General features: G+C 66.8%; 213 protein-coding genes, 2 tRNA genes and 1 pseudogene (2 of these 216 only partly in view). 81 read left to right on the forward strand and 135 right to left on the reverse strand.

Translation table 11 applies throughout. From position 1 onward, the window contains the following. Positions 1-321: the end of a proline--tRNA ligase gene (locus PotMrB4_RS21390; protein WP_172434422.1), read on the forward strand. It extends 1,395 nt beyond the left edge of the window; only the last 321 of its 1,716 coding nucleotides appear in the window; the start codon falls outside the window, past its left edge; it ends in the stop codon at positions 319-321. Positions 322-331: 10 nt separating this feature from the next. After that, complete coding sequence (locus PotMrB4_RS21395) at positions 332-1,288, forward strand: hypothetical protein (protein ID WP_044414140.1); 957 nt, start codon at positions 332-334, stop codon at positions 1,286-1,288. A 28-nt stretch (positions 1,289-1,316) separates the two neighbouring features. On the opposite strand, the gene PotMrB4_RS21400 is transcribed toward PotMrB4_RS21395, so the two are convergent. Both PotMrB4_RS21400 and PotMrB4_RS21405 read right to left on the reverse strand, forming a co-directional pair. Then, entirely contained in the window at positions 1,317-1,592 is a 276-nt protein-coding gene (locus PotMrB4_RS21400; protein WP_074971895.1) for an acylphosphatase, read from the reverse strand. Beyond that, positions 1,592-2,074, reverse strand: a complete 483-nt coding sequence (locus PotMrB4_RS21405) for a TlpA disulfide reductase family protein (protein WP_172434423.1) — start codon at positions 2,072-2,074, stop codon at positions 1,592-1,594. Before PotMrB4_RS21405 ends, PotMrB4_RS21400 begins: the two co-directional genes overlap by 1 nt. Before the next feature lie 30 nt (positions 2,075-2,104). Here PotMrB4_RS21405 and PotMrB4_RS21410 point away from each other — a divergent pair, with 30 nt between their 5' ends. Together PotMrB4_RS21410 and PotMrB4_RS21415 are read left to right on the forward strand one after the other, a co-directional pair. Continuing rightward, positions 2,105-3,511: a PilZ domain-containing protein gene (locus PotMrB4_RS21410; RefSeq protein WP_172434424.1), complete on the forward strand. Its 1,407-nt coding sequence runs from the start codon at positions 2,105-2,107 to the stop codon at positions 3,509-3,511. 122 nt (positions 3,512-3,633) lie between these two features. Then, positions 3,634-4,026 carry a hypothetical protein gene (locus PotMrB4_RS21415; protein WP_044414152.1) on the forward strand — a complete coding sequence of 131 codons (393 nt, stop codon included), beginning with the start codon at positions 3,634-3,636 and terminating at the stop codon, positions 4,024-4,026. Between the two features lie 60 nt (positions 4,027-4,086). Here PotMrB4_RS21415 and PotMrB4_RS21420 read toward each other — a convergent pair whose 3' ends face one another. Continuing rightward, complete coding sequence (locus tag PotMrB4_RS21420) at positions 4,087-4,284, reverse strand: hypothetical protein (RefSeq protein WP_172434425.1); 198 nt, start codon at positions 4,282-4,284, stop codon at positions 4,087-4,089. A gap of 166 nt (positions 4,285-4,450) precedes the next feature. Beyond that, positions 4,451-5,671 carry a YihY family inner membrane protein gene (locus PotMrB4_RS21425; RefSeq protein ID WP_074971898.1) on the reverse strand — a complete coding sequence of 407 codons (1,221 nt, stop codon included), beginning with the start codon at positions 5,669-5,671 and terminating at the stop codon, positions 4,451-4,453. A 119-nt stretch (positions 5,672-5,790) separates the two neighbouring features. Here PotMrB4_RS21425 and arsC point away from each other — a divergent pair, with 119 nt between their 5' ends. From arsC to PotMrB4_RS21440, 3 genes are read left to right on the forward strand one after another with little or no spacing between them, the layout of a single operon-like run. Further along, the gene (gene arsC / locus PotMrB4_RS21430; protein ID WP_172434426.1) at positions 5,791-6,144 is read left to right on the forward strand and encodes an arsenate reductase (glutaredoxin); all 354 of its coding nucleotides are present in this window, start codon (positions 5,791-5,793) and stop codon (positions 6,142-6,144) included. After that, positions 6,141-6,746, forward strand: a complete 606-nt coding sequence (gene wrbA / locus PotMrB4_RS21435; protein WP_044414163.1) for an NAD(P)H:quinone oxidoreductase — start codon at positions 6,141-6,143, stop codon at positions 6,744-6,746. The genes arsC and wrbA overlap by 4 nt, the downstream gene beginning before the upstream one ends. Continuing rightward, positions 6,739-7,149, forward strand: coding sequence for a DUF2069 domain-containing protein (locus PotMrB4_RS21440; protein ID WP_172434427.1), 411 nt, complete (start codon positions 6,739-6,741; stop codon positions 7,147-7,149). The genes wrbA and PotMrB4_RS21440 overlap by 8 nt, the downstream gene beginning before the upstream one ends. A gap of 48 nt (positions 7,150-7,197) precedes the next feature. Here PotMrB4_RS21440 and hda read toward each other — a convergent pair whose 3' ends face one another. From hda to PotMrB4_RS21455, 3 genes are read right to left on the reverse strand one after another with little or no spacing between them, the layout of a single operon-like run. Beyond that, the gene (gene hda / locus PotMrB4_RS21445; RefSeq protein ID WP_044414169.1) at positions 7,198-7,902 is read right to left on the reverse strand and encodes a DnaA regulatory inactivator Hda; all 705 of its coding nucleotides are present in this window, start codon (positions 7,900-7,902) and stop codon (positions 7,198-7,200) included. Continuing rightward, on the reverse strand, positions 7,899-8,993 hold the full coding sequence (locus tag PotMrB4_RS21450) for an AI-2E family transporter (RefSeq protein WP_172434428.1): 1,095 nt from the start codon (positions 8,991-8,993) through the stop codon (positions 7,899-7,901). Before PotMrB4_RS21450 ends, hda begins: the two co-directional genes overlap by 4 nt. A 42-nt stretch (positions 8,994-9,035) precedes the next feature. Further along, on the reverse strand, positions 9,036-10,070 hold the full coding sequence (locus PotMrB4_RS21455) for a DUF2066 domain-containing protein (protein WP_044414173.1): 1,035 nt from the start codon (positions 10,068-10,070) through the stop codon (positions 9,036-9,038). A gap of 229 nt (positions 10,071-10,299) precedes the next feature. Between PotMrB4_RS21455 and purM the strand changes: the two genes are divergently transcribed. The 4 genes from purM to PotMrB4_RS21475 all read left to right on the forward strand — a co-directional run bounded on the left by purM (position 10,300) and on the right by PotMrB4_RS21475 (position 13,134). Further along, complete coding sequence (gene purM / locus PotMrB4_RS21460; protein WP_172434429.1) at positions 10,300-11,358, forward strand: phosphoribosylformylglycinamidine cyclo-ligase; 1,059 nt, start codon at positions 10,300-10,302, stop codon at positions 11,356-11,358. Then, positions 11,358-12,008, forward strand: coding sequence for a phosphoribosylglycinamide formyltransferase (purN, locus tag PotMrB4_RS21465; protein ID WP_172434430.1), 651 nt, complete (start codon positions 11,358-11,360; stop codon positions 12,006-12,008). Before purM ends, purN begins: the two co-directional genes overlap by 1 nt. Positions 12,009-12,019: 11 nt before the next feature. Continuing rightward, a complete protein-coding gene (locus tag PotMrB4_RS21470) occupies positions 12,020-12,730 on the forward strand; it encodes a DUF3108 domain-containing protein (RefSeq protein WP_044414180.1) in 711 nt (236 codons plus the stop codon). Positions 12,731-12,861: 131 nt separating this feature from the next. After that, entirely contained in the window at positions 12,862-13,134 is a 273-nt protein-coding gene (locus PotMrB4_RS21475) for a Rho-binding antiterminator (RefSeq protein WP_044414183.1), read from the forward strand. A gap of 59 nt (positions 13,135-13,193) precedes the next feature. On the opposite strand, the gene PotMrB4_RS21480 is transcribed toward PotMrB4_RS21475, so the two are convergent. The 5 genes from PotMrB4_RS21480 to cysM all read right to left on the reverse strand — a co-directional run bounded on the left by PotMrB4_RS21480 (position 13,194) and on the right by cysM (position 19,418). Beyond that, positions 13,194-13,733: a DUF2058 domain-containing protein gene (locus tag PotMrB4_RS21480; protein ID WP_044414186.1), complete on the reverse strand. Its 540-nt coding sequence runs from the start codon at positions 13,731-13,733 to the stop codon at positions 13,194-13,196. Between the two features lie 20 nt (positions 13,734-13,753). Continuing rightward, a complete protein-coding gene (gene mazG / locus PotMrB4_RS21485; RefSeq protein ID WP_044414189.1) occupies positions 13,754-14,584 on the reverse strand; it encodes a nucleoside triphosphate pyrophosphohydrolase in 831 nt (276 codons plus the stop codon). A 60-nt stretch (positions 14,585-14,644) separates the two neighbouring features. Further along, positions 14,645-16,894 carry a GTP diphosphokinase gene (gene relA, locus PotMrB4_RS21490; RefSeq protein WP_044414192.1) on the reverse strand — a complete coding sequence of 750 codons (2,250 nt, stop codon included), beginning with the start codon at positions 16,892-16,894 and terminating at the stop codon, positions 14,645-14,647. 82 nt (positions 16,895-16,976) lie between these two features. Further along, the gene (rlmD, locus tag PotMrB4_RS21495; RefSeq protein ID WP_172434431.1) at positions 16,977-18,335 is read right to left on the reverse strand and encodes a 23S rRNA (uracil(1939)-C(5))-methyltransferase RlmD; all 1,359 of its coding nucleotides are present in this window, start codon (positions 18,333-18,335) and stop codon (positions 16,977-16,979) included. Positions 18,336-18,515: 180 nt separating this feature from the next. Then, positions 18,516-19,418: a cysteine synthase CysM gene (cysM, locus tag PotMrB4_RS21500; protein WP_069562225.1), complete on the reverse strand. Its 903-nt coding sequence runs from the start codon at positions 19,416-19,418 to the stop codon at positions 18,516-18,518. Positions 19,419-19,617: 199 nt separating this feature from the next. Here cysM and PotMrB4_RS21505 point away from each other — a divergent pair, with 199 nt between their 5' ends. After that, the gene (locus tag PotMrB4_RS21505) at positions 19,618-20,418 is read left to right on the forward strand and encodes a tetratricopeptide repeat protein (RefSeq protein WP_172434432.1); all 801 of its coding nucleotides are present in this window, start codon (positions 19,618-19,620) and stop codon (positions 20,416-20,418) included. 3 nt (positions 20,419-20,421) lie between these two features. Here the strand turns inward: PotMrB4_RS21505 and PotMrB4_RS21510 are convergent, their stop codons facing one another. From PotMrB4_RS21510 to PotMrB4_RS21540, 7 genes are all read right to left on the reverse strand, one after another. After that, complete coding sequence (locus PotMrB4_RS21510) at positions 20,422-20,766, reverse strand: DUF3325 domain-containing protein (RefSeq protein WP_172434433.1); 345 nt, start codon at positions 20,764-20,766, stop codon at positions 20,422-20,424. Further along, positions 20,763-22,277: a PepSY-associated TM helix domain-containing protein gene (locus PotMrB4_RS21515; protein WP_172434434.1), complete on the reverse strand. Its 1,515-nt coding sequence runs from the start codon at positions 22,275-22,277 to the stop codon at positions 20,763-20,765. Before PotMrB4_RS21515 ends, PotMrB4_RS21510 begins: the two co-directional genes overlap by 4 nt. Then, a complete protein-coding gene (locus PotMrB4_RS21520) occupies positions 22,274-22,564 on the reverse strand; it encodes an iron transporter (protein ID WP_074971906.1) in 291 nt (96 codons plus the stop codon). The genes PotMrB4_RS21515 and PotMrB4_RS21520 overlap by 4 nt, the downstream gene beginning before the upstream one ends. Positions 22,565-22,583: 19 nt before the next feature. Beyond that, positions 22,584-24,077, reverse strand: coding sequence for a class I SAM-dependent methyltransferase (locus PotMrB4_RS21525; protein WP_232060752.1), 1,494 nt, complete (start codon positions 24,075-24,077; stop codon positions 22,584-22,586). Between the two features lie 83 nt (positions 24,078-24,160). After that, positions 24,161-26,419 (reverse strand): TonB-dependent siderophore receptor, encoded by a 2,259-nt coding sequence (locus PotMrB4_RS21530; RefSeq protein WP_172434435.1) that lies wholly within the window; start codon positions 26,417-26,419, stop codon positions 24,161-24,163. A gap of 154 nt (positions 26,420-26,573) precedes the next feature. Continuing rightward, positions 26,574-27,914 carry a HAMP domain-containing sensor histidine kinase gene (locus tag PotMrB4_RS21535; protein WP_232060753.1) on the reverse strand — a complete coding sequence of 447 codons (1,341 nt, stop codon included), beginning with the start codon at positions 27,912-27,914 and terminating at the stop codon, positions 26,574-26,576. 1 nt (position 27,915) lies between these two features. Continuing rightward, positions 27,916-28,632, reverse strand: a complete 717-nt coding sequence (locus tag PotMrB4_RS21540) for a response regulator transcription factor (RefSeq protein ID WP_044414216.1) — start codon at positions 28,630-28,632, stop codon at positions 27,916-27,918. A 119-nt stretch (positions 28,633-28,751) separates the two neighbouring features. On the opposite strand from PotMrB4_RS21540, the gene PotMrB4_RS21545 reads away from it, so the two are divergent. From PotMrB4_RS21545 to PotMrB4_RS21560, 4 genes are all read left to right on the forward strand, one after another. Next, on the forward strand, positions 28,752-31,499 hold the full coding sequence (locus PotMrB4_RS21545; protein WP_107328262.1) for a response regulator: 2,748 nt from the start codon (positions 28,752-28,754) through the stop codon (positions 31,497-31,499). A gap of 67 nt (positions 31,500-31,566) precedes the next feature. After that, positions 31,567-32,550 (forward strand): 2-hydroxyacid dehydrogenase, encoded by a 984-nt coding sequence (locus tag PotMrB4_RS21550; RefSeq protein WP_044414222.1) that lies wholly within the window; start codon positions 31,567-31,569, stop codon positions 32,548-32,550. An 84-nt stretch (positions 32,551-32,634) separates the two neighbouring features. Beyond that, complete coding sequence (locus PotMrB4_RS21555) at positions 32,635-33,069, forward strand: hypothetical protein (RefSeq protein ID WP_044414224.1); 435 nt, start codon at positions 32,635-32,637, stop codon at positions 33,067-33,069. Further along, the gene (locus PotMrB4_RS21560; RefSeq protein WP_074971912.1) at positions 33,069-33,473 is read left to right on the forward strand and encodes an META domain-containing protein; all 405 of its coding nucleotides are present in this window, start codon (positions 33,069-33,071) and stop codon (positions 33,471-33,473) included. Before PotMrB4_RS21555 ends, PotMrB4_RS21560 begins: the two co-directional genes overlap by 1 nt. Before the next feature lie 7 nt (positions 33,474-33,480). On the opposite strand, the gene dinB is transcribed toward PotMrB4_RS21560, so the two are convergent. Together dinB and PotMrB4_RS21570 are read right to left on the reverse strand one after the other, a co-directional pair. Continuing rightward, a complete protein-coding gene (dinB, locus tag PotMrB4_RS21565; protein ID WP_172434437.1) occupies positions 33,481-34,536 on the reverse strand; it encodes a DNA polymerase IV in 1,056 nt (351 codons plus the stop codon). Between the two features lie 115 nt (positions 34,537-34,651). Continuing rightward, the gene (locus PotMrB4_RS21570) at positions 34,652-35,128 is read right to left on the reverse strand and encodes a hypothetical protein (RefSeq protein ID WP_172434438.1); all 477 of its coding nucleotides are present in this window, start codon (positions 35,126-35,128) and stop codon (positions 34,652-34,654) included. A 455-nt stretch (positions 35,129-35,583) separates the two neighbouring features. Between PotMrB4_RS21570 and PotMrB4_RS21575 the strand changes: the two genes are divergently transcribed. The 4 genes from PotMrB4_RS21575 to PotMrB4_RS21590 all read left to right on the forward strand — a co-directional run bounded on the left by PotMrB4_RS21575 (position 35,584) and on the right by PotMrB4_RS21590 (position 40,402). Then, a tRNA-Met gene (locus PotMrB4_RS21575) sits at positions 35,584-35,660 on the forward strand. 150 nt (positions 35,661-35,810) lie between these two features. Beyond that, positions 35,811-38,462 carry a bifunctional lysylphosphatidylglycerol flippase/synthetase MprF gene (gene mprF / locus PotMrB4_RS21580; RefSeq protein ID WP_172434439.1) on the forward strand — a complete coding sequence of 884 codons (2,652 nt, stop codon included), beginning with the start codon at positions 35,811-35,813 and terminating at the stop codon, positions 38,460-38,462. Positions 38,463-38,469: 7 nt separating this feature from the next. Continuing rightward, entirely contained in the window at positions 38,470-39,732 is a 1,263-nt protein-coding gene (locus PotMrB4_RS21585; RefSeq protein ID WP_172434440.1) for a virulence factor family protein, read from the forward strand. Positions 39,733-39,859: 127 nt separating this feature from the next. Continuing rightward, positions 39,860-40,402, forward strand: coding sequence for a cytochrome b (locus PotMrB4_RS21590; protein WP_044414239.1), 543 nt, complete (start codon positions 39,860-39,862; stop codon positions 40,400-40,402). Positions 40,403-40,468: 66 nt separating this feature from the next. Here the strand turns inward: PotMrB4_RS21590 and PotMrB4_RS21595 are convergent, their stop codons facing one another. After that, positions 40,469-42,376 (reverse strand): potassium transporter Kup, encoded by a 1,908-nt coding sequence (locus PotMrB4_RS21595; protein ID WP_142015340.1) that lies wholly within the window; start codon positions 42,374-42,376, stop codon positions 40,469-40,471. A 244-nt stretch (positions 42,377-42,620) separates the two neighbouring features. Between PotMrB4_RS21595 and rimO the strand changes: the two genes are divergently transcribed. The 4 genes from rimO to tsaA all read left to right on the forward strand — a co-directional run bounded on the left by rimO (position 42,621) and on the right by tsaA (position 46,003). Beyond that, positions 42,621-43,943, forward strand: a complete 1,323-nt coding sequence (gene rimO, locus PotMrB4_RS21600) for a 30S ribosomal protein S12 methylthiotransferase RimO (protein WP_172434441.1) — start codon at positions 42,621-42,623, stop codon at positions 43,941-43,943. Positions 43,944-44,105: 162 nt separating this feature from the next. Then, on the forward strand, positions 44,106-44,876 hold the full coding sequence (locus tag PotMrB4_RS21605; RefSeq protein ID WP_074971918.1) for an SDR family oxidoreductase: 771 nt from the start codon (positions 44,106-44,108) through the stop codon (positions 44,874-44,876). Between the two features lie 208 nt (positions 44,877-45,084). Beyond that, positions 45,085-45,291, forward strand: coding sequence for a hypothetical protein (locus PotMrB4_RS21610; protein WP_044414250.1), 207 nt, complete (start codon positions 45,085-45,087; stop codon positions 45,289-45,291). 10 nt (positions 45,292-45,301) lie between these two features. Continuing rightward, positions 45,302-46,003, forward strand: a complete 702-nt coding sequence (tsaA, locus tag PotMrB4_RS21615; protein ID WP_160480380.1) for a tRNA (N6-threonylcarbamoyladenosine(37)-N6)-methyltransferase TrmO — start codon at positions 45,302-45,304, stop codon at positions 46,001-46,003. A gap of 6 nt (positions 46,004-46,009) precedes the next feature. Here tsaA and PotMrB4_RS21620 read toward each other — a convergent pair whose 3' ends face one another. Beyond that, a complete protein-coding gene (locus tag PotMrB4_RS21620; protein ID WP_172434442.1) occupies positions 46,010-46,312 on the reverse strand; it encodes a putative quinol monooxygenase in 303 nt (100 codons plus the stop codon). Between the two features lie 60 nt (positions 46,313-46,372). Here PotMrB4_RS21620 and PotMrB4_RS21625 point away from each other — a divergent pair, with 60 nt between their 5' ends. Continuing rightward, complete coding sequence (locus tag PotMrB4_RS21625; RefSeq protein WP_172434443.1) at positions 46,373-46,786, forward strand: VOC family protein; 414 nt, start codon at positions 46,373-46,375, stop codon at positions 46,784-46,786. A gap of 50 nt (positions 46,787-46,836) precedes the next feature. Here the strand turns inward: PotMrB4_RS21625 and fpr are convergent, their stop codons facing one another. Beyond that, complete coding sequence (fpr, locus tag PotMrB4_RS21630) at positions 46,837-47,616, reverse strand: ferredoxin-NADP reductase (RefSeq protein ID WP_044414260.1); 780 nt, start codon at positions 47,614-47,616, stop codon at positions 46,837-46,839. A 125-nt stretch (positions 47,617-47,741) separates the two neighbouring features. Here fpr and PotMrB4_RS21635 point away from each other — a divergent pair, with 125 nt between their 5' ends. Continuing rightward, positions 47,742-48,668, forward strand: a complete 927-nt coding sequence (locus PotMrB4_RS21635) for a LysR family transcriptional regulator (RefSeq protein WP_044414263.1) — start codon at positions 47,742-47,744, stop codon at positions 48,666-48,668. Here the strand turns inward: PotMrB4_RS21635 and PotMrB4_RS21640 are convergent, their stop codons facing one another. Both PotMrB4_RS21640 and erdR read right to left on the reverse strand, forming a co-directional pair. After that, the gene (locus PotMrB4_RS21640) at positions 48,669-49,034 is read right to left on the reverse strand and encodes a diacylglycerol kinase (protein WP_044414266.1); all 366 of its coding nucleotides are present in this window, start codon (positions 49,032-49,034) and stop codon (positions 48,669-48,671) included. A 73-nt stretch (positions 49,035-49,107) separates the two neighbouring features. Beyond that, entirely contained in the window at positions 49,108-49,758 is a 651-nt protein-coding gene (erdR, locus tag PotMrB4_RS21645) for a response regulator transcription factor ErdR (RefSeq protein WP_044414269.1), read from the reverse strand. Positions 49,759-49,923: 165 nt separating this feature from the next. On the opposite strand from erdR, the gene PotMrB4_RS21650 reads away from it, so the two are divergent. Then, a complete protein-coding gene (locus PotMrB4_RS21650) occupies positions 49,924-50,808 on the forward strand; it encodes a DMT family transporter (protein ID WP_107328252.1) in 885 nt (294 codons plus the stop codon). On the opposite strand, the gene PotMrB4_RS21655 is transcribed toward PotMrB4_RS21650, so the two are convergent. Together PotMrB4_RS21655 and PotMrB4_RS21660 are read right to left on the reverse strand one after the other, a co-directional pair. Beyond that, entirely contained in the window at positions 50,799-51,509 is a 711-nt protein-coding gene (locus tag PotMrB4_RS21655; RefSeq protein ID WP_044414274.1) for a tRNA-uridine aminocarboxypropyltransferase, read from the reverse strand. The two genes, PotMrB4_RS21650 and PotMrB4_RS21655, sit on opposite strands and share 10 nt — an antisense overlap. A gap of 108 nt (positions 51,510-51,617) precedes the next feature. Beyond that, positions 51,618-53,318 (reverse strand): OmpP1/FadL family transporter, encoded by a 1,701-nt coding sequence (locus PotMrB4_RS21660; RefSeq protein WP_172434444.1) that lies wholly within the window; start codon positions 53,316-53,318, stop codon positions 51,618-51,620. Between the two features lie 478 nt (positions 53,319-53,796). Between PotMrB4_RS21660 and PotMrB4_RS21665 the strand changes: the two genes are divergently transcribed. Together PotMrB4_RS21665 and PotMrB4_RS21670 are read left to right on the forward strand one after the other, a co-directional pair. Beyond that, complete coding sequence (locus PotMrB4_RS21665) at positions 53,797-54,213, forward strand: quorum-sensing-regulated virulence factor family protein (RefSeq protein ID WP_044414279.1); 417 nt, start codon at positions 53,797-53,799, stop codon at positions 54,211-54,213. A 204-nt stretch (positions 54,214-54,417) separates the two neighbouring features. After that, on the forward strand, positions 54,418-55,491 hold the full coding sequence (locus PotMrB4_RS21670; RefSeq protein ID WP_044414282.1) for an LOG family protein: 1,074 nt from the start codon (positions 54,418-54,420) through the stop codon (positions 55,489-55,491). A 60-nt stretch (positions 55,492-55,551) separates the two neighbouring features. Here the strand turns inward: PotMrB4_RS21670 and recX are convergent, their stop codons facing one another. The 3 genes from recX to PotMrB4_RS21685 form a co-directional block, all read right to left on the reverse strand. Then, positions 55,552-56,016 (reverse strand): recombination regulator RecX, encoded by a 465-nt coding sequence (gene recX, locus PotMrB4_RS21675; RefSeq protein ID WP_074971922.1) that lies wholly within the window; start codon positions 56,014-56,016, stop codon positions 55,552-55,554. Between the two features lie 4 nt (positions 56,017-56,020). Beyond that, positions 56,021-57,073, reverse strand: coding sequence for a recombinase RecA (recA, locus tag PotMrB4_RS21680; RefSeq protein WP_044414285.1), 1,053 nt, complete (start codon positions 57,071-57,073; stop codon positions 56,021-56,023). Positions 57,074-57,159: 86 nt separating this feature from the next. Next, positions 57,160-57,672 (reverse strand): CinA family protein, encoded by a 513-nt coding sequence (locus PotMrB4_RS21685; protein WP_172434445.1) that lies wholly within the window; start codon positions 57,670-57,672, stop codon positions 57,160-57,162. 125 nt (positions 57,673-57,797) lie between these two features. On the opposite strand from PotMrB4_RS21685, the gene mutS reads away from it, so the two are divergent. Continuing rightward, positions 57,798-60,377, forward strand: coding sequence for a DNA mismatch repair protein MutS (gene mutS, locus PotMrB4_RS21690; RefSeq protein WP_172434446.1), 2,580 nt, complete (start codon positions 57,798-57,800; stop codon positions 60,375-60,377). A gap of 137 nt (positions 60,378-60,514) precedes the next feature. Beyond that, the gene (gene fdxA, locus PotMrB4_RS21695) at positions 60,515-60,838 is read left to right on the forward strand and encodes a ferredoxin FdxA (protein ID WP_044414294.1); all 324 of its coding nucleotides are present in this window, start codon (positions 60,515-60,517) and stop codon (positions 60,836-60,838) included. Between the two features lie 463 nt (positions 60,839-61,301). Here the strand turns inward: fdxA and rpoS are convergent, their stop codons facing one another. From rpoS to PotMrB4_RS21735, 8 genes are all read right to left on the reverse strand, one after another. Then, positions 61,302-62,303 (reverse strand): RNA polymerase sigma factor RpoS, encoded by a 1,002-nt coding sequence (rpoS, locus tag PotMrB4_RS21700; RefSeq protein WP_044414296.1) that lies wholly within the window; start codon positions 62,301-62,303, stop codon positions 61,302-61,304. A 103-nt stretch (positions 62,304-62,406) separates the two neighbouring features. Next, positions 62,407-63,261 (reverse strand): peptidoglycan DD-metalloendopeptidase family protein, encoded by an 855-nt coding sequence (locus PotMrB4_RS21705; RefSeq protein ID WP_160480372.1) that lies wholly within the window; start codon positions 63,259-63,261, stop codon positions 62,407-62,409. 154 nt (positions 63,262-63,415) lie between these two features. Then, a complete protein-coding gene (locus tag PotMrB4_RS21710) occupies positions 63,416-64,093 on the reverse strand; it encodes a protein-L-isoaspartate(D-aspartate) O-methyltransferase (RefSeq protein WP_044414301.1) in 678 nt (225 codons plus the stop codon). After that, complete coding sequence (surE, locus tag PotMrB4_RS21715) at positions 64,093-64,842, reverse strand: 5'/3'-nucleotidase SurE (protein ID WP_074971927.1); 750 nt, start codon at positions 64,840-64,842, stop codon at positions 64,093-64,095. The genes PotMrB4_RS21710 and surE overlap by 1 nt, the downstream gene beginning before the upstream one ends. Next, positions 64,830-65,888 (reverse strand): tRNA pseudouridine(13) synthase TruD, encoded by a 1,059-nt coding sequence (gene truD / locus PotMrB4_RS21720; protein WP_172434447.1) that lies wholly within the window; start codon positions 65,886-65,888, stop codon positions 64,830-64,832. The genes surE and truD overlap by 13 nt, the downstream gene beginning before the upstream one ends. Then, the gene (gene ispF / locus PotMrB4_RS21725; RefSeq protein ID WP_074971929.1) at positions 65,885-66,358 is read right to left on the reverse strand and encodes a 2-C-methyl-D-erythritol 2,4-cyclodiphosphate synthase; all 474 of its coding nucleotides are present in this window, start codon (positions 66,356-66,358) and stop codon (positions 65,885-65,887) included. The genes truD and ispF overlap by 4 nt, the downstream gene beginning before the upstream one ends. 81 nt (positions 66,359-66,439) lie before the next feature. Further along, positions 66,440-67,285, reverse strand: coding sequence for an S-formylglutathione hydrolase (gene fghA, locus PotMrB4_RS21730; RefSeq protein WP_172434448.1), 846 nt, complete (start codon positions 67,283-67,285; stop codon positions 66,440-66,442). Between the two features lie 78 nt (positions 67,286-67,363). Next, positions 67,364-68,476, reverse strand: a complete 1,113-nt coding sequence (locus PotMrB4_RS21735; RefSeq protein WP_172434449.1) for an S-(hydroxymethyl)glutathione dehydrogenase/class III alcohol dehydrogenase — start codon at positions 68,474-68,476, stop codon at positions 67,364-67,366. 104 nt (positions 68,477-68,580) lie between these two features. Here PotMrB4_RS21735 and PotMrB4_RS21740 point away from each other — a divergent pair, with 104 nt between their 5' ends. Then, positions 68,581-69,468, forward strand: coding sequence for a LysR substrate-binding domain-containing protein (locus tag PotMrB4_RS21740; RefSeq protein ID WP_074971931.1), 888 nt, complete (start codon positions 68,581-68,583; stop codon positions 69,466-69,468). Here the strand turns inward: PotMrB4_RS21740 and PotMrB4_RS21745 are convergent. The 25 genes from PotMrB4_RS21745 to rpsB all read right to left on the reverse strand — a co-directional run bounded on the left by PotMrB4_RS21745 (position 69,431) and on the right by rpsB (position 97,177). Beyond that, positions 69,431-70,024, reverse strand: a complete 594-nt coding sequence (locus tag PotMrB4_RS21745; RefSeq protein ID WP_172434450.1) for a hypothetical protein — start codon at positions 70,022-70,024, stop codon at positions 69,431-69,433. The two genes, PotMrB4_RS21740 and PotMrB4_RS21745, sit on opposite strands and share 38 nt — an antisense overlap. Positions 70,025-70,032: 8 nt before the next feature. Continuing rightward, positions 70,033-70,740 carry a 2-C-methyl-D-erythritol 4-phosphate cytidylyltransferase gene (gene ispD, locus PotMrB4_RS21750; RefSeq protein WP_172434451.1) on the reverse strand — a complete coding sequence of 236 codons (708 nt, stop codon included), beginning with the start codon at positions 70,738-70,740 and terminating at the stop codon, positions 70,033-70,035. Beyond that, positions 70,737-71,018: a cell division protein FtsB gene (ftsB, locus tag PotMrB4_RS21755; protein WP_044414324.1), complete on the reverse strand. Its 282-nt coding sequence runs from the start codon at positions 71,016-71,018 to the stop codon at positions 70,737-70,739. Before ftsB ends, ispD begins: the two co-directional genes overlap by 4 nt. Before the next feature lie 60 nt (positions 71,019-71,078). Beyond that, positions 71,079-72,368, reverse strand: a complete 1,290-nt coding sequence (eno, locus tag PotMrB4_RS21760) for a phosphopyruvate hydratase (protein ID WP_107328240.1) — start codon at positions 72,366-72,368, stop codon at positions 71,079-71,081. Positions 72,369-72,513: 145 nt separating this feature from the next. Then, a complete protein-coding gene (kdsA, locus tag PotMrB4_RS21765) occupies positions 72,514-73,359 on the reverse strand; it encodes a 3-deoxy-8-phosphooctulonate synthase (protein WP_142015295.1) in 846 nt (281 codons plus the stop codon). 2 nt (positions 73,360-73,361) lie between these two features. Next, entirely contained in the window at positions 73,362-74,993 is a 1,632-nt protein-coding gene (locus PotMrB4_RS21770; RefSeq protein WP_044414337.1) for a CTP synthase, read from the reverse strand. Between the two features lie 164 nt (positions 74,994-75,157). Next, the gene (gene tilS / locus PotMrB4_RS21775) at positions 75,158-76,528 is read right to left on the reverse strand and encodes a tRNA lysidine(34) synthetase TilS (RefSeq protein ID WP_172434452.1); all 1,371 of its coding nucleotides are present in this window, start codon (positions 76,526-76,528) and stop codon (positions 75,158-75,160) included. Next, on the reverse strand, positions 76,515-77,465 hold the full coding sequence (accA, locus tag PotMrB4_RS21780; RefSeq protein WP_044414343.1) for an acetyl-CoA carboxylase carboxyl transferase subunit alpha: 951 nt from the start codon (positions 77,463-77,465) through the stop codon (positions 76,515-76,517). Before accA ends, tilS begins: the two co-directional genes overlap by 14 nt. A 105-nt stretch (positions 77,466-77,570) precedes the next feature. Further along, a complete protein-coding gene (dnaE, locus tag PotMrB4_RS21785) occupies positions 77,571-81,095 on the reverse strand; it encodes a DNA polymerase III subunit alpha (RefSeq protein ID WP_142015279.1) in 3,525 nt (1,174 codons plus the stop codon). Positions 81,096-81,188: 93 nt separating this feature from the next. Then, the gene (locus tag PotMrB4_RS21790) at positions 81,189-82,601 is read right to left on the reverse strand and encodes an alanine/glycine:cation symporter family protein (protein ID WP_044414349.1); all 1,413 of its coding nucleotides are present in this window, start codon (positions 82,599-82,601) and stop codon (positions 81,189-81,191) included. A 177-nt stretch (positions 82,602-82,778) separates the two neighbouring features. Further along, entirely contained in the window at positions 82,779-83,381 is a 603-nt protein-coding gene (gene rnhB / locus PotMrB4_RS21795) for a ribonuclease HII (protein ID WP_160480362.1), read from the reverse strand. After that, positions 83,381-84,514: a lipid-A-disaccharide synthase gene (gene lpxB, locus PotMrB4_RS21800; RefSeq protein ID WP_172434453.1), complete on the reverse strand. Its 1,134-nt coding sequence runs from the start codon at positions 84,512-84,514 to the stop codon at positions 83,381-83,383. The genes rnhB and lpxB overlap by 1 nt, the downstream gene beginning before the upstream one ends. 3 nt (positions 84,515-84,517) lie before the next feature. Then, a complete protein-coding gene (lpxA, locus tag PotMrB4_RS21805) occupies positions 84,518-85,294 on the reverse strand; it encodes an acyl-ACP--UDP-N-acetylglucosamine O-acyltransferase (protein ID WP_172434454.1) in 777 nt (258 codons plus the stop codon). After that, on the reverse strand, positions 85,291-85,731 hold the full coding sequence (fabZ, locus tag PotMrB4_RS21810; RefSeq protein ID WP_044414358.1) for a 3-hydroxyacyl-ACP dehydratase FabZ: 441 nt from the start codon (positions 85,729-85,731) through the stop codon (positions 85,291-85,293). Before fabZ ends, lpxA begins: the two co-directional genes overlap by 4 nt. A gap of 48 nt (positions 85,732-85,779) precedes the next feature. Further along, on the reverse strand, positions 85,780-86,838 hold the full coding sequence (gene lpxD, locus PotMrB4_RS21815) for a UDP-3-O-(3-hydroxymyristoyl)glucosamine N-acyltransferase (protein ID WP_172434455.1): 1,059 nt from the start codon (positions 86,836-86,838) through the stop codon (positions 85,780-85,782). A gap of 2 nt (positions 86,839-86,840) precedes the next feature. After that, positions 86,841-87,344: an OmpH family outer membrane protein gene (locus tag PotMrB4_RS21820; RefSeq protein WP_044414364.1), complete on the reverse strand. Its 504-nt coding sequence runs from the start codon at positions 87,342-87,344 to the stop codon at positions 86,841-86,843. Between the two features lie 45 nt (positions 87,345-87,389). Then, a complete protein-coding gene (bamA, locus tag PotMrB4_RS21825; RefSeq protein WP_074971944.1) occupies positions 87,390-89,741 on the reverse strand; it encodes an outer membrane protein assembly factor BamA in 2,352 nt (783 codons plus the stop codon). 72 nt (positions 89,742-89,813) lie between these two features. Then, positions 89,814-91,169 (reverse strand): RIP metalloprotease RseP, encoded by a 1,356-nt coding sequence (gene rseP / locus PotMrB4_RS21830; protein WP_172434456.1) that lies wholly within the window; start codon positions 91,167-91,169, stop codon positions 89,814-89,816. Positions 91,170-91,185: 16 nt separating this feature from the next. Beyond that, the gene (gene ispC / locus PotMrB4_RS21835) at positions 91,186-92,376 is read right to left on the reverse strand and encodes a 1-deoxy-D-xylulose-5-phosphate reductoisomerase (protein ID WP_172434457.1); all 1,191 of its coding nucleotides are present in this window, start codon (positions 92,374-92,376) and stop codon (positions 91,186-91,188) included. After that, complete coding sequence (locus PotMrB4_RS21840) at positions 92,373-93,188, reverse strand: phosphatidate cytidylyltransferase (protein WP_172434458.1); 816 nt, start codon at positions 93,186-93,188, stop codon at positions 92,373-92,375. The genes ispC and PotMrB4_RS21840 overlap by 4 nt, the downstream gene beginning before the upstream one ends. After that, positions 93,188-93,937, reverse strand: a complete 750-nt coding sequence (uppS, locus tag PotMrB4_RS21845) for a polyprenyl diphosphate synthase (RefSeq protein WP_172434459.1) — start codon at positions 93,935-93,937, stop codon at positions 93,188-93,190. The genes PotMrB4_RS21840 and uppS overlap by 1 nt, the downstream gene beginning before the upstream one ends. 12 nt (positions 93,938-93,949) lie before the next feature. Next, positions 93,950-94,507, reverse strand: coding sequence for a ribosome recycling factor (gene frr, locus PotMrB4_RS21850; RefSeq protein WP_172434460.1), 558 nt, complete (start codon positions 94,505-94,507; stop codon positions 93,950-93,952). Beyond that, positions 94,504-95,247, reverse strand: coding sequence for a UMP kinase (gene pyrH, locus PotMrB4_RS21855; protein WP_044414381.1), 744 nt, complete (start codon positions 95,245-95,247; stop codon positions 94,504-94,506). The genes frr and pyrH overlap by 4 nt, the downstream gene beginning before the upstream one ends. A 192-nt stretch (positions 95,248-95,439) precedes the next feature. Then, positions 95,440-96,309 (reverse strand): translation elongation factor Ts, encoded by an 870-nt coding sequence (gene tsf / locus PotMrB4_RS21860; protein ID WP_172434461.1) that lies wholly within the window; start codon positions 96,307-96,309, stop codon positions 95,440-95,442. A 127-nt stretch (positions 96,310-96,436) separates the two neighbouring features. Continuing rightward, positions 96,437-97,177 (reverse strand): 30S ribosomal protein S2, encoded by a 741-nt coding sequence (gene rpsB / locus PotMrB4_RS21865; protein WP_044414387.1) that lies wholly within the window; start codon positions 97,175-97,177, stop codon positions 96,437-96,439. A 269-nt stretch (positions 97,178-97,446) separates the two neighbouring features. On the opposite strand from rpsB, the gene map reads away from it, so the two are divergent. The 9 genes from map to PotMrB4_RS21910 all read left to right on the forward strand — a co-directional run bounded on the left by map (position 97,447) and on the right by PotMrB4_RS21910 (position 106,223). After that, the gene (gene map, locus PotMrB4_RS21870; protein WP_044414390.1) at positions 97,447-98,229 is read left to right on the forward strand and encodes a type I methionyl aminopeptidase; all 783 of its coding nucleotides are present in this window, start codon (positions 97,447-97,449) and stop codon (positions 98,227-98,229) included. A gap of 29 nt (positions 98,230-98,258) precedes the next feature. Then, a complete protein-coding gene (locus PotMrB4_RS21875) occupies positions 98,259-100,961 on the forward strand; it encodes a [protein-PII] uridylyltransferase (RefSeq protein WP_142015251.1) in 2,703 nt (900 codons plus the stop codon). 30 nt (positions 100,962-100,991) lie between these two features. Further along, entirely contained in the window at positions 100,992-102,188 is a 1,197-nt protein-coding gene (gene dapC, locus PotMrB4_RS21880) for a succinyldiaminopimelate transaminase (RefSeq protein WP_172434462.1), read from the forward strand. Positions 102,189-102,348: 160 nt separating this feature from the next. Continuing rightward, positions 102,349-102,735, forward strand: a complete 387-nt coding sequence (locus tag PotMrB4_RS21885) for a hypothetical protein (RefSeq protein ID WP_044414394.1) — start codon at positions 102,349-102,351, stop codon at positions 102,733-102,735. A 10-nt stretch (positions 102,736-102,745) separates the two neighbouring features. Beyond that, positions 102,746-102,967: a hypothetical protein gene (locus PotMrB4_RS21890; protein WP_142015243.1), complete on the forward strand. Its 222-nt coding sequence runs from the start codon at positions 102,746-102,748 to the stop codon at positions 102,965-102,967. 98 nt (positions 102,968-103,065) lie between these two features. Next, entirely contained in the window at positions 103,066-103,413 is a 348-nt protein-coding gene (locus PotMrB4_RS21895) for an ArsC family reductase (protein ID WP_172434463.1), read from the forward strand. Positions 103,414-103,498: 85 nt separating this feature from the next. Then, positions 103,499-104,533, forward strand: coding sequence for a 2,3,4,5-tetrahydropyridine-2,6-dicarboxylate N-succinyltransferase (gene dapD / locus PotMrB4_RS21900; protein ID WP_172434464.1), 1,035 nt, complete (start codon positions 103,499-103,501; stop codon positions 104,531-104,533). An 86-nt stretch (positions 104,534-104,619) separates the two neighbouring features. Further along, the gene (locus PotMrB4_RS21905) at positions 104,620-105,822 is read left to right on the forward strand and encodes an aminotransferase class V-fold PLP-dependent enzyme (RefSeq protein ID WP_172434465.1); all 1,203 of its coding nucleotides are present in this window, start codon (positions 104,620-104,622) and stop codon (positions 105,820-105,822) included. Next, positions 105,819-106,223: a SufE family protein gene (locus PotMrB4_RS21910; RefSeq protein WP_172434466.1), complete on the forward strand. Its 405-nt coding sequence runs from the start codon at positions 105,819-105,821 to the stop codon at positions 106,221-106,223. Before PotMrB4_RS21905 ends, PotMrB4_RS21910 begins: the two co-directional genes overlap by 4 nt. 277 nt (positions 106,224-106,500) lie before the next feature. Here PotMrB4_RS21910 and tcdA read toward each other — a convergent pair whose 3' ends face one another. Continuing rightward, on the reverse strand, positions 106,501-107,301 hold the full coding sequence (gene tcdA, locus PotMrB4_RS21915; protein WP_172434467.1) for a tRNA cyclic N6-threonylcarbamoyladenosine(37) synthase TcdA: 801 nt from the start codon (positions 107,299-107,301) through the stop codon (positions 106,501-106,503). A 148-nt stretch (positions 107,302-107,449) separates the two neighbouring features. Between tcdA and PotMrB4_RS21920 the strand changes: the two genes are divergently transcribed. From PotMrB4_RS21920 to bfr, 7 genes are all read left to right on the forward strand, one after another. After that, positions 107,450-108,598 carry an iron-containing alcohol dehydrogenase gene (locus tag PotMrB4_RS21920; protein WP_172434468.1) on the forward strand — a complete coding sequence of 383 codons (1,149 nt, stop codon included), beginning with the start codon at positions 107,450-107,452 and terminating at the stop codon, positions 108,596-108,598. A gap of 201 nt (positions 108,599-108,799) precedes the next feature. After that, positions 108,800-111,394: a glycosyltransferase gene (locus tag PotMrB4_RS21925; protein WP_172434469.1), complete on the forward strand. Its 2,595-nt coding sequence runs from the start codon at positions 108,800-108,802 to the stop codon at positions 111,392-111,394. A 90-nt stretch (positions 111,395-111,484) separates the two neighbouring features. Beyond that, positions 111,485-112,624 carry a succinyl-diaminopimelate desuccinylase gene (dapE, locus tag PotMrB4_RS21930; RefSeq protein WP_142015219.1) on the forward strand — a complete coding sequence of 380 codons (1,140 nt, stop codon included), beginning with the start codon at positions 111,485-111,487 and terminating at the stop codon, positions 112,622-112,624. Positions 112,625-112,626: 2 nt separating this feature from the next. Further along, entirely contained in the window at positions 112,627-113,430 is an 804-nt protein-coding gene (locus tag PotMrB4_RS21935) for a putative RNA methyltransferase (protein ID WP_044414414.1), read from the forward strand. A gap of 97 nt (positions 113,431-113,527) precedes the next feature. Next, a complete protein-coding gene (locus PotMrB4_RS21940; protein WP_172434470.1) occupies positions 113,528-113,899 on the forward strand; it encodes a hypothetical protein in 372 nt (123 codons plus the stop codon). A 241-nt stretch (positions 113,900-114,140) separates the two neighbouring features. Further along, the gene (locus PotMrB4_RS21945) at positions 114,141-114,359 is read left to right on the forward strand and encodes a bacterioferritin-associated ferredoxin (RefSeq protein ID WP_044414418.1); all 219 of its coding nucleotides are present in this window, start codon (positions 114,141-114,143) and stop codon (positions 114,357-114,359) included. Between the two features lie 195 nt (positions 114,360-114,554). Next, positions 114,555-115,025, forward strand: a complete 471-nt coding sequence (gene bfr, locus PotMrB4_RS21950; protein ID WP_044414420.1) for a bacterioferritin — start codon at positions 114,555-114,557, stop codon at positions 115,023-115,025. Between the two features lie 58 nt (positions 115,026-115,083). Here bfr and grxD read toward each other — a convergent pair whose 3' ends face one another. The 3 genes from grxD to PotMrB4_RS21965 form a co-directional block, all read right to left on the reverse strand. Further along, the gene (grxD, locus tag PotMrB4_RS21955) at positions 115,084-115,410 is read right to left on the reverse strand and encodes a Grx4 family monothiol glutaredoxin (protein ID WP_044414422.1); all 327 of its coding nucleotides are present in this window, start codon (positions 115,408-115,410) and stop codon (positions 115,084-115,086) included. Between the two features lie 96 nt (positions 115,411-115,506). Continuing rightward, positions 115,507-117,615, reverse strand: a complete 2,109-nt coding sequence (locus tag PotMrB4_RS21960; RefSeq protein ID WP_172434471.1) for a molybdopterin oxidoreductase family protein — start codon at positions 117,613-117,615, stop codon at positions 115,507-115,509. 139 nt (positions 117,616-117,754) lie between these two features. Then, entirely contained in the window at positions 117,755-118,189 is a 435-nt protein-coding gene (locus PotMrB4_RS21965) for a lipoprotein (RefSeq protein WP_044414427.1), read from the reverse strand. Between the two features lie 330 nt (positions 118,190-118,519). Here PotMrB4_RS21965 and argF point away from each other — a divergent pair, with 330 nt between their 5' ends. Further along, a complete protein-coding gene (argF, locus tag PotMrB4_RS21970) occupies positions 118,520-119,437 on the forward strand; it encodes an ornithine carbamoyltransferase (protein ID WP_172434472.1) in 918 nt (305 codons plus the stop codon). Next, positions 119,434-120,543 (forward strand): ABC transporter ATP-binding protein, encoded by a 1,110-nt coding sequence (locus tag PotMrB4_RS21975; protein ID WP_044414432.1) that lies wholly within the window; start codon positions 119,434-119,436, stop codon positions 120,541-120,543. The genes argF and PotMrB4_RS21975 overlap by 4 nt, the downstream gene beginning before the upstream one ends. Positions 120,544-120,567: 24 nt before the next feature. Here PotMrB4_RS21975 and PotMrB4_RS21980 read toward each other — a convergent pair whose 3' ends face one another. The 3 genes from PotMrB4_RS21980 to ybaK are packed head-to-tail and all read right to left on the reverse strand — an operon-like array spanning position 120,568 to position 123,386. Further along, positions 120,568-121,353, reverse strand: a complete 786-nt coding sequence (locus PotMrB4_RS21980) for a substrate-binding periplasmic protein (RefSeq protein WP_232060754.1) — start codon at positions 121,351-121,353, stop codon at positions 120,568-120,570. Between the two features lie 38 nt (positions 121,354-121,391). Next, positions 121,392-122,888: a glycerol kinase GlpK gene (gene glpK / locus PotMrB4_RS21985; RefSeq protein ID WP_172434473.1), complete on the reverse strand. Its 1,497-nt coding sequence runs from the start codon at positions 122,886-122,888 to the stop codon at positions 121,392-121,394. A gap of 27 nt (positions 122,889-122,915) precedes the next feature. Beyond that, positions 122,916-123,386 carry a Cys-tRNA(Pro) deacylase gene (gene ybaK, locus PotMrB4_RS21990; protein WP_044414438.1) on the reverse strand — a complete coding sequence of 157 codons (471 nt, stop codon included), beginning with the start codon at positions 123,384-123,386 and terminating at the stop codon, positions 122,916-122,918. A 105-nt stretch (positions 123,387-123,491) separates the two neighbouring features. Here ybaK and PotMrB4_RS21995 point away from each other — a divergent pair, with 105 nt between their 5' ends. Together PotMrB4_RS21995 and glpD are read left to right on the forward strand one after the other, a co-directional pair. Next, a complete protein-coding gene (locus PotMrB4_RS21995; protein ID WP_172434474.1) occupies positions 123,492-124,250 on the forward strand; it encodes a DeoR/GlpR family DNA-binding transcription regulator in 759 nt (252 codons plus the stop codon). A gap of 126 nt (positions 124,251-124,376) precedes the next feature. After that, complete coding sequence (gene glpD / locus PotMrB4_RS22000) at positions 124,377-125,903, forward strand: glycerol-3-phosphate dehydrogenase (RefSeq protein WP_172434475.1); 1,527 nt, start codon at positions 124,377-124,379, stop codon at positions 125,901-125,903. A 694-nt stretch (positions 125,904-126,597) separates the two neighbouring features. Here the strand turns inward: glpD and PotMrB4_RS22005 are convergent. The 5 genes from PotMrB4_RS22005 to PotMrB4_RS22025 form a co-directional block, all read right to left on the reverse strand. Continuing rightward, on the reverse strand, positions 126,598-127,593 hold the full coding sequence (locus PotMrB4_RS22005; RefSeq protein ID WP_044414444.1) for an alpha/beta fold hydrolase: 996 nt from the start codon (positions 127,591-127,593) through the stop codon (positions 126,598-126,600). Positions 127,594-127,734: 141 nt separating this feature from the next. After that, the gene (gene metE, locus PotMrB4_RS22010; RefSeq protein WP_172434476.1) at positions 127,735-130,020 is read right to left on the reverse strand and encodes a 5-methyltetrahydropteroyltriglutamate--homocysteine S-methyltransferase; all 2,286 of its coding nucleotides are present in this window, start codon (positions 130,018-130,020) and stop codon (positions 127,735-127,737) included. Between the two features lie 109 nt (positions 130,021-130,129). Beyond that, a complete protein-coding gene (locus tag PotMrB4_RS22015; protein WP_044414447.1) occupies positions 130,130-131,215 on the reverse strand; it encodes an extracellular solute-binding protein in 1,086 nt (361 codons plus the stop codon). 10 nt (positions 131,216-131,225) lie between these two features. Further along, entirely contained in the window at positions 131,226-132,335 is a 1,110-nt protein-coding gene (gene aguA / locus PotMrB4_RS22020) for an agmatine deiminase (RefSeq protein WP_074973389.1), read from the reverse strand. A gap of 95 nt (positions 132,336-132,430) precedes the next feature. Then, a complete protein-coding gene (locus PotMrB4_RS22025; protein WP_172434477.1) occupies positions 132,431-133,318 on the reverse strand; it encodes a LysR substrate-binding domain-containing protein in 888 nt (295 codons plus the stop codon). 147 nt (positions 133,319-133,465) lie between these two features. Between PotMrB4_RS22025 and metR the strand changes: the two genes are divergently transcribed. Further along, complete coding sequence (metR, locus tag PotMrB4_RS22030) at positions 133,466-134,383, forward strand: transcriptional regulator MetR (protein WP_074973385.1); 918 nt, start codon at positions 133,466-133,468, stop codon at positions 134,381-134,383. A gap of 288 nt (positions 134,384-134,671) precedes the next feature. Here metR and PotMrB4_RS22035 read toward each other — a convergent pair whose 3' ends face one another. The 6 genes from PotMrB4_RS22035 to PotMrB4_RS22060 are packed head-to-tail and all read right to left on the reverse strand — an operon-like array spanning position 134,672 to position 142,481. Continuing rightward, positions 134,672-135,931, reverse strand: a complete 1,260-nt coding sequence (locus PotMrB4_RS22035) for an OprD family porin (protein ID WP_172434478.1) — start codon at positions 135,929-135,931, stop codon at positions 134,672-134,674. A gap of 47 nt (positions 135,932-135,978) precedes the next feature. Continuing rightward, a complete protein-coding gene (locus tag PotMrB4_RS22040) occupies positions 135,979-137,181 on the reverse strand; it encodes a 3-oxoadipyl-CoA thiolase (RefSeq protein WP_172434479.1) in 1,203 nt (400 codons plus the stop codon). Continuing rightward, a complete protein-coding gene (locus tag PotMrB4_RS22045; protein WP_172434480.1) occupies positions 137,181-138,710 on the reverse strand; it encodes a 3-hydroxyacyl-CoA dehydrogenase in 1,530 nt (509 codons plus the stop codon). The genes PotMrB4_RS22040 and PotMrB4_RS22045 overlap by 1 nt, the downstream gene beginning before the upstream one ends. Next, positions 138,707-139,507, reverse strand: coding sequence for an enoyl-CoA hydratase-related protein (locus tag PotMrB4_RS22050; RefSeq protein WP_172434481.1), 801 nt, complete (start codon positions 139,505-139,507; stop codon positions 138,707-138,709). Before PotMrB4_RS22050 ends, PotMrB4_RS22045 begins: the two co-directional genes overlap by 4 nt. 36 nt (positions 139,508-139,543) lie before the next feature. Continuing rightward, complete coding sequence (locus PotMrB4_RS22055) at positions 139,544-140,740, reverse strand: CaiB/BaiF CoA transferase family protein (RefSeq protein WP_172434482.1); 1,197 nt, start codon at positions 140,738-140,740, stop codon at positions 139,544-139,546. A gap of 16 nt (positions 140,741-140,756) precedes the next feature. Further along, entirely contained in the window at positions 140,757-142,481 is a 1,725-nt protein-coding gene (locus tag PotMrB4_RS22060; protein WP_172434483.1) for an acyl-CoA dehydrogenase family protein, read from the reverse strand. Between the two features lie 113 nt (positions 142,482-142,594). Between PotMrB4_RS22060 and PotMrB4_RS22065 the strand changes: the two genes are divergently transcribed. Next, on the forward strand, positions 142,595-143,509 hold the full coding sequence (locus tag PotMrB4_RS22065) for a LysR family transcriptional regulator (RefSeq protein WP_142015162.1): 915 nt from the start codon (positions 142,595-142,597) through the stop codon (positions 143,507-143,509). A gap of 151 nt (positions 143,510-143,660) precedes the next feature. Next, positions 143,661-145,046 carry an MFS transporter gene (locus PotMrB4_RS22070; protein WP_142015159.1) on the forward strand — a complete coding sequence of 462 codons (1,386 nt, stop codon included), beginning with the start codon at positions 143,661-143,663 and terminating at the stop codon, positions 145,044-145,046. A gap of 326 nt (positions 145,047-145,372) precedes the next feature. Here PotMrB4_RS22070 and PotMrB4_RS22075 read toward each other — a convergent pair whose 3' ends face one another. Together PotMrB4_RS22075 and PotMrB4_RS22080 are read right to left on the reverse strand one after the other, a co-directional pair. After that, entirely contained in the window at positions 145,373-146,695 is a 1,323-nt protein-coding gene (locus PotMrB4_RS22075) for an APC family permease (RefSeq protein WP_044400153.1), read from the reverse strand. A 115-nt stretch (positions 146,696-146,810) separates the two neighbouring features. Then, positions 146,811-147,626 (reverse strand): carbon-nitrogen hydrolase family protein, encoded by an 816-nt coding sequence (locus PotMrB4_RS22080; RefSeq protein WP_172434484.1) that lies wholly within the window; start codon positions 147,624-147,626, stop codon positions 146,811-146,813. A 150-nt stretch (positions 147,627-147,776) separates the two neighbouring features. On the opposite strand from PotMrB4_RS22080, the gene PotMrB4_RS22085 reads away from it, so the two are divergent. Continuing rightward, positions 147,777-148,565: a helix-turn-helix transcriptional regulator gene (locus PotMrB4_RS22085; RefSeq protein ID WP_142015153.1), complete on the forward strand. Its 789-nt coding sequence runs from the start codon at positions 147,777-147,779 to the stop codon at positions 148,563-148,565. 230 nt (positions 148,566-148,795) lie between these two features. On the opposite strand, the gene PotMrB4_RS22090 is transcribed toward PotMrB4_RS22085, so the two are convergent. The 4 genes from PotMrB4_RS22090 to pcsA all read right to left on the reverse strand — a co-directional run bounded on the left by PotMrB4_RS22090 (position 148,796) and on the right by pcsA (position 153,421). After that, the gene (locus PotMrB4_RS22090) at positions 148,796-150,106 is read right to left on the reverse strand and encodes an NAD(P)/FAD-dependent oxidoreductase (protein WP_160482809.1); all 1,311 of its coding nucleotides are present in this window, start codon (positions 150,104-150,106) and stop codon (positions 148,796-148,798) included. Between the two features lie 74 nt (positions 150,107-150,180). Beyond that, on the reverse strand, positions 150,181-151,545 hold the full coding sequence (locus PotMrB4_RS22095) for a glutamine synthetase family protein (protein ID WP_044400141.1): 1,365 nt from the start codon (positions 151,543-151,545) through the stop codon (positions 150,181-150,183). Positions 151,546-152,013: 468 nt separating this feature from the next. Further along, positions 152,014-152,550, reverse strand: coding sequence for a hypothetical protein (locus tag PotMrB4_RS22100; RefSeq protein WP_044400139.1), 537 nt, complete (start codon positions 152,548-152,550; stop codon positions 152,014-152,016). 148 nt (positions 152,551-152,698) lie between these two features. Next, positions 152,699-153,421 (reverse strand): phosphatidylcholine synthase, encoded by a 723-nt coding sequence (gene pcsA / locus PotMrB4_RS22105; protein ID WP_074973369.1) that lies wholly within the window; start codon positions 153,419-153,421, stop codon positions 152,699-152,701. Between the two features lie 301 nt (positions 153,422-153,722). On the opposite strand from pcsA, the gene PotMrB4_RS22110 reads away from it, so the two are divergent. The 4 genes from PotMrB4_RS22110 (at position 153,723) to PotMrB4_RS22125 (ending at position 156,130) form a co-directional block, all read left to right on the forward strand. Then, positions 153,723-153,929 (forward strand): cysteine-rich CWC family protein, encoded by a 207-nt coding sequence (locus PotMrB4_RS22110; protein ID WP_172434485.1) that lies wholly within the window; start codon positions 153,723-153,725, stop codon positions 153,927-153,929. After that, complete coding sequence (locus tag PotMrB4_RS22115; protein WP_069564330.1) at positions 153,929-154,621, forward strand: 16S rRNA pseudouridine(516) synthase; 693 nt, start codon at positions 153,929-153,931, stop codon at positions 154,619-154,621. The genes PotMrB4_RS22110 and PotMrB4_RS22115 overlap by 1 nt, the downstream gene beginning before the upstream one ends. A 430-nt stretch (positions 154,622-155,051) precedes the next feature. Continuing rightward, positions 155,052-155,936: an alpha/beta fold hydrolase gene (locus PotMrB4_RS22120; protein ID WP_172434486.1), complete on the forward strand. Its 885-nt coding sequence runs from the start codon at positions 155,052-155,054 to the stop codon at positions 155,934-155,936. Positions 155,937-156,056: 120 nt separating this feature from the next. Continuing rightward, a tRNA-Gly gene (locus PotMrB4_RS22125) sits at positions 156,057-156,130 on the forward strand. A 123-nt stretch (positions 156,131-156,253) separates the two neighbouring features. On the opposite strand, the gene PotMrB4_RS22130 is transcribed toward PotMrB4_RS22125, so the two are convergent. From PotMrB4_RS22130 to PotMrB4_RS22195, 15 genes and pseudogenes are all read right to left on the reverse strand, one after another. Further along, positions 156,254-157,249 (reverse strand): phage integrase, encoded by a 996-nt coding sequence (locus tag PotMrB4_RS22130; protein ID WP_172434487.1) that lies wholly within the window; start codon positions 157,247-157,249, stop codon positions 156,254-156,256. After that, positions 157,249-158,526 (reverse strand): hypothetical protein, encoded by a 1,278-nt coding sequence (locus PotMrB4_RS22135; protein WP_172434488.1) that lies wholly within the window; start codon positions 158,524-158,526, stop codon positions 157,249-157,251. Before PotMrB4_RS22135 ends, PotMrB4_RS22130 begins: the two co-directional genes overlap by 1 nt. Before the next feature lie 146 nt (positions 158,527-158,672). After that, entirely contained in the window at positions 158,673-159,962 is a 1,290-nt protein-coding gene (locus PotMrB4_RS22140; protein ID WP_172434489.1) for a zonular occludens toxin domain-containing protein, read from the reverse strand. A gap of 2 nt (positions 159,963-159,964) precedes the next feature. Next, positions 159,965-160,321, reverse strand: a complete 357-nt coding sequence (locus PotMrB4_RS22145) for a DUF2523 family protein (RefSeq protein ID WP_172434490.1) — start codon at positions 160,319-160,321, stop codon at positions 159,965-159,967. Between the two features lie 2 nt (positions 160,322-160,323). After that, positions 160,324-161,244: a hypothetical protein gene (locus tag PotMrB4_RS22150; RefSeq protein WP_172434491.1), complete on the reverse strand. Its 921-nt coding sequence runs from the start codon at positions 161,242-161,244 to the stop codon at positions 160,324-160,326. Positions 161,245-161,719: 475 nt separating this feature from the next. Further along, positions 161,720-161,941, reverse strand: coding sequence for a major capsid protein (locus PotMrB4_RS22155; RefSeq protein ID WP_172434492.1), 222 nt, complete (start codon positions 161,939-161,941; stop codon positions 161,720-161,722). An 8-nt stretch (positions 161,942-161,949) separates the two neighbouring features. Further along, positions 161,950-162,183, reverse strand: coding sequence for a hypothetical protein (locus PotMrB4_RS22160; protein ID WP_069563383.1), 234 nt, complete (start codon positions 162,181-162,183; stop codon positions 161,950-161,952). An 11-nt stretch (positions 162,184-162,194) separates the two neighbouring features. Then, positions 162,195-162,317, reverse strand: coding sequence for a hypothetical protein (locus PotMrB4_RS28430; RefSeq protein ID WP_256548485.1), 123 nt, complete (start codon positions 162,315-162,317; stop codon positions 162,195-162,197). 23 nt (positions 162,318-162,340) lie between these two features. After that, complete coding sequence (locus tag PotMrB4_RS22165) at positions 162,341-162,700, reverse strand: hypothetical protein (protein WP_069563382.1); 360 nt, start codon at positions 162,698-162,700, stop codon at positions 162,341-162,343. A 247-nt stretch (positions 162,701-162,947) separates the two neighbouring features. Beyond that, positions 162,948-163,160, reverse strand: coding sequence for a hypothetical protein (locus PotMrB4_RS22170; protein ID WP_172434493.1), 213 nt, complete (start codon positions 163,158-163,160; stop codon positions 162,948-162,950). 3 nt (positions 163,161-163,163) lie between these two features. Continuing rightward, positions 163,164-163,799: a DNA cytosine methyltransferase gene (locus tag PotMrB4_RS22175; RefSeq protein ID WP_172434494.1), complete on the reverse strand. Its 636-nt coding sequence runs from the start codon at positions 163,797-163,799 to the stop codon at positions 163,164-163,166. Between the two features lie 3 nt (positions 163,800-163,802). Beyond that, on the reverse strand, positions 163,803-164,087 hold the full coding sequence (gene pflM / locus PotMrB4_RS22180) for a lysogeny maintenance protein PflM (protein WP_172435136.1): 285 nt from the start codon (positions 164,085-164,087) through the stop codon (positions 163,803-163,805). A gap of 67 nt (positions 164,088-164,154) precedes the next feature. Continuing rightward, positions 164,155-164,235 (reverse strand): annotated as a pseudogene (locus tag PotMrB4_RS28330) (hypothetical protein); the annotation flags it as partial. Then, the gene (locus PotMrB4_RS22190; RefSeq protein ID WP_107331557.1) at positions 164,232-164,432 is read right to left on the reverse strand and encodes a hypothetical protein; all 201 of its coding nucleotides are present in this window, start codon (positions 164,430-164,432) and stop codon (positions 164,232-164,234) included. The pseudogene PotMrB4_RS28330 and the gene PotMrB4_RS22190, both read right to left, overlap by 4 nt. 3 nt (positions 164,433-164,435) lie before the next feature. Continuing rightward, on the reverse strand, positions 164,436-164,621 hold the full coding sequence (locus PotMrB4_RS22195) for a hypothetical protein (protein ID WP_142014235.1): 186 nt from the start codon (positions 164,619-164,621) through the stop codon (positions 164,436-164,438). A 219-nt stretch (positions 164,622-164,840) separates the two neighbouring features. On the opposite strand from PotMrB4_RS22195, the gene PotMrB4_RS22200 reads away from it, so the two are divergent. Next, positions 164,841-165,116, forward strand: a complete 276-nt coding sequence (locus PotMrB4_RS22200) for a helix-turn-helix domain-containing protein (RefSeq protein ID WP_069563378.1) — start codon at positions 164,841-164,843, stop codon at positions 165,114-165,116. Positions 165,117-165,188: 72 nt separating this feature from the next. Here the strand turns inward: PotMrB4_RS22200 and PotMrB4_RS22205 are convergent, their stop codons facing one another. Beyond that, a complete protein-coding gene (locus PotMrB4_RS22205) occupies positions 165,189-165,395 on the reverse strand; it encodes a hypothetical protein (protein ID WP_172434495.1) in 207 nt (68 codons plus the stop codon). Positions 165,396-165,648: 253 nt separating this feature from the next. On the opposite strand from PotMrB4_RS22205, the gene PotMrB4_RS22210 reads away from it, so the two are divergent. Continuing rightward, positions 165,649-166,065: a hypothetical protein gene (locus PotMrB4_RS22210; protein WP_172434496.1), complete on the forward strand. Its 417-nt coding sequence runs from the start codon at positions 165,649-165,651 to the stop codon at positions 166,063-166,065. A 218-nt stretch (positions 166,066-166,283) separates the two neighbouring features. On the opposite strand, the gene PotMrB4_RS22215 is transcribed toward PotMrB4_RS22210, so the two are convergent. Both PotMrB4_RS22215 and PotMrB4_RS22220 read right to left on the reverse strand, forming a co-directional pair. Next, positions 166,284-168,095, reverse strand: coding sequence for an ATP-binding protein (locus tag PotMrB4_RS22215; protein ID WP_172434497.1), 1,812 nt, complete (start codon positions 168,093-168,095; stop codon positions 166,284-166,286). Positions 168,096-168,253: 158 nt separating this feature from the next. Beyond that, positions 168,254-168,712 carry a very short patch repair endonuclease gene (locus PotMrB4_RS22220; RefSeq protein WP_172434498.1) on the reverse strand — a complete coding sequence of 153 codons (459 nt, stop codon included), beginning with the start codon at positions 168,710-168,712 and terminating at the stop codon, positions 168,254-168,256. On the opposite strand from PotMrB4_RS22220, the gene PotMrB4_RS22225 reads away from it, so the two are divergent. Both PotMrB4_RS22225 and PotMrB4_RS22230 read left to right on the forward strand, forming a co-directional pair. Further along, positions 168,711-170,399, forward strand: a complete 1,689-nt coding sequence (locus PotMrB4_RS22225; protein WP_172434499.1) for a DNA cytosine methyltransferase — start codon at positions 168,711-168,713, stop codon at positions 170,397-170,399. The two genes, PotMrB4_RS22220 and PotMrB4_RS22225, sit on opposite strands and share 2 nt — an antisense overlap. Positions 170,400-170,709: 310 nt before the next feature. Continuing rightward, positions 170,710-171,219, forward strand: a complete 510-nt coding sequence (locus tag PotMrB4_RS22230; protein WP_172434500.1) for a GNAT family N-acetyltransferase — start codon at positions 170,710-170,712, stop codon at positions 171,217-171,219. A gap of 379 nt (positions 171,220-171,598) precedes the next feature. Here the strand turns inward: PotMrB4_RS22230 and PotMrB4_RS22240 are convergent, their stop codons facing one another. Beyond that, positions 171,599-171,778 (reverse strand): hypothetical protein, encoded by a 180-nt coding sequence (locus tag PotMrB4_RS22240; RefSeq protein ID WP_139134056.1) that lies wholly within the window; start codon positions 171,776-171,778, stop codon positions 171,599-171,601. Positions 171,779-172,091: 313 nt separating this feature from the next. Here PotMrB4_RS22240 and PotMrB4_RS22245 point away from each other — a divergent pair, with 313 nt between their 5' ends. Further along, the gene (locus PotMrB4_RS22245; protein WP_044400120.1) at positions 172,092-172,349 is read left to right on the forward strand and encodes a helix-turn-helix domain-containing protein; all 258 of its coding nucleotides are present in this window, start codon (positions 172,092-172,094) and stop codon (positions 172,347-172,349) included. Positions 172,350-172,450: 101 nt separating this feature from the next. After that, entirely contained in the window at positions 172,451-172,789 is a 339-nt protein-coding gene (locus tag PotMrB4_RS22250) for a helix-turn-helix domain-containing protein (protein ID WP_232060755.1), read from the forward strand. Between the two features lie 72 nt (positions 172,790-172,861). On the opposite strand, the gene PotMrB4_RS22255 is transcribed toward PotMrB4_RS22250, so the two are convergent. After that, positions 172,862-173,068, reverse strand: coding sequence for a hypothetical protein (locus PotMrB4_RS22255; protein WP_044400114.1), 207 nt, complete (start codon positions 173,066-173,068; stop codon positions 172,862-172,864). Positions 173,069-173,286: 218 nt separating this feature from the next. On the opposite strand from PotMrB4_RS22255, the gene PotMrB4_RS22260 reads away from it, so the two are divergent. Together PotMrB4_RS22260 and PotMrB4_RS22265 are read left to right on the forward strand one after the other, a co-directional pair. Further along, entirely contained in the window at positions 173,287-173,853 is a 567-nt protein-coding gene (locus tag PotMrB4_RS22260; protein WP_172434501.1) for a hypothetical protein, read from the forward strand. After that, a complete protein-coding gene (locus tag PotMrB4_RS22265; protein ID WP_172434502.1) occupies positions 173,850-174,059 on the forward strand; it encodes a hypothetical protein in 210 nt (69 codons plus the stop codon). Before PotMrB4_RS22260 ends, PotMrB4_RS22265 begins: the two co-directional genes overlap by 4 nt. A 58-nt stretch (positions 174,060-174,117) precedes the next feature. Here the strand turns inward: PotMrB4_RS22265 and PotMrB4_RS22270 are convergent, their stop codons facing one another. Then, positions 174,118-174,696, reverse strand: coding sequence for a hypothetical protein (locus PotMrB4_RS22270; protein ID WP_172434503.1), 579 nt, complete (start codon positions 174,694-174,696; stop codon positions 174,118-174,120). Positions 174,697-174,910: 214 nt separating this feature from the next. Here PotMrB4_RS22270 and PotMrB4_RS22275 point away from each other — a divergent pair, with 214 nt between their 5' ends. The 3 genes from PotMrB4_RS22275 to PotMrB4_RS22285 all read left to right on the forward strand — a co-directional run bounded on the left by PotMrB4_RS22275 (position 174,911) and on the right by PotMrB4_RS22285 (position 177,301). Next, positions 174,911-175,354, forward strand: coding sequence for a hypothetical protein (locus PotMrB4_RS22275; RefSeq protein ID WP_172434504.1), 444 nt, complete (start codon positions 174,911-174,913; stop codon positions 175,352-175,354). Between the two features lie 130 nt (positions 175,355-175,484). Beyond that, positions 175,485-176,228, forward strand: coding sequence for a response regulator (locus tag PotMrB4_RS22280; RefSeq protein ID WP_232060756.1), 744 nt, complete (start codon positions 175,485-175,487; stop codon positions 176,226-176,228). After that, positions 176,225-177,301: an ATP-binding protein gene (locus tag PotMrB4_RS22285; RefSeq protein WP_074973251.1), complete on the forward strand. Its 1,077-nt coding sequence runs from the start codon at positions 176,225-176,227 to the stop codon at positions 177,299-177,301. Before PotMrB4_RS22280 ends, PotMrB4_RS22285 begins: the two co-directional genes overlap by 4 nt. Here the strand turns inward: PotMrB4_RS22285 and PotMrB4_RS22290 are convergent. The 8 genes from PotMrB4_RS22290 to PotMrB4_RS22325 form a co-directional block, all read right to left on the reverse strand. Beyond that, positions 177,267-177,830 carry a hypothetical protein gene (locus PotMrB4_RS22290; RefSeq protein ID WP_172434505.1) on the reverse strand — a complete coding sequence of 188 codons (564 nt, stop codon included), beginning with the start codon at positions 177,828-177,830 and terminating at the stop codon, positions 177,267-177,269. The genes PotMrB4_RS22285 and PotMrB4_RS22290 overlap by 35 nt on opposite strands. Before the next feature lie 56 nt (positions 177,831-177,886). After that, positions 177,887-178,963, reverse strand: a complete 1,077-nt coding sequence (locus PotMrB4_RS22295; protein ID WP_172434506.1) for a polyamine ABC transporter substrate-binding protein — start codon at positions 178,961-178,963, stop codon at positions 177,887-177,889. A gap of 192 nt (positions 178,964-179,155) precedes the next feature. After that, positions 179,156-179,980, reverse strand: a complete 825-nt coding sequence (locus PotMrB4_RS22300; protein WP_172434507.1) for a helix-turn-helix transcriptional regulator — start codon at positions 179,978-179,980, stop codon at positions 179,156-179,158. A gap of 109 nt (positions 179,981-180,089) precedes the next feature. After that, positions 180,090-181,490 carry an FAD-dependent oxidoreductase gene (locus PotMrB4_RS22305; RefSeq protein ID WP_172434508.1) on the reverse strand — a complete coding sequence of 467 codons (1,401 nt, stop codon included), beginning with the start codon at positions 181,488-181,490 and terminating at the stop codon, positions 180,090-180,092. 187 nt (positions 181,491-181,677) lie between these two features. Next, positions 181,678-183,123, reverse strand: a complete 1,446-nt coding sequence (locus PotMrB4_RS22310) for an efflux transporter outer membrane subunit (protein ID WP_172434509.1) — start codon at positions 183,121-183,123, stop codon at positions 181,678-181,680. 1 nt (position 183,124) lies between these two features. Then, positions 183,125-186,262 (reverse strand): efflux RND transporter permease subunit, encoded by a 3,138-nt coding sequence (locus PotMrB4_RS22315; RefSeq protein ID WP_172434510.1) that lies wholly within the window; start codon positions 186,260-186,262, stop codon positions 183,125-183,127. A 15-nt stretch (positions 186,263-186,277) separates the two neighbouring features. Then, complete coding sequence (locus tag PotMrB4_RS22320) at positions 186,278-187,345, reverse strand: efflux RND transporter periplasmic adaptor subunit (RefSeq protein ID WP_232060757.1); 1,068 nt, start codon at positions 187,343-187,345, stop codon at positions 186,278-186,280. A gap of 250 nt (positions 187,346-187,595) precedes the next feature. Next, on the reverse strand, positions 187,596-188,087 hold the full coding sequence (locus PotMrB4_RS22325; RefSeq protein ID WP_172434512.1) for a hypothetical protein: 492 nt from the start codon (positions 188,085-188,087) through the stop codon (positions 187,596-187,598). Positions 188,088-188,512: 425 nt separating this feature from the next. On the opposite strand from PotMrB4_RS22325, the gene PotMrB4_RS22330 reads away from it, so the two are divergent. Together PotMrB4_RS22330 and PotMrB4_RS22335 are read left to right on the forward strand one after the other, a co-directional pair. Next, positions 188,513-188,890, forward strand: a complete 378-nt coding sequence (locus PotMrB4_RS22330; RefSeq protein WP_172434513.1) for a hypothetical protein — start codon at positions 188,513-188,515, stop codon at positions 188,888-188,890. A 39-nt stretch (positions 188,891-188,929) separates the two neighbouring features. Beyond that, positions 188,930-189,301, forward strand: coding sequence for a hypothetical protein (locus PotMrB4_RS22335; RefSeq protein WP_052807504.1), 372 nt, complete (start codon positions 188,930-188,932; stop codon positions 189,299-189,301). A gap of 71 nt (positions 189,302-189,372) precedes the next feature. Here the strand turns inward: PotMrB4_RS22335 and PotMrB4_RS22340 are convergent, their stop codons facing one another. Beyond that, a complete protein-coding gene (locus PotMrB4_RS22340; RefSeq protein WP_044400085.1) occupies positions 189,373-190,017 on the reverse strand; it encodes a DUF6348 family protein in 645 nt (214 codons plus the stop codon). A gap of 339 nt (positions 190,018-190,356) precedes the next feature. Between PotMrB4_RS22340 and PotMrB4_RS22345 the strand changes: the two genes are divergently transcribed. Further along, entirely contained in the window at positions 190,357-190,641 is a 285-nt protein-coding gene (locus PotMrB4_RS22345; protein ID WP_139233626.1) for a hypothetical protein, read from the forward strand. Further along, positions 190,638-191,333: a DUF4241 domain-containing protein gene (locus tag PotMrB4_RS22350; protein WP_197939498.1), complete on the forward strand. Its 696-nt coding sequence runs from the start codon at positions 190,638-190,640 to the stop codon at positions 191,331-191,333. The genes PotMrB4_RS22345 and PotMrB4_RS22350 overlap by 4 nt, the downstream gene beginning before the upstream one ends. Before the next feature lie 13 nt (positions 191,334-191,346). On the opposite strand, the gene PotMrB4_RS22355 is transcribed toward PotMrB4_RS22350, so the two are convergent. Both PotMrB4_RS22355 and PotMrB4_RS22360 read right to left on the reverse strand, forming a co-directional pair. Further along, positions 191,347-191,829: a hypothetical protein gene (locus PotMrB4_RS22355; protein WP_139233625.1), complete on the reverse strand. Its 483-nt coding sequence runs from the start codon at positions 191,827-191,829 to the stop codon at positions 191,347-191,349. Between the two features lie 144 nt (positions 191,830-191,973). After that, positions 191,974-192,399: a MerR family transcriptional regulator gene (locus PotMrB4_RS22360; protein ID WP_172434514.1), complete on the reverse strand. Its 426-nt coding sequence runs from the start codon at positions 192,397-192,399 to the stop codon at positions 191,974-191,976. 100 nt (positions 192,400-192,499) lie between these two features. On the opposite strand from PotMrB4_RS22360, the gene PotMrB4_RS22365 reads away from it, so the two are divergent. Beyond that, complete coding sequence (locus PotMrB4_RS22365) at positions 192,500-193,738, forward strand: NADH:flavin oxidoreductase/NADH oxidase family protein (protein WP_172434515.1); 1,239 nt, start codon at positions 192,500-192,502, stop codon at positions 193,736-193,738. Positions 193,739-194,197: 459 nt separating this feature from the next. On the opposite strand, the gene PotMrB4_RS22370 is transcribed toward PotMrB4_RS22365, so the two are convergent. From PotMrB4_RS22370 to PotMrB4_RS22415, 10 genes are all read right to left on the reverse strand, one after another. After that, positions 194,198-194,785 (reverse strand): biliverdin-producing heme oxygenase, encoded by a 588-nt coding sequence (locus PotMrB4_RS22370; protein ID WP_172434516.1) that lies wholly within the window; start codon positions 194,783-194,785, stop codon positions 194,198-194,200. Further along, on the reverse strand, positions 194,782-197,169 hold the full coding sequence (locus PotMrB4_RS22375) for a response regulator (RefSeq protein WP_172434517.1): 2,388 nt from the start codon (positions 197,167-197,169) through the stop codon (positions 194,782-194,784). Before PotMrB4_RS22375 ends, PotMrB4_RS22370 begins: the two co-directional genes overlap by 4 nt. 36 nt (positions 197,170-197,205) lie before the next feature. Next, entirely contained in the window at positions 197,206-197,667 is a 462-nt protein-coding gene (locus PotMrB4_RS22380; protein WP_107331293.1) for a response regulator, read from the reverse strand. Between the two features lie 6 nt (positions 197,668-197,673). Then, the gene (locus tag PotMrB4_RS22385) at positions 197,674-199,941 is read right to left on the reverse strand and encodes an ATP-binding protein (RefSeq protein ID WP_172434518.1); all 2,268 of its coding nucleotides are present in this window, start codon (positions 199,939-199,941) and stop codon (positions 197,674-197,676) included. Positions 199,942-200,165: 224 nt separating this feature from the next. After that, a complete protein-coding gene (locus PotMrB4_RS22390; protein ID WP_172434519.1) occupies positions 200,166-200,525 on the reverse strand; it encodes a DUF3509 domain-containing protein in 360 nt (119 codons plus the stop codon). 441 nt (positions 200,526-200,966) lie between these two features. Then, positions 200,967-202,073: an NAD(P)/FAD-dependent oxidoreductase gene (locus tag PotMrB4_RS22395; protein WP_172434520.1), complete on the reverse strand. Its 1,107-nt coding sequence runs from the start codon at positions 202,071-202,073 to the stop codon at positions 200,967-200,969. A gap of 148 nt (positions 202,074-202,221) precedes the next feature. After that, positions 202,222-203,253 carry an ABC transporter substrate-binding protein gene (locus PotMrB4_RS22400; RefSeq protein WP_107331290.1) on the reverse strand — a complete coding sequence of 344 codons (1,032 nt, stop codon included), beginning with the start codon at positions 203,251-203,253 and terminating at the stop codon, positions 202,222-202,224. A 261-nt stretch (positions 203,254-203,514) separates the two neighbouring features. Then, positions 203,515-204,351 (reverse strand): nitrilase family protein, encoded by an 837-nt coding sequence (locus tag PotMrB4_RS22405; RefSeq protein WP_172434521.1) that lies wholly within the window; start codon positions 204,349-204,351, stop codon positions 203,515-203,517. Continuing rightward, positions 204,348-205,772 (reverse strand): purine-cytosine permease family protein, encoded by a 1,425-nt coding sequence (locus tag PotMrB4_RS22410; protein WP_172434522.1) that lies wholly within the window; start codon positions 205,770-205,772, stop codon positions 204,348-204,350. The genes PotMrB4_RS22405 and PotMrB4_RS22410 overlap by 4 nt, the downstream gene beginning before the upstream one ends. A 236-nt stretch (positions 205,773-206,008) precedes the next feature. Beyond that, positions 206,009-206,845, reverse strand: a complete 837-nt coding sequence (locus PotMrB4_RS22415; protein ID WP_172434523.1) for an AraC family transcriptional regulator — start codon at positions 206,843-206,845, stop codon at positions 206,009-206,011. Positions 206,846-207,087: 242 nt separating this feature from the next. Between PotMrB4_RS22415 and PotMrB4_RS22420 the strand changes: the two genes are divergently transcribed. From PotMrB4_RS22420 to PotMrB4_RS22435, 4 genes are all read left to right on the forward strand, one after another. After that, positions 207,088-207,390: a DUF1883 domain-containing protein gene (locus PotMrB4_RS22420; protein ID WP_044400048.1), complete on the forward strand. Its 303-nt coding sequence runs from the start codon at positions 207,088-207,090 to the stop codon at positions 207,388-207,390. Positions 207,391-207,599: 209 nt separating this feature from the next. Further along, positions 207,600-208,763: a PepSY-associated TM helix domain-containing protein gene (locus tag PotMrB4_RS22425; protein WP_172434524.1), complete on the forward strand. Its 1,164-nt coding sequence runs from the start codon at positions 207,600-207,602 to the stop codon at positions 208,761-208,763. Beyond that, positions 208,760-209,290, forward strand: a complete 531-nt coding sequence (locus PotMrB4_RS22430; RefSeq protein ID WP_172434525.1) for a thiamine pyrophosphate-binding protein — start codon at positions 208,760-208,762, stop codon at positions 209,288-209,290. Before PotMrB4_RS22425 ends, PotMrB4_RS22430 begins: the two co-directional genes overlap by 4 nt. Further along, a complete protein-coding gene (locus PotMrB4_RS22435) occupies positions 209,287-209,595 on the forward strand; it encodes an Ig-like domain-containing protein (protein WP_074970958.1) in 309 nt (102 codons plus the stop codon). The genes PotMrB4_RS22430 and PotMrB4_RS22435 overlap by 4 nt, the downstream gene beginning before the upstream one ends. A gap of 24 nt (positions 209,596-209,619) precedes the next feature. On the opposite strand, the gene recJ is transcribed toward PotMrB4_RS22435, so the two are convergent. Then, positions 209,620-211,335: a single-stranded-DNA-specific exonuclease RecJ gene (recJ, locus tag PotMrB4_RS22440; RefSeq protein ID WP_172434526.1), complete on the reverse strand. Its 1,716-nt coding sequence runs from the start codon at positions 211,333-211,335 to the stop codon at positions 209,620-209,622. Positions 211,336-211,369: 34 nt separating this feature from the next. Continuing rightward, complete coding sequence (locus PotMrB4_RS22445; protein WP_044405855.1) at positions 211,370-211,909, reverse strand: YaeQ family protein; 540 nt, start codon at positions 211,907-211,909, stop codon at positions 211,370-211,372. Between the two features lie 200 nt (positions 211,910-212,109). Between PotMrB4_RS22445 and PotMrB4_RS22450 the strand changes: the two genes are divergently transcribed. Continuing rightward, positions 212,110-213,840: a tetratricopeptide repeat protein gene (locus PotMrB4_RS22450; protein WP_172434527.1), complete on the forward strand. Its 1,731-nt coding sequence runs from the start codon at positions 212,110-212,112 to the stop codon at positions 213,838-213,840. A 28-nt stretch (positions 213,841-213,868) separates the two neighbouring features. On the opposite strand, the gene PotMrB4_RS22455 is transcribed toward PotMrB4_RS22450, so the two are convergent. The 3 genes from PotMrB4_RS22455 to PotMrB4_RS22465 all read right to left on the reverse strand — a co-directional run. Next, entirely contained in the window at positions 213,869-215,047 is a 1,179-nt protein-coding gene (locus PotMrB4_RS22455; protein ID WP_142015027.1) for a GGDEF domain-containing protein, read from the reverse strand. A 133-nt stretch (positions 215,048-215,180) separates the two neighbouring features. Continuing rightward, on the reverse strand, positions 215,181-215,870 hold the full coding sequence (locus tag PotMrB4_RS22460; protein ID WP_044405861.1) for a phospholipase D-like domain-containing protein: 690 nt from the start codon (positions 215,868-215,870) through the stop codon (positions 215,181-215,183). A gap of 13 nt (positions 215,871-215,883) precedes the next feature. Then, positions 215,884-221,088, reverse strand: the 3' portion of a protein-coding gene (locus PotMrB4_RS22465; protein ID WP_172434528.1) for a DNA repair ATPase. Its footprint extends 39 nt past the window's final position; the window shows 5,205 of its 5,244 coding nt (coding positions 40-5,244); its start codon lies off the right edge, out of view; the stop codon is at positions 215,884-215,886.

Genomic DNA, 221,088 nt, shown 5'->3' on the forward strand with positions numbered 1-221,088 from the left:
CCGGACGCCCTGGCGCCCTTCCAGGTAGCCCTGGTTCCGCTCAAGTACGAGACCCCCGCCGTCAAGGAAGCCACCGACAAGCTGTATGCGGACCTCACCGCCGCCGGCATCGAAGTGCTGCTGGACGACCGCGACAAGAAGACCAGCCCCGGCGTGAAGTTCGCCGACATGGAGCTGATCGGCATCCCTCACCGCGTCGTCGTCAGCGAACGCGGCCTGGCGGATGGCAACCTGGAATACAAGAACCGTCGCGAGACCGAAAGCCAGCCCGTTGCCGTCGACGACGTGCTGTCCTTCATCAAGGCCCGCCTCAACCGCTGATCGAGAAGACATGTCCAAGCGTCGTACCACCCGCCTCCTGGGAGCTGCCTTGTGCAGCTCCCTGTTCCTCGGCGGCTGCGCCAACCACCTGCCCCAACGCAGCGAACATGAGGAGCGTGTCGAGCGCAAGCTGCTCAACCACGCCCTGCAGGTCGACGCTGGCGAACCCCGTGTCCTCGAACTGCCGCAACGCCGCGTACGGGTCTATGACCAGAAGACCTTCGAAGTCACTGAGTTCGAGGTTACCCGCCGCTATGACCGCTACACGCCCTACCAGCCCTGGCGCGAGATCTACGAGATTCCGCTCGGGGCCGTCGCAGTGGTGGCTGGTGTAGGCGCCAACGTCCTCAACGTCGCCCTGCTGGGCAGCCTGCCCGACACCGCCACCAAGGACTGGATCAGCTACGGTTTTGCCGGGCTCAACCCGTTCATGAACGTCGAGTCCAACGGTCGCTCGGAACAGAACCTGGCCAGCATCGACGAAGAACAGCGCGACAAGCGCGTCGAGTATTCCAGCCTGCCCTGGTCGGAACGCCCGGTGATGGTCACCGCCGGCAAGCAGACCAGCGAGCTGCTCACCGACCGCCATGGCGTGCTGCGCCTCAACCTGCTCGATGGCCCCTTCGCCGACCAGGACATCAGCCGCGTCGGCAAGCTGCTATTGAGCGTCGAAGACCCGCAGGACGGCGCCCGCGCCGAAACCACTCTGATGGTCAGCCGGGACCTGCGCGGCAAGCTCAAGGAAGCTCACGCGCTGATCTACGAAGACCTGGAAGACGACGAGGTGTCCCAGTGGGTCCACCGCGTCAAGCGCCTCTCCGAGCTGGGCCTGGAAGAAGAAGCCAGCGAACTGGAACAGAGCCTGATCGAACTGACGCGCAATGATCCGGAACTCCAGCAGGAATTCCTCAAGGCACTGATGAAGGATGCCGGCCGCCTGGTGGCCGACCCAGGTGAAGGCGAGTAGGCCGTCACAACGTAACGGCCATGCCGATTCAGCGACGGACCACGAACCCCGCGATCCCCTGCAGCGGGTGAACCTCCAGCTCCACGGCGCTGACCCGTGCCTCCTCGGGGCCCTGCTCCAGCCAGGCTGCCAACTCACGAACGGCGGCCTCTTCCCCCTCGAACAGCACCTCTACGCGCCCATCCTCAAGGTTGCGCACCCAGCCATCCAGCTCCAGCCGGTCGGCCTCTTCCTGAGTGGATTGGCGGTAATAGACGCCTTGCACCTTGCCGCTGACATAGCCATGCATGCAGATTCTCGCCATCACGGTTTCTCCTGCCGCAGGCCTGCAAGCCGCTCGCTCAAGCCCTTCGCGGTCTGCTCGCCCAGCAGGCGCTCGCGCACCTGGCCACGGGCATCGAGGATGTAGGTCACCGGCAACGCCTCGCTGCGCGGCAGCTTGAAGCGCTCGGAAGGGTCCTGGGCCAGCACGGTGAAGCCGATGCCCATCTGGCGGCTCGCCCTTTCCAGTTCGGCGCCCTGCAAGCCATCGAAGTTCACCCCCATGACCTGCACCCCCTGCCCCTTCAGCTGTTCAGCCAGAGCGTTCAGCTCGGGGATTTCCGTGCGGCACGGCGCGCACCACTCAGCCCAGTAATTGATGACCAGCCACTGGTTTTCGAAGCGCTCACTCGTTACCTTCTGCCCATGCTGATCGAGGCCCAGATCCTCAGAACAGCCTCCCAGCAACAGAGCGGCCCCCGAAACGATGAGCGCCCCGAAAACAGCCTGGAGTCGTGATCCCATCTCGTCGATCCTCGTACCTGCGGGGTTGATATGACATTGGATGCCCTGCGCCTCGAGGTACCGGACATCGTCGACGAGGATGGCAGCTGCCTCATGGGGCTCAACCCCGCGCTGGCCAGCGCCCGGCTGCTGCCCCTGGAGACCGGCCTGCAACAGGCCCTGGGACAGCTGTTCCGCCTCAATCGAAGTGCGGTGACCTTACTCGAAAGGCAGCGGGCGCTGCAAAGCTTCAGCGAGGAATACCGCCACTACGCCGCCGACTTCATCGAGTCCCGCCCCCCACCGCCACTGTTCCTGCGCTATTGCGCCGAACTGGCCGCCGGCTTCAAGCGCCTGCTGCTGCAGATCCTCCAGGGTCGCCAGCCCTCGCTTCCGCACCTCGCCTGGTGCCTCTACATGGCCCAGCACTTCACCGCGCAGACGCTGATGCGCCACTACCAGCAGTACCAGGAGCCGCCCGGCGCCCTCTGGCGTGACAGCCACCTGCTGTACTGGATCGGCGAGCACCAGGGCTGCCTGGACGAACCGGTCGCCGCCGCCTTCCGCCCAACCCCGGCCGATACCCTGCGCGGCCTCTACCAGCAGGTCCTGCTGCTGGCCCTGAGCAACCCGTTCCACCTCACCGAAGGCGAGTGCCCGCTGCTGTTCGGCGCACTCGCACCCCTGGCCGGCCTCGCCCGGTTGCTGCCTTGGGACGGCGAGGACGAATCCGAAGGCCCCGTCGTCGACCTCGGCCTACCGCAACCCTACCTGCCACTGGACCAGCCCGCCCGCGCCCCGTCCACCCAGTTGCGCAGGCTCGAACTGGGCCCCCTGCTGGTGGCCCTGTACGAACCCGCGCCCCTGCAAAGCCCGGTCGAGCACGACCTGCTGGAGCGCGTCAGCGCCAACTGGCTGGGTCGCCAGCAGCGACGTCATGTCCGAACCGAGAACGAAACCGCCTGCACCTTGGTGGCCGGCCTGCCCGCCATCCATGCCCACCTGCTGGCCCAGCGCCCCGGGGCCATCGAAGCGCGCATGCAGGACGCCAGCGCCGGCGGCGCGCGCCTGCTCTGCCTGCCCCACCAGGCACCGCAACTGGCGGTCGGCCAACTGGTGTTGCTGCTCAACAGCGGCACCCCCACCCTGGCCCTGGTGCGCTGGCGCCACGGCAACCGCGAGGGCCTGCACATCGGACTGCGCTACCTCAAGGGACTGCCCCGCCCCGTCTGGCTGAGACGCGCTCCCAACGCCCAGACCCACCCCGGCGTCCTGCAGAGCACCCCGGCCCCCGGCAACGGCTGGCACCACGGCCTGTGGCTGCCCCAGGACCAGTTCGTCGAAGGCGAACAGCTTTGGCTCCAGCTCGCCAGCGTCAACAGCCAGGCCATGCTGCCGCTGCCTGCCGCGAATCTGGCGACGCCCCTGGTGGCCCGCCACCCGCTGAAACTTGCCTGATCGGCCAAACTGCGAGCCGAGTCACGCCGCGCGCCGCTCAAGCGCACAGTTTCCCCGCCCGTCGATTCCTATAATCAGCGGCCTACCGTCCGCCGCCCTGCCCGAAGACAGGAATCCCCACGATGTCTCAGAACCTCGACAAACTGATCGGCCCCGTTCCCTCCCGAATCGTCGAAGGCGCGCATTTCGTAGTGACCCCCTACGAGGGTCGCGTGGCCGAATTCAACGTCGCCGCATGGCTGCAACTGCCTGGGCTAGCCAGCCTGCCGGTGTCGCTGCTGGTGAGCTACCGCGATGGCGAAACCCGCCGCGAGGTCATGGTCGACCACGGCAAGGTCAACGCGCACGGCAAGATCCTTCTCTCCGGCATTGCCCGCCTGCCCGCCCGGCAACGCATCGAGGACATGCAGGTGCGCCTGAAATCCGCCGTGCCCTGCCAGAGCCTGCAGGTCGAAGAACTGTTCGTGCAGGCCGTCGAACAGGCCGTCAGCGACAGCCGCCAGGCCATGGCCTGACAGCAACCGGACATGAAAAACCCCGCCTTGGCGGGGTTTTTCATTTATGCGGCAACCGCGTCAGGCGCGCGCAGCATCACTGGTGGGCGGCGTCGACTCGTCCCGTCTCACCGGCAGCGCGTCATCCGCGGTCCTGGGCGGCACCAGCGACTCCGGCCAGCGGGTGAAACGCAGCCCGGTGATGCGGTTCAGGCGTTCGAGGGCCTCTTCCGGATCACGCTCATGTAGGTGGACGACCTTCGATCTGCCCTTGCTCATAGAAGTACTTCAGTCCTTGCGGCCCGCCTGCTGGCAGGGTGATGGCATGTTGTACAGGTATCTGCCAGAAACGTGCCAGTCATACCGGATGCAGGCACGCCCCACCGTTACACGCCAGATACCAAGCGCCACGAATCAGACACCCGCAACCAGCTGACCTTTTTTGTCACTCCTCGACCGGCCGCAGCCAACTGGCCAGGCTTTTGTCGAACAATGCTTGCTGATCCTCCTGCAGCCGCTCCAACGCCACCTTCAGCGCCGGATACCAGGGCTCGTCCAAGTGACCCGGCAACTGCGCCGGTTTCGGCAACGGCCAGGGGCAGTGGTTGAGCAGTTGGTGCAGGCTGTAGCTGGAAAGGTCGCGGCACAGTACCCAGGAACCCACCGCCACCGGGCAGGCCAGGTGCTGGGCCTCGAGGAAGTCCATCAGCTCCAGCCACTCATCCTCCGGCAGCAGCCAGCCGGCACGCTGCGCATCCAGGTGGCGGACCGGCAGGCCACGCTGCTGGCGGTCATGCATCACCCGCAGGATGCCCAGCACCACCAGCAGCCGTGGCAAGGCCTGGCGGCGCCAGTGGCGCGAATGGCCCAGGTTGCACACCAGCTCCGCACCAAAGAGCACGATCACCCATGAGACATAGACCCACAGCAGGAACAGCGGAACCGTGGCAAATGCACCATAGATCAGCTGGTAGCCGGGAAAGAGGCTGACATACAGGCCGAACAAGGCCTTCGCCAATTCGAACAACAGCGCCGTGAACGCGCCCCCCACCACGGCATGCCGCAGGGGCACGCGGACGTTGGGCACCGCCGCATAGAGCAGGGTAAAGGCCGCCACGTTGAACAGCAGCGGGGTGAACCCCAGCAGCGCGCGGGTGCCGGCGATCTCGTTGAGGCTGGACAGCAGCGCCAGGGAAGTGATGTAGGTGCTCACCGCAAAGCCCGCGCCCAGCAGCAGCGGCCCCAGGCTCAGCACCGCCCAGTAGAGCAGGAAGCTGGCCATGCCCCGGCGCCGCTGGCGCACGCGCCAGATGGTGTTGAAGGCCTTCTCGATGGTCACCAGCATGGTGAAGGCCGTGATGGCCAGCAGCCCCACCCCCACCCAGGTCAGGTGCCGCGCCTGCAAGGTGAAGCCCTGCAGGTACTCCTGCACGGCCTCACCGGTACTGGGCACGAAGTTGTGGAAGATGAACCGCTGGATCTGCTCGCCCATGCCCTGGAAGGCCGGGATCACCGAGAGCATGGTGAAGGTCACCGTCATGATCGGGACCACGGCGAACAGGCTGGTGTAGGTGAGGGCCGCCGCGCTGTTGAAACCGTTGTCGCTGATGAAGCGCTGCAGCAGGAAACGCCAGAACTCCTCGATGTCTCTGATCCGCTGGCGCATTCCTTCTCCTTCGTTGACTGAGGTGCCTTGTCCGCCGCCCGAAACCACATGCACGGTTCAGGCCCGCACGCGGACGCGGTTAGAATAGCCGCCTCACTCAAGGCCTTGCGACCCCCGCCATGACCGAAATGACCCTGTATCACAACCCGCGCTGCTCGAAATCCCGTGGTGCGCTGGAGCTGCTGGAGGCCCGCGGCCTCACCCCGACCGTGGTGCGCTACCTCGAAACCCCGCCCAGCCCGACCGAGCTGAAGACCCTGCTGGCGCGCCTGGGCATCGGTGCCCGCCAGTTGCTGCGCACCGGCGAGGAGGAATACCAGAGCCTGGGCCTGGCCGACACCGGGCTCAGCGACGACCAGTTGATCGACGCCATGAGCCAGCACCCGCGCCTGATCGAGCGCCCCATCCTGGTGGTGGGTGACAAGGCCGTGGTGGGCCGCCCACCGGAGAAGGTGCTGGAGATCCTGCCTTGAGCACGCCCTACGTCCTCGTCCTCTACTACAGCCGCCACGGTGCCACCGAGCGCATGGCCCGCCAGATCGCCCGTGGCGTCGAACTCGCCGGGCTGGAAGCGCGCCTGCGCACCGTGCCGGCGGTGTCCGCCGACTGCGAAGCCAGCGCGCCGGACATCCCCGCCGAAGGCGCCCCGTACGCCACCCTCGACGACCTCAAGGGCTGCGCCGGGCTGGCCCTGGGTAGCCCGACCCGTTTCGGCAACATGGCGGCACCGCTGAAGTACTTCATCGACGGCACCAGCAGCCTCTGGCTCAGCGGCGAACTGGTGGGCAAGCCAGCCGCCGTGTTCACCTCCACCGCCAGCCTGCACGGCGGTCAGGAGAGCACCCTGCTGTCCATGCTGCTGCCCCTGCTGCACCACGGCATGCTCATCACCGGCATTCCCTACAGCGAACCCGCCCTGCTCAGCACCACCGGCGGCGGCACCCCCTACGGCGCCAGCCACTACGCCGGCGCCGACGGCAAGCGCGGCCTGGATGAGCAGGAGAGCGCCCTCTGCCGCGCCCTGGGCCAACGCCTGGCACAGACGGCCCTGCGACTGGAGAACGGACGTGGCTAGAAAACCCAAGAAACTCCCGGAGCTGGACTGGCTCGTCCCGCGCCTGGCCATCAGCCGCGCCCTGAGCCTGGCCAGCTTCCTCGGCCTGATCCTGCTGCTGACCGTATGGACCCTGGTGTACGCGGACCTGAACGGCGCCCGCTACTGGGTGGTGCTCAGCATCGAGTTGCTGCCCCTGGTGCTGCTGGCCCCCGGGATGCTCCTCGGCAACGCCCGCGCCCACGCCTGGGCCTGCTTCGTGATCAACCTCTATTTCATCCAGGGTGTACTGGCCGCTGCCGATCCCAAGCGCATGGTGTTCGGCTGGCTGATGGTGGTGCTCAGCGTGGTGCTGTTCTGCGCGGCATTGCTGTACACGCGCTGGAAGTTCCAGCACAACCGCAAGCTGGCCGGTGAAAGCTGAGGTCGGGAACGGTGAATCGCACGAAGCGCCCTACGGGGCGCTTCGTCGTTACCAGCCCAGGGTTTCCTTGAGGAAGGGGATGGTCAGCTTGCGCTGCGCCTGGAGAGAGGCCTGGTCCAGGCGTTCGAGGATGTCGAACAGCACGCTCATGTTGCGCGAGCCGCGGGTCATGATGAAGCGGCCGACTTCCTCGGTCAGGTGCAGGCCACGGCGCGAGGCACGCAGTTGCAGGGCACGCAGCTTGTCTTCGTCGGAGAGGGCGTGGAGCTGGAAGATCAGCGCCAGGGTCAGGCGCGACTTCAGGTCCGGCAGGGCGATGGGCAGTTCCCGCGGCGCGGTGTTGGCAGCCAGCAGCAGCTTGCGGCCGGCATCACGCAGGCGGTTGAACAGGTGGAACAGCGCCTCTTCCCAGTCGGCGCGGCCGGCCACGGCATCCAGGTCGTCCAGGCAGACCAGCTCGCACTGCTCCAGGTTGTCGAGGATCGCCGTGCCGTACTGCACCAGGTCCGCCAGGGGCAGGTACACCGCCTGCTCGCCACGCTGCTCGAAGCGCAGGCAGGCCGCCTGCTGCAGATGGCTGCGTCCGACACCCTCCGCACCCCACAGGTAGATCAGGCTCTCGGTCCACCCGGCATCGGGTTCGCAAAGACGCTCGACATAGCCGAGGGCCGCGGCGTTGGCGCCGGGGTAATAGTTGGCGAAGGTCGCGTCGTCACGCAGGCGCACGCCAAGGGGAAGCTGGATGGGTTTCATGCCGTATCGCTGGGTTCGTCGGAACCGCTGCCGGTCTCTCCGTAAAGATCCGAAAGTTTATAGAAATCATGCGCATGGCGCAGCAAAACCATGATCACGGCCGCCACGGGCAGTGCCAGCAGCACACCGGTGAAGCCAAACAGCTGGCCGCCGGCGAGGATCGCGAAGATCACCGCCACCGGGTGCAGGCCGATCCGGTCGCCCACCAGCATGGGGGTCAGCACCATGCCTTCGAGCAACTGGCCGACGCCGAACACCACGGCAATTCCCAGCAAGGCATAGGGATCGACCCCGCCGAACTGGAACAGCGCCACCACCACGGCCATGCCGATGCCGACGATGAAGCCCATGTACGGCACGATGCTGGCCAGCCCGGCGAGCAGGCCGATCAGCAGGCCGAGGTCGAGGCCGACGATCATCAGGCCCACCGCATAGATGCCGCCCAAAGCCAGCATCACCAGCAGTTGCCCACGGATGAACGCCCCCAGCACCTCGTGGCATTCGCCGGTGAGCTTCACCACCAGCCCTTCGCGGCTGCGCGGCAGCAGGCCACGCAGCTTGGCCACCATCAGGTCCCAGTCACGCAACAGGTAGAAGCCCACCACCGGGATCAGCAGCAGGTTGCCGACCCAGCCCACCAGCGCGAGGCCTGAAGCCGTGGCACTGGCCAGGATCACACCCACCAGGTCGGTGGTCTGTCCCAGGTGGCCACTGACGACCTCCTTGAGCTTGTCGAAGCGCCAGAAGCCCTGGGGCAACCCCAGCTTGGCCTGGACCCAGGGCAGCGCGCTGTTCTGCAGCCAGTCCAGCATCTGCGGCGCCGTCTCGTAGAGCCGCGCCACCTGCCGCGCCAGCATCGGGATCAGGATCAGCAGCAGCGCCAGCAGCACCAGGCTGAACAGGGTGAACACCGCCACCACGCCCCAGGTGCGGGACAGCCCGCGTGCCTCCAGGCGGTCCACCAGCGGGTCCCCCATGTAGGCCAGCAGCATGCCCACCAGGAACGGCGAAAGAATCGGATGCAACAGGTACAGCAGCCAGCCCAGGAGCAGCACGCCCCCGACCCACAGCCAGCGACGCGAATCAGTCATGACGGCCCCTCATCCCGGACGAATGTGGCAGGTTCGGCATCCTTACCACTGGAAGCGCAGCGCATTCTGCCGTGGCACGACCTGCGGCGCAGCCCCCGGTGCAGCCGGTTGGGCCGCGTCCACCGGCGCCTGCTCGGCGGGCGACTCGGTCAACCCACTGAGGGCCAGCTGGGCACGCAGTTGGTCGACGCTGGCGCTGACGTGGAAGCGCAGGACATTGCCCTCCACCTGGTACAGCCGGGCCCCGAAGGGCTCCAGCGCGCGCGACAGCTCGGCGTAGCGGTCCAGGTCGGCGCCCTTCACTTCCAGCACCTGCTCCTGGCCGACGCCCGGCGCCACCACGAAACGCGGCGCCAGGCGCTGGCTCACGGCAAGCATCACGGCATCGGCCAGGGCCGCCGGATCGGCCGCCTCCAGGGTGCCCTGCTCGCGGCTGTCGCCGATCCACAGGTGCCAGGTGGCCTTCCACTTGCCATCCGCCTCGCTGGCCAGCACGGCGAGCAGGGCATCGGCACCATAACGCTCGGAGGCCGGGCGCAAGGCTGCCGGGTCGGCGGCAGTCAGGTTCTCCGGCGTCGCCGCCAGTTGCTCACTGAGGTCCGCCAGCGGCAGGCGCAGCGGCAGTCCACGGTGCTGGGCGGCATCACGCAGAGGGGCGGCGGCGGTCTGGGCGTCGCCCACCAGGCTGGCGCCCTCGGCCGCCTGGTTCAGCCACCAGGTCAGGATCGCCGGGCGGTTGGCACTCCACAGGCCGATGCCGGCCTGGCGGAAGGTGCGATCGGTGGTCACCGGGTCGAAGTCCACCTGTAGCGACTGCCCCTCGTAGCCGAACTGGCTGATCAGTTGCTGCGGGTTCTTGCGCACCTCGGCCAGCGCCGGGTTGTTCAGCGCCTTGGTGTCGCCGGTCAGGCGGATCACCAGGGTTTCCAGCGCGCGGTTCAGCGCCTGGTCGCGCTCCTCGGGTTGCTGGGACAGCACCGGCTCGCGCACCTGATAGAGGCTGGCGACCGTTTCGGCATGGGCCAGCGGGCTGAGCAGCGGCAAGCAGACCAACAACAGGCGGGCGATCAGGCGCATGGGGGGACTCTCGACGAACGGATGGAGCGGCCGGGGCCGCATCGGGAAGGGCTATACCTTAAACAGGCCCATCCTGGCCGGCAACGGGCGGCGCCCGGCGGTGCGGGCTTTTCCCCTGCGCGACCGCTGCCGATGGCCGCTACAGGCCAACCCTGATAAAATCGCGCGCCTTCGCGAACCGGCCCTTGTGGCCGGTCGACCCACGAATTTCCCCTAAAGGCCTGGATCTATGAGCAAGCAACCCTCCCTGAGCTACAAGGACGCCGGTGTGGACATCGACGCGGGCGAAGCCCTGGTCGAACGCATCAAGGGCGTGGCCAAGCGCACCGCCCGCCCTGAAGTGATGGGCGGCCTGGGTGGCTTCGGCGCCCTCTGCGAGATCCCGGCCGGCTACAAGCAGCCCGTGCTGGTCTCCGGCACCGACGGCGTCGGCACCAAGCTGCGCCTGGCGCTGAACCTGAACAAGCACGACAGCATCGGCCAGGACCTGGTCGCCATGTGCGTGAACGACCTGGTGGTCTGCGGCGCCGAGCCGCTGTTCTTCCTCGACTACTACGCCACCGGCAAGCTCAACGTCGACGTGGCCGCCACCGTGGTCACCGGCATCGGCGCCGGCTGCGAACTGGCCGGCTGCTCCCTGGTGGGTGGCGAGACTGCCGAGATGCCCGGCATGTACGAAGGCGAGGACTACGACCTGGCCGGCTTCTGCGTCGGCGTGGTGGAAAAGGCCGAGATCATTGACGGCTCCAAGGTTCGCACCGGCGACACCCTGATCGCCCTGCCCTCCTCCGGCCCGCACTCCAACGGCTACTCGCTGATCCGCAAGATCATCGAAGTCAGCGGCGCCGACATCGAGAACGTGCAGCTCGACGGCAAGCCCCTGGCCGACCTGCTCATGGCCCCGACCCGCATCTACGTCAAGCCGCTGCTCAAGCTGATCAAGGACACCGGCGCGGTGAAGGCCATGGCCCACATCACCGGCGGCGGCCTCACCGAGAACATCCCGCGCGTACTGCCCGAGGGTGCCCAGGCCGTCATCGACGTCGCCAGCTGGACCCGCCCGGCCGTATTCGACTGGCTGCAGGAGAAAGGCAACGTCGATGAGCGCGAGATGCACCGCGTACTTAACTGCGGCGTCGGCATGGTCATCTGCGTGGCCCCTGAGCAGGTCGACGTGGCCCTGGAAACCCTGCGTGCCGCCGGCGAAAAGCCCTGGGTGATCGGCCAGATCGCCGCAGGTGCCGAAGGCAGCGAGCGCGTCGTGCTGAACAACCTGAAAGCCCACTGATGACCGACCGCTGTGACGTGGTGGTGCTGATTTCCGGCTCCGGCAGCAACCTGCAGGCCCTGATCGACAGCACCACCAGCGCCGGGCATCCGGCGCGAATCCGCGCGGTGATCTCCAACCGCGCCGATGCCTACGGCCTGGAGCGTGCGCGCCAGGCCGGCATCGAAACCCGTGTACTGGACCACCGCGAATTCGACGGACGCGAGGCCTTCGACCAGGCCCTCGCGGCACTGATCGACAGCTTCGCCCCGCACCTGGTGGTCCTGGCCGGCTTCATGCGCATCCTCAGCACAGGCTTCGTGCGCCACTACACCGGCCGCCTGCTGAACATCCACCCCTCCCTGCTGCCCCGCCACAAGGGCCTGCACACCCACCAGCGCGCGCTGGAAGCCGGCGACGCCGAGCATGGCTGCAGCGTCCACTTCGTGACGGAGGAACTCGATGGTGGCCCTCTGGTCGTACAAGCGGTAATCCCGGTAGAGTCTGGCGATTCGCCAGACACCCTGGCCCAGCGGGTGCACGCCGAGGAACACCGTATCTACCCGCTGGCCGTGCGCTGGTTCGCCGAAGGTCGTTTGCGCCTCGGCGAGAACGGCGCCCTACTGGACGGCCAAGCGTTGCCCCCTACCGGGCAGCAGTTGCGTAACTAGGAGATTTGCCAATGCGTCGTGCTGTGCTGTTGCTCCTCGCCCTCTTCACCCTGCCGGTCACTGCGGCCGAGCTGAAGCCGTTCAAGGCCAGCTACACCGCCGACTGGAAGACCATGCCCATCAGCGGCAGCGCCGGCCGCTCCCTGAAGCAACTGGACGATGGGCGCTGGCAGCTGGATTTCGAGGCCTCCATGCTGGTGGCCAGCCTGAGCGAAGTCAGCGTATTCCGCCTGGACAAGACCACCTTCCTGCCCGTTACCTACCGCTTCAACCGCAGCGGCCTGGGCAAGAGCAAGCAGGTCGAGCTGGACTTCGACTGGGGTGAGAAGCAGGTCATCGGGACCGACCGCGGCAACCAGGTGCGCCTGCCCCTGAACCGCGGCATGGTCGACAAGTCCACCTACCAACTGGTGCTCCAGCGCGACGTTGCCGCCGGCAAGAAGAGCATGAGCTACCAGGTGATCGACGGCGACGAAGTGGAAACCTACGACTTCCGCGTCCTCGGCCAGGAGCGCGTGGACACCATGGCCGGCAGCGTCGATGCCATCAAGGTCGAGCGCGTGCGCGACCCCACCCAGAGCGCCCGCAAGACCACCCTCTGGTTCGCCAAGGACTGGGACTACCTGCTGGTGCGCCTGAACCAGGTGGAGAAGGACGGCAAGGAATACCAGATCATGCTCAAGGAAGGCAGCGTCGACGGCCGCGAGGTCAAGGGCAGCTGAGCCACCACGCCACCATCCCAGAAGCCGGGCCCCGCGCCCGGCTTTTTATTGGGCGCCCCACCGCAAGGCCGGGCTGGCAGCCACGCCGGACGGGTATAGGATGTCGGGGCACAGCCCTTGAGGATGCCCTCATGACCCCTTACCTGCCCCTTTCCTGCGAGCTGTACGACTACATCGAACTGGCCTGCCTGCACCGCTACCAGTTGCTCATCGAACTGGACGACGGCCGCCAGCTGGAAGCCCGCGCCATGGACACCGAGACCGACCGCAACAAGGACGAATTCCTGCTGGTACACAGCGAGGCCGGGCGCGAGCGCTTGCGGCTGGACCAGATCGCCGCCATCACCCCGCTGACCGAAGGCGCGCACTTCGGCCGGGTGCTGCTGGGCAACCAGGTCTGCTGAAGATCCCCCAGCCATGAAAAAGCCGGGCATTGCCCGGCTTCTTCCCATTCAACCCGCACTCACCACATCAGGTCGTCCGGCACCTTGTAGGCGGCGTACGGATCGTCCTCGTCCACCTCTTCGGAGGCGACGTTGAGCAACACGATGCGACGCGGGTCGCGCTCCTGGATGCGCAGGGCGGCATCACGCGGGATCACCTCGTAACCGCCGCCGTGCTGGACGATGGCCAGCGAGCCACGGCTCAGCTTGTCGCGCATCAGGTCATTGACGGCGATGCGCTTGACCTTCTTGTTGTCGACGAAGTTGTAGTAGTCGTCGGTGGTCAGCTTGGGCAGGCGGGTGCGTTCGATCAGTTGCTTGACCTGCGCTGCGCGGGCCTTCTGGTCGGCCTTCTCCTGCTGCTGGCGATTCAGCTCCTGGTCCTTGGCCAGCTTCTCGGCCTGGGCCTGGAGGGTGGCCTGGCGCAGGCTGTCGTCCTTCTCTACCTGGTTCTTCTTCTCCAGGCGTTGTTGCTTCTGCTGTTGCTTACCGGCCTGCTTGGCCTGCTTTTCACTGACCAGTCCGGCTTTCAGCAGCTGGTCACGAAGGGAAAGGCTCATGGGTCGTTCAGTCTCTCTGCTTAGCAGCCAAGGGTGGCTTTTTCCTGTTTCTTGGCCTCGCCCCAGAGGGCGTCCAGTTCATCCAGGGTGCAATCTTCAATGGGACGACCCGCTTCGCGCAATGCCTGTTCGATATAGCGGAAGCGCCGCTCGAACTTGGCGTTGGCCGAACGCAGTGCCGTCTCGGGGTCGACCTTCAGGTGACGGGCGAGGTTGACCGCAACGAACAGCAGGTCGCCCAGTTCCTCGGCCACTGCCTCGGGGTCGTTCTCGCTCATGGCTTCGAGGACCTCGTCCAGCTCCTCGCGGACCTTGTCCACCACCGGCAGCGCCTCGGGCCAGTCGAAGCCCACCTGGGCCGCGCGCTTCTGCAGCTTGGCCGCCCGGGACAGGGCCGGCAGCGCGCTGGGCACGTCGTCCAGCAGGGAGAGCTGCTCCGGGGCGGCGGCCTGCTCGGCGCGCTCCTCGGCCTTGATCTCCTCCCAGCGCTGCTTGATGGCGGCCTCCTCCAGGCGTGCCATGTCCGGGGCGCCGTACAGGTCGCCGTCGGGGAACACATGGGGATGGCGGCGCACCAGCTTGCGGGTGATCGCATCGACCACCGTGGCGAACTCGAAGCGGCCCTCCTCCTTCGCCAGCTGGCTGTAGTAGACGACCTGGAACAGCAGGTCACCCAGCTCGCCGGGCAGGTGGGCGAAGTCGCCCCGCTCAATGGCGTCCGCCACCTCGTAGGCCTCTTCGAGGGTGTGCGGGACGATGCTGGCGTAGTCCTGCTTCAGGTCCCAGGGGCAGCCGTACTGCGGGTCACGCAGCCGGGCCATCAGGTGCAGCAGGTCATTGAGTTGGTACATGGCAGATCCAGTGGTTGAACCCGGCGCGACCTGAACGTCACGCGCGAATCGCGCAGCGGTTCAGGCTGCGCGATTACGACGGGCCTCGATGATATTGGGCAGCTGGGCGATCTTCGCCAGCAGGCGGCCCAGGGCGTCCAGCCCCGGGATCTCGATGGTCAGCAGCATGGAGGCGGTGTTGTCCTCCTTGTTCGAGCGGGTGTTCACCGCCAGCACGTTGATGCGCTCGTTGAGCAGCACCTGGGACACGTCACGCAGCAGGCCGGAACGGTCGTAGGCCTTGATGACGATGTCCACCGGGTAGGTCTGCACCGGCACCGGGCCCCAGCTGACCTGGATCATCCGCTCGGGTTCGCGGCTGGCCAGCTGCAGCGCCGAGGCACAGTCCTGGCGGTGGATGCTGACGCCACGACCGAGGGTGATGTAGCCGACGATCGGGTCGCCCGGCAGCGGCTGGCAGCAGCCGGCCATCTGGGTGAGCAGGTTGCCGACGCCCTGGATCTGCACGTCGCCGCGCTTGCCCGGCTTGTACTGTCCGGTGGAGCGGCGGGGGATGAGCTCCAGCTGCTCGCTGGTGCCGCGCTCCGGCTCCACCAGTTGCTGGGCGTTGCTCACCACATGGGCCAGGCGCAGGTCGCCGGCCCCGAGGGCCGCGTGCATGTCCTCGGCGGTGCGCAGGTTGCACTTCTCGGCGAGCTTCTCGAAGTCCACCGGCGGCAGCGCCAGGCGCGCCAGCTCGCGCTCGAGCATGGCCTTGCCGGCGGCGACGTTCTGGTCGCGGGCCTGAAGCTTGAACCAGTGGACGATCTTCGCCCGCGCCCGGGAGGTGGTGATGTAGCCCAGGTTGGGGTTGAGCCAGTCGCGGCTCGGCGAGCCCTGCTTGCCGGTGATGATCTCCACCTGTTCGCCGGTCTGCAGGCTGTAGTTCAGCGGCACGATGCGCCCGTTGATCTTCGCGCCCCGGCAGTTGTGGCCGATCTCGGTGTGCACGCGGTAGGCGAAGTCCAGGGGCGTGGCGCCCTTGGGCAGGTCGATGGCGTGGCCATCGGGGGTGAACACGTAGACGCGGTCGGGCTCGATGTCGACCCGCAGCTGCTCGGCCAGCCCGCCGATGTCGCCCAGCTCCTCGTGCCACTCCAGCACCTGGCGCAGCCAGGAGATCTTCTCTTCGTAGTGGTTGGAGCTGGTCTTGACGTCGGTGCCCTTGTAGCGCCAGTGGGCGCAGACACCGAGTTCGGCTTCCTCGTGCATGGCGTGGGTGCGGATCTGCACCTCCAGCACCTTGCCGTCCGGACCGATCACCGCCGTGTGCAGGGAGCGGTAGCCGTTCTCCTTGGGGTTGGCGATGTAGTCGTCGAATTCCTTGGGAATGTGGCGCCACAGGGTGTGCACGATGCCCAGCGCGGTGTAGCAGTCGCGCACTTCCGGCACCAGCACGCGCACGGCGCGCACGTCGTAGATCTGGCTGAACTGCAGGCCCTTGCGCTGCATCTTCCGCCAGATGGAATAGATGTGCTTGGCACGCCCGCTGATGTCGGACTTGATGCCCGCCGCCGTGAGTTCCTGGCGCAGCTGGTTCATCACGTCGGCGATGTACTGCTCGCGGTCCAGGCGGCGCTCGTGCAGCAGCTTGGCGATCTTCTTGTACTGGTCCGGCTCCAGGTAGCGGAAGGACAGGTCCTCCAGCTCCCACTTGATGTGGCCGATGCCCAGGCGGTGGGCCAGGGGCGCGTAGATGTCGAACACCTCGCGGGCGACGCGGTGGCGCTTCTCCTCGTCGGCGTTCTTCACCTCACGGATGGCGCAGGTGCGCTCAGCCAGCTTGATGAGGGCGACGCGCACGTCGTCGACCATCGCCACCAGCATCTTGCGCAGGTTCTCCACCTGGGTCTGGGTGCCCAGCACCATGGACTGGCGCGGGTTGAGGCTGGCACTGATGGCGGCCATGCGCAGCACGCCCTCGATCAGCTTGGCGACCACCGGACCGAAGCGCTGCTGCACGTCGGCCAGGGGGATCTTGCCCTCGCGCACGCCGCGGTAGATCACCGCCGCCACCAGGGACTCCTGGTCGAGCTTGAGGTCAGCGAGGATCTCGGCGATCTCCAGGCCCGTCTGGAAGCTGGAGGTGCCTTCGGCCCAGAGGTTCTGCGCGGCGTTGGCCTGCTGCTCGGCATCGCGGGCGAACTCGCAGGCCTGCTTCAGCACGGCGCGGTCCAGCACCGGATCGAGACTGAGCACATGGTCCAGCCATGCCTCGAGGTTGATACTGCCGTCGGTGTTGACCGGCTGTTGCGCTCTGACCTGTACCATCTTGCCTTACCTTCCCTACGGCGCATGCCAGCGCGCCGAATGATCGCCAGCCTCTCTGGGCCAGTCGGATTACGCGAGCGTCCTAGCCCGCCTCGAATAACGCCATGGCCTCCACATGCGCCGTCTGCGGGAACATGTCGAGGATGCCGGCCGTCCTCAGCCGGTAGCCCTGCCGGACCAGCTCGGCGCTGTCGCGCGCCAGGGTGGCCGGGTTGCAGGACACATACACCACCCGCTTCGCCTTCAGTTCGCCCAGGTGGCGAGCCACCTCGAACGCCCCGTCACGCGGCGGATCCAGCAATACTGCATCGAAGCCCCCGGTCGCCCAGGTGGCTTCGGCCAGCGGCTTCGACAAGTCGGCCGCAAAAAAGTGCGCGTTGCCCAGGCCGTTCGCCCGGGCGTTGTCGCGGGCCCGCTCGACCATCGCCTCGACGCCTTCCACCGCCACCACTTCGCGGCTCATCCGCGCCAGCGGCAGGGCGAAATTGCCCAGCCCGCAGAACAGGTCCAGGACCCGCTCGTGATCCTGGGGTGCCAACCAGTCTAGCGCCTGGCGGACCATCGCTTCGTTGATCCAGGCATTGACCTGGACGAAATCGCCCGGGCGGTAGCCCAGCGCCAGGTCCCACTGTTCCAATCGGTAACCCAGCTGCGCGTCGGCGTGGTCCGGCTGCGGCTCGCCCGCCCCCTGCAGCCAGAGCAGCGCCTGGTGCTCGGCGCAGAACGCGCGCAGGCGTGCCAGGTCGCCGTCGACCAGCGGTTGGGTATGGCGCAGCAGGAGGGAAGAGGCGGTGCCGTGAAAGAGCTCGACGTGTCCGATCGCTTGCGGTCTTTCCAGGCCGGCCAGCAGGGGCGGTAACGCACGCAGGATCGTCTGCAAGGGCTGTACCAGCACGGCACAGTCCTGCACGGCGACGATGGACTGGCTCGCCGCAGCGCGGAAACCCACCTCCAGGCGCGCGGCCTTGGCGTCCCAGCGCACCGCCACGCGGGCGCGACGCCGGTAGCCGAACTCCGGCCCCACCAGCGGCGCGGCCCAGGTTTCCGGCACCAGGCCGGCGAAGCGCTCCAGTTGCTCGGCCAGCGTGCGCTGTTTCAGGGCGAGCTGGGCTTCGTGGGGCAGATGCTGGAGCGAACAGCCGCCGCACTGGCGGGCATGAGGGCACGGCTCGGCGCGACGCTCCGGGCTGGCCCGCAGGATACGCTCGGCACGGGCCTCCACCACCTGGCTGCGGGCACCCAGCACCCGCGCCTCGACGGACTCGCCCGGTAGGGCGCCGTCGACGAACCAGGTGCGCCCCTGCTCGAAGGCGATGCCCCGGCCGTCATGGGCCAGGCGCTCCACCTCCAGGGTCTGCTTCTTGCCCACCGGCACTGCCGGCGCGGCCTGGCGCTTGCCGCCCCCGCTCTGGAAGCGCAGCCCACCGTTACGCTTGGACATCGGGCCTCCGTAGCGGCAGGTGCATGCGCAGCGGCACCAGCACGCTCGGCGCGCAGCGCGAGAGCACCGGCAATGCCGGCACGCGGCTGACCCCGAGCACGGGCGCGGTGGACAGGTGAATGCGATAGGCCCGGAGCGAGTAACGCCCCGGGCGAAGGTCAGGACGGGAAATCGGAGTCATCACGGGCGCGCGTCGTACACACCGGTGGACAGGTAGCGATCGCCACGGTCGCAGATGATCGCCACCATCACGGCGTTCTCCACCTCGCGGGACAGGCGCAGCATGGCCGCCACCGAACCGCCGGAGGACACGCCGCAGAAGATGCCTTCCTCGCGCGCCAGGCGGCGCATGGTGTCCTCGGCCTCGGACTGGGCCATGTCGACGACGCGGTCCACGCGCTCGGCCTGGTAGATCCTCGGCAGGTATTCCTGGGGCCAGCGGCGGATGCCGGGGATGGCCGAGCCTTCCTGGGGCTGCAGGCCGACGATCTGGATCGCCGGGTTCTGCTCCTTGAGGTAGCGCGAGGTGCCCATGATGGTGCCGGTGGTGCCCATGGAGCTGATGAAGTGGGTCACGGTGCCCTGGGTCTGGCGCCAGATCTCCGGGCCGGTACCCACGTAGTGGGCCTCGGGGTTGTCCCCGTTGGCGAACTGGTCCAGCACCTTGCCACGGCCTTCGGCCTGCATGCGCTCGGCCAGGTCGCGGGCACCTTCCATGCCCTCGTCCTTGCTGACGATGATCAGCTCGGCGCCGTAGGCGGTCATCGCCGCCTTGCGCTCGGCGCTCATGTTGTCCGGCATGATCAGGATCATCCGGTAACCCTTGATCGCCGCCGCCATGGCCAGGGCGATGCCGGTATTGCCGGAGGTGGCCTCGATCAGCGTGTCGCCGGGCTGGATGTCACCGCGCAGCTCGGCACGGGTGATCATCGACAGGGCCGGGCGGTCCTTCACGGAGCCGGCCGGGTTGTTGCCTTCGAGCTTGACCAGGAGGGTGTTGCGGGTGTCGCCCCCCAGGCGCTGCAGGCGCACCAGCGGGGTGTTGCCGATGCAGTCGGCGATGGTTGGGTACTGCAGGGTCATGGCGGTTCTGCGATCCAGACTCAGAGGGGCGCCCATGATACCGGCAAACCCCTCTACGCCATATCGCACAAGCGTTTCCGCTTATGGCTTAGCGCTATATCCATGGAACGGAATGGCATTTGGAAAGGCTGCGCCCGTGGTTTTACAGCACAAATGGAAATGAATACTATTCGCCGCCTTTCCCCTGGCCATGCCGCCCATGTCCCTCACCCTGACCCGCACCGACATCCTCGACCGCGAGGCCCTGCAGCAACGCCTGGCCAGCGAACCGCGCCAGGCCGCCAGCGCCGTGCTGGCCGCCGCCCGTGAAGGCGTGGTGCCCGCGCAGACCCTGCTGGGCCAGCTGCTGCTGGACGGGCGCGGCATCGAGCGCGACCCGGCGCTGGCGCGGCAGTGGTTCCGCATCGCCGCCGCCCAGGGCGACCCCATGGCCCACAACATGCTCGGCCGCTGCCTGGAACAGGGCTGGGGCGGCGAGGTGGACCTGCCCGGCGCCGCCCGGGCCTTCCGCCAGGCCATGGAAGCCGGGCTCGACTGGGGTTGCTACAACTACGCCCACCTGCTGGCCGCCGGACGCGGCGTGGCGAAGGACCCGGCCCAGGCCCTGGCCCTCTACGAGCGCGCCGCCGCCCAGGGCCACGCCAAGGCGATGAACTTCGCCGGGCGCTTCCATGAAGAAGGCATCGGCGTGCCCGCCAACCCCGAGCGCGCCCACGCCTGGTACCGGCGCTCCGCCGAAGCCGGCGACTTCCGTGGCCAGTTCAGCCACGCCACCGTGCTGGCCGACCAGGGCGACCTGGCAGGCGCCCTGCACTGGCTGCGCCTGGCCCTGGCCGGCGGCAACCTCAACTTCCTCCGGGAAAGCCGCGCCCGCCTCGCCCAGGCCCGGCACGCCGACATCCGCGCCCTCGCCCTGCCCTATTACCAGCGCGCCGCCGAACTGGGCGACGACAGTGACCGCCAGGCCCTGGAGGCCTACCAGCAGGGCAGCGCGGGCTGAGGTTCAGGACAGCCCCTGGACCACGCCCAGGACGGCCATCACCGGCAGCCAGCCCAGCGGCAACCACGCCGCCAGCCTGGGCCGGTAGGGCAACAGCAGCGCCAGCAGCAACCCAGACAGGGACACCAGCCCGAACCAGGCCACCGGCCCCATCGCCCAGCCCCAGAACGCCGCACTCGCCGGCAAGGCCAGCGCCAACAGGCACCAGCCCGCCGCCCGCAGGCCACGCCGCAATGCGGGCGTCGGTTCACGCTGCCACACCTGGCGAAAATGCCGGGGCAGGCCCAGGCACAACGCGGCCATTCCGCCGTGGGCCAGGCCCGCCGCCACGCTCAGCATCAGGCTCATCCCTGCACCTCCGCCTTCGGGCGGCGCACCCGCACCGGGCGCACGGCCGCCGGCTGCTGCACGCGCCAGGCACACCCGGCCAGCAACAGGCCGATGGCAACGGCCGTCACCTCCAGCATGCCGCGGGTGAAATCCCCTGCCCCGCTGCCGGTGGCCCAGCCCAGCAACGGCACGCCCAGGCACAGCGCCGCGCCACAGCCGAGCTGCTCGCTCCAGCCCCGCGCCCCGGGCCGCCACACGGCGTGGACCAGGCAGGCCAGCCAGAGCAGGAAGAACACCCGCACCTCCCACTGCGCGCGCCCGGCCAGCGCCAGCGGCAGCAGGCGGTTGGCCCACAGCAGCCCCACGCAGGCCACGCCCAGGCCGGCCACCGCCGCCAGGTTCAGCGCCGCCACCAGGCGCGCGCCCATGCCAGGGCTGGCCTGGCGCCGCTGCTTCACCTCGTAGAGCAGCAGGCCGGTGGCGATCATCACGCAGCCGCCGAGCCCACAGAGGAAGTACAGCCAGCGCATGGGGTAGCCGCCGAACTGGGCGAAGTGCAGGCCCATGATCACCCGGTGGGTCAGCACGCTGGCGCGCATGGCCGGCGGCGCCTGCAGCAGCGCCCCGGTCACCCCGTCGAAGACCATGTTCTGCCCCTTGGTCAGGGCGATGCGGTTGCCCAGCACCCGCCGCACTTCCACCCGGGCATCGCTGCGCCCGGGATGGCGGATCACCACGCCGCCCACCGGCCCCATCTGCCGCTCGGCCTCGGCCAGCATCGGCGCCAGCGCGGCCAGAGGGGCCGGCTGCGTCTGGCCACGGGGCGGGTGGGCCTCCTCGGTGCCGGACTGGGCGTGGAAGTACGCCTCGACGTCACCGTCGAACAGGCTCTCCAGCGCCGCCGGCATGTAGATCAGCAGGAAGATCGCCAACCCGGTGTAGGCGATCATCAGGTGGAACGGCAGCAACAGCACCGCCGTGGCGTTGTGGGCATCCAGCCAGGAGCGCTGGCCCTTGCCGGGGCGGAAGGTGAAGAACTCCTTGAAGAACTTCTTGTGGATGACGATGCCGGTCAGCAGCGCCACCAGCATGCCCAGCGCCAGCAGGCCCACCACCCAGATGCCGAGCATGCGCGGCAGGTCGAGGGTGAAATGGAAGCGGAAGAAGAACAGCCCGCCGGCACTGTCACGTTGCGGCAGCACCTCCCCCGTCGCCGGGTCCAGGGCCACGCCACCGCCGTGGCGACGCTCGCCCGCAGAGACGGACAACCCCGGCGAACGCTCGGTGGGCAGGTTCAGGGTCCAGGCCCGTGCCTCGGGATGGTGCTGCCGCAGGTAGGCCAGCCCGCGCTCGGCGGCCTCGGCGGTGGACACCGGGGTGTCGCGCACCTCCGGGTGCATCCAGTGATCGATCTCCTGGTCGAACACCGCCAGCGTCCCGGTGAGGAACACCGCGAACAGCAGCCAACCGGCCAGCAGGCCGCCCCAGGTGTGCAGCCAGGCCATGGACTGGGTGAAGGTCTTCTTCATGCCAGCCACTCCAGCAGGCGCGGCCAGAAGCCCAGGGCCGCCAGCGGCAGCGCCGGGGCCAGCCCCAGCCAGGCACGCAGGGCGGTGCGGGCGGCGAAGGCCCAGCACACCGCCAGGGTGTAGACCACGAAGCACGGCAGGCTGGCCACTAGCAACGCATCCACCGGGTGCAGCGGCAGCAGCCGCGCCAGCGCGGCGGTGAAGGCGTAGGTGAAGGCATAGCCGCCGAGCAAGGCGGCCACCACACGCGAAAGGACCGGCGCCCAGGCCGGCAGGGACAGGGTCATGAACAGGCTCCTCACGGGGTCATGGCACCACGCCCAGTTGCCGCCAGACCGGCAGCACGGCGTGTTCGAACTGGTTCAGCTGTGCGTCGTCCACCTGCACCTGCCAGCCCTCGCGGCGCAGCAGGGCCAGGCCGGTTTCGCGCAGCAGGCCGCCGCGCAGGCCTGGCAGCTCCAGCAGCACCCGCGCCAGGGCCATCTGCTGCGCCGTCGCGGGGATGGACGCACCCAGGCTGGGCGCCACCAGGTGGCGATAGCCGGCCCCGGCCAGCGCCCCTTCGGCCAGCAGGCGGTTGAGCCGCTGACCGGCCTCCACTGCCACCGGCCCCGGCGTCAGCGGGTGGGCATGCCCGGCCCAGGCGAGCATCTGCAACGCCCGGTTGAGCTGGCCGAGCTGCGGCGCCAATGTCGGCCGCCGGGCCAGCTCGGCGAAGCCCTGGGGCCCTTCGGCGAGGGCCTGCAGCAACGGCGAGAACAACGACGCCTCGCCCTCCACCGGGCCGATGCGGGTGTCGAAGCGCAAGCCACCCCGGGTCGGCGCCCCCGGCAATGCAGCCCAGCACCCGTCCAGCAGCGCCTGACGGTGGGCCGCCGGCGTGAGAGGCCGGCCCGCGCGCTGGTAGAGGTCGCGCCGCTGGGACTGGTTACGCGCCAGGTCCTTGGCCGTCTCGCGGGCCTCGGTCGTCTGCAGCGCCTCCAGCAGCGGCAGGCAGGCGCTGGGCACCGACAGCGCGTCGATGTTCTCCAGCGGCACGGCACTGCCGGCATAGTCCAGGCCGATCGCCGCGAACTCGCCCATCACCTGGGTCACCGGCAGGGGCTCCCAGTGTTCGCAGAGCAGTTCATGGGCAAGCTGGGCCAGGTCCTCCGGCTCGCCGGCATCCAGCCGCCGGGCCACGTCGGGGTGCTCGACGAAGTAGCCGGCCCCCGCCGCCTGCCAGCCACGCAGGGCGGCGAAGGCACTGCGCAGGCGTTGCGTCGGTGTGCCAGGTGCCTGCCGGGCGTGCTGCCAGATGAAGCGCTGCGCCGCACGGAACGCCGACAGGCCCGGCTCGGTCATGTAGCCCAGGTAAGCCACGCCACCGGGCCGCAGGCGCTGTTGGATAAAGCTGCGGATGGCCGCCCGGTTGGCCGGCGACACCCAGGAATAGACGCCGTGCAGGACGATGAAGTCGAAGCCCTCGCCCAGGTCCTGCCCGACCAGCCCGTCGAACGCCGCCTCGACGAAGCGCAGGTTGCCGAGCCCGGCACGGGTGGCCAGGTCACGTCCGTGGGCGATGTGCCGGGGATTGAAGTCCACCGCGACGAACTCGCCGGCCGGGTTGGCCGCTGCCAGCAGCAGGCTGCCCAGCCCCTGGCCGCAGCCCAGCTCGCAATAGCGAAAGCCCCGGGACAGGTCCGGGGCGCTGCGCCCGAGGGCGGTGAGGGTGGCCACCATCCAGCTCGGTGCGAGTTCCGGCTGGATCAGGTGGGGATAAGGGGCATCGGCCAGGTAGCCGTCGTGCCAGAGGCTCATGCGCTGCATCCATCATGAAAAGGCCCCGCCGGAGCACCCGGCGGGGCATGGGCCCGCCGTTTCCGGCAGGCCAGGAGCCCAGGTCAGAACGAGGCGGTGACGGAGGCGAAGTACGACCGGCCCGGTTCGTTGTAGGTGTTGGCGCCGGCGTCGCTGGCGTTGCCTTCGCGGTAGATGCGCTTGTCGAACAGGTTGTTGATGCCCAGGCGCACGCTGTAGTTCTCGCTGAACGCGTAGCCGGCGCTGACGCCCATCAGCCCGTAGGGGTCCACGTCCTTCTGCGCGGTGGTGGCGTAGGCCTGATTGGTGCGCTGGTTGAGCGAGGGCGCTTCCTGCTTGCCGTAGTAGGTGCCGCTGACCTGCAGGGAGAGCTGCTCGGTGGCGTACCAGTCCAGGGTGGTGTTGACGGTGTACTCGGGGATGATGCTCAGCGGCTCGCCGGTGTCGCGGTCCTCGGACTGGATCATGTAGGTGAGGTTGGTGTTCCACTCCAGGCTCGGGTCGAGGGCGATGAACAGGTTGCCCTCGATGCCTTCCACCACCGCCTTGCCGGCGTTCTCCCACTGCTGCACGCGACGGCCATTGGCCAGGCGGTAGGTGAAGTTGTTGCTGCCGACGATCTTGTTCTTGTAGTCGTTGCGGAAGTAGGTGGCGCTGGCGCGCCATTGCCCCATGTCCAGGGCCAGGCCGATTTCCTTGTTGATGCTGGTTTCCGCCTCCAGGTTCGGGTTGCCCACCAGGTAGCAGCCGCCGCTGTTGGTCTGCCCGGCGTTGCAGCCGTTGCCCATGCTGTAGAGCAGGTAGTTGGGGTTGGACTGGTAGAGGTTGGGCGTCTTGTAGGCGCGCGCGATGCCGCCCTTCAGGGTCAGCTCATCGGTGAGCTTGTGGGAGGCGTTGAGGCTCGGGCTCCAGTTGCCGCCGAACTCCTCATGCTGGTCGTAGCGCAGGCCCGGGGTGACGGTGGTGCGGCTGTCCAGCTCGATGTTGTCCTCGGCGTACAGCGCGTAGCTGCGGGCGTCGGTCTTGGTATTGCCACGGCTGAAGCCGGGGATGGGCGGTACACCGGCGCTGCCCGGGTCGAAGGTCTGGGCACGCAGGGAGCCCGGGTCGTTGAGGACCTCGTAGAGGTACTCGCCCCCCAGGGTGAGCATCTGCTCGAACCCCAGGCTCAGGGGCAGGTTCACCTCGCCGCTGGCCCGGGTGTTGCGCAGGCGCGAGGTGAAGGCACCGGCACCGTTGGCAGGCGCGCCTTCGGAGCTGCCGGCCAGGCCTTCGTTGAGGCGCCAGTTGCGGGTGTAGTCGTAGGCCAGGCTGGCCTTGGAGGTGCCCCACTCGAAGTCGCCGTTGTGGGTCAGCGAGTAGGCACTGCGCTGCATCACGTTGGTTTCCGAACCCACCAGGCCGCTGACGAAGGCGCCGCCGTTGTTGAGCATGGTGTCGCCGGCAAAGATGTTGCCCTGGCGGCTGTAGCTGGCCTCCAGGTCGAGGCTCTGCTCGGGGTTGAGCTGCCAGCTGAGCAGGCCGTTGACGTCCTTGTTGCGCACGCCTTCACGGCCCGCCACCAGGGAAGTGGGGTCGCTCTGGTGGCCGGCGTTGAGGTCGGCGTCGTCGGCATCGGTCTTGCTCATGCCGCCGTACACGCGGAAGGCCAGCGCGTCGTTCAACGGGCCGCTGAGGTTGAAGTTGGTGCGGCGGCTGGCGCCCTCGGCATCGTCCTCGGGGAGCTGGGTGAACACGGTCATCGAGCCGTGCAGTTCCTGGGTGGGGCGCTTGGTGATGATGTTGACCACGCCGCCCATGGCGCCGGAGCCGTAGCGGGCAGCGGCCGGGCCACGGAGGATCTCGATGCGCTCGACTTCCTCGGCCGGCACCCAGTTGGTCTCGCCACGGGTGTCGCGGTCGCCGTTCCAGCCGTAGCGCACGGCATTGCGCGAGGTGGAGGGCTTGCCGTCGATGAGGATCAGGGTGTTTTCCGGGCCCATGCCGCGCAGGTCGATCTGGCGGTTGTTGCCACGGTTGCCGCTGGTGCTGTTGCCGGTGAGGTTGACCCCCGGCTCGCGGCGGATCACGTCGGACAGGTCGTTGGCCGGCGGACGCTTGCGGATGTCCTCGGCGGTGATGATGGATACCCCCGGGGCCTGCTTCAGCTCCTGCTCGGCGGTGCCGATCACGCGGGTTTCCTGCAGCTCCAGCGCCTGCTCGGCGGCTTCACCGACCTTTGCCCGGGCCTGCTCGGCGACGTCGTCGGCCAGCTCCAGCGTCTCGGCCTGGACCCAGGCCGGCGCGGAGGCGGCTAGCAGGGCCAGGGCGAAGGGGTTGAGGGTGAATCGCGGCTGCGTCATGGGGCACTCCTTGGGCAATCGGGCAGTCACGTGGGACGGGGCATGCCGATGCAGGCGGAGCGACCGCGCTGGTCTTCATTTGGCAGGCCCGAGTCGGACGCGGGTCGGCGCAAATGGTATTTATTCTTATTTGGCAGTAAAGATCATTTACAAACTATACATTTGCCAAACGCAGGCACAGGCGCAGGCCCCGCGCGCCGTTCTCCGCCCACAGGTCACCGCCCTGTGAGCGCAGGGTGCCGCGGGCGATGGCCAGCCCCAGACCGAAGCCCTCGCCCCCCGGGCGGGCACTGCTGAGGCGGGTGAAGGGCCGGAAGATGGCTTCCAGCTGGGCCGGGTCCACGCCGCCGCCCTCGTCCTCCAGCCACAGCTGCCAGTGCTCGTCCCCGCGCTGTGCACCGAGGCGGATCGTGCCGTCCGGCGGGGAATGGCGGATGGCGTTGCGCAGGCCGTTCTCCAGGGCCTGGGCCAGGCCGTTGAGGTTGCCGTGGACGCGGCAGTCCGTCGGCAGCTCGCAGCGCAGGCGCTCCGGCGGCCAGCCGCTTTCGAAGCAGGCGTCCTCGCTGAGCACGGCCCAGAGCGAGGCCACGTCGATCACCTCCCGTGGCAGCTGCGGGCGCTCGGTGTCCAGCCACACCAGCTCCAGGGTGTCGTCCACCAGTTTCTGCATGCACTGCACCTCGCGCTCCAGGCGCTGGCGCAGTTGGCCGATCTCCAGCTCGCTCTCCCCCGCCACCCGCAGCCGGCTCAGCGGCGTGCGCAGCTCGTGGGAGAGGTCGCAAAGCAATTGGCGCTGGTGCTCCACCGTGGTTTCCAGGCGCTCGGCCATGTGGTCGAAGGCCCGGGCCAGCTCGCCCAGCTCATCGCGACGGCGGCTGACCTCGGGTGAAACCCGGGTGGACAGGTGGTTGCCGCGCAGCGCGTTGGCCTGCTCGCGCAGGTGACGCAACGGGGCGAGCAGCAGGCGGTACAGCCCGACGCAGAGGAGGAAGGCCAGGGCCCCCGGCACCACGCCGTGGATCACGAAGCGCGCCAGCAGGCTGAACCCGCCGGGCAGGTAGCGCTCGGGCAGGCGCATCACCAGCTGGCCGGCATCCGGTGCCTCGGGGAACGGCAGGCTGAGGATCGGCAGCCCGCCACTGCGCTTGCTCATGGGCCAGTCGACGCGCCGCATGAAGGTCAGGCGCCCGTACTCCTCCACGCTCAGCGGGCGGCTGCCGAGGCTGCGCAGGTCGGGCCCCACCACCACGGCCCAATCCGGTTCGCGAGCCTGGTGGCGCTCCAGCCAGCGGTCCACACCAGCTTGGCCGTCGCGCCGCCAGGCCTGCTCGGCCTCCGCCGCGTAGCGGTTGAGCCGGGTCTGGGCAGCCTCGGTGAGGTGGTAGCTCTGCAACTCGACGTACTCGCCCCAGGCGCGGGCGAGCCAGATCACCAGCACGCTGAAGGCCACCAGCAGCACCGCGAGGGGCCAGAACAGCGAACGCCGCCCGGGCATGTCAGGCGTCCTGCCGGGTGAACAGGTAGCCCTTGCCCCAGGCCGTTTCCACGCGGCCATTGGTGTAGCCAGCGGCAACAAGCTTGCGGCGGATGTGGCTGACGTGCATATCCAGGCTGCGGTCGTGCTGGGAATAGGCCCGGTGCAGCACCTGCTGATAAAGGAAGGCCTTGCTGAGCACCTCCTCGGCGTGGCGGACCAGGGTCTCCAGCAGGCGGTACTCGGTGCCGGTCAGCCCGGCCCAGTTGCCCTCGCAGGCGACATCGCCCTTGACGTCATCGAACTGCAGGCCCGGCTCCTCCAGCGCTGCGGCGGTGACCGCGCCCCGGCGCTCATAGGCCACCCGGCGCAACACCGCGTCGACGCGCACCTGCAGCTCCACCAGGCTGAAGGGCTTGGGCAGGTAGTCGTCGGCGCCCCGGCTGAAGCCGGCGATACGGTCCTGCTCGGCGCCCAGGGCGGACATCAGGATCACCGGCACGCCACGCTCCCGGCGCAGCTCGCCGAGCACCTCCAGGCCATTGCGCCCGGGCAGCAGGATGTCCAGCAGGATCAGGTCGAAGGGCTCGCGGCGGGCCAGCCCGAGGCCGACCTCGCCGTCGTGCTGCAGGACCACTTCGAAACCTCGGCGCCCGAGGTGGTCGGCCAGGTGGGCGGCCAGCACCGGGTCGTCCTCGATGGCCAGGATGCGGGCGGCCCCCGGCGAGCAATTGTTCATGACTTGCACCAGCGAATACGAAGCATTCTCCAAAGTGCGCGCATTCTGTCAAAACGGCAGGCAGATTCCCACCGGGCGAGTCGCTACACTTCGGGCACTTTCGTCTAAAGGATTCCGGCGTGTTCAAGGATCTCGGCATCAAGGGTCGCGTGCTGTTGCTGACCCTGCTCCCCACCAGCCTGTTGGCCATGGTGCTGGGCGGCTACTTCATCTGGGCCCAGCTTTCCGACATGCAGGCCCAGCTCTTGCAGCGCGGGCAGATGATCGCCGAGCAACTCGCGCCCCTGGCCGCCCCCGCCCTGGTACGCGGCGACGGCCTGCTGCTGGAACGCATCGCCGACAACGCCCTGGACCAGCCCGACGTGCGCGCGGTGAGCTTCCTCAGCCTCGACCGGGTTCGCCTGGCCCACGCCGGGCCGAGCATGCTCAACGGCAGCCCGGACAACGACGGCAGCCACACCAGCCAGATCAGCAACACCGATGCCACGCGCTTCATGCTGCCGGTGTTCGAGCGCCACCGGGTGCTCGCCGGCGACGCGCCACCCGGCGAAGGTGACAAGGTGCTGGGCTGGGTGGAACTGGAGATGTCCCACCACGGCACCCTGCTGCGCGGCTACCGCAGCCTGTTCGCCAGCCTGATGCTGATCACCGCCGGCCTGGCCGTCACCGCACTGCTGGCGCTGCGCATGAGCCACTCCATCAACGAACCGCTGCGGCGCATCAAGCAGGGCGTCGCGCTGCTAAAGGAAGGCCGCCTGGAAACCCGCCTGCCGCAACTGGGCAACCACGAGATGGACGAGCTGGCCGCCGGCATCAACCGCATGGCCGAGGCCCTGCAGAGCGCCCAGGAAGAGTTGCAGCACAACATCGACCAGGCCACCGAAGACGTGCGGCAGAACCTGGAGACCATCGAGATCCAGAACATCGAACTGGACCTGGCGCGCAAGGAGGCCCTGGAGGCCAGCCGCATCAAGTCCGAGTTCCTCGCCAACATGAGCCACGAGATCCGCACGCCGCTCAACGGCATCCTCGGTTTCACCAACCTGCTGCAGAAGAGCGAGCTGTCGCCGCGCCAGCAGGACTACCTGGGCACCATCGAGCAGTCCGCCGAGAGCCTGCTGGGGATCATCAACGAGATCCTCGACTTCTCGAAGATCGAGGCCGGCAAGCTGGTGCTGGAGAACATCCCCTTCAACCTGCGCGACCTGATCCAGGACACCCTGACCATCCTCGCCCCGGCCGCCCACGAGAAGCGCCTGGAGCTGGTCAGCCTGGTGTACCGCGACACCCCGGTGCACCTGATGGGCGACCCGCAGCGCCTCAAGCAGGTGCTGACCAACCTGGTGAGTAACGCCATCAAGTTCACCCGCGAGGGCACCATCGCCGTGCGGGCGATGCTCGAAGACGACAGCGAGCCGGACCTGGTGCAGCTGCGCATCAGCGTGCAGGACACCGGCATCGGCCTCTCCGACGAGGACCTGCGGGCGCTGTTCCAGGCCTTCACCCAGGCCGACAACTCGCTCTCGCGCCAGGCCGGCGGCACCGGCCTCGGGCTGGTCATCTCCAAGCGCCTGGTGGAACAGATGGGCGGCGAGATCGGCGTGGCCAGCACCCCGGGCGCGGGCTCGGAGTTCTGGATCAGCATCAGCCTGCCCAAGGCCCGCGACGATGCCGACGACCTGCCCAAGGCCACCCTGGCCGGGCGTCGTGCCATCGTCTTCGAGCCCCAGGAGCTGACCCGCCAGGCCCTGCGCCACCAGCTGGAGGACTGCGGCCTGGAAGTACTCGACGCGCCCAGCCTGGAGGCCCTGCTGGAGCAGGTCGCCGCCCAGCGCCAGGGGCCGCAGGCCATCGGCTTCGCCGTGCTGGCCGCGAGCACCGCGGAACTGCCGGCGGAGCGCCTCGCCCAGTACATCTGGGACCTGGAGCAACTGGGCTGCAAGAGCCTGGTGCTCTGCCCCACCACCGACCAGGCGCTGTACCACCCGGTGCTGCCCGACTCCCACAACCAGCTGCAGGCCAAGCCGGCCTGCACCCGCAAGCTGCACCGTGCCCTCAGCAGCCTGGTGGGGCCGCGCCCGGTCCGCGTGGAAGCGCCAATGCCGGTGGTGCAACGGGCACCGCGCATCCTCTGCGTGGACGACAACCCGGCCAACCTGCTGCTGGTGAAGACCCTGCTCGGCGACATGGGCGCCGAGGTGACGGCGGTGGACAGCGGTTACGGCGCCGTGGACGCGGTGCGCCAGCAGACCTTCGACCTGGTGCTGATGGACGTGCAGATGCCCGGCATGGACGGGCGCCAGGCCACGGAGGAAATCCGCCGCCTGGAGGCCAACCACGAGACCAGCCCGGTGCCCATCGTCGCCCTCACCGCCCACGCCCTGGCCAACGAGAAGCGCGCCCTGTTGCAGGGCGGCATGGACGACTACCTGACCAAACCCATCGGCGAGCGCCAACTGGCCCAGGTGGTGCTGAAGTGGACCGGCCTGGCGCTCCAGGGCCCGGTGGCGGAGCGCCCCGCCGAGCCCGCCGCGCCCCAGGAGGAGCCAGCGGTGCTGGACCCGGAGGAAGGCCTGCGCCTGGCCGCCGGCAAGGCCGACCTGGCCGCCGACATGCTGGGCATGCTGCTGGCCTCCCTGGACGCCGACCGCCAGGCCATCCGCCAGGCGCTGGAGGCGGATGATCGCGCCACGCTGCTGGAGCGGGTGCACCGCCTGCATGGCGCGACCCGCTACTGCGGCGTGCCCCAGCTGCGGGCCGCCTGCCAGCGCAGCGAGACCCTGCTGAAGAAGAACGACCCGGCCAGCCGCGAAGCCCTGGACGACCTGGACCGCGCCATCGAGCGCCTGGCGGCCGAGGCCCGCTGAGCTGACCTGGGGCAAGGCCCCGGCGGGAAGGGATTCCTAGACTCCGGGCACCTATAAAGGAGCGCCCATGCGAACCATCCTGTTCAGCACCCAGACCTACGACCGCGACAGCTTCCTGGCCTGTTCGTCCGACCTCGACCTGCACTTCCAGCCCGCCCGCCTGACCCTGGACACCGCCGCCCTGGCCCAGGGCCACGCGGTGGTCTGTGCCTTCATCAACGACGACCTTTCCGCCCCGGTGCTGGAGTGCCTGGCCGAGGGCGGCACCCAGCTGATCGCCCTGCGCTCGGCCGGCTACAACCACGTCGACCTGCACGCCGCCCAGCAGCTGGGGCTCACGGTGGTGCGGGTGCCGGCCTACTCGCCCCACGCCGTCGCCGAGCATGCGGTGGCGCTGGTCCTGGCCTTGAACCGGCGCCTGCACCGCGCCTACAACCGCACCCGCGAGGGCGATTTCAGCCTCCACGGGCTGACCGGCTTCGACCTCGTGGGCAAGCGCGTCGGGGTGGTGGGCACCGGGCAGATCGGCGAGGTGTTCGCCCGCATCATGGCCGGCTTCGGCTGCGCCCTGCTGGCCTACGACCCGTATCCCAACCCGGCGGTGGAAGCCCTGGGCGGGCGCTACGTGCCCCTGGACGAGCTGCTGGCCGAGAGCGACATCGTCAGCCTGCACTGCCCGCTGAACGACGGCACCCGCTACCTGGTCAACAGCCACAGCCTGCAGCGCATGAAGCGCGGCGCCATGCTGATCAACACCGGGCGCGGCGCGCTGGTGGAAACGCCAGCGCTGATCGAGGCGCTGAAGAGCGGCCAACTGGGCTACCTCGGCCTGGATGTCTATGAAGAGGAGGCCAACCTGTTCTTCGAGGACCGCTCCGACTTGCCGCTGCAGGACGATGTGCTGGCCCGGCTGCTGACCTTCCCCAACGTGATCGTCACCGCCCACCAGGCCTTCCTCACCCGCGAGGCCCTGGCCGCCATCGCCCGCACCACCCTGGACAACATCAGCGCCTGGGCCAGCGGCGCGCCGGTGAACCGGGTCGAGGCCTGAGCCTTTGCGAAGGCGCCTGACGCGCCTTCGCAATCCGATGAAGACGCCTAGTCTGTTAGCATGCGCGTCGATTCCGGAGGACCCATGGCCGAACACGATTTCCGCTACACCCTGCTCAACCCCGCCCACACCCTCAATGAATGCCGCGCCCTCGCGCCGGGCCGCTACCAGGTCACCGGGGTCGGTGGCTCGGTGAAGGATGGCGACACCCTGCTGGTCACCCTGCGCGGCAGCCGCGAGCTGTCCATGCGCCTGGAGGTGGAGAAGGTCCGCCACCTGATCAACCCGCCTGGCCAGTGGCTGGCCGTGGCCAAGGGTCCGGCGTTCAAGGAGCTGTCGATCCTGCAGTGGAAGGTCGACTGCGACGCCTGCGGCAAGCGCCTGGACTTCGAATTCGCCGTGGACGCCAGCCTGGGCAAGCCCGCCGAGACGCCCGCCGCCGAGGCGCGCATCGCCGAGCTGGGCTGGGCCAAGCGTGACGGCCGCCACCTCTGCCCCACCTGCCAGGAGACCGTGTGATGAAACGACTCGCCCTGCCGCTGGCCCTGGTCGGCGCCACCCTCGCCGGCTGCGCCACCGAAGGCCCCACCCTGGAAACCGAGCGCACCTACCAGGTGGAGTGGATCGGTGAGCGCCCGCTGATCGACCGCAGCCACCTGACGCTGACCCTGGGCCACGATGGCCGCGCCTACGGCAATGCCGGCTGCAACCACTGGTTCGCCTCCTACACCCTGGAGGGCGAGCGCCTGAGCTTCGGCCCGGTGGGCAGCACCCGCAAGGCCTGTGCCCCAGCCCTGATGGAACAGGAACAGCGCTTCCTGGACTTCCTCCCCAACGTGCAGCGCTGGGACTTCTCGGCCACCGAGCAACTGCGCCTGTGGCCGGCCGAAGGCAAGGCCCTGCGCCTCTGGCCGGAGCGCTGAGTCGGCGTCAGAACAGGCTGAGCTGTTCGGCGGCGCCGCGCAGGTCCTGCAGGCGCACGCCGATGCCGATCAGCCGCACCGGGCGCTCGCCCCGCGCGAAGGCGGCGCCCAGCAGCAACCGATAGCTGTCCAGGTCCCGCCCGGCCCCCGCCTGCTCCAGGGTGGTCTGGGTGAAGTCGAGGAACTTCAGCTTCACGAACGGCTTGTCCGGCCGGTAGCTGGCATCCAGCCGCGCCAGGCGCCGTTCCAGCTCCTCATGCAGTGCCGGCAGACGTTCCAGGCAGGCCGCCAGGTCCGGCAGGTCATGGTCGTAGGTGTTCTCCACGCTCAATGACTGGCGCCGGCTGTCCACCTGCACCGGGCGCTCGTCGTGCCCACGCGCCAGGTTGTAGAGGCGCTCGCCGAAGCTGCCGAATTCGCGCGCCAGTGCCGTCAGGCTCCATTCCCGCAGGTCCGAGCAGAGGTGCACACCGAGGCGCCCGAGCTTGTCGGCCGTGACCTTGCCCACCCCATGCAGCTTCGCCACCGGCAGCTCGGCGACGAACGCCTCCACCTGGTCGGGGGTGATGACGAACAGGCCATCGGGCTTGCGCCAGTCGCTGGCGATCTTGGAGAGGAACTTGTTCGGCGCCACACCGGCGGAGACGGTGATGCGCAGCTCCTGCCAGACCCGCCGGCGGATGTCCTGGGCGATACGGGTGGCGCTGCCGCTGAAGTGCGGGCTGTCGGTGACGTCGAGGTAGGCCTCGTCCAGGGACAGCGGCTCGATGCGCTCGGTGTAGTCCCGGAGGATGCCGTGGATGGCCTTCGAGGCTTCGCGGTAGGCCTCGAAGCGCGGCTTGACGATCAGCAGGTCCGGGCACAGCTTCAGCGCGTGGCGCGAGGACATCGCCGAGCGCACGCCATAGGCCCGCGCCTCGTAGTTGCAGGTGGCGATCACCCCGCGTCGATCCGCCGAGCCGCCAACGGCCAGCGGCCGCCCCACGAGGCTGGGGTCGTCACGCATCTCGATGGAGGCGTAGAAGCAGTCGCAATCGATGTGGATGATCTTCCGCTGGCTCATGGAGGCGGCACGGGTCACGGCTGCGCAGGCGGGGCGCACGTCTATATGAAGGGAGGCGGATTCTAGCGGATTCGCGGCAAGGCGGCCCGGCCGCGTGAGGGCCGGGCCGGCGGGGTCAGGCAGGGCAGGCAGCCAGCGCGCGCTGGTAATGGGCGGGCCAGTCCCGGCGAGCCGCCTCGTCGACGGCCCAGTGGCGCTGGTAGCAGGCCCAGGTGCCGGCCTCATCGCCGAGCGACGGCAGGCCGGCCGGGTCGCTCCATAACAGCAGGCGCGCCAGGGCAGCGGCGAGCACATCGTCATGCTCCAGCGCGCTGTAGACCCGCTCGGCAATCGGCGGCACCTGCCGGGCATCGCACACCGCCACGGCCAGGTCGCGGGTCTGCGCAGCCCGCAGCACGCCACCGACCATCACCCCGTCGGGCAAGGCCCGCCAGTAACCCCGGCCCGGGCCACGGGCATCCCGCCGGGTCTGGAAGCCACTGGCGGCCAGGCCGCTGGCCAGCAGCAGCACCTGCGCCTCGCGCCCGGACAGGGATTCGGGCAGCAGGGCCAATGCAGGGTGCAGGATGGTGCGACGGATCGCATCGAGCATGAGGAGTCCTCCGGAACGATTACGCAGTCGGGCTGGGCAAGAACCGCCAACCCTGACGAAAAAAGCCCCACTCAAGGAATGGGGCTCGCCGGGAGAGGCGACGGCCGTACCGGGTACGACCGCCCGGCCAGTATCCCCACCGCCGGACGCGCATCAACGCTCGGATCGCCAATCAGAAATCTCCTACCCTTTTCTGACAACTTTCCCAGCCAGCCTCCCGCTAGCCTGCTCGGGTGCCTGGTAATGGAAGGACCGGCACCCTCGAGGCCGGTCCCTACCCCGTACCGGCCTCGAGGTCTTTCCTACCCCCTTGAGTAAACAATTCTCCCAGCTGCAGGCCATGTACCACGGGGGATGGAGCCGTTTCGACGCGCTAAGTTTCTGATGAAAAACCACTTTTTCAGAAATCAGTTGTTGACAGGGCCAGATTAATCGCTAGAATGCCGACCCACAGACGCGGGATGGAGCAGTCTGGTAGCTCGTCGGGCTCATAACCCGAAGGTCGTTGGTTCAAATCCAGCTCCCGCAACCAAACAAAGAAAGGCCACTCAAACGAGTGGCCTTTTCTTTTGTGGGGTGTTTTCCTCTACCGCCAGGAGCGCCAGGGAAAAATTGCACGCCGGGGCTTGGAACTTGAACGTCCAGCCCACATCCTGTGGCGCAAATTTCCATGAGGTGCTCGATGCGCGCCAGCCCCGCTACACCCGACGAATCCGCCCTGCCTGATGACGAGCAACCGGTCGACGCCAACCAGTTGCGCTGGCTCGACCGCCTGAGTGCCTACCGGCAACCCCTGGGGCTGGCCTTTACCCTCCTTCTCTTCACCATCGGCCTGGTGGCCTGCTGGCACCTGCTGCGCGAACTCGACCCCAACGCCCTGCGCGGTGCCCTGCACGACGTGCCGGTGAGCAGCCTGCTGGCGGCCGTCGGCGCCACGGCGGTGAGCTTCATGGCCCTGGTGGGCTACGAGTGGTCCGGCCTGCGCTTCGCCGGCGTGCGCATCCCACTGCCACGCATGGCCCTGGGCAGCTTCTGTGCCTCGGCCATCGGCAATGCCATCGGCCTCTCGGTGGTCACCGGCGGCTCGGTGCGCTACCGCCTCTATAGCCGCGACAACGTCAGTGCGCCCGATATCGCCCGGGTCACGGTATTCGCCAGCCTGGCGCTGGGCTCAGCCCTGCCGCCGCTGGCAGCCGTTGCCGCGCTGAGCAACCTGGACGCGGCCTCCCAAGCGCTGCGCTTGCCGCCCTCGATGGTGGCGCTGATCGCCGGCGCCGTACTCGGCCTCACCCTGCTGGCGGTGTTCTGGTTCTCGCGCCTGCGCGAGCCCGAAGCCCCGGTGCCCGGCTGCATCAGCGTGCGCCTGCTGGGCCGTGGGGTACGCCTGCCCGGCCTGGGCCTGTCGGGCCTGCAATTGCTGATCACCCTGGTGGACGTCTGCGCAGCCGCCAGCGTGCTCTACCTGCTGCTGCCGGAGGCCCCGCCCTTGGGCGCCTTCATGCTGGTGTACCTGCTGGCCCTGGCGGCCGGCGTACTCAGCCACGTGCCCGGTGGCGTCGGCGTGTTCGAAGCGGTGCTGCTGGCCGCCTTCGCCGGCCAGCTCGGTGCAGCACCGCTGGCCGCTGCGCTGCTGCTCTATCGCCTCATTTATGTGGGGCTGCCGCTGGTGGTCGCCTGCATGCTGCTGCTGGTGAACGAAGCCCAGCGCTTCCTGCCGGCTGGCCGCCAGGCCATGCGCAGCGCCTCGGGCCTTGCGGCGCCGGTGCTGTCGTTGATGGTGTTCCTCTCCGGTGTGGTGCTGCTGTTCTCCGGCGCCACCCCGGCCATCGACACCCGCCTGGACGACCTCAGCTTCCTCATCCCCCACCGCCTGATCGACGCCTCGCACCTGGCCGCGAGCCTGGTGGGCGTGCTCTGCCTGCTGCTCGCCCACGGGCTGCGCCGGCGGCTGTCGGCAGCCTGGGCACTGACCCTGGTGCTGCTGGTGACCGGCGCGGTGCTGTCGATGCTCAAGGGCGTGGACTGGGAGGAAGCCACCCTGCTGCTGCTGACCGCCTCGCTGCTGGCGATGTTCCGCAGCGCCTTCTACCGCCCCAGCCGTCTGCTGGAGGTGCCGTTCTCCCCGGTCAACCTCGGTGCCGCCGCCTGCGTGCTGGCCGCGTCGATCTGGCTGATGTTCTTCGCCTACCAGGACGTGCCCTATAGCCGCGAGCTGTTCTGGCAGTTCGCCGTGGACGCCGACGCGCCGCGCACCCTGCGCGCCGCCCTGGCCAGCGGCCTGCTGCTGGCCGGCCTAGGCCTGGTGTGGCTGCTGCGTCCGGTGCCGCTGGTGATCCACGAACCCACCGAGGAAGAGCTGCTGAAGGCCGCGCGCATCGTCCGTGGCTCCGCCCAGCCCGATGGCGGCCTGGTGCTGACCGGCGACAAGGCCCTGCTGTTCCACCCGGAGGAAGACGCCTTCCTGATGTTCGCCCGCCGTGGCCGCAGCCTGGTGGCGCTGTTCGACCCCATCGGCAAGGCCAACCACCGCGCCGAGCTGATCTGGCAGTTCCGCGACCTGTGCGACGTGCACCACGCCCGCCCGGTCTTCTATCAGGTACGCGCGGAGAACCTGCCCTACTACATGGACATCGGCCTCAGCGCCCTGAAGCTCGGCGAGGAGGCCCGCGTGGACCTGCGCCGCTTCGACCTGGACGCCAAGAACAAGGCCATGAAGGACCTGCGCTACACCCTCAGCCGGGGCCAGCGCGACGGCCTGTCCCTGGCCTTCCACGAAGCGGGCGAAGCGCCCATCGAGGCGCTGCGGGAAATCTCCGATGCCTGGATGCAGGGCAAGAACGTGCGCGAGAAAGGCTTCTCCCTGGGCCGCTTCGACCCGGACTACCTGAAGTACTTCCGCATCGCCGTGGTGTCCTTCGAAGGCCGCCCCATGGCCTTCGCCAACCTGCTGGAGACCGACAGCCAGGAACTGGCCAGCCTGGATCTGATGCGGGTGCACCCGGAAGCGCCGAAGCTGACCATGGAATTCCTCATGCTCAACCTGCTGCTGCACTTCAAGGAGCGGGGCGTGGAGCGCTTCAGCCTCGGCATGGTGCCGCTGGCCGGCCTGCAACCCCGTCGCGGCGCGCCGCTGACCCAGCGCCTGGGCGCACTGGTGTTCCGCCGTGGCGAGCAGTTCTACAACTTCCAGGGGCTGCGCCGCTTCAAGGATAAGTTCCAGCCGGACTGGGAGCCCCGCTACATGGCCGTACCGCCGGGCCTTGACCCCCTGGTGGCACTGGCCGACACCGCAGCCCTGATCGCGGGCGGCTTCACTGGACTGGTCAAACGCTGAGGGACCCATGCTCAAACGCCACTGGCACCGCCTGCTGATCATCTTCCTCGTGCTCGTGGTGGGCACCGCCTTGCTGCTGTGGGGCCGCCCCTCGCCGCAAGCCCGGGTGGAACAACGCACCCTGGCCGACGGCAGCCGCGCCACCATCGCCCTGCCCCCGGGCGAGACCCGTGCCCGCGTGCTGCTGGTGGTGGACGCCAAGCAACAGCTGAACGAGGCTCAGTTGCTGACCCTGGCCCAGGACGGCGGCGCACGCCTCGTCCAGCTGCAACTGCCGGCTGACAACTGCGATGCCCAGCAGCACCTGCTGGGCCTGGCACGCACCGTGCTGGAAGGCGACCCGACCCTGGTGGCCGGCATCGGGCCGGGTGCAGCCTTCGCCTGGCGCTGGCTGGCCGGCCAGGGCAACGACCAGGCCCGCGCCCTGTCCATCGACTTCAGCCTCGACCAGCCCGACTGCAGCGCCCCGCTGCCCAAGGCGGCGCCCCACGGCCACTGGACCATCGCCTGGAACGACAACCCGGACGACCCCAGCGCGGCCTTCGCCCGTGACCAGGCCAACGCCGATACCGGCATCAGCGACTACGACACCAGCCTGCCCGAGCTGCTCAACGAGCGCCTGCGCAGCCTGCTGGAAGGCGGCGGCAGCCAGATACCGGTGGTGGAAGTGCCGGCGGACCATCCCTCCGACACCGTCACCCTGTTCTATTCCGGCGACGGCGGCTGGCGCGACCTGGACCGCGCCGTGGCCGAAGAGATGGCCAAGCTCGATCAATCCGTGGTCGGCATCGACGCGCTGCGCTATTTCTGGCAGCACAAGAGCCCCGAGCAGGGCGCAGCCGACCTCAGCCGCCTGATGAAGCGCTACCGCGAGCAATGGGGTGCCAAGCGCTTCGTGCTGGCGGGCTACTCCTTCGGCGCCGACGTGTTGCCGGCCTTCTACAACCGCCTGCCCAAGGCCGACCAGCAGCAGGTGGACGCCATCCTGCTGCTGGCCCTGGCCCGCAGCGGCAGCTTCGAGATCGAGGTGCAGGGCTGGCTGGGCAAGGCCGGCCAGGAAGCGGCTACCGGCCCGGAACTGGCCAAGCTGCCGCCGGAGAAGGTGCTTTGCGTGTACGGCAAGGACGAAGCCAAGGACAGCGGCTGCACCCAGCCCGGCGCCATCGGCGAAGTGCTGGGCCTGCCCGGCGGCCACCACTACGACGAAAACTACCCGGCCCTGGCCGAGCGCCTGGTCAAGGCCATCGCCAAGCGCCAGGCCAAGCCCTGACCCCTCCGCCGCCCCGCCCAGGGGCGGCGAATCCCCCGTTCTTTGACCTGCTTCATTTTCACTTAAGGCCCAGCCGCTAAGCTGAGGACAAGCCCGCCACCACGATGCGGGACAACAAGGAGCCGTGATGACCACCCAGACCTCCCGCTACGGGAAACTTTCCATCGCCATGCACTGGCTGATGCTGCTGCTGATCGCCGCCGTCTACGCCACCATCGAGCTGAAGGGCAACTTCCCCAAAGGCAGCGAGACCCGCGAACTGCTCAAGCAATGGCACTTCATGCTGGGCCTTTCGGTATTCGCCCTGGTGTTCGTGCGCATCGCCGCACGCTTCCTCTCGCCCACCCCGCCGATCACCCCCAACCCGCCGGCCTGGCAGAACGCCCTGGCGAAGCTGATGCACCTGGCGCTGTACGGCCTGATGCTGGGCCTGCCGTTCGCCGGCTGGCTGATCCTCAGCGCCGCCGGCAAGCCGATCCCTTTCTTCGGCCTGGAACTGCCGCCGCTGATCGGCAAGAACCCCGACCTCGCCGGGCAGATCAAGGAGGTGCACGAGACCGTGGCCGTTCTCGGTTACTGGCTGATCGGCCTGCACGCGGTGGCCGCGCTGTTCCACCACTTCATCAGCAAGGACGACACCGTGCGGCGCATGCTGCCCGGCCGCGGCTGATCGTCACCCCATGAAAAAGCCCGGGCCATGCCCGGGCTTTTTCGTTGTGGCGAACCTGGTCGCCGGCTAGATCTCCACCTGGGTACCCAGCTCGATCACCCGGTTCAGCGGCAGGTTGAAGTAGCGCAGGTTGCCGTTGGCATTCTTCAGCAGGAAGGCGAACAGCGCCTCGCGCCACAGCGCCATGCCGATCAGCTTGGAGGGGATCACCGTCTCGCGGCTGAGGAAGTAGGTGGTGCGCATCGGGCTGAAGTCCAGGTCGTTGAGGTGGCACAGCTTGAGCGCCTGGGGAATGTCCGGGTCTTCGATGAAGCCGAAATGCAGCAGCACCCGGAAGAAGCCCTCGCCATAGGCGTCCACCTCGAAGCGCCGCTCCGGCGCCACGCGCGGGCTGTCTTCGTTGACCACCGTGAGCAGCACCACCTGCTCGTGCAGCACCTGGTTGTGCAGCAGGTTGTGCAGCAGCGCATGGGGCACCGCATCGGAGCGCGCGGTGAGGAACACCGCTGTGCCCTGCACGCGGTGCGGCGGCTGCGAGCGGATGCTGGCGATGAACAGCGGCAGCGGCAGCGAACCCTCGTCAAGGCGCTCCACCAGCAGTTGGCGGCCGCGCTTCCAGGTGGTCATCAGGATGAACAGCGCGATGCCAGCGATCACCGGGAAGGCACCGCCCTCGATGACCTTGGGCAGGTTGGCGGCGAAGAACAGGCTGTCCACCAGCAGCATCATCAGGAAGAACGGAATGGCCATCCACATCGGCCATTTCCACAGCAGCCAGATCACCACGCCCATCAGCAGCGTGGTCATCAGCATGGTGCCGGTCACCGCCACGCCGTAGGCCGAGGCCAGGGCCGCAGAAGACTCGAAGCCCAGCACCAGCAGCACCACGCCCACCATCAGCGCCCAGTTCACGGCGGCGATGTAGATCTGCCCCTGCTCCTGGCTGGATGTGTGCTGGATGAACATGCGCGGCACGTAGCCCAGCTGGATGGCCTGGCGGGTCAGGGAGAAGGCACCGGAGATCACCGCCTGGGAGGCGATGACGGTGGCGGCCGTGGACAGCGCCACCATCGGCAGCAGCGCCCAGCCGGGCGCCGTCAGGTAGAAGGGGTTACGCGCGGCTTCCGGGTTGACCAGGATGGTCGCGCCCTGGCCGAAGTAGTTCAGCACCAGCGCCGGCAGCACCAGGGCGAACCAGGCCCGAGCGATGGGCTTGCGGCCGAAGTGGCCCATGTCGGCGTAGAGCGCCTCGGCACCGGTCAGCGCCAGCACCGTAGCGCCGAGGATGGCCACGCCGATGCCCGGGTGGGAGATGAAGAAATTCACCGCCCAGGCCGGGTTCATCGCCTTGAGCACTTCCGGCTGCTGGGCGACGCCGTAGATGCCCAGGGCGGTCAGCGCCAGGAACCAGGCCACCATCACCGGGCCGAAGAGGATGCCGATGCGCGCCGTACCGTGCTTCTGGATCAGGAACAGGCCCACCAGCACCACCAGCGACAGCGGCACCACCCAGTGCTCCAGGCCGTCGAAGGCGATCTCCAGGCCCTCGATGGCCGAGAGCACCGAGATGGCCGGGGTGATCATGCTGTCGCCATAGAACAGCGCGGCGCCGATCAGGCCGGCCGCCACCACCATGGCCTGCAGGCGGCGGCGCCCGGTGGCAGCACGACGGGCCAGCGCCGAAAGCGCCATGACGCCGCCCTCGCCTTCGTTGTCGGCCCGCAGGACGAAGATCACGTACTTGATGGAGACCACCCAGATCAGCGACCAGAAGATCAGCGACAGCACGCCGAGCACGCCATCGTGGTTGGCCTGCACGCCATAGCCGCCGATGAAGACTTCCTTGAGGGTGTACAGCGGGCTGGTGCCGATATCGCCGTAGCACACCCCGACGGCGCCGACCATCAGGCCGACGGCGGAGCTCGAGTGGGGGTGTTGTTCCTGCTCAGCGGTCCCGGTGCTTGCATCGGACATGTAACAAAATCCCTCAGACAAAATTCGGCGCATCCTGCTCTCACACCAATCGGGTTGCAAGAGCCGGTCATTTTCATTCCCGCTGACTATAGGCCGTATTCCCCGGGACGCCCGCTGGCAGGGCCTGGGCATGCACCTGCGACGACTTGCCTCGGAGAGGCTGTTCAAGTGTGTAGGCCGCCGCTAGAATTGCGCACTTTTTGATCAGAGGCGCCCCCAAGGTGCCCTTCCGAGGTTAGCCCCCATGTCCACCGCAACACCCAAAGTCGGATTCATCTCCCTCGGCTGCCCCAAGGCGACCGTCGACTCCGAGCGCATCCTTACCCAGCTGCGCATGGAGGGTTACGAGATCGTTCCGACCTACCAGGACGCCGACGTCGTGGTGGTCAACACCTGCGGGTTCATCGACAGCGCCAAGGCCGAATCCCTGGACGCCATCGGTGAGGCGCTCTCGGAGAACGGCAAGGTGATCGTCACCGGCTGCATGGGCGTGGCCGAGGACAGCATCCGTGACGTGCACCCGAGCGTGCTGGCCGTGACCGGCCCGCAGCAGTACGAGCAGGTGGTCAACGCCGTGCACGAAGTGGTGCCGCCGAAGACCGAGCACAACCCGCTTATCGACCTGGTTCCGCCCCAGGGCATCAAGCTGACTCCGCGCCACTACGCCTACCTGAAGATTTCCGAGGGCTGCAACCACAGCTGCAGCTTCTGCATCATCCCCTCCATGCGCGGCAAGCTGGTCAGCCGCCCGGTGGGCGACGTGCTCTCCGAGGCTGAGCGCCTGGTGAAGGCCGGCGTGAAGGAACTGCTGGTGATCTCCCAGGACACCAGCGCCTACGGCGTGGACCTCAAGTACAAGCTGGACTTCTGGAACGGCCAGCCGGTGAAGACCCGCATGCTGGAGCTGTGCGAGGCGCTCTCGGCCATGGGCGTGTGGGTGCGCCTGCACTACGTGTACCCGTACCCGAACGTGGATGACGTGATCCCGCTGATGGCCGCCGGCAAGCTGCTGCCCTACCTGGACATCCCCTTCCAGCACGCCAGCCCGAACGTGCTCAAGGCCATGAAGCGCCCGGCCTTCGAGGACAAGACCCTGGCCCGCATCAAGAAGTGGCGCGAAATCTGCCCCGAGCTGACCATCCGCTCCACCTTCATCGTCGGCTTCCCCGGCGAGACCGAAGAGGACTTCCAGTACCTGCTGAACTGGCTGACCGAAGCCCAGCTGGACCGCGTCGGCTGCTTCCAGTACTCCCCGGTGGACGGCGCCCCGGCCAACGACCTGGGCCTGGAGCCGGTGCCGGACGACATCAAGCAGGACCGCTGGGACCGCTTCATGGCGCACCAGCAGGCCATCTCTGCTGCCCGCCTGCAGCGCAAGATCGGCCAGGAGATGGACGTGCTGGTGGACGAGGTGGACCACGAAGGCGCCGTGGCCCGTTCCTGGGCCGATGCCCCGGAGATCGACGGCAGCGTGTTCATCGACAACCCCAACCTGAAGCCGGGCGAGAAGGTCCGCGTGCGGGTGGTGGACGCCGACGAGTACGACCTGTGGGCCGAATGCATCTGATCCCCGCGATCGGCTGACGAACGCCGCGACGCCCCCAGGGCTCGCGGCGTTTTCGTTTCCATGGGGGCTGGAATGGCCGTGCATTCCCCGTCTCGATGATGGCTTTGCCGCCGCCCGCCAGCGGCTAGGGTAAGGCCCTCACCCACTGACGAGGCTCACCCCATGGAGAAGTACTTCAGCCTGAAAGGCCGCACGGCCCTGGTCACCGGCGGCACCCGCGGCATCGGCCGGATGATCGCCCAGGGCCTGCTGGAAGCCGGCGCCCGCGTATTCATCTGCGCCCGCAACGCCGAGGCGTGCGCGGAAGCCGCCACCGAACTCTCGGCCTTCGGCGAATGCGTCGGGCTGGCGGCGGACCTCTCCAGCGAAGAAGGCGCGCGTGCCCTGGCCGAAACCCTGGGCGGGCAGGTCGGGCAGCTGGACATCCTCGTCAACAACGCCGGCACCACCTGGGGCGCGCCGCTGGAAAGCTACCCGGTCAAGGGCTGGGAGAAAGTCATGCAGCTCAACGTGACGGCCGTCTTCAGCTGCATCCAGCAGTTGCTGCCGCTGCTGCGCAAGGCCGGCACTGCGGCCAGCCCGGCGCGGGTCATCAACATCGGCTCGGTGGCGGGGATCACCGCCATGGGCGAGCAGGCCTACGCCTACGGCCCCAGCAAGGCCGCCCTGCACCAGCTGTCGCGCATGCTGGCCCATGAGCTGGTGAAGGAACACATCAACGTCAACGTCATCGCCCCCGGCCGCTTCCCGAGCAAGATGACCCGTTTCATCGCCCAGGACGACGATGCCCTGGCGGCGGACGTTGCCCTCATCCCCATGCAGCGCTGGGGCCGCGAAGAGGAGATGAGCGCCCTGGCCATCGCCCTGGCCGGTACCGCCGGGGCCTACATGACCGGGGCCATCATCCCCATCGACGGCGGCTTCCACCTCTGAGGCCCGAGCCGGGCGCTGCGCACCTGCACGCGCCCACGGCTTGCAGCTGGCGAAGGCCGGCGCAGGCAGGAAGGCGAAGCACGAAAAAAAGCCTGGTCCAGGTGGAGTAAATGGGCCACTTGAGGGCGCCTTCAGCGCTGCAGCGGCGGCGTGGCCAGTGTTTCAACAACCTGCTAGGGTAGCCGCGCATTCTTCCCGGAACCCCACCATGCGTGCCCTGCTGCTGTGCCTCGCCCTGCTCCCTGCCCTACCGGCCCTTGCCGCGCCGGCGCCGTTCTATGTCTGGCAGAGCACGCTGGACGGCCGCTTCACCTGCGCCCAGGTGCAACCCGGCGAGGGCTGGGTGCGCCACAGCGGCCCCTACCGCGACGCCGGGTGCCGGGTGCCCCAGGGCGCACCGATCCGCAGCCGCTGAGTCACACGCCATGCAGCATCTGGTTTCCCCGGTCGGCATCCTGCGGTCCTGCTTCAAGGAAAAATTCGCCATTCCCCGCCAACCCCAACTCGCCCCGGCCGCCCGTGGCGTGCTGGAGCTGCTGCCACCCTTCGATGGCGGCGAGGCGGTGGCCGGTCTGGAGCAGGTGAGCCATGTATGGCTGCTGTTCCTCTTCCATCAGGCGCTGGAGGACACACCGCGCCTGAAGGTGCGCCCGCCCCGCCTGGGCGGCAACCAGACCCTGGGGGTCTTCGCCAGCCGCGCCACACACCGCCCCAACGGCATCGGCCAGTCGGTGGTGAAGCTGGACAAGGTGGAGGCCGGCCGGCTCTGGCTGTCGGGCATCGACCTGCTGGACGGCACGCCGGTGCTCGACATCAAGCCCTACGTGCCCTACGCCGATTGCCAGCTGGAGGCACGCAACGGCATCGCTGCGGCCCCGCCGGAACTGATTCCGGTGGAGTGGACGCCCGAAGCCCTGGCCCAGGCGCGGCTAGAAGGCGAGCGCCTGGGTGAGCCGCTGGTGGCGCTGGTAGAGCAGTGCCTGGCCCAGGACCCCCGCCCGGCCTACCAGAAGCCCCAACCGGAGCGCCGCTACGGCGCGCGCCTGTGGGACGTGGACGTGCGCTGGCACTACCCCGAGGCTGGCCGCATCCGCGTGCTGGAGATCGCACGCGGAGCGGACGCCTGAGGCGACTCAGCGAAAGGGGTTGAGGGCCAGCGCGTCGGCCTCGATGCAGTCCTGCCGGAGAATCAGCGGCTCCACCAGCGGCCGGCTCGCCAGGAAGTGCGGCGTCTGCATGTGGGCCTCGAACGCCGCTTCGTCGGTGTACACCTCGTACAGCCACACCCGATCCGGATCACTGCGGTCACGCAGCACGTCGAACACCAGGCAACCCGGTTCATCCCGCACGGAGGCGGCGGCATTGATGCGCATCGCTTCCATGAAGGCCTCCAGGCTTCCGGGTTTCAGTTGGGTCTTGAGCAGCAGGCAGTACATGGGTGAGTCCTTTTTGTCTTATATTCTCGAAAAATTGTATACAAAAAGGAGTGCCACCACATGTCCAACCGCCCTGCCCGGCTCAACGGCATGCGCCACATCGCCCTGCTGGTTACGGATCTCGAGGCGTGCGAGCGCTTCTACGTCGATGTCCTGGGCATGGAGGTGCTGCACCGTGCCCACGAGGACCTGGTCTACCTCACCTGCGGCAACGACAACCTGTCCCTGGGGCGCGCCACGGTGCCGAGCCACGGCGCGCAGGCGGTGGACCATTTCGGTTTCGTGGTGGACAGCCTGGAAGACCTGGAGGCCTGGTACCGCTACCTGAAGGACCAGGGCGTCACGCTGCTGGACCGCCCCTTCGCCCATGGCGACGGCACCCACAGCTTCCACCTGCTGGACCCGGCCGGGAACAAGGTCCAGCCGATCTACCACCCTGCCCTGTCCGGCCAGCGCTTCAGCCTGCCGGGCTGAAACGAAAAAGCCCGCCGGATGGCGGGCTTCTCGTCAGACGCGGCGCGGGATCACTTCTCGACGAAGGCGCGCTCGATCAGGTAGTCACCCGGCTCACGCATGCGCGGCGATACCTTCAGGCCGAAGCTGTCGAGCACCTGGCTGGTCTCGTCGAGCATGCTCGGGCTGCCGCAGATCATGGCGCGGTCGTCCTGCGGGTTGATCGGCGGCAGGCCGATGTCGCGGAACAGCTTGCCACTGCGCATCAGGTCGGTCAGGCGGCCCTGGTTCTCGAAGGGCTCGCGGGTGACGGTGGGGTAGTAGATCAGCTTCTCTTTCACCGCCTCGCCGAAGAACTCGTTCTGCGGCAGGTGCTCGGTGATGAACTCGCGGTAGGCCACTTCGTTCACGTAGCGCACGCCGTGCACGAGGATGACCTTCTCGAAGCGCTCGTAGGTCTCCGGGTCCTGGATCACGCTCATGAAGGGCGCGAGGCCGGTGCCGGTGCTCAGCAGGTAGAGGTGCTTGCCCGGGTTCAGGTCATCGAGGACCAGGGTGCCGGTGGGCTTCTTGCTGATGATGATCTCGTCGCCTTCCTTCAGGTGCTGCAGCTGGGAGGTCAGCGGGCCGTCCGGCACCTTGATGCTGAAGAACTCCAGGTGCTCCTCCCAGTTCGGGCTGGCGATGGAATAGGCGCGCATGAGCGGACGGCCGTTGGGCTGCTGCAGGCCGATCATGACGAACTGGCCGTTCTCGAAGCGCAGGCCCGGGTCGCGGGTGCACTTGAAGCTGAACAGCGTGTCGTTCCAGTGATGAACGCTGAGGACGCGCTCGGAGTTGAAGTTGCTCATGTTTCCGGAAGCTCCGAAGAGGGAATGTCGCCAGCGCCGCTTGGGCGCAATTGCGCGGCATTGTAGTGATCGCCACAATATCTGTTAACTGGATTATCAAGATATAGGTTATCGGTTATATCGATATGCGTTTCACACTCCGTCAATTGCAGGTTTTCGTCAGCGTCGCCCAGCAAGGCAGCGTCTCTCGCGCAGCCGAATCGCTGTCCCTTTCACAATCGGCGGCCAGCACCTCGCTGACCGAGCTGGAGCGGCAGTCTGGCTGCCAGTTGTTCGACCGTGTCGGCAAGCGCCTCAGCCTCAATGCGCTGGGCCACCAGTTGCTGCCCCAGGCGGTCGCCCTGCTGGATCAGGCCCGGGAGATCGAGGACCTGCTCAACGGCAAGAGCGGCTTCGGTTCGCTGGCGGTAGGCGCCACCCTGACGGTGGGCAACTACCTGGCGACCCTGCTGATCGGCAGCTTCATGCAGCGCCACCCGGAGTGCCAGGTGAGCCTGCACGTGCAGAACACGGCGAATATCGTCCAGCAGATCGCCCACTACGAACTTGATCTGGGTCTAATCGAAGGCGATTGCCAGCACCCGGACATCGAGGTCCTGCCCTGGGTGGAGGACGAACTGGTGGTGTTCTGCGCCCCCGGCCATCGCCTGGCCCAGCAGCAGCCGGTGAGCCTGGACGAGCTGTGCCGGGAGGCGTGGATCCTCCGCGAGCAGGGCTCCGGCACCCGCCTGACCTTCGACCAGGCCATGCGTCATCATCCGGTGCCGCTGAACATCCGCCTGGAGCTGGAGCACACCGAAGCGATCAAGCGCGCGGTGGAGTCGGGGCTGGGCATCAGCTGCATCTCGCGCCTGGCGCTGCGCGATGCCTTCCGCCGGGGCAGCCTGGTGCCGCTGGAAACCCCGGGGATCGACCTGCGTCGACAGTTCTATTTCATCTGGCACCGGCAGAAGTACCAGACGGCGGCCATGCGCGAGTTCCTCGAACAGTGCCGCGAACTCACGGTGGGGGTACGGCGCAGCGACGAGATCGTGCTGCCCGAGATTCCCTGATCAGCCCAGCAGGATGGTGGCCCAGACCGAACCGATCAGCGTCAGGGCGACGAACTGGGCGGCGCTGCCCATGTCCTTGGCGTTCTTGGACAGCGGGTGGCGGTCCAGGGAGATGCGGTCGATGGCCGCCTCCACCGCCGAGTTGAGCAGCTCGACGATCAGGGCCAGCAGGCACACGCCGATCATCAGCGCCCGCTCGCCGCGGCTGACATCGAAGAAGAACGCCACCGGAATCAGCACGACGTTGAGCAGCACCAGCTGGCGGAACGCGGCTTCACCGGTGAAGGCGGCACGCAGGCCATCGAAGGAATAGCCGGCGGCGTTGAGGATACGTTTGAGGCCGGTCTGGCCTTTGAATGGCGACATGGGAAGGCTGGCTGTTTGAAAGGAGCGCGCAGCCTAGCGCGGCGCGTCTCAAATTTGCGTGAAAAGGCCGGCGTCAGGCCGGCGGAATCGATTCCATCTGTTGCAGCAGCAAGGCGGCCTGGGTACGGGTCCGCACGCCGAGCTTGCGGAAGATGGCGGTGACGTGGGCCTTCACCGTGGCCTCGGACACATTCAGCTCGAAGGCGATCTGCTTGTTCAGCAGGCCTTCGCAGACCATGGTCAGCACGCGGAACTGCTGGGGCGTTAGGCTGGCCAGGCCGGCACTGGCGGCACGGGCCTCGTCGGACACGACCACCGCCTCGTCTGCTTGCGGCGGCCACCAGGCATCGCCATCGAGCACGGCACGCACGGCCGACTGGATGACCTCGAGCGGGCTGGACTTGGGAATGAAGCCGCTGGCACCGAACTCCCGCGCCCGCACCACGACCGATGCCTCCTCCTGGGCGGAGATCATCACCACCGGGATCTGCGGGTACTGGCCGCGCAACAGCACCAGGCCGGAGAAGCCGTAGGCGCCGGGCATGTTCAGGTCCAGCAGGACCAGGTCCCAGTCACTCTTCTGCGCCAGGCGCTCCTCGAGTTCGGCAATGCTGGCCACTTCCACCAGACTCACATCCTGGCCCAGTCCCAGGGTCAGGGCCTGGTGCAGGGCGCTGCGAAACAGCGGGTGATCGTCGGCGATGAGGATGTCGTAAGCGGCCATCGAGGGGTCCTTTTCTGGCGGGCCCCACCGCCCTGGCGGCGATTGGAGGGCCCTGGCGGCTAATGGGCGGCCGTGGAGCGGCGCCCAGCATGCCGACCCTCGGCGGGGTGGTCAAGCGGCCATCTTTGCGTCAGAGTCTTGGCCTTTTGACTGCCGAGAAGTCCCATGCGAAGCCAAGCCCTGCGCGCCGACATCCTGATGCTGATCACCGCCGCCATCTGGGGCGCTGCGTTCGTGGCACAACGGCTCGGCATGGATGCCATCGGCCCCTTCCTCTATACCGGCCTGCGCTTCGCACTCGGTGCCCTGGTGCTGCTGCCGCTGCTCTACCTGCTGCCACGTGGCGAACACCATGAGCCGATGAACCGGGGCCTGCTGCTGGGCGGCGTGCTGATGGGGCTGGCCCTGTCCCTGGGCATCAACCTGCAGCAGGTGGGCCTGCTGTTCACCAGCGTGACCAACTCCGGCTTCATCACCGGCCTGTACGTGATCATCGTGCCGCTGCTGGGGCTGTTGCTGGGCCATCGCACCGGCATGGGCACCTGGATCGGCGCGCTGCTGGCGGTGGGCGGCATGTTCCTGCTCAGCGTCGGCGACAACTTCCAGGTGGCGCGTGGCGACTGGCTGCAACTGGCGGGTGCGGTGGTCTGGGGCGTGCACGTGCTGCTGGTGGGGTTCTTTGCCAGCCGCCACGACCCGGTGCGACTGGCCATCCTGCAGTTCATCACCTGCGCGGTGATCAGCCTGGCCCTGGCCCTGGTGCTGGAAGACATCCGCCTGGACGCCATCGTCTCGGCCGGTCCGGCCATCCTCTATGGCGGGGTGATCGCCGTGGCCATCGGCTACACCCTGCAGGTGGTGGCGCAGAAGCACGCGATTGCCTCCCACGCGGCCATCATCCTGTCCCTGGAGGCGGTGTTCGCCGCCATCGCCGGCGCCCTCATGCTCAGCGAGTCCCTGCATGCGCGGGGCTACTTGGGCTGTGCACTGATGTTCGTCGGCATGCTGGTGGCGCAGCTCTGGCCGCAGCGCCACGAGGCTCAGAGGTAAGGACGCAGCGCCTGGTGCGCCGGGCTCTCCAGGTCCAGCGGCAGGGCGTGCTTGGCACCCAGGTAACGCTCGGTGAACAGGTCAAGGTACGCATCCAGCGCGCCGGCGGCCTGTGAGTCACCGCCCAGCTCCAGACACAGCGCGGCCACCTCGGCCGTGCACAGGTGCTCGTCACGCTTGGAGCGGCGCAGGCGGTAGCGGGAGATCTGTTCCGGGCGCAGGCTCAGCACCGGGAAACGGTCCAGGTACGGGCTCTTGCGGAACATCTTGCGAGCCTCCGTCCAGGTCGCATCCAGCAGGATGAACAGCGGTCGCTTGCCTGGCTCGACCGCCACCTCCTCCACCACCCGCTCCGGCTCGGCGTATTCCCCCGGGAACACCACGTACGGCTGCCACTGGGGATCATTCAGCAGGGCCTCGGCTGCCGGGTCGAGGGCGATCCGCGACCATTCGAAGGCGGCGGTATCGGCCACCACGTCGGCGATCAGCCAGCCGGTGTTGCTCGGTTTGAGCGGCTCCGAGTAGTACATGAACAGGCACATCCCGGCGTTGGCCGGCACCTGCGGACGCTGGTCGCAGAAGCAGTAGGCGGGAATCACCCGGCAACGCGGACAGCGGGGGGCGCGGGAGCCGCGGGCAACGAACGGGCGGGTGGCGCGGGCCAGGCATTCGGCGCGCAAGCGGAAGACGGCGTGGGTCATGGAAGGCGGGAAACCAGGGCTGTGCGGAAACGGCGCGCAGTGTACCCCCGCCCGGTCATCGATGGGCAGCGGGACGGACGAGCCGTTGCCCATTGCCCATCGCCCCACTCAGAAGGTGTGGTTGAGGGCCAGCCCGATGAAGTGGATCTGGGTCTTGTACTCGCCCTTGTAGTTGCCCCCGTTGCCGGTGCAACGCTGGCCGCTGTCGACGTAGAGGCCGCCGCTGCCGGGGACCCAGCCTGCGGGGGAGCAGTTGTCGGTGTAGTCCATCTTGCCGGTGTCGAACTGCACGAAGCTGTAGGCCAGGTCCACCGAGGTGTCCTTGAACAGCTGGTAGTTGGCGCCGAACGACAGCCAGTAGCGATCCGCGTCGGGGAAGCCGGGGTGGCGCGTGCTGGCGCCGCTAACCGGGCTCTTGTCGTAGGCAACGCCGGTGCGCAGCAGCAGGTCGTCGCTGTACTGGTAGTTCATCCCCAGGGAGATCTTGTAGGTGTCGTTCCAGTCCTGGCGGACGTTGAGATCGCCCTCGGTGACGCCGTTGAAGTAGGGGTAGCCGGCCACCTGGTCCAGGCCGACGCCGATGGTGCCGAGCCGGGAGTGGCGGGTCCAGGTGACGTCGGCCATCAGTGCGACCTTGTCGTTGAGCTGGTGGAAGGCGTTGATGGAGAGCGACTCGGGGGTGTCGATGGAGGTGCTGGCCTTGGAGTTGGGGTGCAGCCGGGTGGCGGCGAAATCCCCCGGGTTGACCCAGTTGGCCGGGTCCAGCACCAGTTCGAGCTGGTCCTTGGGCGGCAGGGTGATCACACCCAGGTCGATGCCGCCGCTGAGGTCCGCGGTTGGCGAGGGCACGGCGCCCTGGACATCGGCGAAGCTCCACTTCGACTCGCCCTTGAGGGTGTGCTTGATGTGGGAGCGGTAGGCGATGCCGAAGCGGGTCGACTCGGTGGGCTCCCAGAGGTAGCCGATGTTCCAGCCGAACCCCCAGTCGTCGCCCTTGGCGCGGAAGTAACCGTCGCCCTGGACGTTGTCGGCGAAGTTGGAGGCCACGCAGTCGACGAAGGCGTCGCCGCTCTGGCCGTTACAACGGGTGATTTCCTCCGGCACGCTGACGCCGTAGAGCAATGGGATCGTGGCCTGGCCGAGGGGCGAGGCGGCCAGCTCGGTGACCTGCTGGTTGGCCGCGACGAACTGCCCGGCCAACTGGCGGGACGCGCCCTTCACATCCGCCGCCCCACGCTGGACCGACTTGATGTACTGGGCCGAGACGCCGAAGCCGATGCTGTGATGCTCGTTGAAACGGTAGGCGATGCTGGGGTTGAAGTTGACCGTCTCCAGGCTGGCCGACTGGATACCGTAACGGCCGCTCCAGTCCTCCTCGTAGTCGAGCTTGGCGCCGTAGGGCACGAAGATGCCGAGGCCGACGGTGACCTGGTCGTTGATCTGCCGGGAGAAGTAGAAATTCGGCGCCGCAGCGGCATCCGGCAGGTAGGAACCGGCATCACCGTCACCGCTGCCGGTGGGGTTGCCGAAAACGTCGGTGCTGCCCTTGTCCTCGTATTCGCCACGGGGGATGAGGATGCTCATGCCGGTGGTCATCTGGGTACCCTTCAGACGCGCCAGGCCGGCGGGGTTGTAGAAGATCACCGAGGGGTCGGCTGCTTCGGCACCATTGGCGTGGGCGGTGCCCTGGGCGGACACGGACTGGGACCCGAAGTGGTAGCCCGAGGCCAATGCCGGGACGTGGAAGGCAAGCACGAGGCTGCCGCCGCAGAATGCGGTCAGCCAGCCGGCAGGACGAGTTGTTGTCATTGTTCTCGACTCCGAACTGTAGCGGCGGGGAACATGGCCCCGCCCTTTGTTTTCAATGACCCGCACGCAAGGCCTGGGGTGGCCGGGTCATTCCTCACTGGACACCGGAAGGCATCACGGGTTTTGGGACAGTTCGTGTTTTGCCGTCGATCCCCATCCTTAAGTCGAGGTGGGCCCTGCCTCGTGGTCATCTGCCGGTAACAGAACGCAGCCACGACGCAGGGGCCAAGCGAAGCGGCAATCTGGCCCGCGCCCCTTGTGACGGGGTTCGTTCAGGTAGGGCGGGTTGTTACGCATGACCACAGGCTGGCAGGCCGCCAGCACCGGGGGACCGCTCGTCGGCACGGTCCTGCGTTGGGAACGCCGACGGATCTTGATCTGCGGGCGGCGCTTGTTCAGGATGCGCGCACCAGGCTCCCGGGCCATGAACACTCGGCCGCAGCCAGAGTCAAAGGCTGCCCCACCCTCGGAGATTCGTATGCAACGCCTAACCCTCGCCGCCCTCGTCCTTCTCGCGCCCATCGCCGTGCAGGCGGCCTCGCTCAAGGATTTCGAGCTGACCAAGATGCTGGAGAAAGTGGCTGAGGAGAGCAGCGTCGGCACGCCCCGCGCCATCAACGAGGACATCCTTGACCAGGGCTACACGGTGGAAGGTACGGAGCTGATCAACCACCTCAGCGTCCGCCCCGCCCACGCGGCCCAGATGCGTGCCAACCCCGACTCGGTGCGCGCCCAGCTGGCCAACAGCGTGTGCCGCAACAACGGCTACCGCCAGTTGCTGGCCCGTGGCGCGGCGCTGCGCTATGCCTTCACCGAGTACAAGAGCAATCGCCCGGTCACCAACGAACGCTTCATTGCCAGCGACTGCGGCCTGAAGGCCTCCACGGCCAAGTAACACCGCCTTCCCCTCCTGCCTGCGGCTGCCGGCCCCCGTGTCCTACAGGGGGCTGGGGTCGAGGCTGCGTCTTGCGGCTGGAAAAGCCCGAGGCACTCGCGCAAGCTGTCCCAGCGTCCTGCATCCGGGTCGAATGCCCCGTTGGCAGGGCTCTGGCGCGCCCACCCCGGGCGTGCCTTGCAGTTGCTGAGCAAGGAGAACGCTATGCCTTTCGAACCGGATGACTACCTCTCCCGGCACTTCCAGACCAGCGGGATCGACCTGGCGCAAAAGGTCGACGAACTGGTCGGGCTGGTGGTTCCGCACGAAAGCCCCAACCTGTCCCTCTACCGCGAGATGGTGACCACCGTGGTGCGCATGGCCCAGGCGGATCGCAACCGCTGGGACGCCAAGATCATGCTGCAGACCCTGCGCGAGATGGAGCACGCCTTCAGCGTCCTCGAGCAGTTCAAGCGCCGTCGCAAGGTCACCGTGTTCGGTTCCGCACGCACGCCCGTGGAGCACCCGCTGTACGACCTGGCCCGCCAGTTGGGCGAGGCCATCTCCCGGCTCGACATGATGGTCATCACCGGTGCCGGTGGCGGCATCATGGCCGCCGCCCACGAAGGTGCCGGGCAGGAAAACAGCCTGGGCCTGAACATCACCCTGCCCTTCGAGCAACGCGCGAACGCCACGGTGGCGGGCACCGACCACCTGCTGTCGTTCCACTTCTTCTTCATCCGCAAGCTGTTCTTCGTCAAGGAAGCCGATGCCCTGGTGCTGTGCCCGGGCGGCTTCGGCACGCTGGACGAGGCCCTCGAAGTGCTCACCCTGATCCAGACCGGCAAGAGCCCGCTGGTGCCGGTGGTACTGCTGGACGAGCCCGGCGGCAGCTACTGGAAGGATGCGCTGGACTTCCTGCACCGCCATCTGGAACTGAACCGCTACATCCTGCCCAGCGACCTGCGCCTGGTTCGGCTGGTGCACAGCGCGGAAGACGCGGCCATGGAGATCGCCCGCTTCTACGGCAACTTCCACTCCAGCCGCTGGCTGAAGAGCGACTTCGTCATTCGCATGAACCACCCGCTGACAGAGTCGGCCCTTCACACCCTGCACGAAGAATTCAAAGGCCTGTGCCTGCAGGGCGGCTTCGAACAGCGCCCCTACTGCGAGCCTGAGCGGGACGAGCCGGAGTTCTGCCACCTCATCCGCCTGGCGTTCCGCTTCAACGGCCGCGACCACGGGCGCCTGCGGGAGCTGGTGGATTTCATCAACCTGCCGGAACACTGGGTGCGCTGACGTCCAATGAAAAAGCCCTGCCAGGTACGCCTGGCAGGGCTTTTCAGTACGTACAACACCTCAATCGTCCAGCGACGAGCCTCTCAGCAAGCGGCTGATCATCTCCATCGAATACCCCCGGTAGGCCAGGTAGCGCCCTTGCTTGGCACGCTCCTTGGCGTCGAGAGGCAATCGCGCGAACTTGCGCGTCCAGGTTTCACGCAGGTGCGCGCCCCAATCGATGTCGGCTTCACGCAAAGCCGCCTCGATGGCCGGACGGGGCAAGCCACGCTGGGCCAGGTCTTCACGGATACGGGCAGGCCCGTGACCGGAGCGGGCACGGCTGGCAATGAAGCTTTCGAGGTAACGGGATTCATCGAGAAGGCCCTCGTCGGCAAGCCGGTCGAGGGCACTTTCGATCAGTTCAGGCGGGGCGCCGCGCTGACGCAGCTTGCGCGTCAGCTCGACGCGACCGTGCTCGCGCATCGCCAGCAGGTCCATCGCGGCCCGCCGCACGGCGGCGGGGCTGTCGAGCACGACGGGCACGGGATCAGGCGTCAGCGTCGGCTTCAGCGGCTTCTTCGGCGGTGGGGACGAAGTCCTGCTTGCCGTTGTTGCGGTTCAGCAATTGCTCGCGAATCAGCTTCTCGATGGCCTTGCCGGTTTCCGGGTTGTCCTCGAGGTACTTGGCGGCATTGGCCTTGCCCTGGCCGATCTTGTTGCCCTGGTAGCTGTACCAGGCGCCGGACTTCTCGAGGATGCCCTGCTGCACGCCGAGGTCGATGACTTCGCCGCTGCGGTAGATGCCCTTGCCGTAGAGGATCTGGAACTCGGCCTGACGGAACGGCGGGGAAACCTTGTTCTTGACGACCTTGACGCGGGTCTCGCTGCCCACCACTTCCTCGCCTTCCTTCACCGCGCCGATGCGGCGGATGTCCAGACGAACGGAGGCGTAGAACTTGAGCGCGTTACCACCGGTGGTGGTTTCCGGGCTGCCGAACATGACGCCGATCTTCATGCGGATCTGGTTGATGAAGATGACCAGGCAGTTGGCGTTCTTGATGTTGCCGGTGATCTTGCGCAGGGCCTGGGACATCAGGCGGGCCTGCAGGCCGACGTGGGAGTCGCCCATCTCGCCTTCGATCTCGGCCTTGGGCACCAGGGCGGCAACGGAGTCGACGATGATCACGTCGACCGCATTGGAACGCACCAGCATGTCGGTGATTTCCAGGGCCTGTTCGCCGGTGTCGGGCTGGGAAACCAGCAGGTCATCGACATTGACGCCCAGTTTGCCGGCGTAGTCCGGGTCCAGCGCGTGCTCGGCGTCGACGAAGGCGCAGGTGGCCCCCATGCGCTGGGCTTCGGCGATCACGGACAGGGTCAGGGTGGTCTTGCCCGAGGATTCCGGGCCGTAGATCTCGACGATACGCCCCTTGGGCAGGCCGCCGATGCCGAGGGCGATGTCCAGCCCCAGGGAGCCGGTGGAAATGGCCGGGATGGCCTGGCGCTCATGGTCGCCCATGCGCATGACCGCGCCTTTGCCGAACTGCTTCTCGATCTGGCCCAGGGCAGCCGCCAAAGCACGCTTCTTGTTCTCGTCCATTGAAGTCCTCGCTCATCAAGAGGGCCTGACGGCCACCAACAACTGTATAAGTAGACAGTATTATTTCACAGGAAACTTTCGCTCGCCTACCCCTCGAACGGTTTTTCTCCTGCAGCTAGTCGGATGACACCGGGGAGGGCCGTTTCCACCGTTTGCCGACGCACCTGCTGGCGGTCGCCCACGAACTGGTAGCGACGACTGTGGCGCGCGTCTCCATCGGCCCAGGCGATCCAGACGGTACCGACCGGCTTCTCGGGCGAGCCCCCATCAGGCCCCGCAACGCCGCTGACTGCGACGGCGAATCGCGCGCCACTGCGGGCCTGCGCGCCTTCGACCATGGCCAGGACCACCTCGCGGCTGACCGCACCGACCTGGCTGAACAGGGCTTCCGGTACACCCAGTTGCGCCGTCTTCTGAGCATTGGAATAGGTGACATAGCCGGCTTCGAACCAGGCGGAGCTGCCCGGGATACGGGTGATCGCTTCGGCGATGCCACCTCCGGTGCAGGACTCCGCCGTGGTGACCTGCGCTTTTATGGCCGCCAGGGCCTTGCCAAGGCGGGCGGCAAGTTCGGTCAGGGAGAGATCGGTGTCGGGCATGTGCAACTCCGGGGTTAAAGCAGGCAAGCCGGATACCGTACACTAGCGCCCTTCCCATGCAAGACCGGGCATCGGTTCATGGCAATCGGAATGCCCGGCCCCACCTTCAGAATCGCGAAGCACCGATGGCCAAAGATACCCAGGACCTTTCCGAACACACGCCCATGATGCAGCAGTACTGGAAGCTGAAGAATCAGCATCCGGACCAGCTGATGTTCTACCGCATGGGCGACTTCTACGAGATTTTCTACGAAGACGCGAAGAAGGCGGCCAAGCTGCTGGACATCACCCTGACCGCGCGCGGGCAGTCGGCCGGCAAGGCGATTCCCATGGCAGGCATCCCCTTCCACTCCGTGGAGGGCTACCTGGCCAAGCTGGTCAAGCTCGGTGAGTCGGTGGTCATCTGTGAACAGATCGGCGACCCGGCCACCAGCAAGGGCCCGGTCGAACGCCAGGTCGTTCGGATCATCACCCCGGGTACCGTCAGCGATGAGGCCCTGCTGGACGAGCGTCGCGACAACCTGCTCGGCGCCGTGCTGGGTGACGAGCGCCTGTTCGGCCTGGCCGTGCTGGACATCACCAGTGGCCGCTTCGCCGTGCAGGAAATCAAAGGCTGGGAAAACCTCCTGGCCGAGCTCGAGCGCCTCAACCCGGCCGAACTGCTCATCCCCGACGACTGGCCGCAGGGGCTGCCGGCGGAGAAGCGTCGGGGCGTGCGCCGCCGCGCGCCCTGGGACTTCGACCGGGATTCGGCGAAGAAGAGCCTGTGCCAGCAGTTCGGCGTACAGGACCTCAAGGGCTTCGGTTGCGAGAACCTGACCCTGGCGATCGGCGCGGCAGGCTGCTTGCTGGCGTACGCCAAGGAGACCCAGCGTACCGCCCTGCCCCACCTGCGCAGCCTGCGCCATGACCGCCTCGACGATACGGTGATCCTCGATGGCGCGAGCCGTCGCAACCTGGAACTGGACGTCAACCTTTCGGGCGGACGGGACAACACCCTGCAATCCGTCGTTGACCGCTGCCAGACCGCCATGGGCAGCCGGCTACTTGGGCGCTGGCTGAACCGTCCGTTGCGTGATCGGGCCGTGCTGGAAGCACGCCAGGACTCCATCACCGCGCTGCTGGACGGCTACCGTTATGAAGGGCTGCAACCGCAGCTGAAGGAGATCGGCGACGTCGAACGGATCCTCGCCCGTATCGGCCTGCGTAACGCCCGACCCCGTGACCTGGCTCGCCTGCGCGATGCCCTGACCGCGCTGCCGGCACTGCAGGACGCCATGAGCGGCCTGGATATCCCTCACCTCCAGACCCTGGCCGGCAGCATCCGCACTTATCCGGAGCTGGCTGACCTGCTCACGCGCGCCATCATCGACAACCCGCCGGCGGTCATTCGCGATGGCGGCGTGATCAAGACCGGATACGACGCGGAACTGGACGAGCTTCAGGCGCTCAGCGAGAACGCCGGCCAGTACCTGATGGATCTGGAAGCCCGGGAGAAGGCCCGAACCGGGCTGCCGAACCTCAAGGTCGGCTACAACCGCATCCACGGCTACTACATCGAACTGCCACGGGTGCAGGCCGAGCAGGCACCTGCCGACTACATCCGGAGGCAGACGCTGAAGGGTGCCGAGCGCTTCATCACCCCGGAACTCAAGGCCTTCGAGGACAAGGCGCTATCGGCCAAGAGTCGCGCCCTCGCCCGCGAGAAGATGCTCTACGAAGCCCTGCTGGAACTGCTGATCGAGCAGCTCGCGCCTCTGCAGGACACCGCAGCCGCGCTGGCCGAACTGGACGTGCTGAGCAACCTGGCCGAGCGTGCACTCAACCTCGACCTGAACCGCCCCCATTTCGTCGACGAGCCCTGCCTGCGCATCACCCAGGGCCGCCACCCGGTGGTGGAGCAGGTGTTGGAAACCCCCTTTGTCGCGAACGACCTGACCCTGGATGACAGCACGCGGATGCTGATCATCACCGGACCGAACATGGGTGGTAAGTCGACCTACATGCGCCAGACGGCCCTGATCGTGCTGCTGGCCCATATCGGCAGCTTCGTGCCGGCAGCACGGTGCGAGCTTTCCATGGTGGATCGCATCTTCACCCGCATCGGCTCCAGCGACGACCTGGCGGGCGGGCGCTCGACCTTCATGGTGGAAATGAGCGAAACCGCGAATATCCTCCACAACGCCACGGACCGTAGCCTGGTGCTGATGGACGAAGTAGGCCGCGGGACCAGCACCTTCGACGGCCTCTCACTGGCCTGGGCAGCTGCCGAGCACTTGGCCAAGTTGCGTGCCTACACCCTGTTCGCCACTCACTATTTCGAACTCACGGTGCTGCCGGAAAGCGAGCCGGTGGTGGCCAACGTGCACCTGAATGCCACCGAGCACAATGAGCGGATCGTCTTCCTGCACCATGTTCTGCCAGGCCCGGCCAGTCAGAGCTATGGGTTGGCGGTAGCGCAACTGGCGGGCGTCCCGGGTGGAGTGATCCAACGAGCACGCGAGCACCTGGCACGGCTGGAAACCACCAGCCTGCCCCACGAATCGCCCCAGGCAGCGCCAGGGAAACCCGCGCCGCCTATGCAGAGCGACCTGTTCGCCAGCCTGCCCCACCCCGTGCTGGAGGACTTGGCCAAGGCCGATCCGGACAACCTCACGCCCCGGCAGGCACTTGATCTGCTTTATGCCCTGAAATCACGAATCTAACGCCGAGGCAAACAAGCTGTTAGAATCCCGCGCGCTCTGGACGAGCTTCGGTCGCCAGCCTGAGCCGGGATAGCCGATCCAGAGCAGGAAGCCCATGAAGTCGGGCTTCCATGCCGCCGCTTGAGGAGAGAATCAGAATGACCTTCGTCGTCACCGACAACTGCATCAAATGCAAATACACCGACTGCGTGGAAGTCTGTCCGGTAGACTGCTTCTACGAAGGCCCGAACTTCTTGGTGATCCACCCGGACGAGTGCATCGACTGCGCGCTGTGCGAACCCGAGTGCCCCGCGCAAGCCATCTTCTCCGAGGATGAAGTACCGGAGGACATGCAGGAGTTCATCGAACTGAACCGCGACCTGGCGGAAGTCTGGCCGAATATCACCGAGAAGAAAGAAGCCCTCTCTGATGCCGAAGAGTGGGACGGTGTGAAAGGCAAGCTCCAGCATCTGGAGCGCTGAAAAGCACCAAAAGAAAAGGCCCGCGAAAGCGGGCCTTTTTCATTTCTTGCGGGCAAAAAAAGGGGCGGTTGCCCGCCCACTCTTTTGTCCCTATCCCTTTGTTTCCTAATCATCATCCTGATGAACCGCATCCTGCGGCGTTCCTGGCAGAAATCCGTCTCTGCCTGCAACCATTCCGTGTCGCGTGGAAGTGATATTAACGGCTTCCCTAAACGGGACAAGCTCACCCCATGGTGCTGGAGAGCAGTGCTCTCGCTTTTTATTTAAAAAAATATTCTTTAATTTCAATTAGATAGAAAAAAGAGAAACCTAAAAACCCCGTTCACGTCGCGTTCTTTACACACTTCACTTACGCCACATGTAAGCGATAGCTTACAAAAGCTCTATCATTTCGGCCGGACACTTGCTGAGACCCCCTCAATAAAAAACCCGGCCGAAGCCGGGTTCTCAAGGGCAGCTCGCCTTATTGGAAAAGTGCGTCGCTGGAAAGCCCATTCTTTTCAAGGATTTCACGCAGGCGCTTCAGGGCCTCAACCTGAATCTGGCGCACGCGTTCTCGGGTGAGGCCAATCTCCTGGCCTACCTCTTCCAAGGTGCAACTCTCATGGCCACGCAGGCCGAACCTGCGCACCACTACCTCCCGCTGCTTGTCCGTCAGGTCGGAGAGCCACTGGTCGATGCTCTGGGACAGATCATCGTCCTGCAGAAGCTCGCAGGGGTCGGTGGGGCGGTCGTCGGTCAGTGTATCCAGGAGGGTCTTATCGGAGTCTGGGCCAAGGGAAACGTCAACCGAAGTCACCCGCTCGTTCAGGCCGAGCATGCGCTTGACCTCTTCGACAGGCTTCTCCAGCAGGTTGGCGATCTCTTCGGCCGATGGTTCGTGGTCGAGTTTCTGGGTCAACTCACGAGCCGCACGCAAATAGACGTTCAGTTCCTTGACCACGTGGATCGGCAGCCGGATGGTCCGGGTCTGGTTCATGATCGCGCGTTCAATGGTCTGACGTATCCACCAAGTGGCATAGGTGGAAAAACGGAAGCCACGCTCGGGATCGAACTTTTCAACCGCCCTGATCAAGCCGAGGTTGCCCTCTTCGATCAGGTCCAGCAGTGAGAGACCGCGATTGACATAGCGTCGAGCGATCTTGACCACCAGCCGGAGGTTGCTTTCGATCATACGCTTGCGTCCGGCGGGGTCGCCCCGCTGGGCCAGTCGCGCAAAGTGGACTTCTTCTTCTGGAGTAAGGAGAGGGGAAAAGCCGATTTCGTTGAGATAAAGCTGGGTCGCGTCCAATGCGCGGGTGTAGTCGATGTACTTGTGTTGCTTGGGTGAGTTCGACTGCCTCGAACGCGTGCCAGACGAAGTTGCCTCGGGCTCCTCGGTCAGCACGTCATCCACGATGCCCGGCTCAAGAATGAGCAGGTCGTCATCGACATCAAACTCCGGCGCTTCTTTGTTGAGTGCCATTGTTGTTGTCCCTTGCTGAGTTCGACAACAAGCCCTGGCGATACCATTTCCCTGGCTACGCCTGAGCCCGTCCAACCTACGAGGACGACGGGCTGAACAACGATCAGCGAGGCGGCAGATATTGCAGCGGATCTACAGGCTTGCCCTGGCGGCGAATCTCAAAGTGCAGCTTCACCCGGTCGGTACCTGTGGAGCCCATTTCTGCAATGGTCTGGCCAACCTTGACCTGCTGTCCCTCCCGAACCAGCAACCTGCGGTTGTGACCATAGGCGCTCACGTAGGTATCGCTGTGCTTGATGATCACCAGTTCACCGTAGCCCCGTAATCCACTTCCGGCATACACAACGGAACCATCAGACGCAGCTAAGACAGGCTGGCCTAATTCCCCGCCTATATCAATGCCTTTATTCAAACTTCCGTTTGAGGAGAATCGGGCAATCAACGGACCGCCCGCCGGCCAGGCCCAACCTGCGACAGGGCGCCCGGCTGGAGGGGCTGGAGGGGGCTGGGAGACACCCGGAGCAGGCTGCGGCCTGGAAGTGGCCGGCGGCGTCTTGGCAGTCGAGGACGGCGGAACCGGTCGTGTCGACGGCGACGTCGTAGGAGCCGTTGCCACAGTACGAGTGGGGGTTGAGCCGGTCTGGCCGTCGAAACGGATGACCTGGCCTGGGCGGATTACGTAGGGAGCCGGAATGCTGTTGCGTGCCGCAAGGGCCTTCCAGTCCCAGCCGAAACGGAACGCAATGGAATAGAGGGTATCGCCCCGCTGGACACGGTACTGCCCGGAGGTGGTCGGCTGTCGCTGCGTGCCGGAGGCCGACGGGTTGTTCCGGTCCACGACCTGGACACCACCCTTGGGCGAGCTGGCGCACCCCGCCACCAACCAGGCGATGACGACCATCGCTGCCAGTGCGCGCATGCTTCCAGTGCTAATCCCCTGCCGAATGGCCAGGCTCATTCCCGTCCCCTTTCCCTACGTCCCAAGGTCATGCTTATTGTTGCCGATTATATCTGAGGGGCACGTTATCCACTGCGCACCGCGGCGCAAGACTACGCCCGGCTACCAGCCAATCAGAGAGCCGACTGGCCTTGCAGGTTCCTTGCTGGCCGCATCAGGCCAGCGGACCACTCAGCAAGGGTACGAACCGCACCGCGTCGAGGATGTGCCGGGAGAAACCGTTTTCCTCGCGGACGATCAGCATCAATTGCTGGACGTCCCCTGCCCCGACCGGAATCACCAGCCGCCCACCCGGTGCCAATTGGTCCAGCAGCGCTTGCGGGACCTCGGCGGCAGCCGCCGTGACGATGATGCCGTTATAGGGTGCCAGTGCAGGCCAGCCTTCCCAGCCATCGCCCCAACGGAAAACCACGTTGCGCAGGTTCAGCTCGGCCAGACGTTCCTTCGCACGATCCTGCAGTGCCTGGATCCGCTCGACGGAGAACACCCGCTCCACCACCTGCGCCAGGATCGCGGTCTGGTAGCCGGAACCGGTGCCGATTTCGAGCACCTTGTCCAAGGGCCCCGCCGCCAGCAGCAGCTCGCTCATTCGCGCCACCATGTAGGGCTGCGAGATCGTCTGGTTGTGGCCGATGGGAAGCGCTGTGTCTTCGTAGGCCCGGTGGGCCAAGGCCTCATCGACGAACAGGTGGCGCGGGGTCCGACGGATGCTTTCCAGCACATGGGCGTTGGACAGCCCTTCCTCATAGAGGCGCTGGATCAGGCGTTCGCGCGTGCGCTGCGAGGTCATGCCGATGCCCCGGCGCAACAGATCATCCTGCTCGCGAGCCATCAGGACAGGCCTCCCAACCAGCTATCCAACGAGTCGAACGCCTGGGTGAAGGTGCGATCGAGCTGAAGCGGGGTGATCGAGACATAGCCCTGCATGACTGCATGGAAATCAGTCCCGGGTCCACCATCCTCCGCGTCCCCGGCGACCGAGATCCAGTAGCCCTCCTTCCCCCTCGGGTTCACCACCTTCACCGGTGCGGCTGCACGAGCGCGATGGCCAAGGCGGGTGAGCTGGATGCCACGGATATGGTCCAGCGGGAGGTTCGGGATGTTCACGTTGAGCACGGTGCGGGGCGGCAGGTCGAGCTGCTCGTGCGCCTCCACCAGCAGGCGGGCGAAATGCGCCGCTGTCGGCAGGTTGTCCGGCTGCCGCGAAAGCAACGAGAAGGCAAAGGCCGGACGGTCGAGGAAACGCCCCTCCAAGGCAGCAGCCACCGTCCCGGAATAAAGCACGTCATCTCCCAGGTTGGCGCCCAGGTTGATGCCGGAGACCACCATGGCAGGGGCCTCCTCCAGCAATCCGTTCAGGCCGAGGTGCACGCAGTCGGTCGGGGTGCCGTTGATGCTGATGTAACCGTTGGCCAGGACCTGCGGATGCAGGGGGCGGTCCAGCGTCAATGCACTGCTGGCGCCGCTCCGGTCCTGATCGGGCGCGATGACCACACACTCGGCATAACCCTCGAGCGCAGCATGGAGGGCAGCGATACCGGGTGCGTTCACCCCGTCGTCGTTGGAAATCAGAATACGCATGGATTGTCCGTGTGCCCCACCGGCACCAGATCGACAAGCTCGCGCACCACAGCGGTAGCGAAGCATCCGGCCGGCAGGACGAATTCCAGTTGCAGAACGTCAGGCCCGGGATAATGCCACGTAAGTCCCCCGATGGGGAGGCGCAGGATGCGCCGTTCGTGCGCCATGCCCGCCTCGACGAGCCAGTCACGCAGGGCCGGCTCGGCCAGCGCCACGGATTGCTCCAATGCCTGCGTCGAACCGCCGGCCGGAGAGTCACCCTGGCCCCACAGCGGGCCGGTGGGATGCAGATCGAGAATCGCCAACCTCGGGTCGGCGCACTCGGCCTCTCCTGCCGGGAAGAAACTCCGGCTGTCGGTGAAGGCCAGGAGATCGCCGACCTGCGCCTGGTTCCAGTTGCCATTGGCCACACGCGCAGCCAGTACCCGGTTGAACAAGTAACTGCGGCCTGCCGAGAGCAAACGGGAGCGCAGGTTACGCTGCTCGGGCAGTACCCGCTGCTCGGCGAAGTGCCGGGCCTGCAGCAGGTTGCCGCCCTCGTGGCCAAAGCGCTGCAGGCCGAAGTAGTTGGGCACGCCGACGGCAGCCAGCGTCTTCAGCCGAGCCTCCAGGGCTGCCGGGTCGGCCTGCAAGGCCGTCAGCCTCAAGGTGAAGCCGTTGGCCGAGTGGGCACCACGCTGCAGCTTTCTCTTATGGCGGACCTGGCGCAGGATGCGCAGGGTCTCGCCTTCTGCCGAAGCAAGGTCCGGATCGGCCTTGCCCGGCAGGTGCAGGCTGAACCACTGGCGGGTCAGCGCCTGGCGATCCTTCAGGCCGGCGTAGCTGATGGCCCGCAGGGGAACGCCCGCAGCCCGCGCAATGCGCCGGGCCGCTTCCTCGGTATTGAGGCCGCGCTTTTCCACCCACAACCACAGGTGTTCACCTTCACCCGCCAGGGGAATGTCCAGCACCTCGTCCACCTGGAAGTCCTCGGCCACCGCCTTGAGGACGGCCTGGCCGAGCGCTTCGCCATGGGCCCGGGGCCCCAGCAGTTCGAGTTCGGTCATAGCGGCAGCAGCAGGGCAACAGCGTGGACGGCGATGCCCTCTTCACGCCCGGTGAAACCGAGCTTCTCGGTGGTGGTCGCCTTGACGTTGACCTGGTCGATACCGACCTCAAGGTCAGCCGCAATGGCAGCGCGCATCGCCTCGATGTGCGGCGCCATCTTCGGTGCCTGGGCCACGATGGTGGCGTCGACGTTACCCACCTTCCAGCCCTTGCCCTTCACCTGGGCCAGGACATGGCGGAGCAGCACGCGGCTGTCCGCTCCCTTGAACTGCGGGTCGGTGTCCGGGAAGTGCTTGCCGATATCACCGAGTGCCGCCGCACCGAGCAAGGCGTCGGACAGTGCGTGAAGCACCACGTCGCCGTCGGAATGGGCCACCAGGCCGAACCTATGGGGGATGCGTACCCCGCCGAGGGTGATGTGATCACCGTCACCGAAGCGGTGTACGTCGTAACCGTGTCCAATGCGCATGAGAGGAATGCCCCGTAAGAACAGGGGCGGGATTCTACCCGAAAGCGGAGCGACCGATGGCCGCCCCGCCTGGGTAACGCGTCAGCCCTGCAGGGCTGAAGCGTGATGGCGCAGGTGATCGTCGATGAAGCTGGAGATGAAGTAGTAGCTGTGGTCGTAGCCCGGCTGCAACCGCAGGGTCAGCGGATGGCCACTGGCGCGGGCGGCAGCCTGCAGCGCGTCCGGCTTGAGCTGGCCCTCCAGGAAGTCATCGCGGTCGCCCTGGTCAACCAGGATCGGCAGACGCTCCTGGGCTTCGGCCAGCAGTGCACAGGCATCCCACTCGCGCCAGCGCGAACGGTCATCACCCAGGTAACGGGAGAACGCCTTCTCGCCCCAGGGGCAAGCCATTGGATTGCTGATCGGCGCAAAGGCCGAAACCGACTGGTAGCGCCCAGGGTTCTTCAGCGCGCAGACCAGCGCGCCGTGCCCACCCATGGAGTGCCCCGCGATGCCACGGCGGTCCGAAACCGGGAAGTTGGCCTCCACCAGCGCCGGCAGCTCATGCACCACATAGTCGTACATGCGGTAGTGACGGGCCCAGGGCTCCTGGGTCGCATTGACGTAAAAACCGGCACCCAGGCCGAAATCCCAGGCCTTGTCCGGGTCATCCGGCACACCCTCGCCCCGGGGGCTGGTGTCGGGCGCGACGATGATCAGCCCAAGCTCGGCCGCCAGGCGCTGGGCGCCGGCCTTCTGCATGAAGTTCTCGTCGGTGCAGGTCAGCCCGCTCAGCCAGTAGAGCACGGGCAGCTTCTCGCCCTGTTCCGCCTGGGGCGGCAGGTACACCGCGAACACCATGTCGCAGTTCAGGCAGGTCGAGCGATGGCGGTAGCGCTTGTGCCAGCCACCGAAGCTCTTGTTGCTGGAAACGATCTCGAGGGTCATGGGGGCCTCCGGGTCGTCCTCAGGTCAACGCACAGGCGACAGGCAATCCCTGCCGCCCTGCGCCAGCCGAAAGGGCGATCAGTAGTGGATGACGGTGCGGATGCTCTTGCCTTCGTGCATCAGGTCGAAGGCCTCGTTGATGCGATCCAGCCCCATGGTGTGGGTGATGAAGGTGTCCAGCGGGATCTCGCCCGACTGGGACTTCTCCACGTAGGTCGGCAGCTCGGTGCGGCCTTTCACCCCACCGAAGGCCGAGCCACGCCACACGCGACCGGTGACCAGCTGGAACGGACGGGTCTTGATCTCAGCACCGGCCGGAGCCACGCCGATGATGACCGACTCTCCCCAGCCCTTGTGGCAGCACTCCAGCGCCGCACGCATCAGGTCGACGCTGCCGACGCACTCGAAGCTGTAGTCCACGCCGCCATCGGTCATCTCGACGATCACGTCCTGGATCGGCTTGGCGTGGTCCTTCGGGTTGACGAAGTCGGTCGCACCCAGCTCGCGGGCCACGTCGAACTTGGAGGGGTTGATATCGATGGCGATGATGCGCGAAGCCTTGGCCATCTTGGCGCCGATGATGGCGGCCAGGCCGATGCCGCCGAGGCCGAAGATGGCGACGGTAGCGCCCTCCTCCACCTTCGCGGTGTTGAGCACGGCGCCGATGCCGGTGGTCACGCCACAACCCAGCAGGCAGACCTTCTCCAGCGGGGCTTCCTTGGGAATCTTCGCCAGGGAGATCTCCGGCAGCACGGTGTACTCGGAGAAGGTCGAGCAGCCCATGTAGTGGTAGATCGGCTGGCCGTTGTAGCTGAAGCGGCTGGTGCCGTCGGGCATCAGGCCCTTGCCCTGGGTCGCACGGACCTTCTGGCACAGGTTGGTCTTGCCGGACTTGCAGAACTTGCACTCGCGACATTCGGCCGTGTAGAGCGGGATCACGTGGTCGCCCACCGCCAGGGAGGTGACGCCTTCGCCCACCGCCTCGACGATGCCGCCGCCTTCGTGGCCGAGGATGCACGGGAACACACCCTCGGAATCCGCGCCCGACAGGGTGTAGGCGTCGGTGTGGCAGACACCGGTGGCGACGATGCGCACCAGGACCTCGCCCGCCTTGGGCGGCGCGACATCGACTTCGACGATCTGCAGGGGTTTGCCAGCCTCGAAGGCAACGGCGGCGCGGGACTTGATCATGGCGCTTCTCCAGCGATGTGAACGGTGGCGGGAGTGTAGATGACCTCGATTTGGTAAATAATCCACCACAAAGCAAAACTTTATTGCCACATAGGGATAATCCAATGAACCGCTGGGAAGGCCTGGACGAATTCATCGCCGTCGCGGAAACCGGCCAGTTCACCGCCGCGGCCCAGCGCATCGGCCTCTCTTCATCCCAGGTGAGCCGCCAGATCGCCCGACTGGAAGAGCGCCTGCAAACCCGCCTGTTCTACCGCAGCACCCGCAAGGTAGCGCTGACCGAGGCCGGGCAAACCTTCCTGCAGCACTGCCAGCGCCTGGTGGATGCGCGGGACGAGGCCATGCGCGCCATCAGCGACCTGACCGGCGAACCCAAGGGCCTGCTGCGCATGACCTGCGCGGTGGCCTATGGCGAGCGCTTCATCGTGCCGCTGGTGAACGCCTTCATGGCACGCCACCCGCAGCTGCGGGTCGACATCGAGCTGAGCAACCGCCCTCTGGACCTGGTGCACGAAGGGCTGGACCTGGCCATCCGCCTTGGCCGCCTGCAGGACTCGCGGCTGGTGGCGACGCGCCTTGCGCCCCGCGTCATGTACCTGTGCGCCGCCCCGAGCTACCTGGAACGCTATGGCCGGCCCCACAGCCTGTCCGAGCTGGCCCGGCACAATTGCCTGGTGGGCAGCTCGGACCAGTGGACCTTCCAGCAGGACGGCAAGGAACAGAGCCTAAGGGTGCAGGGCAACTGGCGCTGCAACAGCGGCCAGGCCGTGCTGGATGCCACGCTACGTGGCTTCGGCCTGTGCCAGCTCCCCGACTACTACGTGCTGGACCACCTGAAGAGCGGCGAGCTGGTGTCCCTGCTGGAGCAGCATCGCCCGCCGAATACCGCCGTCTGGGCGCTGTACCCCCAGCAGCGCCACCTGTCACCCAAGGTCCGCCAACTGGTGGATGCACTCAGGGACGGCCTGGCGTCGACCCACCCGGCGGCGTAGGCGTGGGGGCCCGCCCATGGCGATGCAGGAAGCCGTGGACGTGCCCGGGGAAGCGCGAAGCCACCCAGGCAAACCCCAGGTACTTGAGGACCTTGCCTGCCAGGATGGCGGCGAACGCTCCCGGGTAGGCCAGCGGCACGGTGGACAACGCCAGCAGCGCCGGCGTCTGCGGCAAGGGCAGCAGGGCCACAGCGAAGAGCGCCAGCAGCCCGTACTCATGGGTCCAGCCCATCACCCGCAGCCAGGAAGGGTCAGTGGCCATGGCCGGGAACCAGGCGTACAGCTGGCTCCAGCCCAGGTAGTGGGCGATCAGCATCATCCCCAGCGCACCGCAGCTGCTGCCCAGGGCGGCGAACAGGCTGACCACGCCCCAACGCCGGGGCGCCATGAGCACGGCGGGAACCACGACGGAGGTGATGGGATAGGCCGCCGTCAGGGTGCCGACGAAAGCCAGCCCCAGGCACAGCCAGGGCAGCCGCCAGCCGTCACCGGCCCAGCGCAGCAACCGGTGCAGGTAGCCTTCCAGGCGGGGCAGCAGGCGTCCCAGGCGCTTCATGGCAGGGCTCAGCGGTCGAACAGGCCACGCTGCAGGCGCAGCAGGTCTTCGGGGGTGGTGACCTTGATGTTGTCGGCGCGCCCTTCCACCAGACGGGGAGCAGCGCCTGCCCACTCCATCGCCGACGACTCGTCGGTGATCGCCACGCCGGCGACCAGCGCATCGGCCAGGGCCCGGTGCAGCGCACCGAAACGGAACATCTGCGGGGTGTAGGCCTGCCAGACCTGGCTGCGGTCGATGGTGTCGGCGACTCGCCCATCAGGGCCGATCCGCTTGAGGGTGTCCCGGGCGGGGACCGCCAGCAGGCCGCCCACCGGATCGTCGGCCAGCTCCGCCAGCAGGCGATCCAGGTCGGAACGGGACAGATTGGGTCGGGCCGCATCGTGCACCAGCACCCAGTCGCGCGGTTGCGCGCCGAGTTCGGCCAGACGCAGGAGTGCATTGAGCACCGAGTCCGCACGCTCCCGGCCACCCTCGGCGCGCTCGATGCGCGGGTCACGGGATGCAGCAAGGCTCGGCCAGTACGGGTCCTCCGGGCTCAGGCTAACCACCAGGCGCTTGAGCCGCGGATGGTCGAGAAAGGCTGCAAGGGTATGTTCGAGCAAGGTGCGTCCGGCCAGCTCCAGGTACTGCTTGGGTCGGTCGGCACGCATGCGGGCCCCCACGCCGGCGGCGGGGATCACGGCCCAGAATTCGGGGAGCTCGGGTGGGGTCATTCGGTGATCTGGTAGAGGGTCTCGCCCTCTTTGACCATGCCCAGCTCATGGCGGGCACGCTCCTCGACGGTTTCCGTACCCTTCTTGAGCTCCGACACCTCGGCCTCGAGGATGCGATTGCGCTCGAGCAGGCGCTCGTTCTCGCCCTTCTGCTCGGCGATCTGCTTTTCCAGTTCGGCGACTTGGGCGAGGCTGCCATCACCCACCCAGAGGCGATACTGCAACCCGGACAAGGCCAGGATCAGTACAACGAACAACCAGTAGGGGGATTTGGCCATCGAAAGAGAAGTATCCATACGAAAAGGGCAGCTTTCGCTGCCCTTTTTATCATCCCCGGCTTAGCCGCGGAACTCGGCACGACCGCGGTAAGGGGCCTTTCCGCCCAGTTGCTCTTCGATACGCAGCAGCTGGTTGTACTTGGACACGCGGTCGGAACGGCACAGGGAGCCGGTCTTGATCTGGCCGGCAGCGGTGCCTACAGCCAGGTCGGCGATGGTGCTGTCCTCGGTTTCACCGGAACGGTGGGAGATCACCGCGGTGTAGCCGGCAGCCTTGGCCATCTGGATGGCTTCCAGGGTCTCGGTCAGGGAACCGATCTGGTTGAACTTGATCAGGATCGAGTTGGCGATGCTCTTGTCGATGCCTTCCTTGAGGATCTTGGTGTTGGTCACGAACAGGTCGTCACCCACCAGTTGCACCTTCTCGCCGATCTTCTCGGTCAGGGACTTCCAGCCGGCCCAATCGGACTCGTCCATGCCGTCTTCGATGGAGATGATCGGGTAGCGCTGGGTCAGGCCGGCCAGGTAGTCGGCGAAACCGTTGGCGTCGAACACCTTGCCTTCGCCGGCCAGGTCGTACTTGCCGTCCTTGAAGAACTCGCTGGAAGCGCAGTCCAGGGCCAGGGTCACGTCGGTGCCCAGCGTGTAGCCAGCATTGGCGACGGCTTCGGCGATGGCGCCCAGGGCGTCTTCGTTGGAGGCCAGATTCGGGGCGAAGCCGCCCTCGTCACCCACCGCGGTGTTCAGGCCACGAGCCTTCAGCACGGCTTTCAGGTGGTGGAAGATCTCGGCGCCCATGCGCAGGGCGTCGGCGAAGTTCTTGGCGCCGACCGGCTGAACCATGAACTCCTGGATGTCGACATTGTTATCGGCGTGCTCGCCGCCGTTGATGATGTTCATCATCGGGACGGGCATGGAGTACTGGCCCGGAGTGCCGTTCAGATCGGCAATGTGCGCGTACAGCGGGACACCCTTGGCCTGGGCAGCTGCCTTGGCAGCCGCCAGGGACACGGCGAGGATGGCGTTGGCGCCCAGCTTGGCCTTGTTCTCGGTACCGTCGAGCTCGATCATCGCGCGGTCCAGGGCCTTCTGGTCAGTCGCGTCCTTGCCCAGCAGCAGGTCGCGGATCGGGCCGTTGATGTTGGCCACGGCCTTCAGCACGCCCTTACCCAGGTAACGGCTCTTGTCGCCATCACGCAGTTCCAGCGCCTCGCGGGAACCGGTGGATGCACCGGACGGCGCGCAGGCGCTGCCGATGAAACCGTTCTCGAGGATCACGTCGGCTTCCACGGTGGGGTTGCCACGGGAATCCAGAACCTCGCGGCCCTTGATGTCGACGATCTTTGCCATTGTTGTTAGCACTCCAAAGTTGACGATAACGCTGCAGCGAAATTAGAGGGGCGGGCCGTCCGGATGTTCATTCGGCAGTTCCGGCGAAAACATGACCGACTGGTCAGCTTGCGCCCGCCCGGCACTTTACCGGAGAACTGCCGGCTCAGGCAGTCTCGATCGGCGGAAAAGCCTTGACCAGGTCATCCAGGCGCTTGAGCTGGTCGAGGAACGGCTCCAGCTTGTCCAGGCGCAGGGCGCACGGGCCATCGCACTTGGCGTTGTCCGGGTCCGGGTGGGCCTCGAGGAACAGGCCGGCCAGCCCCTGGCTCATGCCCGCCTTGGCCAGGTCGGTGACCTGGGCACGACGACCGCCCGCGGAATCCGCGCGGCCGCCCGGCATCTGCAGGGCGTGGGTGACGTCGAAGAACACCGGGTAGCCGAACTGCTTCATGATGCCGAAGCCGAGCATGTCGACCACCAGGTTGTTGTAGCCGAAGGACGAACCGCGCTCGCAGAGGATCAGGCGATCGTTACCGGCTTCTTCGCACTTGGTCAGGATGTGTTTCATCTCCTGGGGTGCGAGGAACTGGGCCTTCTTGATGTTGATGACTGCATGGGTCTTCGCCATCGCCACCACCAGGTCGGTCTGGCGGGAGAGGAAGGCCGGCAGTTGGATGATGTCGCAGACCTCGGCCACCGGAGCGGCCTGGTAAGGCTCGTGCACGTCGGTAATGACAGGCACGCCGAAGGTCTTCTTCACCTCTTCGAAGATCTTCATCCCCTCTTCCAGGCCGGGGCCACGGAAGGAGTTGATGGAGGAGCGGTTGGCCTTGTCGAAGCTGGCCTTGAACACGTATGGGATGCCGAGTTTCTCGGTGACCCGCACGTACGCTTCGCAGACCTTCAGCGCCAGGTCACGGGACTCCAGCACGTTCATGCCACCGAAGAGCACGAAGGGCTTGTCGTTGGCGATCTCGATGTCGCCGACGCGAACGATCTTCTGCTGCATGCTCAGGCCTTCTTCGCTTTCTGGGCCAGGGCGGCCTTGACGAAGCCGCTGAACAGCGGATGGCCGTCACGCGGGGTGGAGGTGAACTCCGGGTGGAACTGGCAGGCGACGAACCACGGATGGTCCGGTGCCTCGACCACTTCGACCAGGGCGCCGTCGCCGGAGCGGCCGGTGATCTTCAGGCCGGCTTCCTTCAGTTGCGGCAGCAGGTTGTTGTTCACTTCGTAGCGGTGGCGGTGGCGCTCGACGATCTCGTCCTTGCCATAGCAGGCGTGAACCTGCGAGCCGGCCTCCAGCTGGCAGGCCTGGGCGCCGAGGCGCATGGTACCGCCCAGGTCCGAGGCTTCGGTACGGATCTCGGTGGCGCCGGTGGCGTCCTGCCACTCGGTGATCAGGCCGACCACCGGATGGCCGCTGGCCTTGTCGAACTCGGTGGAGTTGGCGTCGGTCCAGCCCAGTACGTTACGGGCGAACTCGATCACGGCCACCTGCATGCCGAGGCAGATGCCCAGGTAGGGGATCTTGTTCTCGCGGGCGTACTTGACGGTGGTGATCTTGCCTTCCACGCCGCGCAGGCCGAAACCGCCGGGGACCAGGATGGCATCGACGCCTTCCAGCAGGCTGGTGCCCTGGTTCTCGATGTCTTCGGAGTCGATGTAGCGCAGGTTCACCTTAGTGCGGTTCTCGATGCCGGCGTGGCTCATCGCTTCGATCAGCGACTTGTAGGCATCCAGCAGTTCCATGTACTTGCCGACCATGGCGATGGTGACTTCCTTCTCGGGGTTCAGCTTGGCGTCAACCACGCGGTCCCACTCGGACAGGTCGGCACCGCCACACTGCAGGCCGAAACGCTCGACGACGAAGTCGTCCAGGCCCTGGGCGTGCAGCACGGAGGGAATGCGGTAGATGGTGTCGACGTCCTGCAGGGCGATGACCGCACGCTCTTCCACGTTGGTGAACAGCGCGATCTTGCGGCGGGAGGACAGGTCGACCTCGTGGTCGGAGCGGCAGATCAGCACGTCGGGCTGCAAGCCGATGGAGCGTAGCTCCTTCACCGAGTGCTGGGTCGGCTTGGTCTTGGTCTCGCCAGCGGTGGCGATGTAGGGCACCAGGGTCAGGTGCATCAGCATCGCGCGCTTGGCGCCGACCTCCACCCGCAGCTGGCGGATGGCTTCGAGGAAGGGCTGGGACTCGATGTCACCCACGGTGCCGCCGATCTCCACCAGGGCCACGTCGGCATCGCCAGCGCCCTTGATGATGCGACGCTTGATCTCGTCGGTGATGTGCGGAATCACCTGGATGGTGGCGCCCAGGTAGTCACCACGGCGCTCCTTGCGCAGCACGTCGGCATAGACGCGGCCGGTGGTGAAGTTGTTGTTCTGGGTCATGGTGGTGCGCACGAAGCGCTCGTAGTGGCCCAGGTCGAGGTCGGTCTCGGCGCCGTCCTCGGTGACGAACACTTCGCCGTGCTGGAACGGGCTCATGGTGCCCGGGTCCACGTTGATGTACGGGTCCAGCTTGAGCATGGTGACCTTCAGGCCCCGCGCTTCCAGAATGGCGGCCAAGGATGCCGAGGCGATGCCTTTCCCCAATGAAGAAACAACACCACCCGTGACGAAGATGTAGCGCGTCATGAATAACCCTAGAAGTCAGCGTTTAGGCGGAAGGCCGCCGGAGAGAGCGAATCGGGCCTGGGCCCGGAATCTGGAACAGTGCCGAAACGGCAAGCACCTGCCAGTTCCGAGGGAATCGGCAGGTGCTCTGTAAGACGGGAGCGTAGTCTACCGGAAAGACCCTTTCAGCTCAAACCTTGGTCATTCGTCGGGGGTGTCCACGACAGGGTCCAGCCCCCCTCCCGAGGCCCCTCCAGCCCTTGAAGATTGGGCACCGCAAGCAGTTCGTCGCCTCGGTAGAGCAAGGGCAGGCGACCCCGGGCAAAAGCCGGGAAACCCCGTTCGTTGAGCAGCCGCTTGAGGTCACGGCGCCCCCGTCCGTCGAGCTGCATGGCCTCCCCGCCTTGGCGATAGCGCACCTGCAAGGGACCTTCCGGTCCCCGCCCTTCGATCCACACCACGCCATTGCCGTCCAGGGCCAGGGGATGCTCGGGGTTCGGCCAGGGCTGCGCCGCCGGCACGCCATCCAGCCAGGCGTTGCTGAGCCACCAGAGCCGGCCACCGGCGCGGCGCAGTTCGCCACCAGCCAGGCGCCAGACCGGTTCGGCATCCGGTGCGGCATCACGCAAGGCCACCCAGCCCGCCCAGTGATTGCTGTCGGGCATGGCCGTGAAGGTGGCGAGCCAGTGACGCAGGGCATTGCGCTGCCGTGGTTCGGACAACGCCAGCAGCGGATCGAGGGAGAGGGTCGGCAAACCCAGCCAGGGGAATGCCTCGGTGTCTCGCGCGGCAGCCAGGTCGATGGCCGCCAACTCCCCCAGCAGCGCCTCACCCTCGGCCAGGTGCGCAGCACTGCGGACCATGCCGCCGAGCGCGCGCGGCCAGCGTGACACCAGGGCAGGCAGGACGATCTGTCGCAGGTAGTTGCGGTCCAGCCGGGTGTCCTGGTTCGACGGGTCCTCGACCCAGTCCAGCCCTTGCTCCCGCGCATAGGCCTCCAGGTCCTGACGGGCCACGTCCAGCAACGGCCGCAGCAAGTGACCGTCGCCCAGAGCGCGGCTCACCGGCATCCCCGCCAGACCCCGCACGCCAGCACCGCGCATCAACCGGAACAGCAGCGTCTCAGCCTGATCGTCACGGTGCTGAGCCAGCATCAGCACCTGCCCCCCCTCAACGGCCTGCTCGAAGGCGCCATAGCGCGCCCGACGAGCGGCATTCTCCAGGCTGGCGCCCTCCTCCACGACAACGGAGGCATGCATCAAGGGCACACCGAGTCGGTCACACACGGCCTGGCAATGGGCCGGCCATGCCTCGGCAGCCGACTGCAGGCCGTGATGGACATGAAGTGCGCTGAGCGGCGGCACGTCACCCTGGCGGGAGAGCGCAACCAGCAGATGCAGCAGGACGGTGGAGTCGAGGCCACCGGAGAAGGCGACCGTCCACCCCGGCGCGGAACGCCAGGGCAGGGTGCGGGACAGCAGGAGGGAATGGAGCGAGCGGGCCAGTGGCGAGCCCTCATCAGCCCGCCCCGGCGCGTGGCCCTCAGGCCACGCCATAACTCATCAGACGCTCGTAGCGACGGGCCAGCAGGTCGTCGACCGACAGCTTCTTCAGGGTCTTGAGCTGGCCGAGTAGCTCCTCGCGGATCGACTGGGCCGCAATGGCCGGCTCGCGGTGGGCACCGCCCAGCGGCTCGGGAATGACCTTGTCGACGATCCCCAGGCCTTTCAGGCGCTCGGCGGTGATGCCCATGGCCTCGGCCGCATCGGGCGCCTTCTCGGCGGTTTTCCACAGAATGGAGGCGCAACCTTCCGGCGAGATCACCGAGTAGGTGGAGTACTGCAGCATGTTCAGGCGATCGCACACGCCGATGGCCAGCGCACCGCCGGAACCACCTTCGCCGATCACGGTGGCGATGATCGGAGTTTTCAGACGCGCCATGACCCGCAGGTTCCAGGCGATGGCCTCGCTCTGGCCGCGCTCTTCGGCATCGATGCCCGGGTAGGCACCAGGGGTGTCGATGAAGGTCAGGATGGGCATCTTGAAGCGCTCGGCCATCTCCATCAGGCGGCAGGCCTTGCGGTAGCCCTCGGGACGGGGCATGCCGAAGTTACGACGGACCTTCTCACGCACTTCACGGCCTTTCTGATGACCGATCACCATCACCGGCTGGTCGTCCAGGCGGGCTACGCCGCCGACGATGGCCGCGTCGTCGGAGAAATGGCGATCGCCATGCAGCTCGTCGAACTCGGTGAAGATGTGGCTGATGTAGTCCAGGGTGTAGGGCCGGCGCGGATGGCGGGCCAACTGGGCGATCTGCCAGCTGGTCAGGTTGCCGAAGATGCTTTCGGTCAGGGCGCTGCTTTTTTCCTGAAGGCGGGCAATCTCGTCGCTGATGTTCAGCGCATTGTCGTTGCCGACCAGGCGCAGCTCCTCGATCTTGGCTTGCAGGTCAGCGATCGGCTGTTCGAAATCCAGAAAGTTCGGGTTCATAGGCTTCCGTCGTGCGCGTGGGGCCAGGCGGCTGGGTCCATTTGGCGCCCTACCTTAATGGAAGGGCGCATGTGGGTCGAGAGAACGCGGCGCGTCAGCCGCGTCTCACCGGTAGTGCAGGAAGACGTTGTCGCGCCCGAACTGGTCACGCAATGCCTGAATCAGCGTATCGGCCGGGTCGATGCACCACTGCTCGCCGAACTGCAGCAGGGCACGGGCACTGGGGCCTGCGTAGTCGATGGTGATCGGGCAGGAGCCCCGGTGGCGCCCGCACAGGTCGGCGAGCCAGCGCAGGCGGTCGCCTTGCAGGGCGCTGTGGTCCACCTTCATCCGCAGGCTCTCGGCCAGCCCGGTACGCGCCTCCTCCAGGCTCATGACGCGCTTGGCACGCAGGCGCAGGCCACCGGAGAAGTCGTCGTGGCTCACCTCCCCTTCCACCACCACCAGCGCATCGGTCTGCAGCAGGGTGTGGGCAGAGGCGAAGGCATCGGCGAACAGGGAGGCCTCGATGCGCCCGGAGCGGTCGTCGAGGGTGATGAAGCCCATCTTGTCGCCCTTCTTGTTCTTCATCACCCGCAGGTTGACGATCAGGCCGGCGATGGTCTGGGTATCCCGCGCGGGCTTGAGCTCGACGATGCGCTGACGGGCGAAGCGGCGCACCTCGCCCTCGTATTCGTCGATGGGGTGCCCGGTGAGGTAGAGCCCCAGGGTGTCCTTCTCGCCCTTGAGGCGCTCCTTGAGGGTCAGCTCCTTGGCCCGACGGTGGTTGGCGTAGACGTCGGCGTCGGGCTCGGCGAAGAGCCCGCCGAACAGGTCCATGTGGCCGCTGTCGTGGCTGCGGGCGGTCTGCTCGGCGGCCTGGATGGCTTCCTCCATTGCCGCGAGCAGCACGCCCCGGTTGCGGTCGATGCCAGCCTGGTAGGCCTTGGGCTCGTCACTGAAGAACGGCCCGAGGCGATCCAGCGCACCGCCACGGATCAGCGCTTCCAGCGTGCGCTTGTTGATGCGCTTAAGGTCGACACGGTTGCAGAAGTCAAACAGGTCCTTGAACGGCCCACCCTCGTCACGGCATTCGACGATGGCCTCCACCGGCCCCTCGCCCACGCCCTTGATCGCACCGAGGCCGTAGATGATCTGCCCGGCGTCGTCGACGGTGAAGCGGTAGTCGGAGTTGTTCACGTCCGGCGCGACGATGCGCAGCTTCATGCTGCGGCACTCTTCGATGAGCGTCACCACCTTGTCGGTGTTGTGCATATCCGCCGTGAGCACCGCCGCCATGAAGGGCGACGGGTAGTGGGCCTTCAACCAGGCGGTCTGGTAGGAAACCCAGCCATAGGCGGCGGAGTGGGACTTGTTGAAGCCGTAACCGGCGAACTTCTCCACCAGATCGAAGATGTTGCCCGCCAGCTCGGCATCGATGCCATTGCTGGCACAGCCCTCGATGAAGCCGCCGCGCTGCTTGGCCATTTCCTCGGGCTTCTTCTTGCCCATGGCGCGACGCAGCATGTCCGCGCCGCCGAGGGTGTAGCCCGCCATCACCTGGGCGATCTGCATCACCTGTTCCTGGTAGAGGATGATGCCGTAGGTGGGCTTGAGCACCGGTTCGAGGCCGGCGTACTGGTAGTCCGGGTGCGGGTAGGAGAGCTCGGCACGGCCGTGCTTGCGGTTGATGAAGTCGTCCACCATGCCGGACTGCAGCGGCCCCGGACGGAACAGGGCCACGAGGGCGATCATGTCTTCCAGGCAGTCGGGCTTGAGCTTCTTGATCAGCTCCTTCATGCCGCGGGATTCAAGCTGGAAGACCGCGGTGGTCTCCGCCTTCTGCAGCATGTCGTAGGTCTTCTTGTCGTCCAGCGGGATGCGGTCGATGTCCACCAGCGGCAGGCCGTTCTTCTCCTGCTCGCGGTTGATCATCTCCATGGCCCACTTGATGATCGTCAGCGTGCGCAGGCCGAGGAAGTCGAACTTCACCAGGCCGGCCGCTTCCACGTCGTCCTTGTCGAACTGGGTCACCAGGCCGCCGCCTTCCTCGTCACAGGCAATGGGCGCGAAATCGGTCAGCTTGGTGGGGGCGATCACCACGCCACCGGCGTGCTTGCCGGTGCCCCGGGTGATGCCTTCGAGCTTGAGGGCCATGTCCCAGATTTCCTGGGCTTCCTCATCGGACTTGAGGAAGTCCCGCAGGACCTCTTCCTGGTTGTAGGCCGCCTCCAGGGTCATGCCCACTTCGAAGGGGATCATCTTCGACAGGCGATCGGCCAGTCCGTAGGACTTGCCCTGCACCCGTGCCACGTCACGCACCACAGCCTTCGCCGCCATGGAGCCGAAGGTGATGATCTGGCTCACCGCGTTGCGGCCGTACTTCTCGGCCACGTAGTCGATCACGCGGTCGCGGCCGTCCATGCAGAAGTCGACGTCGAAGTCGGGCATGGAGACCCGCTCGGGGTTGAGGAAGCGCTCGAACAGCAGGTCATAGGCCAGCGGGTCGAGGTCGGTGATCTTCAGCACGTAGGCGACCAGCGAGCCGGCACCCGATCCACGGCCAGGCCCCACCGGGACGCCGTTGTTCTTCGCCCACTGGATGAAGTCGGCAACGATCAGGAAGTAGCCGGGGAAGCCCATCTGGATGATGGTGCCCAGCTCGAACTCCAGACGGTCGATGTAGAGCTGGCGCTTCTCTTCGTAGTCCGGGGTCGTCTCCTTCGGCCAGAGCACCGCGAGGCGCTCTTCGAGGCCTTCGTAGGAGGCGTGGCGCAGGTAGTCGTCGATGCCCATGCCATTGGGCGTCGGGAAATCGGGCAGGAAGTGCTTGCCCAGGCGCACGTCGATGTTGCAGCGCCGGGCGATCTCGACGGTGTTCTCGATGGCGTCGGGGAGGTCGCTGAACAGCTCGGCCATCTCTTCCGGCGACTTCAGGTACTGCTGGTTGGAGTAGTTGCGCGGACGGCGAGGGTCGTCGAGGGTCCGGCCTTCGCCGATGCACACGCGGGTCTCGTGGGCCTCGAAGTCATCGGCCTTGATGAAGCGCACGTCGTTGGTCGCCACCAGCGGCGCTCCGCAGCGATCCGCCAGGGCCACGGCCGCGTGCACATGTTCCTCGTCATTGACGCGGCCGGTGCGTTGCAGCTCCAGGTAGAAGCGATCCGGGAACACTGCCTGCCACTCCGCCAGCAGGCGCTCGGCGGCAGCAGTGTCGCCGTTGAGCAGCGCCATGCCGATCTCGCCTTCCTTCGCGCCGGACAGAGCGATCAGGCCTTCGGCGGCCTCCTTCACCCAGTCGCGCTGGATGATCACCAGGCCGTTGCTCTGACCATCGGACCAGCCACGGGAGATCAACTCGGTGAGGTTGCGATAGCCCTTGCCGTCCATCGCCAGCAGCGTCATGCGGCTGAGGGGGCCGTCTTCGTCCAGGCTCGCCAGCCAGATGTCGGCGCCACAGATGGGCTTGATGCCGCCACCCTGGGCCGCCTTGTAGAACTTGACCAGGGAGCACATGTTGCTCTGGTCAGTGACCGCCACCGCTGGCATGCCGGCAGCCGCCACGGCCTTGATCAGGGGCTTGACCCGCACCAGGCCGTCGACCAGGGAGTACTCGGAATGGAGACGGAGATGCACGAAGGAAACGGTCATGACGATCCTTTGGAAGAGGCAGAAACGGCAGGGCCCGGATTGTACCGGGCCCGATGGTAAAGCTACAGGTTTGCGCTCAGCGTCGAACCGGGGTCAGCGGCGATCGTCCCAGATGCCGGGTTCCAGCTTGTCCTGGATCTCCGGGTACTGGCTGGCATCGAAGGTCGGCAGCTTGCCGGCCTTGCGCTGGGCGTTGTAGTCCCGGGCCAGCTTGATGGCCAGGTTGGAGAGCAACAGGATGGCGATCAGGTTGGTGATCGCCATCAGCCCCATGGACACGTCCGCCAGGTTCCAGACGAAGGGCAGCGACGCCAGGGCGCCGAACATCACCATCCCCAGCACCGCCAGGCGGAAGACCAGCAGACCGCCCGGGTGGTTGTGCTCGAGGAACACCAGGCAGTTCTCGGCGTAGAAGTAGTTGGCGACGATGGAGGTGAAGGCGAAGAACAGGATGATCACCGCCAGGAAGTACTTGCCCCACAGGCCCACCTGGCTGGTCAGCGCGTTCTGCACCAGCATGATGCCCTCGCCTTCCTGCGGGCCGGCCAGGAGGATGATGGCCGCCGACGCGGTGCAGATCAGCAGGGTGTCGATGAACACACCGGCCATCTGCACGTAGCCCTGGGAGGCCGGGTGCGGCGGATAGGGCGTCGCCGAGGCGGCCGCGTTGGGCGCCGAGCCCATGCCCGCCTCGTTGGAGAACAGGCCACGCTTGAAGCCGTTCATGATCGCCGCGCCAATGCCGCCGGCCGCCGCTTCGTGCCAGCCGAAGGCACTCTTGACGATCATCACCAGGATGCCGGGCAGTTCGCTGGCCTGGGTGATGATCAGCACCACGGCCACCAGCAGGTAGGCGACCGCCATAAAGGGCACTGCCAGCTCGGAGAAGCGGGCAATAGAGCGCAGGCCACCGAAGATGATCAGCGCCGTGATCGCCACCAGGGCGAGGCCGCTGATCCACAGCGGCACGCCGAACGCACCCTGCATGGCGCCGCTGATGGTGTTGGCCTGGACCGAGTTGAAGACGAAACCGAAGGCCAGGATCAGGAACAGCGAGAACAGCACGCCCATCCAGCGAGCACCGAGGCCTTTCTCCATGTAGTAGGCCGGGCCACCGCGGAACTGCCCCTTGTCGTCACGGATCTTGAACAGCTGGGCCAGGGTCGCCTCGACGAAGCCGGTGGCCATGCCGACCATGGCGATCATCCACATCCAGAACACTGCGCCAGGGCCGCCCAGGGTGATGGCGACGGCCACACCGGCGACGTTGCCGGTACCGACCCGTGCGGCCAGGGAGGTGCACAGGGCCTGGAAGGAGGAAATGCCGGAATCATCGGCCTGGCGACTGCCCTTGAGCACGCTGAAGGTGTGCCCGAAGTGGCGGAACTGGATCAGCCCGAGGCGGACGGTGAAGTACAGGCCGCAGCCCACCAGCAGCCAGATCAGGACCTTGCCCCAGATAAAGCCGTTAAGCGAGTTGACCACCAGGTTGGCCATGTCTTGCATGAGGAACTCCTTGGGCCGCTTATGGCGGCACTCAGTGAAACGCTGGAATACCCGGATGAAGTATCGCAGCGGAAAGATGATCTCGCTGGGGCGCCCGGTTGCCGACTGAGAGGCAGCGCATGGCGTCCGCGAAGCCACGCGGGCCTTGAGACGAGATCAGACGATCAGGGTGGCGGATCAGTGCCCGGTTTCGAGCAGCTCCCGGACGGGCGCGAACGAACGCCGGTGGATCGCCGTAGGACCGAGGCGTTTCAGCGCCTCGAGGTGCACTGGGGTCGGGTAACCCTTGTGCCCGGCCAGGCCGTAGCCCGGGTAGAGCGCGTCCAGCTCGGCCATTTCACGGTCCCGGGAGACCTTGGCCAGGATGGACGCGGCCGCAATCGCAGGAACTTTCGCATCGCCCTGGACAACAGGCGCACTGGGCACCGCGAGCCTGGGGCAGCGGTTGCCGTCGATGAGGGCCAGCTTCGGAGTCACGGAGAGCCCCTCCACCGCACGCTGCATGGCCAGCATGGTGGCGTGCAGGATGTTCAGCTGGTCGATTTCCTCGACCTCGGCCCGGGCGATGCACCAGGCCAGTGCCTTCTCGCGAATCTCATCGAACAGCGCCTCGCGGCGTGCCTCGGAGAGCTTCTTGGAGTCGTTCAGGCCCTGGATCGGGCGGGCCGGGTCGAGGATGACGGCAGCCGTCACCACCGGACCGCACAGCGGGCCGCGACCGACTTCGTCGACGCCGGCCACCAGTTCCTCGACCAGGTCGAAATCCATGCCCATCTGCATCAGCGCGCCTCCACCAGTTGCAACACCGCCTGGGCGGCCTCTTCGGATGCATCGCGACGCAGAGCGCGATGAATGGTGTCGAACCCCTCGGTCTGCGCCTCGCCGCCGTCGAGCAACGGCGACAAGGTCTGGGCCAGGGCTTCGGGGGTTGCGGCGTCCTGGATCAGCTCCGGCACGAGCAGGCGCTGGGCCAGCAGGTTCGGCAGCGACACATAAGGGCTCTTCACCAGGCGCCGCAGGATCTTGTAGGTGAGTGGCGCCAGCCGGTAGGCCACCACCATCGGGCGCTTGTAGAGCAGCGCCTCCAGGGTGGCGGTGCCGGAAGCGATCAGAACGGCATCGCAGGCGGCCAACGCCTGGTGCGAGCGCCCATCGAGCAGGGTCAGCGGCAGGTCGCGCCCAGCCAACATCTGCTCCAGTTGCTCACGGCGCGCGGCATTCGCGCACGGCAGTACAAACCGGATTCCGGGACGCATCGTGCGGAGCTGCTCGGCAGCATCGAGGAACAGCGCACCGAGCTTGCCGACTTCGCCACCCCGGCTACCGGGCATGAGCGCGACGACACTGCCCTCGACAGGCAGGTCAAGGGCCTGCCGGGCGGTAGCGCGGTCCGCCTCAAGGGGGATGGTGTCCGCCAGCGGATGCCCGACGAAGCGGACCGGCACCTGGTGCTCTTCGTAGAAGCGCGCTTCGAAGGGGAACAGGGTGAGCATGAGGTCGCAGGCGTCGCGGATCTTCAGCACCCGCTTCTGCCGCCACGCCCATACCGAGGGGCTGACGTAATGCACGGTGCGGATACCCGCCTGACGGAGCTTGAGCTCGACACCCAGGGTGAAATCAGGCGCATCGATGCCAATGAAGACATCGGGTCGGGCCTCGATCAGGGTACGGATAAGGTGCTTGCGTCGACGGAGCAGCTCGGGAAGGCGTCCGAGCACCTCCACCAGCCCCATCACCGCCAGGCGCTCCATCGGGAAGTAGGAAACCAGGCCCTCGGCCTCCATCAAGGGACCGCCAACGCCGATGAACTCGATATCGGGACGGTGGGCCTTGAGGGCCTTCATCAGGCCGGAGCCGAGGATGTCACCGGACGCCTCGCCAGCGACCAGCGCGATGCGCAGGGGACGGGCCATGGCTCAGCGGGTGATGCCGCGGGTTGAAGACTGGATGGAGTCGCGGAACACGGCCACCTCGGGGAACTGGGCGGCGGACTCGGCCAACTCGGCCAGGGCCTGCTCGACCGTCAGCCCCTGGCGATAGACCACCTTGTAGGCCCTGCGCAGGGCCTGGATGGCCTCGGCACTGAAACCACGACGGCGCATGCCCTCGAAGTTCATGCTGCGAGCTTCGGCAGGGTTGCCGAAGACGGTGACGTAGGCCGGGACATCCTTGCCGATGGCGGTGCCCATGCCGGAAAAGCTGTGGGCACCGATGCGGCAGAACTGGTGGACCAGGGTGAAGCCGGAAAGGATGGCCCAGTCGTCGACATGGACATGCCCCGCCAGCGCGGTGTTGTTGACCAGGATGCAGTGGTTGGCGATGACGCTGTCATGCCCGACGTGTACATAAGCCATCAGCAGGTTGTGATCGCCGATGGTGGTCTCCGCGCGGTCCTGGACCGTGCCGCGATGGATGGTGACGCCTTCGCGGATCACATTGTGATCGCCGATCACCAGGCGAGTAGGCTCGCCCTTGTACTTCAGGTCGGGGGTGTCCTCCCCGACCGAGGAGAATTGGTAGATGCGGTTGTGCCTACCAATGCGGGTCGGTCCCTTGATGACCACGTGCGGACCGACCACGGTGCCCTCGCCGATCTCCACATCGGGTCCAACGATCGACCAGGGGCCGACCTGAACGCCATCCGCCAGCTTCGCCGACGGATCGATGATGGCGCGAGGGTCAATCAAACTCATAGCTTGCGTTCCGCACAGATGATCTCGGCCGAGCAGACTTCCTTGCCATCGACGTTGGCCTTGCATTCGAACTTCCAGATCCCGCGTTTGACGCTGAGGAATCGCGCCTCGAGGATCAGCTGGTCACCCGGCAGCACTGGCTGGCGGAAACGCAGCTTGTCCGAACCGACAAAGTAGTAGAGGGTACCGTCGGCCGGCTTGACGTCGAGCATCTTGAAACCAAGGATCCCCGCCGCCTGGGCCATTGCCTCGATGATCAGCACGCCCGGCATGATGGGGTGCTCAGGGAAATGGCCGTTGAAGAATGGCTCGTTGATGCTGACATTCTTGTAGGCGCGAATGCGCTTGCCTTCGATATCCAGGTCTACGACCCGATCCACCAGAAGGAAAGGGTAGCGGTGCGGCAGATATTCGCGAATCTCGTTGATGTCCATCATATTCCTGGAGCCTTGAATGGGGATTTGGGACGCGCGGCGCTGCGCGGGTCACGCATCAGATGAAGCATCCCCGCCCGGGGTCACTGCCGCCAGGCGCTTTTCCAGCTGTTGCAGACGACGCGCCATGTCGTCCAGTTGACGAATCCGGGCGGCGCTCTTCTTCCAGTCCGCTGCTGTCTGCATGGCGGTACCGGAGGAATAGGCACCCGGTTCAGTGATGTTGCGGGTCACCATGGTCATCCCGGTGACGAACACGTTGTCGCACACCTCGATGTGCCCGACCATGCCGACGCCGCCTGCGATCATGCAGTTGCGGCCGATCTTGGTGCTGCCGGAGATGCCCACGCAGCCGGCCATGGCGGTATTGTCACCGACCTGCACGTTGTGGGCGATCATGATCTGGTTATCCAGTTTCACGCCGTTGCCGATGAGCGTGTCGGACAGGGCGCCGCGGTCGATGGTGGTGTTGGCACCAACTTCGACATCGTCGCCCAGGGTCACGCCGCCGATCTGCGCGATCTTCTGCCAGACACCCTTTTCCTTGGCGAAGCCGAAGCCTTCACCGCCGATCACGGCGCCCGACTGGATGACCACGCGCTTGCCGATCTTCACGTCGTGATAGAGGGTCACACGCGGAGCCAGCCAACCGCCTTCACCGATGACGCTGCGCGCACCGATGACGCTGTAGGCACCGATGGTCACGCCGGCCCCGATACGGGCTCCCGACTCGATCACCACACCCGGCCCGATGCTCGCGCTGGGGTCGACCTGCGCATCCGCTGCAACGACGGCAGACGGGTGGATGCCAGCAGCAGCGACCGGTTTGGGATCGAACAGGTGCGACAGGCGCGCATAGGCCAGGTAGGGGTCCGGCACCACCAGCGCATCCCCCGCAAAGCCTTCGGCATCGCCTGCAGTGAGCAGGACGGCACCAGCACGGGTTTCTGCGAGGAACTTGCGGTACTGGGGGTTGGCCAGGAAGGTCAACTGATCCGGGCTGGCATCCTGCAGGGTGGCCAGCCCGCTGATCAGGCGCGCCTCGTTGCCGCGCACGGCGGCACCGAGGCGCTCGGCCAGTTGGCCGAGGGTGTAGGAGACGGCTGTCATGTTCAGCGCAGCTGATTCATGCGCTCGATGACCTGGCGGGTGATGTCGAACTGAGGCTTCACGTCAATCACGGCACCACGCTCCAGCACCAGGTCATAGGAGCCTTTCTTCAGGACCTCCTCGACGGCCTGGTCCAGCTTCGGCTTCAGCTGCTTGAGCATGTCGCGGTCAGCCACGGCTTTGGCTTCGTTCAGTTCCTTGGACTGGAACTGGAAGTCACGGGCCTTCTGCTTGAATTCGAGCTCGAGGCGCTCGCGCTCGGCCTGCTGCATCTTCTCGCCTTCCTTGACCAGGCGGTCCTGGATGCGCTTGGCGTCGCTTTCAAGGGTCTTGAGCTTGTTCAACTGGGGGCCGAACTTCTTCTCGGCGTCGACGGCGTACTTCTTGGCAGCGTCGGACTCCAGGAGCGCCATTTGGTAGTTCAGTACCGCGATCTTCATTTCGGCGAACGCCGGGGTGGCCATCATGGCCGCGGCTACCAGAACGAGTTGAGTCAACTTACGCACGATGCACTCCTGCAACAAATACTGTTGTCGTCTTGATCAAAACACTTAGAAGGTCTGGCCCAGGGAGAACTGGAACACCTGGGTGTCGGCATTGTCGGGCTTCTTGATCGGCATGCCCAGGCTGAAGCTCAGCGGGCCCAGCGCCGTGATCCAGGTCAAGCCCACACCCACCGAGCTGGCAAGCTCACCCAGGTTGATGTTGCTGCAGTTCTTCGCCGTGGACGAGCAACTGGTGTCGAACACGTTGCCCACATCCCAGAACAGCACGGTACGCAGCTGGCGCTGATCCTTCACGAACGGCAGCGGGAACAGGTACTCGACGCCCCCCTGCACCAGCACGTTGCCACCGAAGGGCAGCGGATCCTGGTCCGGGTCAGCAAGAGTACCGGGATTGGTGCCCTTGCTCGGCGTACTGCGCGGGCCGAGGCTGCTGTCCTTGAAACCGCGTACGGAGTTGAAGCCGCCGGCGAAGTAGTGCTCATAGAACGGCAGTTCAGAGGTGGAGCCGTAGCTGTCGCCGTAGCCCAGCTCGGTGTGCCAGCGCAGCGCGGTGTTCTGGGTCAGCGGGGTGAAGACCTGGCCACGGTAGTCGAGCTTGTAGAACGACAGGTCGCTGCCGGGAATGGTGGTTTCCAGCACCAGGCTCTGGGAGTGGCCACGGGTTGCCATCACGCCCTTGTTCAGGGTGGACTCGGACCAGCCGATCGATCCCTTGAAGTTCAGGTACTTGTCGCCTTCGTTCTTGATGAAGTTGAAGATCTCGTCGACGGTGTAGCGGCCGGTGCCGATCTCGTCCTGCTGTACGGTCAGGCCGAAGGTCAGGCGGGACGTCTCGCTGATCGGGTAGCCGACGCTCACACCACCACCCAGGCTGTCCACGGAGTAGCTGGAAACGTCCACGTCCAGCTTGTTGTAGTCAGTGGTGCGGTAGAAGGCGTTGTAGCCCAGGCTGACGCCATCGACGGTCCAGTAGGGGTCGACGAAGCCGAAGTTGTAGCGGGTCTGGTACTCGGAGCGGGTCAGGCCGATGCTGACCTTGTTACCGGTACCGAGGAAGTTGTTCTGGCTGATGGAGCCGCCCAGGATAAGGCCCGCGCTCTGGGCGAAGCCCACGCTGGCGGTGATGGAGCCGGAAGGCTGCTCTTCGACGGTGTAGTTCACGTCAACCTGGTCATCGGTACCCGGCACCTGCGGGGTCTCGACGTTCACTTCCTTGAAGAAGCCCAGGCGCTCAAGGCGAGTCTTGGACTGGTCGATCAGGTAGGTCGACGCCCAGCCACCTTCCATCTGGCGCATTTCACGGCGCAGCACCTGGTCTTCGGTCTTGGTGTTGCCACGGAAGTTGATGCGATTGACGTAGGCACGCTTGCCCGGGTCGACAGCGAAAGTCACGGAGACGGTGTGGTCTTCGTCGTGGGTCTGGGGGATGCCGTTGACGTTGGCAAAGGTGTAGCCCTCGTTGCCCAGACGACGGGTGATCAGCTCGGACGTGGTGGTCATCACCTTGCGGGAGAACACCTGCCCTTCCTTGACCAGCAGCAGCGCCTTCACTTCCTCCTCGGGCACCTTGAGGTCGCCGGAGAGCTTCACGTCGCGAATGGTGTACTTCTGGCCTTCATCGACGTTGACGGTGATGTAGACGTGCTTCTTGTCGGGGGTGATGGACACCTGGGTGGAGGAGATGTCCATGTTGATGTAGCCGCGGTCCAGGTAGTAGGAACGCAGGCGTTCCAAGTCACCAGAGAGCTTCTCGCGGGCGTACTTGTCGTCGTTCTTGAAGAAGGACAGCCAGTTGGTGGTCTTCAGCTCGAACAGGTTGATCAGGTCTTCGTCGGGGAACACGGTGTTGCCGACGACGTTGATGTGCTGGATCGCAGCGACCGTGCCTTCGTTGATGTTGATCTTCAGCGCGACGCGGTTGCGCGGCTGGGGAATCACGTCGGCCTCGATCTCCGCGGAGTAACGACCCTGGGCCACGTACTGGCGCTGCAGCTCGTTACGCACGCCCTCGAGGGTCGCACGCTGGAAGATTTCACCCTCGGAGAGGCCGGACTGCTTGAGGCCCTTCAGCAGGTCTTCGGTGCTGATGGCCTTGTTGCCCTCGATCTCGATGCTGGAGATGGACGGACGTTCGACTACGCTGATAACCAGCACACCGCCGTCGCGGCCGAGCTGGATGTCCTGGAAGAAACCGGTCTTGAACAAGGCACGGGTGGCTTCGACCAGGCGGCGATCATCAGCCTGATCGCCTACGTTCAGCGGCAGGGCGCCGAAGACGCTGCCTGCGGATACACGCTGCAGGCCGTTGACGCGGATGTCGGATATGGTGAAGGACTCGGCGTGAACTTTGCCGATCATGAGTGCGGCAAACACCGCGGTTAGCAGCAGGCGTTTCATGAAGTCCTTTTTTTCCAACTGATAATAAGGAATCTGCCGCAGAGGGCGGCAGATCCGGAATTCAGTGACGCGTTACAGCCGGCTCAGATCATTCACCAGGGCCAGTAGCATGACCCCGACGACCAGACTGATACCGATCTGTACCCCCCAAGCTTGCACCCGTTCTGACAATGGCCGGCCACGCGCCCATTCGATCAGGTAAAACAGCAGGTGCCCCCCGTCCAGGACGGGAACTGGCAGTAGATTGAGAACCCCCAGGCTTATGCTCAGGTAGGCCAGGAAATTCAGGAAATCCCCCACGCCCGACTGGGCCGAAGCGCCCGCCACTTTAGCAATGGTTATCGGCCCGCTCAAGTTTTTTACCGAGAGCTCGCCGAGCAACATTTTCTTTAGGGAATCCAGAGTTAGCAGACTCATGGACCAGGTGCGTGCCGCCGCCTCGGCGACCGCGTCCAGCGGCCCGAAAGCCACTTCGCGCAGCATCTCCGGCGGCCAGTCGACCGGCTTGACGCCTACGCCCATGAAGCCGCGACGCGCCTCGCCCTCCCCAGCACTGCCCAGGGTGATGGAGACGTCGGCCACCTGCCCGGCACGCTCATAGCGGACCAGCACCGCCTGACCAGCACGGGGGCGGACGTAGTCCACCAGTTGCTGCCAGTCGTCCAGACGAACATCGCCCAGCGCGAGAATGCGATCCCCCACCTGCAGCCCGGCGGCCTTGCCGGGGCCGTCCGGAACCTCGCCTACCACAGGCGGCAAGGCCGGGCGCCACGGCGTGATGCCGAGCGAGCCGATGGTGTCAGGCTCTTCGGCCCCTTTGAGCCAGTTGTCGAGCCGCAACTGCACGGACGCATCAACGCTTGAGCCGGCCTCGCGAACCTGCACATCCAAGGTCCCGGACTCGCCCAGACGGCGCACGAGCTGGAGATTGACGCCGCCCCAGCCGGTCACTGCCTTGCCGTCCACCGAGACGATTTCCTGCCCAGGCACCAGGCCGGCACGCGCCGCGATGCTGTCCGGCGCTACGGCACCGATCACCGGACGGACCTGCTGGCTACCCAGCATGGCCAGCACCCAGAAGAACGCCAGCGCCAGGATGAAGTTGGCCACCGGCCCTGCCGCAACGATGGCGATGCGCTGGCCGACACTCTTGCGATTAAAGGTTTGACCGAGCTGTTCGGGCGGAATCTCGACGTCGGTCTCGCGCTCGTCGAGCATCTTGACGTAGCCGCCCAAGGGGATGGCTGCGATGACGAACTCAGTGCCATGGCGATCATGCCAACGCACCAGCGGCGTACCGAAGCCGACGGAGAACCGCAGCACCTTGACGCCGCAGCGGCGCGCCACCCAGAAGTGACCGAACTCGTGGAAAGTCACCAGCACCCCGAGTGCCACCAGGGTGCCCACGAACATGTAGAGCGCGTTCATCGAACCACCTTCGGGCTCAGCGCCCGTTCCGTACCAGCCATTGCTGAGCCGCTGCACGAGCGCGGGCGTCCGCCTCGACCACGGCGTCGAGCGATTCGACCGCCAGCGCCGCCTCTCGGTTCAGCACCTGATCGATGATACTCGCGATCTCGGTGAAGCGAATCCGCCGCTCGAGGAAGGCCGCAACGGCAACTTCGTTGGCAGCATTGAGCATGGCCGGTGCACTGCCACCCGCCTCGGCCGCCTGACGAGCCAGGCGCAGGCAGGGAAAACGCCCCTCATCGGGCTCCTGGAAATCGAGCCGACCGACGCGGAAAAGATCGAGCGGCGCGACACCGGAATCCACCCGTTCCGGCCATGCCAGCGCATGAGCGATCGGAGTGCGCATGTCCGGGTTGCCGAGCTGTGCCAGCACCGAACCATCGACGTAGTCGACGAGGGAATGAATGACGCTCTGCGGGTGGATCACCACTTCGACCTGGGACGGCGCCGCGTCGAACAGCCAGCAGGCCTCGATCAACTCCAACCCCTTGTTCATCATGCTGGCCGAATCGACGGAGATCTTCCGCCCCATGGACCAGTTGGGATGGGCGCACGCCTGCTCCGGCGTGACATTGGCCAGCGCTTCCAGAGGCGTCTCGCGGAAAGGGCCTCCCGAGGCCGTGAGCAGGATGCGGCGCACACCGACCTGTGCAAGGCCACGCCCGTAGTCCACGGGCAGGCACTGGAAGATCGCATTGTGCTCGCTGTCGATCGGCAGCAGCACCGCGCCATGGCGGCGCACCGCCTGGATGAACAAGGCACCGGACATCACCAGCGCCTCCTTGTTAGCCAGCAGAACCCGCTTGCCTGCCTCGACCGCTGCCAGGGTCGGACGCAACCCCGCCGCGCCGACAATGGCGGCCATCACCGCATCCACCTCCGGATGCGCGGCGATTTCACACAGTCCCGCTTCTCCCGACAGCACACGGGTGTCGAGACCGGCACTAATCAGCGCGTCCTGCAGAACGCGCGCGGCCGATGCATCGGGCACCACCGCGAAACGCGGTCGATGCCGGATGCACAGGGCTTGCAGCTCCGTCAGGCGGGAAAAGCCACTGATGGCGAAGACTTCATAACGCTGGGGATGGCGGGCGATCACATCCAGGGTGCTGAGCCCGATGGAGCCCGTGGCCCCCAGCACTGAAACGCGCAGAGGACGACTCACAATGCGCCCCAGCCCGCGACCCACAACAGGGTGGCGAACACCGGAATGGCAGCGGTGAGGCTGTCGATGCGATCCAGCACACCGCCATGGCCAGGCAGCAGGTTGCTGCTGTCCTTGATGCCGGACTGGCGCTTGAACATGCTCTCGGTCAGGTCACCCACCACCGAGATCAGCACCACCAGTGCCGCACCCAGCAGTCCCAGCACGAGCTCACCGCCGGACCAGCCGCGGTAGAGGCCGACACACAGCGTGATGAGGAGGCAGGTGAAGAGCCCACCGATCAGCCCCTCCCAGCTCTTGCCAGGGCTTACTGCCGGGGCCAGCTTGCGCTTGCCGAAGGCCTTGCCGGAGAAGTAGGCACCGATGTCCGCTGCCCAGACCAGCACCATCACCGCAAGGATGAGCAGGTTCGCCAGCGGCCACTGCTTGAACAGCACCAGCCCTTGCCAGGCAGGCAGCAGGATCAGCAGACCGATTACCCATTTGCTGGCCTGCGCCCGCCAATGGCGACTGCTCTCGGGGTAGCCCAGCACCAGGACGGTGGCCGCCCCCCACCAGAGCACACCCAGCAGCAGGACCAGCGGCGCCAACGCCGGCAATTGATAAAGGGCCAGCAGCGCCACGGCAACGACAGCGGCATAGCCGACACGGACGCCCTGGGACTCATGCCCTGCCAGGCGAGCCCACTCCCAGGCCCCAAGCGTCACCACGGCGCCGATGAACAGCGCAAAGGCCGCACCATTCAGGAGGAAGAAGCCCCCAAGGGCGATCGGCAGCAGCACCAGGGCGGTGATGATTCGTTGCTTGAGCATCAGGGACGGGCCTCGGCCTCTATTTGTTCACTGGTCTTGCCGAAGCGGCGCTGGCGCGTGGCGAAGTCCGCCAGGGCCTTGCGCATGGCGTCGTGCTTGAAGTCGGGCCAGAACAGGTCGGAGAAATAAAGCTCGGCGTATGCCAGCTGCCAGAGCAGGAAATTGCTGATGCGGTGCTCGCCACCGGTGCGGATGCACAGGTCGGGAAGCGGCAGGTCACCCGTGGCCAGGCAGTTCTGCATGAGTCCGGGCGTGATCTCGTCCACCTGGAGGTGGCCGGCCTGGACTTCACGCGCCAGCCGCTGGGCGGCCTGGGTGATGTCCCATTGCCCACCGTAGTTGGCGGCGATCTGCAGGGTGAAACGATTGTGCCCCGCTGTCAGCAGCTCGGCCTCGCGCATGGCGGCCTGCAGCTCGGGGTGAAAGCGGGAACGGTCGCCAATGATGCGCAGGCGGATACCGTTGTCATTGAGTCGCCGCGCCTCGCGCCGCAAGGCACCGAGGAACAGCTCCATGAGCGCACTGACCTCGTCGGCCGGGCGCTGCCAGTTCTCACTGGAGAAAGCGAACAGGGTGAGCACATCCACCCCTGCATCCGCGCAGACCTCGATGACCGCACGGACCGCGTCGACACCGGCCTTGTGGCCGGCGACGCCGGGGAGCAGGCGCTTCTTGGCCCAGCGATTGTTGCCATCCATGATGATCGCCACATGCCGCGGGACCGCTGGAGAAACGCCTTTCTTTTCCATTTCAGAACGCCGTCAGACCGCCATCAGATCGGCTTCTTTGGCCTCCAGGGCCTTGTCGATCTCGCCAACGTACTTGTCGGTGAGCTTCTGGACCTCATCAGCAGCACGACGCTCTTCGTCTTCGCTGATTTCCTTTTCCTTCACCAGGTCCTTCAGCTGGGCGAGCGCATCACGACGGATGTTGCGCACGGCCACGCGGGAGTTCTCAGCCTCGGCACGGGCCTGCTTGGTGTAACCCTTGCGGGTTTCCTCGGTCAGAGCCGGCATGGGAACGCGGATGGTGGTACCGGCGGTGGCCGGGTTCAGGCCCAGGTCGGAGGTCATGATGGCCTTCTCGACCGCCTGGATCATGCTCTTGTCGAACACGGTCAGGGCCAGGGTGCGGGAGTCCTCGGCCACCACGTTGGCGACCTGGCGCAGGGGAGTATCGGCGCCGTAGTAGGAGACCATCACGCTGTCCAGGATGCTCGGGTGAGCGCGGCCGGTGCGGATCTTGGCGAAGGCGTGGTCCAGGGCCTCCAGGGTTTTCTTCATGCGCTCCTGCGTGTCCTTCTTGATCTCGTTGATCATTGTTCGCCCTCCTCGATCAGGGTTCCTTCGGCGCCGCCCACCACGATGTTCAGCAGGGCACCGGGCTTGTTCATGTTGAAGACCCGCAGCGGCATCTGCTGGTCACGGCACAGGCAGATGGCGGTCAGGTCCATCACCCCCAGCTTGCGATCCAGCACCTCGTCGTAGGTCAGGCGCTCGAACTTCTCGGCATTGGGGTCCTTGAAGGGATCGGCAGTGTACACGCCATCCACCTTGGTCGCCTTCAGCACGACGTCGGCGTCGATCTCGATGGCCCGCAGGCAGGCAGCCGAGTCGGTGGTGAAGAAGGGGTTGCCGGTGCCGGCGGAGAAGATCACCACTTCGCCACTCTTGAGGTGGCGCATCGCCTTGCGGCGGTCGTAATGATCGGTCACGCCGACCATGGAGATGGCCGACATCACCAGCGCGGGAATGTTGGAGCGCTCCAGGGCATCGCGCATGGCCAGGCCGTTCATCACGGTGGCGAGCATGCCCATGTGGTCGCCGGTCACCCGGTCCATGCCGGCCGCACTCAGTGCCGCACCACGGAACAGGTTGCCGCCACCGATCACCAGACCGACCTGGACACCGATGCCGACCAGTTGACCGATCTCCAGCGCCATGCGGTCCAGGACCTTCGGATCGATGCCGAACTCCTCGGACCCCATCAGCGCTTCGCCGCTGAGTTTGAGCAGAATGCGTTTATAGCGAGGTTGACGACCACTCACCTGCTGAGCCATTACGAGTCTCTCCTGCGGCGTTTTTTCGAATTCATGGGCCAGAGGCCCGGTACGCGGGGCATGGCGCTGGCCATGCCGATGGCGAACGCCAGGCGCACGCCACGGAACCTGCCCCAAATGGGTTCCCCAGTTTGACGAAGAGGCCGCGCGCGTGAGCGGGCAGCCTCTTGCGGGGCGACAGCCGAGGCCGTCTTATTGCTGGGTGGCAGCGACCTGGGCAGCTACTTCGGCAGCGAAGTCCACTTCCACCTTCTCGATGCCCTCGCCCACTTCGAAGCGAACGAAGGAAACGATTTCGGCACCGGCTTTCTTGGCCAGCTCACCAACCTTGACTTCCGGATCCTTGACGAACGGCTGCTCGACCAGGCTGGCCTCGGCCAGGAACTTGGAGATACGGCCTTTGACCATGTTCTCCACGATGTTCTCCGGCTTGCCGGCGATCTTGTCGGCGTTCAGGGCCAGGAAGATTTCCTTTTCCTTGGCGATGGCTTCTTCGGAAACCTCGGAAGCGTTCAGGAACTGCGGGTTGCTGGCAGCGACGTGCATGGCGATGTCTTTGGCCAGCTCGACGTTGCCGCCCTTCAGGTTCACCAGAACACCGATGCGGTGGCCGTGCAGGTAGGCACCTACTACGTCACCCTCGACACGGGCCAGACGACGGATGTTGACGTTCTCGCCGGTCTTGGCAACCAGGGCCAGGCGGGCTTCTTCGCGGGAGGAGACCAGCGGAGCAGCGTCGGTCAGCTTCTCGTTGTAGGCCTGCTCGACGGAGGCAGCAACGAAGGCCTTGAAGTCGTCCTGCAGAGCCAGGAAGTCGGTCTGGGAGTTGACTTCGATGATGACGGCAGCCTTGTTGTCGTCGGCAACCTTGACCGCAATGGAGCCTTCGGCAGCGATGTTGCCGGACTTCTTGGCGGCCTTGATGGCGCCAGCGGCGCGCATGTCGTCGATGGCCTTCTCGATGTCGCCGTCAGCGGCGGTCAGGGCCTTCTTGCAATCCATCATGCCCAGGCCGGTACGCTCACGCAGTTCTTTCACCAGGGCTGCAGTAATCTCTGCCATGTCGCAATCCTCTTGAATAGGTTTTCAACCATTCAGCCCGGCAACCCGGGCAAACAATTCTGTGAGGTGGCAAAAAGGGGGCCTAGCCCCCTTCCTGCGCACCGGGTAACGCTGGAGCGCTCCGAAATCAGCCTTCGGCTGCCTCGGAAGCGGCTTCCTCGACGAACTCGTCCGGACCGCCAGCGGCATTCTGACGGCCGCGGATGACGGCGTCGGCCATGGCAGCCAGGTACAGCTGAACGGCGCGGATGGCGTCGTCGTTACCGGGGATGACGTAGTCAACGCCTTCCGGGCTGCTGTTGGTATCGACAACGCCGATGACCGGGATGCCCAGCTTGTTGGCTTCGGTGATGGCGATGCGCTCGTGGTCGACGTCGATCACGAACAGAGCATCCGGCAGACCGCCCATGTCCTTGATACCACCCAGGCTGCGCTCGAGCTTCTCGAGGTCGCGGGTGCGCATCAGGGCTTCTTTCTTGGTCAGCTTGGCGAAGGTGCCGTCCTGGGCCTGGGTTTCCAGGTCGCGCAGGCGCTTGATGGACTGACGGATGGTCTTGTAGTTGGTCAGCATGCCGCCCAGCCAGCGGTGATCGACGTACGGGGAGCCGCAACGAGCAGCTTCTTCGCGGACGATCTTGCCAGCGGAACGCTTGGTGCCGACGAACAGGATCTTGTTCTTGCCTGCAGCCAGCTTCTCAACGAAGGACAGGGCCTCGTTGAACATCGGCAGGGTTTTTTCCAGGTTGATGATGTGGATCTTGTTGCGCGCGCCGAAAATGTACTTGCCCATTTTCGGGTTCCAGTAACGGGTCTGGTGGCCGAAGTGCACACCGGCCTTCAGCATGTCGCGCATGTTGACTTGGGACATCTCAATTCCTCGATAAGTCGGGTTAGGCCTCCACGTATCCCGATATCCAACCCTTGCGGGCACCCAGGAGACCGTGTCGATACGTGTGTGGGTTTGAGCCTTGCGGGCACCACTGCCCGTAAAGCGGCGCGTTTTATAGCATAAAAAGTGGCGGCAAGCTACATGAAACCGGCAAGCCGGACAGGGCACGCCGCGCCCTCGCGGCTTCTGGCTTGCCGCTCGAAGCTGATAAGATTGCCGCCTTCATACGGATACGCCTGAGAACCGCCATGACCGTCACCATCAAGACCGCCGACGAAATCGAGAAAATGCGCGTGGCAGGCCGCCTGGCCGCCGAAGTGCTGGAGATGATCGGCGAGCACGTCAAGCCCGGGGTGACCACCGAAGAGCTCGACCGCATCTGCCACGACTACATCGTCAACGTCCAGAAGGCGATTCCCGCCCCGCTGAACTACAAGGGCTTCCCCAAGTCCATCTGCACCTCCATCAACCACGTCGTCTGCCACGGCATCCCCAATGAGAAGCCGCTGAAGGATGGCGACACCCTGAACATCGACGTGACCGTCATCAAGGACGGCTACCACGGCGACACCAGCCGCATGTTCCACGTCGGCAAGGTGCCGGTCTGGGCCGAGCGCCTGTCCCAGGTGACCCAGGAGTGCATGTACAAGGCCATCGAACTGGTCAAGCCGGGCTGCCGCCTGGGCGACATCGGCGAGGTGATCCAGAAGCATGCCGAGAAGAACGGCTTCTCGGTGGTCCGCGAGTTCTGCGGCCATGGCATCGGCGCCGTGTTCCACGAAGAGCCCCAGGTCCTGCACTACGGCCGTGCCGGCACCGGCATGGAGCTGAAGGAAGGCATGACCTTCACCATCGAGCCGATGATCAACCAGGGCCGCCCCGAGACCAAGGTGCTGGGCGACGGCTGGACCGCCATCACCAAGGACCGCAAGCTCTCCGCCCAGTGGGAGCACACTATCCTGGTGACCGCCGACGGCTACGAGATCCTCACCCTGCGCAGCGACGACACCCTGCCGCGCACCGCCCCCTGATCGTTCCCTCTATATAAGGAAGGCCGTAGATGCCGCAGGTTGATCCCGAGCTTTTCGACCGCGGCCAGTTCCAGGCCGAACTGGCGCTGAAGTCCAGCCCCATCGCCGCGTTCAAGAAGGCCATCCGCCAGGCCAAGGATGTACTCGACGCCCGTTTCGCCAACGGCCGGGACATCCGCCGCCTGGTCGAGGACCGCGCCTGGTTCGTCGACCAGATCCTGCGTGAGGCCTGGGCCCGCTTCGACTGGAGCGAAGACGCCGACATCGCCCTGCTGGCGGTCGGTGGCTACGGCCGGGGCGAACTGCACCCCTACTCCGACATCGACCTGCTGATCCTGCTGGACAGCGCCGACCACGAGACCTTCCGCGAACCGATCGAAGGCTTCCTCACCCTGCTCTGGGACATCGGCCTGGAAGTCGGCCAGAGCGTGCGCTCCGTCGACGAATGCGCCGAAGAGGCCCGTGCCGACCTCACCGTCGTCACCAACCTGATGGAAAGCCGCACCATCGCCGGGCCGGAATCCCTGCGCCGGCGCATGCAGGAGGTCACCAGCCCGGAACGGATGTGGCCCAGCAAGGACTTCTTCCTCGCCAAGCGCCAGGAGCAGAAGGCCCGCCACGCCAAGTACAACGACACCGAGTACAACCTCGAGCCCAACGTGAAGGGCTCCCCCGGCGGCCTGCGCGACATCCAGACCATCCTCTGGGTCGCCCGCCGCCAGTTCGGCAGCCTCAACCTGCACGCCCTGGTCAAGGAAGGGTTCCTCGTGGAGAGCGAATGCAGCATGCTCGCCTCCAGCCAGGAGTTCCTGTGGAAGGTCCGCTACGCCCTGCACATGCTCGCCGGCCGCGCTGAAGACCGCCTGCTGTTCGACCACCAGCGCAAGCTCGCCGGGCTGCTCGGCTTCCACGGCAGCGACGCCAAGCAGGCCATCGAACACTTCATGCAGAAGTACTACCGCGTGGTCATGGCCGTCGCCGAACTCAGCGACCTGATCAACCAGCACTTCGAAGAGGTCATCCTGCGCAGCGGCGAGAACGCCATCGCCCAGCCGCTCAACAGCCGCTTCCAGCTGCGTGACGGCTACATCGAGGTGGCCCACCCCAACGTCTTCAAGCGCACCCCCTTCGCCCTCATGGAGATCTTCGTGCTGATGGCCCAGCACCCGGAGATCAAGGGCGTGCGCGCCGACACCATCCGCCTGTTGCGTGACAGCCGCCATCTGATCGACGACGACTTCCGCAGCGACATCCGCAACACCAGCCTGTTCATCGAGCTGTGCAAGTCCCCCCAGGGCATCCACCGCAACCTGCGCCGCATGAACCGCTACGGCATCCTCGGGCGCTACCTGCCCGAGTTCGGCCACATCATCGGGCAGATGCAGCACGACCTCTTCCACATCTATACGGTCGACGCCCACACCCTCAACCTCATCAAGCACCTGCGCAAGCTCAAGTGGCCGGAGCTGGCGGAGAAGTTCCCCCTCGCCAGCAAGGTCATCGACAAGCTGCCCAAGCCCGAGCTGATCTACATCGCCGGGCTCTACCACGACATCGGCAAGGGCCGCGGTGGCGACCACTCCGAACTGGGCGCCATCGACGCCGAGGCCTTCTGCGCCCGCCACCAGCTGCCGGCCTGGGACTCGCGCCTGGTGGCCTGGCTGGTGCAGAACCACCTGGTGATGTCCACCACAGCCCAGCGCAAGGACCTCTCCGACCCGCAGGTGATCCTCGACTTCGCCCGCCTGGTGGGCGACCAGACGCACCTCGACTACCTCTACGTGCTCACCGTGGCCGACATCAACGCCACCAACCCGAGCCTGTGGAACTCCTGGCGCGCCAGCCTGCTGCGCCAGCTCTACACCGAGACCAAGCGCGCCCTGCGCCGCGGCCTGGAGAACCCGCTGGACCGCGAAGAGCAGATCCGCCAGACCCAGGTCGCCGCCATCGACATCCTCGTGCGCAACGGCATCGACCAGGACGACGCTGAACAGCTCTGGGCCCAGCTCGGCGACGACTACTTCCTGCGCCACACCGCCAGCGACGTGGCCTGGCACACCGAAGCCATCCTCCAGCACCCGGACGGCAACGACCCGCTGGTGCTGATCAAGGAGACCGCCCAGCGCGAGTTCGAAGGCGCCACCCAGATCTTCATCTACGCCCCCGACCAGCACGACTTCTTCGCCGTGACCGTGGCCGCGATGAGCCAGCTCAACCTGAACATCCACGACGCGCGGATCATCACCTCCACCAGCCAGTTCACCCTCGACACCTACATCGTGCTGGACACCGCCGGCGGCTCCATCGGCAACGACCCGGCGCGCATCCAGGAGATCCGCGAGGGCCTGATCGACGCGCTGAAGAACCCCGACGAGTACCCGGCCATCATCCAGCGCCGCGTCCCGCGCCAGCTCAAGCACTTCGCCTTCCCGCCGGAGGTCACCATCTCCAACGACGCCCAGCGCCCGGTGACCGTGCTGGAAGTGATCGCCCCCGACCGCCCCGGCCTGCTGGCGCGCATCGGGCGCATCTTCCTCGACTTCGACCTGTCGCTGCAGAACGCCAAGATCGCCACCCTCGGCGAACGGGTGGAGGACGTCTTCTTCATCACCGATGCCGACAACCAGCCGCTGTCCGACCCCGAGCTCTGCCAGCGCCTGCAGGCGGCCATCGTCTCCCAGCTCTCCGAGGCCAGTGGCCAGAACGCCCAGCTCGGTCGCATCAGCATCTGACGCGCCCGACCGCACCACCAGGAACCGCACATGAACGACGCCCTGAACCAGCTGCAGCCCTACCCCTTCGAAAAGCTCCGCGCCCTGCTCGCCGGCGCCCAGCCCCCGGCCGACCGCGCGCCCATCGCCCTCTCCATCGGCGAGCCCAAGCACCGCTCCCCGGACTTCGTCGCCAAGGCCCTGGCCGACAACCTCGACCAGCTCGCCGTCTACCCCACCACCCTGGGCATCCCCGCCCTGCGCGAAGCCATCGCCGCCTGGTGCGAGCGCCGCTTCAAGGTGCCTGCCGGCTGGCTCGATGCCGCGCGCCACGTGCTGCCGGTCAACGGCACCCGCGAAGCGCTGTTCGCCTTCACCCAGGCCGTGGTCAACCGCGCCGACAAGGGCCTGGTGGTCAGCCCGAACCCCTTCTATCAGATCTACGAAGGCGCAGCCCTGCTGGCCGGAGCCGAGCCCCACTACCTGCCCTGCGAGGCGGAAAACGGCTTCAACCCCGACTTCGACGCCGTGCCGGTCGAGGTGTGGAAACGCTGCCAGATCCTCTTCCTCTGCTCCCCGGGCAACCCCACCGGTGCCCTGGTACCGGTGGAGCAACTGAAGAAGCTGATCGCCCTGGCCGACGAGCATGACTTCGTCATCGCCGCCGACGAGTGCTACAGCGAGCTGTACTTCGACGAAGCCAACCCGCCGGCCGGCCTGCTCACCGCCTGCGCCGAGCTGGGCCGCAGCGACTTCGCCCGCTGTGTGGTGTTCCACAGCCTGTCCAAGCGCTCCAACCTGCCGGGCCTGCGCTCCGGCTTCGTCGCCGGTGACGCCACCATCCTCAAGGCCTTCCTGCTGTACCGCACCTACCACGGTTGCGCCATGCCCGTGCAGACCCAGCTGGCCAGCGTCGCCGCCTGGAACGACGAGGCCCACGTGCGCGCCAACCGCGACCTGTACCGCGAGAAGTACGACGCCGTGCTCGACATCCTCGGCGGCGTGCTTGACGTGCAGCGCCCGGACGGCGGCTTCTACCTCTGGGCCAAGACCCCGGTGGATGACACGACCTTCACCCGCGAACTCTTCGCCCGCGAGCACGTCACCGTGGTGCCCGGCTCCTACCTCTCCCGCGAAGTGAATGGCGTCAACCCGGGCGCCGGCCGCGTGCGCATGGCCCTGGTCGCCCCGCTGGCCGAGTGCATCGAAGCCGCCGAACGCATCCGCCGCTTCGTCCGCAGCCTCTGACCCGACCGCCCGGTCATCAACCGGGCCAGTGTCACAAAGCGGGACATCCGGGCTTGCCTCCAGGCGCCCGGACCCCGACTATCCGAGCGTTCATCCAGGGACGGATGGGCAAGCAGCCCCGGCAGATGCCGGGTGCAGCCACCATGGAACGGGAGTCAGCATGAAAGTCTTCGAAGTCACCATCACCGTCGGCGGCGCCGTCGGCCACATCATCATCGGCGGCGGCATCTTCAACGCCAAGGTGCGCGACACCAGCAACAACCGCACCTCGCTCTACACCATCTACATGGCCGGCATCGGCGTTGGCCTGCCCGCCTTCCGCGCTACCTCCAGCACCTTCCGTTTCACCGATGACGACAGCAAGTCCTCCGATAGCTTCGAGGGCTACGGCTACATGGGCGGCGTCTCCGTGGAGGCCGGTGCCGGCGTCAAGATCGGCGGCGGCATCAAGATCCCCAACGGCCCGCTGATACCCACCACCGTTTCCACCGACTACGGCGGCGTCGACATCAGCGTGTCCCACAACGTCACCCGCTGGGCGCTGTGAAGGAGGCTGCATGGACCTCGCACTCAGACTGATCATCGCCGCGCTGTTCCTGGCCCTGGCGCTTTACCTGCTGCTACGTCCGGCCCAGGCCGGCGCCGCGCTGGCGCGGTTCTATGGGCGCTACCCGCTGGTGCGCCTGGCACCGACCGAGCAGCTCGCCTCGCGCCCCGCCCTGCTGCGCCTGCTGGGGCTGGGTCTGGCTGTGCTGGGCGCCGCTGCCCTGCTCCTGTAGCACGCTCCCACGCGGCGCCGGGCGTGGCATAATCGCCGACCGACGCCGCGCGGCCCCTCGCCGCGCGCCCCATGGCCCACCGCGAACCGAGCTGCTCAATGACCATTACCCTCTATGGCATCAAGGCCTGCGACACCATGAAGAAAGCCCGCACCTGGCTCGACGAGCAGGGCGTGAGCTACGCCTTCCACGACTACAAGACCGCCGCCATCGACCGCGCCAGCCTGAAGAAATGGTGCGAAGAGCATGGCTGGGAAACCGTGCTGAACCGCGCCGGCACCACCTTCCGCAAGCTCGACGACGCGCAGAAGGCCGACCTCGACCAGGCCAAGGCCATCGACCTGATGCTGGCCCAGCCCTCGATGATCAAGCGCCCGGTGCTCGACCTCGGTGACCGCACCCTGGTCGGCTTCAAGCCGGACCTCTACGCCGCTGCGCTCAAGTAACCCCGAACACCGAACGGACGTCCGACAGCCAGGCACGCGACCGGCAGCGGGCGTCCGAACCACCCTTTCAGAACGAGGAATGTCCATGTCCCACGCACTCTTCAGCATCGCCTTCGGCGTTGGCACCCAGAACCGCCAGGGCAACTGGCTGGAAGTCTTCTACGCACAGCCGCTGCTCAAGCCCACCGAAGCACTGGTCGCCGCCGTGGCCCCGCAGCTCGGCTACACCGGCGGCAACCAGGCCATCGCCCTCAGCAACACCCAGGCCGCCGACCTGGCCAGCGCCCTGAAAGAGATCGACGCCGCCCAGGCCGCCCTGCTGACCCGCCTGGCCGAGAGCCACAAGCCGCTGGTCGCCACCCTGCTGGCCGAAGATGCCGCGCTGACCTCCACCCCCGAGGCCTACCTCAAGCTGCACCTGCTCTCCCACCGCCTGGTCAAGCCCCACGGCCTGAACCTCACCGGCATCTTCCCGCTGCTGCCCAACGTGGCCTGGACCAGCGAAGGCGCCGTGGACCTGGCCGAACTGGCCGAGCGCCAGCTGGAAGCCCGCCTGAAGGGCAACCTGCTGGAAGTATTCTCCGTGGACAAGTTCCCGAAAATGACCGACTACGTCGTCCCCGCCGGCGTGCGCATCGCCGACAGCGCCCGCGTACGCCTGGGCGCCTACATCGGTGAAGGCACCACCGTGATGCACGAAGGCTTCGTCAACTTCAACGGCGGCACCGAAGGCCCGGGCATGATCGAAGGCCGCGTCTCCGCAGGCGTCTTCGTCGGCAAAGGCTCCGACCTGGGTGGCGGCTGCTCCACCATGGGCACCCTCTCCGGTGGCGGCAACATCGTCATCTCCGTGGGTGAAGGCTGCCTGATCGGCGCCAACGCCGGCATCGGCATCCCGCTGGGCGACCGCAACATCGTCGAGGCCGGCCTGTACATCACCGCCGGCACCAAGGTCGCCCTGCTGGACGACCAGAACGCCCTGGTGAAAGTGGTCAAGGCACGCGACCTGGCCGGCCAGCCCGACCTGCTGTTCCGTCGCAACTCGCAGAACGGTGCCGTCGAGTGCAAGACCAACAAGACAGCCATTGAGCTGAACGAAGCCCTCCACGCCCACAACTAAGCTGCACAGGGAAGCCGGCGTCGGACGCTCCACAGCCTCCGGCACCGGCTTTTCACTTCCCGCCGTCCGGCTTCAGGCCCATCGTCATGCTCCCATCTCCCTGGCGCTCCGACTTCCCCGCCCTCTCGGCCCTAGACGCCGAGGGCCAGACCTACCTGGACAGCGCCGCCACCTCGCAGAAGCCCCAGGCGGTGCTGGATGCGCTGCTCGGCTACTACGCCAGCGGTGCCGCCAACGTGCACCGAGCCCAGCACCTGCCGGGTGAGCGCGCCACCCGCGCCTTCGAAGGCAGCCGCACCCGCGTTGCCCAGTGGCTGAATGCCGAGCACCCGGCGCAGATCGTCTTCACCCGGGGCACCACCGAAGCGCTCAACCTCCTGGCCTACGGACTGGAGCAGCAGTTCCGGCCGGGCGAGCGCATCATCATCAGCGCCCTGGAGCACCACGCCAACCTGCTGCCCTGGCAGCAACTGGCCCGCCGTCGCCAGCTCGAGCTGGTGGTGCTGCCGTTGGATGCACGGGGTGACATCGACCTCGACCAGGCCCGCCAGCTGATCGACTCGCGCACCCGCCTGCTGGCCGTCAGCCAGCTGTCCAACGTGCTCGGCCGCTGGCAGCCCCTCGGCAAGCTGCTGGCCATGGCCCGCCAGCAAGGCGCGCTGACCGTGGTGGATGGCGCCCAGGGAATAGTCCATGGGCGGCACGACGTGCAGGCCCTGAGCTGCGACTTCTATGTGTTCTCCGGGCACAAGCTCTACGGCCCGGAAGGCGTCGGCGTGCTCTACGGTCGCACCGAGGCCCTGGCCCGCCTGGCCCATTGGCAGTTCGGTGGCGAGATGGTGCGCCGTGCGGGCTACCACGATGCCGACTTCCACGACGCCCCGCTGGGCTTCGAGGCCGGCACCCCGGCGATTGCCTCGGTGATCGGCCTCGGCGCCGCGCTGGACTACCTCGGCAGCCTCGACGCCGCAGCGGTCAGCGGCCACGAGACGGTGCTCCACGCCAAGCTGATGGCCGGCCTTGCCGCCCGCGACGGCGTGCGCCTGGTGGGCGAGCCCCAGGTGGCGCTGGCCTGCTTCAGCGTCGATGGCGTGCACAACGCCGACCTCGCCCACCTGCTCACCGAACAGGGCATCGCCGTGCGCGCCGGTCACCACTGCGCCATGCCGCTGTACCAGGGGCTCGGGCTCAGCGGCGCGATCCGCGTGTCCCTCGGCCTCTACAACGACGGCGCTGACGTGGAGCGCTTCCTCTCAGCCCTGGACAAGGCCCTGGAGCTGCTGCGATGAACCTTCCCCCCCAAGCCACCGAAGCCCTGGCAGCCTTCGGCGCCGCCGGCAGCTGGGAACAGCGCGCGCGCCTGCTGATGCAATGGGGTGAACGCCTGGAGCCCCTGAGCGACATCGAGCGCAGCGAAGCCAACCGCGTGCACGGCTGCGAAAGCCAGGTCTGGCTGGTGGAGGAGATAAAGGAAGGGCACCGCCACTTCCGCGCCGCCAGCGATGCGCGGCTGATCCGTGGCCTGCTGGCCGTGCTGCTGGCGCGGGTCCAGGGCCTGGCGCGGGAGGAGCTGGCCACGCTGGACCTCAGCGACTGGTTCACCCAGCTCGGCCTCTCCCGCCAGCTCTCACCGTCCCGCACCAACGGCCTCAACGCCGTGCTCGACAGGATGCGCAAGGCCGCACCGTGAAGGGCGGGTTAATGAATCCGCTCGCGCCTGTAGGAGCGAGCTCTGCTCGCGAAGCCTCCGGCCCGGTTGCCCGGGCTTCAGCCCGGTAGCGGCGTGGCACGTCCCGGACTGAAGTCCAGGCTACATCAGGCTCACCCATGCGGCTGCGCATGACTCCGATGGTGGGCTGAAGCGGAACGCCGCCCGGCCCACCCTACGGGGAATGCCCCTGAACCGCGTGGTACCACCCGGTAGAAGAAGCGAATTCATTCGCGAAACAGCTCCCGGTGCAAACGTGCTAGCCCGCAGTCCGCTCCGACGGCCGCCGCGCACCGGCCACCAGCTTGTCCACCGTCTTCGCTGCCGCAACCATGCCGAAGCTGGCGGTGACCATCATCACCGCGCCAAAGCCGCCGGCGCAGTCCAGCTTCACGCCTTCCCCCACGAAGCTCTTCTGCTGGCACACCGAGCCATCGGGCTTGGGGTAGCGCAGCTGCTCGGTGGAGAACACGCAGGGCACGCTGTAGGTGCGCCCCGGCGTGCGGGAGAAGTTGTAGTCGCGGCGCAGCATGGAGCGCACCTTGGCCGCCAGCGGGTCATTGAAGGTCTTGTTCAGGTCGGTGACCTGGATCTGCGTCGGGTCCACCTGGCCGCCGGCGCCGCCGGTGGTGACGATCTGGATCTTGCGCCGCTTGCACCAGGCGATCAGCGCCGCCTTGGCCGCCACGCTGTCGATGCAGTCGATCACCGCGTCCAGCTCCACAGTAATGTACTCGGCCATGGTCTCGCGGGTGACAAAGTCGGCTACCGCATGAACCACACAGGCCGGGTTGATGGCGCGGATGCGCTCGGCCATCACCTCCACCTTGGCCTTGCCGACACTACCGGCGATGGCATGCACCTGGCGGTTGGTGTTGGTGATGCAGACGTCGTCGAGGTCGAACAGGGAAATCTCCCCGACCCCGGAGCGTGCCAGCGCTTCGGCCGCCCAGGAACCGACGCCGCCGATGCCGACCACGGCCACATGGGCGGCCTGCAGGCGCGCGAAGCCTTCCTGGCCGTAGAGGCGGGCGATACCGCCGAATCGTTCGTCTGTCATCTCGTCACTCCGTCGCCCACCGGCGGGCGGCGCGCATTATAGGAAGGGCCCCGCTCCGCCCCAAGCCCATCCCGGCTGAATGGCAGCCCATAGATTCGCCCTGGGTCGGCCGACGCTATAGTCCCTGCACACCGACAGGGGGAGTCCCATGCGCAACTTCACCTTCTACAACCCGACCCGCATCCACTTCGGCGAAGGCCAGATCGCCAAGCTGTCCCGGGAGATTCCCGCCGGCAGCCGGGTGCTGGTCACCCACGGCGGCGGCAGCATCTTCCAGAACGGCGTGTGGCAGCAGGTGGAGCAGGCGTTGGCCGGCTACAGCCTGGTACGCTTCGCCGGCATCGAGCCCAACCCGCAGTTCGACACCCTGGTGCGCGCCGTCGAACTGGCCCGCCAGGAGCAGTGCGACTTCATCCTCGCGGTGGGTGGCGGTTCGGTGATCGACGGCAGCAAGTTCATCGCCGCCGCCCTCTGCCATGACGGCGACCCGCTGGACCTGCTCACCGGCACCCGCGCCCAGGCCGCCGTGCCGCTGGGCTGCGTGCTGACGCTGGCGGCCACCGGCTCGGAGAGCAATCCGCACGGCGTGGTCACCCACGTCGCCCGCCAGGAGAAGCTGCCCTTCTCCAGCCCGCTGCTGTACCCCCGCTTCGCCATCCTCGACCCGCGCACCACCTTCAGCCTGCCGCCCCGGCAGATCGGCAACGGCGTGGTGGACGCCTTCGTCCACACCCTGGAGCAGTACCTCACCTACCCCGCCGACGCGCCCCTGCAGGACCGCCAGGCCGAAGGTCTGCTGCTGACCCTGATCGAGGAAGGCCCCAAGGCCCTGGCCAACCCCGAGGACTACGCCGTACGCGCCAACCTCATGTGGTGCGCCACCCAGGCCCTGAACGGCCTGCTCGGCTGTGGCGTCCCCCAGGACTGGGCGACCCACATGATCGGCCACGAACTCACCGCCCTCTATCACCTGGACCACGCTCAGACCCTGGCCGTGGTGCTGCCCGCGCTGCTGGACGAACGCCGCGACGCCAAGCGCGAGAAGCTGCTGCAGTATGCCGAGCGGGTCTGGGGGCTGAGCGGTGACGAGGCGGCGCGCATCGACGGTGCCATCCATGCCACCCGTGCCTTCTTCGAGCGCATGGACGTGCCCACCCGCCTGGCCGACCATGGCCTCGACGCCGACGCCATTCCCCGCGTCCTGGCCCAGCTGGAACGCCACGGCATGACCGCCCTTGGCGAGCGTCGCGACCTGGACCTGGCGGCCAGCGAACGCATCCTGCTGAAGGCGCTCTGACCCCCTTCGCAGCGGTGCCGCGCACACCGCTGCGAAACTTCCGCAGGCGCCGAAGGACAAAGGGTTTGTGCGGCGACGGAGCGGTACGTCTATCGTTCGTACACAATCTATACAGTCGCCGGACGCCGGAGTAGCATGCGCGCCGACCAGCGCTCGCTGGCGCTATCTCCCCCGTTCCACGCTTCGGAACCCGAAATCCCTATGTCATCGCGTAAATTTGGTCTCAACCTGGTGGTCTTCGTGGCGGTCGCCGCGTTGTTCACCGGACTCTGGGCGCTCTATAACCGTCCGGTCAGCGCGCCCGACTGGCCTGAACAGATCTCCGGCTACTCCTACTCGCCGTTCCGCGCGGACCAGAACCCGCAGCAGAACCGCTACCCCACCGACGAGCAGATCCGTGAAGACCTGGAGCTGCTGAGCAAGCAGACCGACAACATCCGCACCTACTCGGTGGACGGCACCCTGGCGGACATCCCCCGCATCGCCGAGGAATTCGGCCTCCGCGTGACCCTCGGTATCTGGATCAGCCCGGACGAAGCACGCAACGAGCGCGAGATCACCAAGGCCATCGAGATCGCCAACACCTCCCGCAGCGTCGTTCGCGTGGTGGTGGGCAACGAAGCCCTGTTCCGCCGCGAGATCAGCCGCAAGGACCTCTCCGCCTACCTCGACCGCGTACGCGCCGCCGTGAAGGTTCCGGTGACCACCTCCGAGCAGTGGCACATCTGGCTGAAATACCCGGAGCTGGCCAACCACGTCGACCTCATCGCCTCCCACGTCCTGCCCTACTGGGAGTTCATCCCCATGCAGGACTCCACCCAGTTCGTGCTGGAGCGCGCCAAGGACCTGAAGAAGGCCTTCCCGAAGAAGCCGCTGCTGCTGTCCGAAGTGGGCTGGCCGAGCAACGGCCGCATGCGCGGCGGCGCCGACGCCACCCAGGCCGACCAGGCCATCTACCTGCGCACCCTGGTCAACGCCCTCAACGCCCAGGGCTACAACTACTTCGTAATCGAGGCCTTCGACCAGCCGTGGAAGGCCAGTGACGAAGGCTCCGTGGGCGCCTACTGGGGCGTCTACAACCTCGACCGCCAGCCCAAGTTCAACTTCGAAGGCCCGGTGATCGCCATCCCGCAATGGCGCATGCTCGCCGTCGCCTCGGTGGTCATGGCCCTGCTGGCCCTGGCCCTGACCCTGATCGACGGCAGCGCCCTGCGCCAGCGCGGTCGCACCTTCCTCACCTTCGTCGCCTTCGCCGGTGGTTCCGCCCTGGTGTGGATCGCCTACGACTACAGCCAGCAGTACAGCACCTGGTTCAGCATGACCGTCGGCGTGCTGCTGGGCATCGGCGCCCTGGGCGTGTTCATCGTGTTGCTCACCGAGGCCCACGAGCTGGCCGAGGCCGTGTGGGTCCGCGCCCGTCGTCGGCCGTTCATGCCGGTGCTGGCCGACAGCGCCTACCGTCCCAAGGTCTCCATCCACGTGCCCTGCTACAACGAGCCGCCGGAGATGGTGAAGCAGACCCTCGACGCCCTGGCCAACCTCGACTATCCGGACTTCGAAGTCCTGATCATCGACAACAACACCAAGGACCCGGCCGTGTGGGAGCCGGTGCAGGCCTATTGCGAACAGCTCGGCCCGCGCTTCCGCTTCTTCCACGTGGCTCCGCTGGCCGGCTTCAAGGGCGGCGCGCTGAACTACATCCTGCCGCACACCGCCCCGGACGCCGAGGTGGTCGCGGTGATCGACTCGGACTACTGCGTCAACCGCAACTGGCTGAAGCACATGGTCCCGCACTTCGCTGACCCGTCCATCGCCGTGGTCCAGTCCCCGCAGGACTACCGCGACGGCAACGAGAACACCTTCAAGAAGCTCTGCTACGCCGAGTACAAGGGCTTCTTCCACATCGGCATGGTGACCCGCAACGACCGCAACGCGATCATCCAGCACGGCACCATGACCATGATCCGCCGCAGCGTGATGGACGAACTGCAGTGGGCTGACTGGACCATCTGCGAGGACGCCGAGCTGGGCCTGCGCGTGTTCGAGAAGGGCTACGCCGCCGCCTACGCCCACGACAGCTTCGGCCAGGGCCTGATGCCCGACACCTTCATCGACTACAAGAAGCAGCGCTTCCGCTGGGCCTACGGCGCCATCCAGATCATGAAGGGCCACGTCCGCAGCCTGTTCATGGGCAAGGACTCCGAGCTCAAGCGCGGTCAGCGCTACCACTTCATCGCCGGCTGGCTGCCGTGGATCGCCGATGGCCTGAACATCTTCTTCACCATCGGTGCCCTGCTCTGGTCGGCCGCGATGATCATCGTGCCGCAACGGGTCGACCCGCCGCTGCTGATCTTCGCCATCCCGCCGCTGACGCTGTTCTTCTTCAAGCTCGGCAAGATCGTGTTCCTCTACCAGCGTGCGGTGGGGGTCAACCTGAAGGACGCCTTCTGTGCCGCCATCGCCGGCCTGGCGCTGTCGCACACCATCGCCAAGGCGGTGCTGTACGGGTTCTTCACCAAGACCATCCCGTTCTTCCGTACGCCGAAGATGCGCACCAACCACGGTCTGCTGATGGCCCTGGCCGAAGCCCGCGAGGAAGTGTTCATCATGCTGCTGCTGTGGGGGGCCGCCATCGGCATCGCCATCGTGCAGGGCCTGCCCAGCTCCGACGTGAAGTTCTGGGTCGCCACCCTGCTGGTGCAGTCGCTGCCCTACGCTGCCGCGCTGGTCATGGCACTGCTGTCATCGGCGCCGAAACCGGTGGTGGCCGAGCAGCCCCAACCCGCCGCGGCCTGACCTCCGCGAGCGTCCTAAACGGCGGCCAATGGCCGCCGTTTATGTTTTAAGATGTCGCCCTTTTCCGCCTTGCCGCCCCGGAGCCCCTGCATGACCGCCCTCTCCCCCACCCTGGAACTCGCCTGCGACCTGATCCGCCGCCCGTCGGTCACCCCGGTCGACGAAGGCTGCCAGGACCTGATGATGCGCCGCCTGGAAGCCGCCGGCTTCCGCATCGAACGCATGCGCATCGAAGAGGTGGAGAACTTCTGGGCGATCCGTGGCGGCGAGGGCCCGGTGCTGTGCTTCGCCGGCCACACCGACGTGGTGCCCACCGGTCCGGTGCAGGCCTGGCAACACCAGCCGTTCGAGGCCCTGGTGGACGAGCACGGCATGCTCTGCGGCCGTGGCGCCGCCGACATGAAGGGCAGCCTGGCCGCCATGGTGGTGGCGGTGGAGCGCTTCGTTGCCGAGCACCCGGACCACAAGGGCGCCATCGCCTTCCTCATCACCAGCGACGAGGAAGGCCCGGCGCATCATGGCACCAAGGCCGTGGTGGAACGCCTGGCCGCCCGTGGCGAGCGCCTGGACTGGTGCATCGTCGGCGAGCCCTCCAGCACCACCCTGGTGGGCGACGTGGTGAAGAACGGCCGTCGTGGCTCTCTCGGCGCCACCCTCACCGTGCGCGGCGTGCAGGGCCACGTGGCCTACCCGCACCTGGCGAAGAACCCGATCCACCTGGCCGCCCCGGCGCTGGCCGAACTGGCGGCGGAGCACTGGGACGACGGCAACGCCTTCTTCCCGCCCACCAGCTTCCAGGTCTCCAACCTCAATGCCGGCACCGGCGCGACCAACGTCATTCCCGGTGAACTGAAGGCGGTGTTCAACTTCCGCTTCTCCACCGAATCCACCGTCGAAGGCCTGCAGCAGCGGGTCAACGCCATCCTCGACAAGCACGGCCTGGACTACCACGTGGAGTGGGCCCTGTCCGGCCTGCCGTTCCTCACCGAACCTGGCGAGCTGCTGGACGCGGTCGCCGCCAGCATCAAGGCCGTGACCGGCCGCGAGACCACGCCCTCCACCAGCGGCGGCACCTCCGATGGCCGCTTCATCGCCACCATGGGTACCCAGGTGGTGGAACTCGGCCCGGTCAACGCCACCATCCACCAGGTCAACGAGCGCGTCCTGGCCAGCGACCTGGACCTGCTGACCGACATCTACCAACAGACCCTCGTCCGCCTGCTGGCCTGATCATGCTCACCTGCCCCCTCTGCCAGGGCGCCCTGACGGCGCTCGACAACGGCGTCGCCTGCCCCGCCGGCCACCGCTTCGACCGCGCCCGCCAGGGCTACCTCAACCTGCTGCCGGTGCAGCACAAGAAGAGCCGCGACCCGGGCGACAACGCCGCCATGGTGGAAGCCCGTCGGCGCTTCCTCGATGGCGGCCACTACGCACCCCTGGCCCGCCGCCTGGCGGAACTGGCGGCCGAGCGCCAGCCAGGCCGCTGGCTCGACATCGGCTGTGGCGAGGGCTACTACACCGCTCAGCTCGCCGACGCCCTGCCGGAAGCCGACGGCTACGCGCTGGACATCTCCCGCGAGGCGGTCAAACGTGCCTGCCGCCGTACACCCAACCTCACCTGGCTGGTGGCGAGCATGGCCCGCGTGCCACTGGCCGACGCCAGCTGCCAGTTGCTGGCCAGCGTCTTCAGCCCGCTGGACTGGCAGGAAGCGCAGCGCCTGCTGGCCCCAGGCGGCGGCCTGCTGCGCATGGGCCCGACCCGCGGCCATCTGATGCAGCTGCGCGAGCGCATCTACGACGAGGTGCGCGACTACGACGACCAGAAGCACCTGGCGCTGATTCCCGCCGGCATGGCCCTGGCCCACAGCGAAACCCTGGAATACACCCTGCACCTGGACAGCGCCGAGGCCCGTGCCGACCTGCTGGCAATGACGCCCCACGGCTGGCGTGCCAGCGCCGAGCGCCGCGCTGCGGTGATCGCCGAACCGTTCGACGTGACGGTATCCATCCGCTACGACTGGATCGTCAAGGCCTAGCCCCGGCGGGCTCGAAATAGCGCCCACTCCCCCTTAAACTTGCAGCCTCACGAGTGACCGCCCCGCGCACCGGCCGGGGCCCCGCCAGGACCTTCCCATGCGCCAACCCGATATCGAGATCTACCTGAAGGACGCCGAACAGGACGCAGTCACCGCCTGGCTGACCGAAGCCATCGGTCCCTGCAGCGACTGGCAGGCGCGCGGCCAGACCTTCAAGTGCCGCGCGGGCGACATCCCGGTGACCTGGCTGCCCAAGGCCGTGGGCAAGTGGCACAGCCTCCTGCTGGAAAGCGATGCAACCCCCTGGGACAGCGACCTGGCCTGCGCCCAGGCGGCCCACCAGGCGCTGGGCGTGGAGATCCGCTGCGCCCCCGGCGGCTGGGACGAAGCCCAGGGCGAGGAAGATGCCGACCGCTGGTTCAAGGTCAATGCCGACGGCGTCAGCGAGATCACCTGGCGTACGGACTGACCCCTCCCGCTGCAGACGAACCCGGCCCCGGCCGGGTTCTTTCATTCCGGCCCCCTTACGCCGCCTTGTTCATGAAGCCTCTGCAGCCTCATCCCTGAATCAGCCGCTGCACATCGCCTTCAGATTCGACACCCCCTGCGTGAAATGACCTACACGCGGAGCAGACGGACGGACTTTGACAATCATTCTCATTCTAATTAGTATCGCCATCCATCGAAGCCAACCACAGGTGCCGGTCCCCATGTACGTCTGCCTCTGCCAAGGTGTCACCGACGGTCACATCCGCGAAGCGATCTACGAAGGTTGCTGCAGCTACCGTGAGATTCGCGAGACGCTCGGCGTCGGCACCCAGTGCGGCAAATGTGCCTGCCTGGCCAAGCAGGTGGTGCGTGAGACCCTCACCGAGGTCCAGAGCAGCCAGGCCGCCCTCGCCTACCCGGCCACTTTCGTACCGGCCTGAACACCCTCTTATGAAGAACCGGACCTCGAGTCCGGTTTTTTTATGCCCGTAAATCAAGCAGTTAGCGACAAGACGCGGACTTGAAGCGTTCGTATTCACATTCAAATTATCTTATATATCAAGCACTTACGTTGACACCTCAGCGGAACTGGTTAAAATTCCGTCACTCAACCCCTTGCGTGGCAGGACCCCCTCATGAAAGGCGACAAGAAAGTCATCCAGCATCTCAACAAGATCCTCGGCAACGAACTGGTGGCCATCAACCAGTACTTCCTGCACGCCCGGATGTACGAGGACTGGGGCCTGAAGAAGCTCGGCGAGCACGAGTACCACGAGTCCATCGACGAGATGAAGCACGCCGACAAGCTCATCAAGCGCATCCTCTTCCTGGAAGGCATCCCGAACCTTCAGGACCTGGGCAAGCTGATGATCGGCGAGAACACCAAGGAAATGCTCAGCAGCGACCTGAAGCTTGAGCACAACGCCCTGCCAGACCTGAAGGCCGCCATCGCCTACTGCGAAAGCGTCGGCGACTACGGCAGCCGCGAGCTGCTGGAAGACATCCTCGAGTCCGAGGAAGAGCACATCGACTGGCTGGAAACCCAGCTGGGCCTGATCGAGAAGGTCGGCCTGGAGAACTACCTGCAGTCGCAGATGGACGAGTAAGACACCCGCCCATGAAAAAGCCCCGCATCAGCGGGGCTTTTTCATTTCAGCGGGAGGCTCAGGCGCCGGCCTTGCTCACCGCATCCTTGATCAGTTGCTGCAACTCGCCCTTCTCGTACATCTCGACGAGGATGTCGCTGCCGCCGACCAGCTCACCCGCCACCCACAGCTGCGGGAAGGTCGGCCAGTTGGCGTACTTGGGCAGGTTGGCGCGGATTTCCGGGTTCTGCAGGATGTCGACGTAGGCGAACTTCTCGCCACAGCCCATCAGGACCTGGGCAGCACGGGCGGAGAAACCGCACTGGGGAGCATTGGGAGAGCCCTTCATGTACAGCAGGACGGTGTTGTTGGCGATCTGCTCTTTGATGGTTTCGATGATATCCATGGCTACCTCGGCTGAACTATCCGACTACAGGGTCGGCGCGGTGGCGGCATTGTAACGGAAGTCCGAGCATGTCGCTCGGACTTGCACTGGCACTTTTCAGGCCGCCACCACCTCCACCGGCACGCCATTCAGCGCGGCATTGCCGGACACGGCATCGAGGAACCGCTCGTCGGTCAGGTCATTGGCACTGGCCCCTGGCAACTCGGCGGCGATGGCCATCATCACACCGGGCCGCCCATGGCCCCAGCCGTGGGGCAGGCTCACCACGCCGGGCATCATCTCCAGGCTCGCGGCCACCTCCACTTCGATGCTGCCGACCCGCGAACGCACTCTCACCCGCTGACCATCGCTCAGCCCGCGCCGGGCGAGGTCGTCCGGGTGCATGAGCAGCTGGTGGCGCGGCTTGCCCTTCACCAGGCGGTGGTAGTTGTGCATCCAGGAGTTGTTGCTGCGGACATGCCGCCGGCCGATCAGCACCAGCTCGCCGGCCACTGGAGCGGGTTGCTCGGCGAAGCGCGCCAGGTCCTCCATGAACAGCGCCGGGTCGGCCACCACGCGACGCGCCTCGGTCTTGAGGCGGCCGGCCAGGTTCGGCTTGAGCGGCCCCAGGTCCAGCCCGTGGGGATGCTCCGCCAGGCGCTCGACGGAAAGCCCCCAGCTGGATCGCTCGCCATAGGGGCCGAAGCGCAGCCCCATGTCGATCATCTGCCGAGGCGGCAGGGTCGGCTTCAGCTCCACGCCGGTGCGCGCCGCGAAGGCCTTCGCCAGCCCGACGAAGATCTCCCAGTCATCCAGCGCACCAGCCGGCTTGGCCAGCACCGGCTCGTTGAAGCGGGTGACGTTGCGCACCGCGAACAGGTTGAAGGTGGTGTCGTAGTGGTCGTGCTCCAGCGGCGCGGTCGGCGGCAGGATCAGGTCGGCGTAGCGCGTCGTCTCGTTGATGTAGAGGTCGACGCTGACCATGAACTCCAGCCCGTCCAGCGCCTGCTCCAGGCGCCGCCCGTTGGGGGTGGAGAGCACCGGGTTGCCGGCCACGGTGACCAGGGCGCGGATCTGCCCTTCGCCTGGGGTCAGCATCTCCTCGGCCAGGGCCGAGACGGGCAGTTCGCCGCCGTACTCGGGCAACCCGGAAACGCGGCTGTGCCAGCGCCCGAAGTGGCCGCCGGAGGTGGTCGACACCAGGTCCACCGCCGGCTCGGTGCAGAGCACACCGCCGGCCTGGTCGAGGTTGCCGGTGACCAGGTTGATCACCTGGATCAGCCATTGGCACAGGCTGCCGAACGCCTGGGTGGACACGCCCATGCGCCCGTAGCACACCGCCCGTTCGGCAGCGGCGAAGTCGCGCGCCAACTGGCGGATCACCGAGGGCTCGATGCCGCAACGCGGCCCCATGGCCTCGGCGGTGAAGGCCACCACGGCCTGACGCACGGCGTCGAGGCCATCCACCGGCAGGTGTGTGGCCCGGCCGAGGCCCTCCTCGAACAAGGTGCTGAGCATGCCCAGCAGCAGGGCGGCGTCCTGGCCCGGCCGCACGAACAGGTGCTGGTCGGCGATGGCGGCCGTCTCGCTGCGCCGCGGGTCCACCACCACCAGGCGCCCGCCCCTGGCCTTGATCGCCTTCAAGCGCTTCTCCACGTCCGGCACCGTCATGATGCTGCCGTTGGAGGCCAGCGGATTGCCGCCGAGGATCAGCATGAAATCGGTGTGGTCGATGTCCGGGATCGGGATCAGCAGCCCGTGGCCGTACATCTGGTGGCTCACCAGGTGGTGGGGCAACTGGTCCACCGAGGTGGCAGAGAAGCGGTTGCGGGTCTTCAACAAGCCGAGGAAGTAGTTGCTGTGGGTCATCAGCCCGTAGTTGTGCACGCTGGGGTTGCCCTGGTACACGGCGACCGCCTGCTGCCCATGGCGGGCCTGGATATCGGCCAGTCGCTCGGCCACCAGCGCAAAAGCCTCGTCCCAGCCGATGGGCTGCCACTCGCTGCCCGCCCGGCGCATGGGCTGGCGCAGGCGATCAGGGTCGTTCTGGATGTCTTGCAGGGCCACGGCCTTGGGGCAGATATGCCCACGGCTGAAGCTGTCCTGCGGGTCGCCCTTGATGGAGAGGATGTGCCGCGAGCCGTCCGCCCGGTCCTCGGTTTCGATGGCCAGGCCGCAGATGGCCTCGCACAGGTGGCACGCACGGTAGTGAACGGACTTGGTCATGGCCTTGCCTCATGTTCTTGTTCGAGACGACCGGTCGGGTCGCAATCGCTGAACTATGGAAGCAGGGCTGCCGCTTGACCAGCGGCTTAAGCGATGTGAATCGGCAGGCATCAAGCCTGCCGATTCGGGTGGTGCGGGCTTACTTGATGGAGCGGATGGTGCCCTTGTTGCCCACGACCTTGGCGCTGACTTTCTTGAACACGAAGTAGTCGTCGATGTTCAGCTCGTAGCGCGGGGCGACGATCAGGTCGGCGCCGGAGTTCTTCACGGCCTTGAAGGCAGCAGCGGACTTCACCGCGCCAACCGGATCGGGACCGAACGGCAGGCCGGAGGAAGCGCCGCCGTAGGTGACGCCGTCAGCGAACTGGCTGTCGCCACCGAACTGGATGAAGTTGAACAGGATGTTCACTTCGGACTGCCCGCTGATCGACTCACCGACGGCAACGTCGGCTTTCAGGTCGGTCTGGACTTCGGCTTCCAGGGCGGAAGACGGCTGGCTGATGTGGTAGCTGCTGCAGCCGGTTACCGAAGCAATCAGCGCCATCAGGGCAGCGGGCATCAGGAACTTTTTCATGTGGTACTCCATGTCTGGGAATGTGCCTCGGTCCTGTTCCACGTCTTGATGGACCGAGCCCCGGACCGGGTCCGATCCGGGGAGGCGACACCCTACAGCCCTGGTTTTTTTCCCATCAGTTCATGACTTCCCAAGCTGCCGTCAGGCTACTCCCCGCCGCTTCGACGAAGCATCTGCGGGGCAATTTGCGCCTATGCGTAATTTCCTTATAAGATCGCGCCTTCCCCATTCCGTCGCCCCCGAGCGGCCCAGCCCGCCGGTCCCGCCTGCTTTTCCTCGAAAAACCCGGCCCGGACTTGCGGCCAGCGGCAACAAAAAAGGTAGTCAGCAATGAGCGCAAGGCATTTTCTCTCCCTGATGGATTGCCCCCCCCAGGAGCTGAGCAGCCTGATCCGTCGAGCCATCGAGCTGAAGGACCTGCGCCATCGAGGGGTGCTCTACGAGCCGCTCAAGAGCCGCGTGCTGGGGATGATCTTCGAGAAGGCCTCCACCCGTACCCGCCTGTCCTTCGAGGCCGGCATGATCCAGCTCGGCGGCCAGGCGATCTTCCTGTCCCCGCGTGACACCCAGCTCGGCCGTGGCGAGCCGATCAGCGACTGCGCCATCGTCATGTCGCGCATGCTCGATGCGGTGATGATCCGCACCTTCGCCCACAGCAAGCTGGTGGAGTTCGCCGCCCATTCCCGCGTGCCGGTGATCAACGGCCTGTCGGACGACCTGCACCCCTGCCAGTTGCTGGCCGACATGCAGACCTTCCAGGAGCACCGCGGCTCGATCCAGGGCAAGACCGTGGCCTGGATCGGCGACGGCAACAACATGTGCAACTCCTATATCGAGGCGGCGATCCAGTTCGACTTCCACCTCAACATCGCCTGCCCCGAGGGCTACGAGCCCAGTGCCGCGCTGGTGGCCCAGGCCGGCGAGCGTGTCCGCGTGATGCGCGACCCGCGCGAAGCGGTGCGTGGCGCCCACCTGGTGAGCACCGACGTCTGGACCTCCATGGGCCAGGAAGAGGAAACCGAGCGCCGCCTGGCCCTGTTCGCGCCCTACCAGGTGAACAAGGAAATGCTGGACCTGGCCGATGAAGCGGTTATCTTCATGCACTGCCTGCCGGCGCACCGGGGCGAGGAAATCAGCATGGACCTGCTGGACGATCCCCGTTCAGTGGCCTGGGACCAGGCAGAAAACCGCCTGCACGCCCAGAAGGCGCTGCTGGAATTCCTCGTCGAACACGCGTCCAGAGCATGAGCCACGAACTGCTACTCAACCTGCGTGACCTGAGCTGCGGCTACCAGGATCAGCGCGTCGTCCAGAACCTCAATCTCCACCTCAACGCCGGGGACATCGGTTGCCTGCTGGGCCCCTCGGGTTGCGGCAAGACCACCACCCTGCGCGCCATCGCCGGCTTCGAACCGGTGCTGGAAGGCGAGATCAGCCTCGCCGGCGAGGTCATCTCCCGCGCCGGCTACACCCTCGCCCCCGAGCGGCGGCGCATCGGCATGGTGTTCCAGGACTACGCCCTGTTCCCCCACCTCACCGTGGAAGAGAACGTCGGCTTCGGCATCCGCAAGCACCCGCAGCGCGAGCGCATCGTCGGCGAGCTGCTGGAGCTGGTGAACCTCTCGGCCCTGGCCAAGCGCTTCCCCAACGAGCTGTCCGGCGGCCAGCAGCAGCGCGTCTCCCTGGCCCGCGCCCTGGCGCCGGAGCCGGCCCTGCTGCTGCTCGACGAACCCTTCTCCAACCTCGATGGCGAACTGCGTCGGCGCCTCAGCCACGAGGTCCGCGACATCCTCAAGGCCCGTGGCACCAGCGCCATCCTGGTCACCCACGACCAGGAAGAAGCCTTCGCCGTCAGCGACCAGGTCGGCGTGTTCAACAAAGGCCACCTGGAGCAGTGGGACACCCCCTACAACCTCTACCACGAGCCGGCGACCCCCTTCGTCGCCAGCTTCATCGGCCAGGGCTACTTCATCCGCGGCCAGCAACTGAGCCCCGACACCGTGCAGACGGAGCTGGGCACCATCCGCGGCAACCGTGCCTACACCTGGCCGGAAGGCAGTGCGGTGGACGTGCTGCTGCGACCGGACGACATCGTCCCCGCCAGCGATGCCGGGCTGAAGGCCACCGTCACCGGCAAGACCTTCCTCGGCGCCGCCACGCTCTATCGCCTGCAACTGCCCACCGGCACCCAGCTGGAAGCCATCTTCCCGAGCCATGCCGACCACGCACCGGGCCAGGAAGTGGGCATCCGCATCGCCGCCGATCACCTGGTGGTGTTCCCCGCCCAGGGCAGCGTCGCCGCCCAGTTGCCGGTACAGGACAGCGGCGTCCGTCGCTACGTCACCGCCGGCTGATCCCGCCGCGCGTCGGCGAGCCGCTCAAGGCTCGCTGACGCCGTAGCGCCCCATCACCTCACGCAGCTTGCCGTTCTCCCGGTAACGGGCCAGGCCGTCCTCGAAGATCGCGGCGTAGCGTGCGCTGGCAGTCAGCGCCGGGGAAAAGGCCAGGTAGATGGCCACGTCCGGCGAACGGCAGCCCGCCAGGCGCAGGCGCTCCGAGGGCGGCAGGGTGGATTGCAGGTTGTCCATCACCCAGCTGTTCTCGATGGTCGCATCGAGCCGGCCGTGACGGACCTTCTCCATGTTCATGTCCAGCGCCTGGTCGCCCGCCACCACCTGCACCCGGTCGCCGCGACTGCGGTGCATGCGGATGTAGGTGTCGATTTCCTGGCCGTAGCTGTAGCTGTTGATGCTGCCCAGGCGCACCTGCGGCAGCGAGGGCAGCCCCTGGTAGCGCCAGGTGGCGTCTAGCGCCGTGTAGAAGCACATGCGCGAGATGCCGGGTGCAGTAGGGGTGTAGACGAAATCCGGTGCGTCCTGGATGCCGGCACCGATCACCGCGTTGACCTTCCCCGCCCGCGCATCGCTGAGTGCCCGGGCCCAATTGACCACCCGGTACTCCACCTCGATGCCGGACTCGGCAAAGATCTCCCGGGCCAGTTCGACGAAGATCCCCGGCCGGGGTGAATCGGGCTGGCAATTGATCGGGCACCACAGGTCACCGGCAATGACCAGGGTCTCCGCCTTCGACAAGCCGGAGGCGAACAGGGCGACCAAGCCGAAGAGCAGGGCCGCGGGGGTTGAACGTGCATCCTGTGTGGTCAAGGCGAACTCCCTTCGTGAGCGGCCGACCAGGCGTGCAACTACCCCTGGGAAGCCTCGCTGCGTACTCGCTGGACGGCATCCAGCCATCCCTCGTAAAGCTTGGCCCGGTGGGCCTCCGCCATGCGCGGCGCAAAGCGCTGCTGGCGGTGCCAGTGACGGGCGATTTCGTCCAGATCCCGGTACAGCCCCGCCTTCAGACCCGCCAGGTAGGCGGCGCCCAGGGCGGTGGTCTCGGTCACCTCGGGGCGTTCGACCGCCACACCGAGGATGTCCGCCAGGAACTGCATGACCCAATTGTTCTCCACCATCCCGCCGTCCACGCGCAGGGCGCTGGGCGCGGCGGCCCCGTCCTGGCGCATGGCTTCCAGCAGATCACGGGTCTGGTAGCACACCGACTGCAGGCCGGCGGTGACGATCTCCTTGATCCCGGTGTCGCGGGTCAGGCCGAAGATCGCACCCCGGGCCTTCGGGTCCCAGTAAGGCGCCCCCAGGCCGGTGAAGGCCGGCACCAGGTACACGCCACAGGCATCCCCGGTCTGTTCCGCCAGTGCCTCGGTATCCCGGGCATGGCTGATCAGCTTGATACCGTCACGCAACCACTGAACCGCCGCACCGGCGACGAAGATACTGCCTTCTACAGCGTAGGTCACCTTCCCATCCAAGCGGTAACCCACGGTAGTCAGCAGACGATTGCGCGAGGTCACCGGCGTGTCGCCGGTGTTCTGGATCATGAAACAGCCGGTGCCGTAGGTGCTTTTCACCATGCCCGGCTGGAAGCAGGCCTGGCCGATCAGCGCCGCCTGCTGGTCGCCGGCCATGCCCAGCACCGGGATGGCGCTGCCCAGCAGCCCGGCCTCGGTGATGCCGAACTCGGCAGAGCAGTCCAGCACCTCCGGCAGCAGGCTCGGCGGAATGTCGAACAGCCGCGTCAGGTGATCGTCCCAACGCTGCTCATGGATGTTGAACAGCAGCGTGCGCGAGGCGTTGGTGGCGTCGGTGCGGTGCACCTTGCCGCCGGTCAGGCGCCACAGCAGGAAGCAGTCCACCGTGCCGAAGCGCAGCTCACCGCGCTCGGCGCGCTCACGGGCGCCCGGCACGTTGTCGAGGATCCAGCGCAGCTTGGTGGCCGAGAAATACGGGTCGATCAGCAAACCGGTGCGCCGCGCCACTTTCTCGTCGTGCCCATCGGCCTTGAGGCGGGAGCAGTAGTCGGCGGTGCGGCGGTCCTGCCAGACGATGGCCGGGTGGATCGGCGTGCCGGTCTCGGCGTCCCACACCAGGGTGGTCTCGCGCTGGTTGGTGATGCCGATGGCCGCGATCTGCGATGCCTGCAGCCCGCTCTGGCGGATGGCCTCGCGGCAGACCTTGAGGGTCGTCAGCCAGATTTCCTCGCCGTCGTGCTCCACCCAGCCGTCCTTCGGGAAGTACTGCTTGAACTCCGTCTGGGCGCGGGCGACAGGCAGGCCCTGGGCACTGAATACGATGGCGCGACTGCTGGTCGTGCCCTGGTCGATGGCAAGAAGGTACTGGGCCATTCCGGCTTCCTTGTTGTTATGGAGGAGTCATTCCCGCCCGATGGCGGCGAACTGGGCCTGGGTGTGTTCGGCCAGCACCTGCGCCGCCAGCTCCACTTCCAGGCCACGCCGACCGGCGCTGACATGAATGGTGGGGTGGTCCAGCGCGGAGCGGTCGATGAAGGTGCGCAGGCGCTTCTTCTGCCCCAGCGGGCTGATACCGCCCACCAGGTAGCCGGTGGCGCGCTGCGCCGCATCGGCCGGGGCCATGTCGGCCTTCTTGGCGCCCGCCGCGTGGGCCAGGGCCTTCAAGTCAAGGCTGCCGGCCACCGGCACCACGGCCACCAGCAGCTCGCCCTTCTCGGTGGCCGCCAGCAGGGTCTTGAACACCCGCGCCGGGTCCAGCCCGAGCTTTTCCGCCGCCTCCAGGCCATAGGAGGGCGCCTTCGGATCATGGGTATAGCTGAGCACACGGTGCTCGGCCTTGGCCTTCTTGAGCAGGTCGATGGCTGGAGTCATGTTCGATAGTGAAAACAATGCGACGAAGTGGTCGTACCTTAGCTGAAAAGTCGCTCTTCGACAGCCCGCCGCTATAATGCGCGTCAAAAATCCGGGACCCCGTTCATGACCCTGGCACCCCGCCAACAGAACATCCTCGACCTCGCCCGCGAACGCGGCTACGTCAGCATCGACGAACTGGCCCAGGCCTTCGCGGTGACACCGCAGACCATACGCCGCGACATCAACCAGCTCGCCGAACAGGGCCTGCTGCGACGCACCCATGGTGGCGCGGCCGCCGATGCCTCAAGCATCCAGAACACCGCCTACGCCATGCGCGCCGGGCAGATGCGCGACGAGAAGCAGCGCATCGCCGAAGCCGTGGCGGCGCAGATCCCCGACCACGCCTCGCTGTTCATCAACATCGGCACCACCACCGAAGCCATCGCCCGCGAACTGATGGGGCACAAGGGCCTGAAGGTGATCACCAACAACCTGCACGTCGCCGCCCAGCTCGCCGACCGACCCGATTTCGAAGTGCTGGTGGCTGGCGGCACGGTGCGCAGCGACGGCGGCATCGTCGGCCCCTCGGCGGTGGACTTCATCCGCCAGTTCAAGGTCGACTTCGCCATCGTCGGCATCAGCGGCATCGACGAGGACGGCAGCCTGCTGGACTTCGACTACCAGGAAGTGCGCGTCTCCCAGGCCATCATCGACAACGCCCGCCAGGTGTTCCTCGCCGCCGACTCCAGCAAGTTCGGCCGCAACGCCGTGGTGCGCATGGGCTCCATCGCCATGGTGGACCGCCTGTTCACCGACCACGCCCCCTCCCCCGCCCTGGCCCGGCTGATGGCCGAGCACAAGGTCCAGCTCGAACCGGTCTGACCCCGCCTGCCTTTCGTCGCCCATCCCGCCGTGGCCGCTCGGCGGGGGTGGCGATTCGCCTTCGCTTCGTCTAGCATTTTTCGGAAACGAACATTTAAAGTTCACTTTCGATTCAGGTGCCTTGCCATGCCCGCCTCGACGAAGCGCTCCGCGCCCATTTCCGAAGTCTATGACCTGGCCGTGATCGGCGGCGGCATCAACGGTGTCGGCATCGCCGCCGATGCAGCCGGGCGCGGCCTGTCGGTGTTCCTTTGCGAACGCGACGACCTGGCCCAGCACACCTCCTCCGCCAGCAGCAAGCTCATCCACGGCGGCCTGCGCTACCTGGAACACTACGAATTCCGCCTGGTGCGCGAGGCCCTGGCCGAACGCGAAGTGCTGCTGGCCAAGGCGCCGCACATCGTCCGCCCGATGCGTTTCGTGCTGCCCCATCGCCCGCACCTGCGCCCCGCGTGGATGATCCGCGCCGGCCTGTTCCTCTACGACCACCTTGGCAAGCGCGAGAAGCTGCCCGGCTCCCGTGGCCTGCGCTTCGGCGTCGGCAGCCCGCTGCAGGCCGGTATCAGCCGTGGCTTCGAGTATTCGGATTGCTGGGTCGACGACGCGCGCCTGGTGGTGCTCAACGCCATGAGCGCCCGCGAGCACGGAGCCCACATCCACAGCCGCACCCGCTGCGTCAGCGCCCGGCGCAGCAAGGGCCTGTGGCACATCCACCTGGAACGCGCCGACGGCACCCTGCTGTCGATCCGCTCCCGGGCTCTGGTCAACGCCGCCGGCCCCTGGGTCGCCCGCCTGCTGAAGGACGACCTCAAGCAGAAGTCGCCCTACGGCATCCGCCTGATCCAGGGCAGCCACATCGTCGTGCCCCAACTCTACGAGGGCGAGCACGCCTACATCCTGCAGAACGAGGACCGCCGCATCGTCTTCGCCATCCCCTACCTGGGGCGTTTCACCCTGATCGGTACCACCGACCGCGAGTACCAGGGCGACCCGGCGAAGGTGGCCATCACCGAGGAAGAAACCCGCTACCTGCTCGACGTGGTCAACCAGCACTTCAAGAAGCAGATCAGCGCCGACGACATCCTGCGCACATACTCCGGCGTGCGCCCGCTGTGCGACGACGAATCCGACGACCCGTCCGCTGTCACCCGCGACTACACCCTGGCGCTGGATGCCCATCCGGGCGAAGCCCCGCTGCTCTCGGTGTTCGGCGGCAAGCTCACCACCTACCGCAAGCTCGCCGAGTCGGCCCTGGCGCAGCTCGCGCCCTTCTTCCCGACCATGGGCGGCAGCTGGACTGCCACCGCCACCCTGCCCGGCGGCGAGTCCATGGACAGCCAGGAGGCTCTGGCCGAAGCCCTGTGCGAACGCTACGGCTGGCTGCCCAACAGCCTGGCCCGACGCTGGGCCGGCACCTACGGCAGCCGCGTGTGGAAACAGCTGGAAGGGGTCGCCAACCTCACCGACCTGGGCGAACACCTGGGCGGCGGCCTCTACACCCGCGAAGTGGACTACCTGTGCCGCGAGGAATGGGCGCAAGACGCCGAAGACATCCTCTGGCGCCGCACCAAGCAAGGGCTGTTCATGACCCCCGGCCAACAGGAACGCCTCGCCCAATACCTGATCCACCGCGCCCAAGCCGACGCGGCCTGAGGCCTTGCGAGCAGCGCCCGCGCCTGCAGGCACGCCATGAACCGATGCGGTTCACCGAGCCCACCGCATCCACGGGTTGCTCCGCCCGTAGGATGGGCTGAGCTGTGCGAAGCCCATCATTGGGGCTGCACAGCGCTATTGGTGAGCCTGACGTAGCCCGGACTTCAGTCCAGGAGGCCCCACACCGCCCCGGGCTGAAGCCCGGGCTACGAAGGCCAGAGGCTTCCGAGCAGCGCTCGCTCCTACATCCACGAGATGAATCGATGCGGTTCGCCGAGCTCACCGCATCCTACGGGCTGCTCCGTAGGATGGGCTGAGCTGTGCGAAGCCCATCATTGGGGCTGCACAGCGCCATGAGTGAACCTGACGTAGCCCGGACTTCAGTCCGGGAAGCCCCACACCGCTCCCGGGCTGAAGCCCGGGCTACGAAGGCCAGAGGCTTCGCGAGCAGCGCTCGCTCCTACATCCCCGCCATGAATCGATGCGGTTCGCCGAGCTCACCACATCCTACGGGCAGCTCCGTAGGATGGGCTGAGCTGTGCGAAGCCCATCGCAGGGCTGCACAGCGCCACGAGTGAACCTGACGTAGCCCGGACTTCAGTCCGGGAAGCCCCACACCGCTCCCGGGCTGAAGCCCGGGCTACACAGGCCAGAGGTTTCGCGAGCAGCGCTCGCGCCTATGCAGGCGGCGCACTCACAACTGCGCAAAATGCCCGTCCGCCGGCTGTCGGTGGGCCATCAGGTGCGGCAACACGGCGGCCAGCAGCGGCTCCTTGAAGGCGTCCTGGAAGCGATGGGCGAGCCCGGGGATCAACCGCAGCTCCGCGCCCTTGATATGCGCCGCCACATGCACCCCGTGCATCACCGGCAGCAGCGGGTCGGCGGTGCCGTGCACCACCAGGGTCGGCACGTGCAGGCGGTTGAGCAGCTCTACCCGGCTCGGCTCGGCGAGGATCGCCAGCATCTGGCGCTGCACGCCCTCCGGGTTGAATGCCCGGTCATAGGCCCGCGCGGCCTGCTCCAGCAGTTGCGCCCGGTCATCAGTCACCTGCGGGCTGCCCAGGGCGGCCAGCAGGTCGGCCTGCTGTTCCAGCGCCACCTGGCGGTTCGGCGCCTCGCGGCGGGCCAGCAGCGCCAGCAAGGCATCGCTGGGCGCCGGCAGACCCTGGGCGCCGGAACTGGTCATCACCAGGGTCAGGCTCAGCACCCGCTCCGGGGCCATGTCCGCCAGGTGCTGGGCGATCATCCCGCCCATGCTGGCGCCGAGCACATGAGCCTCGCGCACCTTCAGCGCGTCCATCAGGTGCAGCGCATCGCCGGCCATGTCCCGTAGGCTGTACGGCGCCTCCACGGGGAAGCCCAGGCGGTAGCGGATCACTTCATAGGTCAGGTTCGCGCTGGGCGCCGTCTGGGCCCAGGCGGACAGACCGACATCCCGGTTGTCGTAGCGGATGACGCGAAAACCCTGCTCGCACAGCGCCGCCACCACCTCGTCCGGCCAATGGATGAGCTGGCCGCCCAGCCCCATGATCAGCAGCAGGGCCGGGTCATCGGCATCACCGATGCTCTGGTAGGCCAGGCGCACGTCCCCCAGCGCCACCGTCTCGGTGGGTACGTGGGTGTCGCAGCGCGCAGCGGCAAAGGCTGGCAGGCCGCCCAGCAGGGCGACGAGAAGAATGAACAGGCGCATGGTGGAAATCCGGAATGCAGAACCCCAGTGAAGCGCGATTCTGATGAATTCCCGTCGTGCGCTCTGCCACAGAACCGTGACAGTTTGATGAAGGGCGCCCAACGGTCATGGCGCCCTCCTCGCCTCAGCCCCAACGGCGCGTCAGGCGAACTCCGCCCGCAGCTGCCGCGCCGCAGCCACCATGTTCACCAGCGCCGCCTCGGCCTCGGGCCAGCCACGGGTCTTCAGGCCGCAGTCAGGGTTGACCCACAGGCGCTGCGGGTCGATGCGCCGCGCCGCCTTGCGCATCAGCTTGACCATCTCGGCGGTGTCCGGCACCCGGGGCGAGTGGATGTCGTAGACCCCCGGACCGATCTCGTTGGGGTAGGCGAAGGCCTCGAAGGCCTGCAGCAGCTCCATGTCCGAACGGGAGGTCTCGATGGTGATGACGTCCGCGTCCATCGCCGCGATGGACTCGATCACATCGTTGAACTCGCTGTAGCACATGTGGGTGTGGATCTGCGTGTCGTCGCGCACCCCGCTGGCCGCCAGGCGGAAGGCCTCGGTGGCCCACTCCAGGTAGTGGGCCCAGCCGCTGTGGCGCAGGGGCAGCCCCTCGCGGAAGGCCGCCTCGTCGATCTGCACGATGCGGATGCCCGCCGCCTCCAGGTCCTGCACCTCGTCGCGGATGGCCAGCGCCAGCTGGCGCGCCTGCACCTCGCGGGGCACGTCCTCGCGGGGGAAGGACCACATCAGCATGGTCACCGGCCCGGTGAGCATGCCCTTCATCCACTTGCCGGTCAGGCCCTGGGCATAGCGGATCCACTCCACCGTCATCGGCGCCGGACGCGACAGGTCGCCGATTATGATCGCCGGCTTCACGCAGCGCGAGCCGTAGCTCTGCACCCAGCCGAAGCGACTGAACACGTAGCCGTCCAGCTGCTCGGCGAAGTACTCCACCATGTCGTTGCGCTCCGCCTCGCCGTGCACCAGCACGTCCAGCCCGAGGCGCTCCTGCACCTCCACCGCGTGGCGGATCTCGGCCTGCATGGCCTCGGTGTAGGCCGCCGCCGACAGGCTGCCCTGGCGGTAGGCCTGGCGTGCCAGGCGGATGGAAGCCGTCTGCGGGAAGGAGCCGATGGTGGTGGTGGGGAACGCCGGCAAGCCCAGGCGCTCGCGCTGGCAGGCGATGCGCTGCTCGAAGGGCGACTGGCGCTGGCTGTCCTGCGGGCGAATGGCCGCCAGGCGCGCCGCCACCTCGGGCTTGTGGATGCGGGTGCTGGCCGCACGGACCGCCAACGCTTCGCGGTTTGTAGCCAGGGCGGTGAGCACCTCGGGGTGTTCCGGTTCGCGCAGGGCGCGGGCCAGCAGCGCCAGTTCGGCGCACTTCTGCACGGCAAAGGCGAGCCAGCCCTTCACCTCGGCGTCCAGGCGATCCTCACGGGTCAGGTCCACCGGGCAGTGCAACAGCGAGCAGGAAGGCCCGACCCACAGCCGATCCCCCAGGCGCTCATGGGCGTGGCGCAGCACCTCCAGCGCGCGGTCCAGGTCGCAGCGCCAGACGTTGCGACCGTTCACCACGCCGAGGGACAGCACCTTGTAGGCCGGCAACCGGTCGAGGATGGTCGGGTACTGCTCGGGGGCGCGCACCAGGTCGATGTGCAGACCGTCCACCGGCAGGCTGGCGGCCAGCCCGAGGTTGTCCTCCAGGCCGCCGAAATAGGTGGCCACCAGTTTGCGCAGCGGCTCGCGCTGCAGCAGGTTGTAGGCCCGCTCGAAGGCGGTGCGCCAGTCCTGGGGCAGGTCCAGGGCGAGGATCGGCTCGTCGATCTGCACCCATTCCACGCCCTGCTCGGCCAGGCGCTGGAAGATCTCGCCGTACACCGGCAGCAGTTGCTCCAGCAGGTCCAGGCGGTCGAAGGCGCCGCCCTTGGCCTTGCCCAGCCAGAGGTAGGTCAGCGGGCCGAGCACCACCGGCTTCACCGCGTGCCCCAGCGCCAGGGCTTCGTCGACCTCCTCGAAGAGCTGTTCCCAACCGAGGTGGAAGGTCTGGCCGACGCTGAATTCGGGGACCAGGTAGTGGTAGTTGCTGTCGAACCACTTGGTCAGCTCCTGGGCGTGTCCGCCGCAGCAGCCAGCCCCCACGCCACGGGCCATGGCGAACAGGGTCGCCAGGGTGGCGCGACCGTCGGCCGGGCGGAAGCGCTCCGGCACCGCGCCGACCATCAGGGAATGGGTGAGCACCTGGTCGTACCAGGCGAAGTCGCCCACCGGCAACAGCTCGATGCCCGCCTCGGCCTGCAGGCGCCAGTGCTCGGCGCGCAGGGTGCGACCCACGTCGCGCAGGCCGGCTTCGTCCAGCTCGCCCTTCCAATGGGCTTCAAGGGCCTTCTTCAGCTCGCGATCGCGACCAATGCGGGGAAAGCCGAGGGAATGTACCCGGACCATGTCTGTCTCCTTGTCTGTGAATGCCGGGCATTCTGGGCACCCACAGAACATGAGACAAACTCATAAAATTCTCTTTCAACTCAAGAAACGCTCATGCAGAGCCGAGCACTCAGGTGCCCGACTTGAAGCGTGTGAAGGCCCGGGTCAGGGCGCGGTTGAAGGCCGAGCCGTTGTCGTTCTTGGTATACAGCCGGGCGCGCACCTCGGCCGGCGGGTAGGTGCCGGGGTCGGCGAGGATCGCCGGGTCCACCGTGGCCGAGGCCGCCGTCACCGCGTTGGCGTAGCCGATGCTGTTGGTGATCGGGCCGATCACGTCCGGCCGCATGAGGAAGTCCATCAGCGCCAGCCCCTCGCGGGGGTGCGGTGCATCCGCCGGGATGACCATCGCATCGAACCAGATCTGCGCGCCCTCCCGCGGAATCGAATAGCGGATGTGGTACGGCTTGCCGGCCTGGGTCGCCTGGCTGGCGGCCACCGTGGCGTTGCCGTTCCAGGCCATCGCCAGGCAGGTGTTGCCGTTGGCCAGGTCGTTGATGTTGCGGTCGTTGGCGAAGTAGCGGATCGAGGGGCGGATCGTCGCCAGGTGCTCGGCGGCCTTCTTCAGGTCGTCCAGGTTCTGGCGGTTGATGTCCAGGCCGAGGTAGCGCATGGCCGCGCCGAACACCTCGTTGGGGTCGTCCAGCAGGCTCACCCCGCAGTCGGCGAAGCGCGCCACCACCGCCGGGTCCATCAGCATCGCCCAGCTGTCCACCGGGGCATCGGCCATGCGTGTGCGGATGGCCTCCTCCTGATAGCCGAAGCCGGTGGTGCCCCAGGCGTAGAGCCCGGCGTAGCGGTTGCCCGGGTCGAAGGCGGCCATGTGCTGGACGAATTCATCCCCCAGCCCGGCGAAGTTCGGCAGCGCGCCCTTGTCCAGCGGCTGGATGGCGCCGCTGCGGATCGCCCGCTGCAGGTGCTGGCCGGCGGTCAGCACCAGGTCGTAGCCGCTGTGGCCGGTGAGCAGCTTGGTCTCCATCGCCTCCAGGGAGTCGAAGTGGTCGGCCACCACGCGGATGCCCGTCTCGGCCTGGAAGCGCGAGAGGGTATCCGGTGCCATGTACTCGCCCCAGATGAACAGGTTGACCTGCCGGGGCGCGTCCTCGGCCTGGGCACACAGGCCCAGGCCGAGCAGGAGTGCGGCTGCGAGCGAGCGCATGGTGAGCCTCCTAGCGCTGCCGCGCGGCGTATTGCGGCATGGTGATGCAGGCGACGTTGCCGCCCCCCAGGAGGATCTCGCGGGAGAAACCGATGCCGAGGATGCGGTGCTGCGGGAACAGCTCCGCCAGGGTGGCCTGGGCGACCACGTCGCACGGGTCGTTGAACAGCGGCAGCACGATGGCCGAGTTGCCGGCGTAGTAGTTGATGTACGACGCACAGATGCGCGTGCCGGCCTCGCGCAGGTGGGTGCCGTCCACCTGGTCCAGCCCCTCGGCTTCCTCCGCCGTCCACTCCAGCACGCGCGGTTGCGGCAGCTTGTGCACCTCCAGCGCGCGACCACGGGCGTCACGGGTGCTGCGCAGGATGTCGTAGGCCTCCTGGTAGATCTCCCACTGCGGGTCGCTGCGGTCGTCGGTCCACTGCATCACCACCACGCCGGGGCGCACGAAGCAAGCCAGGTCGTCGATGTGGCCATCGGTCTCGTCGAACTTGCAGCCACGGGGCAGCCAGATGACCTGGTCGGCGCCCAGGTAGTCGCACAGGCGCCCGGTCATTTCCGTCTTGCCCAGGTGGGCGTTGCGGTTGCGGTTGAGCAGGCACTGCTCGGTGGTCAGCAGGGTGCCCTGGCCGTCGCTCTGGATGCCGCCCATCTCGGCGATGAAGGGGGCGCGGTAACGGTCGTAGCCCTCGATCTCGAGGATCTTCTGGGCGATCTGGTCGTCCTTGTCCCAGGGGTAGTAGAGGCCGCCATCGAGGCCGCCGTAGGCGTTGAACTCGAAGTCCACGCCACGCACCTCGCCGGTGGCGTCGTTGACCAGGAAGGCCGGGCCGCTGTCGCGGAACCAGGTGTCGTTGCAGGTCATCTCCACCACCCGCACGTGCTCGGGCAGCAGGCGGCGGGCGTTGGCGTATTGCGCTGCCGAAGCGCAGACGGTGACCGGCTCGCTGCTGGCGATGGCGCTGACGATCTGCACCCAGACCTTCTGCGCCGGCTTGGCGCCGTTGCGCCACACGTCCGGGCGCTCCGGCCAGCCGAGCCAGCAGCGGGCCTTGGGTTCGAATTCACCGGGCAGGCGGAAGCCGTCGGCCTTGGGCAGGGAAGTCAGGGTGCGTGCCATGTTCAGGTCCTCGTGGGGGATGGGAATGCCCCGACAGTACCCGCGCCGACGCGGCGGCGACCAATGACCTTTTTCGCTTAACCCATGAATTCAATTCACATATCGGCCAGCTGATCACTGAACCAATCGACGAATTGCGCCACCGCCGGCTTGTCCAGCCGCAGGCGCTCGCACACCAGCGCGTACTGCCCGAGGGACGGCACCTGGGCCGCGAACGGCCGCACCAGCCGGCCGCTGGCCAGGTCCTCGGCGCTGGTGAGGTTGTCGCCGATGGCCACCCCCTGGCCCCGCGCCGCCGCCTCCATGGTCAGCCCCGCGTGGCCCAGGTACAGGTGCCGGGCTGGACGCAGATCGGCGGCGTGGGTGGCCAGCCAGGCGTTCCAGGTCTTGCCGTCCTGGTCGTCGTGCAGCAGGCAGTGGCGCGCCAGGTCGCGGGGGTGCTTGAGGGGCGACTGGTTGAACAGGCCCGGGCTGCACACTGGGAAGAACTGCAGGGTCGGCAGCGGCCGCACGAAGTAGCCGCTGGCGTCCTCCGGACCGGTGCCGTAGATGATCGCCAGGTCCATCTCCGCACCGGGCAGCTGCGCCTCCAAAGGCTGCTCGTGCAGGTGCAGGGTGATCTGCGGGTGGCGCTCGGCAAAATCCGCCAGCCGCCCCACCAGCCACTTCTGCGCCAGCTCGGTGGTCACCGCCACACGCAGCTGGGCCTGGGAACCGGGGTCGCGCAGCTCGTCGCAGGCATCGAGGATCAGCTCGAAGGCCTGCTGCAGGCTGTGCAACAGGCGCCGCGCCGGCGCACTGGGGCGAACCTGGCGCCCCTCGCGCTCGAACAGCGACACCCCGAGCTGCTCCTCCAGCTGGCGGATCTGGTGGCTCACCGCGCTGTCGGTGACGCACAGTTCCTGGGCCGCACGGCCGAAATGCGCATGGCGCGCGGCCGCCTCGAAGGTGCGCAGGGCGGTGAGCGAAGGCAGGCGACGCATGGCAGAAGGCTCCCGGAAACGGACGGCGCATGCTGGCGCAAGCCACAGGCTGCGACAAGGGCGCCGCTCGACACCCACGCGACAGATGAAGGAAACTCATGGCCCTTCGATTCTTCACCAGTTCCATTCATGGACGGGAGCCCACGCATGCTCGAAGTACGCCACCTCAAGACCCTGCATGCCCTGCGCGAGGCCGACAGCCTGGTGGAGGCCGCCGAGCGCCTGCACCTCACCCAGTCGGCCCTCTCCCACCAGTTCAAGGAGCTGGAGGAGCGCCTCGGCCTGCCCCTGTTCATCCGCAAGACCAAGCCGGTGCGCTTCACCAGCGCCGGCCTGCGCCTGCTGCAACTGGCCGACAGCCTGCTGCCACAGATGCGCGCCGCCGAACGCGACCTGGCGCGCCTGGCCGGTGGCACCGCCGGGCGTCTGCACATGGCCATCGAGTGCCACAGCTGCTTCCAGTGGCTGATGCCCACCATCGACCAGTTCCGCGACGCCTGGCCGGAAGTCGAGCTGGACCTGGCCTCGGGCTTCTCCTTCGCCCCGCTGCCGGCCCTGGCCCGGGGTGACCTGGACCTGGTGGTGACCGCCGACCCCATCGAACTGCCGGGCATCAGCTACGTGCCGCTGTTCACCTACGAGGCACTGCTGGCCGTGGCCAACCAGCACCCGCTGGCGGGCAAGCCCTACGTGGTGCCCGAGGACCTGGAGAGCGAAACCCTGATCACCTACCCGGTGGAGCGCGACCGCCTGGACGTGTTCACCCGCTTCCTCGAACCGGCCGACGTCGAGCCCGCGCAGATCCGCACGGCCGAGCTGACGGTGATGATGATGCAGCTGGTGGCCAGCGGCCGCGGCGTGTGCTGCCTGCCCAACTGGGCGCTGCACGAGTACAGCTCGCGGGGCTACGTCACCGCCAAGCGCCTGGGCGACAAGGGCCTGTACGCCACCCTGCACGCCGCCATCCGCGCCGACATGCTCGACGCCCCCTTCATGCGCGACTTCCTGCTCACCGCCAAGGACACCTCCTTCGCCACCCTCGAAGGCGTCAGCGCCGCACGTTGATGCGCACCCCACTGACACCTTCCCTGTAGGGGCGACTTCAGTCGCCCTGCGGTGCGCAGCGCCGCCAAGGGCTTCGCAAGCAGAGCTCGCTCCTGCGGGCAACCTCCACCCAAAGCCGCTCCGCTGCAGTAACCCGCCCGCAGGGTGGGCTTCAGCCCACCATCGAAGCCACCCGCCGCACTGCTGCCGAATGCAAAAAGCGACATCCACCCAACGCATGCAGTAGCCCGGGCTTCAGTCCGGGAAAGGTCCCGCCCAGCTCCCGGGCTGAAGCCCGGGCTACGTGCGCTAGAACAACGCCAGGCTGTAGCTGAGGATCACCCGGTTCTCGTCCACGTCGCGGCCTTCGCTGGTGCGGTATACGGCGTTGCGCCAGGCCAGCCCCAGGTTCTTGAGCGGGCCGCTCTGGATCACGTACTTGAGGTCGGTGTCGCGCTCCCATTCGTCCACTGCGCGGCCGTTGCCCAGGCGCCCGTCCCAGCCCTTGAAGTAGCGGGTCATCAGGCTCAGGCCGGGCAGGCCGAGGGCGGCGAAGTCGTAGTCGTAGCGCAGTTGCCAGGAGCGCTCACCACGTTCGGAGAAGTCGTTGTACTGGCCGAAGTTCACCAGGTACGCATCCGCTCCGTGCACGTAGGGGAATGCGGTGTCGCCGTTCATGCGTTGCAGCCCCAGGCCCAGTGCGTGGCCGTCCTGGCGGCGGTAGGTGAACAGCGCGCCGAGGGCGCGGTTGTCGATCTCGCGGCGCCAGCCGGTGCCGGCGTCGCGGCTGTCGAACAGGCGCAGGTCCAGCTCCAGGTGGTCGCCGCCCACCGGCACCTGGCCGCGCAGGCCGAGAAAGTCCTGGCGGTAGACCTGTTCCAGGCTGCCGTGGTGGTAGCTCAGCACCCAGCCCGGCGCCGCTTCCCAGTCCACCCCGGCCAGGTCCAGGTGACCGGCACGGGGCGCGGCGGCGAAGCGTTTGTTGCGGTTGAACAGGGCCAGGTCGCTGCGCCCGCCCTCGTTGCGCTGGCTGACGTCATCGAGCCGCGCCAGGGTGAAGGTGAAACCCTCCAGCTCCCGTGCACTGAGCAGGCCGCCATGGAAGGTCTGGGGGAACAGCCGGCCGTTGTTGGGCTGCAGGGTCGGCAGCCTGGGCACCAGCGCCCCCAGGCGCAATTCGCTGCGGGAGGCCCGCAGCTTGAGGGTCGGGTCCAGGCGGCCGTAGCGGTCGGCGGCCTTGCCGCTGTCGCCACTGGGCAGCAGGCCGGTGCCGTCGCGGCCGCCGCCGGAATCCAGCTTCAGCCCCAGGCGACCGACGAGGTCCAGGCCGACGCCGACGGTGCCCTCGGTGAACCCGGAGCGATAGTCCAGCAGGAAGCCCTGGGCCCACTCCTCCGCGCGCGACACACCGTGCCCCTCGCGGAAGTCGCGGTTCATGTAGAAGTTGCGCAGCTGCAGGCTGGCGCTGCTCCCCTCGACGAAGCCCTCGGCGCCCTGGGCCAGGCCGCTGGCGCCGACGAGCAGCACGGTGATTGAAAGGCAGTGGGTACGTTTCTTGTTGTTGTGCATGGTGCTCTCCAAGGCGGGGCCCGCCGGGGGCCCCGAAGACGGGGCGCTCAGGCGCGCTCCAGGACCATCGCCACGCCCTGCCCCAGCCCGACGCAAAGGCTCACCACGGCGTAACGCTGGTCGTGTTGCTGCAGGGCGCGGGCGGCGGTCAGGGCCAGCCGCGCACCGGACGCGCCCAGGGGATGGCCGAGGGCGATGGCCCCGCCCCGGGGGTTGACCCGGGGATCGTCGGCGGTCAGGCCCAGGGCCTTCAGGCAGGCCAGGACCTGCACGGCGAAGGCTTCGTTGATCTCGATGAGGTCCAGGTCCGCCAGGCCCAGGCCGGCCCGCTGCAGGGCCTTGAGGATCGCCGGGTGCGGACCGATGCCCATGATCCGTGGCTCGACCCCGACGCTGGCGCTGGCCAGCACCCGCGCCAGCGGCCGCAGGCCGTAGCGCTCGCCTGCCGCGCGGCTGCCCAGCAGCAACAGGGCAGCGCCGTCGTTGACCCCCGAGGCGTTGCCGGCGGTGACCACGCCCCCCGGCTCCAGCGGCGCCAGGGTGGCGAGCTGTTCGAGGGTGGTGTCGCCCCGCGGGTGCTCGTCCCGCAGCACGTCACGGGGCGGCGCCCCACGGCGGCCCGGCAGCGTCACGGGGGCGATCTCGTCGTCGAAGAAACCGGCAGCCAGGGCCGCCTGGTAACGCGCCTGCGAGGCCAGGGCAAACCGGTCGGCGGCGTCGCGCTCGATGCCCATCTCCCGGGCCAGCAGGTCGGCGGTCTGCGGCATGCTGTGGCCGCCGTGGCTCGACACCAGCCGGGGGTTGGCGAAGCGCGCGCCGATGGTGCTGTCGTGCACCTCCAGCCGACGGCTGAAGGCGCCTTCGGCCTTGCCCAGGACGAAGGGCGCGCGGGACATGCTCTCCACCCCGCCGGCCAGGTACAGCTCGCCCTCGCCGGCGGTGATCGCCCGGGCCGCGTCGATCACCGCCGCCAGGCCGCTGGCGCAGAGGCGGTTGACCGTCTGCCCGGGCACCTGCCAGGGCAGGTCGGCTGCCAGCAGGGCGTTGCGCGCCACGTTGCGGCTGTCCTCGCCGGCCTGGTTGGTGCAACCGAGGATGACGTCCTCCAGGGCCTGGGCCGGTACGCCGCTGCGCGCCAGCAGCGCTGGCATCAGGGCGCCCGCCAGGTCATCGGGGCGGACGCCGGACAGCGCCCCGCCGTAGCGGCCGAACGGGGTGCGCAGGCCGTCGTAGAGGTAGGCATCGAGCATCAGGGTTCTCCTCGGCTGGGCTCTTGGTGAAGCAGGGACAGGCCCAACTGGGCGCGGCGGCGCAGCCAGGGGCTGGGGCGGTAGCGCGGGTCGCCGCTGAGGGCGTGCAACCGTTCGAGAACGCGCAGCACCCGCGCCGGACCGAGGCGGTCGCCCCAGGCCAGCGGGCCGTGGGGGTAGCCGAGGCCGAGGCGCACGGCGAGGTCGATGTCCGCCGGCGCGGCGATGCGCTGCTGGGCGATGTCGCAGGCCAGGTTGACGATGCCGGCCAGGGTCCGCTGGACGACGAAGCCGGCGCTGTCGCCGATCAGCGTCACCCGCGCGCCATCGGCGCCGAGCAAGGCACAGGCGGCGTCGCGGTAGCGCGCCTCGGTGACCGGGGTCGGCATCAGGCAGCGGTGCGCCGCGCGCTCGGCCAGGCTGTCGAACGCCACCGTGCGCGTCGGGTCGACCCCGAAGCGCAGGGCGGCCTGGGTGGCGTCATCGCCCAGGGGCGCCAGCAGGCACAGGGCCTCGTCAGAGGGCGCCGGGCCGCTTTCCAGCACCACGCCCAGCCCGGCCAGCCAGGTGCGGCACTCGGCCTCCAGCTGCGGGTCGTCGGCAGCCAGCCACACCGGCGGCAGCGCCACCCGCGCCGGCAACGGCGGAGGCACCGGCTGCGGCCGGGGGTAGGCATGGAAGCCACGGCCGCTCTTGCGCCCCAGGTGGCCGGCGGCCAGGCGCTGGCGGGCCAGGGGATGGGGGCGGTAGCGCGGCTCTTCGTAGTACTGGTGGTAGATGGACTCCATCACCGGGACGCTGACGTCGAGCCCCACCAGGTCCATCAGCTCGAAGGGCCCCATGGGGAACCCGGCGCCGTCGCGCAGCAGGGCATCCACCTGCTCCGGCGTGGCCACGCCCTCGGCGAGGATGCGCAGGGCCTCGGTGCCGTAGGCGCGGCCGGCGTGGTTGACCAGGAAGCCGGGGGCATCCTGCGCCCTTACCGGCTGGTGGCCGAGGTCGTGCACCAGCGCCAGCAGCCGCTCGACCACCGTTCCGCGGGTCATCAGCCCCGGCACCACTTCCACCAGGCGCATGCGCGGCACGGGGTTGAAGAAGTGCAGCCCGGCCACCCGCCCCGGGTCACGGCAGGCGGCAGCGATGGCGGTGATCGACAGCGAGGAGGTGTTGCTGACGATCAGCGCGCGGGCGTCCAGCAGCCCTTCCAGCTGGCGGAACAGCGTCTGCTTGGCGGCCAGGTCCTCGACGATGGCCTCCACCACCAGGGTGCACTCCGCCAGCGCCTCCAGGCTGTCCACCGGGTGCAGGCGCTCCATGGCCTCCGCGACCTGCTGGGCGTCGAGGCGTCCACGCTCCACCTGGCGGGCCAGCTCGTAGGCGATGCGCTCGCAGGCATCCCGCGCCGCTCCCAGGCGCGTGTCGAACAGGTGGACGTCCCGCCCCGAGCAGGCTGCCAGCTGGGCGATGCCCTGGCCCATGGCGCCGCAGCCCACCAGGCCGATGCGGGGGAAAAGGGTCTCGGCGTTCATCGTCCGTGGTACTCCGGCTGGCGCTTGTCGAGGAAGGCACGCATGCCCTCCTTCTGGTCATGGCTGTCGAACAGCAGCTGGAAGGCCTGGCGCTCCAGCAGCAGCGCCTGCTCCAGGGGCAGGTCGGCGCCGGCGTTGACCACCGCCTTGATCTGCGCCAGGGCCAGGGGTGGCAGGCCGGCGATCTCCTCGGCCAGCGCCAGCGCGCGGGGCAAGGCGTCGCCCTCCGCCACCTCGCTGACCAGGCCCATGGCCAGGGCTTCGCGGGCCTCCACCAGGCAGCCGGTGAACAGCAGGCGCAGGGCCTGGTACTTGCCCACTGCGCGCACCAGGCGCTGGGTGCCGCCGGCGCCGGGCATGATCCCCAGGCGCACCTCCGGCTGGCCGAAGCGGGCGCTGCTGCCGGCGATGATCAGGTCGGCATGCAGCGCCAGTTCGCAGCCACCACCCAGGGCCAGGCCATTGACGGCGGCGATCAGCGGTTTGCGGCAGTCCGCCAGGGCCTGCCAGTAGCGCTCGACGCGGCGCTGCTGCACCTGCAGCGGGCTGGCCTCCACCAGTTCGCCGAGGTCGGCCCCGGCGGCGAACACGTGCTCACCGCCGGTGATGACGATGACCCGCACGGCGGGGTCCTCGTCGAGTTGCTGCACGGCCGTGGCGATGGCCTGGCGCAGGGCCAGGTCGAGGGCGTTGCGCACGGCGGGCCGGTCCAGGGTCAGCACGGCAACGCCGGGCAGGGGGTATTCGAGCCGCAGCGAGGGCGGCGGCGGGCAAAGGGTCGCATCGCGAACCGTCATGACGATCTCCAGAACTGCTGGGAGGGAAAGGAAGGCTCAGCCGCGGACGATGCCGCGCTGGATCAGCGCCTCCACGGCGCTGGCATCCAGCCCGAGGTCGGCGAGCACCGTGCGGCTGTGCTCGCCGAGCCCGGGCGGGGGGCTGTGGTAATGGGCCGGCGTGCGGGAGAGCTTCACCGGCGAGGCGATGCCCTGGTAGTCACCCATCTCCACCCGCATGCGCCGGTGGGTGGTGTGGGGGTGGGCCACGGCCTGGTCCACGCTGGACACCGCGCCACAGGGCACCCCGAGGTGGATCAGCGCCTCGGCCAGCACGCGGCCGTCGTGCTCGGCCAGGTGGTGCTCCAGGGCCTGCTTAAGGGCCTGGCGGTGCACCGAGCGGCTGCCGTTGTCGGCGAAGCGCGGGTCGTCCAGCAGGGCCTCGGCGCCCAGGTGTTCGCAGAGCCGGGCGAACTGCCGGTCGTTGCCCACGGCGAGGAAGATCGGCTCGCCGCCGGTTCGGTAGCTGTCGTAGGGGGCGATGTTGGGGTGGGCGTTGCCGCTGCGCGGGGTCACCCGGCCCGAGCCGAAGTAGTTGGGCAGGTGCGGGTGCAGGAGCGACAGGCCGCAGTCGTAGAGGGTGATGTCCACGGACTGCCCGCGCCCGCTGCGCTGCCGCTCGTGCAGCGCGAGGAGGATGCCGGCCAGGGCGTTGAGCCCGGTGACCATGTCCACCACCGGCAGGCCGACCCGCAGCGGTCCGCCGTCGGCCTCGCCGTTCACGCTCATCAGCCCGGCCATGGCCTGGATCGCCGCGTCGTAGCCGGGCAGCCCGCCGAGCGGGCCGTCGGCGCCGAAGCCGGAGACGGCGCAGTGGATCAGCCGGGGGAAGCGCTCGGCCAGCACCTCGGCATAGCCGATGCCCCAGCGCTCCAGGGTGCCGGGCTTGAAGTTCTCCAGCAGCACGTCGGCGCCTTCCAGCAGGCGCAGCAGCAGCTGGCGGCCCTCGGGCTGGGCGAGGTCCACCACCAGCCCCTTCTTGTTGCGGTTGATGCCACGGAAGTAGGAGGCGGTGTCGCCCTCGAAGGGCGGGCCCCAGCCCCGGGTCTCGTCACCCGCCGGGGGTTCCAGCTTGATCACATCGGCGCCGTGGTCGGCCAGGGCCTGGGAGCAGTAGGGGCCACCCAGGACGCGGCTGAGATCGAGAACGCGGATGCCGTGCAAAGCGCCCCGAGGGGCTGTCGTTGTGGTCATGGTCAGGGCTCCGCGATCAGTGGGGCAGCAGGCGCAGGGCGTCGTCCAGGCTCAGCGGGCCTTCGGCCAGCAGGGCCGGCAGCAGCGCCTCGCCGGCATCCGCCTCGGCCGCCAGCGGGTCGCGGGGCAGCACGCGGTGACGCAGCACCAGCAAGGCCAGGGCCAGGCGCCGGTGGTTGGGGGCCAAGCGCGCGCCCTCCCACGCCAGGGCGATGGCCGTGGCGACGTGGTAGAGCGCGCTGCCGGCCTGGCGCACCTGCTGGTGGCGGCGGGCCTCGGCGACCTCGGCCATCAGCGCGACGGCCTTGTCCAGGCTGCTGCGCAGCAGCGCATCGGCGGCGGCAGGCAGGGCCGCCTCGTCGAGCAGGCCGCGCAGGTGGCGGGCCAGGGGCTCCAGGGCGCCTTCGCGGGTCACGGCGCGGGCGATGTCCAGCGCCACGATGTTGCTGGTGCCCTCCCAGATCGAACCCAGGTGGGCGTCGCGCACCAGGCGGGCGTCGCTCCATTCCTCGATGTAGCCGACGCCGCCGCGCACCTCCATGGCGTCGCCGGTGGCACGGCGGGCATCACGGCAGGCGCGGAACTTGATCAGCGGGGTGAGGATGCGCACGCACTGCTGCGCCTCGCGGTCACCGGCATCGGCACGGGGCAGCAGGGTGGCGATCTGCATGAACAGGGAACGCGCCTGCTCGGCGGGCAGCATCAGCTTGAGCAGCTGGCGCTGCATCAGCGGCATGTCCACCAGGCGCTTGCCGAAGGCCTGGCGCTGGCGGGCGACGAACAGCGCCTCGTTGAGCCCCCGGCGCATCAGCCCGGCGGCCCGCACGCCGTTGGACAGGCGCGACATGTTGACCATGTCGGCCATCTGCTGGAAGCCGCGCCCCACCTCGCCGATCAGGTAGGCGGTGGCGCCTTCCAGGGTGATCTCGCCGCTGGCCATGGAGCGGGTGCCGAGCTTGTCCTTCAAGCGCACGATGCGGTACGCGTTGCGGCTGCCATCGGGCCGGTGCTTGGGCAGCAAGAACAGGCTGACCCCGGCCATGCCCTCGGGGGCGTCCTCGGGCCGGGCGAGCACCATGGCGAGGTCGGCGTCGGGGTTGGAGCAGAACCACTTGTCGCCGTGCAGGGTCCAGGCCCCGTCCTTCTGCCGCGCCACGGTGCGGGTGCGCGCCACGTCGGAGCCGGCGGCCTGCTCGGTCATGAACATGGCGCCCTGGTAGAGGCTGTCGAAGTCCCGCGAGGTGAGGCTCGGCAGGTAGCGCTCCACCAGCTCCGGGGCGCCGTACTTGCGCAGGGTACGAGTGAGGGAGTCGGTCATGCTCACCGGGCAGCAGAGGCCGAACTCGGCCTGCACGAACAGGTAGGTCAGCGCGTACTTGATCAGCGGCGGCGGGCCGTCGGCCACGTGGCTCATGGAGGCCAGGCCCAGCTCGGCGTAGGCCACCCGCTCCAGGGCCACGTAGTCGGGGTGCTTGAGGATGCGCTGGCGGTCCTCGCCGCGCCGGGTGCGGCTGGCCAGCACCGGCGGGTTCTTGTCCGCCGAGAGCGCCAGGGTGTCCAGCTCGCCACCGGCACGGGCGCCGAGGCGTTCCAGCGTGGGCAGCCAGGCCCGGCAGACCGCGTCCGGCAGGTACAGCGCGAGCAGGCGCGCCAGCTCCGGGTCGCAGCCGAAAAGGTTGAGGCCGTGGCTGTCGGGGATGTTCAGGTCATCGAGTGCGGAGGGGTCGAGCGGGGCATTCATGGCGGCTCTCCTTTTGTTGTTGTGGAGCGAGCCTAGGAACCCGTTCGATAAGTATCCAATACAAATAAAAGCACCTACGATAAGTAAAAAATATCGTAGAAGGCGCCCATTCCATGGATCTCAGGCAGCTCCGCAACTTCGTCGCCGTGGCCGAGGAACTGCATTTCGGCCGTGCTGCGGCGCGGCTGTTCATCTCCCAGCCGGCCCTGTCGTTCGACATCAAGAAGCTGGAGGAACAGCTCGGCGTGCAGTTGCTGCTGCGCACCAACAAGTCGGTGGCCCTGACCCCGGCCGGCCAGGTGCTGCTGGACGAAGCCCGCAACCTGCTGCTGCAGGCCGAGCAGGCACGGCGCCTGACCCTGCGCTCGGCCCAGGGCGCACTCGGCCGCGTGCGGGTGGGGTTCGTCAGCTCCATGCTCTACCAGGGCCTGCCGGCGGCTGTGCGCCGCTTCGAGGCCGAGCACCCGGGCCAGGAGGTGGTGCTGCAGGAGATGAACAGCGCCGAGCAGCCCCAGGCGCTGCTGCGCGGGCAGATCGACGTCGGCCTCGCCCACCGAGGCATCGTGCCGGCGGGGCTGGTGTCCGAGCGGCTGCGGGCCGACCCCTTCCTCTGCTGCCTGCCGCCGAACCACCGGCTTGCCGGCCGCGAGCGGGTGGACCTGTCGGAACTGCGCGACGAGCCCTTCATCCTCTTTCCGCGAAACGTGTCGCCGCATTACCACGACCTGATCATCGCCCGCTGCGTGGGGGCCGGCTTCAGCCCGCAGATCCGCCACGAGGCGCGCCTGTGGCAAACCATCGTGGCCATGGTCGCCCACGACATGGGCGTGGCCCTGCTGCCCGAGCCCCTGTGCCGCGCCTGGAGCCCCCAGGTGAGCTGCGTGAGCATCGAGCAACCCGGCGGGCCGTCGGAAATCCATGCCCTGCTGATGGAGGAGAATCCACCCCGCGCCGCACGGCTGTTCCTCGATGTGCTCCGCGCGGCGACAGCGGGCGAAGGCGATACGACCCCGCTTATCACGCCATAAGAACAAACGACTATTGATTTGCCGGGGCCCCTCCTAGACTCCGGCTCGACTCGAGTCCAAAGCCGTGCGCGTTTCGCCACCCTGTCCGCCAGCCCCGCTGGCCGGGCACGCCGGCGCGCATCCGACAACAAGAACAAGACAGGTGGACTCCATGCACACGACCTCCCTCCAGGAGCAACATCGCAAGGCCCGCAAGGCCGGCATCGCCTCCTTCATCGGCACCACCATCGAGTGGTACGACTTCTACATCTACGGCCTGGCCGCCGCGCTGGTGTTCGGCAAGGTGTTCTTCCCCGCCGACATGGACCCGGGCGTCGCCACCCTGCTGTCCTTCGCCACGCTCTGGTCCGGCTTCATCGCCCGGCCCCTGGGCGGCATCATCTTCGGCCACCTGGGCGACCGCATCGGCCGCAAGACCACCCTGGTCATCACCCTGGTGATGATGGGCCTGGCCACCACCGGCATCGGCCTGCTGCCCACCTATGCGCAGATCGGCGTCTGGGCGCCGGTGACGCTGGTGTGCCTGCGGGTGCTGCAGGGCATCGCCGTCGGCGGCGAGTGGGGTGGCGCCATCCTCATCGCCAGCGAGAGCGCGCCCAAGGGCAAGGGCATCCTCTACGCCGCCTTCGCCCAGCAGGGTTCGCCCACCGGCAACCTGCTGGCGACCCTGGCCTTCTTCGCCCTCAGCAGCCTGCCGATGCCGGACTTCCTGCAATGGGGCTGGCGCATTCCCTTCCTGCTTTCGGCGGCGCTGGTGATCGTCGGCATGGTGATCCGCCTGACCCTGGAAGAGTCGGCGGACATGCAGCGGCTGATGCGCGAGAAGAAGACCGCCAAGCTGCCGATCCTCGAAGTGCTGCGCAAACACTGGCTGGTGGTGCTGCTGGGCGCGGGGACGCTGCCGGTGATCCACGTCACCTACTTCAAGAGCACCTTCGCCCTGTCCTGGGCCACCAAGACCCTGGGCTACAGCCAGAGCACCTTCCTCAGCATCATCGTCATCGCGCTGGTGGTGCAGTTCATCAGCCAGCCCCTCGGCGCGCTGCTGACCACCCGCATCGACATGCGCAAGGCGGTGGCGATCATGGTGCTGCCGGAGTTCATCCTGATGCCGGCGATGTTCTTCGCCGTGGAGACCAACGTGTACTGGATCGCCGCCGTCGGCATGTGCCTGGCGACCATCCCCCACGCCATGTTCTATGGCGCCATCGGCGGCATTCTGGCCCGCGCCTTCCCCACCCGGGTGCGCTACTCCGGCCTGTCGCTGGCCTACCAGTTGTGCTCCCTGCTGGTGGGTGGCGGCACCCCGCTGCTGGCCCAGTGGATCCTCAACTCCACCGGCAGCATCGTCGGCGTGGCCATCGCCTCGGCGCTCTACGCGGTGGTGTCTTTGGTGTGCACCCTGGCCCTGCTGCGCATCACCGGGCACCGCGCCAGCGAGCTGTCCGCCGCCGAACGGGACGACGGCCCCTCGGAAGCCGACACCCCGCCCCGCCAGCGCAAAGGCGCCCCCCTCGGCCAGACCCACCCGGCCTGACCCTCTCCCCTACCCGCGCGCTCGCACGCGGGTAGGGCCCGGCATCGCACCTGTAGGGGCGACTTCAGTCGCCAAGCAGTGCACAGCACCGCCAAAGGCTTCGCGAGCAGAGCTCGCTCCTACGGGCCACATGCGGCATCCCAACCTGTGGGGAGCGAATTCATTCGCGATGAACTCCCCAGCGGCCAGGAACCGACAGGCAGCCCTCCGGTCTGCTTTCGCGAATGAATTCGCTCCCACCCAAAATCGCTCCGCTGCGGTAACCCGGACATCCGCGCGTAGGGCGGGCTTCAGCCCACCCTCAGCGTCGCCCGCAGCAGCTGACCTCAAGCCTCTTCGAAGTGCAGCTCCGGCGGCTGGCGGCGGAAGCCGCCGGTGAGCCAGGCGAGGTAGATCACGCCCAGGGCCAGCCAGGAGAGGCCGAGGATGATCGCCAGGTGATCGAGGCTGATCATCAGCCACAGGGTGGAGACCATGCCGATCAGCGGGCAGACCACGAACAGCAGCGCCTCGCGCGGGCCGCGCTGATCGCTGCGCAGCCAGTAGTGGAAGATCACCGACAGGTTCACCAGGCTGAAGGCCAGGAAGGCGCCGAAGTTGATGAAGGAGGTGGAGGTGGTCACGTCCATCTTCAGCGCCAGCAGGGCCACCACGCCGCACAGCACGATGCTGCCCACCGGGGTGCCGAAGCGCTCGCTGAGGCGGCCGAACAGGGATTGCGGCAGCACGCCGTCGCGGCCCATGGCGAATAGCAGGCGCGAGGCGCTGGCCTGGGCGGAGAGGCCCGAGGTGAACTGGCCGACGATCAGGCCGATGAGGAACACCGAGACGAACACATCGCCACCGATGTTGCGGGCAATCTCGTAGGCCGCCGAATCCGCGCTCTGGAACTCGATGGATGGGTGCGCCAGCTGCACGAAGTAGGAGGTGGCGATAAAGATCAGCCCGCCGATCAGGGTGATCAGCAGGATCGCCCTGGGAATGGTCCGGCGCGGGTCGCGGGTCTCTTCGGTGAGGGTGCTCACCGCATCGAAGCCGAGGAAGGAGTAGCAGGCGATGGCCGCGCCGCTCATCACCAGCGGCAGGTTCAGGCCCTCACCGACGAAGGGCGCCAGGGACCACAGCGGCTTGCTCGCATCGCCCAGCACGTAGTGCACGCAGAGCGCGACGAAGGCCAGCAGCACCAGGAACTGCACCAGCATCAGCGCACCGTTGACGGTCTTCGCCAGCTTCAGCCCGACCACGTTGATGGCCGTGGTGACGCCGATGAAGGCCAGCACCCAGAGCGCCTGGGGCACGTCGGGGAAGGCCGAGTGCAGGTAGGCCGCGCCGATCAGCCAGATGGCCATGGGCAGGAACAGGTAGTCCAGCAGCACCGCCCAGCCGGCGAGGAAGCCCAGCTTGGGGCTGATGGATTTGCGCACGTAGGTGTAGGCCGAACCGGCCACCGGGAAGGCGGCGGCCATCCGCGCGTAGCTCAGCGCGGTGAACAGCATGGCCAGGGACGCGGCCACGTAGGCGGCGGGCACCAGGCCCTGGGTGACGTCGGCGAGGATGCCGAAGGTGCCGAGGACGATGATCGGGGTCATGTACGCGATGCCGAACAGCACCACGGACCCCAGCGACAGGGTGCGCTGAAGACGAGCCATTACTGCTACTCCGAATTGTTGGTTGTTATGGCAGAGCCGAAGTCGGCGAAGGTGGAGCGACCGCCTCGAACGGGCGGCCAAGCGGGCGCCCTGCAGGCGCCCGTCAGATCGTGATTCAGGGGATCAGCCACTCGCGCAGGCCGTCCTCGTGCTCGACCAGCCGGCCGGGCAGGTGCAGGCGGCGTTCGTCGAGGTAGCGGTAGTCGCTGCGGGCGGCGGCGAGCTGGGCCAGGTCCAGTTCGATGACCTGCCGGCACGCCTCGCGCCCGGCTTCCAGCAGCAGCTGGCCGAAGGGGTCGACCACGGCACTGCCACCGGCGAACACCAGCCCGCCGTCGCCCTCGCCCACGCGGTTCACCATCACGGCGAAGGCCTGGTTCTCCATGGCGCGGCCCATGATGGCGGTGCGGTGGGTGGGGCCGTAGGGGTCCATGTTGCCGTTGGTGACGATGATCAGCTCGACGCCGAGCTGGCCAAGGGCGCGTGCGCTCTCGGGGAACTCGATGTCGAAGCAGATCAGCAGGCCCACGCGCACGCCCTTGTACAGGCAGGTGGCGTAGCGGTCGCCGGGGGTGAAGATGCCGCGGTCGGAGGCCCACAGGTGGGTCTTGCGGTACGTCAGGGCGATGCCTTCGGGGGTGATCAGCAGGGTGGTGTTGTAGTAGGTGCCGGCGTCGTTCTCGGCGATGCCGATGGCCACGGCGACGTCGCGCTCGCGGGCGGCGCGCTGCACGGCCTGGACGGTGGGGCCATCCAGCGGTTCGGCGACGGCGGCGATGTTCTCGGCGGTGGGGAAGCCCATCAGGTGGGTCTCCGGGAACACCACCAGGTCGGTGTCGGCGGCGCAGGCGGCGATGGCTTCCAGGGCAGCGGCGAGGTTGTGGGCGGTATCGCCGTCACGACCGGTGAGCTGGACGAGTTCGACCTTCATGGGCACTCCTGATTCTTGTCGTTGCGCAAGACCTGCTGGCGCAAAACGGTCAGAATGCGCGCTGCGTCGGTCCCGGTGTTCGCGCAGTATGGAACCCCCGGCGCCTTCGGTGAAATCACGCCCGCGTGGTAACCCATCAGGGGTAGAAGCATGACGTTGAGCCTGCAGGACATCGCCTGGCACCGCTCGGTGGGGCAACTGATCGAGTCGCTGGACGCCCCGGGTTTCTGGGTGGCGCTGGTGCGCACTCTCGGCCAGTACGTGCCCCACGACAGCTGGGTGGCGCTGCTGTTCAGCGAAGGCCGGCCCCTGGTGTTCGCCGAATGCCCGGGCGAGGACGGCGAGCCGGATCTGCTGTTCCAGGACTACCTGGACGGCCTCTACCTGCTGGACCCGTTCTACATCCACAGCCGCGAAAGCAACCGTGGCGGCCTGCTGCGCCTGGCCGACGTGGCGCCGGAATGCTTCGAGCAGACCGACTACTACCAGCGCTACCACCGCCTCAACGTGGTGACCGACGAGCTGCAGTTCAACGTGCCGCTGGAGGGCGGGCGCACCCTGTGCCTGTCCCTTGGTTCGCGCCAGGCCTTCACCCCCGAGCAGATCGCGCTGTTGAGCCTGGTGGAACCCTGGGTGGTGGGGCTGATGCGTCAGCGCCTGGCCTTCGAGGCCGAACGCCTGGCCAGCACCCCGCAACCGGCGCCGAACTGGGCGGTGCAGCTGGAACAGGTGGGCCAGCAGGTGGAAAGCGCCCTCACCGCCCGCGAGCTGGAGGTCGCCCGGCTGATGCTCAGCGGCTGCTCCAGCAAGGAAGTGGCGCGCAAGCTGGCCATCTCGGCGGAGACGGTGAAGGTCCACCGCAAGCACATCTACGCCAAGCTCGGGATCAAGTCGCAGTCGGAGCTGTTCTCGCTGTTCCTCAAGGCGCAGCGGGGGTAGATCGCGAGGGCGGGGGGAGCGCTGCGCGCTCCTTGGCGAATGAATTCGCCCCTACAGATACCGTGCCCTGTGGGAGTGAATTCATACGTGATCAAGTCCGGTGCCACCAAACTTCGCGGTTGAAACCGCTCCCACAAGGAGCGGGCAAGGCCCACGTAGGATGGGCTGAGCTCGGCGAAGCCCATGCGGTCGGCACGGGCCACCCGGGCTGAAGCCCGGGCTACGGGGTTTTAGCGGAGTTTTTCCAGCATCTGGTAGTACCACATGCCCACGGCGAGCATGGGGTTGCCGAACACGTCGCCCATGGGGACCTTGATGTGGGAGCAGCCGGCGAAGGTGTCGAAGCGCCCCAGGGTGCCGGTCATGGCCTCGGCCATGATCTCGCCCATGATGTGGGTGGTGGCGACGCCGTGGCCGGAGTAGCCCTGGCAGTACCAGACATTGGGCGAGAGCTTGCCCAGCTGCGGGATGCGGTTGATGACGATGCCCATGGCGCAGCTCCACTGGAACTCGATCTCCACGCCCTTGAGCCGGGGGAAGGTGCGCTCGATGGCCGGGCGCAGTTCGGCGGCGATGTCCCGCGAGTCACGTCCGGAGTAGTTGGCGCCGCCGCCCAGCAGCAGGCGCTTGTCGGCGGTGAGGCGGTAGTAGTCGAGCACGAAGCGGCAGTCGTAGACGGCCAGGTCCTGCGGGTTGATCTGGTCGGCGACCTCGCCCAGCGGGCGGGTGGTGACGATGCCGCCCATGGCCGGGAAGATCATGCCCTTGAGCTTCTTGCGCTCCAGCTTGTGGTAGACATCGCCGGCCAGCAGCACCTGCCCGGCGTTGACCCGGCCCTGGGCGGTGACCACCGCCGGGCGCGGCCCGTGGACGATCTCCAGCACCTCGGAGTGTTCGAAGATCATCGCCCCCAGGCTCTCGGCCGCGCGGGCCTCGCCCAGGCACAGGTTCAGCGGGTGCAGGTGCATGTTGCGGGTGTTCTTCAGCGCGCCCAGGTACAGGTCGCTCTCCAGGTGGCTGCGCATGCCGGCGGCGTCCAGCAGGGTCACCTCCCCTTCCATGCCACGGGCCAGGGCTTCCTCGTAGGAGGCCTTCAGCTCGTCCATGTGCGCGGGCTTCATCGCCGCGTGCAGGTGACCGTGCTTGAGGTCGCACTGGATGCCGTAGCGGGCGACGCGTTGCTTGATGATCTCGTGGCCACGCCAGCGCAGGTTCCAGATGAAGTCATCCACCTCCTTGCCCAGGCGCTGGCGCATCTGCTTGCGCATGGCCTCGTCGCCGGAGAGGCTGCCGGTGACCTGGCCGCCGTTGCGGCCGGTGGCGCCCCAGCCGATCTTCTTGGCTTCCACCAGGGCCACCTTGAGCCCGCGCTCGGCCAGCTCGACGGCGGTGGCGACGCCGGTGAAACCGCCGCCGATGATGACTACGTCCGCTTCGACCGTGCCGGTCAGGGTGGGGTAGTCGGTCTCCTGGTTGAGGGTGGCGGTGTAGTAGGAGCGGCAGCGCTCGGCGCTGGCGGTGTTCTTCAGTGCAGCATTCATCGGGTCATTCCTTCAGTGCCCCTGCGGGGGCATCCAACGGGTGCAGGCCGCCCGGCGGCCCGCGCAAAAAAGGGTCAGGCCTGGTCCATGTACCAGCGCCAGTCCTGCTCGCTGACTTCGGCCATGAACTGGCGGTACTCGGCGCGCTTCACAGCCAGGTACACACCGAGGAAGGCCTCGCCGAACGCTTCGCGGGCCCAGGTGGACGCCTCCAGGGCGCGCAGGGCGGTGAGCCAGTCGGTGGGCAGGCGCTCGGTGGCCTGGGCATAGCCGTTGCCCTGGACCGGTTCGCCGGGGTCGATCTCGTCGCGCAGGCCGCGGTGGATGCCGGCGAGGATGGCGGCCGCCGCCAGGTAGGGGTTGGCGTCGGCGCCGCAGATGCGGTGTTCCACGTGCCGGCTGGCCGCCGGGCCGCCCGGTACGCGCAGGCTCACGGTGCGGTTGTCCACACCCCAGGTGGGCGCCAGCGGAGCGTAGCTGTTGGCCTGGAAGCGGCGGTAGGAGTTGGCGTTGGGGCAGAACAGCAGCAGCGAATCCAGCAGCGAGTCGAGCATGCCGCCCACGGCCAGGCGCAGCAGCGGGGTGCCGGCCGGGTCTTCGCTGGCGAACAGGTTGCGGCCCTGAGCGTCGGCCAGGCTGACGTGCATGTGCATGCCGGTGCCGGCCAGGTGGTCGAAGGGCTTGGCCATGAAGCAGGCGCGCATGCCGTGGGCATTGGCCACGCCCTTGACCAGGCGCTTGTAGCGCACTGCCTGGTCCATGGCGGTGAGCGCGTCGCCGTGCTCCAGGGTGATCTCCACCTGGCCCGGGGCGTACTCGGAGATGGCGGTGCGCGCCGGGATGCCCTGGGCCTTGCAGGCGGCGTAGAGGTCGGCGAGGAACGGCTCGATCTGCTCCAGCTCGCGCAGGCCGTAGACCTGGGTGGTGCGCGGGCGGCGGCCGTCGGTGTCCAGCGCCGGTTGCGGGCGGCCCTGGGCGTCGTTCTTCTGGTCCAGCAGGTAGAACTCCAGTTCGCAGGCCATCACCGGGTGGTAGCCGTCGGCCTTGAGCTGGTCGATCACCTGCACCAGCAGGTGGCGCGGGTCGGCGATGGCCGCCGGCATGCCCTCTTCCGGGTGCATGCACACCTGCAGCGCGGCGGTGGGCATGCGCCGCCAGGGCAGGCGCACCAGGCTGCCGGGCAGCGGGTAGGCGCGGCAGTCGATGTCGCCCACGTCCCAGACCAGGCCGGAGTCCTCCACGTCCTCGCCGTTGAGGGTGAGCCCCAGGATGGTGCTCGGCAGCGGCCGGCCGCTCTGGTAGACGGCGAGCAGTTCCTCGCGGTGCAGCAGCTTGCCGCGCGGCACGCCGTTGGCGTCGAGGATGAACAGCTCGAAGGTGTCGATGTCCGGGTTCTGGTCCAGGAAGTCCTGGGCTTCCTGCGCTCTGGCGAATGTCATGTGGCTCCCTCTGCGCCCTGTGGCGCGCGAAATGGTCCCGTCCCTGGCCATGCAAAGGCTGTGCAGGCGGGCAAGGTCAACGATAGTCACGGTGCGGCGCGTGGGCCGCGATCAGGCAGGTGCGCTATCCGGCGGGCGCGCGTGGCGGCAGTGCCAGAGCGCCCAGAAGGCCAGTTCGAGAGGGAGGGAGACGCGGGTCAGGGCCGGCCACCGGCGGCACCGCCAGCGCACGCTGCCCAGGTGGGGCGGCGTGTGCGATACGGGGGCGGTTGTGCGGGTCGAACCCATCGGGAAGGTGCCGAAAACAAGGATGCCCCGGAGACTCGCACGCCCCCATGGGTGCTTAAAATCCAGTTTTTCCTATCTTTGGTTCAGGCGGCGCTAAACAATTTGCCGCCTGTGGAGGCGGGCTCGACCGCGAAGTGCCCAGGCACCGGGCCTTCGCGAATGACGCCGCCCCCGCATGCCTCAGGCGTCGTCCTGGGCGCCCTGCATGGCCTCGTAGACGGCCACGGCCTCGATGCCCAGCTCTTCGGCCAGCTCCAGCACGCGCGGCAGGTCCTGGGTGTAGACCAGCACGGCCTGCAGCACGCCCTCTTCCATCGGGTCGCTGAAGCCCACCAGCACGTAGCCGCCCTTCTCCGGGTAGAGGGCGCTGAGCTGCACCTGGATGCTGCGCACCGCGCGCAGCGGCTCGACCTTCTTCAATTGCTTGGGTTGGATGTTGAAGGTCACGCTCGGGCCGAAGGAGGCGATGATCTGGCTCAGCAGCTCCGGGTAGTCGTCCGCGTGGAACAGCACGGTCTCCGGCAGGCTGCCCACCACCACCCACTCGCCGAGGGGGATGGTGAAGGTGTCGTCGTAGTTGATGTCGGGATTGGCCGCGAGGAAGGCTTCCGGGTCGGCATAGGCCTGGGCCGCTTCGTCGGCGATCTGCTCGATCTCTTGCTCGGTCATGCAACCCGAGCTGATTTTGGTGATGAGTTCGACGAGCTGCGCTTTCATGGCAAGGAAGTCCTGGGGTGGATAACGAGGCGTGAAGGATATAGGCAAGCCGCCGCGCCGTCAGCCGAACCGGCCCTCGCGCTGCCGGGCCGCCGATGCCCCACGAAAAAGCCCGTCACAAGGACGGGCTCTTTCACCACCAACCGGCTCAGGCGCGGAGCTTGCCGGTCCAGTCCATCAGGCTGCGCCACAGGCACACGCCCACGAAGTAGGCCGAGGACAGGCCCCACAGCACCAGCATCATCGGCTTCATGCCCGGGTACTGGATGACCAGGAACATGCTGCTCAGCATCCACACGAAGGTCACGGTGATGTTCAGCGGCATCAGGCGCTTCACCCGGAAGGGGTGCAGGAACTTCAGCTTGGTCAGGGTCAGCGCGGCCAGCACGCAGATGATGCCGAAGCTCACCACCGGCGGCAGGTCCAGCAGGTAGAGGTACAGCGCCACCACGTTCCAGGCGGCGGGGAAGCCGACGAAGTAGTTGTCGCTGCTCTTCATGTTCAGGTTGCAGAAGCAGAACAGCGACGACACCAGGATCAGGCTCACCGTGGGCAGCACGGTGTAGTCCGGCAGCGGCACGTAGCGATAGATGAAGATGGCGGGGATGAACACGTAGGTGAGGTAGTCGATCACCAGGTCCAGCGTCGAACCGTCGAAGTTCGGCAGCATGGTGCTGGTCTGGACCTTGCGCGCGAAACTGCCGTCCAGGCCGTCCACCAGCAACGCCGCGCCGAGCCACAACAGGCAGTCACGGGGTTGGTTGTCGAAGAGCGCCAGGATGGCCATCAGGGCCAGCACCACACCGGTGGCAGTGACGCCGTGGGCCGACCAGGCCTTGGCTTTATTGACCGCGTTGATTTGAGTGGACACGTTCGTCTCTATTCCGCTGAGTGGTGACGATGTTGGGTAGACAACAGGTTTTTCCTACACGTTCATCGATCGAGTCCGAGCGACGACGGGCACAATGCCGAAGATTCTACTCGTTGCGCCAGTCATTCGATGCAGCTTCCTTCACGTTGGGCACGCTCCGCCGCCCAGCGGCTTGCCCCTGTGCCGCCGCAGCGCCCCGGCCAGAGGCCCGGCAGGCGCCTGACCGACCGTCGGCCCGCTGCGGCTTGCATCCCCGCCCACCCCACTGCACCCTAGCGCGCCGAAACCCGACGCCCGTCCCATGAGCCAGCCCCTCGACCCCGCCCGTTGCCCGCTCTGCGGCCAGCCCAACCAGTGCAGCCTCGCCCGTGGCGACGCCCAGCCGTGCTGGTGCTTCAGCGCCGAGATCGACCCCGAGGCTCTGCGCCAGGTGCCGCTGGAGGCCCGCGACCGCGCCTGCCTGTGCCCCCGCTGCGCCCGCCTGCGCGCCGACGACGAGCCCGCCTGATGCGCCTCGACCGCCTGCTGGGCAACCTCCCCGACCTCAACCGCCAGGACGCCCGCCTCGCCCTGGCCGCCGGCCGCGTACAGGTCAACGGCGCCCCCGAGCGCGACGCCCGGCGCGAAGTGCGCGTGTTCGACCGCGTCACCCTCGACGCCCGCGAGATCCAGCCCGGCAAGCCCGCCCGCTACTTCATGCTGCACAAGCCAGCCGGCTGGGTGAGCGCCACCTGCCACGACGAACACCCCACCGTGCTCGACCTGCTGGACGAGCCCGACAAGCACGAACTGCACCTGGGCGGCCGCCTCGACCTCACCACCACCGGGCTGCTGCTGATCACCAACGACGGCCTCTGGTCGCGCCGCGTGACCCAGCCCGAAACCAAGCAGCCCAAGGTCTACCGCGTGGAGACCGAAGACGAGATCGACCCTGCCTGCATCGCCGCCTTCGCCGCCGGCCTCTACTTCGCCTACGAAGACCTCGTCACCCGTCCCGCCCAGCTGGAAATCCTCGCCCCGCGCCAGGCCCGCCTCACCCTGCACGAAGGGCGCTACCACCAGGTCAAGCGCATGTTCGGCCACTTCCGCAACAAGGTCGTCGGCCTGCACCGCGAGCGCATGGGCGACCTGCCGCTGGACCCGGCCCTGGGCCCCGGCCAGTACCGCGCCCTCACGCCGGACGAGATCGCCCTGTTCTGAAGCCCGACCAGCGGCCGCCCGATCTCCCGAACCTTTCGCCCCCGCCCCCACTCACAGCTCCGTGGCCAGGTAGCCGACCAACTGCAGGATTTTTTTCGGCCAGAGGCTTGCGGGCGGAAAACGCGGCTGCTTAACTCCCAACCCAAGGTCAGAGTGTGACCAATGAGTCACAACGACCTTCCAAGCGACCCGCTGTACCGGCGCACGCGCCCTGCCCTGTTCCACCTGCCTGGTCAAAGGACCCACTCCAACGCCCCTCAGCGGCGCTGGAACGGCCACCCTTTTTCGCTGTAAATCATTGAAAAATAAATAATTATAAAAATCCTCGCCTGACATTCCCCTGTCATCTCCAGGCGTTTATCTGACTGCCATGCGCCGCGAACGATGCCCCCATCGCCCGCTCGTCCAACCTGCGCCCGGAGGAAACGACATGAGGCCTCAAACCCAAGTCGTCACAGTCAACAGGAAGTACAAGGTTCACACGGAGTTCTACGCCAACCCGCAGGCCAGCCGGACCATCATCCTGGTCAACGGCTCCCTCGCCACCACGGCCTCGTTCGCGCAGACGGTCAAGTACCTGCACCCGCAGTTCAACGTCGTGCTCTACGACCAGCCCTACGCCGGCCAGTCCAAACCCCACAACGACCACGGCAGCCCCGTCACCAAGGAAGCCGAGGCCGAGATCCTCCTCGCGCTCATCGAGCACCACCAGGTGGACTACGTCTCCTCCTTCTCCTGGGGCGGCGTCGCCACCCTGCTGGCCCTGTCGCAGAACCCGGCGCGCATCCGCAAGGCGGTGATCAACTCCTTTTCGCCGGTGCTCAACGAACCGATGCTCGACTACCTGCGCAACGGCATGACCCACCTCCAGGCCCTGGACCGGGAGAACGTCGCGCAGTTGGTCAACGCCACCATCGGCCGCTACCTGCCGGCCCTGTTCAAGCGCTTCAACCACAAGCACGTCGCCAGCCTCGACGACCACGAATACCTGCAGATGCACTTCCACATCCGCCAGGTGCTCAACCTCGACGCCCACTGCTACGTCGACTGCCTGCAGGCCGTGGACATCCCCCTGCTGTTCATCAACGGCGAGCACGACCTCTACACCTCCCCCGAGGACGCCCGCGGCTTCGCCCGCCACGTGCGCGACTGCCAGTTCGCCACCATCCGCAACGCCGGCCACTTCATCGACCTGGAGCACAAGGCCGGCTGGCAGCAGACCCAGGACGTCCTGCTGGGCTTCCTCAACGCCCCCACCCGCAGCCAGCAGCCCCGCGTCCTCCACGGCCTGGGCCCGCAGGCCATGGCCGTATGACGCGCACACCCGGCCGCCAGCGCCCGACGCAGGCGGCCGGCAAGGTGCGTTTCATCACGGAAGGTTCAGGGGCGGGGCTTCATTTCGGCCACGACTTCTGGTAAAAAGTCGGCCTCGCAAGCGGGCGTCGTATAATGGCATTACCTGAGCTTCCCAAGCTCATGACGAGGGTTCGATTCCCTTCGCCCGCTCCAGATTCCAAAACGCTAAGCCCCTGAAGAACCTAGGTTTTTCGGGGGCTTTGTGTTTCTGAAGGATGGCAAGTGTCGAAAAAGTGTCGAAACGGGTTTTCCGGCACGCTCCAAGAAAGACGAAAGCTACGTTGAAGCAGAAGGCTCAAGCGGGTTGAACCTGACGGCTTCGGCTAGGTGATCCTGGGAAAGGTGTGCATACCGCATGGTCATCGACAGCGATGCATGCCCCAGGATGTTCTGGAGCGTGACGATGTGCCCGCCGTTCATGACGAAGTGACTTGCGAAGGTGTGCCGCAGCACGTGGCTGGCCTGCCCCCTGGGAAGCTTGATAGACGTCGAAATCAGCACCTTTCGGAAGACGCCGAGGCAGTTGGTGAAGGGCCCGTGAGCCTTCCAATGGGCACGGATGGCGTCGGCAAGGTCATCACTGATGGGAACGGACCGGACCCGCTTTGACTTGGTGTTTGAGAACACGACGGTACTGCCCCGAAGGCGTTCGGGGGTGAGTGCCTGAGCTTCGCCCCAACGGGCACCGGTGGCGAGGCAGATACGGGCCACCATGCGTGGGTGTGGCGATGTGGACCGAGCATCGAGCGCAGCCAAGAGTTCGCTGATCTGCGGACGTGTGAGGTACGACAAAGGGCGTTCCTGAAGCTTCACGGGCCGCATCTGGCCGATGGGGTTTTCGTAGTCGATGACGCCGAGCTGGCGAAGCGCGTTGTACATCGACTTGAGGTAGCCCAAGCGGTTGTTGGCGGACTTGCCGGACATGCCGTTGGCGATCTGCCGAGCACGCAGCCGGGCCACCTTGGCGGGCTCCAGGGTTGAGGCGACAGGATTGCCAAGGGCCTTGGCCACAAGCCGCAGAATCGCGACGCAGCGATGGCCGTTGGTCAGGGTCTGGCCATGAAGGTCATACCACAGCTCAACCAGCTCGGAGAGTTTGCGCAGGTCCTTTGGCTTCGGTGACCACATGGGGTCTTCGCTGTGCTTTTGCCGGATGAACCGTTCAAAGCGAAGGCACTCCCCCTTGGTCTTGAAGGTCTTGCGAAAACGCTTGCCCTTGATGGGTTCGGTGTCGACTCGCCAACGACCGTCAGGCAGTTGCGTGACAGCCATTACACGGCCCTCCCCCACCTGACATGGCGTTCCTCAAGCAGTTGCTTGATGTGCTTGTAGACGTCGTGCGAGGTCATCTCCTTGGCGGCGTAGTGGTCGCGGATCACAGGCCAGCATTCCCAGGTCTGGAGCCGTTCAAAGGCGGTCTTTGCGCCCACTCGCTCCCGTGCAAGCAGGCTGACGAAGTTTCCCAGGAACAGCTCGACGTTCTTGCCCGAGAAGCCCCGTGCGGTCTTGTGGTAGCGCTTGTATTCGGTTTCGTCGATGAGCGAATCGACGGGGACGTCGACCTGTACGTCGTTGCGGATGAGCGTCCAGATGGGTTCGTAGTAGCCGGGACGGGCCAGCAGGCGGAACTGACCCAGGCCATAGCGCCACAGGCCGTCGAGGTGGTGGGTGAAGGCTTCGTAGGTCTTGGTGTCGATGGGCTGGCCGCTCTTGGCGTCGATGGAGCCGGAGGCGAATTGCTGGACGATGGAATGGTGGTAGCGCAGTTCGATCCGCCAGACGTCGGCCTCGGGGTTGTAGTTGTGGGGATCGTCGTCACAGAACGAGTCTCGAAGCTTCCAGACGCTTTCCCAGTAGTCGAGCTTGTCCGTGACGCGGGCCTGCTCAGTTTTGTTGTAGAGGCAGAGCTGAATCCCGCTGGCGGAGCCGAACATGAAGGTTTCGCCGCGTCCGTAGACGCTGGACTTGGTGTCCCACTGGATTTCGTTGATGCCCGAGATGTCGCGGTGTGTCCGGGCCCGGCAGTGCATGCGGGCAACGAGGTCGGCGGGTGGGGTCCAGTTCTGCAGGTCCAGGGCGAGGTGAACGGCGCACTGGTTGACCTCAACATGGGTGAGCAGGTGTTCGGCATAGCGGTCCATGCGGGCCTGTAGCCGGTGGGGGCTGAGGGCGTCGATGGCGTGGGGGGAGACTTCGATTTTGACGTGGGGGCCGATGCTGTCGACCTTGGAGTTGAAGTTCTTCACCAGCAGGACGAAGCCCAGGTCGGCATTCTGTAGCTTGTACTGGTAGCCGGAGTCTTTGCTGACACGTCCGGCATGCCACCGCTCTCCGGCGAACTCGACGATGGTCCCCGGGTTGTCGAAGAGTTCGATGACGCCGGGCCGTATCAGGCCCCGGTAGAGCTGACGCACCGTATCCACGCCACACCGCAGGAGGGTGACGCGACCCAGGTCGGTCATTTTCAGGGTGTGGGGGTCAATGAACATCCGGCCCTTCGGGTCTTCGTTGCAAAGGGCGTCGACTCTCAAGAGGTCTTTGGCTGCCATGTTCGAATCTCCAACATTGGCCAGTATTGGCCGTTTCAAAATGGGTTTGTCTGACGTGTTACAGGGGCGTCAGCGGCGCGCGTGCGGCCTGTCGTGCGCTCGTGCCTTGCGCTCCCTCCAGGCCGCACGCGCGCTCAGCACTGCCCCTAGGGCGCGCTGTAACCGATGGTTGAGGGCCATGCCCTAGCGGGGACCTCTGCAAGGCCCTGGGATATGGGGGCCGCCACCTTGGGCGGGGCGTTGGGGTCAGGCGGTGGGGCGGTGGCCGCTGGGGGGCTGTTGCGGGGCTGGCCCTGGCAGGTGAAGCGGGATTCCCAGTCTTCGTAGGTGACCCGCACCACGCATTCACCCTGGGGCTTGAAGCGGTACCCACTGGCCATGAGCTGCCAGGAGTTGAGGTTGATCACCTGCCCTTGGGCATCGGTCATCTGGAAGAGGTAGATGACGCCTTTGTCGGCCATGTACAGGGTGCCGATGATGGAGATACGGCGGTCACCGAAGGGGTGCGCTAGCTGAACAGGCGGGCTACCTGGCTGAAGGCCCACAGGCACGCCAGGAAGGAGGCTACCCGCAGAATCACGCGGCGCAGCAACCACAGCCCCAGGCTGGCCAGTGCCCTGCAGCTGGTTCGGGTCACCCGTTTGAGCAGGGGCAGCGGCTGTTTCAGCAGGCGGAGCAACGCCGAAAGTAACTGGCCCCATCCATGCCGAAAAGCCAACGCAAGCGGCAATAAATACCAGTAGTAGCAGTAACTTAGGCGACCTGAAGAGGCTCTTTCCGGCTTTGGTGTCATGGTGCGCTCCCGTGGCGGTGGAGTCGTAGAGGGCGAAGGTCTGCTTCTTGATCCGCTTGTATTCGATGACGGTCCCTTCCATGGGCGGGCGGTTGATCTGGGCATCGTGCTGGGCCTCTTTGTAGCGGCCGGGGATGCCGATAACGGCGAGGTTGGAATGCCGGTAGGCCATCTCGCTGGTCATGCGGATGTCGTCGCGGATGTAGGCGATGTTGGGGGTGGTGAGGACGATGTCCCAGTTGAAGTGGCGGTGCCGGGTCCAGGCGTCGAGCCAGCCCATGGGGCGGTCGGCTTCGGCGGCGGCTTCGGGGCCTCCAGGGAAGTCGAAGCGCTTGAGGTCGCTGTCGCGCCAGGACTTGGGAAACACCAGCTGGGTTTCGTCGAAGATGATGAAGGCACCGCGCGGTGCCCACTGGAACCACGTGCGCATACGCTCGAGGTCGGGGAGCGATTCGAGCGAGAGGTTGATGATTTCGCTGGTGTTGGGCAGGTCGGGAAAGACGGTGTAAGCGCGGTCCAGGGTGAAGCCGCGGATGTTGGTGATGATGACGCGCCCCTGCAGCAAGGCGGGGATGGCGTCGTCCTGCAGGGCGCCGGAGGTCTTGTAGGAGCCGTTGGGGCCGTGGTGGATTTTGATCGACATGGTCAGCGTCCTATGAAGGGCACGAACCGCATGACGAAGCGGGTGCTGAGGGCGGAAAACAGAATGTTGAGGGCCTGGGGGATGCCGAAGAACGAGAGGGCGCTGCTGATCTGCGGGGGCAGTGCGGAGAACGCGGAGCGGACGGCCGAGGACAGGCCCAGGCTCTGGATGATTTCCCGTGCGGCAACGAAGGCGATTTCCATACACAGGGTGAGGCTGGAGAAGTAGCTGTAGATGGCGGCCTTGGTGGCGACCAGCAAGGCGTCCTTGAAGTAGTCGTAGATGCCTTGAGCGAGGAAGTCCCAGGCGGCCTGGAAGAAGCCGATGATCTGGTCGAGGAAGCCGGCGATGGTGTCCATGGTCAATCCCTCAGAACGATGGTGGCGGCGATGACGCTGGCCACGAGCAGGAGGATCTGGCGCAGGTAGGCCAGTTCGGTGGCGTAGTCGGTGAGGCAGATGCTCAGGGTCTGGCCGAGGACGGTGAACCGCTCGCAGGGCAGCGAGCCGGCACCCTGGCCGAGGTTGACGTCGAAGACGCCCTTGAAGCTGTTCATCTGTTGCTTGAGCTTTTCGTTGAAGAGCTGGCGAGCCTGTTCGGCCTTGGCCTCCCACTCTTTGTTGGCGTTGTCGAAGCTGCCGGCCTTGGGTGGCTTGAGGCTGCTGCCCTTGTCCGGGTCTTTACCGCCACCGGTTCCGCTGCCGGGGTCTTTGTCCTTGTCTTTGTCACCGTCGGTGCCGCCGTCCTGCCCGTCGCCGCCGGGGTCCTTGTCGCCACCACCACCACCGACGCCGCCACCGCCGCTGGGGTCTTTGTCCTTGTCGCCCTCCTTGTCGCCGCCACCGTCGCCATCGGTGGGCGTCTTGACGCAGGTGGTGCCGGACCATGACCAGCCTTTGGGGCAGCCGGGGTCGTTGGGGTCGGATGGGGGAGCGTCGGGGGTGTCGGCGGGGTTCAGCGGGTCGCCAGTTTCGGGCTGAGCCCAGTTCCAGCCGGAGCAGGGTTCTCCGGTGCCGGTGAGGATGTAGTTGCAGAAGCTGTCGACCTGGGAGCCCTTGACGAGGTAGCAGCTGGTGTAACGCGGGCGGCCTTCGTCCTTGAGGGCGAAGGTGCAACTGTCTACGCAAGCGCTGGAGGGCGCCTGGGAGAGGGAGTAGGTGCGACCGTTGGTGACGACGATGCCGGCAATGCTGCCTCGGGTAAGGATATCGCCGGTTTCGGATTTACAGTCTTTGGGCGGGTCGTTGCATTCGCCGGTCTGGTCGTCGTAGACCTTGGGCAAATCGCAAGAACCTGGCCCCCGAATCACGTGGATAGGATTGTATCGAGTGACCACCTCTTGGCCATCGGGTGAACGGAATCTCAGGTAGCAGTCGAACTGAGTTTCGGTAATGCGGGTGATGTAATACGAGTCATAGCGATACTCGGAGGTTGGCCAAGCGCCTGCGTGAGGCGCGATTGCCACGCAGGCGGCAGCGGGAGAACTGCCGAAATAGGTGGTCGAGTCGATGTACCAATGAAAATCCGCACGAGCGGGTGAGCCGAACAATAGGCACAGCAAAGCCACCACAGCCGGTATCAGAGCTCTGAGGCGAGCGAAGTTGAGGGGCATTGCCACGTCTCCACACAACAAAAAGCCCGGCCCTTTCCCAGCAGCCGGGCGGTTCTCAGTGGCCTAGAAAAACTCGCCGGTGCGGTAGCCCGTGATGAAGGCGCCCGCGACGAGGGTTCCCAGGAAGAGGGACCAGATCACCGGCTTACGCCTTGCGGAGCATGCCGAAGACCACGCCCGCGCAAGCCAGGACGGACAGCGCGATGGCGACGTAGCCGGCCACGGTGCCCGCGTCGGACTTGGCCGCTTCCATGGATGCCTTGATGGCGGCGGTGTCGATGATCGACTCACCGGCAGCGAAGGTCGGCACGGCGGTGACGGCGGAAACGGACAGGGCGATGCAGGTGTTGCGGAACAGGTTTTTCATGAGATGCCTCACTTTGCTTTGCGAAGGATCGACGCGATCCAGCCCACGGCCAGACCGGTCAGGAACACCCCGAGGGTGCCGGCGAAACCGATGCCGAACGCCTTCGGGGAGAACCCACCCGTAACGAGGATGTCGACGTAGCCGGCAGCCTCCGGGGGGATCAGGTAGGCCTGCCGCCATTCGGTCTGGATGCACAGCGAGCCCACCCAGCGGGTGCAGACTTGAACGGCGGCAAGCGACATGGGGGACCTCCTCAGGGGTGCATGCTTCCGAGGGCGATCGGCGCGTACTGCTCAACCGTGCTCAGCCCATCGACGTACCCGGCGAGGAAGCCGCCCGAGAAGCCCAACGCGGCGATGAACAGGTAACGCGCCATGCTCAGCCCCTTCCCTGCTCAGGTCAGGACTTGGCCGGCTCAGCAGCCGGGGCGGTCGGTTGGGGTTGGTTGCGGGTGTTGCCGCTGGGGGCAACCGGGCGCGGTTTGACCGCTTCGATGTGCAACGCCAGATTCTTGCCCTTGTTCTGGCCGCCACGGTCGACCTCGAACGTGATGCGGACCATCTCCAGCGGCTGGAACTGAGCCCCAGCGGCGAAGACTTCATCGGCGTAGTCGTCAGCCACCGCCATGCCAATGATCGAGAGCCCGTGCTCGGTCTTGCCGTCCGGCTCATCGCCGTAGAAGACCTTCACGTACTTCGCCCCTTCCATCTCGGTTTTCTGAGTGCCCAGGAATGCAACTTCCATGATCGAACGTGCCATTTGAGTGACCTCACGTGAGTGCGCGTTAGTGCGCGGTTTGCCTTTCAGCAGGCCGAGCGATCCCACACGGGCGAACTTTCGTTTTCGCCCGAGTGCGTGGTCGGTCTGCTGGGGTTTGAATCGCGGCCTATGCGTGGCCGGTTACTCGGTTAACACCAAGGGCGCTGCCCTTGTCATCCCGCTCTTGCCGCCGAGGGCTCGGGAGCAGGGAGGGAAGAGCGTTCTCCCTACTCCCGCGCTGAGGCTTTCAGGGGGGAGGACGGTCAAGGGTTCGCTCCGCCCGGCGCTCCGTTTGACCGAACGGTGAAACGTGTTCGGACAAGCCGGTGCGGCGGCCCTGGACCGGGGCGGGTTCGGTGTGGGGGTTCGGGCGGGGCCAGAAGCCAAGGGCCTTGGCAAACCGGAGCGACAGCACCACGAACAGAACCGCGAAGGCCGCGATGAACAGAACGTCCCCCATGGCTCAGGCCTCCAGGACCAGACCGAACGGGTCGGCAGACCGGGAGGGACTGGCGAGCTGTTCGATGACGTGACGCCCCCACTGCTCGGCCATCGCATCGGCAATGCCCTGATAGGTGCGGCTGCGGTTCTTCCAGCGGTCGGGGCCTGGCCCCATGTAATGCACCACAGGCGCCCGCCCCTCGACAATGTCGGTAGGCACCAGCTTCGGCAGGTTCTCCAGCCAGAAGTGGGTTTCCTTGCGTTCGCCGTGGCCGAACATCCAGGGTTGAACGATCTGGTCCGGTTTTCGGATATGGCTCGAAATCACCGACTTGGGGTTCTCCAGGGCCTTGAAGCGAACCGGGGCAGCCATCAGAGCACGAACGAAGTCGAGCGCCCTGCCCTGGCGGCCATCGGCGATCTTGGCGGCGAAGTGACGAGCACCGGAAACGGCCAGATCAGTGCAGGGCGGATGCGCGATCAGCAGATCCCAGCCCCAGTCGAGAACCTCCAGAACGTCACCCTGGATGTGCTCGCCCTCGGTTTCCGATGGCAGCAGATCACAACTCACGGCGTAGAAGCCGATGCGAGTCAGTGCATCACGCACGCGGCCAGAGAATTCGCAGGCCACCAGGGCGGTGGGTTGATGCCTAGACATGGCTCAGTCTCCAAAGGGTTCGTGAATGGGCACGAAAGGGGTGGGCGGCCCGCTGTCGTAGACAACGTTCCAGTACTTCGGGGCGCGGCGCGCGGGCCTGTGTTTCTCGCAGAACGAGGCCGGCTGGCAGACCCATTTCCCATCGACCCTGGACATCTGCGCGGGGCGGCAGTGGTCGCATGCCGTGGACCGGGAGGCTACGGGGGCGACCGGAGCGGCGCGGGACCAGCAGACAGAGCAGGCGCAGCCCACGGGGTGCGGTTTGTGCAGGTAGCGGTGCATCCCCATCGGCGACACCCTCACGGCAGAAACTGTGCTCCAGGCGGACCACCACCTCGGCATTCAGCGAACGCCGAGAGGCACTGGCCGCCCGTTCGATGCGGGCCCGGAGCAGCTCAGGCAGGCGCAGGGCGAATTCAGCGTTGGCGCGGCTCATAGGTCGTCCTTGTCCAGCATCTGCTGGACCAGTAGCGCCACGTTGACCATCACGTACTTGCCGACCTTGTGAGACGGCAGGTAGCCGTTGCGAATCCAGCCCCACACCACATCGTGGTCGTCACCCATCCGAATCCAGTCGGCGAACTGGCGCCACGGCATCAGCGGCGGCGGGGTCAAATAGTGTTCACGGTCCATGACCTAGCGATCCTTCACAGAGGGTGAGCGGGTGCCCCGGTACAGGGCGTTATCCACAAGCGCGGAGAGGCGGGAGGCCTGTGCGGCATCGAGGTGACCGGCCACGCGGAACAGCAACAGCAGTTGGCGGAACCTCAGCGCAGCCGCGAAGGCGTCGCGGTGCGGGGCGTAGCGGATGACGCGGAGCAAGCCACACAGCAGCGCGGCAAGCGTCGGGTTGGCGTGAGCCGGCGAGACAGAGGGAGCGAGGGAAACGCAGGGTAGTTGGTTGATTCCTTCCACATCCTTGGCCTTTGCTGCACTATGTTGGACATCGTTTAGCAGGGCTTAAGTCAAATTGACTCAAGCTGAACCGAAGCATATGCGGCTCAAGTCAATTTGACTAGAGTTTATTTAGATGAATACGGAATGATAAAGCAGCGCGTTATAACCATCCTGGCGTCATCGAACATCAGGCTGCCCAAGCTTGAGGAGCTGACCGGCATCAGTCGCTACACGTGGAGCAACCTTAAGAACCCCTCAAAAAACAGGGAGATTAAGGAAGAAGAAATCCTGGCTATTGCGAAGGTCTTCCCTCAGTACCGGTGGTGGATGCTGACGGGGGAAGTAATGCCTGAGGCAGGGCAGATAAGCCCCGGTTATGAAGAAGCAGATCGAAACTTGACCGAACGAGACGCGGTATAGACGTTACAGCCAGAGTGGCGGCCCGCTGGTTCTCCCGGCGAGACCGCCCGCAGCAAGAGCAAGAAGAAGTGACTACGGAGGAAACGCCAGCTCCTCCACAATGAGCATCCCACCCGGCGCCCTCACAGCAAGCTTCACCGCCCCTTCCAGCACCTCCACCACCTCGACCTCGATTCCCTGAGTCAGCAGCAACCGCATGACCCGCTCATCCGGCTCGCCCTTGAGAATGTTGATCGACACCACGTCACCAGCACGACAGACACCTTGATGCGATTGCATGTGATGTACCTCACATTTTTGACGGAGTGAGAACACCACAGCAGGCGACCAGGGCGCGAGAGCGGTTAAGCGGGTTCAGACGTTTCTGAAGAAACTTGAGCACCCCAGCTACCACAGAACGCACAGGAACTCAGACAAGGAGCCCAAGGAGCAGAGCAGCCCATGGGGTCACACCAAAGCTAAATTGACGGATCACACGATCAACGCCAATTTATGCCTACCTGCCGACAACGCAGCAGAAAGGACTCTGACAATGAAATTTCCCGCCGCCGCACTCGGGCTTGCCCTCTTGGCAGTGACCACACTCAGCGCAGCCGACGAGCCCAAAGACCCCACCCAGAATGACGCGATAGACACCGCGAGCAAGGCAATCACCGACTTCATCATCAAGCCGATGAGCCAGGAACTCAGCGACCGGATGATGCGTGGCTTCGCGGAAAACGAAGGCGTAATGGCCCCAGCGGCAAAAGAGTATTTGAAGCAACGGAAGATCGAAGAGCAGATTGCCTACGACGAAGAAATGAAGCGTAGGCACGCCGCCATCGTGGAAGCCAAGCGCTGCAAGGTCGACTGCAAGCCCCGCCCGATCCAAGAGTGCCTGAAGCCTGACTACACCATTGATGCTGATGTGATTGGGTGTTCGAAGGGTGAAATTAAAAAATCTTGGTAAGTCACCGCATCAATCAGACTAAATAAAAGCCGCATAATACGCCCATTCAGCAGTATGGTGATGATGAGAAGACCTCATATGCTCTTGAATAAATACCGTATACAGGAGCGCTTCGTAACACGAGAAATTTAATCCCGAAAAACACACAAACCTGCATTAAAAACTTACAACAATACACAAGAAAGGAGCAAAATTGCTCCTTTCTTATGAAAATTTACTCAATGAGTATTTGATTTCCGCCGATCCAAGAAGGTTCTCAGCAGAATCACCTCTATAGAATTTATACCCTGAACCGGGACAGTAAGATTATGAGTCACGCCGTCAAAGAAGCCTGAATTAACAACCTCAAGATCAAAACCAGCATTCTTTAATTTTTGCTCATCAGCGTCCCAAGCGACAAGCAAATTAATTTCAGAGAAATTCTTGCTTCTCTCTTGAAAGTCTTTCACAACAGCCTCAAGGCCATGTTTAAACTCGATAACCGCATCAACGGTCATACCAGCCGCATTCGAACAAATTGCGTACACATCGTACCTAGAGCCGTAACTTGTCTTCAAGGTTCGATAATTCTTAAGTACCCCAGCCCCTAAAAGCTCGTGAAATATTGCAGCAACAGCGGCCTCTTGGTCGTTAGGAATTCGAGAATACTGAATAGAAGTCTCTCCTAACTCAGCAAACCCTTTAGCAATTTTCCAGTCTTGCTGAAGCTCGGCGGCTCTCTCCATGGTAGTTTTTTGGACTTCGCCAGGTATAGCGCGAGCATCACCTTGGAAAGGAGCGATATCCTCAAACTTACTGAAAAGTTCGGCCACAGCCGTCTGGAGACGCCTAGTGTACTTGTAATGAAGCGACTTCCTACCCAAATCGAATTTTAAATCAGGTGACTCAACAAAGAAAAAACAGCGCTTGTAGTATGCAGGGTAGCGCCCTCCAGCCTTAGGTTCGATCCTCATCCCGGTAGGCATACCCTTTGTTCCAACATAAATACCACTTTGAAACAGAGTGCTACCTTCTGTCTGCTCACCATCATCCATAATTAGTCTGAGTGGATTCTTGGAAAGCTGCTTAAAAGTGTCATTATCAGGAAACATCACACCGTACACATCTATTTCCCAGTTCTCAACAGTGACACGAGCCGTCTCAAATACGGTTTTCGAGCCTAGATACTTCCGCTTTTCAGCCGCACCATTCTTACTAACAAAACTATTCCTCACAGTTTCCAACCTAACAACTTCACTAGCCTGAACAAGCTGATGAGGAGTTTTATAGCACGCTTCGATTTTCTTCTCGGAAACCAAGACACTCGGCAATTTCAAGGTCAGATAAAAATCAAACTCCAATTGTTGCCCAGGATTAAATAATCGCCGAGTAACCCCTACAGCCGTCCTACTGGTTATAAGTGCCTCGAGCTGTGGAGCCGTAAGGGAAAAAATACTCACATCATTCTCTGGCGGAGTTATGTTACCAACGGAAATTTTCGTATAAGAAGCCAAAGAATACTTTGACGGGACAACATCAGAGCTAGACGCACCAAACACAATAGAATCTTGTAGCCCTGTAATGTCCTTTGACTCCACATACTGCGGGCGCAAACTTCCAGGCTGATCATTTAGCCAGTTCTGAGCAGACATAACACGCCCGCCAGCAGCGTGTTGATCAACAACTCGACTCTCTATAGAGAAATTGTTCCCCGAAAAAACAGCATATGTGAGCCCTACACCTTTCTCACCTGCCTCAGTACTACTGGACCCATCCTTATCACCTCCACCCGGAGCAAGCATTTCATGCAAGCGATCTTTCGGAATCCCTATACCATTATCTAAAACTGTAACGGTATTACTTGAAGAGTCTATTTCAAGATGAATAAAGAACGGACCATCACCGCCACTCGCAGAGCGCTTTCTGTTAATAGCATCACGAGAATTTTGCAAAAGCTCAGCCAAGAGATCCCAATAATGGTGGTAACTATCGCGAATACCGCGAATTTCCTTCCGAATAGCTGATTCACTGCGATTACTGAGAAAGTCCATTCTAATCCCGTTAATTAAAATATAGTTACCACACAGTAAGATTTTTATTTGCGCAGGCCATCTCTACCAGTGTGCTACGAGGGGTGGAGTGTAGCGTAAAGAAATAGATCATTTTCAAGCTGCAGAAGCCCAGTATGAGCATTGTAATCAAGAAGGAGCTATCCAACAGCTCCTGCTAGAAGGTCAGGCCAGCAGACGATTTTTTGATTACAATCGCGGACTGCGCTGAGGAGCCATTCCATGCCCGACTCTGGCCCGCGGATACCGCACTCCCAGAGCTCAATCACGCGCCACCCCAACACAAGGAGCTCAGCCTTGACCTTGGCATCACGAGCGACGTTCTGCTCAAATTTTGCCTGCCAAAATTCCGGTCGGGTCTTAGGGGTCGTTGCATAGCGGCACCCGGGATGCCTGTGCCAGAAGCAGCCATGCACGAAGATGCAGACCCGATAGCGGGAGAGCACCAGATCAGGCCTTCCAGGAAGGTTTTTCTGGTGAAGACGATATCTGAAGCCGTGCCGATGCAGCAGACGCCGGACCTTCATTTCCGGTGACGTGTTGCTGCCCCGAATGCCCGCCATCATGCGAGACCTGACTTCCTTACTGACTATGTCCATGACTCAAGACCAGAAGAACCTTTTCGAGGAAACGCCCAGGGATCCCACCCGTGAGCTTGACCGAGCCATCCAGGTGGTTGACCTGTTCGCGGGGCCCGGCGGACTGGGCGAGGGTTTTACGTCGTTCGGCGACGGCAGTCGCTTCGAGATCGTAGTGTCCGCAGAAAAGGACTCCAAGGCTTGGCAGACCCTGCGATTGAGAGCCTTCTATCGACTGCTGAAGAAGCACAAGCCAAGTCATCTACGCGAGTACTACGACTACTGCAACGATCCATCAACCACCGAGGGGTTCGTCCCATCCCACGACACCGCCCAACTCTGGGAGGAAGCAGGAAGGGAAGCAAGGTGCATCACACTTGGAACCAGCGAGGGTAACGCGACGCTGGATGAAGCCCTGAATGATCCACAGCACGGTCTCAATGACAAAAGGCCCTGGGTGCTGATCGGAGGCCCGCCTTGTCAGGCCTATTCGGTGGTAGGCCGTGCACGTAACCAGGCCAAGGCCGACTACAAGGCCGAAGATGATCATCGGCATTTCCTCTACAAGGAGTACCTGCGGATCATCAGAGAGAAACAGCCAAGCGTTTTCGTGATGGAAAACGTGAAGGGCATTCTCTCGTCCAAGGTGAACAACGAGCGGATCTTTTCAAACATCCTTCGTGACCTCTCATCTCCCCCGGAAGGAGAGGCTGGCAAGCGATACCACATCTATTCGCTAGTGACAGGGACCCACTTCGGCCCCGATGACGATGTGAACAAGATCGATCCGAGAGCGTTCGTCATCAAAGCCGAGGAATACGGCATCCCTCAGGCTCGCCACCGGGTGATCCTGCTTGGAATCGCAGAGGATTGCCTGCCCTCCGACATCGCTCAGGTCAAGCTGACCAATGACAGCCCGGAAGCAACTGTGGGACAGGTCATCGGCAGCCTGCCAAGACTTCGAAGCGGCCTCACCTCGGTAGAGGACAGCAAGGACAACTGGATCGATGTCGTGACCGATGAGGTGGAATACCTTCGAAGCCAGATCGATGTTGGCGACAAGATGTGGCAGGCGCTGGGTGATGTATTGAGGGAGTTCAATGCACCGGAAACGTGGGGCGGAAGGCGAGTCCGAAGACCTGAGGACAAGTCGGATGGCAGTACCGGCAGCGCTGAACTGGACACCTGGTATCGGGACCAGAACCTTGATTACTGGCTGAACCATGAAGTTCGCGGACACATGTCTGCGGATCTGCGCAGGTACGTTTTTGCGGCAGCTTATGCAAAGACATACGGCGTCTCACCCAAAGGCCATAAAGGCTTCCACCTCGATGGGCTCGCACCTGAGCACAAGAACTGGAAGACGGGCGTATTCAGTGACCGCTTCCGTGTGCAGGCGGAAAAACGGCCGGCGACCACCATCACCAGCCACATTTCCAAGGATGGGCACTACTTCATTCACTACGACCCCACCCAGTGCCGTAGCCTCTCGGTGCGCGAAGCTGCGCGGATACAGACCTTCCCGGACAACTACTTCTTCCAGGGCAACAGGACGGAGCAGTTCCATCAGGTAGGCAACGCAGTTCCCCCGCTGCTGGCCTCGAAGATCGCCAGGGTGGTGTTCCGTATCCTGTTCGACAAGGTCGAGGCATTCGACAGACAGGCTGCGGATACGGAAGAGAAGAAGTGCGAGGAAGCCTGCGCCTGACCTCCCGAGCTGGGCATCTGTCGAAAAAGTGTCGAAACCACAGACCGACAATGCCCAGCACATACCAAGCCATATGCCATGGAAAGCCCGAATTGACTGACGTTGGCAGGGAAAGCCCAGCAAAGACCATGAGCCGAAACGGGTTCGATTCCCTTCGCCCGCTCCAGACATCAAAAGCTAAGCCCCTGAATAACCTCGGTTTTCAGGGGCTTAGTCGTTTCTGGGGGTTGGGAAGTGTGAAAGAACTCAGCAAATCCCGCTGCCACTCCAGCCATCGATGCAAGCGCCATTGAATCGAGGTGCGCCCAAGATGCCGAGTCCCCTTACCTGCGATGAAACGTCAGTGCATTCACGTATTCGTCTAACACCGCTATGCCCTGCAGATACCGCGGATCTCGTGAGGTTGTATACCGACCCTGTGGTGCGCGCTTACTTGGGAGGCCCGCTCAGCAAAGAGGCGGCAGTGAAGCGGGCGGAACTTGAGGTAGGTGCTCACAGAGAACCCCCTTTATGGGTCATCCGAACCCAGCGAGCTGGGCAGTTCGCCGGCGTTGTTTCGTTCGACCAGCATCATGATGGCGTTGATATTGAGGTGAGTTACGAACTGCTCCCGGAGCACTTCGGTAAGGGATACGCCACCGAGGCGTTAACCCTCGCGCTGCACTACGGGAAAAACGTGATGGGGCTTAGAAGAGTGATTGCCGAAACGCAGAGCAGAAATCTCGCCTCCATACGCTTGCTCAAGAGAATCGGGATGACCCTTGAGCGTGAGCTGACGCGTTTCAATGAGCCTCAAAGCATCTACGCAATCACCTGGTGATGACAGACCGTCACGTCCTTCCTCGCAAACGCCAGCTGGTTCGCCCTGAAAAGCCCGGATCGACTGGCGGTGGTAGGTGCTGCCATCAAAAGCCAAGCCCCTGAACCCCATACTTCCAGGGGCTTGGTCGTTTCCAGGGCTTGCAAGTGTCGGCGTCATCCGCCCTCCCCTGCCTACGGATCAGGCTCCTGCTTCAACATCTGCTGAGTCAGCAGCGCCACGTTGACCATCACGTACTTGCCCACCTTGCGGGACGGTAGGTAGCCGTTGCGAATCCAGCCCCACACACGTCGTGTTCGTCGCCCATGCGAATCCAGTTGGCGAACTGGCGCCATGGCATCAGCGGTGGCGGCGCCAGGAAGTCATCACGGTCCATGACCTAGCTATCCTTCACGGATTCTGAACGGTGGCGGGTCCAGAAGTCGGCACGGGCGCGATGGAGCGCGGCGCGCAGGCCGTAGTACAGGGCGTTGTCCCCCAGTTTGTTGAGGCGGCTGACCTGCAGGTCGTCCACGAAGCCGGCGACGTGGAACAGCAGCACCAGTTGGCGAAACCTCATGGCAGCCGCGTTGGGATCGCGGTGCAGGTCGAAGCGGATGATCCGGAGCAGCCGGAGCAGCAGGCTGGTAGCGGCGCGGTGCGGGCTCCGGGCTCCGGGCTCCGGGCTCCGGGCTCCGGGCTCCGGGCTCCGGGCTTTACGGCATGACATAAGAACAAGGTAGTTTTCTTCCATCTCCCTGGCCTTTGTTGCACTATGTTGGTCTTTATTGGGAAATGATGATTTGCATTTAATGCAAATCACATAATGCAAGAATAACCACCATTGCAGATAGTTAGTAGCACTATTTGCTAATTACTAAGAACAAATTGGAATGATCAGAGAGCGGCTTATAGCCATATGGGACGCGAAGAGCTTCACAGCCAAGAAGCTGCAGGAGCTGAGCGGGATCGACCGCGAGAAGTGGTACGCCCTACGAAATGGAAAGCGCCGTGCGAACGAAGACGACATCGAAGCAATGGCCAACATCACGCCGGAGTACGCGCTGTGGCTTGTGAGCGGAAAGATCGCTCCTGAGTGCGGCCAGACCAGCCCCGAGTACGATCAGGCGAATGCCACGGATACCGAATAGGCTCTCTATATAGAAGCGGCCCGCCAACCCCCTCAGCGAGCCGCCCGTAACACCCAGCCCTCAACCCGCACCATCACGGAGGAAACGTCAGTTCCTCCACGGTGAGCATTCCACCCGGTGCCCTCACCGCCAGCTTCACCGCCCCCTCCAGAACCCTCCAGCACCTCCAGAGGCGAATTGAGAATATGAGAGAGCGAATCATCGCAATACTTGAGCATAAGAAGCTCACGGCCAAGAAGCTGGAAGAGCTGAGCGGCGTCGACCGCGAGAAGTGGTATGCGCTCAGAAAGGGTGGAAGGAGGGTCAACGAGGATGACATCAAGGTCATCGTCGAACTGGCCCCGGAGTACGCGCTGTGGCTTGTGAGCGGAAAGATCGCTCCCGAGTGCGGCCAGACCAGCCCGGAGTACGACCGGGCTAATGCTACGGATACCGAATAGGCTCTCTATATATAGAAACGGCCCGCCAGTTCCCCGGCGAGCCGCTCGTAACACCCAGCCCTCCCCCCAGCATCACGGAGGAAACGTCAGCTCCTCCACGATGAGCATCCCACCCGGTGCCCTCACCGCCAGCTTCACCGCCCCCTCCAGAACCTCCAGCACTTCCACCTCGATCCCCTGAGTCAGCAGCAACCGCATCACCCGCTCGTCCGGCTCCCCATCAAGGATGTTGATCGACACCACATCGCCCGCACGGCAGACACCTTCATGTAATTGCATGTGTGACACACCTCACATTTTCACGAGGTGAAGAACAGCACAGGGGCCGGGTTAGCGCGAGGGTGGCCAGATGGATTCAGACATCTCCTAGGAAACTTCGGCATCCCAGCTACCACTGCATGCGTAGGTCCCCTACCAATGGGCATGGGCATCGGCGTTGATAACGGCGCCCTGGCTGAATAGGATTCAGCGGCTTGCCGATCAAAGGAGTGATGGCCATGAAAGCCGACTGGGACGACGCCCCCCGCCACGTAAGGCGGGACGGGAAAAGCGCATGGGTTCGCTGGCTGGTGCCAGGGCTCGCAGGCTGTGCCCTGGTGTTTGGCTTGCTCAACCTGGCAGGCACCCACTTCGCCTTCCCCCGCTTCAACGATCAACCCGCCGAGCCGCCAGCGGAATACGTGCATACCGACCCGTACGGCAACGGGGCTGAACGGCAACCGCAAACCGCCACCGCCGAAGAGCAGCTCTGGGCCGATCAACGCCGCAAGGAAGAACAGCGCCGGGCACAGGCCCAAGCCCAGCAGCGGCAGACCGACTTCAACGACCACAACTACACGCCCCGGCAGCCCGACAACGTGGTGAGCATGGAAGGCGTACGGCAGTCGCTCGCCTATCAACAGCCCAACCAGCAAACGACCACCCGCCGCCGATCCATCGAGAAGGACGGCCAGATGGTCAGATGGTCAGATGGTCAGATGGTCAGATGGTCAGATGGTCAGATGGTCAGATGGTCAGGAAATGGGACGGCGGCGGCAGCTACTACGCAACCTGGACCATCGTGAACAACTACATCGACAACGGCAGCGTGTGCGACAACCACAAGCGCGGCTCGATCGATTACCGGGAGTGCCGCAAAGGCGCGAAGCAGTTCTTCAAAGCCGAGTGCAGGGGCTGGGGAGAGCGCTGGCAGCAGGACTGTGAGCCGAGCAGCGACCTTATGAAGCAGCGCTACTGCTCCGCCGCCAGCAGCTTTAGCCCGATGATGTAGCGCCTACAGACGTACCTGAATGGCGTTGGAAATCACGGCTCTTGGATAGCTTCGACCGTCACGTTTCACTTAACTCTCTCTCCGGCCGCCAGTGCTTTTCGACAGTCCAAAGTGGCTCGCTCCCTTGAAGCAGTTTGAAAGCCGCTACGTAGGCGTCGTAAGTCGGTTTGTCGAAGTCTGTCCAAGACTCACCGAAGCGTCGTGCGGCGTTCAGCGCAGCCCGAAATTCGGCAAGGGAGGCATCGTTTCGACGCTGATGGCTATAGGTGACGAGAGCCCTGATCAGCACGCGATCAATCGGCGGATGCAAAGCCCTGACACTCGGGTCGTCATGGTGCCCTGCACACACCAATTTCGACTTCAGGTAGATGTTGACCAGCTTCTGGGCACGCCCATACGTGCATTCCAACGATGTGACCCGTGCTGCCTCGCAAACGGCTTCGATACGCTGGTGAATAAACGCATCTACTTCGTCCGGAGGTGGTAGGTCAGTCGGACTAGAGATGCGATCAAGCCCGGCACTCTCTATCAGCCTCTTCGCCACGGCAACGGTGTAGCCCTTTCCACGCCGCGCATACGCTCGCCCAGCTGCCCATACGGCGAATCGGTGCTTGTGCTCGTCAATTCCGTAATTCAAAGACGTGCCTCGATGAGGTTCTGAAAGAAGCGCATCCTAACGCCCCCCCATACATGATGCACCGCTCCCCAGGCACCCCCTTGCCGCCCCCCGGCACACACCTGCCGCCCTCCTCCACCCGCACGCACCCTGCAAGCCGCGCCATCCGGCGCCTGCAGGGCTCGGCATGGAACCTGCTAATAACGGGTCTAGCCCAACCTGAAGGAGCAGAACCATGAGGATCGATACCCAGTTGATGCAGGGGGCCGGCACCTCCAGCACGCAGAAAACCGGCCGGGGTACGGCGCAGGGCACGGGGGATTTCGCCGGAGACTATGCCGCTGCGCTGGCCGGCGAGAAGGCGGAGCAGCCGCCCAAGGCCGACTTCAGCCACATGAACCGTGGCGAGCTGATGGAGTGGATCAATGCCCAGGTCAAGGCTACAGGCACGCTGGATGGCACCGAGTCGCTGGTGTCCATGACCCTCAACGGTGTGTCGGCGGTGGATGGCAGCGCCGACAACAGCCGCAGCTTCGATTACCTGAAGCTGCTGCGCGACGGCATCGACGGGGCGCAGCAGCGCAACGACATGAAGGAAGCCGAGCGCCTGCGCTCAACCCTGGACCTGCTCGGTCGCTACCAGGAAGACGGCGCCTCCAACAGCCACTGGCAGGCGTAACGCCGGCCACCCCAGGCGAACCGCCGCCCCTGGGCGGCGGCCCGCAGCACCTTGAGATCGGTGCGACGCCGTTGGTGTCCGCCCCCGTGTTTGGCGCGATAATGCGCCGCTGAACACACAGGGGCCTTCCATGAACCAGCGTGCTATGGACTCGACCGCCGCGATGCGGAGCAAACCCGCCGACGCCCTCATTCTCATTGCCGAAGACGAAGTGGAGATCGCCGAGATCCTCGCGGCCTACCTCCAGCGCAGCGGCTTGCGCACCGTCCACGCCAGGGACGGGCAGGACGCACTGGCCCGGCACCACAACCAGAAGCCCGACCTGGTGCTGCTGGACGTGCAGATGCCGCTGCTGGACGGTTGGCAGGTGCTCAGCGAGATCCGCCATCGCGGCGACACCCCGGTGATCCTGCTCACCGCACTGGACCAGGACATCGACAAGCTGACCGGGCTACGCATCGGCGCGGACGACTACGTGGTCAAGCCCTTCAACCCGGCGGAAGTGGTGGCGCGGGTGCAGGCCGTGCTGCGGCGGGCGAAGGCCACCCGCGCCGAGGGCTCGCGGGTGCTCAGTGTCGGCGCCTTCCGTATCGACCTGGACAACCACGAAGCGAGCGTGGAGTGCGCCGGCCAGCGGCACCTGCTGGACCTCACCCTCACCGAGTTCAAGCTGCTCACCAGCCTGATGCGCGCCCCCCGACGGGTGTTCAGCCGTGGCGAACTGCTGGAGGCCTGCCTGCCCGAGGGCGACACCCAGGAGCGCACGGTGGACAGCCACATCAGCAAGCTGCGCAAGAAGCTGGAGCTGCTGGGCATCCAGGGCGTACCCACCAGCGTGCGTGGCGTCGGCTACCGCTTCGGTGGCGAAGCATGAGCCGCACCCCGGGCCTGCGCCGGCAGATAATCCTGTCCCTGTGCACCATGGCGCTGGGCATCATGCTCATCTCCATCGTCGGCACCTATGCCTTCTACGAAGTGCTCTATGCCTACGAGCCCAGCAGCATCTCGGAGACCTGGCCGCCGACGCGCACCGAACTGGCCTGGGTGCTGGCCACGATCCTCGCTGCGCTGGTGATCGCCGGCTACGTGGCCTTCCAGCTCTCCCGGCGCATCCTCACCCCGCTGAACTCGGTGGCCCACAGCCTGCGGGAGGTGGCCCAGGGCAACCTGCAGGCCCGCGCCACGCTGGACGAACACGCCATGGGGGAAACCGCCCAACTGGTGCACGACTTCAACACCATGGCCGAACGCCTGGAGGGCATGACCCGCGAGCAGCAGTTCTGGAACGCCGCCGTGGCCCACGAGCTGCGAACCCCGGTCACCATCCTCCGTGGCCGCCTGCAAGGGCTGACCGAAGGCGTCTTCACCCCCAGCAACGAGATATTCGAAGGGCTGCTGCGCCAGGTGGAAGGGCTTGGCAGGCTCATCGAAGACCTGCGCGTGGTGAGCCTCAATGACAGCGGCCACCTGGAGATGGAGCTGGCCCCGACCGACCTGGCACAGGAGGTCACCAGCATCGCCCAGGCCTTCACCTCCAGCCTGGAGGCCAAGGGCTTCGTGCTGCAGCTGGAGGTGCCCGCCCGCGCCCAGGTGGAGTGCGATGCCTTCCGCATCCGCCAGGCGCTGATGGCCCTGCTGGAGAACGCCCTGAAGTACGCCGAGCCGGGCGCGCTGAAGATCCACGCCCACATCGAGGACGGCACCTGCCGGGTGAGCGTCGAGGACAGCGGCCCGGGCCTGCCGGCCGAAACCGCCGCGCTGGTGTTCGAGGCCTTTCGCCGGGGCGACCCCTCCCGCTCGCGGAAGAGCGGCGGCAGTGGCCTTGGCCTGTCCGTGGTCCGGGCCATCGTCGAAGCCCACGGAGGCCACGCCACCTGCCACCCCTCATCGCTCGGCGGCACCGCCTTCAGCCTCAGTTGGCCGGTGCGGGGTGGCGTGAGCGGCTGATGCGTCCCCCAGGCAGGTAGTCACCCCGCGTTTCCATCAGGCTGAACGCCAACCGCGCCAGATGCCGTGCCAGCCCCTTGAGTGCCTGGGTTTCGGTGCGGCCGTGCCGTCTGCACAGCTGGTAGCGCTCGCGCCAGGCCACCGAGCGGCGGGCGGTCCGTGCCGCCGTCAGCAACAGGTGGTGGGTTTGGCCGTGCAGCGGCGCCTCCCGGAGCGGGCTGGCGCGCCCGCTGTTGACGAAGGCGATGTAGGCGCCGGCACTCTTGAATTCGCCCTGCCCATAGGCGCCGGCCAGCAGCGCGGCGGTGACGATATCCACCCCCTCGATCGCCAGGCAGCGCAGGGCCTGTTCACGGGGGCCCTGCGCCCGCAGCAAGCGCCGGACCTGCCGCCGGAGCGCGAGCCGGGGGGAAGCCTGGCACGGCTCGAGCAGCGCTAGCAGGCGCGGGTAGAACAGCGGCGCCTCACACGCCGCAGCGGTCCCGTGCCCAGTGGCCTCCGCCGGCGTGGCGGGGTGTTGTGTGTGCATCGCGCTACACCTGTTGCAAATGTGGCCCCAACCTCGCGCGGAGCGGGGCCTGGCGGTCAGTGCCCAGTGATCACGCTGTTCCAGATCCGTGTGCGGAGCCGGTCGATACGCGGCGGAACGGCCTCGAGCGCAAACAACGTGCCGAAGACCTCCGGCGAGGGGTACACCTTGTTGTCCGCACGGATGGCCGGGTCCACCAGGGCGTCCGCCGCCTGGTTGCCATTGGCGTACTTGATGGCATTGGTGACCGAGGCCATCACCTCGGGTTGCAGCAGGTAGTTCATGAAGGCGTAGCCGGCATCCTCATCCTTGGCGTCCACGGGCATGGCCACCATGTCGAACCAGGTCGTCGAGCCCTCCTTCGGCACCATGTATTCGATGTGGATGCCGTTCTTCGCTTCATTGGCGCTGGCCGCCGCCTGCAGCACATCCCCGGAGAAACCCACCACCAGGCACACATCGCCATTGGCCAGGTCGGTGACGTACTTCGAGGAGTGGAAGTAGGTGACGTGCTTGCGCATCTGCTTGAGCAAGGCCTCGGCCTTCTTGTAGTCCTCCGGCTCCGTGCTGTGGTGCGGCAGCCCCAGGTAGTGCAGGGCGATGGGCAGCAGCTCCGGCGCATTGTCCAGCACCGCCACGCCGCAGGTGGAAAGCTTGGCGAGGGTTTCCGGCTTGAAGATCAGGTCCCAGCTGTCGATCGGGTGATCGGCGCCGAGTACCGCGCGCACCTTGTCCACGTTGTAGCCGATGCCGGTGGTGCCCCAGACGTAGGGAAAGCCGTACTGGTTGCCCGGGTCGTTCACCGCCGTGGCCTTGAGCAGCCGGGGGTCGAGGTTCTTCCAGTTCGGCAGCTTGGAGCGGTCCAGCTTCTTCAGCGCACCGCCCTGGATCTGCCGGACCATGAAGTGGTTGGAGGGGAACACCACGTCATAGCCGGAGTGCCCGGCCATCAGCTTCGCATCGAGGATCTCGTTGCTGTCGTAGACGTCGTAGTGCACACCGATCGACGTCTGGGCGGTGAACCTGGCCAACGTATCGTCGGCCACGTAGGCGCTCCAGTTGTACACGCGGACTTCCTCGGCTGCCTGGCTTGCGCTGGCCAGCAGCAGGAGGGGAATGAGTTTTTTCAGCATGACGCCACCTCGGGGGAGTTTTCTTGTTGTCTGCAGTCACTGAAAAGCCGGCTGCAACGCACCGCGAAGCCGGTCTGCAAAGACCGCCTAGCGCATCGCGCCGACGAAGAGAGCACCCTGGATACGAGCGGGCACGGGCCCGGAACGGCACCGGCGCGACTGGCCCGGCGCGTTCGAGGCTAATGAAGCCGCTCAGGGCTTGTCTTGCGCGCGGGCCCGCGTGGAAAGCTGCGCCTGGTAGGCCTTGGGGGTCATGCCCATGCGCTCGCGAAAGCACTTGTAGAAGGCCGAAAGGGAGTTGAACCCCGCCGCGAAGGCCCAGTCGTCGACACGCCCGCTCTCGGGGCTCTGGTGCAAGCGCTCCAGCAGGTGGTTCAGGCGTGCCTGGTTGACGTAGCGATAGAAGCTTTGCCCCAGCACCTGGTTGAGCAGGTGGGATATCTGGTTGCGCGTGTAGCCGGTGGCGGCGGCCACCTGCTGCAGGTCCAGGTCGGGGTCGAGGTAGGGGCGCTGGTGCTGGAAGTAGTTCTCCAGGTCGCACGCCATGATCCCGATCTGCCGGGGCGAGAGCCCCAGACGGCTCAGCGCCGGGCGGCTGTCCGATGCGGTGGAACCATCCGGCTCGATGCGCTCCAGGTTGGCGTACTCGTTCACCCGCCAGACCAGGCCATCGCACACGGTGATCGCCTCGCTGGATCGAAAGGCCACCAGGCCACGGCTGCCATGCAGGCAGATGCGGTACTGGATGAACGCGGTGTGGCCGTCGATGCGGATGCGGTCGGTGTGCTCCAGCAGCTCGCCGCTCAGGCGCGGCAGGCTCTCGTAGACGAACGCCCTCAGCTCCGGCAGGCGCATCAGGCGGTTGCTGGAGTAGTCGTGGTACTCCACGTCGGGGTGGTAGAGCTTCAGGAGCCCTTCCAGGTCACCAGTCCGCCAGCCTTCGCGGTAGAGCAGGATGGTCTTGCGCGTCAGCTCGGTCTGCTCGGCGTCGTCCGGCAGGTGGGTCGTGGCAGTCATGGCGGGTGACTCGTGATGGCGGACAGTTCGCGCGGATGATAGTCAACGGAGTCCATCCCGGTCAGCGGCCGCCCCGTTGCAGGGGCGGCCTGTTGACCAGCGGCGCGGCTCAGCTCGCCTGCATCAGCTCGTTCGCCGCCCGCAGGCCCGAGGCATAGGCGCCATGCACCGTCTGGTAGAAGGACTCGTCGGTGGCCTCGCCGGCGAAGAACAGCTTGCCGTCGACGGGCGACGCCAGGTCGTTGCGCATCGGCACCGTGGAACCCACCACGTTGCAGGAGTAGGAGCCCAGCGCATGGGGATCGCTCGCCCAGCGGGTGATCGCCCAGTCACTGGGCTGCGGGATGTCCGGGCCGTACACCGCTCGCAGGCGCGTCATCGCGTCCTCCACGATCGCCTCGTCGGTCCAGCCCTCGATCTCGCGCCCGAAGTCCGCCGCGTTGAAGCCGATCAGGATCGGCGCACCGGTCGCCCGCGCCAGGCTCACCCACTCAGCCCACTGCCCATGCTGCTCCGGCACCATGTTGATCCAGTCCGTCCGGGTGTCCCAGAAGGCCTCGGGGAACTTCAGGCAGCACTTGTTCAGCACCCCGACCCCCAGTCCTTCGATGGCCCGGGTCTTCTCGGGCGGAAGCGCCGGGGAGAAGTCGATCGCCCCGCTCTTGAGCACGCCCAGCGGCACGCTCAGCAACACCTGGGCAGCCTGGTAGCTGCGCCCGCCGACGCGGACGGTAACGCCTTCGCCCTCGCTGTCGATGGCGCTGACGACCTGACCCAGACGGATGTCCAACCCCTTGGCCAGGTGCTCCACCAGCACCCGGTAGCCGTCCAGGAACAATGCCTCGTCGCCGGCGTACTCACCGCCGCTGTCGAAGGTGTGCAGGGAAAGCGCCTGGACGCTCTCGCCGTACTCGTGTTCGTAGGTGGTGTTGAGCAGGAAGTCGACCTGCCGACGCTGGGCCAGCCCCAGGGACCGGTAGTCCATCTCCTCGCGCACGGCATCACCCAGCGGACGGTCCTCGTCGCTGTCCTGCGTCTGCTCAATGGCTTCCTCGATGGCTTCCCGCAGCGCCTCCAGCGCCTCCTCCTCATCGTCGTCGTAGCGATGGCCGTCGCTGCCGAAGGTCTCGGTGCGATCGGTACTGGTGGTGGCCAACCGCGCGCCAACCTGCTTGGCCAGCCGCGCAATGGGGTTGTTGGGGCCGGCCCCGTGGATCCAGGTCGCCCCAAGGTCGACATTGATCCCGTCCCACGCCTGGTGGGTCATCAACCGTCCCCCCAGGCGGTCGCGCGCCTCGAGGACGATCACCCGGTACCCGGCATCGTGCAGTTTGCGAGCGGCGGCCAGCCCGGCGATGCCGGCACCGATCACCAGCACATCGGCCTGCCCCGGGTCCGCTCGCCCTGCGCGCTGGCCCTGGGTTCCCAGGCCATTGGCCAACACGGGGGACAGGGGCAGGGACGCCCCCAGCAAACTGCCTGCAGCCAGAATGAAATGTCGACGCTTCATGTATCACCTCAAGAATTCAACTTGCGGCCTCACACCGCCATGGCCCCCGCATAGGCAGGCACCGGACCGGGCGAGGCCGATCGGTGCCAGTCTGAGGGGCCTGCATTGCCATTCGTTCGAGCTTGTGTGGAGAACAGGTGGAGCGCATCAGTAAAGCGCAAACCGGCGCGAGCGCCGGCCGCGCCACTCAGCCACGCCCGGCATACACCCCCGCCAGCGACGCCGGCGCGTCCCCATCCTGCGCGTTCAGGCCACCGCCCAGGGCCTTGTAGAGGGCCACGGCGTTGCTGGTCTTCTCCCGGCGCAGCTCCAGCAGTGCCTGGCGCGCGGCATACAGCTGGCGCTGGGCATCGAGCAATTCCAGCCGGCCATCGAGCCCCGCGCGGTAGCGCTGGCCGGAGAGGTCCAGCCGGCGCTCGGCGGCGCTGACGGCCTGCAGCTGAGCGTCGATCTGCCGGTCGAAGGTGGCCGTGCCCGCCAGGGCGTCCGCCACCTCGCGGAAGGCGATCTGGATGGCCCGCTCGTACTGCGCCACCGCTTCGGACTTGCGCACCTTGGCCAGGCGCAGTTCCGCCCGCAAGCGCCCGCCCTGGAACAGCGGCACCGTCAGTTGCGGGGCGAAGCGCCAGACCTGCCGGGACGGGTCGAACAACCCATCCAGCGAGGTGCTGGCATAACCGAAGGAGGCGGTCAGGGAGATCTGCGGGAAGAACGCCGCCCGCGCCGCGCCGACGTCCGCGTTCGCCGCTTCCAGCACCTGCTCGGCCTGACGCAGGTCGGGGCGGGCCAGCAGCAGCTCCGACGGCAACCCTGCCGGCAGGCGGCCGAGCAACGGCTGCTGCGCCAGGGACAGGGCCGGCGGCAGATCAGTCGGCAGTTCACCGCCCACCAGCAGCTGCAGGGCGTTATCCGCCTGGGCGCGGGCACGTCGGCGCGCCTCCAGATCGGCCTGGGCGGTGGCCACCTGGCCTTCGGCCTGAGCCACGTCCAGCGCGCTGTTCTGGTCGGCCTGCTTCAACAGGCGCGCCAGGGCCAGGGATTGCTGCCAGTCCGCTAGGGTCTGCTCGGCCAGTTGCAGCTGCTCGGCGGCCAGTTGCTGGGCGAAGTAGGCATCGGCCACCGCCCCCACCAGCGCCACCTGCGCGGCGTCACGCCCCTCTTCGCTGGCGAAGTAGCGCGCCAGCGCGGCATCGGAGAGCGCCCGCACGCGGCCGAACAGGTCCAGCTCGAACGCGCTGACGCCCAGGTTCACCCCCACCTGTTTGCTCACCGTGCGGCTGGAGCGCTCGCTGGAATCGGCCGCCAGGGCCCGCTCGCGGGTCTGGTTGGCCTCCAGTGCCACCGAAGGCAGGCGCGCGGAAGACTGGATGCGGAACATCGCCTGGGTCGCCTCCACATTGAGGGCGGCCAGGCGCAGGTCGCGGTTCTGCTCCAACGCCTGCTCGATCAGGCGCTGCAGGCGCGGGTCGCCGAACATGCGACGCCAGCCCGGCAGCGGCGCGGCCGCGACGGACGGAGCGCCCGCCAGCTGCGGGAACTGCGTCGGCACCGGCAGTGCGGGCCGCTCCAGGGGCGGCACCAGGGAACAGGCGCCAAGGCTCGCGGCCAGGGCCAGCGGGATCAACAGGCGCATCTCAGGCCTCCTCGCACGGGGATTGGGGGGCGGTGCGTCGGGCCCGCCGGGCGCCGAGGCGCTCCTGCAGGCCGATGACGAACACGAAGAACGCCGGCACGAAGCACACCGCCAGCAGCGTGCCGCTGAGCATGCCGCCGAACACCCCGGTGCCGATGGCGTGCTGGGTCTCGGCGCTGGCGCCGGAGGCGAGCATCAGCGGCACCACGCCGAGGGTGAAGGCCAGCGAGGTCATCAGGATCGGCCGCAGGCGCAGGCGCGCCGCCATCACCGCCGCCTCCGCCAGGCTGCGGCCTTCGGCATGTAGCTGGCGGGCGAACTCGACGATGAGGATCGCGTTCTTCGCCGAGAGGCCGATGATGGTGATCATCCCCACCTTGAAGAACACGTCGTTGGGCAGGCCGCGCAGCATCACCGCCGCCACCGCGCCCAGCAGGCCCAGCGGCACCACCAGCATCACCGACAGTGGGATGGACCAGCTCTCGTACAGCGCCGCCAGCACCAGGAACACCACCAGCGCGGAGAGCAGCATCAGCAGCGGCGCCTGGGCCGCCGACTGGCGCTCCTGCAGGGATTGCCCGGTCCAGGCCACGGCGAAGCCCGCCGGCAGCTGCGCCACCAGCCGCTCCATCTCGGCCATGGCATCGCCACTGGACACGCCCGGCGCAGGGCCGCCGGCGATGCGCACCGCCGGGAAACCCTGGAAGCGCATCATCTGCTGCGGCGACTCGGTCCAGATCGGCGTCACCACCTCGCGCAGCGGCACCATGCCGCCGGCGGCGTTGCGCACCCGCAGGCCGAGCACGTCGTCCAGCTGCATGCGCGCGGCGGCGTCCGCCTGGAGGATGACCTGCTGCATGCGCCCGGCATTGGGGAAGTCATTGACGTAGAGCGAGCCCATGGCCGCCGACAGGGTGCTGCTCACCGCCGCGAACGACACGCCCATGGCCTCGGCCTTGCGCCGGTCGATCTCCAGGCGAATGCTCGGCCCCGGCGGCAGGCCGTCCGGGTACACATCACTGACCACGCTGCTCTGCGCCGCCAGCTTGAGCAGTTGCGCCTGGGCCTCGCGCAGCGCCGCCTCGCCCCGGCCGGCGCGGTCCTGGAGGAACAGGGTGAAACCGGAAGAAGTGCCCAGCTCGTCGATGGCCGGCGGCAGCAGGCTCATCACCGTGCCCTCGGGAATCTCCGCCATCGCCGCCTGGGCCAGGGCCGACTCCTCGCCGGCCGTGGCGCCGTCGCGCTGGTCCCAGTCCTTGAGCATGGTGAAGGCCATGGCGGCGTTGGGGCCGGAGCCGGAGAAGCTGAAGCCCAGTACCACCAGGTTCGCCTCCAGCGCCGGGCGGCTGGCCACGTGGGCCTCGAAGGTGCGCACCACGTCCAGGGTGCGTTCGGCGGTGGCGCCGGTGGGCAGCTGGATGGAGGTCATGAAGTAGCCCTGGTCCTCCTCCGGCAGGAAGGACGACGGCAACTGGTACGCCGCCAGCGCCAGCACGCCGCAGAGCGCGGCGAAGCCCGCCATCATCCGCCCGCTGTGGGCGACCATGCCGGCCACACCGCCGGTGTAGCGCTCGGTCAGCCGCTCGAAGCCACGGTTGAAGGCGCCGAAGAAGCCGCGCCGGGTGTGGTGCCCGGGCGCCACCGGGTGCAGCAGCGTGGCACACAGCGCCGGGGTCAGGGTCAGCGCGAGGAAGGCCGAGAACAGGATCGACACCGCCATCGACAGGGTGAACTGCTGGTAGATCACCCCCACCGAGCCGGAGCCGAACGCCATGGGGATGAACACCGCGGTGAGCACCAGGGTGATGCCCACCACCGCGCCGCTGATCTCCTTCATGGCCCGCGCAGTGGCCTCCCGCGGCGACAGGCCGTGGCTGGCCATCAGCCGCTCGACGTTCTCCACCACCACGATGGCGTCGTCGACGATGATGCCGATGGCCAGCACCATGCCGAACATGGTCAGGGTGTTGATGGAGAAGCCCGCCACCAGCATCACCGCGAAGGTGCCCAGCAGGGCGATGGGCGCGACGATGGCCGGGATCAGCGTGTAGCGCACGTTCTGCAGGAACAGGTACATGACCAGGAACACCAGCACCATGGCCTCGAACAGCGTCTGCACCACCTTCTCGATGGAGACCTTGACGAAGGGCGCCGTGTCGAACGGGACGGAATAGCCCATGCCCGCCGGCATGCTCGGCGCCAGCTCGGCGAGCCGGTCGCGCACGGCCTGGGCGGTGCGCACGGCGTTGGCCCCGGGCGACAGCTGGATGGCCGCACTGGTGGCCGCCACGCCGTTCTCGCGGTTGGCGAAGCCGTAGGACTGCGCGCCCCGCTCCACCCGCGCGACGTCACCGATCACCACCCGCGAGCCGTCGGCGCCGGCGCGCAGCACGATGGCGGCGAACTGCTCCGGGCTGGACAGTTGCCCCTCCACCGTCAGCGGCACGGTCACCCGCTGGCCGGGCAGCGTCGGCTCGTCGCCGACCCGGCCGGGGGCGATCTGCGCGTTCTGCTGTTCGATGGCCTGGGCCAGGTCACCCATGGTCAGGCCGTAGGCGGTCAGCTGGTGCGGGTCCACCCAGATGCGCATGGCCTGCTCGGCGCCGAACAGCTGCACGCGCCCGACGCCGTCGATGCGCCGCAGCTCCTGCACGATATTGCGCGCCAGGTAGTCGTTCAGCGCCACCTCGTCGAAGCGCCCGTCCGGCGAGGTCATGCCCACCATCATCAGGAAGCCGGAGGCCGCGGACTCCACCTGCAGGCCACTCTGCCGCACCACCTGGGGCAGGCGCGGCTCCACCGCCTTGATGCGGTTCTGCACGTCCACCTGGGCCAGCTCGGGGTCGGTGCCGGGCTTGAAGGTGGCGGTGATCTGCGCCGAGCCGGAGGTGTCCACCGAGGACTCGAAATAGAGCAGGTTCTTGACCCCGGACAGCTCGCGCTCGATCAGGCTCACCACCGAGTCGTCCAGGGTCTGCGGCGTGGCGCCGGGGTAGGAGGCGTAGAGCGTCACCGACGGCGGCGCCACCGAGGGGTAGCGGGCAATCGGCAGCTGCGGGATGGCGATCATCCCGAACAGCACGATGAACAAGGCGATCACCCAGGCGAACACCGGGCGCTCGATGAAGAACTGCGGCATGGTCGTCTCCTCGACTCAGTGCGCGGTGGCGGCCAACCCGGCGGCCACACTGGGCTGCCAGGGGCGCGGGTCGACGGCGGCGCCCTCCTCCAGGCGCTCGATGCCTTCCACCACCACCCGCTGGCCGGCACCGAGGCCGGCGGCGATGCGGTAGCGGCGGTCCACCAGCTCGCCCAGCTCGACGGCGATCCGCTTGGCCTGCTGCTGCTCGTCGATCACCCACACGCTGGCCGCCTCGCCGGCGCGCACCACCGCCTGCTGCGGCACGGCCAGGGCCGCCGGGTAATGCGCCCGCACCACCCGCGCCCGCACGAACATGCCCGGCAACAGGCGCCGCTCGGGGTTGTCCACCAGCACGCGCAGCAGCACATCGCCGGTGCCGGCATCGACATTGATGCCGGAGAACAGGATGCGTGCGTGCAGGTCGTAGGGCTTGCCGCTGCTGCCGAGGATCTGCACCGGCAGCCCGCCATCGCCGGGCCCGCCCCGCGTCTCCAGCGCCTCGCGCAGGCGTTCGAGGGAGGCGGCGGACTGGCGCACGTCCACGTACACCTGGTCGATCTGCTGCAGGGTGGCCATGGGCGAGGCATCGGTCGAAGTCACCAGTGCCCCTTCGGAGACCAGGGTCTGGTCGATGCGCCCGGAGATCGGCGCCTCCACCGTGGCGAAGCGCAGGTCCAGCTGCCGTCGCGCCAGCACCGCCTGGGCCTGGGCCACGTCGGCCGCCGCCTGTTCGCGCTGGGACACGGCGTCGTCATACACCTGCCGGCTCACCGCCTCGGCCCGCACCAGCGGCGCCAACCGCTCGGCCTGGATGCGCGCACGCTCCAGCACCGCGCGCGCACGCTGCAGGGCGGCGGCCGCGGTTTCCACCTCGGCCTTGAAGGGCGCCGGGTTGATCTGGAACAGCGCCGTCCCGGCCTGGATCTCGGCGCCCTGGCTGAACAGCGTGCGCTGCAGGATGCCGCTGACCTGGGGGCGGATCTCCGCCGTGCGCAGGGCCGCGACACGCCCTGGCAGGTCCTCGTCGACCACCAGCTCGGTCGGCGCCAGGGTCATCACCGTGACCCGCGCCGGCGGCATGCCCTCCTCCGCCGTTGGCGACGGCTCACACCCCGCCAGACCAAACGCGAATACCCCGATCCACACGGCACGCAGCCGCCCCTTCAGCAATCCCATGACCCACTGCCCTCACGGATGAACGGCCCCGGCCAGAACGGCCGAAAGCCCAGAAAACGCGAGTCTGGCGGCCCACCGTTGGGATTGATTCGAGGTTTTGTGGAGATCGTGTGGAGGCGGGGCGGGGCGTGCGTCAAAAGCAGAGGGGAGCACCTCAGGCCGGCTTGCCCAGCCATATCCTCAACTGCTGTGCATAGCGGGTTTCTTCAATCACCTTGGGGTAGGAGCCAGGATCAAGGGCCCGCACCACTCCGAAATCCGAACACGTCTCCCGATAGCCGAGCTGGCAACTCGACTGGTCGAAGGCTTCCCGCAGCAATTTCCTGAGCCCGTTCATACGTGCTCGGGCCACCCGGGCGGTCACTTCAATGATGTCCATCTGGTCGGTGATTTCCCGATACAGGTCAAAAATCAGCACGTCGTGCATCTCGTCATGCCCCAGAAAGGCATGCAAGTCGCCCTCCCCGACCTTGGTACGTTCGAAATAGAGATCCCATAGGCCAGTCAATGCATCCGGATTGACACCGACGTACCGAGCAATGTCTCGCCAGGCTGCCGTGAGGTATTTGGTGTCGTCGATCCACTCGTATAGATCGGGCATTGAGATGGAGAACTGGACACTCGCAATACCAATCAAGGGCTGCACGTCACTAACTCCCAACAATCAAAAGCTCCCGGTAAAGCGCAGCAGCGTATTCGAAAGACTGAGTGGCTCACCAGACCACGAAACGAAACTTCGGCGTGGCATCGATGGCCACTCTGCCGCTGTGACGGCCTTCAGATTGTCATACGATTTCCGTTGAATATTTCTTACGCCCCTGTCAGATTCCGCTTCGCTGTACAAGTGTTGCAAAGGATTGCAAGTACAAAGCGACCCAGAAACACCCTCGCGAGTATCTGCAAAATCCCCCTGAATTCCGCTGATCCTGCCGCCAAGTCGTGGCTTTTCGTCGTGGCTGGAAAATAGCGTTCCCGAGCGGGAGTGAACCTCGACAAACAACTTCTTCTGTGAATTTGCAGTGACAACCAGGCGCTCCACGCCCAACAAGAACCCACATGGATGATTGCGTCATGACTGTTTTCCACGCCCTGAAACGCCGCTCCACCCCTGCCAACCTGCTCCGCTGCGCCGTCGCGGTGGGGCTCGCCGCCGTGCTCGGTGGTTGCAACTCCTCCGAATCCGAAGTCCAGAAGGTGGTGATCGACAACCTGCTGGTGAAGGACGTCTACAAGTTCGGTGAATTCACCGAAATCGACGGCATCGCCGCCTGCCAGACCGTCAACAGCGTCCGGGCCGACGGCCAGGACACCGGCGACATGCAAGGCTTCGCGATGAAGAAGGACGGTGCCTGGCATTTCCTGAGGTTCCTCGACAGCACTCACGAAGAGTGCGTGCAGGCGGCCAAGGAAGTGACCACGGAATTGGTCGAGAAAGGCTACAAGGGCTGAGCAGCCCGCTGAATTACCGTCACCCTCTGGAGAGATTCAATGCGTACCAAGATCCTGCACATCGGCCTGATCGCCGCCATGGGCCTGCTGGCCGCCTGCGGCTCCTCGCCGCGTGCCCCGCAACAACAGATCGTCGGCCAGATTCCGGCGGGCAGCCCCTTTGCCAAGGTCCAGCCCGGCATGTCCATGAAGCAGGTGCATGACCTGATCGGCCAGCCCACCGACAGCTACAACCGCATGACCGGCAAGATGTTCATCCCCTTCTACTTCGGCAGCGACGCCATGCGCATGGAAGAGCTGTACAAGGGCCAGGGCCGCATCACCTACACCGGCGTAGGCGCCACCGGTGCCAACTTCAACGTCTACCAGATCACCTACGACCCGAGCGAAGACGGCTACAACAACCGTTGATCCGCCGCCTCGCCCGACAAGAAGCCCCGCATGATGCGGGGCTTTTTGTTTGAGGGGACGACCCGCTCCGATCAGGCCGGGACGGGCTTGATCACCAGGAAATTCCGCGCGCTGTAATACGCCTCGGAGTCCTGCCAGGCCAGCCCCGCGAAGCTGTCCATGCCCGCTTGCCAGGGCTCGTTGTCGAACAGCGCCTCCACCGTGCGCTGGTTGTCGAAGGCGCAGAAGAAGTGCCGGAACCAGTGGATGCGCCCATCCAGCGGCAGGGCGCGGATCTGCGCCTCGATGCTGGGGAACAGGTCCTCCGGCAGCGCCGGCACCTTGCCGTCGGCACCGCGCGTGCAGAAGTTGCCCAGGTGCGCCTCGAAGCGCTGCTCACCCACCTGCCAGGTCTCCACCGTCACCTGGTCCTCGTCGACACGGCCCCAGAGTGCCGAGAGCAGCACGTGGAAGCTGTTGCGGCAGAAGTTCTCCCAGGCATCGCGCAGGCCGGCCTCGCCCTCACCCACGCCGGCGAAGGCTTCCTGGAAGTGGCGGTTGTCATCCTCCAGCAGCACGTCCACATCCAGCCGGCCGGTCTTGCCGCGGGGATACCAGGTGGCACGGATCGCCGGCAGCCGGCCACCCGGCGCAACCCACCCTTCGTGCACGACGAACTCGACGCCGTGGGCTTCGAACAGTGCAGCCAGAAGCTGCGAAACAGAGACCGGTTCCATCTTCGATCCTTATGTAATGATGGCGCGCCCGACACGGGCCGAAACGGCGCGTAGAGTAACGCGCTTCCGCATCACGAGCCGGTCGTTCGTCAATGAATGCGAGGGAGCTTTTCCAATGTCCTGCCTGATAGGCCCATGCACCGCCATCCGGAGGCCGCGGTGAGAGCCGCCATCTGCATGCTTTGCGGCAGGCCCTGCGTGTGCTGTGGGCTGGTCGATTGCGGATGCTGGTTCCGGTTCGCCGACTACCGCCCCTTAGCCCCCCGCGCGGCGGGGCACCCGGTCGGGCTTGAGTGGTTCTGCGCTGAGCACAGGGAGGCAGCTGGCGAATGCACGAACATGCCCAGTGACCAGGCTCTGGCGCATCTGGTGGCCCGCTTTGGCAGCATGGCGCCCGACCACCCGTGGTCCGAGGAGCCCTCGCTGTGGGTTCTGGACGCAGGCGAGCAACCCATCAAGGTGTTCGCCCTCCTCCGGCTGGCCGCCCAACTGACTCCGGCACAAGCCCGAGAGCGTATGCAGACGGGGCGCTTCCGGGTGCTGAACGCCAGTAGCTATGAGCTCAAGCGATGGCATGAACTGTTCACCGCCGCTGGCGCACACCTGGAGTACCGCTGCGAATGAAACGCCCCCTCGCCGCCCTCACCCTGCTGCTGGCCCTGTCCACGCTCCACGCCGAGGAGGTTGCCCCCATGAACCACCCGCCCTTCGATGCCGCCTTCGCCGAGGGCTACCAGGTCAAGGTGGAAGGGATCGACTACCGCTTCTACACCCAGCCCATTGGCGAGCTGGAGCTGCCCACCGGGCAACTGGTGGCCTGTGACCCGCTGGTGAGCTGCGACGCGCCTTTCACCCAGGCGGTACCCAAGGGCCGTTTCCCGCTGCAATTGGCCATCGCGCGGATCGGCGAGGACGAGCGCATCGCCTTCGCCCGCATCGTCTTCGCGCCCGGCGCGGCAACCCGCTGGGAGATGGCCCTGGTGGACGGCCAGGACCCGAGCACCCTGGGCCCGGACGAATTCTTCGGCTACGGCGTGGACAGCGGCACCGGCGGCTTCATGGACGCCGCCGCCCTGCGCCGCTACGAAGCGCAGCGCGAGCAGGAGGGCGAAGCCTTCGACGAGCGCCTGCTGGCCGAGCTGGACACGACCTACCGGCACACCCGCAGCTGGACCCTGCTGCCGACCGAGGCCGGCAACGTGGCGTTGTTCTCCAGCGGCTATGGCGACGGCGCCTACCCCAGCTACTTCGGCTACGACGCCAGTGGCCGGCTGGTGGCGGTGGTGACCGACTTCCTGCTGTTGCCCTGGCACTGAGGCCGGGGCCGGCTCAGTCGCCCAGGGGCTCCAGGTTGGCGTCGATCCAGCGGCCGCCTTCCTGGCTCAGCTGGCCGGCCTGCGGCTCGGGGTTGGCCGGGTCCAGGCTGGCCTGGCCGGTGTAGCGCAATGCCTCGCCCTCGACGAACAGGCGGTCGATGCGCTGGGGCAGGTAGGGCGAGGTCTGGGAATAACCCGGCACCACATAGAGGCCGCCGTTCCGGGCGGGCTGGAGCGCCGCGATGTGGGTGCGCACTGCACTCGCGTCGCCCACGCAGCCCTCGTCCACCTGGAACAGCGCCAGGTACAGGGGGTGTTCCTCCAGGGTGGCGGGCTCCACCACGGTGAAGGGCACCAGCGTCTTCACCGGCATCGAGAAGCTGCAGCCCAGCGCGCCGGCGTAGTGCTCCAGCACCGCCGGCGCCTTGGCCGCCGCGCCGGATGCCTGCGGATCGGGCAATGCGCCTGCCCAGGCCGCCCCTGTGGATAACGCCATCCCTGCACACACCGCTGCCAACCCTTTCATTGCCCTGCCCTCCACGGACTGATCGATGGGCGAATCCTGCGCGCCCCGGAACCGCGCGCAGTGTCGCTGCAAACGTCCCGCGCCGCCGCGAAGTGGCCCGGCAAAAACGCCAACTCAGCGCTGCGGCAGCGGCTGTGTGCCACTGCGCAGGCGCCCCAGCACGCGTTCGGCATTCTCCTGGCAGCCCATGCCTTCGGGCTTGTCCTCGATGCTGTCGATCACCTGCAGGAGGCGCTCGCGGGCCACCACCAGGCGCGCCTGCATGGCCTCGATCTCCGCCACCTTGCGCCGCAGGCCCTCCAGCATCCGCTCGTGGTTACCGTGTACCTGGCCGGGGCTGGGCAGCAGGTGGCGCATCTCCTCCAGGCTGAAGCCGGCCTGCTGGCCGCAGGCGATCAGCTCCAGCACCGCGAGGGCTTGCTCGGGGTAGTCCCGGTAGCCATTGCCCAGGCGCTGGGCGGCGATCAGGCCGCTGGCCTCGTAGAAGCGGATGCGCGAGGCGGTCAGGCCGCTGCGTCGCGCCAGTTCACCGATTTTCATGGCAGGGGTTCTCCACCTATTGACCTTGAAGCTGACTTTAACCTTAGGCTCTGCCGCAGCTCTTCTACCTTTCGTCGATGCCCGCCCGAGGACACCCACCATGTCGCCCTTCCAGCCGCTCAGCCTGCCCAATGGCACCACCCTGCCCAACCGCATCGCCAAGGCCTCCATGGAGGAGAACCTCGCCGATCCCCTCCAGGCGCCGTCCGATGCGCTGATGCGCCTCTACGCGGCCTGGGCCGAAGGCGGTGTGGGGTTGCTGCTCAGCGGCAACGTGATGGTGGACGCCCGCGCCATGACCGGCCCCGGCGGTGTGGTGCTGGAGGATGACCGCCAGCTGCCGCGCTTCCGCGAATGGGCAACGGTGGGCAAGGCCCATGGCGCGCAGTTCTGGCTGCAGCTGAACCACCCCGGCCGGCAGATGCAGGCCAACCTCGGCCAGGCGACCGTGGCCCCGTCGGCGGTGGCCCTGGAGATGGGCAGCCTGTCGCGGATGTTCCCCACCCCGCGTGCGCTGGAGGAACAGGACATCGCCGCCCTGATCGAGCGCTTCGCCACCAGCGCCGTGCTGGCCGAGCAGGCCGGCTTCGACGGCGTGCAGATCCACGCCGCCCACGGCTACCTGCTCAGCCAGTTCCTATCGCCGCTGACCAACCGCCGCCAGGACCGCTGGGGCGGTTCCCTGGAGAACCGCGCGCGCCTGCTGCTGGAGGTGGTGAAGGCGGTGCGGGCGCGGGTATCACCGCGCTTCGGCGTGGGGGTGAAGCTGAACTCGGCGGACTTCCAGCGCGGCGGCTTCGAGCCGCAAGACGCCCGCCAGGTGCTGCTGTGGCTGAACGACCTGCCGGTGGACCTGGTGGAGCTCTCCGGCGGCAGCTACGAGGCACCGGCCATGCAGGGCGACGCCCGGGATGGCCGCACCCTCGCGCGGGAGGCGTACTTCCTGGAGTTCGCCCGCGAACTGGCCACCGAAGCGCGCATGCCGGTGATGGTCACCGGCGGCATCCGCCGGCTGCCGGTGGTGGAGCAGGTGCTCGCCAGCGGCGTGAGCCTGGCCGGCATCGCCACCGCCCTGGCCCTGGACCCGGCCCTGCCGCGCCGCTGGCGTGAGGGCGACAACGCCGCCAGCGCCGAGCTGCCGCCCATCCGCTGGCGCAACAAGTCCCTCGCCGCGCTAGCCTACATGTCGGCCGTGAAATACCAGATGCGCCGCCTCGGCGACGGCCAATCCCCCCGCCCCGGCGTCTCCCCCCTGCGCGCCTTGCTCAAGGAGCAATGGCACACCCTCCACCGCACCCGCCATTACCGCCGGCTCATGGCGGAGCGTAGTGAGGGGTAGGCATGAAGACGGCTGCGGGGGATGGCGCGGGTTGATGCGGTTCTCCGAGCTCACCGCATCCTACGGGGGTGCCCGGTGTGTAGGGTGGATGGCGCTTTATCCATCCACCAAAGGGTGTGCCGCCGGCTCCGATGGTGGGCTGAAGCCCACCCTACGCTCAGCCGTAGCCTGGGCTTCAGCCCAGGGATGCGCCGCGGTCCCGGGCTGAAGCCCGGGCTACGTGCCTGACGCCGAGATGGTGTCCGGCAGGGCGCGGCGGCAAACGTAGGATGGGCTGAGCTGTGCGAAGCCCATCGTTGCGGGGCTCGGGCACGGGGCGATGCGGTTCGCCGAGCTCACCGCATCCTACGGGTGCCCGATGTGCGTCGAGGCGGTGGACTGGTAAAGCGCGGAGTGTCCGGCAGGGTGCGGCGACAAACGTAGGATGGGCTGAGCTGTGCGAAGCCCATCGTGGCGGGCTCATGCGGGGATTCGATGCGGTTCGCCGAGCTCAGCGCATCCTGCGGATTGTTCGGCAGGGGGCTCGGCGGCGTTCAGGAAATGGCGGAAGCCAAGGATCACGCCCTGTTCCAGGTCGGCTTCGGGCAGGTCGTGGGCGTGGGCTTCCAGCTGGCGGAGGAAGTCGGGCCAGAGGGGTTGGTCCTGGCCATGGCCGAGGTAGCGCACGGGCAGGTCAGCCTGGGCGCCGGTGACCTGTCGGGCCAGCAGGCGACCGCCCAGGCGCGAGCCTTCCAGCACGTAGGCCAGGCCCCAGAGCAGGCCCGGTTTGGCGTCCAGGCAGGGCGCGGCTGTCGGTGGCGGCGACAACCCCAGGTCGGCCAGGTCGGCCAGCAGGGCGTGGCGTCGGCGACGTGCCGGCCAGTCCGGCACCAGCTGGGCGATGCCGGCCTGCTCCAGGGCCTGCTCCAGCCCCGGCAAGGCGCGGGCATGGGCGCGCAGGAAGGCGCGGTAGCCGTCCGCCTGGCTCAGGTCGAAGCGGGAGAAGGCGGCGTCCACGGCCTCGTGCCACGGGGCGCCGGCCTGGCGCAGGTGCTCGCGCACCCTCATGGGCGCTCCTCCAGGGCGGCGCGCAGCTTGGCGGCGATGTCCGCTTCACGGAAGGGTTTCTGCACCACCACCTGGTCGGGCAGGTCCAGCCCGCCCAGTTCGGCGTAGCCGGTGATGAAGATGACGGGCAGATCGGGCCGCTGCTGCTGCGCCAGGTTGGCCAGCTCGGCGCCGTTCATGCCGGGCATGGCGTAGTCGGTGAGCAGCAGGTCGACGCCCTGTTCCAGGCGCTGCAACGCTTCGCTGCCGCTGCCGACCTCCAGCACCCGGTAGCCCAGCGATTCCAGCAGCGCGGCGGTCACCTCGCGCACGCGGGGGTCGTCGTCCACCAGCAGGATGGTCCGCGCGGTGCTGCTCGGCCCCGGTACCGGCACGGCCGCCGGACGCTCGGCGCAGGCCTCGCCGGAGTCGTCGTGGATGCACGGCAGGTAGACCTTGACCCGCGTACCGCGCCCCGGCTCGGTGTGGATGCTGACGCCGCCGCCGGACTGCTTGGCGAAGCCGAACACCTGGGCCAGGCCGAGCCCGGAGCCCTTGCCCACCTCCTTGGTGGTGAAGAACGGCTCGAAGGCCTTGGCCAGCACCTCCTCGGTCATGCCCACGCCGGTGTCCTCGATGCTCAGCACCACATAGGGGCCCGGCTCCGGGTCTTCGGGGCGCTGCGCGGCGGCCTGCACCACCTCGTTGGCGGTCACCAGGCGCAGGGTGCCGCCCTGGGGCATGGCGTCGCGGGCGTTGATGGCGAGGTTGAGGATGATCATCTCGGTCTGGGTCGGGTCCACCAGCGCCCGCCAGAGGTCGGGGGCGGTGTGGGTTTCCACCCAGATGCCGCCGCCGAGGGTGCGCTGCAGCAGCTCCAGCAGGCCCTGCAGGGTGTCGTTGAGGTTGACCGGTACCGGCTCCAGGCGCTGCCGGCGGGAGAACGCCAGCAACTGCCCGGTGAGCTTGGCGCCGCGCTCGCCGGCCTCGCGGATGTTGTGCAGGCGGCCGAGGATGCGCTCGTGGTTGCCACGCTCGACGTCGCGCTCGAGGAAGGTGGCGCTGGTGAGGATGACGGTGAGCAGGTTGTTGAAGTCGTGGGCGACCCCGGCGGTGAGCTGGCCGATGGCTTCCAGGCGCTGCATCTGCTGCAGGGTCGCCTCGATGCGTTCGCGTTCGCGGATCTGCTCGCGCAGGCGCTGGTTGGTGGCGGCCAGCTCGTCGAGCACCGCGCGCTCGCCGGTGATGTCGCGCACGGCGGCGTACATCAGCCCCTCGTCGGGGACGATGGTCCAGGACAGCCAGCGGTAGTCGCCGTCGGTGTGGCGCATGCGGTTGACGAAGCGGGTGGAGACGTTGCCGTCGGCCACGCTCTCGGTCTCGCGCAGGGTCGCCTCGATGTCGTCGGGGTGGATCAGCTGCCACAGCTGCACCCGGGTGAGCTGCTCGCGGGTGAGGCCGAGGGTGTCTTCCCAGGCGGGGTTGAGGGCGATGGGCGTCATGTCGAAGCGCATCACCGCCAGCAGCTCGCGGGAGAGCTCCCAGGTGCGGTCGCGCTCGCGGGTGCGCCGTTCGACGCGTTCGCCGAGCATTTCGTTGAGCCGCTGCAGGGCCTCGGTGGCGTACTTCTGCTCGCTGATGTCCTGCAGCACGCCGATGAAGCGCACGCAGCGCCCCGCCTCGAAGAAGGCCCGGCCACTGGTGAGCACCCAGCGCTCGCGCCCGCCCGGCAGTTGCACGCGGTACTCGGCCTGGTACTCGTTGCCGCTGTCCACGGCCAGCGCCTCCTGGACCTTGCGCTCCAGCAGGGGGCGGTCCTTGGGGTGGCAGCGGTCGAAGAAGGTGACCAGGTCCACCTCGGCGTCCCGGGGCAGTTCGTAGAGGGCCTTGCAGCGTTCGTCCCAGAGCAGCCGGCCGGTCTGCGGGTTGTAGTCCCACATGCCCATGCGCGCGGCGTCGATGGCCAGGCGCGCACGCACCTCCACCTCCATCAGCGCCTCTTCGGCGCGGCGCCGGCGTTCGCGCTCGCGCACCTCGGCCAGGGCCCGGCCCACGGCCTTGGGCAGCAGGCTGAGGTTCTGCTTGAGCACGTAGTCGACGGCGCCCTGGCGCATCATCTCCACCGCGTGTTCTTCGCCGAACACGCCGGAGAGGAAGATGAAGGGCGTCTTCGGCGCCAGGCGCCGGGCCACTTCCAGGGCCTGGGCGCCGGACGAGCCGGGCAGGATGAAATCGCAGAGGATCAGGTCGAAGGTGGCGGCTGCCAGGGCCTGCTCGACCCCGGCGTGGTGGTAGACCAGGGTCGAGTCGACCTCGAGGCCGCTGCGTTCCAGAATCAGCAGGGCCAGTTCGGCGTCCCGCGGGCTGTCTTCGACCAGCAGCAGTTTGAGTGGCGTTTGCGGCATGGAGTGTGGGGGCTTCCTGTGGGTCGGCGGGCCGTATCAGCTTCCGGGGCGGCGCTGCAGTCGCAGCGAGCCCGGCGGCGGCTCGTTGAGCACGGCCCAGAACACGCCGAGGTCGGAGATGGCGGTGACGAATTCCTTGAATTCGACCGGCTTGACCACGTAGGCGTTCACGCCCAGCTCGTAGGCGCGCTGCAGGTCCGGCTCCTCGCGGGAGGAGGTCAGCATCACGGTGGGGATGCTGCGCAGCTCGGGCGTCTCGCGCACCGCCTTGAGCACTTCCAGGCCGTCGACCTTGGGTAGCTTCAGGTCCAGCAGCAGCACGGCGGGGTTGCCGTCGTCACGCTGGGCGTAGTGGTTGCGACGCAACAGGTAATCGAGGGCGTCGGCGCCATCACGCATGACGACGACGTCGTTGGCCAGCTGGCTGCGCTCCAAAGCGACCAGCGTGAGTTCCAGGTCGTGGGGGTTGTCCTCGACCAGCAGGATGGGTTTGAGCATGGGTAATCACTCAGTGGGTAGTTGACTGTGCTGCGCCCTCAGGGGCAGTGCGAAATGAAATCGGGCGCCCTCGCCCACGCGTCCCTCGGCCCATACGCGGCCGTCGTGGCGTTCGATGATGCGGCGCACACTGGCCAGGCCGATGCCGGTGCCCTCGAACTCTTCCATGCGATGCAGGCGCTGGAACACGCCGAACAGCTTGCCGGCGTACGCCATGTCGAAGCCCACGCCGTTGTCGCTCACCGTCACCACCACTTCGTCGCCCTCGGTGCGGGCGCTGACCTCGATCACCGCCGGGTCGCGGTCGCGGCTGTACTTCACGGCGTTGGCCAGCAGGTTGCGCATGGCCAAGTGGAGGAAGGCGGCATCGGCGATGAGCGTGGGCAGCCCGGCGATGTGCCATTGGATGTTGCGGCCCACCAGGTCCGGCTCCATCTCCTTGAGGATGGCGTCCACCAGGGCCTGCAGGTCCACGTCGGAGAAGCGCAGGGCCGCGCGGCCCATCTGCGAGAAGCTCAGCAGGTTGTCCACCAGGGTGCCGGCGAAGCGGGCGGACTCGCCGATGTGGTCAAGGAAGCGCAGCCCCCGTTCGGACAGGCGACTGCCTTCGAATTCCCCCAGCAGCTCGGCGTAACCCGCGATGTGCCGCAACGGTGCGCGCAGGTCGTGGGACACGCTGTAGGAGAAGGCTTCCAGTTCCTTGTTGGATTTCTTCAGCTCGCTGGCCAGCGCTGCCATCTCCTCGGCCTTGCGCAGGACGATGCCGAGCACGGCGGTGCGCAGCTCCCAGACGCCCTCGATCTCCAGCGGGTCCCAGGGACTCGAGTAGCCGCGCACGGTCTGCTGCCAGCGTTCGAAGCTGTGCCGCGGGCTGAGGCCACCGCTGGGGTCGACGCTCTTTTCCGGGCGCCCGGCCCATTCGACGGTGCGCGCCTGCTCGGGCTTGAACCACACCAGGTAGTGGGAATGGATCTGCGAGATGGCCACGGCCAGTACACCCGCGGCATGCCGGGCGAGTTCGGGCAGTTCGTCGATGTCGCGGCCGACGTTGTCGCTGTGGAACACGTTGATGCCGGGGCGCCGGGCCAGCCAGTGCACCAGCGCCGTCACCTGGGCCTGGGGCGGGGTCTCGCCCACCAGGTCGCAGCGGGCGGCGGAGATGATGGCCGCGCCGCTGGCCTTTGCGAAGCCGAGGAAGGTCTCCGGCTGGGCCAGCAGGCCGCCGCTGATGCTGTCGCGGTCGGCCATGGCCGAGAGCATCTGGACGATGTGCTGGCGCAGGCTCAGCAGGTGCTCGGTGCGGTCGTGGGCCTCACGGCTCTCGATCTGCAGCGAGAGCACGCTGCCGAGCATTTCGCAGGCGGTACGGGTCTGGAAGCCCACGCCCCGGGGGTGCAGGTCGTGGCAGGAGATCAGCCCCCACAGCTCGCCACGCACCACGATGGAGACGGACATGGAAGCCAGGGTGCCCATGTTGCGCATGTACTGCAGGTGCACCGGCGAGACACTGCGCAGGGCGGCGAAGCTGAGGTCCAGCGGGCGTCCGGTGAGCGGGTTCTGCGCCGGGTACAGCGGCGAGGGCGTGTAGTGGGCGTCCTCGATCACGCGGATGCGGTTGGCGCGGTACAGCGCGCGCGCCTGGGGAGGGATGTCGGAAGCGGGAAAGCACAGGCCGAGGTAGCGCGGGTAGCCCTCGTCGGCCTCTTCGGCCAGCACCAGGCCATTGCCCTCGGCGTCGAAGCGGTAGGCCTTGACCCGGCCGAAGCCGGTGATGCACTTCATCTCCTGCACCGCGTGGCGGCACAGCTCGTCGACGTTGTCGGCGTCCTGCAGGCGGGCGACGAAGCTGCGCACCAGCGGGTAGAAATTGCCGTAGGCGGCGATGGCGTCGCTGGCCGGCTCGAACTCGGCGATCAGCACCTGGTCGTGGCGGTGCACCATCATCGCCACCGGGAGCGAACGCTCCTGGCCGATGGCGAAGCGCACGTCCCCCAGGTGGAAAGGATTGGGGTCTTCCAGGGCCAGCCCCTGCAGGCGGCCCTGGAGCACAGCGGCGTGTTCGAAGAGGCGCTCGAACGGGAGCCCGATCAGTTCGCTGGCGGGCAGGCCGAGCCAGTCCTGGACGTTCTCGCTGGCCTGCACCACGCAGCCACGGCCTTCGTCGAAGACCAGCATGAAACCGTGGGGCTGGATGCTGCCCGGGATATGGATGGGCTCTTTGGCACAGGCTTCGGTCGCAGCCGCCAGGTCCTCGGTGCTGTCGATGGGTGTCACAACGCGATCTCCTTTCGTGTCCTCGCGGCGGGGAAAACCCACACGACTTACCGGGTAATACGCCGGATCTGACGTGAACGAGGGCACAAACTATCAGAACCTCTACCAGCAGTCGTTGCTGGCAAAACGATTCTTCCGACGGGGTTCGGAATGGTGGAGTACGGAAATCGCGAAAAATTCCCCGTCAGCGGACCGACGTCATCGCCGATCCGCTGCGCCGGACCTCAGCTGGCCACGGCGCGACGGGCGTTGAGCAGTTCCAGGCGACGGCGTTCGACCAGGGTCTTGGCGGCGGTCATGTGGATCGGGCCACCGCTGAAGGTGGGCAGCTCGCGGTCGAGCCAGGTGTCGCCCTCGCCCTTCCAGGTCACTTCGCCGGAGGCCAGCTTCATTTCCCGCTGCATCTCGCGGATCACCCCACGCACCCGCTCGGTGCAGAACACCGCATCGCTCGGGATGGCCTTGCGCAACGGCTCCTCGCCGTCCTTGCCCAGGGTCAGCAGCAACATGCCGTCCGGACGCGGGCGGATGGACACTTCGTAACCGGGAAAAGCGTCGAAGAATTCCTTGATGGCGATCTGCATTGTTCGGCTCCCTGTCAGTGGATTGGGCTTTTGGACCCAGGCATTTGCAGGGCGCATGCCAGCCGAACTGTAAATCTATCTAATTGATTTAAAAGGAATTTATTTGAGATGAAGGCAGTTTGATATATGCAGCCTGCACGATGGCACGTTGATCGCCTTGCAAAATGCAAGGTCGAACCCACGCCTTGGCGCATCCGGATGAGAGCCACACATCGCCGCCTCCCAGAATCAGGCAACACCTCGGCGGCAAGGTTTCAGCAATGTGAGGGGCCCAGGACAATTCGTAGCCTGGGCTTCCACCCAGGGAAATGGTGCGGGGCATCCCGGACTGAAGTCCGGGCTACAGGCAGCACCCTGCCCCCGTAGCCTGGGCTTCAGCCCAGGGAAATGGCGCGGGGCATTCCCGGACTGAAGTCCGGGCTACAGGCAACGCCTCGCTCCCTAACGCTCCAGCGCCTGCCGCACCACGTCGGCGATGGCCAGGCTGGAGGTGAGGCCGGGGGATTCGATGCCGAACAGGTTCACCAGGCCGACGATGCCGTGGTCCTCGGGGCCGCTGATGCGGAAGTCCGCTGCGGGCTCGTCGGGGCTGCTGATCTTCGGGCGGATGCCGGCGTAGTCCGGCTGCAGCGCGCCGTCGGGCAGGCCCGGCCAGTAGCGGCGGATGGCGGCGTAGAAGCCGTCGGCGCGGCGTGGGTCGACCTGGTAGTCCTCGGTGTCCGTCCACTGCACGTCGGGGCCGAAGCGGGCCTGGCCGCCCAGGTCGAGGGTCATGTGCACGCCCAGGCCGGCGGCCTCCGGCGCGGGGTAGACCAGGCGGCTGAACGGTGCCCGTCCGGCGAGGCTGAAGTAATGGCCCTTGCACAGGTAGCCGCGCGGGACATGGGCGGCCGGCAGCCCGTCGATACGGCCAGCCAGGCCTGGGGCGCCAAGGCCGGCGGCGTTGACCAGCAGGCGGCAACCGAGGGTGGTCGGGCTGGCGCCGCCTACCGTCAGCTGGAAGCCGTCGCCCTGCACCTGCGCCGACAGCAACGGCGAACCCAGGGCCAGGGCGGCACCGGCGGCCTCGGCGTCGCCGAGCAGTGCCAACATCAGGCCGTGGGAGTCGACGATGCCGGTGGACGGCGAATGCAGCGCGGCCACGCAATGCAGGTCGGGTTCAAGCGCCAGGGCCTGGTCGCGGCTCAGCAGGCGCAGGTCATCCACGCCGTTGGCCAGCCCCCGCGCCAGCAGGGCCTGGAGCGGCGCCACCTGGGCGTCATCGGTGGCGACGATCAGCTTGCCGAGCTGTTGCACGGCCACGCCGTGGCTGCGGCAGAAGGCCAGGAGCCGATGGCGACCGTCGACGCACAGGCGCGCCTTGAGGCTGCCCGCCGGGTAGTAGATGCCGGCGTGGATCACTTCGGAATTGCGCGAGCTGATGCCGGTGCCGATGGCGTCGGCCGCTTCGACGATCACCACTTCGCGCCCTGCCTGGGCCAGTGCGCGGGCCACGGCCAGGCCGACCACGCCGGCCCCCACCACCACGCATTCGATATCCACTGCCATCGCATCGCTCCCTGTCAGGCGGCTGCCCGGCAACGCTGTGCCGGGGCTGGCGCAGCGTGCCAGAGGCGCGGGCCGGACGTCGACCGCAGCGGAAGGCGCTGCCGGAAAAACGAAGCGGCCTGGACGGCCGCTTCATGGTGGGGCGGGGTCAGTTCTTCACCCAGTTCTCGAAACGCGCTTCGAGATCGGCATGGGCCGCCCAGAACGTGACGTTCATCGGCAGGGCATCGCGGATGTTCTGCGGGGCGGTGGGCAGGGTGGCGGCGATGGCCGGGTTGATCATGGCGATCGCCTTGTTGTTCACCGGGCTGTAGGAGATGCCTTCGGCGAAGGCCTTCTGCTGGTCCGGCTGACTGACGAAGTGGACGAACTTCTTCGCCAGCTCGCCTTTCCACGAGCCCTTGGGCAGGGCCCAGTAGTCGAAGTCGTAGATGTTGCCGCCCCAGGCCATGGCCAGGCTGCGGGTCTCCTTCTGGGCGGTGGCGATGCGGCCGTTGTAGGCGGAGCTCATGGCCACCTTGCCGTCCTGCAGGGCGCGCACCGGCTCGGCGCCGGACTTCCACCAGACGACGCTGGACTTGATCTCGTCGAGCTTGCGGAAGGCGCGGTCGACACCGGCGGGGGTGTCGAGCACCTGGTAGACCTCGTTCGGCGCGACGCCGTCGGCCATCAGGGCGAATTCCAGGTTGTACTTGGCGCCGTGGCGCAGGCCGCGCTTGCCGGGGTACTTGCGCAGGTCCCAGAAGTCGGCCCAGCCGCGCGGGGCGTCCTTGATGCGGGCAGAGTCGTAGGCGAGCACGGTGGACCAGACGAAGATGCCCACGCCGCAGGGTTGCAGGGCACCGGCGACGAAGTCGCTGGGGTTGCCCACCAGGGCCGGGTCGATCTTCTCGAACAGGCCTTCTTCACAGCCGCGTGCCAGTTCGGGGGCCTCCACCTCCACCACGTCCCAGGTCACGTGGCTGATGTCGATCATGCTCTTGAGCTTGTCGAGATCGCCGTTGTACGAGCCGTGGACCACGGCGTCGCCGGTGCTGGCCTTGAACGGCTTGAAGAAGGCTTCCTTCTGCACGTCCTTGTTGGCACCGCCGAAGGTGATGACCGTGACGAAATCCGCCGAGGCCGGCAGGCAGGTGACTGCCAGCGCCAGGCCCAGGGCGCGTCTTACCGCAACAACCATGGAAAACTCCCTCTTTTGCTGTTGGTTCGCGGGGCACGGCGCTGTGACCGGTCGCCCCTTTATTGTGTTTGTGATGACGGACCGGATGCCTGGCGTCGCGCAGCGAAGCCACCCTCGGCACCCTTGTCGCCGTTGTGAAACGGGGGCGCGTAGTCTGAACCCATCGCTCACCGAAGGGTATGCGCTCCGTCACAGTGACGACTGCTTCACAGGCTCTGGCCTGCCTGTTTCACGTTTTACGCAGAAAGGGAGGCAGGCCCCTCAGGGGGCCTGGTAGAGCGCGGGGCGGCGGTCACCGTGGACGTCGTTGCGGGCACTGATGCGCTTGTCGTCGGCCTGGGCCAGGTCGAGGGTCGCCAGCAGCAGGCGCTCGCCGCCCTCCACCGGGCTGGCCAGGGGGAAGCCGTCGGCATCGACGATCACCGAGCCCTGCACCCAGTCCTGCCCGCGCTCGTGGCCGTGGCGGTCGCAGGCGGCGATGAACATGCGGTTCACCGCCGCGTTGGCCTGCACCCGCACCACTTCCGCCGGGCGTTCGCCCTGGGGGCGCGGGCCCAGGGGCCAGTTCACCGGGGCACAGAGCAGCTGGGCGCCGGCCAGGGCCGGCAGGCGCACCCATTCGGGGAACTCCAGGTCGTAGCAGATCATCAGCCCCAGGCGGCCGTGGACGGTATCCACCACCGGCGGCGCTGCGTCGCCGGGGATGAACAGGGCCTTCTCGGCATCCCACAGGTGGGCCTTGCGGTAATGCGCGCGCAGGCCGTCCGGGTCCACCAGCACGGCGCTGTTGGCCAGCTCGCCGTCGTCACGGCGCTCGCAGAAGCCGGCGGCGATGACCACCCCCAGCTCCCGCGCCAGGGCCTGCCAGTGGCTGACCGCCGGGCCGTCCAAGGGCTCGGAAAGCGCCAGGGCCTCGGCCTTGTCGCGGAACAGGTAGCCGCTCTGCACCAGCTCCGGCAGGACGATGATGTGTGCGCCCTCCAGGGCCGCACGGCGGATGGCGCCCTCGGCCAGGGCGCGGTTGTGGGCCAGTTCGCCGATGCGCGGCGCCACCTGGCAGCAGGCCACCTTCACCGGGGCGACGGGACGGGTGTTCATGGGCGCGGGTCCTCCAGGCGTTGCGGGTCGAGGGCGGCGAGGCGTTCTTCCTCGCTGCGGTCCTGGTGGCGGCATTGCAGCCAGTAGGCCAGGCCCGCCACCGGCAGGCCGATAGCGAAGGCGATGTCGGCACCGCCCAGGGCGGTGGCGAAAGGGCCGCTCCAGAAGCTCAGGGACATGAACGGCACCATGGCCAGCAGGCCCAGGCCGTAGGCCACCAGGCCGGGGCGCGACCAGCCGCGGTAGACGCCCTCGGGGTTGAAGATCTCGGCGATGGCGTAGCGGCCCTTGCGCACCAGGTAGAAGTCCACCAGGTTCACCGCCGTCCACGGCACGAGGAAGTAGAGCATCAGCAGCACGAAGGTGTTGAAGCTGCCCAGGTAGCTCTCCGGGATCATCCGTGCCACCAGCAGGATCACCAGCGCCACCACGCTGATGCCGGCCACCCGCACGCCCAGGGTTGGGCGCACGCGGGAGAAGGCATCCAGCGCGCTGAGCCCGGTGAGCATGGCGCCGTAGCAGTTGACCGCCATGATACCCACCAGCGAGGGCACCGCCACCAGCACGATGAGGGTGCCGAAGCCGTCGTGCAGCTGGTTGCCCAGCTCGCGCACGCTGCCGATGGCGTCCGGCGCCGGCAGGGCCGAGGCGAGGAAGGCGCCGAGGGACATCAGCCACAGCGCCGAGGCGCCGGCCCCCAGGTAGGTCCAGAAGATGACCTTGCCGGCGGGGGTTTCCTCCGGCAGGTAGCGCGAGTAGTCGGAGACGTACACCGAGTAGCTGATCTGGTAGCCGGCGGCCGCCGAGAGCTGCACGAGGAAGGCGCTCCAGCTGAAGCCGCTGCCCTGCAACGCGGCATCGGCGCTGAGCTGGGTCACGGCGAACAGGGTCAGGGCGCCGAACACCGCGATCATCAGCCAGGTCAGCCAGCGCTGCACGGCGTGCAGCAGGTCATGGCCGACGATGGCCAGCAGCACCGCCAGCCCCACCAGCAGCACGTACCAGGGGGTGCGGGCGCCGGGCAGCACGGTGTTGATGGCGTCGGTGGCGAGGATGACGTTGAACACGTTGAAGCCGATGTACACGAACACCACGGCGAGGAACGGCACCACCGCGCCGCGCACGCCGAACTGCGGGCGCGACTGGATCATCTGCGGCAGGCCCATGCGCGGGCCCTGGTTGGCGTGGAAGGCCATGAAGAAGGTGCCGATGCACACGCCGATGAGGATCGCCAGGATCGAACCCAGCGCCCCCAGCCCCAGGGCCGGCCCGGTGAAACCGGTGACCAGGGTGGTGAGCACGAAGTTGCCGGTGAACCAGAACGGCCCCTGGTGCCACACCTTGCCGTGGCGTTCGTGGCGGGGCACGTAGTCGATGGAGCGCACCTCGATCATCGGGCGCGCGTCGTGCTGTTGAGTCATGGGAAGTCCTCGTCCGGTAGGGAAGTTGAAGGCGCGGCGACGGCGCGGATCAGGACGAGGGGACGGGGCGCAGGGCGAACGAGGCGTCAGGCATGGCAGTGTCCGGCGTTGTTGTAATGGTTGTGCGCCGGACTCTAGCCAAGCGGTTGCTCGGGATACATCGGACAGGACAAATACTCAGTTGCGGATTCTGCAAACTATCGCGCCGCCTTCCCCCGGGAAGGCGGCGCCGGGCGTCAGCCCGCGAGCATCATGCAGATGCGCGTCTGCAACTGGGCGGGCGGGGTGCTGCGCGGGTCGTTCAGGTACTGCTCGAACATCGGGCAGTCGCCCGGCTCCAGCCCGCTCTCCGGCAGCCAGCGCGAGTACAGCCAGTCATAGGCCTTGCCCATCTCGTTGTAGGGCCCGGTGTAGGTGAGCATGGCGCAGCGCCCGGCGGGGATCTCGTAGCGCTCCAGCTCGCCGCCGATCACCGCCTGCGGGGACACGGAAATGCCCGCCAGCGAGCGCAGGCGCGCCTCGGGCACCTGGGCCGGGTCGTCGAAGTAGACGCCGTACATCAGGCAGTCGGGGCCGAGCAGCCCCTGGCCCATGGCGAGCATGAAGGCGCGGCCGAACAGCGGGCCGATGCCCTGGTAGCTGCCCTGGTGCGGCAGGGTGGCGAGGACGGCGCCTGGGAAGGTCTCGATGGCGATGGGGTACATGGCGAGCTCCTGGGGGGCGAGCGGGCGGGCCCGGGTTTCGCGGTAGCGTCCCGGGGGCAGCCCGAAGTGGGCGCCAAAGGCGCGGTTGAAGGCGGCGTGCGAGCTGTACCCGGCACGCCGGCCGACCCGTTCCAGTGAATCCCCCGTACCGGCCAGGGCCACCGCCGCGCGGTGCATGCGCAGCCGCTGGGCCGTGGCATTGACCGTCTCGCCGAGCATCGCGCGGTACACGCGGTGGAAGTGGTACGGCGACAGGCAGGCCAGCTCCGCCAGGTGGTGGAGGTCCGGATCGGCGTCCGGGTGAGCGGCCAGCCAGCGCAGCACCGGGTCGATGCGGCGGGCATAGTGAGCGAGGGTTTCGGGTTTCATGGTCAGCCTCCCTGGACCAGACGCTAGCGGCAGCGGATTTGCAGGAATTGCGATCTTTCGCAGCGCAGCCTAGACCGGGCTCGCGCCCGCAACGGGGGATCATTCCCGGGCCACCGGCGCCCGGCAACCGCGCCCTGGAGAACCCGGGCATTCCGTCGCGCACGCCGCGCCCGGGGCAGCGGGACGCGGGCCGGCCGTGCTATCGTTGCGCCCCCGCGTCACCCCTGCTCCGGAGCCTTGCCATGAAGTTCATCCATCAACGCGAACACCTCAACGAAGGCGACCTGGTCGTCATCGAGTGCTCGCAGGTCTGCAACATCCGCCTGATGAGCGATGCCAACTTCCGCAGCTTCAAGAACGGCGGCCGCCACACCTACCACGGCGGCGCCTTCGACCGCTTCCCGGCGCGCATCACGGTGCCCAGCACCGGCTTCTGGAACATCACCATCGACACGGTGACCCGCCGCGCCATCAGCGTCACCCGCAAGCCCACCCTGAAGCACTCCATCAAGTTCGTGCGCCGCTCCAGCTCCCACATGGGCTGAGCCCGGCCGGCGCGGAAACATTTTCTTTCACCTGACCCTGTCGGTTTTTCCGCGCTCATCCGTCCTTACTGTTAGGCACTCCTCTCCATGCACCTGCCGCGCCCTTGCCGGGGCGGGCCGGTGCCGAGCGCCCCTTTGGCTAGTTTCCGCCCGCCATCCCGGCGGGCGGTCTTTTTCATTGCCCCGAACAGTCAGGACCGCGCTCCGTCATGTCCAAGAAGTCCCGCTCGCGAACCTGGTTCCTGGTCCACAGCTGGCTGGCCCTGCCGATCTGGTTCTTCGTCTTTCTCGTCTGCGCCACCGGCACCCTGGCGGTGCTCAGTGAGGAGATCATCTGGCTGGCCAACCCCGACGTGCGCGCCACCCGCCCCGCCGATGACGCCCAGCCCCTCGGCTTCGACCAGGTCGTCGCCGCCATCGCCCGCCAGCAGCCGGATGCCGCCATCGAGTGGCTGGCCAAGCCGGAGGAGGACCACTTCGCCCTCACGGCGGCGGTCAGCTACCCTGACACCCGCACCGCCACGCTCTACGTCAACCCGTACACCGGGGTGATCCAGGGCAGCAGCCCGCTGTTCGACTTCCGCCAGTTCACCCGCGCCCTGCACGGCTGGTGGCTGGTGCCCTTCACCAACGGCTACAGCTGGGGCTGGTACCTGGTGTCGCTGCTGGCCCTGCCGATGCTCGCCTCGCTGGTCACCGGGCTGGTGGTGTACAAGCGCTTCTGGCGCGGCTTCCTGCGGCCGACCCTGCGCATCCGCCAGGGCGCGCGGATCTTCTGGGGCGACTTCCACCGCCTGGTGGGCATCTGGTCCATCTGGTTCATCGCGGTGATCGCCGTCACCGGCACCTGGTTCCTGATCCGCGCGGTGCTCTACGACAACCACATCTCCATCTCCAGCGAAGGCCCGCCCACGCTGATCGCCCGCGAGGCGCTGCCGCGGCCCGAGCCTGGCCAGCCGGTGCCGCGCATCGGCGTGGACCAGGCGGTGGAGGTGGCGACGCGCACCATCCCCGGCTTCGAGGTGAGCTTCGTGATCTTCCCGGCGGACGCCTTCACCCCGCTGGAGGTGGGCGGCCGGGGCTGGTACCCGCTGATGTTCCAGACCGCCGAGGTGAACCCCTACGACGGCACCCTGCTGGGCTCTCACCTGCTCGGCGACCGCAACGCCCTGGAGTTCGTCACCGAGTCCATGCGCCCGCTGCACACCGGCGATTTCGGCGGCATCTGGGTCAAGCTGCTGTGGTTCGTGTTCGGCCTGCTGCTGACGATGATGGTGCTCAGCGGCCTGCTGATCTGGAGCAAACGCACTGTGCTGGCCACCGCCAAGGCGATGAAACGCCCGCCGCGCCCCGCCACCGAGGTGACCGAATGAACGCCCCCGTCCGCTCCCGCCCTGCCCGCCTCTGGCTGCGCTGGCGCTTCCACCTGAGCGCCCTGCTGGTGCTCATCCCCCTCGGCTACATGCCCGCCTACTTCCACGAGGCCAGCCTGGAGCGCGGCCTCCAGGGCCTGGGCGAGCGCTCCATCGGCGAGCTGGCGGTCGGTCCCTGGCGCGTGCGCCTGGCGGAATGGGAACGGGGCGAGCCGGTGCGCGAGGGCAAGGCCGGCTACATGAAGGACTTCAGCCTGGCGTTCTGCCGCGAGTGCGACGCCGCGATCAAGGCGGCCTACCTGCGGGTGGGCAAGCCGCGCTACCTGCGCGCGGCCGGCGCCCTCGCCTCGGGCAGCCCCTACCGGCGCCTGGCAGAAGTGCGCATACCCGAGGACGCCCCGGCGGACGCCGAGCTGTGGCTGACGGTGGAAGGCTGGGACGGCTCGGTGCACCAGGCCGCCCTGCCCCTCGCTCAGGCCTCCCCCGATGTGGTGGCTTGGCTCGGCAAACGCGGAGGTGGCCGATGAAGCGCTGGCTCGGTGCCCTGCTCCTGCTGGCAGGCGGCAACGCCTGGGGCCACGGGATCTATTGCGAATGCCAGGCCCTGGACGCCACGCAGGTGCGCTGCGTGGGCGGTCTCTCGGACGGCACCGCCACGCCGGGGGCGACCCTGGACGTGCTCGACGATGAGGGGCAGGTGCTCATCCACGGCACCCTGGGCGAGGACTCCAGCTTCACCTTCGAACGCCCGAGCGGGGCGTTCCACGTCCTGCTGGAACTGGGCCCCGGGCACACGGCGGAAGTGGAGCCCGAGGCGATCCGCCCGCGCTGAGAACCCGCGGGCGGGAACGGGGTGCTAGCGCGGGGCGATGTGCACCACCATCAACTGCACGCTCTCCTGCCCGCGAAACTCGTTCACGTCCAGGCGGTAGGCCAGCTCGGCCCAGCGCACGGTGGGGTTCGGCCAGACGTCGCGGTCGATGTTGAAGGCGATGCCGTCCAGCTGCAGCGAGCCGCACTCGCTCTTGAGCACCAGCTTCAGGTGGCGTTCGCCCACCAGGCGCTGCTGGGCGATCTGGAACACGCCGTGGAACAGCGGCTCGGGGAAGTGCTGGCCCCAGGGGCCGGCCTGGCGCAGGGCGCGGGCCAGTTCCAGGTGGAATTCCTGCAGGCTCAGCTGGCCGTCGGAGAGCAGGCGGCCGGTGAGGTCGTCCTCGGTGAGCTGGCGGCGCACCTCGGCGTCGAAGGCGCTGGCGAAGGCGCCGAAGTGCTCCACCGGCAGCGACAGGCCGGCGGCCATGGCGTGGCCGCCGAACTTGCTGATCAGCCCCGGGTGGCGGGCGGCGACAGCGTCCAGCGCATCGCGGATGTGGAACCCCGGCACCGAGCGCGCCGAGCCCTTGAGCAGGCCGTCGCCGGCATCGGCGAAGGCGATGGTCGGGCGGTGGTAACGCTCCTTGAGGCGCGAGGCGAGGATGCCGATGACGCCCTGGTGCCAGTCCGGCTCGAACAGGCAGAGGCCGAACGGCAGGTCTTCCAGCGGCAGGTCCTTGAGCTGGGCCAGGGCCTCGCGCTGCATGCCCTGCTCGATCTGCTTGCGGTCCTGGTTGAGCTGGTCCAGCTCCACGGCCATGTCCTGGGCCAGGGCATGGTCCTCGCAGAGCAGGCATTCGATGCCCAGGCTCATGTCGTCCAGGCGGCCGGCGGCGTTGAGGCGCGGGCCGAGGATGAAGCCGAGGTCGGTGGAGGTGATGCGCGCCGCCGGGCGGCCGGCCACCTCCAGCAGCGCCTTGAGGCCGGGACGGGCACGGCCGGCGCGGATGCGCGCCAGGCCCTGGTGCACCAGGATGCGGTTGTTGGCGTCCAGCGGCACCACGTCGGCGACGCTGCCCAGGGCCACCAGGTCCAGCAGCTCGGCGAGGTTCGGCTCGGCCATGCCGCGCCGGGCGAACCAGTCCAGCTCGCGCAGGCGCGCGCGCAGGGCCAGCAGCACGTAGAAGATCACCCCGACCCCGGCCATGGACTTGCTGGGGAACTCGCAGCCCGGCTGGTTGGGGTTGACGATGGCGTCCGCCGCCGGCAGTTCCGGGCCCGGCAGGTGGTGGTCGGTGACCAGCACCTTGAGCCCGGCGGCCTTGGCGGCAGCCACGCCGTCGACGCTGGAGATGCCGTTGTCCACGGTCACCAGCAGCTGCGGTTCGCGCTGCAGGGCGACGGCGACGATCTCCGGGGTCAGCCCGTAGCCGTACTCGAAGCGGTTGGGCACCAGGTAGTCGACGTGGGCGGCGCCGAGCATGCGCAGGCCGAGCACGCCGACACAGCTGGCGGTGGCGCCGTCGGCGTCGAAGTCACCGACGAAGAGGATGCGCTGGCGCTGCTCCAGGGCCTCCACCAGCAGCGTCACCGCAGCGTCGATGCCCTTCATCTGCGTGTAGGGGATGAGCCGCGCCAGGCCCTTGTCCAGCTCCTCCGCGCAGCTCACGCCGCGGGCGGCGTAGAGGCGGGTCAGCAGGGGCGGCAGGTTGCCCAGGTCGGGCAGTGTGGCGGGCAGGGGGCGGGGCTCGATACGCATGCGACTCGGTCTTCCGGGGCGAAAAGGGGGTGGATCAGCGTTCGCCGACCAGCCATTCCAGCGGCACGTCGTGCTGGCCGCGTTCGTCGGTGATGAACAGCGAGCCGTCGCTGATCATCAGGGTCCAGCTGATGGAACGCGGCAGGTCGCGGGCCAGTTCCTCCAGGGCTTCCTGGCCGACGGCGACGACGTTGATGTTCTTCAGGTTGCGCACGCTGTCCAGCACCTTGGTCTGCCACACCCGCAGGCTGCCGTAGGCCAGCAGGCTGAAGCGCTCGCAGCGGCGCGAGCACCAGGTGATGCGCTCGGCATCGGGCTGGCCGACTTCGATCCAGTGCAGCACGCGGTCGTCCAGGCTCTTCTCCCACAGCGCCGGCTCGTCCACGTCCGACAGGCCACGGCCGAAGGCCAACTGCTCGTGGTACCAGAGGCCGTAGGCGATCAGGCGGACCGCCAGGCGCTCCTCGGTCTCGGAGGGGTGCCGGGCCACGGTGAAGCGCAGGGTCTCGTAGACGCCACGGTCCAGGTCGGTGAGGTTGAGTTCGACTTTGTAAGGCGTCGCTTGGAGGGCCATGAAGGGCGTCCTGGTTGGCGAAAAGGCGGCAAGTCTACCTTGAAAGCGCCCCCCATGCCCGGCCCGTACGGCGGCGCGCGGGGCGGAAATGGGCAATCAGTCCCAGGTATGCGCAGCACGGGTTGCCAGGCCCGGCGACGGCCTTTATAAGACCGACGCCGCGCCCGGTCGGGCGCATGGAACACAGGAAAGGGAAGCCCATGGAACTACTCATTGCCCTGGTCGTGGTCGTGCTTATCGCGGCGCTGCTGTACGCCGTCAACCGCGACGACGGCAGCCTGGAAGCCTATCTGCAGGAGGCTGGCCAGGTGAACCGCACGGCCCTGCTGAGCCTGTTCGAGCCGCGCCTGGCGCTGGACATGGCCCAGGGCCTGCAAGGCGAGGCCCGCCAGCTGGCGTTGCACCAGGTGGCCCCGGCGCTGCTGCGTGCCGGCGAGGAACAGGCCGCACTCACCGCCCTGGCCGAGCTGCGCGACGGCTACCAGCAGAGCGCCCTGGACAACATGCTGGAGCACTACCTGGAAGCCCAGGACCCGCACGCGGCGCTGTCCCTGCTGGAGCGCCTGGAGCGCCCACTGCCGGAGTCGCCGCTGCTGCAGATCCCGCTGCTGCTCGCCTGCGGCCAGGACGCCCAGGCCCGTGCCCAGCTCGACACCCTCACCCAGCAACAGGAGCAGGGCACCGGCCAGAGCCTGTCCGGCCCGCAGAACCTCATCCTCGCCGGGCTGCAGCGTCGCCTGCAGCAACCCCAGGCGGCCCTGCGCAGCCTGGAGCGGGCCTGGGAGCTGCTGGCCCACCCGGAGCCGGACACCAGCCTGCCCCTCCATGACCTGAAGACGGTGCTCGCGGGCCTTGCCGAACTGGGCGAGGTGCCCCGTGCCCTGGCGCTGGCCAGGCAACTGCCGGTGGAGGAACAGGGCCAGGCCGTGCTGGCCTTGATGGAGGGTGGCCAGACCGAGGCCGCCTTCGAACTGCTGGCCGACCTGGGCGAGCAGACCGGCTACTTCACCCACACCGAGCTGATGGACCACGCCCTGGCCATGGCGCAGCCGGATACCGCGCTGCGGGTGGTGGACTGCGCGCCGGTGCATCACTACGACGAACTGCTGCTGCGCCTGGTGGACTGGCACGCCGAGCAGGGCGACCTGGCCCAGGCCAACGCCCTGCTGGACTCCCGTGCCCACGAGCCGGGCCAGCGCATCTGGCTGCTGCTCACCCTGTGGGAGCACCACCTCGGCCGGCACCCGTCCTGGGCCGACGAGCTGCGGCGCCAGGCGCTGGCCGAGCTGGAGCGGATCCGTGGCGAGGACAACTGGGGCTGGCTGCGCCTGTTCGCCCTGGAAGGCTGGCTGCGCCAGCAGGCCGCCCTGCCGGCGCACCAGCGCGACGCCTACGGGGTGCGCACGCACCTGGAAGAGATCGAGCAGCTGAATGCCGCCCTGGACCTGGACGGCCGCGTGACCAAGCTGGCCGAGCAGGCCCCGCTGCTGCGCGACCTGGGCGAAGCACCCCGCGCCCTGCGCTGGGTGGAGCCCTGCCTCGTCACCCTGGACGATGCGCAGCAGGCCGAGGCCCTGGAAGACGACGAGGACCTCGGCATTTACCTGGAAGCCATCGGCCTGGCCTACCTGGCCCTGGGCGACACGGCCAGGGCCCAGGCCCTGCAGGCTCGGCTGCAAGCGATGCAAAGCGCCGAACGCAGGCTGGACGAAGCCCTGTTGCTGGACCACATTCGGCACGGCCGCTTCGAAGACGCCATCGCCAGCCTGTCGCTGACCAACGTGATGCGGGAGGAGAACCCCATCGCCCAGCTGCACCAGGCCATCGACCGCCTGCAGGCGGAAGACCCGCCACGGGCCGCCGCCCTGCGCCAGCAGTTGCTGAAAACGCTGAACAACGGCCTGGTGCAACCCCTTCCCGTGGCGGCCTGAAGGCCGCCCAGCAACGGAGGCCGGCGGCTCAGGCCGCCGACTCGCCGCTGGGCTCGGCCGGGGCCTCGCGGTAGCACTCCACACGGTTGCGCCCCTGGGCCTTGGCCCGGTACAGGGCCTTGTCCGCCAGGGACAGCAACCGCGACAGGTCGTACCCCGCCTCGCCACTGCCGGCCACGCCGATGCTGACGCTGAGCGGCCCCGGTGCCTCGGGGCAGCTCTCGGCGAACTCGCGGCGGATGCGCTCGGCCACCAGCACGGCGGTGGCGCCGTCGGCATCGGCCAGCAGGCAGGCGAACTCTTCCCCACCGATGCGCCCGAACACGTCGTGCCGACGCATGCGCGCGGAGACGATACGGGTGAAGTCCACCAGGGCGGCGTCGCCGCTGGCGTGGCCGTAGGAGTCGTTGAGGCGCTTGAAGTTGTCCAGGTCGCAGAGCAGCAGCACCACACCCTCCCCGCGCCGTGCGCAGCGCTCCAGCAGGGCCTGGCCGGAATCCATGAAGGCACGGCGGTTGCCGACACCGGTCAGCGGGTCGCTGTAGGCGGCGTGCTTGTACTGCAGCTCGGCCCGCTCACGGACCATGGCCAGGGTGACGAAGGCGACGCCGATGGCGTACAGCAGCGTCTCGAACACCAGCATCGCGAAGAAGGGGCTGGCCTGGCCGTTGACCAGCCGCTGGAACGGCTCGCCCCGGTCCAGCGCCAGGCGCACGCCGTAGGTCGCCACGTGCATGAGGTGCAGCGCCATGGCCGGGGCGATGGACACCTGCAGGCTGCGCCGGGCGCGCCACAGCTCGAAGGCCGCGAGGGCGGTGTAGGTGATCATCAGCACGCAGCTGAGCATGATCCGCGCCGGCAGCGAGGCGTAGAACGCCGGCACGGCGCAGAGCGCCAGCCACAGCAGCGGCCCGGCGAGGAAGCCGGCGAGATGAACGGGCCGGCCGGCGAACACCCGCATGGAGGTCCAGCTGGCGGCGCAGCTGAGCTGCAGCAGAACGTTGCCGATGATGATCGGCACCCAGTCCATGCCCAGGCCGCGCAGGCTGCCGAGCACGGTGCAGAAGGCGCCGAGCAGCAGGGTCAGGCTCAGGTAGCCGAGGGTCGGCTCCGGGGTGCCGCGACGCCAGGCCCGCCCGGCCAGGATGCCGAGCAGGGCGAGGATGTAGACGTCCACCAGCACCAGGGTGGGGATGTGAAGGTCCATCTGCACGGTCCAGGGCGGGAAGCTCCCGGCAGCCAGCCTGGGGAAGGCGACGCGCGGGCGGTGGGGTTATCGGCCGTAATGCGAACGGCTTCGCACTTTACTCCCCGACTGTGACAGCGTCACGCACGGCGTTTCAGCGCGGTGCGTAGCGCCCCCAGAGGCTGTCGAACTCCGCCAGGTAGCGTGCCACCAGGTGGGCGTTGTCGATCACCAGGAGGTTCTCCTCGTTGCTGGTGCTGGCGCTGCGGGTCCAGTTGAAGCTGCCGTTGAGCAGCAGTCGGCCGTCGAACAGGGCGAACTTGTGGTGCATGTGGAAGGGGCTGTCGTCGATGCGCACATCGACTCCGGCGTGGCGCAGGGCCTGGATGTCGCTGCCTTCGTCGTGCTGTTTCTCGTTGTCGCTGATCACCCGCACGCGCACGCCGCGCCCGTGGCAGGCGAGGATCTCGCTGCTGAGCTGGTCGTCGGAGATGGTGTAGACGCAGATGTCCACGCTGTGCCGGGCCTGGCGGCACAGCTCGCGGATCTTGCGCCGGCACTCCTCGCCGGGGCTGAAGTGGGCGCTGGCCACGGCCGGGGCGACGGCACCGGCGAGGTCGAGGGTGCGCACCACCTGCTCCAGCCACTTGAGCGCCGGTTGCAGGTTGGCCGGGTCGGCCTGGCACAGCTCGCGCACCAGGTCGAAGGCGCGGTTGCGCAGGTAGCGCACCTGGTCCGGGCCCAGCTCGCTGCCCAGTTCGCGCAGCTCGTCGCGCTCCTCGTTGCTCAGCTTCAGGTCCTGCAGGCTGTCGCGCAGCTGCTGGTCGAGTCCTGCGAAATCCATGGCGACCTCCGGGTCAGGTGGGCGTGCCGTCGGTGCCGGGCGTCGGCAGGGCGCCACCCAGTTCGTTGAGGCGGTTGGCGATGTCGGTGATGCGGTGGTGGGTGCGCAGGTCGACGTCGATCTTCTTGTCCATGATGCGGATCAGCGGCATGAAGCTGTTCTCCAGGCAGTCGGCCAGGCTCAGCAGGACTTCGCGCACGCCCTCCTGGGCCGGGGCGGTGACGTCCACCTTGAACGCGGCGGGCGGTTGCACCAGCGCCTCCAGGCGTTGCAGCAGGGCCTCCCACGGCACCTCGGCGGCGGCCGGTGCGGGGGCTTCGCTGCGGGCCAGCCCGCGCACGCTCTCCACCAGGTCGTTGAGCTGGGCCACCACGCGGGTGCCGACGTCGCTGTCGCTGCCGCCCATGGATTTGTTGCGCATGAAGTCGCGCTTGATCTGGGTCCAGCGCTCGGCCTGTTCGGCGCTCTGGTTGCCACGCAGTTCGGCGAGCTTGAGCAGGTTCTCCTCGGCGCCGGTGGTGAGCAGCTGGGATTCGCCCTGGTAGTGGTCGGCCAGCAGTTGCATCAGCTCGGCGTCGTTCATCACCGCCGAGATCTTCTCCGCCATCTTGTTCATGTTGCGGTAGCTGCCCTGCAGCTTGAACGGCGGCTCGGTGCGGTACTGGTCGGCCTGGGCGGCGCTGGCGATGTACTGCTGGTTGACCTTGAGCACCACGTCGCGCACCTGCATGAGGCGTTGCAGGGTGGTGGTGATCTCGTTGATCTCGGCGCCGCTGTAGCTGTGGCCCAGTTCGTTGGCGGAGAAGGGCTTGCCCTCGGCACGGTCGACGAAGCGGTAGACGTCGGCCATGTCGCGGGTGGCCAGGGGCGCCAGCACCGGGTTGGAGGTCAGGGCGTTCTCGATGTAGCTGAGGGCGAAGGCGTCCTGCATGCCGCCCAGGGTGTCGCCGAGGTTATAGATGTCGGCGCGGTTGGCGAGCATGTCGGGGATGCGGAACACATCGCCGGACTCGGTGTAGGGGTTGCCGGACATCACCACGCAGAACTTCTTGCCGCGCATGTCGTAGGTCTTGGTGCGGCCCTTCCACACGCCCTCGATGCGCCGGGTGCCGTCGCAGAGGGAGATGAACTTCTGCAGGAACTCCGGGTGGGTGTGCTGGATGTCGTCGACGTAGAGCATCACGTTGTTGCCCATCTCCAGGGCCAGGTTGAGCTTCTCCAGCTCCTGGCGCGAGGTGGCGTCGGGCGCCTGGGCCGGGTCCAGCGAGCGCACCTCGTGGCCCAGGGCCGGGCCGTTGATCTTCATGAAGATCAGGCCGAGGCGGTGGGCGACGTACTCCATCAGGGTGGTCTTGCCGTAGCCGGGGGGCGAGATGAGCATCAGCAGGCCCATGAGGTCGGTGCGCTTGTTCTCGCCGACGGTGCCCATCTGCTTGGCCAGGTTGTCGCCGATGATGCCGAGGTAGACGTCGTTGATCAGCTTGTTGCGCACGAAGGAGGTCAGCGGGCGCGGCTTGAACTCGGCCAGGCGCAGGGCTTCGCGCTGGCGGGCGACCAGGGCCTGGCGCAGCGCCTGGTACTGGCGCAGGCCGGGCAGCACCTGCTCGCGGTGCTCGCGCAGGCGGCCGAAGAAGTCGTCCACCGCCAGCGCCAGGCTGTGGTCCTGGATGCGCGGGTGCTCGCCCATCAGGCCGCTGACGCTGAAGCGCAGGTCCACTTCGGTGAAGCGCTGCGGGAAGTCGGCACGCAGCAGCGCCAGGGCCACGGCTTCAGCCCGGTAATCGGCGAGGCCGGCAAAGCTCTCTTCGCCGCAGAGGCCGTCGAGCCAGTGGCCGACCAGCGCCCACTGGGCCGCCGGGCGCCCGTCCAGGCGGCCCACGGCGGCCTGGTAGTCGTCCCACATGCGCGCGCCTTGCAGGCGCAGCTTGAGCCCTTCGTGCAGCTGGCGGGCGTACTTGCTGAAGGTGAATTCGATGCGCTCGGCGGCCAGTTCCTGCACCAGGTACTCGGCGGCCTCGGCGACCTGGCCCGGCTGCAGGGGCAGCGGGTGCTCGGCGAGGAAGGCCTGCAGGGCGTCGGTCACTTCGGCCTGCAGCGCCAGCAGGCCGTCGGCGCGGCCGAACAATTGCTGGATGTGCCGGCTGGTGCGGGCACGCTCCGGCCAGGCGGTGCCGCTCTCGCCCTGCCGGGCGGCGTCCCAGAACAGCGTGGCGAAAGCCCGGGGCACGGCGCCGAAGCGCAGCAGCCCGGCGCTTTCGCGCAGGGGCAGCAGGTGCTGGAGGATGGCGGCGGCGTCGTGGTCGTGGATGCCCTTCTCGTAGCCGTCGCGGTAGCGCGGGGCGGCGAAGTCGCGCACCACCCGGGCCAGTTCCTCGGGCTGCGCCAGCAAGGCCTTGAGGCCGTCCAGGCTGAGGCCTTCGCGCTGGCCGTCGGCGGCGTCGAGAACTTCGCCGGCCAGGTATTCAGCGCGGTAGAGGCGCTCGGACTCGGACTCCAGCGCCACCTGCCAGTAGGCCTTGAGGGCGTCCAGCTCGGGGTCGTGCAGGGGTTCGAGGAAGTCGGTGCCGGTGAGGTGCAGGTAGAGCCCGTCGCCCCGGGGCAGCAGGGTCAGGTCCAGTTCCTGGGTGTTGACGCTGAAGCGGTGGCGCGGGCCGAGCTTGATGACGTTGCCGCCGGCTTCGAACAGTTCGCTCTTGTCGCGCAGGGCACGCACGGCCTGGTCGCGGGCGCCCTTGAGGCGGGCCTCGACGTCGTCGGCCTTGACGCTGTCGTTGAGCTCGCGCAGGCGCTGGGCCAGCTCGCGCAGCTTGAGGATCAGCGGGTCGGCGGCGAAGAAGGCGTTGAGCTCCTCGGCCTGGGTGAATTTGGCGGTACGTCGGCCGAGGCTGTCGAGGATGCGCCGGGCGGCGTCCTGCAGGCCCTGGGCCTTGCGCTGGCGCTCATCGAGCAGGGATTGCTTGTGGGCCTCGAAGGTTTCCAGCAGCTCTTCGCGCTTGCTGAGGATGTCACCGAGGAACTGCTCGTGGTCGCCGAAGCGGCTCTCCAGTTCCTCCAGCTGCACCAGCAGCCGCGACAGCTGCTCGTCGCAGCGCTCGGGGTCCTGGGCCTGGGCCAGGGCGTTGACGATGCCCTGGCCGAACAGCTTGAACTGGGCGCCGAACTGGGCCACCGACTCGGTGGAGCCGAGGGCCTTGCGGCGCTGCTCGGCGCGGGCCTTGGCCTGGTTGAGGCGGGCGTAGATCTCGGAGATGGACTCGATGATGCGGGTGCGCTGGGTGGCGTCGTCGATCTGCAGCGAGCCCATCAGGTTGGACAGCATGTCCAGGTCGCCAGCCATGGCCTGCAAGGCCTCCAGCGGCGGGGCCAGGAGGGCGACGGTCTCGGCCTTCTGCGCGTCGGCGTCCAGCGTCTCCAGGCGGGTGACGAAGGGCTGCAGGGCCTGGTCGCTGGCGAGGAAGGTGGCGGTGGCGGCAGCGGTGCGCGCCTGGGCCTCCTGCAGCTCGGCTTCCATGGCGTCGATGCGGGCGACGTCGATGTAGCGGTAGTCACGGATGGTCAGCAGCAGGCCGCGCTGGGCGGTGATGCCGTTGAGGGCGTCGACGTAGTCCTGGGCCTGTTCCCAGCCGGCGGCCTGGAGGCGCCCGAGCAGGGCCTTCTGCTGCGCTTCGGCGCCGGCCATGGCCTGGTCGGACTGGCGGCGGATGCTCTCGACCTTCTCGTATTCGTCCAGCACCCGTTCGGCGGTGGCGGCCACTTCCCGCAGCAGCGGGGCGAGCCCGTCGAGCTCGTCGCTGCCGAGCCAGTGGTAGACGTCGAACAGGCGGCGGGTGCCCTGGCACAGCTGGGTGTAGCGCTGCACCGAGACGGAGGGGGTTTCGATCTCGCGGCACAGGCCGTAGAGGTCGGAGACGCCGCGCACCAGCTCGGCGTTGCCGATGCGCCCGAAGAAGCCGCTGCGGGCCGGCTGGCGGGCGGCGTATTCCTCGGTGAAGAACGGGGTCTGCCAGATCTGCATGGGGTGGATGCGGGTCGGCTCGTCGCCCTCGGCGGCGAAGATCACCATGCGCCCGTCTTCCAGGCGCGCGTAGCCGTGGCCGAACAACGGGTTCTGCAGCTGGCGGCTGATGAGGTTGTAGGTGAGCAGGACCGAACGGCCCTCCTCGGGGTGGTAGAAGATGTACTGCACGTCTTCGCCGTTGGGCGAGCGCACGCTGCGCTTGAAGCGCATGCCGGCCATGGAGGCGTCGAAGGTCTTGTATTCGCCGTTCTGCAGGTAGCAACCACCGGGGAAGATGATGCCGTGGTCCTCGGGCAGCTGGACGCAGGCCTGGCCGATGGCGTCGATGCGCTCCACCTGGCGGGTCAGGCTGTTGTAGACCAGGTAGCGCCACTGCTCCTCGCGGTAGGGCAGCACCTTGAGCAGCACCAGGCTGCCGAGGCGGGCGAATTCGATCTGGGCGTCGTCGAGGGACTGGGTCTTGTCCACCACCTCTTCGCGGTAGATGCCGAGGCCGTCCTCGGTGTTGTTCTCCACCTTGATGGTGAGGTCGCCGCCGATGGTCTCGACGAACACGGTGTCGAGGATGTTCAGGTGCGGGTGGCGGCCCTGGACCACCATCTCGCGGGTGGCCTTCTTCCATTCGAAGTCGAAGGGCGACGGCAGGGCGATGTCGCGCTCGCCGCGGTTGTCGATGTAGCGCACCTCGCGCCCGTCGCTGGAGAGGGACCAGCGGAACACGCGGATGTCGGTGATGCGCTCGCCGATCTGGAAGCTCGCCAGCAGCTTGCCGTCGCGGATGGCCAGCTGCAGCAGGCGGGTGTTCTTGTAGTAGGTGTAGAGCTCGTTGAAGTCGTTGAGGAAGCCCTGGGCGGCGAGGAAGGTGCCCTCCAGCGGCACCGGTTCGGCCTCATAGCCCTCCTCCCCTTCCACCAGGCGGTAGAGGGAGAAGACGTCGGCGATGCCGGTTTCCTTCCTCAGGCCGATGAAGACGTTGTAGCCGAACAGCAGGCAGTCGCCGACCTGGACGATGTCGCGGGCGATGCAGTTGTTCTCGGTGCGGATGCGCACCCGGCCGACCACGTCCATGCGGCTGTCGCCGAAGGCTTCGAGGCGCCGCTGGTTGAGGCTGTCGGTGGTCTGCCGCAGGCGCTGCCCCTGGTCCTGCAGGCGCTTGTGCAGCACCTCGTAGGCGCCGCCTTCGGCGACGGCCTTGTCCAA

Source organism: Metapseudomonas otitidis, from assembly GCF_011397855.1.
In the GTDB taxonomy this organism is placed as follows: domain Bacteria; phylum Pseudomonadota; class Gammaproteobacteria; order Pseudomonadales; family Pseudomonadaceae; genus Metapseudomonas; species Metapseudomonas otitidis.

What these genes read in the sequence shown, in the direction of transcription:
- PotMrB4_RS22445 (WP_044405855.1), bottom strand. Translation starts at nt 211,909, where the DNA reads ATGGCCCTCCAAGCGACGCCTTACAAAGTCGAACTCAACCTCACCGAC.
- PotMrB4_RS22305 (WP_172434508.1), bottom strand. Translation starts at nt 181,490, where the DNA reads ATGAAGCGTCGACATTTCATTCTGGCTGCAGGCAGTTTGCTGGGGGCG.
- rpsB (WP_044414387.1), bottom strand. Translation starts at nt 97,177, where the DNA reads ATGTCCCAAGTCAACATGCGCGACATGCTGAAGGCCGGTGTGCACTTC.
- frr (WP_172434460.1), bottom strand. Translation starts at nt 94,507, where the DNA reads ATGATCAACGAGATCAAGAAGGACACGCAGGAGCGCATGAAGAAAACC.
- ispD (WP_172434451.1), bottom strand. Translation starts at nt 70,740, where the DNA reads ATGACCCCACCCGAGCTCCCCGAATTCTGGGCCGTGATCCCCGCCGCC.
- PotMrB4_RS22340 (WP_044400085.1), bottom strand. Translation starts at nt 190,017, where the DNA reads ATGGAACCGGTCTCTGTTTCGCAGCTTCTGGCTGCACTGTTCGAAGCC.
- PotMrB4_RS22055 (WP_172434482.1), bottom strand. Translation starts at nt 140,740, where the DNA reads ATGACCACAACGACAGCCCCTCGGGGCGCTTTGCACGGCATCCGCGTT.
- PotMrB4_RS22135 (WP_172434488.1), bottom strand. Translation starts at nt 158,526, where the DNA reads ATGGCAGCCAAAGACCTCTTGAGAGTCGACGCCCTTTGCAACGAAGAC.
- dapC (WP_172434462.1), top strand. Translation starts at nt 100,992, where the DNA reads ATGAACGACGCCCTGAACCAGCTGCAGCCCTACCCCTTCGAAAAGCTC.
- PotMrB4_RS22275 (WP_172434504.1), top strand. Translation starts at nt 174,911, where the DNA reads ATGAGGATCGATACCCAGTTGATGCAGGGGGCCGGCACCTCCAGCACG.
- relA (WP_044414192.1), bottom strand. Translation starts at nt 16,894, where the DNA reads ATGGTACAGGTCAGAGCGCAACAGCCGGTCAACACCGACGGCAGTATC.
- PotMrB4_RS22435 (WP_074970958.1), top strand. Translation starts at nt 209,287, where the DNA reads ATGAAGCGCTGGCTCGGTGCCCTGCTCCTGCTGGCAGGCGGCAACGCC.
- PotMrB4_RS22005 (WP_044414444.1), bottom strand. Translation starts at nt 127,593, where the DNA reads ATGCGCCTGTTCATTCTTCTCGTCGCCCTGCTGGGCGGCCTGCCAGCC.
- PotMrB4_RS22240 (WP_139134056.1), bottom strand. Translation starts at nt 171,778, where the DNA reads ATGAGGTTTCGCCAACTGGTGCTGCTGTTCCACGTCGCCGGCTTCGTG.
- PotMrB4_RS22395 (WP_172434520.1), bottom strand. Translation starts at nt 202,073, where the DNA reads ATGGCAGTGGATATCGAATGCGTGGTGGTGGGGGCCGGCGTGGTCGGC.
- PotMrB4_RS22375 (WP_172434517.1), bottom strand. Translation starts at nt 197,169, where the DNA reads ATGCCGCAAACGCCACTCAAACTGCTGCTGGTCGAAGACAGCCCGCGG.
- PotMrB4_RS22410 (WP_172434522.1), bottom strand. Translation starts at nt 205,772, where the DNA reads ATGACTCAACAGCACGACGCGCGCCCGATGATCGAGGTGCGCTCCATC.
- glpD (WP_172434475.1), top strand. Translation starts at nt 124,377, where the DNA reads ATGCCCGCCTCGACGAAGCGCTCCGCGCCCATTTCCGAAGTCTATGAC.
- PotMrB4_RS22050 (WP_172434481.1), bottom strand. Translation starts at nt 139,507, where the DNA reads ATGACGGTTCGCGATGCGACCCTTTGCCCGCCGCCGCCCTCGCTGCGG.
- PotMrB4_RS21670 (WP_044414282.1), top strand. Translation starts at nt 54,418, where the DNA reads ATGCCTTTCGAACCGGATGACTACCTCTCCCGGCACTTCCAGACCAGC.
- PotMrB4_RS28430 (WP_256548485.1), bottom strand. Translation starts at nt 162,317, where the DNA reads ATGGCGCGTTACCTGTTCATCGCCGCGTTGGGCTTCTCGGGCGGCTTC.
- kdsA (WP_142015295.1), bottom strand. Translation starts at nt 73,359, where the DNA reads ATGCAGCAGAAGATCGTTCGCGTCGGCGACATCGAGATCGCCAACGAC.
- PotMrB4_RS22205 (WP_172434495.1), bottom strand. Translation starts at nt 165,395, where the DNA reads ATGCAATCGCATCAAGGTGTCTGTCGTGCTGGTGACGTGGTGTCGATC.
- dnaE (WP_142015279.1), bottom strand. Translation starts at nt 81,095, where the DNA reads ATGACCGTTTCCTTCGTGCATCTCCGTCTCCATTCCGAGTACTCCCTG.
- surE (WP_074971927.1), bottom strand. Translation starts at nt 64,842, where the DNA reads ATGCGTATTCTGATTTCCAACGACGACGGGGTGAACGCACCCGGTATC.
- tsaA (WP_160480380.1), top strand. Translation starts at nt 45,302, where the DNA reads ATGCAGCATCTGGTTTCCCCGGTCGGCATCCTGCGGTCCTGCTTCAAG.
- lpxB (WP_172434453.1), bottom strand. Translation starts at nt 84,514, where the DNA reads ATGGCCCGTCCCCTGCGCATCGCGCTGGTCGCTGGCGAGGCGTCCGGT.
- PotMrB4_RS22035 (WP_172434478.1), bottom strand. Translation starts at nt 135,931, where the DNA reads ATGCACAACAACAAGAAACGTACCCACTGCCTTTCAATCACCGTGCTG.
- PotMrB4_RS22170 (WP_172434493.1), bottom strand. Translation starts at nt 163,160, where the DNA reads ATGGGGGACGTTCTGTTCATCGCGGCCTTCGCGGTTCTGTTCGTGGTG.
- PotMrB4_RS22090 (WP_160482809.1), bottom strand. Translation starts at nt 150,106, where the DNA reads ATGAATGCTGCACTGAAGAACACCGCCAGCGCCGAGCGCTGCCGCTCC.
- PotMrB4_RS22420 (WP_044400048.1), top strand. Translation starts at nt 207,088, where the DNA reads ATGAAGTTCATCCATCAACGCGAACACCTCAACGAAGGCGACCTGGTC.
- PotMrB4_RS21685 (WP_172434445.1), bottom strand. Translation starts at nt 57,672, where the DNA reads ATGCCCGACACCGATCTCTCCCTGACCGAACTTGCCGCCCGCCTTGGC.
- PotMrB4_RS21400 (WP_074971895.1), bottom strand. Translation starts at nt 1,592, where the DNA reads ATGGCGAGAATCTGCATGCATGGCTATGTCAGCGGCAAGGTGCAAGGC.
- PotMrB4_RS21625 (WP_172434443.1), top strand. Translation starts at nt 46,373, where the DNA reads ATGTCCAACCGCCCTGCCCGGCTCAACGGCATGCGCCACATCGCCCTG.
- hda (WP_044414169.1), bottom strand. Translation starts at nt 7,902, where the DNA reads ATGAAACCCATCCAGCTTCCCCTTGGCGTGCGCCTGCGTGACGACGCG.
- PotMrB4_RS21745 (WP_172434450.1), bottom strand. Translation starts at nt 70,024, where the DNA reads ATGAAGCGCCTGGGACGCCTGCTGCCCCGCCTGGAAGGCTACCTGCAC.
- PotMrB4_RS22075 (WP_044400153.1), bottom strand. Translation starts at nt 146,695, where the DNA reads ATGGCTCGTCTTCAGCGCACCCTGTCGCTGGGGTCCGTGGTGCTGTTC.
- PotMrB4_RS22295 (WP_172434506.1), bottom strand. Translation starts at nt 178,963, where the DNA reads ATGCTGAAAAAACTCATTCCCCTCCTGCTGCTGGCCAGCGCAAGCCAG.
- PotMrB4_RS21590 (WP_044414239.1), top strand. Translation starts at nt 39,860, where the DNA reads ATGACCACCCAGACCTCCCGCTACGGGAAACTTTCCATCGCCATGCAC.
- PotMrB4_RS21705 (WP_160480372.1), bottom strand. Translation starts at nt 63,261, where the DNA reads ATGAGCCTGGCCATTCGGCAGGGGATTAGCACTGGAAGCATGCGCGCA.
- aguA (WP_074973389.1), bottom strand. Translation starts at nt 132,335, where the DNA reads ATGGCACGCACCCTGACTTCCCTGCCCAAGGCCGACGGCTTCCGCCTG.
- accA (WP_044414343.1), bottom strand. Translation starts at nt 77,465, where the DNA reads ATGAACCCGAACTTTCTGGATTTCGAACAGCCGATCGCTGACCTGCAA.
- PotMrB4_RS21595 (WP_142015340.1), bottom strand. Translation starts at nt 42,376, where the DNA reads ATGTCCGATGCAAGCACCGGGACCGCTGAGCAGGAACAACACCCCCAC.
- PotMrB4_RS21425 (WP_074971898.1), bottom strand. Translation starts at nt 5,671, where the DNA reads ATGCGCCAGCGGATCAGAGACATCGAGGAGTTCTGGCGTTTCCTGCTG.
- uppS (WP_172434459.1), bottom strand. Translation starts at nt 93,937, where the DNA reads ATGGAAAAGAAAGGCGTTTCTCCAGCGGTCCCGCGGCATGTGGCGATC.
- PotMrB4_RS22310 (WP_172434509.1), bottom strand. Translation starts at nt 183,123, where the DNA reads ATGCGCCTGTTGATCCCGCTGGCCCTGGCCGCGAGCCTTGGCGCCTGT.
- bamA (WP_074971944.1), bottom strand. Translation starts at nt 89,741, where the DNA reads ATGAAACGCCTGCTGCTAACCGCGGTGTTTGCCGCACTCATGATCGGC.
- PotMrB4_RS21910 (WP_172434466.1), top strand. Translation starts at nt 105,819, where the DNA reads ATGAACCTTCCCCCCCAAGCCACCGAAGCCCTGGCAGCCTTCGGCGCC.
- PotMrB4_RS21510 (WP_172434433.1), bottom strand. Translation starts at nt 20,766, where the DNA reads ATGAGCCTGATGCTGAGCGTGGCGGCGGGCCTGGCCCACGGCGGAATG.
- PotMrB4_RS22110 (WP_172434485.1), top strand. Translation starts at nt 153,723, where the DNA reads ATGAGCCAGCCCCTCGACCCCGCCCGTTGCCCGCTCTGCGGCCAGCCC.
- glpK (WP_172434473.1), bottom strand. Translation starts at nt 122,888, where the DNA reads ATGGCCCAGTACCTTCTTGCCATCGACCAGGGCACGACCAGCAGTCGC.
- PotMrB4_RS21735 (WP_172434449.1), bottom strand. Translation starts at nt 68,476, where the DNA reads ATGATCAAGTCCCGCGCCGCCGTTGCCTTCGAGGCTGGCAAACCCCTG.
- PotMrB4_RS21655 (WP_044414274.1), bottom strand. Translation starts at nt 51,509, where the DNA reads ATGACCCACGCCGTCTTCCGCTTGCGCGCCGAATGCCTGGCCCGCGCC.
- PotMrB4_RS22070 (WP_142015159.1), top strand. Translation starts at nt 143,661, where the DNA reads ATGCACACGACCTCCCTCCAGGAGCAACATCGCAAGGCCCGCAAGGCC.
- PotMrB4_RS21405 (WP_172434423.1), bottom strand. Translation starts at nt 2,074, where the DNA reads ATGGGATCACGACTCCAGGCTGTTTTCGGGGCGCTCATCGTTTCGGGG.
- PotMrB4_RS22390 (WP_172434519.1), bottom strand. Translation starts at nt 200,525, where the DNA reads ATGCAGATCGCCATCAAGGAATTCTTCGACGCTTTTCCCGGTTACGAA.
- PotMrB4_RS22165 (WP_069563382.1), bottom strand. Translation starts at nt 162,700, where the DNA reads ATGGCACGTTCGATCATGGAAGTTGCATTCCTGGGCACTCAGAAAACC.
- rnhB (WP_160480362.1), bottom strand. Translation starts at nt 83,381, where the DNA reads ATGCAGATGGGCATGGATTTCGACCTGGTCGAGGAACTGGTGGCCGGC.
- PotMrB4_RS22065 (WP_142015162.1), top strand. Translation starts at nt 142,595, where the DNA reads ATGGATCTCAGGCAGCTCCGCAACTTCGTCGCCGTGGCCGAGGAACTG.
- PotMrB4_RS21665 (WP_044414279.1), top strand. Translation starts at nt 53,797, where the DNA reads ATGCAACGCCTAACCCTCGCCGCCCTCGTCCTTCTCGCGCCCATCGCC.
- PotMrB4_RS21585 (WP_172434440.1), top strand. Translation starts at nt 38,470, where the DNA reads ATGCTCAAACGCCACTGGCACCGCCTGCTGATCATCTTCCTCGTGCTC.
- tsf (WP_172434461.1), bottom strand. Translation starts at nt 96,309, where the DNA reads ATGGCAGAGATTACTGCAGCCCTGGTGAAAGAACTGCGTGAGCGTACC.
- PotMrB4_RS21945 (WP_044414418.1), top strand. Translation starts at nt 114,141, where the DNA reads ATGTACGTCTGCCTCTGCCAAGGTGTCACCGACGGTCACATCCGCGAA.
- PotMrB4_RS21935 (WP_044414414.1), top strand. Translation starts at nt 112,627, where the DNA reads ATGCTCACCTGCCCCCTCTGCCAGGGCGCCCTGACGGCGCTCGACAAC.
- PotMrB4_RS22210 (WP_172434496.1), top strand. Translation starts at nt 165,649, where the DNA reads ATGAAATTTCCCGCCGCCGCACTCGGGCTTGCCCTCTTGGCAGTGACC.
- PotMrB4_RS21480 (WP_044414186.1), bottom strand. Translation starts at nt 13,733, where the DNA reads ATGAGCCTTTCCCTTCGTGACCAGCTGCTGAAAGCCGGACTGGTCAGT.
- PotMrB4_RS22080 (WP_172434484.1), bottom strand. Translation starts at nt 147,626, where the DNA reads ATGAAGGTCGAACTCGTCCAGCTCACCGGTCGTGACGGCGATACCGCC.
- tcdA (WP_172434467.1), bottom strand. Translation starts at nt 107,301, where the DNA reads ATGACAGACGAACGATTCGGCGGTATCGCCCGCCTCTACGGCCAGGAA.
- tilS (WP_172434452.1), bottom strand. Translation starts at nt 76,528, where the DNA reads ATGGCGTGGCCTGAGGGCCACGCGCCGGGGCGGGCTGATGAGGGCTCG.
- mazG (WP_044414189.1), bottom strand. Translation starts at nt 14,584, where the DNA reads ATGTACCAACTCAATGACCTGCTGCACCTGATGGCCCGGCTGCGTGAC.
- PotMrB4_RS22260 (WP_172434501.1), top strand. Translation starts at nt 173,287, where the DNA reads ATGAAAGCCGACTGGGACGACGCCCCCCGCCACGTAAGGCGGGACGGG.
- pflM (WP_172435136.1), bottom strand. Translation starts at nt 164,087, where the DNA reads ATGGGGATGCACCGCTACCTGCACAAACCGCACCCCGTGGGCTGCGCC.
- PotMrB4_RS22115 (WP_069564330.1), top strand. Translation starts at nt 153,929, where the DNA reads ATGCGCCTCGACCGCCTGCTGGGCAACCTCCCCGACCTCAACCGCCAG.
- PotMrB4_RS21610 (WP_044414250.1), top strand. Translation starts at nt 45,085, where the DNA reads ATGCGTGCCCTGCTGCTGTGCCTCGCCCTGCTCCCTGCCCTACCGGCC.
- PotMrB4_RS22360 (WP_172434514.1), bottom strand. Translation starts at nt 192,399, where the DNA reads ATGAAAATCGGTGAACTGGCGCGACGCAGCGGCCTGACCGCCTCGCGC.
- purM (WP_172434429.1), top strand. Translation starts at nt 10,300, where the DNA reads ATGAGCAAGCAACCCTCCCTGAGCTACAAGGACGCCGGTGTGGACATC.
- PotMrB4_RS22320 (WP_232060757.1), bottom strand. Translation starts at nt 187,345, where the DNA reads ATGCCGCCGGCGCGGGTCACGGTGATGACCCTGGCGCCGACCGAGCTG.
- PotMrB4_RS22040 (WP_172434479.1), bottom strand. Translation starts at nt 137,181, where the DNA reads ATGCTCGATGCCTACCTCTACGACGGCCTGCGCACCCCGTTCGGCCGC.
- PotMrB4_RS22225 (WP_172434499.1), top strand. Translation starts at nt 168,711, where the DNA reads ATGACTCAAGACCAGAAGAACCTTTTCGAGGAAACGCCCAGGGATCCC.
- rimO (WP_172434441.1), top strand. Translation starts at nt 42,621, where the DNA reads ATGTCCACCGCAACACCCAAAGTCGGATTCATCTCCCTCGGCTGCCCC.
- PotMrB4_RS22215 (WP_172434497.1), bottom strand. Translation starts at nt 168,095, where the DNA reads ATGGACTTTCTCAGTAATCGCAGTGAATCAGCTATTCGGAAGGAAATT.
- dinB (WP_172434437.1), bottom strand. Translation starts at nt 34,536, where the DNA reads ATGAGCCAGCGGAAGATCATCCACATCGATTGCGACTGCTTCTACGCC.
- fghA (WP_172434448.1), bottom strand. Translation starts at nt 67,285, where the DNA reads ATGACCCTCGAGATCGTTTCCAGCAACAAGAGCTTCGGTGGCTGGCAC.
- mprF (WP_172434439.1), top strand. Translation starts at nt 35,811, where the DNA reads ATGCGCGCCAGCCCCGCTACACCCGACGAATCCGCCCTGCCTGATGAC.
- PotMrB4_RS21475 (WP_044414183.1), top strand. Translation starts at nt 12,862, where the DNA reads ATGACCCCTTACCTGCCCCTTTCCTGCGAGCTGTACGACTACATCGAA.
- PotMrB4_RS22285 (WP_074973251.1), top strand. Translation starts at nt 176,225, where the DNA reads ATGAGCCGCACCCCGGGCCTGCGCCGGCAGATAATCCTGTCCCTGTGC.
- PotMrB4_RS22345 (WP_139233626.1), top strand. Translation starts at nt 190,357, where the DNA reads ATGCCCAGTGACCAGGCTCTGGCGCATCTGGTGGCCCGCTTTGGCAGC.
- PotMrB4_RS21560 (WP_074971912.1), top strand. Translation starts at nt 33,069, where the DNA reads ATGAAACGACTCGCCCTGCCGCTGGCCCTGGTCGGCGCCACCCTCGCC.
- PotMrB4_RS21420 (WP_172434425.1), bottom strand. Translation starts at nt 4,284, where the DNA reads ATGAGCAAGGGCAGATCGAAGGTCGTCCACCTACATGAGCGTGATCCG.
- dapD (WP_172434464.1), top strand. Translation starts at nt 103,499, where the DNA reads ATGTCCCACGCACTCTTCAGCATCGCCTTCGGCGTTGGCACCCAGAAC.
- PotMrB4_RS22460 (WP_044405861.1), bottom strand. Translation starts at nt 215,870, where the DNA reads ATGGATTTCGCAGGACTCGACCAGCAGCTGCGCGACAGCCTGCAGGAC.
- PotMrB4_RS22160 (WP_069563383.1), bottom strand. Translation starts at nt 162,183, where the DNA reads ATGTCGCTTGCCGCCGTTCAAGTCTGCACCCGCTGGGTGGGCTCGCTG.
- PotMrB4_RS21920 (WP_172434468.1), top strand. Translation starts at nt 107,450, where the DNA reads ATGCGCAACTTCACCTTCTACAACCCGACCCGCATCCACTTCGGCGAA.
- PotMrB4_RS21620 (WP_172434442.1), bottom strand. Translation starts at nt 46,312, where the DNA reads ATGTACTGCCTGCTGCTCAAGACCCAACTGAAACCCGGAAGCCTGGAG.
- PotMrB4_RS21515 (WP_172434434.1), bottom strand. Translation starts at nt 22,277, where the DNA reads ATGAAGAAGACCTTCACCCAGTCCATGGCCTGGCTGCACACCTGGGGC.
- PotMrB4_RS22025 (WP_172434477.1), bottom strand. Translation starts at nt 133,318, where the DNA reads ATGCGTCGCCTGCCTTCGCTCACCGCCCTGCGCACCTTCGAGGCGGCC.
- dapE (WP_142015219.1), top strand. Translation starts at nt 111,485, where the DNA reads ATGACCGCCCTCTCCCCCACCCTGGAACTCGCCTGCGACCTGATCCGC.
- map (WP_044414390.1), top strand. Translation starts at nt 97,447, where the DNA reads ATGACCGTCACCATCAAGACCGCCGACGAAATCGAGAAAATGCGCGTG.
- PotMrB4_RS22415 (WP_172434523.1), bottom strand. Translation starts at nt 206,845, where the DNA reads ATGAAACCCGAAACCCTCGCTCACTATGCCCGCCGCATCGACCCGGTG.
- PotMrB4_RS22175 (WP_172434494.1), bottom strand. Translation starts at nt 163,799, where the DNA reads ATGTCTAGGCATCAACCCACCGCCCTGGTGGCCTGCGAATTCTCTGGC.
- rpoS (WP_044414296.1), bottom strand. Translation starts at nt 62,303, where the DNA reads ATGGCACTCAACAAAGAAGCGCCGGAGTTTGATGTCGATGACGACCTG.
- mutS (WP_172434446.1), top strand. Translation starts at nt 57,798, where the DNA reads ATGGCCAAAGATACCCAGGACCTTTCCGAACACACGCCCATGATGCAG.
- fabZ (WP_044414358.1), bottom strand. Translation starts at nt 85,731, where the DNA reads ATGATGGACATCAACGAGATTCGCGAATATCTGCCGCACCGCTACCCT.
- PotMrB4_RS22190 (WP_107331557.1), bottom strand. Translation starts at nt 164,432, where the DNA reads ATGGACCGTGAACACTATTTGACCCCGCCGCCGCTGATGCCGTGGCGC.
- PotMrB4_RS21415 (WP_044414152.1), top strand. Translation starts at nt 3,634, where the DNA reads ATGTCTCAGAACCTCGACAAACTGATCGGCCCCGTTCCCTCCCGAATC.
- PotMrB4_RS21395 (WP_044414140.1), top strand. Translation starts at nt 332, where the DNA reads ATGTCCAAGCGTCGTACCACCCGCCTCCTGGGAGCTGCCTTGTGCAGC.
- rseP (WP_172434456.1), bottom strand. Translation starts at nt 91,169, where the DNA reads ATGAACGCGCTCTACATGTTCGTGGGCACCCTGGTGGCACTCGGGGTG.
- PotMrB4_RS22085 (WP_142015153.1), top strand. Translation starts at nt 147,777, where the DNA reads ATGACGTTGAGCCTGCAGGACATCGCCTGGCACCGCTCGGTGGGGCAA.
- PotMrB4_RS21410 (WP_172434424.1), top strand. Translation starts at nt 2,105, where the DNA reads ATGACATTGGATGCCCTGCGCCTCGAGGTACCGGACATCGTCGACGAG.
- PotMrB4_RS22100 (WP_044400139.1), bottom strand. Translation starts at nt 152,550, where the DNA reads ATGAAAGCGCAGCTCGTCGAACTCATCACCAAAATCAGCTCGGGTTGC.
- PotMrB4_RS22330 (WP_172434513.1), top strand. Translation starts at nt 188,513, where the DNA reads ATGACTGTTTTCCACGCCCTGAAACGCCGCTCCACCCCTGCCAACCTG.
- PotMrB4_RS21535 (WP_232060753.1), bottom strand. Translation starts at nt 27,914, where the DNA reads ATGCCCGGGCGGCGTTCGCTGTTCTGGCCCCTCGCGGTGCTGCTGGTG.
- ispF (WP_074971929.1), bottom strand. Translation starts at nt 66,358, where the DNA reads ATGCGCATTGGACACGGTTACGACGTACACCGCTTCGGTGACGGTGAT.
- PotMrB4_RS21450 (WP_172434428.1), bottom strand. Translation starts at nt 8,993, where the DNA reads ATGACTGATTCGCGTCGCTGGCTGTGGGTCGGGGGCGTGCTGCTCCTG.
- argF (WP_172434472.1), top strand. Translation starts at nt 118,520, where the DNA reads ATGAGCGCAAGGCATTTTCTCTCCCTGATGGATTGCCCCCCCCAGGAG.
- PotMrB4_RS21875 (WP_142015251.1), top strand. Translation starts at nt 98,259, where the DNA reads ATGCCGCAGGTTGATCCCGAGCTTTTCGACCGCGGCCAGTTCCAGGCC.
- PotMrB4_RS21455 (WP_044414173.1), bottom strand. Translation starts at nt 10,070, where the DNA reads ATGCGCCTGATCGCCCGCCTGTTGTTGGTCTGCTTGCCGCTGCTCAGC.
- PotMrB4_RS21520 (WP_074971906.1), bottom strand. Translation starts at nt 22,564, where the DNA reads ATGACCCTGTCCCTGCCGGCCTGGGCGCCGGTCCTTTCGCGTGTGGTG.
- PotMrB4_RS22130 (WP_172434487.1), bottom strand. Translation starts at nt 157,249, where the DNA reads ATGGCTGTCACGCAACTGCCTGACGGTCGTTGGCGAGTCGACACCGAA.
- metR (WP_074973385.1), top strand. Translation starts at nt 133,466, where the DNA reads ATGCTCGAAGTACGCCACCTCAAGACCCTGCATGCCCTGCGCGAGGCC.
- PotMrB4_RS22245 (WP_044400120.1), top strand. Translation starts at nt 172,092, where the DNA reads ATGATCAGAGAGCGGCTTATAGCCATATGGGACGCGAAGAGCTTCACA.
- arsC (WP_172434426.1), top strand. Translation starts at nt 5,791, where the DNA reads ATGACCGAAATGACCCTGTATCACAACCCGCGCTGCTCGAAATCCCGT.
- PotMrB4_RS22425 (WP_172434524.1), top strand. Translation starts at nt 207,600, where the DNA reads ATGTCCAAGAAGTCCCGCTCGCGAACCTGGTTCCTGGTCCACAGCTGG.
- PotMrB4_RS22060 (WP_172434483.1), bottom strand. Translation starts at nt 142,481, where the DNA reads ATGAATGCCCCGCTCGACCCCTCCGCACTCGATGACCTGAACATCCCC.
- purN (WP_172434430.1), top strand. Translation starts at nt 11,358, where the DNA reads ATGACCGACCGCTGTGACGTGGTGGTGCTGATTTCCGGCTCCGGCAGC.
- lpxD (WP_172434455.1), bottom strand. Translation starts at nt 86,838, where the DNA reads ATGACAGCCGTCTCCTACACCCTCGGCCAACTGGCCGAGCGCCTCGGT.
- PotMrB4_RS21470 (WP_044414180.1), top strand. Translation starts at nt 12,020, where the DNA reads ATGCGTCGTGCTGTGCTGTTGCTCCTCGCCCTCTTCACCCTGCCGGTC.
- PotMrB4_RS22280 (WP_232060756.1), top strand. Translation starts at nt 175,485, where the DNA reads ATGAACCAGCGTGCTATGGACTCGACCGCCGCGATGCGGAGCAAACCC.
- PotMrB4_RS22220 (WP_172434498.1), bottom strand. Translation starts at nt 168,712, where the DNA reads ATGGACATAGTCAGTAAGGAAGTCAGGTCTCGCATGATGGCGGGCATT.
- PotMrB4_RS21555 (WP_044414224.1), top strand. Translation starts at nt 32,635, where the DNA reads ATGGCCGAACACGATTTCCGCTACACCCTGCTCAACCCCGCCCACACC.
- PotMrB4_RS22430 (WP_172434525.1), top strand. Translation starts at nt 208,760, where the DNA reads ATGAACGCCCCCGTCCGCTCCCGCCCTGCCCGCCTCTGGCTGCGCTGG.
- PotMrB4_RS22365 (WP_172434515.1), top strand. Translation starts at nt 192,500, where the DNA reads ATGTCGCCCTTCCAGCCGCTCAGCCTGCCCAATGGCACCACCCTGCCC.
- PotMrB4_RS22255 (WP_044400114.1), bottom strand. Translation starts at nt 173,068, where the DNA reads ATGCAATTACATGAAGGTGTCTGCCGTGCGGGCGATGTGGTGTCGATC.
- PotMrB4_RS21640 (WP_044414266.1), bottom strand. Translation starts at nt 49,034, where the DNA reads ATGTCGCCATTCAAAGGCCAGACCGGCCTCAAACGTATCCTCAACGCC.
- PotMrB4_RS21660 (WP_172434444.1), bottom strand. Translation starts at nt 53,318, where the DNA reads ATGACAACAACTCGTCCTGCCGGCTGGCTGACCGCATTCTGCGGCGGC.
- PotMrB4_RS21965 (WP_044414427.1), bottom strand. Translation starts at nt 118,189, where the DNA reads ATGAAAAAGTTCCTGATGCCCGCTGCCCTGATGGCGCTGATTGCTTCG.
- PotMrB4_RS22290 (WP_172434505.1), bottom strand. Translation starts at nt 177,830, where the DNA reads ATGCACACACAACACCCCGCCACGCCGGCGGAGGCCACTGGGCACGGG.
- PotMrB4_RS22095 (WP_044400141.1), bottom strand. Translation starts at nt 151,545, where the DNA reads ATGACATTCGCCAGAGCGCAGGAAGCCCAGGACTTCCTGGACCAGAAC.
- recA (WP_044414285.1), bottom strand. Translation starts at nt 57,073, where the DNA reads ATGGACGAGAACAAGAAGCGTGCTTTGGCGGCTGCCCTGGGCCAGATC.
- PotMrB4_RS22120 (WP_172434486.1), top strand. Translation starts at nt 155,052, where the DNA reads ATGAGGCCTCAAACCCAAGTCGTCACAGTCAACAGGAAGTACAAGGTT.
- PotMrB4_RS21890 (WP_142015243.1), top strand. Translation starts at nt 102,746, where the DNA reads ATGGACCTCGCACTCAGACTGATCATCGCCGCGCTGTTCCTGGCCCTG.
- PotMrB4_RS22355 (WP_139233625.1), bottom strand. Translation starts at nt 191,829, where the DNA reads ATGGCGTTATCCACAGGGGCGGCCTGGGCAGGCGCATTGCCCGATCCG.
- PotMrB4_RS21975 (WP_044414432.1), top strand. Translation starts at nt 119,434, where the DNA reads ATGAGCCACGAACTGCTACTCAACCTGCGTGACCTGAGCTGCGGCTAC.
- PotMrB4_RS22315 (WP_172434510.1), bottom strand. Translation starts at nt 186,262, where the DNA reads ATGCCGCAGTTCTTCATCGAGCGCCCGGTGTTCGCCTGGGTGATCGCC.
- fpr (WP_044414260.1), bottom strand. Translation starts at nt 47,616, where the DNA reads ATGAGCAACTTCAACTCCGAGCGCGTCCTCAGCGTTCATCACTGGAAC.
- cysM (WP_069562225.1), bottom strand. Translation starts at nt 19,418, where the DNA reads ATGACCCTGCAGTACCCAACCATCGCCGACTGCATCGGCAACACCCCG.
- PotMrB4_RS21605 (WP_074971918.1), top strand. Translation starts at nt 44,106, where the DNA reads ATGGAGAAGTACTTCAGCCTGAAAGGCCGCACGGCCCTGGTCACCGGC.
- PotMrB4_RS21550 (WP_044414222.1), top strand. Translation starts at nt 31,567, where the DNA reads ATGCGAACCATCCTGTTCAGCACCCAGACCTACGACCGCGACAGCTTC.
- metE (WP_172434476.1), bottom strand. Translation starts at nt 130,020, where the DNA reads ATGGTCCGGGTACATTCCCTCGGCTTTCCCCGCATTGGTCGCGATCGC.
- pyrH (WP_044414381.1), bottom strand. Translation starts at nt 95,247, where the DNA reads ATGGCTCAGCAGGTGAGTGGTCGTCAACCTCGCTATAAACGCATTCTG.
- fdxA (WP_044414294.1), top strand. Translation starts at nt 60,515, where the DNA reads ATGACCTTCGTCGTCACCGACAACTGCATCAAATGCAAATACACCGAC.
- PotMrB4_RS21770 (WP_044414337.1), bottom strand. Translation starts at nt 74,993, where the DNA reads ATGACGCGCTACATCTTCGTCACGGGTGGTGTTGTTTCTTCATTGGGG.
- ybaK (WP_044414438.1), bottom strand. Translation starts at nt 123,386, where the DNA reads ATGACTCCAGCCATCGACCTGCTCAAGAAGGCCAAGGCCGAGCACCGT.
- PotMrB4_RS22200 (WP_069563378.1), top strand. Translation starts at nt 164,841, where the DNA reads ATGATAAAGCAGCGCGTTATAACCATCCTGGCGTCATCGAACATCAGG.
- PotMrB4_RS22300 (WP_172434507.1), bottom strand. Translation starts at nt 179,980, where the DNA reads ATGACTGCCACGACCCACCTGCCGGACGACGCCGAGCAGACCGAGCTG.
- PotMrB4_RS22380 (WP_107331293.1), bottom strand. Translation starts at nt 197,667, where the DNA reads ATGCTCAAACCCATCCTGCTGGTCGAGGACAACCCCCACGACCTGGAA.
- recJ (WP_172434526.1), bottom strand. Translation starts at nt 211,335, where the DNA reads ATGCGTATCGAGCCCCGCCCCCTGCCCGCCACACTGCCCGACCTGGGC.
- lpxA (WP_172434454.1), bottom strand. Translation starts at nt 85,294, where the DNA reads ATGAGTTTGATTGACCCTCGCGCCATCATCGATCCGTCGGCGAAGCTG.
- PotMrB4_RS21540 (WP_044414216.1), bottom strand. Translation starts at nt 28,632, where the DNA reads ATGAACAATTGCTCGCCGGGGGCCGCCCGCATCCTGGCCATCGAGGAC.
- PotMrB4_RS22405 (WP_172434521.1), bottom strand. Translation starts at nt 204,351, where the DNA reads ATGAACACCCGTCCCGTCGCCCCGGTGAAGGTGGCCTGCTGCCAGGTG.
- PotMrB4_RS21840 (WP_172434458.1), bottom strand. Translation starts at nt 93,188, where the DNA reads ATGCTCAAGCAACGAATCATCACCGCCCTGGTGCTGCTGCCGATCGCC.
- rlmD (WP_172434431.1), bottom strand. Translation starts at nt 18,335, where the DNA reads ATGTCCAAGCGTAACGGTGGGCTGCGCTTCCAGAGCGGGGGCGGCAAG.
- PotMrB4_RS21790 (WP_044414349.1), bottom strand. Translation starts at nt 82,601, where the DNA reads ATGCAAGACATGGCCAACCTGGTGGTCAACTCGCTTAACGGCTTTATC.
- PotMrB4_RS22370 (WP_172434516.1), bottom strand. Translation starts at nt 194,785, where the DNA reads ATGAGGGTGCGCGAGCACCTGCGCCAGGCCGGCGCCCCGTGGCACGAG.
- PotMrB4_RS22145 (WP_172434490.1), bottom strand. Translation starts at nt 160,321, where the DNA reads ATGGACACCATCGCCGGCTTCCTCGACCAGATCATCGGCTTCTTCCAG.
- truD (WP_172434447.1), bottom strand. Translation starts at nt 65,888, where the DNA reads ATGACCGAACTCGAACTGCTGGGGCCCCGGGCCCATGGCGAAGCGCTC.
- PotMrB4_RS21710 (WP_044414301.1), bottom strand. Translation starts at nt 64,093, where the DNA reads ATGGCTCGCGAGCAGGATGATCTGTTGCGCCGGGGCATCGGCATGACC.
- PotMrB4_RS22140 (WP_172434489.1), bottom strand. Translation starts at nt 159,962, where the DNA reads ATGTCGATCAAAATCCACCACGGCCCCAACGGCTCCTACAAGACCTCC.
- PotMrB4_RS21505 (WP_172434432.1), top strand. Translation starts at nt 19,618, where the DNA reads ATGTCCCTCACCCTGACCCGCACCGACATCCTCGACCGCGAGGCCCTG.
- PotMrB4_RS21650 (WP_107328252.1), top strand. Translation starts at nt 49,924, where the DNA reads ATGCGAAGCCAAGCCCTGCGCGCCGACATCCTGATGCTGATCACCGCC.
- PotMrB4_RS21525 (WP_232060752.1), bottom strand. Translation starts at nt 24,077, where the DNA reads ATGAGCCTCTGGCACGACGGCTACCTGGCCGATGCCCCTTATCCCCAC.
- PotMrB4_RS22015 (WP_044414447.1), bottom strand. Translation starts at nt 131,215, where the DNA reads ATGCGCTCGCTCGCAGCCGCACTCCTGCTCGGCCTGGGCCTGTGTGCC.
- grxD (WP_044414422.1), bottom strand. Translation starts at nt 115,410, where the DNA reads ATGGATATCATCGAAACCATCAAAGAGCAGATCGCCAACAACACCGTC.
- ftsB (WP_044414324.1), bottom strand. Translation starts at nt 71,018, where the DNA reads ATGGCCAAATCCCCCTACTGGTTGTTCGTTGTACTGATCCTGGCCTTG.
- PotMrB4_RS22230 (WP_172434500.1), top strand. Translation starts at nt 170,710, where the DNA reads ATGCCGAGTCCCCTTACCTGCGATGAAACGTCAGTGCATTCACGTATT.
- PotMrB4_RS22450 (WP_172434527.1), top strand. Translation starts at nt 212,110, where the DNA reads ATGGAACTACTCATTGCCCTGGTCGTGGTCGTGCTTATCGCGGCGCTG.
- PotMrB4_RS21530 (WP_172434435.1), bottom strand. Translation starts at nt 26,419, where the DNA reads ATGACGCAGCCGCGATTCACCCTCAACCCCTTCGCCCTGGCCCTGCTA.
- bfr (WP_044414420.1), top strand. Translation starts at nt 114,555, where the DNA reads ATGAAAGGCGACAAGAAAGTCATCCAGCATCTCAACAAGATCCTCGGC.
- PotMrB4_RS21995 (WP_172434474.1), top strand. Translation starts at nt 123,492, where the DNA reads ATGACCCTGGCACCCCGCCAACAGAACATCCTCGACCTCGCCCGCGAA.
- erdR (WP_044414269.1), bottom strand. Translation starts at nt 49,758, where the DNA reads ATGGCCGCTTACGACATCCTCATCGCCGACGATCACCCGCTGTTTCGC.
- PotMrB4_RS21740 (WP_074971931.1), top strand. Translation starts at nt 68,581, where the DNA reads ATGAACCGCTGGGAAGGCCTGGACGAATTCATCGCCGTCGCGGAAACC.
- PotMrB4_RS21905 (WP_172434465.1), top strand. Translation starts at nt 104,620, where the DNA reads ATGCTCCCATCTCCCTGGCGCTCCGACTTCCCCGCCCTCTCGGCCCTA.
- PotMrB4_RS21925 (WP_172434469.1), top strand. Translation starts at nt 108,800, where the DNA reads ATGTCATCGCGTAAATTTGGTCTCAACCTGGTGGTCTTCGTGGCGGTC.
- PotMrB4_RS22045 (WP_172434480.1), bottom strand. Translation starts at nt 138,710, where the DNA reads ATGAACGCCGAGACCCTTTTCCCCCGCATCGGCCTGGTGGGCTGCGGC.
- eno (WP_107328240.1), bottom strand. Translation starts at nt 72,368, where the DNA reads ATGGCAAAGATCGTCGACATCAAGGGCCGCGAGGTTCTGGATTCCCGT.
- PotMrB4_RS22335 (WP_052807504.1), top strand. Translation starts at nt 188,930, where the DNA reads ATGCGTACCAAGATCCTGCACATCGGCCTGATCGCCGCCATGGGCCTG.
- PotMrB4_RS22455 (WP_142015027.1), bottom strand. Translation starts at nt 215,047, where the DNA reads ATGGACCTTCACATCCCCACCCTGGTGCTGGTGGACGTCTACATCCTC.
- PotMrB4_RS21960 (WP_172434471.1), bottom strand. Translation starts at nt 117,615, where the DNA reads ATGACCAAGTCCGTTCACTACCGTGCGTGCCACCTGTGCGAGGCCATC.
- PotMrB4_RS21895 (WP_172434463.1), top strand. Translation starts at nt 103,066, where the DNA reads ATGACCATTACCCTCTATGGCATCAAGGCCTGCGACACCATGAAGAAA.
- PotMrB4_RS22155 (WP_172434492.1), bottom strand. Translation starts at nt 161,941, where the DNA reads ATGAAAAACCTGTTCCGCAACACCTGCATCGCCCTGTCCGTTTCCGCC.
- PotMrB4_RS22400 (WP_107331290.1), bottom strand. Translation starts at nt 203,253, where the DNA reads ATGGTTGTTGCGGTAAGACGCGCCCTGGGCCTGGCGCTGGCAGTCACC.
- PotMrB4_RS21940 (WP_172434470.1), top strand. Translation starts at nt 113,528, where the DNA reads ATGCGCCAACCCGATATCGAGATCTACCTGAAGGACGCCGAACAGGAC.
- PotMrB4_RS21885 (WP_044414394.1), top strand. Translation starts at nt 102,349, where the DNA reads ATGAAAGTCTTCGAAGTCACCATCACCGTCGGCGGCGCCGTCGGCCAC.
- PotMrB4_RS22350 (WP_197939498.1), top strand. Translation starts at nt 190,638, where the DNA reads ATGAAACGCCCCCTCGCCGCCCTCACCCTGCTGCTGGCCCTGTCCACG.
- PotMrB4_RS21635 (WP_044414263.1), top strand. Translation starts at nt 47,742, where the DNA reads ATGCGTTTCACACTCCGTCAATTGCAGGTTTTCGTCAGCGTCGCCCAG.
- PotMrB4_RS21570 (WP_172434438.1), bottom strand. Translation starts at nt 35,128, where the DNA reads ATGCTCGATGCGATCCGTCGCACCATCCTGCACCCTGCATTGGCCCTG.